The following is a 230,686-nucleotide window of genomic DNA, read 5'->3' as shown; positions in this document are numbered from 1 at the left end:
GCGCAGGCGACCGACCTCGCCGCGAAAGGCCCCGGCTACCTGCGGATGTTCAGCGGGCTGGGGGAGCCGGTCGCGCGGCAGCTGGAGGGGGTCGAACTGCCGGCCCCGGACGTCGTCTACGACTCGTCGCACGACCTCGACCTCGGCGGCCGCGTCGTGCACCTGCGCGCCACCGGTCGCGCGCACAGCAAGGGCGACCAGGTCGTCACGGTCCCGGACGCGGGAGTCCTGTTCACCGGCGACCTCGCCGAGACCGGCCAGTTCGCGATCTTCCCGTGGTTCCCGCCGCACGACACCGACGTGTCCGGGATCCGCTGGATCGAGGTCATGCGGAAGCTTTCGCAGCAGCGTCCGGACATCGTCGTGCCCGGCCACGGGGACATCAGCGGTCCGGAACTGCTCGACGACCTACGGGTCTACCTCGAACTGCTGCGCGACGAGACCTGGCGCCGCCGCGATTCCGGGATGGACGAGGCGACCGTGGTCGCGGAAGTGCGGGAGGAGCTGATCAAGCGGCATCCGGAATGGGAAGGCCGCGAGTGGATCGACACCGCGGTGGCGTGCCTGTGCGCGGAGCACGTCAGTCACGCTTGAGCAGCGGCCCGAGGGTCGTCACGATGGCCTGCCGGGTCGCCTCGGCGCGCTGTTCGGGGGTCAGTTCGTCGGCGCGGTCCAGCATCGCCTGCGACGCTCCGCGCACCGCACCGGCGAACGCTCCGGTCAACGTGCGAGCGGTGAGGTCGTCGAGCTCGTCGGGGAAGGCTTCGGCGAGGATTCCGGCGATCCGCCGCTCGGCGTTGAACTGGATTTGCAGCGCCCGGCCCTGCACGGCGGGCACGGTTTGGAGCAGCCGCATCCGCAACGGGGTCAGCTTGCCGATGATGTCGTCGCTGACCTCGCCGCCGTCGGCGAGGACGCGGACCAGCAGGTCGATCGGCCGGTCGTCCGGGGCGCGGTTCGAGAGGGCCTCGAGCAACGCCTGCACCCGGCTCTCGGCGTCGGGGAACAGCAGTTCTTCCTTGCTGGCGAAGTAGCTGAAGAAAGTGCGCGCGCCGATCTCGGCGGCGGCGGCGATGTCGGCGATCGTCGTCTCGTCGTAGCCGTTGCGTTCGAAAAGATCCGTGGCCGCGTCGATCAGGGCCTGGCGGGTGCGGGCGCGCTTGCGTTCGCGGAGCGACATGGCGCGAGCATACGGCACCGAATGCAAATCAGCACTCATTGCAAATTTGCACTGAGTGCGGTTATCTTGGGGTGCATGACTCGTGACGTGCTCGTGTGCGGTGCCGGGATCGCCGGTTCGACGCTCGCCTTTTGGTTGGCGCGCAACGGTTTCCGGCCGACGGTGGTGGAACGGGCGGCTGGTCAGCGCAGCAGCGGCAACCCGGTGGACGTCCGCGCGGGCGCGATGGAGGTGGCCGACGCGATGGGTGTCGTGCCGCGGTTGCGAGAGGTCGCGACGCACGCGAAGCGGCTGCGAGTGCTCAACGCGCGCGGGCGTTCGGTGACCACGGTGCGGATGGCGGTGCGCAAGGAGATCGAGGTCCCGCGAGCCGACCTCGCCTCCGCGCTGTACGAATCGGCGCGCGACGACGCGGAGATTCTCTTCGGAGACACCATCACCGCGTTGCAGCAGGACGACGGCGGGGTCGACGTCACCTTCGAACACGCTGCTCCGCGCCGGTTTGACCTGGTGATCGGCGCGGATGGCGTGCACTCGGCGGTGCGGCGGCTGGTGTTCGGCGCTGAGGAGAAGTTCGTCCGGCACGCGGGGCTGTACGTCGGGACGGTGTCGCTCGGCGAGCCGTCGGACTACCCGGAGGACGTGGTCCTGCTGAACAGCCCGGGCAGGCTCGTGGCGATCCATCCGGTGCGGGGGAATTCCGGGGTCGCGTTCATCTTCCGCGCGCCGGATCCCGGACAGGGCAAGGAAATCGTGTCCTCGGCTTATCGCGGGCTCGGCTGGCGAGTCCCGGAGCTGGTGGCCCGCTTCGAAGCCGCCGACGACGTGTTCTTCGACGCGGTCGCCGTCGTCGACCCGCCGACGTGGCACCGCGGCCGGGTCGCGCTGGTCGGCGATGCCGCCTCGTGCGTCTCGCTGCTCGGCGACGGGTCCAGCCTCGCGATCGTCGGGGCGCACACCCTCGCCGCGGCGCTCGCTGACGGCACCCCCGCCGAGGCGTTCGCGCGCTACGAGGCGACCCATCGAGCGCGCGTGAAGCCCAAGCAGCGCGGGGTCGGGACGGCGGCATCGGTGCTGGTCCCGCGCACGAAACGGGCGCTGGCGGCCCGCAACCTCGCCGCCCGGCTGCTGCCCGGCTGAGACTGGCCAAAAGAATTCCTTGACACGAATATTCGACGTAGTGAATACTTCAGTGCATGGACGGGATCGCCTCAGCACTCGCAGACACCACCAGGTGGCAGCTGGTCGCACTGCTCGCGGAGCGGCCACGGTCGGTCGGCGAGCTGGCTGAGCTGACCGGGCTGCGGCAGCCGCAGACGACCAAGCACCTGCAGACCCTCGCCCGCGCCGGCCTGGTCACCATGGCCCCGCTCGGGCAACGGCGGGTCTACGCGGCCGAAGCGGTTCCGCTGCGGGAGTTCGCGGACCAGCTCCAGAAGCTGGCCGTGACGATCGAGGCGCATGCGGGGGAGCGCGACGTGCTCGACCGCTACCGCGCCGCGATCGAGGCCGACACCGCGGCCGCGAACCGGGATCGCTGGGCCGACGGCCGCGCGTTCTCCTTCGAACGCGTGCTGCCGGTGCCGCCGGAAACGGTCTGGCGGTACTGGACGGACGCCGGGCTGCTGGCGTCGTGGTGGGTCCCGCCGTCCCTGACTGTCACCGAGTGTGTCCTCGAACCGGAGCCGGGCGGGCGCGTCGTTCTCGCCTACCGCGACGCCGAAGGCACTTACCGCTCGGAAGGGCAGGTCCGGACCGCTCGCGAAACCGAGCGGCTCGAGTTCGACCTGTCGGTGCTGGACGCGGCCGGAGCCGTCGCGTTCAGCGGCCACTACGACCTCGCCCTCGCCCCCGCGGCGAACGGCGGCACCCGGCTGCGGCTGGGTCTGGAGATCAGCGCAACGACGGTCGAGGCCGTGTCCGCTATCGCCGGAATCGAAACCGGCTGGGGACAGGTCCTCGACCACCTCACCGAAGTCATCACCCGAAAGGACATCCAGTCATGACCGAGCGTCGCGTCACCGCCAACCTCGCCCTGACCCTCGACGGCCGCTACCACGGTCCGGAAGGCCCCGGCGACATGAGCGCGATCATCCCGTACGTCACCACCGAAACCGCCCGCAACCAGATGTCCCGCATCTGGGAGAACGCGACGACCGCGCTGCTCGGCCGCCGCAACGCGGAAGGCTTCCTCGGCTTCTGGCCGACCGTCGCCGCCGACGAGAACGCCGACCCGCGCGACCGCGGTTACGCGAAATGGTTGGTGGACACGGAAAAGGTGGTCCTGTCGAGCACGCTCACCGAGTCGCCGTGGGAGCGCACGCGCGTCGTGAACGCGCCCGCCGCCGAGGTCGTCGCCTCGCTCAAGGCCGACGGCGAGGGCGACATCCTGGTCAACAGCAGCGTCAGCGTGATCAAGGCGCTGCTGGCCGAGGACCTGGTCGACCGGCTGTACCTGACCATCTGCCCGCAGATCGCCGGCGGCGGCCCGCGCCTGTTCGACGACGGCCTGCCGGGTACCAAGTGGACAGTCGCGCACCAGGAGACCGGCGACCTCGGCGAAGTGGCCCTGGTTTACGACCGCGTGCGCTGAGCGGCTTGACCTTCACGCATACGGCAATGTTTAGCGTCGATTTCATGAGTGAAGGACAGTTTGCCGGCAAGGCCGTGATCGTCACCGGCGGCGGAACGGGCATCGGACAGGTCACCGCACGCGAGTTCGCCCGGCGAGGCGCGGACGTCCTCGTCGTGGGCCGCACCGCGGAACGGCTCGCCGAAACCGCGGAGGGCTTCCCGCGGATCCGCCCGTTCGCCGCCGACATCACCTCGCCGGGTGCGGCGGAGGAGATTGTCGCTGCGGCACTTGCCGAATTCGGCCGGCTCGACGTGCTGGTGAACAACGCCGGCATCGTCGAACCGGCCGCGCTGGGCGAAATCAAGCCCGGAGCGTTCGACGGAATAGTGGCGACGAACCTGCTCGCGCCGGTTTACCTCGTGCAAGCCGCGATGCCGCACCTGAGCGCGGTGGTCAACGTGACGACCGCGATCGGCCAACGCGGCTGGCCGATGGCAGGCCGGGAGTTCTACGCGGCGACGAAAGCCGCACTGGAGTCGCTGACCCGAAGCTGGGCAGTGCAACTCGCCCCGCGAGGCATCCGCGTCACCGCGGTCGCCCCCGGCCCGGTCGCCACGGAGATCTACGCCCGCGAGGGCCTGACCGCCGAAGAAGCCCAAGCACAGCACGAAACCCTGCGCGAAATGGTGCCACTGCGCCGCCTCGCCCGGCCGGAAGAAGTCGCGCATTGGATCGTCGAGCTCGCGAGCCCCGGCGCCGACTACATCACCGGCGCGGTAATCCCCGTCGACGGCGGCGCAGTGATCGCTTAGCGGCGTACGCTCGGGTCGTGCGGATCGGAGAGCTGGCGAAAGCCACCGGCGTGACGACCAGGGCGCTGAGGTTCTACGAGGAGCAGGGCCTGCTGACCGCGGCCCGCTCCCACAACGGTTACCGGCACTACGACGAGTCCGCGATCGAGCGGGTGGCGAACATCCGCTACCTGCTCGATTCCGGCCTGACGATGGAAGACATCCGGCCGTTGGGCTCATGCCTGCAGGGAGACTTGCCCTCTCGGAGGTTGTCCTCGAGCGCGGTAGCGCTGGTGGATAGGCGGTTGGCTGTTTTGGATGAACGGATCGCGGCGCTGAGCCGGGCACGGGAGAGACTGTCGTCGCGAGCAACTGCTGCGCGGGGCGAGGTTGGTTGCGAGTGATGCGCGAGTAATGGCAGGGGAGCGCAACGCTCGCGGCTGTTCCGGCGACTAGCGGACGTACCTACGAAAAGGGAGCGCCCGTTGATCCTGGTTCCCGACTGCACAGTGGTTGCCGTACCGCTGCTGGCCGATGGCTCCGGCAAGATCGACAGCCACGGATGAGGCGCTGGCCTTGGCTGCTGATCGCGGCCTCTGTCGTCCTCATCGTGGCGTCACTGCGACCGCTGCTCGGTTCGGCCGATTGGGCCGGGCTCGGGCAGTGGGTGGGCGGAGCGGGAGCACTTGCCGCTGTCGTCGCGGCCCTCTGGCTGGCCGGTGCCGAGTCCCGGCACGAGCGAGCACGCGAAGCGGAGCGTTCGCGGATCCAGGCGTATTACGTCAAGGCGGAGTGGGCAGCGGGTCGGCTGGAGGGCGAGTTGCCGCCGATCTTGGTGCGGCATTCCGGCACCGAGCCGATGGTGAACGTCCGGATCGTGGCAGTACACAGCAGTGGGCCACCGTCGCGGCCGCCGTTGAAGGCGGACGCGAACACGGACTGCCCGGTACTGCTTCCTGGCGAGCCGTGGCACGTCGAGTGGCGGCTCGCCAGAAAGGATCTCGGCGACACAGCGATCGCGCACTACTGCTCGTCGGCGAGCCGGATAGAGATCGCCTACGAGGATCTGGCGGGCGGCCGATGGAAGCGGATCGGGTCGGCTCCTCCGGAGCCGGACCCACGCGCGAAGTGATGTGCTGGCCAGCGCTTGAGGGTGGGGCCGGAGAGACTCGAACTCTCACTGGCACGGACCTAAACCGTGTGCCTCTGCCAATTGGGCTACGGCCCCCAGGAACCAGGTGTGATCGTAGCGCGCGCCACGTTCGGGTTCGCTCGGCGTGGCCAGTCGTCGTCTCGCGGGGGTTGTCCTCTACCGTGGACCGCCTACAGTCCGACTGCGGCGAGGAGGGCACGTGGCTCGCGACCCCGAGACCATCGAGCGTGAGATCGAGCAGGCGAGGACCGCTTTGGCGGCGACCCTCGACCAGCTGGGCACGAAAGCCAATCCGCAGAAACTCGCCGAGCAGGCGAAGGACGGCGTGCGCGCGAAGCTCGACAACCCGAAGGTCAAGTACCCGCTGATCGGGGCTGGCGTGCTGGTGGCCGTGCTGCTGGTGCGGAAGCTGTTCCGCTGACGGGTTCGCGTCGCTGACAGGCACGCCTCCGGTTACGCCGGGTGCTGCTTCGGTCGCGCGCGGACGGGTCGCCGAATACTGGCTGTTTCCGCCCTGGATGGCGGATGGACAGCGGTGATCGCTACGCCCGGTGAACTTCGTGAGAAGTGCCACTGAACCAGGGGTCACCTGTTTGGTGGTCCCTCACCTGGGTCGGTCGGGGGCATCACGTTCGCCGAATCGGGCTACCCCGCTGGGGTGACGCGGTGGTTTTTTCGCCGGTGTGCTGGGCGTGGCCAATTGTTTGCGGGTGTGAACGGGTGATCCCGCTCGGCGGCAAGGTACCGGCGCTCAAGGGGCCCTGAGGCGAGGGCGAAACAGGGGTGCGTGCAGGCAAAACCAGGCCGCGCAAACGTGGCCTGAACGCGCTGGCAGACCCGGCCGCGACGCGGGAGCTGAACGCGCAGGCGGACCAGTCTGCGAAAGAGTTGAACGAGCAGGCAGATCAGCCTGTGAAAGAGCTGCGCGAGCGGGCGAACCGGCCCGCGAGAACCTAGCTGTACGCGCAGGCAAGCCGGTCCTGTGGGACGCCCAGGCGAACCGACCTGCGGAAACCCGAGCTGAACAACCAGGCAAACCGGTTGCGAAGACCCGAGTGGAACGTAGGCAAACCAGCCCGCGAGAACGCGAGCTGAACGAAGAACTACTGCGGGATCAGGCGCGTGCGACCGGAGGCGTGGCCGACGCGCCCGCTGTCACACCGGGGCGGCTCGCTTCGTCCGGCTTGCGGTCTTCGACCTCTTTCGGGAGTTGCTTGCTCGGCGGCAGCGCTGGCTTGGCGGCCTTGTCCTTCTCCGCGGACGCCGACGCCGACGCGGCCGCGGGAGCAGCGGGAGCCTCGGGCTCGGAAGCCGCAGTAGCGTCCTTCGCCGCCTTGGCGCCGCCCGACGGCGGGATTTCCAGCGGTTCGATGTCCGGCAGCGTCAGGCGGGCGGCCATGTACGCGCTGGTGAACTCCAGTGCGTTGCCGTTCAGCAGGTGCACGACCGTGGGTCGCTCGTTCGGGGCGAGCTTCTCCACGAGCTGGTCGGCCCGGTCGCGGGCGGCGATGATGCCCGGCGCCTTGCCGGTCAGCTCCTTGCCGCGGCCGCTGACGGTGATCGTCCAGTCGTCGTTGTCGTGCTTGTACGTCGCCGTGATCGTTTCCACCACTGCCTCACCCCTCTCGTCATCAGCATGCGTCACAGGTCGAGACCCGGCCACCGCAAACTCATGACGCGATTCCTGCTTGCCGGCCGCTGGCGCGACACTCAGTGTGTCTTTCTACCGTGTCATCGATACCGTAAGAAAACTCTGTGTCACAAGTAACGGGACGAGATGTGCGCTGAGTGACGACCGAATGGCCTAATGCACGGTCATCTTCACGTGCACGCTAGATCGCACGCTGTGACAACCCGGCCCACAACAAATCCATGGCGTACTCGGTGGCCTTCTCGGGAGTCACCTCCGGGAAGCGCTCACACCAGATGGCGAGCCGCTCGCAGGCTCCGACGACGAACTCGGCCGAGGCTTCGGCGCGCAGGGTGTCCTCGCTGTCGAAATAACCGCTCATCAACGCGGTGATCAGGTCGGTCTGCTGCCGGCGGGTTTCCTCGATCTCGTCCGCGGCGGGGGTGCCGATAAGAGCCATCTCGTGTCGCAGCAGCGACCAGGCCTGGCGGCGCTCGCGGATGAAGACGAAGAACGCCAGCAAGCCGCGCCGCAGCGCCTCCTGTGCCGAGTCCGCGCCGACGATCGACTGCTCGGTGGCCTCTTGCAATGCCGACCGAGACTGCCGGATGCACGCCAGCAGCAGGCCCTCTTTCGAGTTGAAGTACTCGTACAGCATCGGCTTGGACACACCGACCAGCTCGGCGATCTCGTCCATCGACGCCATCGCGTAGCCGCGCTCGCCGAAGACCTGCTCGGCGACCTCGATCATCTGCCGTTCCCGCTCGGCTCGGGGCATGCGCTTGCGCTTGGCGGTGGTCATGGAGCACACTCTACCGCCAGTAACCTACTCCGAGTAAGCTGGACTTCGGGTAACAGTTAACGGGAGGACGCATGGGCAACCGCACCGAGACCGGCGTGATCGTGGTCGGCACCGGGTTCTCCGGGCTCGGCATGGCGATTCAGCTGCGCAAGGACGGCCGCGACGACTTCGTGGTGCTAGAGAAGGCCCAGGACGTCGGCGGAACCTGGCGCGACAACAGCTACCCCGGTTGCGCGTGCGACATCCCGTCGCACATGTACTCCTTCTCCTTCGAGCAGAACCCCGGCTGGTCGCGCGCCTACTCGCCGCAGCCGGAGATCTACGAGTACATGCGCGGCGTGGCGGACAAGTACGACCTGCGCCGCTTCATCCGCTTCGGGCAGGAGATGACCGGCGCGCGCTGGGACGCCGAGGAGAACCGCTGGCACGTCAGCACCCGCGGCGGAGACGAGTTCGTGGCTCCGGCGCTGGTCGCGGGCGTCGGCGCGCTGCACCGGCCGATGATCCCGGACCTGCCGGGCATCGAGCGGTTCCAGGGGCGCGCGTTCCACTCTGCCGAGTGGGAGCACGACTTCGACTTCACTGGCAAGCGGGTCGCCGTGGTCGGCACCGGGGCCAGTGCGGTCCAGTTCGTGCCGAAGATCGCGCCGGAGGTCGCCGAGCTGACGCTGTTCCAGCGCACGCCGCCGTGGGTGATGCCGAAGGCCGACCGCGACATGCCGGGCTGGCTGCGCGGGCTGTTCCGCGCGGTGCCGCCGGTGCAGCGGCTGTACCGGAATTTCCTTTACTGGACCCTGGAAGCGCGCGCGATCGGCTTCAACGGCCAGCCGTGGATCATGAAGGTCGGGCAGCGGCTCGCGAAGAGCAACATCGACCGCGCGGTGTCGGATCCGGAGCTGCGCGCCAAACTGACCCCGGACTACACCATGGGCTGCAAGCGCGTGCTCATCTCGAACGACTACTACCCGGCGCTGGCCCGCGACAACGTCGACGTGGTCACCGACGGCGTCGCCGAAGTGCGCGAGCACAGCATCGTCGACCAGGCGGGCGTCGAGCACGAGGTGGACGCGATCGTCTACGGCACCGGATTCCACGTGACCGACGCGTTCGACAGCCTGGAGATCGTCGGCCGCGACGGGCGCAATCTCGCGAAGGAGTGGGCGAGCGAAGGGATGCGGACGCATCTCGGGATCACCGTCAACGGCTTCCCGAACCTGTTCTTCCTCCTCGGGCCGAACACCGGACTCGGCCACAACTCGGTCGTCTTCATGATCGAGGCGCAGATTTCCTATATCGCGCAAGCGTTGCGGCTCGCCGGCGACCGGGCGCTGGACCCGCGCGAGGACGTGCAGGAGCGGTTCAACGCGCAGGTGCAGAACAAGCTCGAAAAGGGCATCTGGACCCAGGGCGGCTGCAAGAGCTGGTATCTCGACGCGAAGGGCGTGAACCGGACGCTGTGGCCGGGCTTCACCTGGCGGTACTGGCTCGACACCCGGACCGTCCGGCGGGACGACTACGAACTGCTCGGCTGAGGGTGGCACGAAGGGGACTTTCGCGGCGGGGGATGGAGCCGCGAAGGTCCCCCTCGTGGTCTCTGCGGCAGTCCACAGTGGACTACGGGTACGAGGGGAAGCTTTCGCGGCAGGGGAGGAGTCGCGAAAGCTCCCCTCGTAGTTTCAGGGCAGCGTTCAGCGCGGAGCGGCGCTCCACAGTGGACGCTGGCCGTGCGCGGGCAGCGTTGTCGTCGAGCGGAGAAGGAAAAGGAAAAGGAAGAGTACGAGGGGGACGTTCGCGGCAGGGGAGGAGTCGCGAAGGTCCCCCTCGTGGCCTGTGGTCAGGCGGGAGCGAGCTTGCGCAGGTGCGAAACCAGCTCGGCCGTCGGAAGACCGCACAGTTCGGCCATCCGCTCCAGCGCGGCGAAGTCGAACGACACCTCGTCGGCCGAGGCGCTCGCCGGCGCGGGCGGGCCGGACGCCGCGGGAGCGGAAGGGCTTGGCGCGGCAGGAGATCCGGGTCCGGGAACGGAAGCGCCGGCGGCGGCTCCCGCGCGGGCGGGCATCGCGACTCCGCTCTGCCGCAACCGTCCTTCGGCCCAGCGCCGCAACGGAGCCAGCTCCGGACCCGCCTCGGCGACGACCCGGCGCAGGTCCACGCGGACCCGGCCCGGTTCCTCGGTGAAGACCCGGCTGTGCACCTTCGCCAGCAAATCCTGCGGAAGCTCGTCCATCGCCACGCACAGTTCGACCAGGCGCACCACGGAACACTGCCGGGTGCCCAGTTCATACGTCGCCAGTGTCTGCAGCGAGATTTCGCTCTGCAGATGCGCGTTCAGCTCTTTGCGCGTCCATCCCCGGCCACGCCTGAGCTTGCGCAGCTCGTCTCCCAGCACTCGCTGGTAGTGCTCAGCGTCGATCACGGCCCCTGCCCCTCAACCAACTTCGCGGACGCGGGCTTGCGTCCCGATGGTGAAAGTGCCGAAGCGGCCGCTCATTACGCGGGTTTCGGGAGAAATTTCTACTTGCCCCGAATGGAGCAACGCGTCAGTTGACGCAGGGCACGCCGTCGGCGGTGATCGGCTGGTCGTCGCTCCCCGGACCGGTGGGCGTCGACGGCGGCGCGGCCTGCTGCTGCGCCGGAGGCGCTTGCGCCGCACCGGTTCCGCTCGAAGCACCGTCGGCGGGCTGGTAGTCCGAACCGAGGTACACCTTCACGTGGCCCTTGGGCACGCTCTTGTCTTCCTGCACCGTCGCCTTGGTGCCGAGCGCGTCCGCGACCGCCTGCCCGGCCGCCTCGCCGCCGCTGGGGACCCAGATCACAGTCGTCTTGCGCGAGGACGCGTTGTCCGTGTCGCCCGCGGTGAAGCCCTTGTCCACCAGCTGCTTGGACACGCTTGCCGCGAGACCGGTGCGGTCCGAGGCGTTGCGCACGTCGACCGTCGTGTCCTTGTGCGACGGGTCCGGCTTCTGCTGTTGCTGCGCCGGCGCGCCGTCGGCTCCGGCCTGCGGACCGGTGAGGCCCTGCACGAACGCCTTCACCTTCTCCGGGTCGACCTTCACCGCGACGCCGTCGTTCGGCGTGCGGTACTCGACGTTGTCGACCGGGATGGTGCGGAACTCCAGCTGCCCGCCGGTGAGGCCCTTCATCTGCTGGGCGAAGTTGAAGATGTCCCAGTTCTGGTTCAGCACCACGGACTTCTTGATGGCGTCGACCAGAGCGTTGAGCTTGCCCGGATCGGTCAGCGTTCCCGCGGAGAGGATCTTGCGCGCCATGCCGGCCATGAACACCTGCTGGCGCACCACGCGGTCGAGGTCGCCGCGCGGCAGCCCGTGCCGCTGCCGGACGAACTCCAGCGCCTCCACCCCGGAGATGGTGTGCTGGCCCTTGGTGAACTTCGCGCCGGAGAAGTCGTCGTCGACGTTGTCCTTCAGGCAGACGTCCACGCCGCCGATCGCCTTCGTGATGTCGCTGAAGCCGAGCAGGTTGATCGCCGCGTAGTTGTCGATCGTGGACCCGGTCAGCTCCTGGATCGTCGAGATCAGCAGCCGCGCCCCGGCCTGGTTGGCCTTGACGTCGAGTTCCTTCGGATCGGTGACGCCCTGGGCCTGCAGGTCCTTGCGCGCCTGCAGCATCGCCCTCGCGTACGCCGAGTTGATCTTGTGCTTGCCGTAGCCGGGGATGTCGACGTACGAGTCGCGCGGCAGCGAGAGCGCGACGGCCTTGCTGCCGTCGTTCGGGATGTGGACCAGGATCAGCGTGTCGGTGTTCAGCTCGCCGTCCGATTCGCCCGCGCGCAGCTGGGCGAGCAGTTCCGGGGAGAGCGGGTTGCCTTGCGCGTCGGTGCGGCTGTCGAGGCCGACCAGGAGGATGTCGCGGGCGCCGTCGGCGGGCTTGTCGCCGCCCGCGCCGTCGCCGATCACGTCGGAGTAGTTCAGCCCGTTGACCAGCCCCTGCAGCGACGCCCACGCGTATCCGGTGAGCCCCATGACCAGCAGCGACACCACGGTCAGAGCGATTTTCGCCCCGCGCAGGCCGCCGCGGCGGGCGCCCCGGTACGGACGGCGCGGGGGCGGTCCGGGACGCCGGGGCGGTCCGCCGGCCTGCGGTTCGCGTCGCGAGCGGGGCGGTGGCCCGGGCCGCCGCGCCGGTCCCCGGCCGGGCTGGTCCTGCCACGAGCGGGCGGGGCGGCGATCGCCTTGCCCGTTCCGAGGCGGGTAGTCCACGGGGCCGGCTCCTTCTCGTCGTTCTGGTCGTCCGCTTCTGGAGACGCATGGTGCCGGGCGGGGGTTGCGACGGATTCGCACCTCCCCCGTGCGGTGTGGTGCGCACCACCTATGGTCCGGTATCCGAAGCAGTTTCGCCCGGTCGGCGGTACGCGTGTCGCGCGTCAGGGTGTCGCGGGAGCCGCCCGTCTCGTCGGCACCATGCACGAACCCGCTCCGACCAGCGCCAACGCCGCGGTGAGAAGGTGCAGGACGACGACCGCCGAGCCGTGCGTTTCGCCCCCGGCGGCGGCCACGAGCGACGGCACACAGGTCAGCGCTGCGGCGAACCAGGTCGCGGCCGAGGTCGCCGCTCCGCCGGTCCGGACGGCGTGCAGCAGCAGGACGCCCAGGAGAAGGTGCACGAGGCTCTGGACCGGGTCCAGCCGCAAGCCGAGCACGTCGGCGTCCGCGGCTTCAGCGCCGAAGCGGGCCAGCGCGAGACCGAACACGCCGAGCGTCGCGTAGCCGATGCCCAGTGCGGCGGCGGCGCGGGTGAGCAGCACCTGACGACGGCCGGTCGGCGTGTACGGAAGCGGCGCGGCGGGCGCTTCGGTGCCGGGTTTGCCCGGATGGCGTTCGAACCACCAGAAGACCAGGGCCGCGGGCACGAGCAGCAGCGCCACGGCGGCGAGCATGCGCGGCTGCAGGAGCCAGGTCAGGCCGTTCGCGATCGGTCCGGGCAGATAGACGACGGCGACGAGCAGCAACATCGCGGCGAGGAACGCCAGGTACAGGCTCATCGGGGCGCGCAGCATCAGCCCGGCGGTGCGGGTGACGCGGTCGTGGGCGGCCCAGCGACGCAGCGGTGTCGCGAGGAGCCCGACGAGGCCGAGCTGTGACACACCCAGCAGCAGGACGGTCCACGGCCGCGCGGACAACGCGGCAGGCGCGCCCGGGTTGCCGAGCAGTACCGGCGAAGCGTCGAAGGCGAACACTGCGACCGCGAGGGCCGCGACGCCGCTTACAGCCGCGACGGCGAGCACTGGGCGGCGAAGCCGGACGCCATCCGCGTACGCGAACGCCACCTGCTGCGCGAGGAGCGCTAAGGCGAGCGTGGCGGCGTAGCGCGGCCAGGACACGTCCGTCCAGCTCGCGGCGAGTTCTCCGGCTACGACGACGGCGGTCAGCGCCGCGACCGACCACAGCCGCGTACGGCGGTAGAGCGCGAGCAGCATCGGCGCGCCGACGACGGTCAGCAGGTAGACGCCCAGCAGCCACAGCGGGTGCAGCGCGATCCGCATGACGGTGGCGTTGGTCCCGGCCGGGATGCCGAGCAGTTCCAGCGCCAGCGGCACGATCAGGGCGACCACGGCGAAGATCAACGCCGGGCGCAACAACGGGCTGGACCGTTCGGCGAGGTAATGCCGGTAGCCGCGGTCGCGTTCGGCCCGCCAGCCCGCCGCGTTGGCGAGGCCGCCCGCGAAGAAGAGCAACGGCGTGAGCTGCGCGAGCCAGGTCAGCGGCCACCAGGTGGCCTGCGGTGCGCCCGCCCAGTCGGCCAGTGCGGTCGCCGACTCGCCGACCAGCAGCGCCGCCGCCCCGGCGATGCCGAGCACCGCCCACGGCCGGGGGACGCCGCGAGGCAGGCGCGGCCGCGGGGTCGTGCGGCGGGCGGTGTGCCAGCCGCGCAGGCGCATCGCGAGCAGGCAGCCGATCACCAGGACGCCGGCGACCATCGGGCCGATCGGGTCGCCGACCGGCGGGCCCCAGCGCTGATGCCACGAGTTGACCACCAGCCCGCCGGTGAACACCGACGCGACCAGCTGGCAGGTGCGCTCGGAGTTCACCGGGTTCAGCTCGCAGGTGCGGTGCATGTCCTGCTCGAGCCGGTCGTCGAGCGCGGCGCGGGCGGACTGGCCGAGCGGATGGCCCTTGTCGTTGGCGTAGCGGAGCAGGTCGTAGCCGAGGTCGTGCGCCTTGCAGGGGACGGAGAAGTCCCACTTCGTGTTGTCGTCGCCCCACGGGGCCGAGCAGCCGCCGTCGAGGTGCGCCGCGCGGACGGTGCCGTCGCGGGCAGGCAGCGGGCCGGGCTTCACGCCGGTGACCGCGGTGAAGTCCTTGGGCAGGAGCGCGAGCGCGGTGGCCTGCCCGTCCGGATGGGCGAGCGCCTCGACCGCGTTCTGCGCCGCGAGCACGCCGCCGGTCGGCGGACCCTGGTCGGGCGGGGACGCGGGCCGCGAGGCGATCAGGCCGAACCCGAACACCACGAGCAGGACGAGCAGCAGCCAGCCGGACGTCGACCAAGGTCGGCGAACGCGAACGGCGGCCGGGGCACGGTCGTCGGTGGCTGGCATGCGCACCAGGGTGCCAGCCCGACGCGCGCTACGGGAGGCGGCTGTCCCCCTCACCCGGGTGGGGGGTAACCCCCGGGGTTGGGCTGAGGGGGCTTGTCTCGCTGGAGGGGGGCGGGTTCGTCGGCGGTGCGCCCTGGGGGTGAGGGGTCCCGTCGCGATGGAGGGGCAGCCTCGTCGGTGGTGAGCCCTGGAGTGGGGCGAGGAGCTGTCCGGCTGGAGCGGGCAAGTCTCGTCGGCTGTGACGCGTGGGGCGCGGGAGGAGTTGTCCCGTTGGAAGGGACCAGCCTCCTCGGCAGTGAGCCCCGGGGTGGGGCGGCGGCCCGTCCCGTTGGAGGGGCCAACCTCGGCCGCGGGCCCCTGGGCGGGTGAGGGCGTTGATTGCGCTGAGCGGTTCGGGAGCTACGTGGGGTGCTCGATTCCTGTCTTCGCCGCCGCTCTCGGCGCAGGTGCGGTGCGCGGCTGGCCATGCTCGACGCGCCCCAATGCCACATTGGGGTTGTTTCATCGTGGTTGTGGCTGGTGGGGGCGGTGGTTGCGGGTTGGTTGGGTTGTGGGGCAAGGGGGAAGTGCTGTCGGGGCCCGGCGTGGCGGCGTGGGCATGGGTGAAGCCCTCGGCAGGATCGAGATGTGAGTCAACCATCCGCCGAGGGCTTCGACCCTCTTTCCTACCAGGTCGTTCTTCCTCTTTCGCGGCAGACCCTGCAGCTGGTCGCCGAGTTGATCCGCGGGCGCCGGCGGCGGTTGCGGTCCCGCTGGCGCAAAGCCGGCCCGGCCGGGCAGGCTTTGGTGGTGCTGGCGGTGTTGCGCCACGATCCGCGGCTGGCGCACATCGCCGGCGGTCACGGCGTCTCGGCCTCCACGGTGCGCCGGTGGGTGCTGGAAACCGTCGGCCTGCTCGCCGCCCGCGCCGCCCGGCTGGACCGGGTCCTGGACCGGCTGGCCGCCCGCGGCGCGGCGGTGGCGCTGGTGGACGGGACGCTGATCCGGACCCGCCGCCGGGCCGGGCGCGCCAACCGGGCCCATTACAGCGGCAAGCACAAACAGCACGGGCTGGTCGTGCTCGGGCTGACCGACGAGGCGGGCCGGCTGCTGTGGATCTCCGCGGTCCTGCCGGGCCGCACCGCCGACATCACCGCCGCCCGCCGGCTGCGGATCCGCGAACGGCTCCACGCCCGCGGCCTGTCCCCGGCCGGGGACAAGGGCTTCCACGGCTGGCACAAAGACGTCCGCACCGCCCGCGACTGCCCGCACTGCGGCGGGCCCTGCGAGCAGATCGTGCTCACCCCGTTCAAAGCCGAAACCAACCGGCCGCTGACGAAAGGCCAGAAACAGGCGAACGCGGCGTTCGCCGCGATGCGCTGCGCGGTCGAGGGCGGCTTCGCCGCCCTCAAAAACTGGCGCATCCTCGACAAACTCCGCATGGCACCACGCCACCACACTGCTGCGCGCCCTGCTCGTCCTCACCCAGCACGAACAACACGCCCGCGACACCGCCCAGCCCACCCCGGCCTGACAACTACCACACCCCGCCAACCCGCCATGACCAGCACAAACCAGGATGAAAAAACCCCATTGGGTGCGTCAGATGCACCCAATGTGGCGTTCGGTGCGTCCAGCGCACCCAATGTGGCATTGGGGGTTCTCCGCGGTGGGTGCGGGGCCGGTGGGTGCGGTGCGCTGTGGGCGTACGTGAGGGCCACCTTCAGGGAATCTGATTCCGTGAGGGTTCCCCTCACGTACCTCCGCTGGAGCGGGGAGTCCGCAGCCCGGGCGGGAGCATCGCCGCGGTGCGGCTCGGGAGGGTTCGATCCACGATGGACGGAACGCGGCCCGACCGAGCCAGGGCCGAGTCCGAGGGAGCGGCGGCGGATTTTCGGGTCTCGGCCGTCCGGGTTCGGCAATCCCGGCCGTTCCGATCCGGCCGAAAAACCGGCTGCCCCGGTTAGCGGTCCGGCCGACAATTAACCCCTCGGCTCAATCCGGCGGAGGAACGGGGCGCGGCTCGTCGCGGACAGTTGCTGAATCGGTTTCGCGATTAATCGCAAAGAGTGCCGGTGATCGGAATTGTGGATCACTCGGACGGCAGATCCGCATCCGCGAAGCGCACCTGGTTCCGGCCGCCTTCCTTCGCGGTGTAGACGGCCGCGTCGGCGGCTTGCAGCAACTGTTCCAGTGTCGTTCCGTTCACCCCGAGCAATGCGACGCCGATCGACCCGGTGCGGCCGGTGATCAATGCCGAACCGCCGCGTTTGTCGGTCGTCACGATGCGCTGATCGGCGATTGCGGTACGGATCCGTTCCGCGGTCACCTTCGCCGCCGTGGTGTCCGCGTCGGGCAGCAGGATGAGGAACTCCTCGCCGCCGAAGCGGCCGATGATGTCCTTGGGGCGGGTTATCTCGTCGAGAGTTTGCGCGACCGTGCGGAGCACGTCGTCGCCCGCCGGGTGGCCGTACGTGTCGTTGATCCACTTGAAGTGATCGAGGTCGATCATCAGCAGCGCCAGGGTTTCCCCGCCGCGCGCGGCCCTTGTCAGCGCGCGTTCCGCGGATTCCGACCACCCGCGCACGTTGAAGATCCCGGTTTTCGGATCGGTGCGCGCTTCGGATTGCAGTTGGTTGATTTCCGCCAGCCGGTTGCCCAGCACCGTGATGAGCACGAGGATCACGATCGCGGGCGGGATGTTCACGAGCAGGATCGTCGCGATGGTGCCGAGGCTGATCGTCGACAGCTCCAGCAGGTTGTCGTCCTTGGTGCCCAAGACGTTGCGCAGCGTGGGCGCGGACGTGCCGCCGAGCGCGAGCAGCCCGCCGATCACGATCGCCTGCAAAGCCGCGTAGCTGAAGCCGACGAGCATCAGGATCCCGAAGACCTGCAACGAGTTCGCGGGCGAAAGCCGGGCCAGTTCGGCGGACGCGAAGGTCTGGTACAGGTGGTGTGCCAGCAATGCCGACACCGCATGCGTGAACGAGGTGAACACGAACTTGTGCGGCGGCCGCCGGGAGTTGAACCACCGCTGGATCCGCAGCAGCGCGATCAGCAGCAGGGTCAGCGGGATCGGCAGCAGCAGCGCGGCCGGGAACACCCAGATGCCGGTCAGGTCGATGTGGACGGCGGTGACCCGGTTGCGCCGCCGTTCCTCCTGCCGCCGGGTGAGCTGGATGTGCACCGTCGCGCAGCCGGCGAGGATCGCGAACCGGCCCCAGTCCACGAGATCCGGGCTCGGCGACGCGATCACGCCGAAGGTCAGCAGCGCCACCGCGATCGCGTCCCAGGCGAGCAGGAACGCCACCATCCGGCGCGGTTTCGTCCAGAGATCCCATGAGGAAACGGGGTTCGCGGCGATCAGCGCGCGCAGCCGTCCCGCGAAGCCCGTCGCGGCGGGCGGTTCCTCCCCGGGGCCGCGGCGGTCACCGCGCGCCGGTTCGGTTCCGGGCATCGGGCCGTGCCTCCTCCGGTGTCGGATGCGGTTCCCGGAAGCTTCCCGGTTCTGCGTCGTTATCAGTTGCCGGTATCATCTCACTCACCGACTTCGAACGCTGTATTCGGCCGTAGTCTCCGAACCCGGAGACGCCTTCCGCGACAACTGCTGCATCCATGAAGTAAATTGCGGAGGAGCGTCCCCGCTGTCCCCCCGAGTGAGGTGTTTTCCCGTGCGCGACCGCGAAGCGTGAATCGAGCTGTTGTCATTTTCCGATGAATTGTCAGCGAGCGGAGGTGGACAGCTGTGCGTGACCGTGAAGCGTGAGTTCCGTGACCGATCCACGACGGATTCGTGACAATGCGAACGGAGGTGTGTTCCGTGCGTGACCGTGAAGCGTGAACCGACTTCCCGTCCGGCGTATCCGGACCCATTCGGCCGGTGCCTCGACCCCGGCCAGAGTTCCATCCCGCAACCCACGATCAGGCCCCGGCCGCGACCGCGTGCCGCACCCGGGTCCACGAGAACGCGGTGGGGATCGCCAGAGCCACGCCGGCCAGCCCGGCCAGCGCGATGGCGGTGACCGCAGACCCGGTCGCCTGGGCGACTACCCCGCCGAGAGCCACCCCGACGCCCTGCGCCACGCGCAGCCCCGTGCGGTAAAGCCCGCCGGCGCCGCCGCGCAGTTCGTTCGGCACCCAGGTGGAGAACGTCGCGGTCACGGTGATGATGTAGGCGCCCATCGCACCGGCGAGCGCGAGCAGCACCAGCGCGACCACCAGGTTCGGCTGCAGCAGGAACAGCGCGAGCAAGGCAAGCGACGTCGTCGCCAGCACGCCGAGCAGGCGCTGCCGGACCTCGGCGGACGCGAATTTCGACAGCAGATAGGCCCCGGCGACGAAGCCGAGCGGGTCGGCGGCGAGCAGCCAGCCGACCGCCGCGGACGGCGCGTTCAGCTGCTGGGCCAGCGGCGCGGCCAGTCCTTCGGGCACCACGGCCAGCCCCACGAGCCACGACAACGCGATCAGCACGCGCAGTTTGCGCTGCCCGAACACCCAGCGCGTCGCGGAGAACCAGGTGCTGTGGTCGCCTCCGGCGGCGGGCCGGTCGTGCACCCATACCCGCACGATCACCGCGGCGATCGCGAAACTCACCGCGTCGATCGCCAGCGCCCACGACGTGCCCACTGCCGTCACCAGCACGCCGCCGCCGGCGAGGCCGAGCAGCTGCACCGTGTTGGTGGTGATCCCGCGCAGGTCCTGGCTGCGCAGGTACAGATGGTCGTCGGTGAAGACTTCCCGGGTGATCGCGTTCTGCGCCGCGTTCGCCGGTGACGCGGCCAGCTGCACCGCGACGAGCAGCAAACACAGCGCGACCAGCGGCATCCCGGGCAGGCTCATCAGCCCGACCAGCACCGCCTGCGCGGCGGCGCTCACGCTCAGCACGGCGCGGCGCGGATAGCGGTCGGCGAGGAAGGACAGCCCGAGCCCGCCGGCGAGCGCGGGCAGGAAGGTCAGCGCGTAGACGACGGCAGCCCAGAGCGCGGAACCGGTGCGGTGGTAGACGAGGATGGACAACGCCACCTTCGCCAGCTGGTCGCCCGCGCTCGAGATGGCCTCCGCCGCCCAGAGCACGCGGTATTCGACATTCCGCAGCGGCGCCGTAAGCCGAGAGGTCGCTTCGGTCGTCACGAGATGACCACTGCCCCCTCCCCGATCGAGTGAATGCGGGTGTACCGCATTGTGCCTTCGCCTGGTTCGCTCCTGGCCAGGAGTGTCGCCGCTCCGGCCAGGGCATGCACCCTCAGTATGCCGCCGATCACACCAGGGTGAACAGTCGGGAAGAATCCGGTGGCCGGAACGCGGAGCCGTTCGGACTGACCTGCCGCGGGGTATCCGTGGCACTGATCAGCTTTCCTCGTTCGGCGCAGCGCGACCACCGTTCGTCGCCATCGTCCGGTGCGATTGGGCCGAACGGTCCAACACTGGGAGAGACCCGGCGGAGCGGCCGTCCTCGCGCCGGGCGCACCAGCGGGGAGTGAGCGTGGACAGACTGTTGAAGGACAAGGCCGTGGTCGTGACCGGGGCCGGACGCGGGCTCGGGGAGGCGTTCGCCGTGCACGTCGCCAGGGCGGGCGGCGCGGTGGTGGTCAACGACGTGGACGCCGACCTGGCCGAGCGCACCGCCGAGACCATCCGCGGCCACGGCGGACGCGCGGTCGCGAACGGGCACAGCGTGGCCGACCCGGCACAGGCGCAGGCGATCGTCGACCAGTGCGTCGCCGAGTTCGGCCGGATCGACGGCCTGGTGAACAACGCGGGGCTCAACTACGAGGCGCTGCCCTGGGAGGACGACGCGGAGCAGGCCCGCCAGCTGGTCGAGGTGAACGTGCTCGGCGTGATGTACACCGGGCTGGCCGCGATCCGGGCGATGGTCGGCGCGGGCGGCGGCGGGTCGATCGTGAACATCTCCTCCGGCGCGTCGCTCGGGCAGCGCAAGCTCGGGGTGTACTCGGCGAGCAAGGGCGCGGTCGCGTCGCTGACCTATTCGTGGGCGCTCGACCTCGACGATTCCGGGATCCGGGTGAACGCGGTGTGCCCGGTGGCGCACACCCGGATGGTCTGGAAATCCGAACGCGCGCTGCGGGCCTGCCCGCCGGAGCGCACGCCGGCGAAGATCGCGCCGCTCGTGCTGTTCCTGCTCGGCGACGGGTCGCACGGCATCACCGGGCAGATGATCCGGTGCAACGGGCCGCAGCTGCACGTGATGGGGCAGCCGTACCTGAAGCAGCCGATCCTGGAGCGGCCGGACTGGGACACCGAGACCGTGCAGCAGGCGTTCGACGAGGTGTTCTCCGCCCACCTGGAGAACTACGGACTGGAGAAGCGCGTGCCGCCGCGGCTGCGCAAGTGGACGGAGAACTCGATCCGGGCGTCGTGATCAGCGGGCTTTCGCGGCGGCTTCGCGGCAGCCGGACAGGTCGATCGCGCGCAGCGTCGCGCCGACCGAGGCGAGGGCGGCGGAGTTCATCGACAGGCTAGTCACCCCGAGCCCGGCCAGCACCGGGGCCAGGCCCGGGTCGGCGGCGGCCTCCCCGCACACGCCGACCGGTTTCCCGGCGGTCGCCCCGGCCTCGGCGACCATGCCGACGAGGCGCAGCAACGCGGTCTGGCTGGGGTCGTTGAGCGCGGCGACCGCGCCGAGCTGCCGGTCGGCGGCGAAGACGTACTGCGCCAGATCGTTGGTGCCCAGCGAAACGAAGTCGACCTCGGCGAGGATTTCCTTGGCGCACAAGGCCGCCGCCGGGATCTCGATCATCACGCCGACCCGGGCGATCCCCGCGGCCCGTGCGCGTTCGGCGAACCAGCGTGCCTCGGCGGCGGTCGCGATCATCGGCGCCATCACGGAAAGCGCGGTCCCGGTGTCGGCGGCGGCGCCCGCGATCGCCGTCAGCTGCCGGTCCAGCAGCTCCGGCCGGTCGAACGCGACGCGCACGCCGCGCACGCCCAGCGCCGGGTTCGGTTCGTCGCCCATGTCCAAGAACGCCAACGGTTTGTCGGAACCGGCGTCGAGCGTCCGGACGATCACCGGCTTCCCGGCGAACGGCGCCAGCACCGCGGCATAGGCCTCGCGCTGCGCCTCCGCGGAGGGCTCGTCCGTCGCCGCGAGGTAGCAGAATTCCGTGCGGAACAAGCCGATTCCCTCCGCGCCCGCCTCGGCCGCGGCGCGGGCGTCCGCCGCCGAGCCGACGTTCGCGAGCAGCTTCACCGGATGCCCGTCGGCGAGTGCGCCGACACCGTCCCATTCCGCGCGCGGCTTCCGGCTCGCGGCGCGCACGGTGGCGTCGGACGGCGAAACCGTTCCGGCGGAGCCGTCCACCGCGAGGCCCGGACTGTCCGCGGCGAGCACTCCGGAGCACGCGACTACGGCCGGAATTCCCAATGCCCGCGCGAGAATCGCGGTGTGACTGGTCGGCCCGCCCTCTTCGGTGACCAGCGCGAGGACCAGTTCCGGGTCGAGACCGGCGGTGTCGGCCGGGGCGAGGTCGCGGGCCACGAGCACGCTCGGCGCCGACAGTTCGGGCACGCCCGGCGGCGTCACCCCGAGCAGGTCCGCGACGATCCGGTCCCGCACGTCGGCGACGTCGCGGGCGCGCTCGGCCAGATATCCGCCCGCGGCTTCGAGCGCCGTCATGAACTTCGCGGCCGCCTCCCAAACCGCGCGCGGAGCGGGCAGCGACTGCTCCCGGACGAGCTGTTCGGCGGACGCGAGCAGCGCCGGATCCGCCGCCATCGCCGCGGTCGTCTCCACGACTGACCGGGCAGCACCGGACACGGAACGGGCACGATCGGACAACCGGGCAGCGACCCGGGCGGCGGCGGGCGCGATCCGGTCCGCCTCCCGCGCCAGGTCGGCGGGCACCGGCCGGTCCTCGGGTTTTACCAGGTCAGTGGCCACGACAACGCGCGGGCCCTGTGCTTGGCCGGGGCTGACTCCGACTCCGGACAACGACATGGCGAGACCTCCGGGAGCAAAGGATCTTGTAACTGGGGATTGACAGTACGGTAACAACGGGCACAATCAAATGACAACGGGCAAACAGCGGAGAGGAACGGGCATGTACGCCGCCGAACGGCATCAGCTCCTCGCACAGCGGGCACGCCGAGACGGACGGGTCGACGTGGGCGACCTCGCCGCCGAACTGGGCGTCGCGCCCGAGACCATCCGCCGCGACCTCGGCGTCCTCGAACGCCAGGGCGTCGTCCGCCGGGTCTACGGCGGCGCGGTCGCGGTGGACCGGCTCGACTTCGAGCCCGAGGTCGCCCAGCGCGACCAGACCAACGCCGCGGAGAAGGACGCGATCGCCCGCGCCGCGCTCGACCAGGTTCCCGACCGCGGTTCGGTGCTGCTCGACGCGGGCACCACGACCAGCCGCCTGGCGACGCTGCTCCCGGCCGACCGCGACCTGACAGTCATCACGAACTCCCTTTCGATCGCGTCGATCCTGGCCACTCGCCCGGGAATCACGCTGCACATCCTCGGCGGCCGGATCCGCGGGACGACGCTCGCGACGGTCGGTTCCGCATCGCTGCACGCGCTCGACGGACTGCTCGCCGACGTCGCTTTCCTCGGCGCGAACGGGTTTTCCGCCGAACACGGCTGCACGACGCCGGACGTCGAGGAGGCGGCGGTGAAATCCGCCCTCGTCGCCGCTGCCCGTCGCCGCGTCCTGCTCGCCGACCACAGCAAGTACGGCGCGGACCAGCTCAGCCGGTTCGCCCGCTTGTCGGAGATCGACGTGCTGGTGACCGACGGCGGGATCGACGCGGGCGCGGTCGCGGAGCTGGAAGAGGCCGGTCCTGAGGTGGTGCTCGCATGAGTGCCGCTGTCACGCCCGACCGGAGTCTGGACCGCGACTGCGGGCTGCCGGGAATTGTCCTGCTGGCCGCCGAGGCGGTGGTCGCATGATCGTCACCGTCACGCCCAACCCGAGTCTGGACCGCACCGCTCAGCTCGGCGAGCTTCGGCGCGGCGAGGTGCTGCGTGCCTCCCGGGTCCGGCTTGATCCCGGTGGCAAGGGCGTCAACGTTTCCCGCGCGCTCGCCGCCGCCGGGTCGCCGACCGTCGCGTTGCTTCCGGCTGGAGGCCCGGTCGGCGAGCGGTTGGCCGACCTGCTCGCTCCGGAGGGAGTGCCCGTCGTCGCGGTGCCGATCTCCGGTACCACCCGCAGCAACATCACCCTGGTCGAGGCGGACGGCACGACCACCAAGATCAATGAGCCCGGCCCGGAGCTTTCCCCGGCGGAGCTGGCCGTTCTGCGGCAGCGCACCGTCGAACTCGCCGCGCGCGCCGAATGGGTCGTGTGCTGCGGGAGCGTGCCGGCCGGAGTGCCCGACGATTTCTACGCCCAGCTCGGCGAACTCGCCCGCGACGCCGGGGCGAAGGTCGCCGTCGACTCCTCCGGGGCGCCGATGGCCGCCGCGCTCGCCGCCCGCCCCGACCTGATCAAGCCGAACCTCGACGAGCTGGCCGAGCTGGCCGGGCGGTCGCTGCCCCAGCTCGGCGACGTGGTGCAGGTGTGCCGCGGTCTGGTCGCCGAGGGCGTCGGCGCGGTGCTGGTCAGCCTCGGCGCGCGCGGCGCCGTGCTGGTCGAGGGCACCGAGACCTGGCACGCGCTCGGCCCGCTGGTCGCCGTGCGCAGCACCGTCGGCGCCGGAGACGCCGCACTCGCCGGATTCCTCCACGCGGGAGGAACCGGCCCCCAAGCCCTGCGCGCCGCGGTCGCCTACGGCACCGCCGCGGTCGCGCAGGAGGGCAGCCGCATGCCCGCCCCGCAGGACGTGCACCCGGACCAGGTGCGCCTGCTCGCCGCCGATCCCACCCTCACCCTCAGCGGAGCCGCAGCATGACCACCTCAGACCTGATCACCGCCGACCTGGTCGACCTCGAGCTCGCCGCCGCGGACAAGAACGCCGCGGTCCGCGCGCTCGCCGGACGGCTCGTGTCCGCCGGGCGGGTGACCGACCTCGAGCTGTTCCTCAAGGACGTCGCCGCTCGCGAGGAGCAGATGGCCACCGGGCTGGAGGGCGGCATCGGCATCCCGCACTGCCGCTCGGCCGCCGTCACCGCGCCGACGCTCGCCTTTGGCCGCAGCGCCGACGGCATCGATTTCGGTGCCCCGGACGGCCCGGCGAAGCTGATTTTCCTCATCGCCGCGCCGGACGGCGCGGATTCCGCGCACCTGAAGGTGCTCGCCGCGCTGGCCCGCCGGCTCGTCCGCGCGGAGTTCAAGCAGACCCTGCTGGACGCCGCCGATCCCGCGGCGGTCGCGGCCTACATCGGCGAGGAGGTGTCCTGACATGAAGTTCGTCGCCATCACCGCGTGCCCCACCGGCATCGCGCACACGTACATGGCCGCCGAATCGCTGGAGCAGACCGCGAAGGCCAACGGCGACACGATCGTGGTCGAGACGCAGGGCTCCGCCGGTTCCGAACCGTTGTCCGCGGCGGACATCGCGGACGCCGACGCCGTCATCTTCGCCGCCGACCTCGCCGTGGCAGGCCGGGAACGGTTCGCGGGCAAGCCGATCGTCGAAGCCCCGGTGAAGGCCGCGATCAACGACGCGGCCGGGCTGTTCGAACGGGCGAAGGCCGCTGCCGCGGAGCCGCCCGCCGACCAGCCCGCCGCTCAGCCCGCCGCCGCGGAACCGGAACTGACGACCAAGGTCGGCGAGCACGACCGGCTCGGCTCCCGGATCCGGCAGTGGCTGATGACCGGCGTCAGCTACCTCATCCCGTTCGTCGCCGCGGGCGGCCTGCTGATCGCGGTGAGCTTCGCGCTCGGCGGGTACCAGATCGCCGACGCGCCCAAGGTCACCGAGCATTTCGACGCCGGTTCGCTCGCCGGCTGGGCCGCGCTGATGTACCAGATCGGCAGCGTGGCGTTCCAGTTCCTGGTGCCGGTGCTCGCCGGGTTCATCGCGTTCGCGATGGCCGACCGGCCCGCCATCGCACCCGGTTTCGTCGGCGGGGCGGTCTCGGTCGCCATCGGGGCCGGATTCCTCGGCGGCCTGGTGGCCGGGCTGTTCGCCGGCGGCGTGGTGCTGGGGCTCAAGAAGATCCGGGTGCCGAAGGCGATGCGCGGCATCATGCCGGTGGTCGTCTACCCGCTGCTCGGGACCGTCGTGGTCGGCGTGCTGATGTACGTCGTGGTCGGCAAGCCGATCGCGATCGCCACCACCGGTCTCACCCACTGGCTGAACAGCCTGAGCGGCACCAGCGCGGTGCTGCTGGGCGCGCTGCTCGGGCTGATGATGGCGTTCGACATGGGCGGTCCGGTCAACAAGGCCGCGTACGCGTTCGCCGTCGGCGGCCTGACCACCGGCAGTGCCGGTTCGCTGCAGATCATGGCCGCGGTGATGGCGGCCGGGATGGTGCCGCCGCTCGCCCTCGCGCTCGCCTCGACCGTGCGGAAGAAGCTGTTCACCGCCGCGGAGCGCGAGAACGGCCGGGCCGCGTGGCTGCTCGGCGCCTCGTTCATCACCGAGGGCGCGATCCCGTTCGCCGCGGCGGATCCGTTCCGGGTGATCCCGTCGATCATGGCCGGTTCGGCTGTCACCGGAGCGCTGTCGATGGCTTTCGGCGCGACGCTGCGCGCGCCGCACGGCGGGATCTTCGTGGTGCCGCTGATCGGCAACCCGCTGCTGTTCCTGGTCGCGCTCGTGGCCGGGACGCTGGTCGCCGCCACGTCGGTGGTCCTGCTCAAGCAGTTGCGGTTCCGTTCCGCCGAGCCGGCCGCCGCTGTTTCCGCTCATCCGGTCAATGCCTGAGGAGGCTGTCGTGTACCAACGCCGCATCGTCGTCGCCAGCAGGGTCGGACTGCACGCCCGTCCGGCCGGGCTGGTCGCGCAAACCGCTGCCGCGCAGCCCGCGAAGGTTCGGATCGCCAAGGTTTCCGGTGGCGCGGTCGGCGACCCGGTGGACGCGGGGAGCGTGCTCAGTCTGATGACTCTCGGGGCCGCGCACGGCGACGAGGTCGAGCTCAGTGCGGACGGCGCACAGGCTCGGGAGTCGGTGGACGTGCTGGTCGAGTTGATCGCCAAGGATCTCGACGCCTGATCCGCCGGGAAACGGTGCGGCCGGGACTGTCCCCGGCCGCACCGTTTTCACGCGTAGAGCGAAGCGATGTCCGGCTGGTAGCGCTCGTTGATCACCCGGCGCTTGAGCTTGAGCGTCGGGGTCAGCTCGCCCGTCTCGGGCGTCCACGCGGTGGTGATGACGTGGTAGCGCTTGATCTGCTCGGCCCGCGCCAGCCTGCTGTTCGCTGACTCGACGGCCCGCGCGATCTCCGCCTGGACCGTCTCGTGCTGGGCCAGTGTTTCGATGTCCGCCGCTTCGACGCCGTTGGCCGCGGCCCAGCCGGGCGCGATCTCGTCGTCGAGCACGATCAGCGCGGTCACGTACGGCCGCGCGTCGCCGATCGCGACCGCCTGGCCGATCAGCGGGTGTTCCTTGAGCAGGCCCTCGATCCGGGTCGGCGCGATGTTCTTGCCGCTCGAGGTGATGATCAGTTCCTTCTTGCGGTCGGTGATCGTGACGTAGCCGTCGTCGTCGATCGTGCCGATGTCGCCGGTGGCGAACCAGCCGTCGGCGTCGGTGGCCGGTTCGATCGTGCCGTCCGGCTGCAGGTAGCCGAGGAAGACGATCGGACCGCGGACCAGCAGTTCGCCGTCCTCGCCGGTCTTCACCTCGACGCCGTCGATCGGACGGCCGACGGTGCCCGCGCGGAACGCGTCGGCGCTGTTCGCGGTCGCCGCGCCGGTGGTCTCGGACAGGCCCCAGACCTCGCGGATCTCGACGCCGAGCCCGGCGAGGAAGTACAGCACTTCCAGCGGCAACGCGGCCGCGCCGCTGGACGCGATGTGCAATTGGTCGAGCCCGAGCAGCCCGCGCACCGGGGCGAGCACGGTCTCGTCGGTCTTCGCGATGCGCTCGGCGAGATCGGCGGGCAGTTCCTCGCCCGCGCTGCGGAGTTTGTAGCCCTCTTGCAGGAGTTCGTTGGCCGAGATGAGCGCCTCGCGCCGGTCCTCGGGCACGCCGGCGAGCATGTTCTTCAGGCCCGCCACCATCTTTTCCCACACCCGCGGCACGCCGAAGAAGCTCTGCGGACGCACCTGGCCGAGCGCCGCGACGACGCCGGACGGATCGCCGATCGTGTGCACGTGGCCCGCCGCGACGATCGGCAGGTAGATCGACAGCTCGCGTTCGGCGATGTGCGCCAGCGGCAGGTACGCGATGTTCGTGGCGTGCATCGGGGCCTTGTGCAGCGTGTGCACGGCGATGCCCTCGTGGATCGCGTTGCGGTGGGAGAGCACGACGCCCTTGGGGTCGCCGGTGGTGCCGGAGGTGTAGATCATCGCGAGCGGGTCGTCCGGGCGGATGCCCTGCCACGCCCGGTCGAACGCCTCGGGGTCGGCGGCGAGCGCGGCGCGGCCGGTTTCGCGCACCGCGGAGTACGCGACGAACCGGTCGTCGCCGTCCGGGATCGCGGATTCGTCCATGACCACCACGCGGCGCAGCGCGGGCAGGTCGTCGAGCACCGGCAGCCAGCGCGACAGCTCGTCGGCGCCGGCGAGGACGACGATCGGGGCGGCGCTGTGCCGCGCGACGTAGCGGATCTGCTCCGGGCTGAGCGTCGCGTACGCCGTGCACGGGATGGCCGCCAGATGGACCGCCGCGAGGTCGGCGACGAGGTGGTCCGGCGAACTCGGGGCCATGATCAGCATCCGGTCGCCCGCGGCGAGGCCGAGCCCGGCGAGCCCGCGCGACACCTCGGCGATCGCGGTCCGGAACTCGCTCCAGGTGAGCGTCGGACGGCCCTCGAGATCGAGCGACGTGAGCGCGGGCCGGTCCCCGTACTCGACGGCGTTGCGCCGCAACAGCAGCGGGATGGTCTGGCCCTCGGCTTGTTCGGCGATCGACTGGGTCAACGCTGACCTCCTCCGGTGGTGCCTGGTCAGGTCACTCTAGGTCGTCGAAGCGGCGGCCGATAGAGAATCCCGGCCAGCCTCGGCGCTCGAGGGACCGGCCCGGCTCCTGTTAGAAAGGGGGCGAACCGGAACCCCGAGGAGCGTCGATGACCGAATCCGCCGTGCGCAGCGAGAGCCTTGCCGACGAGGCCGCCGCACTCGACGCCGCCGACCCGCTCGCCGCGAAGCGCGCGGAGTTCGACCTTGACCCGGAAGTCGCGTACTTCGACGGGAATTCCCTTGGCGCGCCGCCGAAACACGTCGCGGAGCGGGTGAGCCAGGTGGTGCGGCAGCAGTGGGGACGGCGGCTGATCCGGTCGTGGACCGAGGGCTGGTGGGAAGCCCCGCAGCGCGTCGGGGAGCGGATCGCGCCGCTGGTCGGGGCCGCGGCCGGGCAGGTCGTGGTGGCGGATTCGACGAGTGTGGACCTGTTCAAGGTGCTCGTCGCGGCGGTGCGGGCGAACCCCGGTCGCGACGAGGTCCTGGTCGACGCGGCGACGTTCCCGACCGACGGCTACGTGGCCGACCAGGCGGCCCGGCTCACCGGGCACGCCGTGCGGCGCGTGCCGGTGGCGGAGCTGCCCGGCGCGGTGAGCGAGCGGACCGCCGCGGTGCTCGTGAACCACGTCGATTACGTCAGCGGACGGCTGCACGACATGCCGTCGGTTACCGAGGCGGTGCACGCGGCGGGCGCGCTCGCGGTCTGGGATCTCTGCCACAGCGTCGGCGCGATTCCGGTGCGGCTGGACGCGTGCGACGTCGACTTCGCGGTGGGTTGTACGTACAAATTCCTCAACGGCGGGCCGGGCTCGCCCGCGTTCGTCTATGTGGCACAGCGGCATCAGGCGGAATTCGATCAGCCGCTCGCCGGATGGGCCGGGCACGCGGATCCGTTCGGCATGGAATCCGGGTACCGCGGCAGCGCGGGGATCGCGCGCGCCCGGGCAGGCACGCCGGACATCCTGTCGATGCTCGCGCTCGACGCCGCGCTGGACGTCTGGGACGGCGTCGACCTTTCCGTGCTGCGCGCGAAAGGCTTGGCGCTGGGCGACTTCTTTTTCCGGTGTGCGGACGAACTGCTTCCCGGAGCCGACATTCCGACGCCGCGCGAACACACGCGCGGGCACCAGGTTTCGGTGCGGGACGCGGGCGGGCAGCAGACGATGAACGCGCTGCACGAACGCGGGGTGCTCGGGGATTTCCGGCCGCCGGACGTGCTGCGGTTCGGGCTGGCCCCGCTGTACACGACTTACGCCGAGGTGCTGCGGGCGGTGACCGTGCTGCGCGAGGTGCGCTGAAAAGAATTCGCGCAATATCCTCGCGGATTCGCGGGGATCCGGCCGGATTCGCAGGTTCCGGGTGAACAATCGGTGTCGTGCTCGCCCCTTCGGGTGATCGACGGGCGCGCCGCGCGCTGCCCTGCGGGTATGCTCGGTGCCTGTTTTTTCGCGGGCCGAAGCTGATCGGGCAGCGGTGTCCGCCGCGCGGATCCGGGGCGAAAGGGGCCGAAATGATCGAGAACCGCGGCCGGGAAGTGCCGCTCTCGTACCTCGTGACCCTGCTCGTCGGCGTGGTCATCGGCTTCGTGCTCGCGCGTTTCGGCGGGCTGGTCGCGCGCTATCCGGTCGAATCGACGCTGGTGGCGGTGCTGGTCGCGTCCGTGGCGGTGCTGGCGTGGGCGTGCCGGGAGATGCTGCACGATCTGCTGCGGCGCGACCGGCGCGAGGCGGCGGAGGAAACCGAAACCGCGCCGGTGCCGCGGCTTTCCGCGCATCGGCCGCCGAATGGCGTGCGGCGCTGAATTCCGGAAATCGATCTCGGTTTTCCGTTCGATTCCGCCGCCGATGCGGAAATGCGCATGAGTTTCCGGTGAGTTTTCCCGGACTCGTCGTCGTGACGGACCTCACGCGCGGGCTCCCTGCCAACGGCGGCGGAGCCGGTGCGACCAAGGTCACGTCCGGTGGTGATCAGTTTTCCAAGCACCACAGTGGGTTACTAGCAGGTAACAAGAGGATGACGGCAACGCGGGTCCGGACTTGACTCACCCGTGAAGGTTGCTTACCGTCGTCGCGGGCAACGCAGACCACGGTGAACTGTGATCCGGCTGGTCGGACCGGTGCAACGAAAACACCGAGGACCCGAATACCACAGCAGTGCCGGAAGGAAAACGGATCACGGTGAAGCAGAATTCCGGGCGAAAGGGCCGCGGCTCCTCGATTCGCTCTCGCGTGCTCGCGATCGCGTTGATTCCTAGCGTGGCGTTGCTCGTCGTCGGTATCGCGCTCGCCGGATACCTGATTTTCGACGCGACGCAGGCGCGAAGTTACGCGCAGAAGATTCGCGGTTCGGAAGGCCCCGGCATTCCGTTCCTGCTCGCCGCGGAACAGGAGCGGCAGCTGTCGATGAGCGTGCTCGCCGGACAGGACGCCGCGCGCGCCGCGCTGCTGGCGACCCGGCCGAAGACGGACGCGTCCGCCGCGCAGATCACCTCGGTGCTGCAGGGCAACTTCGCGAGCGACTCGAACGTGCCCGCGAGCGTCAAGCAGAACATCGCCACGTTCGCCGCGCTGGAGGCGAAACTGCCGCAGCTGCGCCAGCGGGTCGACTCCGGCCAGGTGCCGCGACTCGAGGTTTTTTCCTTCTACAACCAGATCATCGACCAGTTCACCCAGGGCGTCGCCGGTCTCGCGCAGGCCGCGCGCGGCGCGGACAACGCCTACGCCCGGCTGTCCGCGATCCCGATTTTCAACGCCGCCGAGGAAATGCAGCGCAGCGACGCACTTGCCTCGGCCGGGCTCGCCGCGGGCGGGCTGTCCGGCGACGAGCAGCGCGCGTACCTGGGCCAGATCGGCGCGTACCACGCGCAGCTCGAACAGTCGGTGCCGCAGATGGTGCCCGAGGTGCGGGCGAACTACGACAAGCTCGTCTCCAGTCCCGCGTGGACGACCGTGACGCAGGTCGAGAACGCCTTGCTGTCCGGCGCGAAACAGCTTCCGGTGCCGCTGGAGCAGTGGCGCGCCGACGCCAAGCAGGTCGCCACCACGCTGATGACGATGTTCGCCGCGCAGAGCGCGCACGCGACCAACGCGGCGATCACCGACGCGGACGACACGCTGCGGAACTCGATCATCGCGGGCGCGGCGGCGGTGCTGTTCGCGCTCGCTGTGGTGCTGGTCGCGCTCCGGCTGTCGAACCGCTTCATCTCCCGGCTCGCCCGGCTGCGCGAGGACACCCTCGACGCGGCCGAGGTGCGGCTGCCGGAACTCGTCGGCCGGATCCGGGCGGGCGAACCCGTCGACCTCGACGAGGGCGGGCACCTGCTCGACCACGGCACGGACGAGATCGGCGAGGTGGCCGAGGCGTTCAACCTCGCGCAGCAGTCCGCGCTCGCCGCCGCGGTCGAAGAGGCCAAGACCCGGCAGGGCACGAAGGCGGTGTTCCTCAACATCGCGCACCGCAGCCAGGTGATCGTGCACCGGCAGCTGAAGGTGCTCGACGCCGCCGAGCGCAAGCAGGAGGACCCGGACCAGCTCGACACGCTGTTCCGCCTCGACCACCTCTCCACCCGCGCGCGGCGCAACGCGGAGAACCTGATCATCCTCGGCGGCGGCCAGCCCGGACGGCAGTGGCGCAATCCGGTGTCGCTGGTCGAACTCGTCCGCGGCGCGGCGGCGGAAACCGAGCACTTCGCGCGGGTGAAGACGGCGAAGCTGCCCGAGGTCGCGGTGCGCGGCCCGGTCGTCGGCGACCTCGTGCACCTGCTCGCCGAGCTGATCGACAACGCGACGTCGTTCTCGCCGCCGGAATCGCGCGTCGAACTGCGCGGCAACGTGGTCGGCAAGGGCGTCGTGATCGAGGTCGAGGACCAGGGGCTGGGCATCGAGCCGGAGCAGGCCGACGAGTTCAACGCGATGCTCGCCGACCCGCCGGACTTCGGGATCATGGCGCTGTCCGACGAACCGCGGCTGGGCCTGTTCGTGGTCGCGCGGCTGGCGTCGCGGCACGGGATTTCGGTGCACCTGCGCGAATCCGCGTACGGCGGGACCCGCGCGATCGTGTTGGTGCGCAAGGATTTGCTCGCTCCGCTCAGCGAGACCGAGCCCTCGGACGACGCCGCGGAACAGGAATCGGACGGGACGCCGGAGATGTCCCGGCTCGCGGTGGAGCCGTCGCGGCCCGCGCCGGAACCGCAGCGGGCTGAGCCGCAGCGTCCGGAACTGCCGCAACGGAAGCGTCCGGAACCGCAGCGGGCGGACCTGCCGCAGCCGTCGCGGATCGCACCGGAACCGCGGGTCGCGCCGGAGCAGCAGCGCCCGGAATCGCCGACCCGCCGCGCGATGCGTCCGGTGGCCGAGGCTCCGCCGGCCCGGCCGCCGCACAACCGCGAGCAGCGCCCGCCCGCGGATGCCGGCCGAGCGCCGCGTCCCGCGGTTGAAAACGGCCGGGCCGCGCCGCCGCGTCCGCCCGGACGGCCCCCGCTGCCGCAGCGGCGCCGGCAGCAGAACCTCGTCCCGCAACTGCGCGGCGACCGGCCGGCGCCGGAATCCGACGAGGTCCGCGAGGATTCGCCGGAGCAGGCCCGCTCCCGGCTCAGCGCGTTCCAGCAGGGCACCCGGCGGGCCCGCGAGGCCGATCCCGGGCACGACAACAGGTACGGAGATCGCGACTGATGGCGAGCAACGGCGTCAACGAGCTCGACTGGCTGCTCGACGACCTCGTGCAGCGGGTCGCCGGCGCGGACCGCGCGGTGGTGCTGTCCGCGGACGGGTTGCTGATCGGCCGGTCCGGCAATCTGTCCGAGGCGGACGCGGAGCACCTGTCCGCGGTCGCGTCGGCGTTCCAGAGCCTCGCCCGCGGCACCGGACGGCACTTCGGCGGCGGCAACGTGCGGCAGACGATGGTCGAGATGGACCACGCGTTCCTGTTCGTGACCGCGGCCGGGCGGGGCGCGTGCCTCGCGCTGCTGGCCGGGGTCGACGCGGACATGGGGCTCGTCGCCTACGAGATGAACCTGATGGTCAAGCGGGTCGGTGCGGTGCTCACCGCGGCGCCGCGGGCCGGAGCGGTCCAGCGGACCTCGCCATGACGGCCAAGGGCCGCGAATCCTGGTACGAGGACGAGGCCGGTCCGCTGGTGCGGTCGTACGCCGTCACCGGCGGGCGGACCCGGTCCGACACGCGCGGGCTCGACCTCATCACGCTCGTCGTCGCGTTGCGCGCCGCGAGCGAGACGCCCGGGCTCGAACCGGAGTACTCGCGCATTCTTTCCCTGTGCCAGCGCCCGGTTTCGGTCGCCGAGGTGGCCGCGCGGGTCGATCTCCCGCTGCCGGTGGTGAAGGTGCTGCTGAGCGATTTGATAGAACGCAACCTCGTGCTGTTCCGCACCGCGACGCCGGTGACCGACGCCCCCAGCCCCCACGTACTCCAGGCGGTTCTCGATGGCATCCGGAAACTCTGAGCCCCGCCGGTCGCTCACCGCGCAAGCGGTGAAGGTGCTCGTCGCGGGCGGGTTCGGGGTCGGCAAGACGACCATGGTCGGCTCGGTCAGCGAGGTGCCGCCGCTGCGCACCGAAGAGGTGATCACCGCCGCGTCCGAGGGCGTGGACGACCTGTCCGGCGTCGAGGGCAAAACCACCACGACGGTCGCGCTCGACTTCGGCCGGATCACCATCAACCCCGAGCTGATCCTGTACCTCTTCGGCACGCCGGGGCAGGACCGGTTCTGGTTCATGTGGGACGAACTGGCCGAGGGCGCGCTCGGCGCGGTGGTGCTGGCGGACACGCGACGGCTCGAATCTTGTTTCCCCGCAGTGGATTTCTTCGAGCAGCGCGGGTTGCCGTTCGTGGTCGGGGTGAACTGCTTCGACGACGCTTACCGGTACGGCACCGAGGAAGTCCGCGGGGCGCTGGATCTGGATCCGCAGGTGCCGTTGCTGCTGTGCGACGCGCGGGAGCGGGATTCCACCAAGCAGGTGCTGACGGTGCTGATGGAGCACGCGCTCGGGCGGGCGATGCTCGTGAGCGGCAACCCCGGGTAGGTCCCCGGGATTGCCGCTCTCGGCACGGTTTTTCAGCGGCGGCGCAGCTGGTCCAGGGAGGCCGCGCCCGGGCCGACCACCGCGATGACGAGGAAGATCCAGGCGAAGAGCGCGGCGGGCTCGCCCATGTTGTGCAGGGGGAGCAGGCCTTCCGGGGCGTGCACGGTGAAGTAGGCGTAGGCCATGACGCCGGAGAGCACGGTCGCGGAGACGCGGGTGAAGAGCCCGGCGAAGACGAAGAGCGCGCCGACGACCTCGATCAGGCTGGCCCAGTAACCGGGCCACTGGCCGAAGGGGACCGCGCCGCCCGCGTTGTCGATGCCGCCGAAGAGCCCGAAGCCCATCAGGCCGTGGCAGAGGAAGAGGAACGACACTACGGCGCGGAAGAGGGCCAGTACGGTCGGGCGGACTCGGTCTGCCAGGGACTTCGCGGCCTCGGTCGTGGTGGCGGCTGCGGTCTTGGGGGCGGTGGTGGTGGTCATCTTGGGTCCCTCCCGGGTGGCTGTTGGCTGCCTTCTGCCTATGCGTCGAACGTGGCCGGCCGGGATCGACACATCGCCGGGAAGTTTTTTCGAGGCGGTGTTTGGGCTGGTCAGGGGGGCTGGCAGGGTGGGGGGATGGTGGTCAAGCGGAGTGCTGGGGTGTTGGTTTATCGGCGGGGCGCGGACGGGGTCGAGGTGTTGCTCGCGCATATGGGCGGGCCGTTCTGGGCCAAGAAGGATCTGGCGGCTTGGTCGTTGCCCAAGGGGGAGATCGAGGAGGGGGAGGAGCCTGAGGCCGCGGCTCGGCGGGAGTTCGCTGAGGAGCTGGGGGTGGCTGTTCCGGACGGGGAATGGGTTTCGCTGGGGGAGGTTCGGCAGTCCGGGAAGGTCGTGACTGCTTGGGCGGTGGAGGGGGAGCTTGATCCTGGTGTCGTGGTGCCGGGGGTTTTTGAGATGGAGTGGCCGCCTCGGTCTGGGGTGATGCGGGAGTTTCCCGAGGTGGATCGGGTGGAGTGGTTTTCGTTGGAGGTGGCTCGGGAGAAGTTGGTCAAGGGGCAGCGGGGGTTTTTGGATCGGCTTGCTGTGCTGGAGTGATCGGCTCGTCGCCTGGCGGCGACATTGCTCTCTGGCGTGCGTGGGGCACCCCGAAGCTTGATTGTGCAGATGAGCTTCGTATCGGGGTGCGGGGGAGGGGCTGGGTGCCTCGCTCGTTGGGTGCAGCGGTGCGGTTTGGTGCCTTGATCGGTGGGTGCAGCGGTGCGGGTTGGGTGGGGGTGGGGCTTGCGCCCCAATGTGGCATTGGGTGCATCTGACGCACCCAATGTGGCGTTCGGTGCGTGCGACGCACCCAATGCCACATTGGGGTCTTTCACTGCTCGGGGGCTGGTCGTGAGGGGGACCCTCAGGGAATCAGCGTCTGTGAGGGTGGCCCTCACGAACCGAACTGTTGCAGCAATGTGCTGAGCGGCGTGGTGGTGAAGGACGGGAGGACTTGGTCTGCTTTGGCGAAGTCCAGCGTTGCGGTGATGGGGTTTGGTACTGCGATGGTGGTGATTCCGGCTGCTTTCGCTGCGCTCACGCCGTGCGGGGAGTCTTCGAAGGCCAGGGCTTCTTCCGCGGTTACGCCTAGGGTTCGCAGGGCCGCGAGGTAGGTGTCTGGGTCTGGCTTTGGTTTGTGGCGGTCGCCGGTTTCTACTGCGGTGAAGCGGGCGGCCAGGCCTAGGCGTTCCAGTTGGCCGTGTACCCAGGTGCTGGAGGAGCTTGAGGCGACGCCTAAAGCCAAGCCGCGGCGGGCAGCTTCGTCTAGGTAGTCGAGTACGCCTTCTCGTGGGCCGTCTTCGGCTAGGAGTTCGTGTACTCGGGCGCGCATGGACGGGCGCAGCGATTCCGGGTCCACGTTTTCTACTTGTTCGGCTAGCAGCTTGAACATCGTCGCGGCGGTGTTCTGGGTGCCGATGACTGTGTGCCAGACGTCCAGGGGCAGTTCGACTCCGTGTCCGGCGAACATTTCCTGCCAGGACCGCAGTACCGCTGCTTCGGTGTCGGCTAGGGTGCCGTCGAAGTCGAAGATCAATGCTCGCGTGGCCACGTCTCGCAGCTTGCCTCACGAGGGCTGGTGGCGGGTCAGTTCGTGGCGAAAAACTCCGCCAGTACCGGTGCCAGCGCGGCGGTTTTCACCAGGTGGGTCTGGCCGGGCAGGGTGCGGTAGGTGGCGTGGGGCAGCTGGGCCGCCGCTGCTGCGACGCCGTTGCGCATCCACTCGGGGCTCTTGCCGCCGTCGAGGATCAGGGTGGGGGCGGTGATTCCGGACCAGCGTTCGGCGGGGAGCGGGCGGCCGGACTGGTTGTCGTCCATGATCTGGGCGTCGTAGGCGAGGGTGTGGGCCACGCGCTTCATCCGCGGCCAGGCGGGCATCAGGCGCATCATCGTGACCATCAGGGCGGGCAGTCCGACGCCTTCGACCATGAACGTCTTGATCGCGTCGCCCGGTTTTCCGGCGGCGACGGCTGCTTCGAGCTTCGCCTGGTAGTCGGCCGGGACGCGCTTGCGGGTGCTGTCGACGACGAACGGCGGTTCGTACACCGCGACCTTCTTGACCGGTACGCCGCGATGGGCGGCTTCCAGTACGAGAGCGGCGCCGGACGAGATGCCGTACAGGCTGATCTCTCCGCCTGCTTCCTTGGCCAGCGCGGAGATGTCTTCGATCTCGCGCTCGACGTCGTACGGGGCGGTGTCGCCGCTTTCGCCTCTGCCTCGGCGGTCGAAGGTGTAGACGGTGAAGCGGTCCGCGAGGGCTTTGGCGAGATCGTCGTTGGGCGTCGAGGTGCGGTAGCAGAGCGCGCCGTCGACGAGGACGAGTGCCGGGCCGGAGCCGGTGCGGGAGTAGGCGATCTGGGTGCCGTCGGCGGACGTGACGGTGGGCATGGGGTTCCTCCTCGGGGTGGTGCCGTTGAGGAGAACTCTCGCATCCGACGGTTTGAGTTGTCAAGACAAAAAAATTGGTCGGTGCGATCTGTTGGGGTGCGACGGGGCTGGTGGGTTTAGGCACTGCGGAGGGTCAGCAGGGCGATTTCGTTCGGGGCGAAGACCCGGAACGGCGGGCCCCAGAAGCCGGAGCCGCGGCTGTTGTACAGCTGGGTCGGGCCGTGCCGGGTGAGGCCGGACAGGGTCGGCTGGTCGAGGCGGACGAGGAGGTGGAACGGCCAGATCTGGCCGCCGTGGGTGTGGCCGGAGATCTGCAGGTCGACGTTCTCCTCTCGGGCCTGGGCGACCTGTTTCGGCTGGTGGGCGAGCAGGACGACGGGGACGTCGGGATCGGCGCCGTCGAGGGCGGCGGCCAGGTCGGGGCCGTGGCCGGGCAGGCCGGAGGCGGCTCCGGTGGGGTCGTCGATGCCGGCGAAAAGCAGGCGGGCGCCGTCGCGTTCGATGAGGGTCGAGCGGTTGTGCAGGGTGTCCCAGCCGAGGCTCGCCATGTGGTCCAGCCAGGCCTGTGCCTCGCCGAAGTACTCGTGGTTGCCGGTGATGTAGAACCGGCCGAGCGGGGCCTGCACGCCGCCGAGCGGGTCGACCTGCTTGCGCCGTTTGGCGACCGATCCGTCGGCGAGGTCCCCGGCGTGGCAGACGACGTCGGGCTGCAGCCGGTTCAGTTCCGCGACCAGGCGTTCGGACCAGCGGGTGCGGTCGAGCGGGCCGTAGTGAGTGTCGGTGATGACCGCGACGCGCAGCCCGTCGAGCCCGGGACCGAGCTTCGGCAGCACGACGTCGACCGCCTTCACCGGCGGCACCCGCATGGCGATCCGGTTCCCGCTGACGAGCAGCACCGCCGCGACGGCCAGCGTGACCGCGGCTACGATCCGTGGCCGCGCGGGATCGTCCACTCCGGACACCAGCAGGACCAGCCGCAGCAGGTGGGTGAGGACGCTCCAGGTGAACAACACCCACACCGCGCCGAGCGTGACGTCCCCGACCCGCGCGGCGGCGTCGCTCTGCTTCGGACCGTGCCCGAGCACCATGAGCACCGGAAAACTCACCGCGGCGACGGCGAAAACGACCGTGCCCACGACGGTGCCGGCGACCGGCCACTCCGGCAACAACACGAGCACCGACCACGGCTCGCCGAACAACAAGAGCACCGCGGCGACCACGAAGGCAACCCGACGAACTCCGACCACGGTTTTCTTCCCTTCGCCCGCGTGCTACCCAGCGTAGCCGCATTCGGAGGGTGGGGGCCGGGGTGTGAAGGGGAGTGGGCGGCGGGGCTGGACGGAGGGGTGGCGGGAGCGGGCGGCGCGTCTGGTGGACGGTGGGTTTCGGGCGTGGGCGGGGATGTGGTGGCGGGGTGGGCGCAGGGTCGCGCGTTTGGCCACGCTGCAAGCGGCCGGGATTGTCCTGCTGCGGTGGAGGGGGCTTGTGCCCGGCCGGGGCGGGCATTCGGGTGTGCGCGGGATGTGGTGGCGGGGCGGGCGCACGGTCGCGTGTCTGGCCACGCCGCGAGTGGGCGGGGTCGTGCTGCTGCGGCGCAGGGGGCGTGTGTCTGGCCGGGGTGGGGTTTCGGTCGTGCGTGGGGGTGTATAGGCGGGGCGGGCGCAGGGTCGCGCGTCTGGCCGCGCTGTGAGCGGCCGGGATCGTGCCGCTGCGGGTGGAAGCGAGCGAGCCGCGCAGCTGGTGGCGCGGGATTTCAAGCGTGGGCGGTGGTGCCGCGCGTCCGGCCAAGGCGGGGTTTCGCGAGCGGCTGGAACAGTCCTGCTGCGGGTTCGGCGAGCCGGGCACAGCCCGCATTCACCCCGCGTGGCTCAGGACTCTCCCCGTCCCGCGCGCCAGTTCGCCACCGTTTCCTCCACGTCCAGCGGGCGGGCTCGCAGCACCGGGCCGTCCTGGGGCAGCGCGTGTGCCTTGCGGATGCGGGCGTTCAGGTCTTCGACGATCTGCCGCACCTTGGCTTCGGAGTGGACTTTCGCCAGTTTCCCCGGAAGGTCTTGGATTTCGCGCGGCAACGCGAGCGATGGCGGCAGGAACGCGGCTACGTCGAGGTCGCCTTCGCGGGCGCGGCGGATCGCCCAGTCGGTGGCGGCGTCGCGGCCGCTCGGGGGCGGCAGTGGTTTTCCTGTTCCGGGAAGGTCTTCGAAGTCGCCGCGGGCTTCGGCGGCGGCGATTTGCCGGTCGACCCACGAACCGTACGACACGCCCGGTGGTTTGCGTTCCGTCACTGGAACCACCTCCCTCGCTCCCCAGCGTAGCGGCCATGGCGCCGTCGCGGAGGGGACGAAGGTCCTGAAACGGCAGGTAAGATCCCACGCTGACGGTACGAGGCCGGGAGGGGACACGATGATCGTCGAGCACGAGGGCGACGGTCCCGAGGCCGCGCGCGAGGAGGTCGCGCGCACGCTCGCGCTGCTGTGGCGCGATTGTGCGGGTGCTCCGGAACCCTCGGCTCGCGGCAGGCGGCCGACGCTCACCATCGAACGGATCATCGTGGCGGCCATCGCGGTCGCTGACGCGGAGGGGCTCGTCGCGACGTCCATGCATCGCGTCGCGAAAGAGCTCGGGGCGGGCACGATGACGCTCTATACCTACGTTCCCGGCAAAACCGAGCTGATCGATCTCATGGTCGACACTGTTCTCCTGGAACGGAATCTCCCCGGACCCGGCGAGCCGCGGCCGGAGGATTGGCGTGCGCAGGTGCGTGTTTACGCCGACCGCACGCGCGACATTTACCGTCGGCATCCGTGGCTGCGCGAGCGTTCGCGCGTGCGGCCCGCCCTTGGTCCGGGGCAGCTGGCCGGTCAGGAATACCTGCTGTCCATTATGGAGAGTCTGGGACTGCCTGCCCGGGAAATCGTCGCGGCGGCCAATTCGGTCGCGGGCTATGTGGACGCGAACGCGGCGGCCGAGGCGGAGAGTGTCCACTTGGAACGGACCACCGGACAGTCCAATGAGGCGTGGTGGGGACAGCGTTCTTCGTTCTGGCACACGTATTTCGACGTCGAGTCTCATCCGGCGATGAACCGGACGTGGCTTGCCGGTGGGTTCGAGAAGCCGTCCGCGGAGCAGGCGTCGGACGCGTCGGAGTTCGGATTGGACCGGCTTCTGGACGGGATCGCAGCGCGGATCGGCGGGTAAGCTCAACTGCGGGCGTCGAAGCGGATCCCGGTCGCCTCCTCGGAAAGTGTCCACAATCGACGGCCCCGCGCTGGATCCCGGGACGCGCCCATCGCTGTGCCCAGCCGGGGGCGGCCCGCTCCGCCGAAAGCTGGACCGTAGTAAGCGCCGCCGGTCGCGGTGGGGTCGACGGCGGCTCGGACCGCTGGCCAGGCGCCGTGGTCCTTTCCGTGCGTATAGGGCGCGAGCAGGCGCATCACCGGCACTGGCTGGGTGATTCCCGGACGCGCGGGGCTGGTCCGCTCCAGGCTGAACCCGGGGTGCGCGAGGATCGCCCGCACCGGTGAAGAGGCCGCACGCAGGCGTCGGTCGAGTTCCGTCGCGAATGACTGCACGGCGTGCTTCGACAACGCATACGCGCGGAAGTCCGAATACTTGCGCGAACTCTGGAGATCATCGATGTCGTACGGATACATCCGGGTGATCAGGCTGCCCGCCAGCACCACGCGCGCGGACGACGCGGTCAGCACCGGCATCGCCAGCGCGGTGAGGGCGAAGTGGCCGAAATGGTTGGTGCCCACCGCCAGTTCCAAGCCCTGTTTCGTGGTCCGGCGCACCGGTCCGGGGGCAGTGATGCCGGCGTTCTCGATCAACGCGTCCAAGCGGTCCAGCCGGCCGAGCGCTTCGACGGCGGACGGGACGGAGTCGAGATCCGCGAGGTCCAGCGGGATTGTGCTCAGCGAAGCCGAACCGACCCGGGTGCGCACCATCTCGACGGCCGCGCGCAGCCGCGACGGGTCTCGGCCCAGGAGGGCGACGTGGGCTCCGGCGGCGGCCAGCTGCTCGGTGATGAAGTAGCCGATCCCGGCGTTGCCGCCGGTCACCGCATAGCACCGGCCGGCCAGGTCAGGCAGGTGCCGAGGATTCCACGCCACGATCGCTCCCCCGTAGTCCGGTTTGGTCCGGACTATACGAACGCCGCGGTCAGTGCGTCGGCGCGGCCTCCGTGGTGGTGCTGGAGGTCGTGGTGCTGGACGTCGCCGGGTTCGCCGGGGCCGAACTGGACGTTGTCGTGCTCGTCGTCGGCGTGGTGCTGGTGGGGCTCGTCGACGAGGTAGGCGTAGAAGACGTGGTGGGCGCTGAGCTGGTCGGCTTCGCCGGGGAGGAGCTGCTGCTCGGCGCGGTGCTGCTGCCGGGAAGCTGCGTCGGGGTGCCGGGCTGCTGGCTCGGCGGGGCCGGGGTGACCGGCGGCGGCGCGGGCGGGGCGACGTCGCCCGCCGGGCTGCCCGCGGCGGCTTCGACCGCTCCGGGGCCGGGCGGGGCTCCGATCGGGACCTGGCTGTCCGGCAGCTTCGAGACGCCGTTGCGGTAGCCGTACGCGTACGCCATCACGGTGTCCACATAGGACTGCGAGTTGTTGTACCGGCGCACCGCGAGGCGCTGGGCGGCGTCGCTGGAGAGGTCCAGACCTCCCGAGCACAGGTAGCGCGCGGTGGCGAGCGTTTCGTCGTAGATGTTGTTCGGGTCGGAAACGCCGTCGCCGTTGCCGTCGGAGGCGTAGGACGCCCAGGTCGACGGGATGAACTGGGTCGCGCCGACCGCGCGGTCCCATACCGGGTCCCCGTCGAAGCGGCCGTGGTCGGTGTCGCGGATCGCGGCGAATCCGCCGGAACCGTCGAGTACCGGGCCGAGAATCCGCTCGAGGGTGTTGCCGCGCGCGTCGACGTAGCCGCCGCGGGCGTGGTTCGACTCGACCCGTCCGATGGCCGCGATCAGCGCCCAGTCGACGTGGCAGCCGGGCTGTTCGCGGGCCATGATGTCGGCCGCGGTGCGGTAGGCGCGCAGCATGCTGTCCGGGATGCCCAGCGGGCCGGCGGTGGTCGCCGAGCCGGGGCCGTTCGGGTAGCCCGGCACGCCGAGCGCCTGCGGGACCGGCGGCTGCGGGAGGCTGCCGTCGACGCCGATCGGCGGGAGCGTGATGCCCGGCGGCAGTCCGGGAACGCTGGGCGCGGCCTGGGCGGCCGACGGCGGCTCAGCGGCGCGCAACGCCACCGGGATGCCGGACGACGTCACCGTCGGCAGCACCACGAGCGCGCCTCCGGCGAGGGCGGCGAAAGCCCGGCTGCGGGCGTTCCGTCCCTGCGGGCGGCGTCTGGCCATGCTCGTCTCCCCGTTCGTTCTGCCGTCTGCGGCCAAGCTAGCGGATCTGTCCGCGATCCGGTGAGGGCTCGGCGGAATTCTGTCCGTTCCGGCCAACTTTCGTTCGTCTGGCATAAAACCTTTGGCGGGTTCCGGTCATCGGGGCTTAACCGGAACTTCGCCGATTAGGCCGAATGGAGCAATCCCTTCGTAGGGTCCACTGTGGACCCTGAGGCGAATTAGGCCGCCGGGCCGAATCGTTTGCGGTATTCGGACGGCGACAGGCCGGTGTGCCTGCGCAGCTGCAGCCGGAGATTCGCGCCGGTGCCGAGCCCGGTGCGGGCGGCGATGCGGTCCAGACCATGTTCGCCGCGTTCGATGAGCCTGCGGGCCAGCGTCACGCGTTCGGCGGTGAGCCAGGCGAGCGGCGTCGTGCCGAGTTCCGCGCGGAACCGGCGGTGCAGGGTGGCGGCGCTGGTCGACGCGCGGGCGGCGAGGTCGGTGACCGCGAGCGGCTGGTCGAGCCGCTGACGGGCCCATTCCAGCACCGGCGCGAGCGAGGCGTCGGGAATCTCCGGCATCGGGCGTTCCACGAACTGCTGCTGGCCGCCTTCGCGATGTCCGGTGAAAACGAGGCGGCGGCTGACCGCGTTGGCGATTTCCGCGCCGTGATCGCGTTGGATCACGTGCAGCGACAAGTCGAGCGCGGCCGCGCTTCCGGCGGCGGTAAAAACTGTGCCGTCCTCGACGAAGAGGACGTCCGGCTCCAGCCGGACCCGCGGGTAGCGCGCGGTGAACTCATCGGCCCATTGCCAGTGCGTGGTGGCCCGGCGATCGTCGAGCACGCCTGCCTCGGCCAGGGTGAACGCGCCGGTGCAGAAGCTCATCAACCGTGCGCCGCGGGAGTCCGCACGCTGGATCGCGGCGAGGATTTCCGGGTTCGCGGGGGTGGCCGGATCCGGCCGGTTCGGGACGATCACCGTGTCCGCGCTGTCCACCGCGTCGAGGTCGGCGACGTCGGCGAGGGTGAAGAAGCCGAGGTGCATCCGGGCTTGGCCACCGGGAGCCGCGAGAGCGAAGTCGTACCAGGGCCGGCGCAGTTCCGGCCGGCGCAGGCCGAACAGTTCCGTCGCGACGCCCATCTCGAACGGATTCGAGCCGTCGCCGACGATCATCACGACACGGTGCGAGGATCCTTTCGGCATATGCGATTCATAGCACTCCCGGCGACGCGAGACCAGGCCCAAGATCGGACTATGACTACTCAGCCCCTCGATCTGCGGGCCGTGCTCGCCGGATTCGACGCCCCGTGGAGCCCCCGGATCGTCGCCAACGTCAACGACTACGACATCCGTCTCGCCCGGTTCGCCGGCGAACACGTGTGGCACAAGCACGACAACACCGACGAGTTCTTCCTCGTTCTCGACGGCAGCATCGAGATCGGCCTGCGCGAAGCGGACGGCGAACGCACCGTGACGTTGACCCGCGAACAGGCGTTCGTGGTCCCGCGCGGCACCTTCCACAAGCCGTCGTCGAAGGAAGGCGCGGTGGTGCTGCTCGTGGAGCCGTCCGGGACGCTCTCGGTCGGCGACGAGCACGAAGAAGTGCCCGACATTGTCGACGTGACCGTCGGGCATCGCGTCTGACCTGCTGGGTTGCACTGTGGGACGGCGTATCCTCGCCGTCATGAAACGCACTTCCTTCGCGCAGTGGCCGTGCTCGATCGCCCGGACCATGGACCTGCTCGGGGACTGGTGGACTCCGCTGGTGCTGCGCGATGCCTTCTACGGCGTCCGCCGCTTCGACGAGTTCCAGCAGGCGCTCGGCATCGCGCGCAACACCCTCGCCGACCGGCTGCGCAGGCTGGTCGACGAGGGTTTGCTCGAAAAGCGCGCCTACCAGGCCGAACCGGTGCGCTACGACTACGTGCTCACCGAGAAGGGCCGCGATTTCTGGAGCGTGCTGGCCGCGATGACGGCCTGGGGCGACCGGTGGCTGGCCACCGAGGCGGGCCCGCCGATCGTGCTGCACCACGACGCCTGCGGGCACGACACGACCGCGACCGTCGTCTGCGCGGACTGCGGCGAGCCGTTGTCCGCCGAGGACACCCGGATGCGGCGCGGGCCCGGCTTCCCGGAGCGTCTGTCGCAGCGGCCGGACGTCCAGGCGAGGTTCGCGCCGCAGGAATAACGGTCCGTGGCCGTTGACATGGTCAGTTTAGTTACGCAACTATGCAGGTCGAGACGCCAACGGAGGAGGACTCGCCATGGAGTGGACCGGCGCGCGGTACGCGGACGCCCCGACGGTGCAGGTGGACGCGTGGATCGACGGCTCGCCCGAGCAGGTGTGGCGGTTCGCCTCGGACGTCGCGCTGATGCCGGAGCTGAGCGGCGAACTGCAGTCGGTCCGGTGGTGCGACGAGGGTTCCGCGCCGGCGCTCGGACGGTCCTTCGTCGGGCGCAACCACCACCAGGCGCGCGGCGACTGGGAAACCACGTCCTACATCGTCGAATGCGAGGAGCCGCGCGTCTTCGCCTGGGCGGTCAGCGATCCGGCGAATCCGACCGCGGTCTGGCGGTTCACCCTCGCCCCGGAGAACGGCGGCACGCGGCTCACGCAGTGGGCGCAGATGGGGCCGGGGCCGTCCGGGGTGACCGAGGTGATCGCGCGGATGCCGGAGAAGGAGCAGAAGATCGTGCACGTCCGGCTGAGCGAGTTCGAGGCCTCGATGACCGCCACGCTCGGCGCGATCAAGGACCGCGTGGAAGCCGCCGGATGATGCGCACGGCCACCACCGTCGAGGCGTCGTCCGGCTGGCCGGAGACCCGGGATTTCGTGCTGGAGGCGGAAAAACTGGGTCTCGGCGAATGCTGGGTGGCCGAGGCGTGGGGTTCGGACGGGCCGTCGGTGCTCGGCTACCTCGCCGCGCGCACGGACCGGATCCGGCTCGGTTCCGGGATCATGCAGCTCGGCGTGCGCACGCCGGTCGCGCTCGCGCAGGCCGCCCTCACCCTGGCCGAGATGTCCGGCGGACGGTTCGCGCTGGGGCTCGGGCCGTCCGGTCCGCAGGTGATCGAGGGGCTGCACGGGGTGCCGTTCGCGCGGCCGCTGACGCGGATGCGCGAGACGGTGCAGATCATCCGCAGTGCCTTCGCCGGGGAGAAAATCTCGTTCGCGGGCAAGGCTTTCCAGATCCCGCTGCCGGGGGAGTCCCGCCCGATGCGGCTGTCGACGACGCCGAACGAGGACATCCCGATCTACCTGGCCACGCTGTCGCCGCGAATGCTGGAGCTCACCGGCGAACTCGCCGACGGCTGGCTCGGCACGAGCTTCGTCCCCGAGGGCGCCGACGCGTACTTCCGCCACCTCGACGCCGGGCTCGCGAAAGCCGGTCGGAGCCGCGGCGATCTCGTGGTGTGCCAAGGCGCGGAGGTCGCCTTCGCGTCCGATGAGGACGAACTGCGCCCGATGGTCGCCGGGCGCAAGAAGGAGCTGGCGTTTTCGCTGGGCGGCATGGGTTCGGCGAGCACGAACTTCTACCACGACGCCTACAGCAGGCAGGGCTGGGCGGACGTCGCCGCGGAGGTGCGGGAACGCTGGCAGTCCGGTGATCGCGACGGCGCGGCCGGGTTGGTGACCGACGAGATGGTGCTCGCGACGACCCTGATCGGCACCGAGGACATGGTCCGCGCGCGGCTGAAGGTGTGGCGCGCCGCCGGTGTCGACACGGTCCGGCTGTATCCGGCCGGCGACACGCTGGAAAAACGGCTGGCGACGCTGGGCAGGGCACTTGAGTTGGTAACGGAAGTGCCCTGACAGACCAAGTATTGGGCCAACCGGCTGCGTCAGCGGGTCCGGTTGCGCCATAGTGTCGGCGATCCCGAACCTCAAGGAGTCGCTCGATGCGCAAGATCGTGTCCACGTTGTTCGTCTCGCTCGACGGCGTGGTCGAGGCGCCGGACCAGTGGTCGCTCTCGTACTGGAACGACGAGCTCGAACACGCGGTGGGCGACGGCATGGCGGACGCCGACGCGATGTTGCTGGGCCGCGTGACCTACGAGGGCTTCGCCGAGGCGTGGCCCGGCCGCACGGACGACCCGGGCGCGGAGTTCATGAACAGCGTGCCGAAGTACGTCGCGTCCACCACGCTGACCGCGGCGGACTGGCACAACACGACCCTCCTGCGCGGCGACCTCGGCGAGGCGATCGCGGACCTGAAGTCCAGCGCGGGCGGCGACATCATGACCAGCGGCAGCACGACGCTCGTGCGGTGGCTCCTGTCGCACGGGCTGGTGGACGAGCTGACCCTGCTGCAGTACCCGGTGGTGGTCGGCAAGGGACGCCGGTTGTTCCCCGCGGAGGGGCCGCAGCTGGACTTCGAGCTGGCGGACTCGACGGCGTTCCGCAACGGGGTGCTGCGGCTGGTTTACCGGCCGTCCGACGACTGAAACTGTCCTAAAAGGACTTACGTTCTTCCCGAAAACCGGCCCGCCGCGCAGGATTCGGGTCATTCCGCCAGACGGGCGCCGCGACGCCAGATGGCGCGGATGTTGAGCGTGTCGCTGATGTCGCGGGTCGGGTCGCCGTCGACGAGCAGAAGGTCGGCGCGGAGTCCCTCGGCGACGCGGCCCCGGTCGCTAAGGCGGAAGCGGCGGGCGGTGGTCGCGGTGGCTGCGCGCAAGGCTCGTTCGGGCGTGAGGCCGGCTTCCACGAGGTACTGCAGTTCGTGGTGCAGGCTCGCTCCGTGCGCGAGGCCTCCGAAGAACGTCTCGGGCATGGAGACATCGGTGCCGGCCAGCACGTCGACGCCCGCCGCGTCCAAGGCCCGCACGGTGTCGTACACGTCTTCGAGCTTGCCTTGCGGGTAGCGGTTGTAGCTGGAGCGCAGGGTTTCTTCCCACTTGCGGTCGAGGCGGGAGGCGACCCGCGGGTCGTCGGCGAGCGCGCTGCCGGTGATCCCCATCAGCGAGGCGTTGAGGCTGATGCAGGGGATGACGAACATGCCCGCGTCCTTGACGAGGCTGATGATCTCGGCGGTGTGCGGCTGGTCCATGAACACGTGGGCGAGCCCGTCGATGCCCGCTTCGACGGCCATTATGGTCGCGTCGACGGTCAGCGCGTGGGCCACGGTGAGAGCGCCGTACTTCTTGGCTTCCGCGACCCCGGCGTTCACGGTGGCCTGGTCGAGACACGGCAGTCCGGGATGCCCCTCCACACTGCCGTCGTCGATCATGAACTTGATGAAGTCGGAGCCCCGGGCGAGGAGCTGGGGGACGAAGGCGGCCGCTTCCTCGGGCGTGGTGGAGAACGGCATCAGCGGCATTACCGGCGGGAGGTCCCACTTCGGACGGAACCCTTCGGGCATCAGCTCGCTGGGGTGACCGCCGGGCGGGGTGATGCCGAAACCGGCGGACCGTACGTCGGCCACGGTGTCGTCGTCGGTGATGTGCACCCGGTTTTCCCGGGTGTTCATCCCCTGCATCTCCAGTTCGGTCGTCACGCCGAACCGCAGTGCCAGCGCCAGCGAGCCGGGTGCGGAGTGCACGTGCGCGTCGACGAGCCCCGGCAGCAGGGTGGCCCCGGTGCCGTCGACGGTTTCGCTGCCCGCGGGGATCTCGCCGCCGACCTGGACGATCCTCGTGCCGTCGAGGACCACGGTCTGCACGCCGAGGGACTTCTCCCCGTCGAAGACCCGGGCGTTGGCGATCGCGGTGAGTGTCATGGGAGGTCGTCTCGATTCATTGCTCAGAGTATTTACATACCTAATGCTATGTACTTGTCGCTGGGTATGCAACTGTGCTGGTGCGGGCCTAGGATCAAGCGCATGAGCAGCTCTCCCGAGCGGACCCCGGACGATCCGGTGCTGGACCAGATCGGCCCGGCGCTGTCCCGGCTGCGCCGGCGAACCCCGGCGTCGAACAAGGACTTGTCCCGCAATCTCGTGCTCAACGTGATCGCCGATGCGTCCGACGAGACGACAGTCGGCGGGCTCGCGGTCGAGATGGGCGTCGCGCAACCGGTGGCGAGCCGGACTGTTGCCGCGTGCATCGCCGATGGGTTGCTGCGCCGGGCGGCCTCGCAGGCCGATGGGCGCCGGACCGTGCTTGAGCTGACCGAGCAGGGCGAGGCGGAACGCAACCGGTTCGCTGCCGAACAGCGGAAAGCGTTCGAGGAGATCACTGCCGCTTGGTCGGCGGAGGAGCGGGTTCAGTTCGCGCGACTGCTGGCCCGGTATGGTGCCGACGCCGCCGCTTGGTCGAGGAAGCAGGCCGCGAGGCACGACTGAGGGGGTTGGATGGCGAAAATTCGGTGCGTGTGCGGGAACATCGTCCGCGACGACGACCCGCAGGACAGCATGTACTTCCTGACCAATGCCGAATTCGACGTCGACGCTCCTGGCATCGAGTTGTTCGGCAAAGCCACGCTGGTCGTGCGCTGTCCGGAATGCGAGCGCCTGTGGTTCTGGGGAGAAAACGGCGTATATCGCGAATACACGAAGGCCTGGGAGCGAGAGTCCTGAGCCGCCGCGGTGCTCCTTCGGGTCCGGCCCGAAGGAGCACCCCGGCTCAGTTCACCTGCCGTCCCTGCCCTTCCCAAAACGGCTGGCGCAGTTTGAACTTCTGGATCTTCCCGGTAGCCGTCCGCGGCAGTTCGGCGAGGAATTCCACTCGCTTCGGGCATTTGTATCCGGCCAGGTGCTGGCGGCAGTGCGTGATCAGCTCGTCCGCTGGCACCTCGGTTCCGTCGGTCACCACCAGCGCGGTCACCAGTTCGCCCCATTTTTCGTCCGGGATGCCGATCACCGCGACCTCCCGGACGGCCGGGTGCGAGTTCAGCGCGTCTTCCACCTCGATGGACGACACGTTCTCGCCGCCGGTGATGATGACGTCCTTCTTGCGGTCGGCGATGGTGAGGTAGCCGTCGGCGAAGGTGCCGCCGTCGCCGGTGTGGAACCAGTTGCCTTCTTGCACCCGCGCGGTTTCGTCCGGGTTTTCCCAGTAGCCGTCGAGGTTGTGGTTGCTTTGGGTGAGGACCTCGCCGTCGGCGTCGATCGCGACGCGGACGCCCAGCGCCGGAGCGCCTGCGCGGCCAAGGAGTTTCGCCTGCTCGTGCGGGTCGAGGTCGGCCCATTCGCTGCGGAAGCGGTTGACGGTGACCAGCGGCGACGTCTCGGTCAGGCCGTAGATCTGGATAAATTCCCAGCCGAGTTCCGCGCGCACGCGTTCGATGGTGCGGGTCGGCGGCGGCGCGCCGGCCACCACGATGCGGACTCGGTCGCGGTCGGGGATTTCGCCGTCCCAGGTGGCGGCGCCGTCCAGGGCCGCGGTGACGACGGCGGGCGCGGCGCACATGATCGTCACGCCGTGGTCCTGCACGCGGCGCAGGATTTCGGCGCCGTCCACTTTGCGCAGCACGATGTGCCGTCCGCCGAGACCGGTGACCGCGTACGGCATGCCCCAGCCGTTCGCGTGGAACATCGGCAGCGTGTGCAGCAGGACGTCGTTGTCGCTGAGCGTGGTGTGCAGGCCGAAAGTCGTTGCGTTGAGCCACAAATTGCGGTGCGTGAGCTGGACGCCCTTCGGCCGCGCGGTGGTGCCCGAGGTGTAGTTGATCGTCGCGGTCGCGGATTCGTCGGCCGACCACGGCCGCGGTTCGCCGTCGCCGCCCCAGATCTTGTCGTCGTCCTCGCCGAGGACGAACACGTGTTTCGCGGTTACGCTGTCCAGCAACGGTTTCAGCTCGGGGTCGATCATCAGGACCTCGGCGCCGGAATGCTCGACGATGTAGCGCACCTCGGCGGCCGCGAGGCGGAAGTTCACCGGCACCAGGACGCGGCCCCAGCCGGAGACGCCGAAGAACGACGTCAGCAGTCGCGCGGAGTTGTGCGAGACGATCGCGACCCGGCCGCCGGTCGGAACGCCGAGCGCGTCGAGGTTCGCCGCCTGCGCGCGGGCGCGGCGGGCGAGTTCGCGGTAGGTCACCTCGCCCCAGGACTGCGCGGGCTGGGCAGGTTCGTCCACCACCGCGATCCGGTCCGGGTACACCGTTTCGGCGCGGTCGAGGAAATCGCGGACACTCAGGTCATAAAACACGTGCCGATCCCTTCGCGTCAGCGGGCCGCACTGCCCGCGCGGGTGATTTTCGCTCGCCGGACCGGATCCAGCCACCCCACATGGAGGGTGCCTCCCAGCGGAGCTAGCGAAGCAGCCCAGCGGCGCGAGCCCGGTTCACCGCCTGTACCCGATTGGACACAGCCAGCTTCCGCATCGCGTGCTTCAGGTACGACTTGACCGTGTTGGGCAGCAGGCCGAGCCGGTCGGAGATCTCGTCGTTCGTGCAGCCCTCGCTCACCAGCCGCAGCACGTCGACCTCGCGCGGGGTCAGCGCGACGCCTGGCAGGTCTAGTTCCGGACGCAGCCGCTCGCACACCGCCAGCAGCCGTTGCCGAGCGCTCTCGTCCTGGATCGACCCGGCGATCGCGGTGAGTTCGGCGTGCAGGTCGCCGCGTTCGGCAGCGGGGACGGCCGTCGGCGCGGCCAGCCGGCGCTGCACTTCCTCTTCGACCTCGATGTCGCGTCCCAGCCGCGTCGCCACCGCGGTCGCCGCGTGCAACAGCCGATCGCCGAACGTGATCGAATCCCGGGACGCCGCGTACAGCACCGCGCGCGTGGACTCGCCGACACGCACCGGCAGCGCCACCATCGCGCGCAGCCGTTCGGGTTCCACCGCGTGGTCGTATTTGTGCGTGATGCCCTGTGCGCTGAGGTAGTCGACCACCGTCGACGGCCGGGCCAGTGCTACCGCTTTGCCGCCGAGCCCGGCCCCGGTGTCCACCTGGACGTGCTGCAACGACCGGGTGGTGGTGCCGCGCAGCTGGTCGATGACATGCGAACGGGAAGCCGCCGACACCGGTCCGCCCATCGCGACCGGCAGTTCGGTGGCGATCTGCAGTGCTTTGAGCGCGCCGGCGACCAGGGGGCTGGCCGTCAGCGCGAGCCGGCCCGGAGGCGTCATGGGCACCGTCCCGCTTCACTCGACCTTGCTGGGTGGACGTCCACGTTACGCGTTGCGTCGCGTTCGGACTACTCGTGTGGTTCGGTGGCACACGTGGCAACCACGGATTTCGATACCGTCGCCGACCGGCTCTACGCAGGTGAACCGGCCGACTTCGTCGCGGAGCGCACCGCGGCCGCCCGCGCGGCGAAGGAAGCGGGCGACGTCGAGCTGGCGCGCCGGATCCGCGCGCTGCGCAAGCCGACCGCGGCCGCGGCGTACGTCAACCGCCTGGCGCGCGACGGTTCCGCTCCGCTGACCGAGCTGGCGTCGCTCGGCGACAAGCTGCGCGACGCGCACGAGCAGCTCGACGGCTCCCGGCTGCGCGAACTGGCGCACCAGCGCGCGGAGCTGGTGCAGCGGATCGTGCGGGACGCGACCGGCTTGAGCGATTCCGTCGAACGCGAGGTGGAGGAAACGCTGGAGGCGATCGTCGCGGACGCCGACGTCGCCCGGCTGGCACTGGCCGGACGGCTGACGTCGAAGGCCCGCCAGGACGCCGACCGCTGGCTGTCGCTGCCGACGAATCCCGCGCCTGCCAAGAAGACCCGACAGTCCGAAAAGGACCGGAAAGCCGAGGAGGAAGCTCGCGTCCGCGCCCTGGAACGGCGGCAAGCGGTCCGCGCGCGGGCGGAGGCCGAGCGGAACCTGCAGCGCGCGGAGCGGACAGCCGAGCAGGCCGACGAGCGGGTGACCGAATTGCGGGAACGGCTCGCCGAGGCGGAGCAACGCGCTGCCCGGGCGGCCGACGACCTGGCCAAGGCGCAAAAGACTTTCGAGGAAGCCGACGATGCTGTCCAGCGGTCTTGACGGCGAGCTCGCGTTGTCGCCGCTGCGCCCGGACGACGCCGAGGCGCACTTCGCGGGCGAGGACCCGGAGCTGATCCGCTGGCTCAACGGCGGGCCGGGGACGCTCGCCGGGACCCGGGAGTATTTCCAGCACTGCCAGGAGGAATGGGCTTCCGGCGGGCCGTTGCGGGCGTTCGGCATCCGAGTGAACGACGTGCTCGCGGGGACGGTCGACCTGCGCTTCTCCGGCGAACATCTCGCGCCGGGCGAGGTGAACGTGGCATACGGCTTGTATCCGGCGTGGCGGGGCCGCGGGTTCGCGACGAGAGCGGTGGTGCTGGCGGTCCGGTACGCGGCCGGCGAGGGCGCTGAGCGAGCGGTGATCAAGGTGGAGCCGGAGAATGCCAGCTCGAGCGCGGTGGCCCGGCGGGTCGGGTTCGAGCTGAGTGGTCGGGTGGTCGAGGACGGCACGGTGCTGGACCGGTACGTCCGTGACCTTGGTTAGCGGCTGATTTCCGTTCCGGCGCACCAGACTGTGCGGATGGCGCGGGTCGCGGACAGGTCGGCTACGGGATCGCCGTCGATGAGGACTAGGTCGGCGCGCAGTCCGGCTCGGATCTCGCCGCGGTCGGTCAGTCCGAATGCCTGTGCCGGAGCGATGGTCGCGGCCCGCAGGATTTCCACCGTGCTCAACCCGGCTTCGGCCAGCAGTTCGAATTCGTGGTGCAGGCTCGACCCGTGCGCGACCGCGACAGGGGCACCGGAACCTCCGTTGGCGTCGGTTCCGGCGAGGATTTCGACCCCGGCCGCGCGCAACGCGGCCACATTCGCGAGGTGATCGCCCTCGGTGCCGGCGAAGAACGCGAGTGCGCCTTCCATCATGGTGAGCGTCGGGATCGCCGTCTGCCCGGCGGCCTTCATCGCGGTGACGTCCTCGGCGGCGATCCGGCCGACCACCGGCACATGCGTCACGAATCGCGCGCCGGTCGCCACCGCCAAGTGGTACGCGCCAGGGGTCGCCGCGTGCACGACAGCGGCCAAACCTCGCTTCCGTGCCGTGTCGACCAGTGCCTGCAACGCCTCCGCGGGCGGGCCGCCGTCACCGGGAGCCTCGGCGACACCTTTCACGTAGTCGACACCCTCCGCGACCCGCGCTTCGACAAACTGCACGGCGGCTTCCGCGGTGGTGACGATCGCGGATCCGGGCATTTCCGGGATCGTCGCGTGCAGGCCGTCCGGGCCGATCAGCGGCAGCCCGGCGCTGCGGAAATCCGCCGGGCCCGCGGTGCGCAGCGCGGCCACACGCTCGGCTGGCCAGCACGCCATGTCCAGCCCGGTGGTGACGCCCCACGCGGCGAGATCGGCCAGTTGCTCCGGCCGCTCCAGGTGGACGTGCGCGTCGATGAACCCGGGCAGCAGCGCCGCTCCGGCAACGTCGATTTCCCGTGCCCCCGCGGGATCCGTGCCCAGCACCGGCCCGTCGATCACGACGGTGCGCGGTTCGGTGAGCCCCAGCCCGTCGAAGACGCGCGCGTTGCGCAGAGCGGTTTTCGCCACGATCCCTCCCCGGGTCAGTGGACGCGATACCGCAAGAGTACTGAGTTGTCGTCCACCAGAGCAGAGAGAAGTTCGAGCTGCTTCGGGTCGATGGCCGCGCCCATCGCGACGCGCGGGGCGTCCCCGGCGATCAGCATCGGCGCGACGGTCAGGCGCAATTCGTCCACGACGCCCGCGGCCAGCAGCGACGCGAACAGGTGCGGTCCGCCCTCGCAGTCGATGCGGCGGAGGCCTCGCCGGGCCAGTTCGTCCACCGCGGCCCGCAGGTCGACGTCGCCGTGCCGGGGGCGCGGGCGCTGGTCGTCCGGGTCCGCGTGCAGAGCCGGGTCGCCGGTGGCCTCGTGCAGGGTTGGGTCGCCTGTCCCAGCGACCAGGACATCCGCCCCAGCCGACGCCCACGCGGCGCGCAGTTCCGGATCGGTCGCCGCGCTCGTGACGACGATCGTCGGCACCAGCGCCTTGGTGATCACCGGGGCGTCCGGCGGCAGCGAACGGCCGGTGCTGACCACGGCGATCGGCGCGATCGGGGCCAGCCCGTGCCTGCGCCGCCGCTCCGCGGTCTTCTCGTCCGGGCGCAGGCCCTCGAACCCCTCGGCCAGTGCGGTGCCCGCGCCGACCAGCACGACGTCGGCGAGGTCGTTGCCCAGCCGGTAGACGATCCGGTCCGCGGGCGTCGACAGCCCGCCCGAGCGTCCGTCGATGGTGATCCCGCCGTCGGCACTCGACACGAAGTTCACCGCGAGCCATTTCGGCACGTCCGGATAGACGTACAACTGCTCGACGTCGGCCTCGGTGCGGTCTTGGTTGCCGGGAAAGATCTCGCGCATCAGACCGACCGTACAACGTTCGCCGGCGGCCGGGTGCCGACGATGCTCGCCACCATCTCCGCGACCTGCCGCGTCTCGCGGACCTGGTGCGCGCGGAACATCGCCGCGCCGTGCAGCGCGGACACCGCGGTGGCGGCGAGCGTGCCGATGACGCGTTCGCCGACCGGGAGGTCCAGCGTTTCGCCGATGACGTCCTTGTTCGACAGCGCCATCAGCACCGGCCAGCCGGTGGCGACCAGCGCGTCGACGTGCCGCAGCAGCTCGAGCGACTGGTAGGAGTTCTTCCCGAAGTCGATGCAGGGGTCGATCATGATGCCTTCGCGCGGCACGCCCGCGGCGAGCGCGCGCTCGGCCAGCTCGGTGGTGCCTTCGACCACCGCGGCGACCACGTCGTCGTACACCGGCCGGAGCGCTTCGGTGCGCGGCACGAGACCGTTGGTGTGCGAGCAGATGTAGCCCGCGCCGTGTTCGGCGGCGACGTCGAGGATCTCCGGTTCGATCGCGGCCCAGTTGTCGTTGACCAGATCCGCGCCCGCGCGGCAGACGGCGTCGGCGACCTCGGCGCGGTAGGTGTCCACGCTGATGACCAGTTCGGGGAAGTGCTCGCGGGACCACTCGACGGTCGGCACGACGCGGCGGATCTCCTCGGCCGCGGTGACCTCGGGGCCCTTTCCGGCGGGCACGCCGCCGATGTCGATCAGGTCGGCGCCCTCGGCGTGCGCGCGGCGGATGGCCGCCTGCGCGGGGGCTTCTTCGAAGGTCGCACCGTTGTCGTAGAACGAGTCGGGGGTGCGATTGACGATGGCCATCACCAGGGCGCGGTCACTGGTGAGGCGACGGCCTCGGAACACGAGGTCGGGCGTATGCATGCGGTCTCCCGGGCCGGAACGAAAGATCTCGCGTGATCATAGGCGAGTTCGCGGCGGGAGTACGTCCGGCAGGTGGCGGGCGGAGCGGTCCGGAGGCCACCTGCGTCCGGGCGTTCGGTCGATCGGCTTGGCGGGTGCGATCAGGAGGCGAGCGCCTCGTTGACGGTCAGGAACTCGCCCGCGGTGCGCGTGGCGGAGAATTCGATCACGCGGTAATGCGCGAGCCGTTGCAGCACGAGCGGGTCGGTGGCGAGCACGGCGTCCAGCTTGCCGCGCAGGCACGGGCGGGAGATGATGACCTGGTCGGCGTCCTCGTTTCCTTTTCCGGAAACGAGGAACAATCCATGCGCGAACTGGCTTCGCAGCCACTCGGCGTGTTCGGCCAGTGCGTAGTCGACTTCGTTTCGAGGGGCTGTGTAGGACAGCAATGCGATGTACATGACCTCAGAGTAGGACGCTCGGTCGGATGGTGCATCCTCCTCCCGAGTGCCGTCCTGGTTCATCGAATGGTCAAGTATTCCCAATAAATCTTTACGGATAAGCGTACTGCTTGGATTTCCGTTACGGGGTACGGAAAATCCCGCGGCCCGGCGTTTCCGCAGGACATTTCGGACGGATGGTCAAGACCACCCCCAGTTCTGCGTGAAGCAGCCCGCCAGATAAAGATCCACGCGGTCGGCGAAGCGGCTCGGATCGCGTCCGGTGAGTTCGCCGATCCGGGTGATCCGGTATCGCAGGGCGTTCACGTGCAAGTGCAGAGTGGCCGACGTCTGTGTCCAAGATCCCGAATGTTCCAGGAACGCCTTGAGCGTCGTTATCAATTCGGAACCGTGTGCCGCGTCGTACGCGAGTACCGGTCCCAGTACTTTTTCGCCGAATGTCCGCCGCAGGTCCTCCGGCACGGCGGCGAGCAGCAGCAGATGCGACGCAACTTCGTCGCCGGACAGCACCGTCGCGCGGCCCGGCGTCAGCGCGGCCAGCGTGCGCGCGTGCCGGGCTTCCTGCACCCCGGCGCGGAGCCCGGCGGCGTCCGCGGCCCGGCTGAGGCCGAGCGTCAGCCGCGCGGACCCGAGGGCGGGTTCGATCGTGTGCACCGCTTCCCGCAACGTTTCGGTGTCGCGCGAGGAGCAGAGGCCGAAGGTCTCCCCGTCGACGGTCCCCACCAGCACCGGCTGTCCGGTGGTCGAAAGCAGCTCCTCGACCAGCACCTGCGCGAGGCCCGGCCCGCCGCCGCGGACCTCGGCGGACAGCGTCGTCACCGGTTCCTGCGGCGCGAACCCGGCGGCGGACAGCCGGGAGGTCAGCTCGCCCGGCGCGGCGTCGTCGGAGAGCACCAGCCGGAGCAGCGGTTCGGCCGCGCGGTTCTCGATCCGCCTGGCCTCGTCCACCCGGGACCGTTCGAGCCCGACCAGCGCCGCCAGTTCCAGAGCCAGCTCCCGGCGCGCGGACGGCCACTGCGCCGGATCGCCGTCCACCACGAGGAACCAGCTCGCGATCCGGTGGCCCGAGCGTCCGGCCGCGCCGAGCAGCGTGACCGGACCGTCCTGGCACGGCAGCCGTTCGGCGCGCAGGAAGCGGCGGGCCAGCGCGGTGCGGCGCGCGGCGGGCAGTTCGGGGCCGCCCGCCAGCTGCTGCCCGGTCGCGCTGAGCACGAGACAGCCGGTGCCCAGCTCCTCCGCACCGGCCTTGACCAGCGCGGACAGCCCGTGGCCGGAGGTCACCGCGGCCACCAGCCGCCGGTGCGAATCGCGAGCAGGCGCCGAGCGCTCCGCCGCGAGGCCCAGGATCACCCGCTCGGCCACGGTCGCGAACGAAACCGACACCGGCACCTCGAACAACGGCAGGCCGACGCGCTCGCAGGCGGCCACGAGATAGTCCGGCACCGGGCCGCCGACCTCCGCGGTGCCCGCCCCGAGCGCGGTCACCCCCGCGGCGGCGAGTTTGCCGACGAACACGTCCGCGTCCGCGGGACCGGGCAGCCAGCGCATGCCGCACAGCACGATCTCGCCGCCGTCGAGGTACCGCGTCGGATCCTGCAGGGTCGCCTGGAAGACGCGGCCGAACTCGCGGTCGCGCGCCTTCTCGCCCGCCAGCAGCCGCAACCCCAGCTCCGGGGTGTCGAGCAGTGCACCCAGCCGCATGCGCGCCTCCTTCCGCCCATCAGTACCGCACACCAGAGGGGTTTGGCGGAAGCTACGAAAAACCGGCCGTTCGCCGTCGCCGCTTTCGGTGGATCTGCCGTGGCCCGGGCCACGCCGCGGCAGGTGTACTCACTCGGCGAGCGAACGAGAAGGGATGACCAATGGCGATCGTTCTTGGCGACAACCGCTACGGGAAGGCTGAAAACCGGCTGGTCCGCGTCGACCGCGAAGGCGACGAGCACCGGATCACCGACCTCACCGTGAGCGTGTCGCTGTCGGGCGACATGAGCGACACCCACCTGACCGGGGCCAACGACAAGGTGCTGGCCACCGACACGCAGAAGAACACCGTCTTCGCCTTCGCCCGCGACGGCATCGGCGAGATCGAGGACTTCGCGCTGCGGCTGGCCCGGCATTTCGTGTCCACGCAGGAGAGCATCCACGCCGCCCGGGTCGGGATCGTGGCTCATCCGTGGGAGCGGCTGCAGGTCGGCGGACGGCCGGCGCATCACTCGTTCGCGCGGTCCGGGGCGGGCACCCGCACCGCGCGCGTCACCTACGACGGCGAGCGGGCCTGGGTGCTCGGCGGGGTCGAGGACCTGACCGTGCTCAACTCCACCGGATCCGAATTCTGGGGCTTCCCGCGCGACGAATACACCACGCTGGTCGAGGTCAAGGACCGGATCCTGGCCACCGCGGTGTCCGCGACCTGGCGGTACTCGGTCGAGGAGACCGACTGGACGCACGCGCACGAGACCGCGCTCGCCACCCTGCTCGACGCGTTCGGCGGCACGCACAGCCAGTCCCTGCAGCAGACGCTGTACGCGATGGGGCAGGCGGTGCTGGAGGCCGTCCCGGAGATCGCGGAGATCCGGTTCTCGCTGCCGAACAAGCACCACTTCCTCGTCGACCTCGAGCCGTTCGGCCTCGACAACCCCGGCGAGGTGTTCTACGCCGCCGACCGGCCCTACGGCCTGATCGAGGGCACCGTCCTGCGCGACGACGCCCCGCCCGCCGGTCCGGCCTGGTCCTGAGCAAACCCGAAACCCGAGCTGTTGGGAGCAGTACTGTCATGACCGTGTCCATCGATGCCGACGTCGAACGCGCCTGGCTCGCCGAATGCGTGCGGATCGCCGAGAAGAACGTCGCCGACGGCGGCGGCCCGTTCGGCGCGCTCGTGGTGAAGGACGGCGAAATCGTCGCGACCGGCGTCAACCGCGTCACCCCGTCGCTCGACCCGACCGCGCACGCCGAGGTAGTCGCGATCCGCGCGGCCTGCCAGGCGCTCGGCACGTTCAGCCTCGCCGGCTGCGTGCTCGTCTCCTCGTGCGAGCCGTGCCCGATGTGCCTCGCCTCGTCGCTGTGGGCGCGCGTGGACCGCGTGCTGTACACCGCCGACCGCGACGACGCCGCCCGCGCCGGGTTCGACGACCGGGCTTTCTACGAGCTGTTCGAGAACCCGCGCGAAACGTGGCAGACCCCGGTTTCGCGAGTGTCCACACCGGAGGCTTTCGCCCCGTTCTCCGCCTGGCTCAACCGGTCCGACCGGATCGAGTACTGAGCCTCGGCGAGTGCTGATGCCGGTCAGAATCGGCTTCAGCGTTCCCCGCCCCACCCCACCGGGCCACCCTCCCGGTGCTGACCGGAGCACCAGAAAAACGCAAACGTCCCGCCGTCCCGCCCCGTGCGTATGCCAGGGGTGCGGTGCGGCACACCCACCGGCAAGGGGAGGACGCATGACCCAGGTACGCCTCGACGAAGCGGTGACCTCGGCTCCCGGACCTCAGCGCAAGTCCATTGTGGAGCGACTATTCGAACTACGCGCTCGCGACACCACAGTAGGCCGGGAAGTACGCGGCGGCGTGACCACGTTCGTCGCGATGGCCTACATCGTTTTGCTCAACCCGCTCATCCTCGGCGCCTCCGCCGACATCACCGGCGCGAAACTCAGCGCCGCGCAAGTGACGACGGCGACCGCGTTGGCCGCCGCCGTGATGACTGTCCTCATGGGACTCGTCGGCAACGCGCCGCTCGCGCTCGCCGCCGGTCTTGGCATCAACGGCATCGTCGCGTTCCAGATGGCGCCGGCGATGACGTGGGCGCAGGCGTTCGGGCTGGTAGTGCTCGAAGGCGTGTGCATTGTGCTGATGGCGGTCAGCGGGGTCCGGGAGCGCATCATGAACGCGATTCCCGGGCCGCTGAAAACCGCGATCACCGTCGGCATCGGCTTGTACATCGCGCTGGTCGGCCTGGTGAGCGCCGGGTTCGTCACGCGGACCCCGGACGCGGCGCATTCGACCGTCCCGGTGCGGCTCGGGCTCGACGGGCATCTCGACGGCTGGCCGATCGCGGTGTTCTGCTTCGGCCTGCTGCTGATGACCGTGCTGATGTCGCGGAAGGTGCCCGGCGCGGTGCTGATCAGCATCGCCGCCGCCACCGTGCTCGCGGTGGTGCTGCACGACGGATTCGGGGTCGGCGAATGGGGTTTGACGACTCCGACGCTGCCGCATTCCGTCGTCGCCGCTCCCGATTTCGGGCTGCTAGGGCACGTCGATTTGTTCGGCGGATTCGCCAAGGCGGGTGCGCTGACCGCGACGATCTTCCTGTTCACGCTGGTGCTGTCCGGGTTCTTCGACGCGATGGGCACGATTACCAGCGTGTCGGCCGAGGCCGGGCTCTCGAAGAACGGCCGGGTGCCGCGGATGGGCCGGATCCTGTTCGTGGACGGGGCCGGGGCGATCGCGGGCGGGATGTCCGGCTCGTCGCCGAACACCGTGTTCCTGGAGTCCGCGGCCGGCGTCGGGGAGGGCGCGCGGACCGGGCTGGCGAGTGTCGTGACCGGACTCCTGTTCGGGGCGACGCTGCTGTTCACGCCGATCGCGGGCATCGTGCCGGCGCAGGCCGCCGCGCCCGCGCTCGTGGTGATCGGCGGGATGATGGTGGCGCAGTGCCGCAACATCCCGTGGCACGACCCGGATTACACGATCCCGGTGTTCCTCACCGTCGCGCTCATTCCGTTCACCTACTCCATCACCAACGGCGTCGGCGCGGGCCTCATCGCGTTCGTGCTGATCAAGACCTTCCGCGGGAAGTGGCGTGAAGCAGGGTGGATCCTCACCGTGCTCGCGCTCGTGTTCACCGTCTATTTCGGAATCGACGTGGTGAAGGCGATCCTCTAAAAAGAAAGCCCAGCTACCGCCCCACCACCACCCTCAACGGAGCGGCTGCGCCGCGCTGAAAGGACTCAACATGCCTCTGATGTTCCTCAACGGCGGCGCGATGCGCGGCGAACCTCTGCACCACCTGCTCGACGGCGCTCCGCTGGTGGCCGAAACGACCACGGCCGCGAAGTACCGGTTCTATTCGGTAGGCGGGCAATGCCCGGCGCTGGTCCCGGTAGCGCACGGCGGCGCGGCGATCTCCGGCGAGGTGTACGACCTCACGCTGGACCAGCTGCGCGACCGGGTGCTCCCGTCCGAACCGCCGGAACTGGAGCTGGGCGTGATCGAACTGGCCGACGGCAGTTCGGCGTTCGCGATGCTGCTGCGGCGGCCGCAGACCTCGCACGTGCAGCTGCGGGACATCACGGAAATCGGCGACTGGCGAGCGTTCAAGGCCGCGGCGTGACGGTCCTGGTCGCGCCGGACAAGTTCAAGGGCTCGCTCACCGCGGCGGAGGTCGCGGAGGTGGTGGCCGCGGCGTTCGCCGAGGTCGCGCCGGGCGAGCCGGTGCGGCAGCTGCCGGTGGCGGACGGCGGCGACGGGACAGTCGCCGCCGCTGTCGCCGCGGGGTTCCAGCGGGTCCCGGTGCGGGTTTCCGGGCCGACCGGCCGCCGGATCACCGCGTACTACGCGCTGCGCGGGTCGGTCGCCGTGGTCGAGCTGGCGGAGGCGTCCGGCCTCCACCGGCTGCCCGGCGGCCGGCCGGAACCGCTGACCGCGTCGAGCTACGGCACGGGCGAGCTGATCGCGGCCGCCCGTGCCGCCGGGGCGACGCAGATCGTGCTCGGGGTCGGCGGCAGTGCCTGCACCGACGGCGGAGCCGGATTGCTGACCGCGTTGGGCGCGCGAGTGCTCGACGCTTCCGGCACGCAGCTTCCGCCGGGCGGTGCCGCGTTGACCGAGTTGTCCACAGTGGATCTTTCCGGACTGCCCGAAGTGGACATTGTCCTGGCGTCCGATGTGGATAACCCGCTGCTGGGTGTGGATGGCGCCGCCGCGGTGTACGGGCCGCAGAAGGGCGCTGGTCCGTCCGAGATCGCGTTGCTGGAACGCGGGCTCGCTCGGTGGGCCGAAGTTGTGGGCTCCGCGCACGCCACCACCCCGGGCGCTGGCGCGGCAGGCGGCGTCGGGTTCGGTGTGCTCACCGGACTCGGCGCTCGCATTCGGCCGGGGATCGAGTTGCTGTTGGAGCTATTGGGTTTCCCGGCCGCGGCTCGCGACGCGCGGCTCGTCATCACCGGCGAGGGCTCGCTGGATACCCAGTCGCTGCACGGAAAAGCGCCAGTGGGCGTTCTCCGTGCAGCGGGCGGTACGCCGGTCGTAGCGTTGGCCGGGCGGTGTCTGCTGTCCGCGCCGGAATGGCGGGAAGCGGGCTTCGCCGGGGTGTACGCGCTGACCGACGTGGAGCCGGACGAGTACCGGTGCGTCGCCGAGGCCCGGTCGTTGCTGCGGGACCGGGCGGCGCAGCTGGCTCGGGATTTCAGCCGAGCAATACCTGCCTGACGTGGTCGGACAGGGGGAGTCCGGCCGCGTCGGCGGGGGTCAGCCAGCGGTGGTCGTCGTGTTCGGCCGGGTTGAGCTGAAGGTCGCCGAGGAATTCCGGATGCGCGTCGTAGTAGGCGGCGTGCACAGTGAACGGTTTGCCGGTGCGGTCCGGCCAGGATTGGCGGGCCCGTTCGCGCGCGAGCCGCACCCGCAGTCCGGTTTCCTCGGCGACTTCCCGTACCGCGGTGGTCTCCGGAGCTTCGCCGGGTTCGACGGTGCCGCCCGGGAATTCCCAATGCCCGCCGAGGAAAGTGCCTGGGGCGCGGCGGATCAGGAGCACGGTTTCGCCGCGGGGGAGCAGGACGTAGGCGAGATGTTTGTCGTTCACGGCGCACCTCCGTTGGATACGAGGACCTGACCGTTCACCCAGCCGCCCTCCGGGCCGCAGAGGAACGCGACGAGACTCGCGCAGTCGCGTGGGGTGCCGATCCGGCCCAGGGGATTGTGTTGTGCGAACGCTTCGCGGTGGGCTTCGGGGATCCAGCCGGTGTCGGTCGGGCCGGGGTTCACCGCGTTCGCTGTGATGCCGAGGTGGCCGAGTTCCCCGGCCGCGGCGAGGGTGATCCGGTCGAGTGCGCCTTTGCTTGCCCCGTACGGCAGGTTGTGCACCACATGGTCGCTGGTCAGCGTGACGATCCGGCCCGCGCCGTGCGGTCCGCGGTAGCGTTGGGCGAACTCCCGGATCAGCAGCCAGCTCGCGCGGGCGTTCACCGCGAAGTGCCGGTCGAAACTGTCCACTGTGGTGTCGAGCAGGCTGGAATCCACGGACTCGCAGTGGGCTAGCACCAGAGCTTGCACGTCTTCATCGATCTGGTCGAACAGCCTCGCCGGGGTTTCCGGGTCGGCTAGGTCGGCTTCGATGCCCTGGACGGTTTCGTCGGCGCCCCACGGCATTCGGCGGTCGTAGTCGGACCAGTAGGTGGTGACGACGTGCCAGCCGTCTTCCTGCAGCCGGGTCGCGATCGCGGCGCCTATTCCGGCTTTCCTGCCGACTCCGGTGACCAGGGCGGTTTTCTTATTCTTCAATGGCGCCGTCTTTCGCGCGGAGGTGCTGGCGGAAGGTGTAGGACGGGTCGGTTTCCCGGCGGGACAGGAATTCGCTGAACCGGACCTGTTCGCGGAGGGGGACGCCGTCGCGGATCTTCGCGGCTTGCCGGTGTTCGGTTTCGCGGATGGATTCGGCCAGCCGGAAGACCTCTTCGGCTTGGGCGGCTGGAACGAAGACAACGCCGTCGTCGTCGCCGAAGACCAGGTCGTCGGTGGTCACGGTCCATTCGCCGACGGTGGCGGATTCGAGGGCGTTGGCGGCGCGGTCGTTGAGGTGCAGGGGTCCGGTGGAGAGGGAGCCGAGGCTGAATACCGGGAGGCCGATTTCGCGAAGTTCGGCGGTGTCGCGGTGCAGTCCCCAGATGATGATCCCGCTGAGTCCGGCCGCCGCGACTTCGGCCGTGATGAGATCGCCGACACAGCTCTCGTCCAGCCGGCCCCGGTTGTCGGCCACCAGGACGTCGCCGGGGCTGGCGGCGGTGATCGCTTCCAGGAAGACGTCGACGCTGCCCGCGTGCCTGGCTGGCAGGACTCGCCCGGAGAGCTTCTGGCCTGGGATGACGGACCTGGTTCCGGCTGGGGCGCACCGCACGGTCAGGCGGGCTCGCAGGCAGCCGTCGGCCAGGTGGGCGGTGGTCAGAGTGGCGAAACGTTCGGTGAGTTCGGTGTGGTTCATGCTCCCGCCCTTCGTGCGAATTGCTGTTACGCTAGCGGGAATCTGCGCTGCGGGGTGCCGGGTTTTCTGCGCTGGCTTGGCGGAGCGGGGAGCCGGGCAGATCAGCTGAGCGCCGGAGTCTCGGTCGCCAGTTCCTCCTGGTCGGCCGCCCACGACGCCAAGAGGGCCAGGCCGTCCGCGGCGGCCGTGCCGGCGGGAGCGGTGTAGATGTTGAGGAGCAGGCCGGGGTCGGTGGGCAGGTCCATCGATTCGACGTCGAGGTCGAGCCGGCCCACGACGGGATGGTGCAGGCGTTTGCGTCCGGACCGGTGGAGCCGGACGTCCTGGGAGGCCCACCGCTGCCGGAACAGTTCGCTGCGTGTCGATAGTTCTCCGACCAGGGCGATCAGCTCGTCGTCGTGCGGGTTGCGGCCCGCTTCCATGCGCAGTTTCGCGGCCACGTCGCGGGCGACGCGGTCGTAGTCGACGAAGAACGTTCTCGCCGCGTCGGGATCCAGGTACACGAACCGCGCGGTGTTCGCCGGTCGTCGCGGGTCGGCCAGCACCGGCGCATACAGCGCGCGGGCAAGGCGATTCGTGGCGAGGACGTCGTACCGGCCGTTGCAGATCCACGCCGGGGCGTCGGTGACGGCGGCGAGCACTTGCTGAAGCGCCGGACGCACCGTCACGGCTGGGCGCCGATGGCGGGCACCGCCGGGTGTCTTGGACTGCCGCGCGAGGTGGAACAGGTGGTCGCGCTCGGCCTCGTCGAGTTGCAGGGCCGAGGACACCGCGTCGAGCACGCCGTCGGAGGCCCCGGCGAGGCTGCCGCGCTCCATGCGCACGTAGTAGTCGACCGAGACCCCGGCCAGCAGCGCGACCTCTTCGCGGCGCAGGCCTTTGACCCGGCGGTTGCCGCCGTAAGCGGGCAGCCCGGCTCGCTCAGGTGTGATGCGCGCACGGCGCGAGCTCAGAAACTCCTTGATCTCGCTGCGCAGATCGATCATGGCCACCCTTTCACGGTAAGCCCTGCCCGCGGCCGAAGGGAGGCCCTGCCAGTACCCCGTTAGGTGCCCGAGGCGGTCGTGGCGGTGCCGCCGTCGACCGGGACGATGGCACCGGTCAGGTAGGACCCGGCTCGGCTGGCGAGGAACACGGCCACGCCTGCCATGTCGTCGTCGCGGCCGAGCCGGCGCAGCGGTGCTTTCGCCGCGATCGTGTCGCCGATGGCGTCGATGGCGGCCGCCATCATCTGTGACGGGAACACGCCGGGGGCGACCGCGTTCACCGTGATGTGTTGTGGGCCAAGTTCCCTGGCGAGGACCCTGGTGAGTTGGTGGAGTGCGGCTTTGCTGCTGGCGTAGGAGTAGTTGGGCGCCTCGGCGACGTGGATGGCGGCGATGCTGCCGATGTTGATGATCCGGGCGGGATCGTCGGCGGCGCCTGCCTTGCGCAGTGCCGGGAGCAGGGCCTGGACCAGCCAGAACGGCGATTTGAGGTTGAGGTCGAGGACGGCGTCCCAGGCTTCGGTCGGGAACGTCTCCAGCGGCTCGCGTCGCATCGCTCCCGCGTTGTTGACGAGGATGTCCAAGCGGTCCGAGCTGGCGGTGACCAGGTCGGCGAGGCGCTGGCACTCGTCGTGCTTGGACAGGTCGGCGGGAATTGCTTGGACGTCCCCGAATTCGGACAGTAGGCGCTCTGCCTCGGCGCACGCGTCTGCTGTGCGTGAGCTGACAATGACGCGGGCGCCTGCTTGCAGGAGGCCGCGCGCGATCATCATCCCGATGCCTCTGGTGCCGCCAGTGACAAGTGCGCATTTCCCGCTCAGGTCGAACAGGTCTGAGTGAGTGTCCGCCATAGGTCTTCGTTCCTTTGCTGTGGAAGCAGGTACGGACACAGGCTGACGGGATTTCTGGACGTCCGGGAGACCCTGGCGAGACCGGCACTGCGAGACCTCCCCTTGCCTGGCACCGGACATTCCGAATGATCCGGACATGGCTTGAGAGTGTTCATTTCCGGCGAATCGGGCAGTCAATACCACACGCTTTGGCGGCTATGTCCGGCTTCTTCCGTTCTTTGGTTGAAGTCCTGGTGAATTCCCGGGTAGGCGACGTTCTCGGCCAGGGTTTCTTCACTTTCCGCACGCATAATTCCGTCCCGGTAGCCCGAACGTGTGAGTGGAGGAAAGAGTGCCGGGGTCTGTGCGTGCCCGCTGGATCGGCGGTGGGGTCGCGATCGCGGTCGTCGCGGCGGGGATCGCGTTCGCGGTCTGGCCCGACGGGGCTTCGGCGCAGGATCCGGAGATCCAGATTTCCCGGTCGGCCTGCGGGCAGGGCTGGGCGGATCCGCGAGCAGGGGTGCAGACCTTTCGCCTGCACAACACCGGAACCGTGACCGCCGAGGTCGATTTGATCGACCCGGCGACCGGGGTGGTCTACGGCGAGGTCGAGGGACTGGGCAGCGGGACGACCCGGCCGATGCAGGTCACGCTCGGCAATGGAGGTTACGCATTCCGTTGTCTCCCCGAGGATTCGTCGGCGATTGTCGGACCGACCGTCACGGTGAGCGGCGGTGCCGAACGTGGTCCAGGCGTCGCGCCGGTGACGCAGAACGATCTGCTGGGGCCGTTGAAGTCCTATCAAGCCCATGTGACGCAAGGACTCGGCCAGTTGGCCGCCGACGTCGGCAAGGTAAAGGACGCCATTCGCGCCAATGATCGCGGCGCGAGTCAGAGCGCTTGGCTTGTCGCGCATCTCGACTACGAACGGCTTGGCGCGGCCTATAACGCCTTCGGCGACTCCGACAAGGCCATCAACGGCACCGCCGCCGGCCTGCCCGACGGAGTCAAGAGCCCGGACTTCACCGGGTTCCATCGGCTCGAATCCGGCTTGTGGCACAACGAAGACCTCGCCGCCCTCGCGCCGGTGGCCGAGCAGCTGGACAGCGACGTGCAGAAACTCCGCAAGTCCTTTGCGGACAGTCAGGTCGATCCGAACGACCTCGGTCTGCGCGCGCACGAGATCGTGGAGAACACCCTGCAATTCGAACTGACCGCCCGCACCGATTACGGCAGCGGCACCAACCTCGCCACCGCTCGCGCGAACCTCGACGGGACCCAGGCGGTCCTCGATGTGTTGCGTCCGGTTCTCGCGCCGCGTTATCCGGGACTGTCCAAGGTGGACAGCTGGATGAAGCGCACCAAGGCCACGCTCGAGAGTGCCAAGAAGCCGGACGGCTCGTGGACGCCGGTCAGCCAGCTGTCCGCGCTGCAGCGGCAGAAGCTCAATGCCGACGTCAGCGAGTTGACCGAGTTGCTGGCGCCGATCGCTGCGATCGCGGAGCCGAGGAGGGTCTCGTGACGACGGAGTCCTCTCGCCGGTCCTTCCTAGCCACCGCTCGCGCGAACCTCGACGGGACGCAGGCGGCCGCGCTCGAGAGTGCCAAGAAGCCGGACAACTCGTGGACGTCGGTCAGTCAGTTGTCCGCGCTGCAGCGGCAGAAGCTCAATGCCGACGTCAGCGAGTTGACCGAGTTGCTGGCGCCGATCGCTGCGATCGCGGAGCCGAGGAGGGTCTCGTGACGACGGAGTCCTCTCGCCGGTCCTTCCTGCGTCGCACGGTCGTCGGCGCGGGGATTACCGCGGCTGCCGGAATGGGGGTGGCGGCCAGCGCGAGCGAAGAACCCAAAACCGTTCCCTTCCACGGTCCCAGGCAGGCGGCGATTCTGCGCCAACCGCCGGCGCAGAGCGTGATCGCCTCCTTCGACGTGGTCGCCGAGAATCGTGCCGAGTTGACGCAGTTGTTCCAGGAAATCACCGACCGCGCGCGGTTTCTCGCGAACGGCGGTGCTCCGGCCGCGCTCGGGATTACCGCTCCGCCGGCTGACTCCGGGGTGCTCGGCCCGGTCGTGCCGCAGAGCGATCTTGGCGTGATCGTGGGTGTCGGATCGTCCCTTTTCGACGGACGGTACGGGTTGGCCGAACGCAAGCCCAAGAAGCTCAAGCCGATGACCATGTTCCCCAACGACGCGCTCGATGCGCCGCAATGCCATGGCGACCTGTCGCTCACGCTGTCCGCGAGCGACACCGACACCGTGCTGCACGCGTTGCGCGACCTGACCCGTGCGACGCGCGGCGGCATGCAACTGCGCTGGAAGATCAACGGCTTCAGTTCACCGTCCAGGCCGTCCGGCACGCCGCGCAATCTGATGGGGTTCAAGGACGGCACCGCGAATCCGGGCGAGTCCGAAATGGACCGGCTGGTGTGGGTGTCCGGGGCGGGCGAGCCCGCGTGGACGGCCGGCGGCAGTTACCAGGTGATCCGGCTGATCCGGATGCTGGTCGAGTTCTGGGACCGGGTCTCGATCACCGAGCAGGAGAACATGTTCGGCCGCCGCCGGGACACCGGAGCGCCGCTGGACGGAGCGTCCGAACAGGACGAACCCCGGTACGCCGACGATCCGATCGGCACCGTCATCCCGCTCACCAGCCACATCCGCAAGGCGAATCCGCGCACCCCGCAGACCGACGGACAGCGGATCCTGCGCCGCGCGGTCAACTACGACCGCGGGGTCGACGCCAACGGCAACCTCGACATGGGCCTCGTCTTCACCTGCTACCAGCAGGACCTCGAGCGCCAGTTCGAGGCGGTGCAGAAACGGCTGATCGACGAACCGCTCGTCGACTACATCTCCCCGTTCGGCGGCGGCTACTTCTTCGCGCTGCCCGGCGTCACCGGTCCCGGCGACCACTTCGGCCGGGCGCTCCTCGCCTGAGGCGCGCCCCGATCCCCACCCCGCGAAACCAGGAGGAATCCTCAGTGGACACAGCATTCGGCAGGCGGCACCGTCGCCTGCTCGGTGCGGGCGCGCTCGTCTCGGCGGCCGTGCTCGCGATCGTCACCGGGTCCGCGGCGTCGTCCGCGCAGGCCCAGCCGCTGCACTCGCTGCCGGCGTCGTGGCTGCCCACGCTCACCCCGATCAAGCACGTCGTGGTGATCTTCGGCGAGAACATCTCGTTCGACCACTACTTCGGCACCTACCCGAAGGCCACCAACGAGAACGGCACCCCGTTCCAGGCCGCGAAGAACACGCCGAAGGTCAACGGCCTCGACGAGAAGCTGCTGACGCGGAACCCGAACGCCTACAACCCGAAGCGGCTCGGGCCGGACCAGGCGCTCACCTGCGACCAGAACCACAGCTACGGCGCCGAGCAGGCCGCGTTCAACGGCGGCAAGATGGACAAGTTCGTCGAGAAGACCGAGACCGACAAGTGCACCGGCCAGCCGGTCCTGTTCGGCGAGCCGGGCCTGGTCATGGACTACTACGACGGCAACACCGTCACCGGCATGTGGAACTACGCGCAGCACTACTCGATGAGCGACAACTCGTTCAACACCGTCTTCGGCCCGTCCACCCCGGGCGCGATCAACCTGATCTCCGGGCAGACGCACGGGATCCAGGCCGTCGACCCGGTCACGCACGAGCCGAAGAGCGACCCGTACGTCGTCGCGTCGCCGGACCAGGACGGCGTCGGCACCGTGATCAACGACCCGGACCCGGCGTGGGACGACTGTTCGGACAAGAACCACACCGCGAAGGACAACCTCGGCGCGATGCAGGGCCGCAACGTCGGCGACCTGCTGAACGACCGGCACGTCACGTGGGGCTGGTTCCAGGGCGGCTTCAAGCCGACCGGCACCCAGAACGGCTACGCGGTCTGCGGGCAGAAGCACGCGAACGTCGGCAATCAGTCCTCCGTGGACTACAGCCCGCACCACCAGCCGTTCCAGTACTACAAGTCCACTTCGAACCCGCACCACCTGCCGCCGTCCTCGGTGCAGGCGATCGGGCAGACCGACCAGGCCAACCACCAGTACGACACGAGCGATTTCGACGCCGCGCTCAAGGCCGATTCGATGCCCGCGGTGAGCTTCCTGAAGGCGCCGGAGTACCAGGACGGGCACGCGGGCTATTCCGACCCGCTCGACGAACAGCATTTCGTCGTGGACGAGATCAACAAGATCCAGCAGTCGCCGGAGTGGCGTTCGACCGCGATCGTGCTCGCCTACGACGACTCCGACGGCTGGTACGACCACGAGAACCCGAAGATCGTCAACGGTTCGCAGGACGCGTCGCAGGACCAGGCCGTGTGCACCGGAAAGCCGGCCGGGCTCGGCGGGCACGCCGACCGCTGCGGCTACGGCCCGCGGCTGCCGCTGCTGGTCGTCTCGCCCTACAGCAAGGTGAACTACGTCGACCACACCCGGACCGACCAGACCTCGGTGCTGAAGTTCATCGAGGACAACTGGTTCTCCGGCCGGGTCGGGAACGGCTCGTTCGACACTCGCGCGGGCGGACTCTGGAACATGTTCAACTTCTGGTGGCCGCAGGCGGGCAAGCTTCCGCTCGACCCGCGCACGGGTGCGCCCGCCGGGCGGAACTAGCTCGCGTTTTCTCCTCGCACCGCCGAAGGCCATCGGGTTTCGACCCGGTGGCCTTCGGTCGTTTCGGGCCCGCTCTTCCGTCCGCTCAGCGGGAAACCGCGTGCGAATACCGCGATACTGGAAATTTTCCAGTGCGCCGGAACTGTGCGCGGCGTCGCGGATTGGGCACCGATGGTGTTCGGGAACCGGCCGGGAAAGCACGGGCGGCGGAACCGGAATGGAGTCGCGCTGCGCGTACCGTCACTCGACACGATAGGGTAATCGCAGGCACATCCTGTAGAAGGTGAAGGAACGCGAATCATGGCGCAAAAAGTCCATGTCGAGATGGTGGACGACATCGACGGCAGCATCGCCGAACAGACCGTCCCGTTCAGTCTTGACGGCGTGAGCTACGAGATCGACCTGTCCGAAGACAACGCTGCCGCACTTCGGGAAGAGCTGGCCCGCTACGTCGCCGCCTCGCGCCGGGTCGGCGGCCGCAAGGTCCGGATGGCCGCCGGGCAGTCCCCGCGGCCGGCTTCGACCGCCGCGGACCGCGAGCGCAACAAGGCGATGCGCGAGTGGGCCGAGAACAACGGTTTCACCGTGTCCGACCGGGGCCGGCTCCCGGCGGAGATCGTGAAGGCGTACGAGGAGCGCGACACCGAGGCTCCGGCCAAGCCGGCTCGCAAGCGCGCGACGCGCAAGAAGGCCAGCGCCTGAGCGTTCTTTTCGGCAGCTGTGCCGCGGGGGCCGCGGCAGTTGATCAGCGGTGCGGGCGCCGCCGGGAATCCCGGCGGCGCCCTTCTGGCTGCCAGGGGGAAATAGCGCGTTCCCCCGGCCTCGACGCGATACCGAGGGCCGTGAAGGGCTCCTTGAAGGAATCAGATTCCCGCAAGGAGCCCTTCACGGACCACTTCGGGAACGGAGCCGGTGCCGGGAAAGAGCCGTGTCGACCGCTTCGGGGAATCGATTTCCCGGCGTTAAGACTTGCCGAGTCCGAGCAGCGTGTCCAGATCGATCTTGCCGCCCGCGGCGTCGCGGATCGCGCGCATCGCTTCGGCCGACGGGAGCTGTTCCCCGTGCTGGTCGGCGTGCGCGCGCAGCAGATTCCCGATGTGCCGTTCCGGGACTGTCCACGTGGGCCAGCGGCGGCGGGCGATCGTGGCGAGTTCGGCGAAGTCCGGCGTGCCCGCGCTCGCGGTCGCGTCGAGCAGCCAGTGCAGATACGTGCGCAGCACCGCGACCGGGAAACTGCCCGGATGGCTGAGCCCGCCGTGTCCGGGCACGAACGTGCGGACGTCCGGGAACATTTTGTCGAGCCAGTCCAATGCGGTCAGCCAGCCCGGGATCGAACCGTGCACGGCGAACGGCGTCGACCCGACCGACAGCAGATCGCCGGTGAAGAGCGTGCCGGTGCGCGGTTCGAACAGCACGAGGTCGCCGTCGGTGTGCGCGGTCCCAGGAAATGGGACGACCTCCACGACCACGCCGCCGAGGTCCACCTCGACCGGTTCGATCACCGCGTGCACCGCCTCGGGCCGCGGTGCCTCGAGCTTGCCCCAGTTCGCGCAGGCGAAGATCTCCTCGTCGCACTGCGGTCCGGACCGGATGATCGGCACCGCGGTGGGCGCGGCGAGGATCCGGCCGCCGTTGCGCAGCGCGACCCCGGCCCCGTTGTGGTGGGTGCCGTGCGCGTGGGTCAGCACGAGCGTGAGCGGCATTTCGACGGTCGAGTACTTGCGGACGTCGCTGACCAGGTCGAGCGTGTCGCGTTCGGTGCCGCAGGTGTCGACGAGCAGAACGCCTTCCCGGCCCCGGATCCAGCCGCAATTGGACACCATCCAGTCGCTCGGGCTGCGCACGTAAGCGACGACGCTCGGGTCGGAATACCGGAGCGGGACGATATTGCGCCTGATGACGGGCATGGGATCCCCTCGTTGGCCACCGGACGGGAAATGATCACCGGAATGGTATAGACCAAGTCACCTGCTGTCAGCGGGGTGGAGACCACGCTCACGCGCGGGGTCTCTCGCCTGTCCCGTTCCGTCCAGCTTCGCGCGCATCGTTGCCCCCGGCTCCGTCGGTGCCCGACAGCGTATACCCCGAGGCCACGGTTTTCTCGATGGTCCACAGAGGACTGGTTTAGGGGTTGCTCACGTCCGGTAGCCGGTGAATACCGGCAGTGAGGCCGGCCGCGCCCAGCGCCACGGATTTCGGCCCGTGCCGGGAGAGCCGGATCGTCACCGGTTCCCCGGAGAGCAGCGGCTGTTCCGCCAGCGCTTCCCGCAGCGGTTTCTCCAGGAGCGCCCAGGACCGGACCACCGAGCCGCCGAGCACGCAGGTCGCGAGGCCGAGCAGCCCGGCCGCGTGCGCGATCGCCTGGCCGAGGAACCGGCCCGCGTCGGTGAACACCGCTTGAGCGGCTCGATCCCCGGCGATCGCTTCCCCGGCGATCGCTTCCGCGGTGCGGGTCCGGCCGGTCGCTTCGGCATAACGGCGGGCCAAGGCGCGTCCGGACGCGTACGCCTCGAGATGTCCGATCTGCCCGCAGGTGCAGAGTTCCTCCCCGTAGCGGCCGACGTGCCCGATCTCGCCGGCTCCGGTCGCGCCGCCGTACAGCAGCCGCCCGTCGACGAACAGTGCGCCGCCGACCCCGGTCCCGACCGCGACGCCGAGCACGTTCCGCTCGCCCGGCAGCAATTCGCCGAGCAGGAATCCGTCCACGTCGTTGACGGTGCGCACCGGCACCCCGCCGAGCCGGGCGGACAGCTCGGCGTTGACCGGCGTGCCCGCCCATCCGGTGAACGAATCCCCGGTGACCAGCACTGTTCCGGTCACCGGGTCGACGACGCCCGCCGCTCCGACGCCGACCCCGGCGAGCGCCGCGTGGTCCGGCACCAGCGAGCTGACCAGCTCCGCCGCGCGGTCGAGGATCGCCGCGCCGCCCCGGTGCGACTGCGACGGGGCGGACGCCGAACCCAGTTCCCTTCCTTCCTCGTCGCACACCACCACCAGGGTTTTCGTCCCGCCGATGTCGACTCCGGCCCGCAATCCGGTCACGCCGCGGGGTCCGCGCCGGCCAGCGCCTCGCGCCGGCTCCGCTGCAACTGCGGATCCGGGACCGGCGAGGACAGCAGCAACGCCTGCGTGTACGGATGTTCGGGCGTGCGCAGCACGGTTTCCGCCGGGCCTTCCTCCACCAGTTCGCCCGCGCGCAGCACCGCAACCCGGTCGCACAGGCTGTCCACCACCGCGAGGTCGTGGCTCACGAACAGGCAGCCGAAGCCGAACTCGCGATGCAGCCGCCGGAACACCTCCAGCACCGCTGCCTGCACGGATACGTCCAGCGCGCTCGTCGGTTCGTCGGCGATCAGCAGCTTCGGGCCCAGCACGAGGGCGCGGGCGAGGCTCACGCGCTGCCGTTGCCCGCCGGACAGCTCGTGCCCGTACCTGCTCAGCAAGCTTTCCGGCAGCTCCACCGCGTCGAGGAGCTCGCGCACCCGCCGCTGCCGCTCGGCGCGACCGGCCGAGGTGTGGACCACCAGCGGTTCGGCGACGGTCTGCGCGACCGTCATCCGCGGGTCGAGCGACGACGCCGGGTCCTGGAACACCGCGCCGATCTGCCGCCGGACCGCCCGCGCCGAGCGGCCGGTGCCTTTCGGCAGCGGTCCGCCGAGCACTTCGACGGTGCCGGATTTCGGCGTGACCAGGCCCAGTGCACAGTTCCCGAGTGTCGTTTTCCCGGAACCGGATTCGCCGACCAGTCCGACAATCTCACCGGCTGAGACGGACAGGGAAACTTCGTTCACCACCTGGCGTCCGCCGTACTCGACCACCACATTCGACAGCGCGAGCACCGGCTTCCGGGTTTCCCCGGCCGCCGGTTCGTGCGCGAACGAACCCAGTTGCGGAACCGCGGCCAGCAGTTCCCGGGTGTAATCCGCCTTCGGCGACGAGAACAGTTCCGTCGCCGGGGCTTCTTCGACGAGCTTGCCGTTCCGCAGGACCGCGACGCGATCCGCGACGTCGGCGACGACGCCCATGTTGTGCGTGATCAGCAGCGTCGCGGTGCCCTCGTGCTCGCGGATGTCGCGCAGCAGGTCGAGAATCTGCTGCTGCACCGTGACGTCGAGCGCCGTGGTCGGCTCGTCCGCGATGATCAATTGAGGTCCGGCGGCGAGCGCGATCGCGATCATCACGCGCTGCCGCAGACCGCCGGACAATTCGTGCGGGTACTGCTTCAGCCGCGCGGCCGGTTCCGGGACGCCGACGCGGTCGAGCAGTTCGGCGCACCGGTCGTAGTAGCGGCGGTGGCGCAGTTTCTCCGGATCGTGGTTGCGGATCGCCTCGGCCAGCTGGAAACCGATGGTCCGCAACGGGTTCAGCGCGGTCATCGGTTCCTGGAACACCATCCCGGCGGCCGGGCCGCGCAGTTTCCGCAGGTCCTCGCCGCGCAGGTCGAGGACGTTCTGCCCGGCCAGCTCGATCGACCCGGTGACCCGCGCCGAACCCGGCAGCAGCCCGAGCACCGCGAGCGCGGCCGTGCTCTTGCCGGAACCGGACTCGCCGACCACCGCTACGATCTCGCCGGGCGCGACCGAAAGGCTCAGCCCGTCGACCGCCGCCGCACCGCCGGAATACGACACCCGCAGGTCACGGATGTCCAGCACTGCTTCGCTCATCGTCGCCCCTTCACCGCGAACGCGTCGCGCAGCCCGTCGCCGAGGAAGTTGATCGCGCACACCACCACGACGATCGCGATGCCCGGCGGCAGGATCAGCCACCACGCGCCGTCGAAGGTGTAGGTAATTCCTTTGGAGAGCATGGCTCCCCAGTCGGTGTCCGGCGCCGGAACGCCGAGGCCGAGGAAGCTGACGTACGCCACGAGCAGGATCGCGTCGGCGATCTGGAACGTCGCGTTCACCACCACGGTGCCGATCGCGTTCGGGATGATGTGCCGAAACACCACGCGCGTGCGGCTCGCGCCGAGCACGGTGATCGCCCGGATGTAATCGCGTTCGCGCAGGCTCACCGTTTCCGCGCGCATCAGCCGCGCGGGCACCAGCCACGACACCGCGCCGATCAGCAGTGCCAGCACACCGACGCTCGGCGTCACCAGCGTCGCGGCCACCAGCAGCAGGAACAGCGCCGGGATCGCGACGCCGGTGTCGACGATCCGCATCAGCACGGTGTCCAGCCAGCCGCCGGTGTACCCGGCGACCGCGCCCCACACCGCGCCGATCGCGGTCGCGATGAGCCCGGCGAGCACGCCGATGATCAGCGACGTCCGTCCGGCGACCATGAGCCTGCCGAGCACGTCGTACCCGAGGTCGTCGGTGCCGAGCAGATGTCCGCCGCCCGGTCCGAGGCGCGCCGAAGCGAGGTCGGTGTGCGACTGGTCGGTGCCGTAGAACACCGGTCCGAGGAAACAGAACGCCACGACGAGCAGCAGCAGGACCGCGCCCACGACCGCGGATTTGCGGGCAAACAGCCGCGAAAGGACAGTCACGACCGCGCTCCCTTCACCCGCACCCGCGGGTCGATCGCCAGCTGGACCAGGTCCGCGAGCAGGGAGCCGAGCACGGTCGCCACGGCGATCACGAGCACGACGCCCAGCAGCACCGGGAAATCGGCGGTGCGGGTCGCGGTCCAGAACAGCAGGCCGATGCCGGGGTAGTTGAACATCGATTCGACGACCAGCGAACCGCCGAACACCACCGGCACGTAGTAACCGAGCATCGAGACCACCGAGGTCAGCGAGTTCGGCCAGACGTGCCGCCAGATGATCGTGCGCTCCGGCGTTCCCTTGGCCCGTGCGGTGCGCACGAAGTCCTCGGACAGGCTGTCCAGAGTGGACGCTCGCATGTACCGGCTGAACGCGGCGAGCGCGGCTCCGGTCCCGGCGAGCACCGGCAGCACCAGCGCACCTGGCTCGGACAGCAGTTCGCCGATCGTCTCGCCCTGTGCGGCCTGCGCCGGGAACCACGGCAGGACCTGCGCGAACAGGATGATCAGCACCAGCGACAGGAAGAACACCGGCGTCGCGTAGAGCACGAAGGTGATCGCTGTGGTGAGGACGTCCGCGGTGCGGCCGCGGCGGACCGCTTGCCACACGCCGAGCGGCAGCGCGACGAGGATCGCGAGCGCGGTGGACAACACGGTGAGCAGCAGGGTTTTCGGCATCCGCTCGGCGAGCAGGGTGCTCACCGGCGAGTTCTGCGTGTACGACTCGCCGAGGTCGCCCTGCAGGAGCCGCAGCAGGTAATCCCAGTACTGCACCGGAAGCGGCTGGTCGAAGCCCTGCGCGTGGTTGAACGCGGCGATCTGGGCCTCGGTGGCCTTCACGCCGAGGACGCCGCGGGCCGGGCCGCCGGGCAGCAAATGCAGCAGCACGAACGTCACCACGGTGACCAGCAGCACGACCACCACGGCCAGCACGAGCCGGCGGAGGATGTAGCGCGTCATGTCCTCACCTCGTCCAGAACCAGCGCTGCGGGAGCAGCCCGGCCATCGGGTCCTGGGTCACGCCGTGCAGCGCGGTGTCGATCGCCGACACCTGGTACGGCGGATTCGGCAGCCACAGCACCGGAAGCTGCTCGGCCAGATAAGCGCTGTACTCGAGCATCGCCCGGTTGTCCGACGCCAGGTTGGTGGCCGCGATCAGCTTGTCCGCCTTCGGATCGGTGTAGCCGCCGAAGTTCGTGCCCGCGCCGGTCGCGAACAGCTCCTCGCCGCTCGGGTTCGCCGGGAAGTACCAGCTGCCTTGCGTGCCGAAGTAGGACAGCTGCCAGCTGCACGACGGGTCCTCCGGTTTGCACGTGGTTCCGTTGGCCAGCACGGTGTTCAGCGGCTGCGCGTTGATCTTCATCTCGATGCCGACCTTCGACAGCTGCGAGCGCAGTTCCTGCATGGTGCCGTCGGTTTCGTCGGAACCGGACTCGGTCAGCATGGTCAGCGACAGCCGGGTGCCTTCGGCGATGCCCTCGCCGCATTTCGCCGGGTCCGCGCAGAGGAGGACTCCGTCGGAACCGGGTTTCCAGCCGTGGTCGGCGAGCAGCTGCCTCGATTTGTTCAGGTCGAACGGGTACGGATTGGCCTTTTGCTTGGGCGACAGGTACTTCGTGTCGTTGTCCTGCGGCACCGGGCCGTAGCCGACGCGCGCGGCGCCACGCCAGATCACCGAGGTGATGGCGTCTTGGTCCACCGCGTGCTGGATCGCCTGCCGCACGTACAGCTGGGAGAACACCTTGCCCAGCTTCGGATTGTTGAAGTTGTACGGCGAATACGTGATGGACCAGCCGTTCCACGGTTCGACCCGGTAGCCCTGCTCCTCCAGCTTCGACCGCTGGCCGAGGTTCGACGTCGGCAGGTAGCCGTAGTCGAGGCCGCCGGCGCGGAGCACGTTGTACTCCGCCGACGGACTGGTGAAGGTCAGGAACCGGACAGTGTCGAGCTTCGCCGGATCCGGTCCGGTGTACTTCGGGTTCTTCCGCAGCGTCACCTCGCCGGACGTGCTGAACCCGGCCAGCGTGAACTGTCCGTTCACGACCTTCCACAGTGGATTCGTCGCGTACGTGCCGAGCTGTTTCGCTTGGCTGACCAGGAAATCGAAGACCTGTTTCGCGCCGTCCGGGGTGCGGTCGTGGTCGCCGACCGGACCCGCGGCGCTCGTGCGGTCCCACGCGTGCGGCATCGGGACGATCAGGCTGAGCTGATTGGCGGTGAACCAGTCCGGGTTGTACGCCTTGTCCAGGGTGAACGTGAAGGTGCGGTCGTCCACGGCGTGGAAGCCGACGATGCTGTCCGGGATCGAGCCCTTCGAGTACTTGCCCCACTTGTCCTTGCCCGCGCGGGCGAGGTTGAGCCAGAACTCGACGTCACGGCTGGTCAGCGGCTCGCCGGTGGACCAGGTCAGCGGCTTGAGCGTGATGGTCACGGTCTTGCCGTCGGGGGAGTAGCTCGGCACGTTCGCGGCGCTCGCGGCGTCGTCGAGGGTGACCGAGCCGGAACTGCCGTCGTAGCTGTACAGCGGCACGTACATGGTCGACCGGATCATGCCGTTGTACGACCCGCCGTAGCCGGGGAGCGAAAGCGGCATGATCCAGTTCGGCGTCGCCGACGGGGGCAGCGCGAACCGCACGGTCCCGCCGGTTTTCGGGGTGCCGGAACCGCCGCCGTGCGGTTCCCGGCTCGCCGCGCAGCCGGACAGCGCCAGCGCGGCGGCGAGCGTGACCCCGAGCGCGGCGCGCCACGGGCGTCGAGCCATTCGCATCACTTCCAACAACTCTGATGAAAGACCAGTGCCAGGTGCTATGCCGCGTCCTGGCTGTCGGGTAATCTCGCACGCGAGACGGGAATTGCCAAGAGTCCTTTCGCACAGTTTAGTTACATCAATCGTGATGAAAGAGGTGACGCGGTGGATCCGGCCGGACCGCTGCGGGTGTTGTGGCTGGTCGCGCACGGCCACGCGAGGTCGCGCATGGACCTGGCGCGTGCGCTGGGCTTGCCGCAGTCGACGGTGTCGGTGCGCACGCAGGCGCTGATGTCCGCCGGGGTGCTGAGCGAATCCGGCGAGGGCCGGTCCGCGGGCGGGCGGCGGCCGAAGCTGCTGTCGGTCAACACGGAGTTCGGCCACGTCTGGGGCGCCGACGTCGGCTCCCGGCACGTGCGGATCGGCGCGCTCGACATCGCGGGCAACCTCCTGGAAGTGCACGAGCGTCCGCTGGACATCAGCCAGGAGCCGCGCGAACTGGTCGCCGGGCTCGCCGCCGCGGTGCGCGATGTGATGGCGGGCGCGGATTGCCCGGGCCGCGCGCTCGGTCTCGGCGTCGCGTTCCCGGGTCCGGTGGATGTCGACGCGGGTACCATCACGCTGCCGTCGCGGATGCCCGGCTGGCGCGGGTTCGCGGTCCGGGACGCGCTGGCGGAGCACTTCGACCTGCCGGTGTTCGTGGACAACGACGCGAACCTGCTGGCGCTGGGCGAATCCGTGGCCGGTGCGCCTGGCCGGACGTTGCTGGTGGTGAAGGCCGGTACCGGCATCGGGTCCGGAATAGTGCTGGGCGGCGAGCTTTACCGCGGCCGGGCCGGAGTCGCGGGCGACATCAGCCACGTGCGCGTGCCCGCCGCCGAGGACCGGCCGTGCACCTGCGGGAACCGCGGCTGCCTGGAAGTGGTGGCCAGCGGCGCCGCGCTCGTCGCGCAGTTGCGGGCGCAGGGTTTGAAGCTGGAGACCACCGCGCAGGTGATGGCCACCGCGGAAGACGGACATCCCGAAGCGACCACGGCCGTGCGGCGCGCCGGGCTGCGGCTCGGCGAGGTGCTGGCCACGGTGGTCAACTTCAGCAACCCGGACGAGGTGCTGCTCGGCGGCGCGCTGTCCGGTTCGGAAGCGTTCGTCGCGGCCGTGCGCGGTGCGTTGTACGAACGGTGCCTTCCCTTGGCTACCAGGGAACTGCGGATCGACCGGGTGCGGTTCGGTGCGGACGCGGGACTCTGCGGCGCGGGCGCGCTCGCGCTGGACGCGGTGTTCGAGCAAGCGATCAAACGGAGTGGACGATGAAGAAGCTGCGGGTCGGGATCACCGGAATCGCCATCGAATCGAGCACCTTCTCGCCGCATCGGTCCACAGTGGACGATTTCCGGGTGCTGCGCGGGGACGATCTGCTTGGCCGCTACGACTTTCTCGACGCGGACTGGGCGGCCGAGGTGGAATGGATCCCGCTGGTGGACGCGCGGTCGCTCCCAGGCGGCGCGGTCACCGAAGAGGCGTACGCCGAGCTGTCCGGGGAAATCCTGGACCGGCTGCGTTCGGCGGGTGAGCTGGACGGGCTGTTCTTCGACATCCACGGCGCGATGAGTGTCGTCGGACGGTCCGATGTGGAGGCTTCGCTCGCACAGGAGATCCGTTCGATCCTCGGTCCGGACGTGCTGGTGTCGGCGTCGATGGACTTGCACGGCAACGTTTCGCGCGAACTTGTCACCGCGCTGGACCTGATCACCTGCTACCGGATGGCTCCGCACGAGGACGCGTGGGAGACCCGCGAACGGGCCGCGCGGAACCTGGTGTCGCGGTTGCGGTCCGGTGGTCGGCCGAAGAAGGCTTGGGTGCAGGTTCCGGTTCTGTTGCCGGGGGAGAAGACCAGCACCCGGCTCGAACCGGCGAAGAGCGTTTACGCGGCAGTGGATTCCGTCGAAGCGCTGGACGGAGTTCTGGACGCGGCGATTTGGGTCGGCTACGCGTGGGCGGACGAACCGCGCTGCCAGGCCGCGGTGGTAGTGATGGGCGACGACGTTCCGCTGATCTCGAAGGAAGCCGAGCGACTGGCTCAGTCCTATTGGGACGCTCGCCACGACTTCGCTTTCGTCGCCCCGACAGGCACCCTGCAGGAATGCCTCACGCAGGCGGTCGCTTCGACCTCGAGGCCGTTCTTCATCAGCGATTCCGGGGACAACCCGACCGCCGGCGGTGCCGGGGACACGTCGTGGAGCCTCGACGTCCTGCTGAACACACCGGCCATTGTGGACTCTCCGCTGACCACTTTGTACGCGGCCATTCTGGACCCGGAAGCCGTCGCTACGGCGGTCGAAGCCGGCGACGGCGCGACGATTTCGGTTGAACTGGGCGGAAAAGTCGACTCCGGACCGCACGGCCCGGTCTCGCTCACCGCACAGGTGGCCGCGATCGACGCCGACGACCCGGTCGCCGGAACCGCGGTGGCGCTGGCTGTCGGCGGCCTGCGGGTGATCGTGACCGCCCGCCGCAAGCCGTACCACCTCGAATCCGACTTCCACGCGCTCGGCCTGCGCCCGCGCGAGGCGGACGTGGTGATCGTGAAGATCGGCTACCTCGAACCGGAGCTGTACGACATGGCCGCGGACTGGCTGCTGGCCCTCACCCCCGGCGGCGTCGACCAGGACCTGCTCCGACTCGGCCACTCCGGCATCGTCCGCCCGATGTTCCCCTTTGACGCCGACATGGCGGCCCCCTCGCTCACTCCAGAGGTCTTCTAAACACTCTCAGTAGTCAGCGTCGAGGCGGTCAGTAACTCGCCTCGGTGCTGACCTGTGTTTCCATCTGCTGGCTTGACAGGCAGGCATTTGCCTGCCTTACTGTAAGTGTGCAACCTGACCTGGACAAAGTGTTCAAGGCGCTGGCGGATCCGACCCGCCGGTACCTGCTCGACCAGCTGCGCGAGGACAACGGGCAGACGCTGGGCGAGCTGTGCCGCCGGCTGGAGATGACGCGGCAGTCCGCGACCCAGCACCTCGCCGTGCTGGAGGCGGCGAACCTGGTGAGCAGCGTGCGCCGCGGCCGGGAAAAGCTGCACTACCTCAATCCGGTGCCGCTGCACGAGATGCAGGAGCGGTGGGTGGACCGGTTCGAGCAGCCGCGGCTGCGGATGCTCAGTGCCGTCAAACGTCGAGCAGAGGAAGCCATGAAGCCGAGTTTTGTGTATGTGACCTACATTCAGAGCACGCCGGAGCAGGTGTGGCACGCGCTCACCGACCCCGACCTGACCGGGCAGTACTGGGGCCACCGCAACGAATCCGATTTCAAGCAGGGTTCGCGCTGGGCGCACGTGCGGACCGACGGGTCCGGGATCGCCGACGTCGAGGGCGAGGTGATCGAGTCGGTCCCGCCGAAGCGCCTGGTCACCACCTGGTACGACCCGAACGGCCCGAAGGACCAGGAGCCGTCCCGCGCGACGTTCGACATCGAACAGCACGAGGGCATCGTCCGGCTGACCGTGACGCACGAGGACCTGCCCGACGAGAAGGCGCACCAGGACGTGTCCGGCGGATGGGCGGCTGTGCTGTCGAACCTGAAGTCGCTGCTGGAGACCGGGCACGTGCTGCCACAGGCGCCATGGGAGATGCCGTGACCGGCGCGCGGGAATAGACCCGCCGGCAGGTTTGTTGGGGCCTTGTGAGCGCCGGTTTTTTCGACGGCAGTCGCTCACGAGGCCCCTCTTCGCGTGCAGTGCCAGTTGTGCGGCCGGAACCGATGCGCTACTCTCGGCGCATACCCCAGGAAGTCGGCCCCGCCGCCCCGGGGTTCCGCCCTCTCCGTCAGCGTGAGTCAACGCGACGCGAATCGGCGTCTTTTCCGAAGCCCGTCGCCTGACCCGCTTCGTCTCATCCGGCGGTCCGCTTTCCGCGTCGACTGTCACTGCTCAAGGAGCCACAAACCATGACACAGCAAGGAATTCTCGATATCCACGGCAAGACCGCCACCCTGGGCTACGCCCCCGGCGGCCCGTCCGTGCCCCTGTCCCTGATCCGCACGCACAGCCTGCGCCGCGGCGACGAACTCGTCCTCGACGACGGCGAACTCGTCTCGGTCAACGGCCGTCCGCCCGGAGAACGCCGTCCCGATTTCGACCAGCTCACCCCCGTTCACCCGGATCAGCGACTGGTCCTCGAAACCAGCAGGCACCAGCTCACCACGCGCGTCCTGGACCTGGTCGCCCCGCTGGGCAAAGGCCAGCGCGCGTTGATCGTCGCCCCGCCGCGCACCGGCAAAACCACTGTGCTGCAAGCGATCGCGCAAGCGGTCGCGGTCAACCACCCCGAGGCGCACCTCATGGTGCTGCTCGCCGACGAACGCCCCGAAGAAGTCACGGACATGACCCGCTCGGTGCACGGCGAGGTCGTAGCGTCCACTTTCGACCGCAAGCCCGCCGAACACACCGCTGTCGCCGAACTGGCTCTGGAACGCGCGAAACGCCTGGTCGAAACCGGCCGCGACGTCGTGCTGCTGCTGGATTCCCTGACCCGCCTGGGCCGCGCGTACAACCTGGCAGCCCGCACCTCAGGCCGAATCCTGTCCGGCGGCGTCGACGCCAGCGCACTGCACCCGATGAAGAAAATCCTAGGCGCGGCAAGGAATATCGAGGGCGGCGGCTCGCTCACGATCATCGCCACCGCACTGGTCGGCACGGGTTCTTTGGCGGACACGGTGTTCTTCGAGGAACTGAAAAGCACCGGCAACTCGGAACTCCGCCTGGACCGCATGCTCGCCGACCATCGCGTTTTCCCCGCGGTAGATTTCTTCGGCTCCGGCACCCGCCGTGACGAGCTGATCGTCCCGCCGCAGGAACTGGCCGTGATGAACGAGGTCCGCCGCGCACTGTCCACACAGGACCCTAAGCGGGCTGCGGAACAGTTCTTGGAACAGGTCCGCACGACGAAGTCCAACGCGGAATTCATCGCCCGAGTGAACGCTTCCCTGGCTGTTCCCGCTACTGCGGCCGCCTGAGTTGGAGACCGAACGCCTCCGGCTCACTTCGATTGGTCCGGCTCTTGCCGACGAGCTGTACCGGCTTCACTTGGACCCTGGCATCGCCCGCTGGTACGGCCAATGGACCCGCGCACGGAAGTAGTCGCCTTCGCCGAGGTGCGCAACGCCCGTTCCCGTGCGGTGGTGGAACGGCTCGGCTACCACTGGTCCTACAGCAGCCACCCCGCCTAGAAAACGGCGAACCCTGGCGAACCATCCTCAGCAGCGAGCAGATGGCCGCCCCTCCCGCACGACCATCTGCTCGAGCCGACCGAAGCACTGCGCCCGACCAACCTGTCCGTCCTCACCAGAGCCGGGGTCAGGGAATCGTCACCAGCCACCGATCCGACCGCCGGCGCAGGTAGCCCCACCAGTACGCGGCCGAAACCACCAGCACCCCGGCCGTGATCGCCAGGTCCAGCAGGCTCTGCGACACCAGCACATAGCCGAGCGCCAGCACCGCGACCACGGGCACCACCGGCCACCCCGGCATTCGCCATACCTGCGGACGCCGGTGCGCCGGTCGCCGCGCCCACAGCACGCTCACCGAAATCGCCAGGTACAGCGCGACCACAGCCACCCCGGTCACGCCGCTCAGCGTTTCCACCGGCACGAAACACAGCACCGCTTCCGAGACGCCGACCACGAGCGTCGCCACCCAAGGTGCGCCGAACCGCGGGCTCACCACGCTCAACGCGCGATTCACCGGCTCCGGCCAAGCGCGATCCCGGCCCGACGCGTACAGCACGCGCGAGTTCTGGATCACCATCACGATCACCGCGTTCACGATGGCCGCCGCGATGCACAAGCTGATGATCGTGCCGAACGTCGAACTGCTCCAGCTCACCACGAGCGCGGTCAGGTCGAGGTTCTGCAGCGTCGCGAGATCCGGCACGCCCAGCGTGATCGCGATGACCGGCACCAGGATCACCACCGCGCTGACGCCGAGCGTCCAGAACACGGTCCGGGACACCGTCTTGTGCGGCTCCCGCATCTCCTCCGCCAGATACACCGCGGTCGAGAAGCCCTGCACCACGAACAACGCCACCGCCAGCCCGGCGATCACCGAGACCAGCGCGATCGGATGCACGCCGTCCATGCTGGGCCGCACGAGCACCGCGGCCGGCCGGTCGGTGTGCGCGAAGCCGAGCACGGACACCACGACGATCGCGACGATCTCGATCACCAGGAAGATCCCGGTCAGCCAGGCGTTCGACCGCAGGTTCACCAGGCCCATCCCGGTGGACGCCAGCATCACCAGCGCACCCGCCACCGACGGATCGACGTGCACGATCACCGACAGGTAGTCGGCCACCCCGATCGCGATGATCGGCGGTACCACCAGGATCACGATGAACGACAGCATGAAGGTGATCCACCCGGCGAACCGGCTGACCACTGTGGACACCATGGCGTACTCGCCGCCCGAACTGGGCACCAGCGTGCCGAGTTCGGAATAGCAGAACGCGATGCCCACGCACAGCAGCACGGCGAGCCCGATGGCCAGCGCGGTGCCGGTGCCGAGCGAGCCGAACAACGGCGGGACGAGAACGAACAAGGACGACGCGGGAGTCACGCAACTCAGCGTCAGCAAGGTACCGCCGCCGACGCCGATCGATCTGGTGAGCGAGCGGGGCGCGGGCGAACCGGCGGCAGTGTCGGTCTGGACGGGGACCGGATGAGGCGGCATGGGGATCCCTCCGTCGGCGGCGCTGGAATTCGACGGATGGAACAGGACGGGTTTGCCGTTGTCAACGTCGGAAAGACGACGAAATCCGTTGTCGGGCACCCCGGGCGACGGGTCATTTGGACACTCAGGGCGACGATGTGCCACGCCCCTGGTTGCCCGCGGAAGGGTCGACCCGAGATGATCCCGGGATGCAGAGCCAGGACCCGAACCGGCCGGTGCCGCCGGTGGTCGACGACATTTCGAAGCAGATCATCGCCCAGTTGCAGGAGGACGGACGGCGGCCGTACGCCACGATCGGCAAGGCGGTCGGGCTGTCCGAGGCGGCGGTCCGCCAGCGGGTGCAGCGGCTGTCCGATTCGGGCGTCATCCAGATCGTCGCGGTGTCGGATCCCTTGCAGGTCGGGCTTTTCCGCCAGGCGATGGTCGCGATCACCGTCGACGGCCCGCTCGATCCGGTCGCCGACGCACTGGCCGAAATGGACGAGATCGACTACGTCGTGCTGTGCGCCGGCCGCTTCGACGTGCTGTGCGAGGTGCTCTGCGCCGACGACGAGGCGCTGCTCGACGTGATCTCCAACCGCATCCGGACGCTGCCCGGCGTGCGCACCGCGGAGACGCTCGTGTACCTCAAGCTGCGGAAACAGTCGTACCAGTGGGGCACGCACCGCCGGTGACGACGAAATCCGAAGGTCTGTCCCGATGAGACTGCTGAAATTAGTCGTTGTGGGTGGCGCTGGCGACTGATCCGCTTGCCAAGCGGTGTCGGCTTGTGCGATAACCGAGAAGTCCGGCCGGTGCGCCACGGTGCGTGCCGGCAGCTTCGAGGCCCGTTTCGAGGAGCCATGACCACGACCGCCGAACCCGCCGGGATCGCCACCGTCCAGGGCGCCGCCGCACACGACAACCTCTGGCTGCACTTCACGCGGCACAGCCAGGCCGAGCACTTCCCGGTGATCGTGCGCGGCGAAGGCGCCTACATCTGGGACGACACCGGCAAGCGTTACCTCGACGGCCTCGCCGGACTGTTCGCGGTGCAGGTCGGCCACGGTCGCGAGGAACTGGCCGAAGCCGCCGCACGGCAAACGAAACAGCTCGCGTACTTCCCGCTGTGGGGCCACGCGCATCCGCCCGCGCTCGAACTGGCCGAACGCCTTGCCGCCGCCTCGCCGGGCGACCTCAACCGCGTGTTCTTCACCGTCAGCGGCGGCGAATCCGTGGAAACGGCGTGGAAACTCGCCAAGCAGTACTTCAAGCTGACCGGAAAACCCACCAAGCACAAGGTGATCAGCCGCGCGCTCGCGTATCACGGCACGTCGCAGGGCGCGCTGTCCATCACCGGAATCCCTGGTGCGAAGGCCGATTTCGAGCCGCTCGTGCCGAGTACGCTGCGGGTGCCGAACACGAACTTCTACCGCGCGCCCGAGCACGCCGACGATTACGAGGCTTACGGCCGCTGGGCCGCTGACCAAATCGAGCAGGCGATCGAATTCGAGGGCGCGGACACCGTCGCCGCGGTATTCCTCGAACCCGTGCAAAACACCGGCGGCTGCTTTGTCCCGCCGCCCGGCTATTTCGAGCGGGTCCGCGAGATTTGCGACAAACACGACGTGCTGCTGGTGTCCGACGAGGTGATCTGCGCGTTCGGCCGGGTCGGCTACGACTTCGCGGCCAAGCGATACGGCTACCAGCCGGACATCATCACCACCGCCAAGGGCCTGACCTCCGGGTACGCCCCGCTCGGCGCGGTGCTCGCGAGCGACCGCCTGATGGAGCCGTTCGCCGGCGGCGAGGCGACCTTCATGCACGGCTCGACCTACGGCGGGCACCCGGTTTCGTGCGCGGTCGCGCTGGCGAACCTCGACCTCATCGAGCGCGAGAACCTTTACGGCCACGTGCTGGACAAGGAAACCGCCTTCCGGGCGACCCTCGACCGGCTGACCGATCTGCCGATCGTCGGCGACGTGCGCGGCACCGGTTTCTTCTACGGCATCGAACTCGTCAAGGACAAAGCGACCAAGGAGACGTTCACCGCCGAGGAATCGGAACGCATTCTGCGCGGCTATCTCTCGAACGCGCTGTTCGAGGGCGGTCTCTACTGCCGCGCCGACGACCGCGCCGAGCCGGTGGTCCAGCTGTCGCCGCCGCTGATCTGCGACCAGCCGCAGTTCGACGAGATGGAGCAGATCCTGCGCGAGGCGCTCACCGGAGCGTGGAAATTGCTCTGACGCCCGCTGCCGCCCGGGTTGTCCCGCTACGCTGATCTTCGTTGCCTACCAACGGGAGGAAGCGCGTGGCGCAGTGGAATGACCTGGTCGCCTACATCAGGCAGACCTACCGGGTGATCCGGGACGACCCGGGCGAAATCCGGATCCGGGTCCTGTTCGGCGACGACGCGGAGACGACGGGGCGCGCGCAGGTCGTGGTGATCGCCAGGGAGATTTTCGACCAGCGCGAGGACTGGGTGCAGATCGCGACCCCGTTCGCCCGCGTGGACGAGGTCGATCTGCACACCGTGCTCACGGAGGTAGGCCAGACGCTGGTGGTCGGCGGGCTCGTGGTGATGGGCGAGCACCTCGTGCTGCGGCATTCGCTGCCGCTGCTGAACCTCGACCTCAACGAGTTCACCGATCCGCTCGAACTCGTCGCCGGTTCGGCCGAGCTGCTGGAACAGCAGTTCACCGGGCGTGACGACTACTGAGCGGCGGCAGCCGCGAAAAAGCGGGGCCCTGATCCGATCGGGGCCCCGCTTTTCGTTGGCTCAGTACGGTTGCGTGGCCGGCGGCCGCACACCGTCCATCCTGGACTGAACGCTCGGCTCGACCGCCGGGCAGTGCTTGCCGCGACCCGGGCTCGTGCCGTCGATCAGGAAGGCGTCCGCGGCGTCGATGACGCACTGGCTCTTCTTGAAGTACGCGCCGTGGCCCCAGCCCTCGTAGGTGAGCAGCGGCGCACCGGACTGCTGCGACGCGCGCACCGCCCAGCTGTACGGCGTGGCCGGGTCGTAACGGCTGTTCAGCATCAGCAGCGGCACGCCTGCCCGGACCGACAGCGGATGCTGCGGGTTGCGCACCGGGCTCGGCCAGCCGGCGCAGCCCGTCGCCGCGCTCCAGCCCAGCGGCGAGAAGTGCAGGTCAGGCGACACCCTGGCGAGCGCGCGCCGGTAGCTGTCGAGCTGCGGGTAGCTGGTGACCGGCAGCCGCCAGTCGGAGCAGAAGATGCTGTTGAACGGGTTCGGAATGGGAATGTCGTCCTTGCCGAACGACGCCTCGGCCGGTTTCCCGTCGCGCAGGTCGACGAGGCTCTTCGCGAGCTTGTCCCAGGTGGGGCCGTAGAAGTTCTGCGAGATCAGCCCGACGAACGCCATCGGGTCGAGCCGGTCGTCCGGGGTGCCGAGTTCGCCGCGTTCGGCGCGGGCGTACAGGTCCGCCACCACCGCGCTGACGTCCTGGCCGTGCAGCGCGCACGACGTCGTCCGGTCGCACCAGTCGGTGAACTGCTCGAACAACTCTTGCGTGGCCTCGGTTTCCGTCCTCAGGAATTCCCAGGTGCTGCGGATCGAGTGGTCCATGTTGCTGTCGAGCACGAGCGCGCGCACCCGGTCCGGATACGCCTCGGCGTACTGCTGGCCCATCAGCGTGCCGTACGAAACGCCGTAGTAGGTGAGCTTTTCGTCGCCGAGCGCGGCACGGATCGCGTCCATGTCGCGCACGACGCTGCGGGTGTCCGAACGGCTGGCGAGCGGCCCGGTGATCCGGTCGCAGCTGCGCCCGAGCGCGCGGTTGTACGCGAGCAGCTGCTGGAATTCGCCGGAATCCTTCGGCAGCACCGGGTTTATCGCGGTGAGCTCGTCGAGCCCGCACTGGATCGCGGTGCTTTCCCCGACCCCGCGCGGATCGAACCCGACCGTGTCGAACTGCGCGGTGATCTTCGGCGACAGCGTCCAGCCGCTCTGCACCTCACCCGCACCGGCGCCGCCCGGCCCGCCGGGATCCATGAGCACCGAACCGATCCGGTGCGCGGGATCGGTGGCCTTGCGCCGCGCGAGCGCGAGCTGGATCGTGCCGTCGCCGGGACGGTCCCAGTCGAGCGGCACGGTGAGCTTGCCGCATTCGGCCCCTTGCCCGGTAGGGCACGGTTTCCAGTCGATGGCCGCGGGAGCGGCGGTCGCCGGTGCCGCGGTGAACAACGCCGTCGCCGCGGTGACCGCGGTGGTGGCGGCGGCCAGTTTCCTGCCCAGACCCAATGCCCTGCCCCTTCGGCGTGAACTGGAGACGTCGGAGCCCTCGATCTTGCCAGAAGGTGACAGGAGCCACTAGTGCGGGTTACCGTCCTTTGTGGACAGTTCGGGTGCTGGCCAGGTGCACGGCGAAGTCGAGCGGGATCAGCCCGTCGGGCCGCGCCAGCGCCGGGGCCTGGGAGAGAAAGGCGGTTTTCAGCGCCTGGCAAGCGGGTTCGCCGAGCGGGAAGAGGTTGTAGACGGTCGAGACGAACTCCCAGACCTGATCCAGCGGACCGCTGAAGTCGATCTTCTCGGTGCGCCACTGAACGGGAGCGAACCCGGCCGGGACGAGGATGTCGTCCAGTCCGGCCTGAGTGCGGGTGCGCTTGTCGCCGAGCGGAGGCAATCGCTGCTCGGCCGGGACGTCGGCGAGGATTTCCCGCAGCAGCTTGCCGAACAGGGCGCGGGCCCCGCCTTCGGCCGCCCCGCCGCTGAGGACGAGCGAGAGCTGTCCGCCCGGCCGGAGCACGCGGGCCAGTTCCGCGGCCACCTCGTCGATGTCAGTCATCAGCATGAACGCCATGTGCGACACGCAGGAATCGAAAGAGTGGTCCGCGAACGGAAGTTGCTGTGCCAGGCCTTCCGCGACCGTTGCCGAACGCTGCCGGGCGAGGGCCAGGTCCACCCTCGACAGGTCGACTCCGATCGCCTGATGTCCCGCCGCGGCAAGGAGTTCGAGCAGGAATCCGTCGCCGCAGGCCAGATCGAGTACGCGTCCCGGAGAAGCGATCTCGTCCCGGAGAAGCTCGTAACTCGACCGTCCGTCGGCGCTTCGGCCGTCGCCGAACGCGCGCGACGTAACCGCCGGATGGCTTGCGTGGAAGGCACGAAAGAAGGTTTCTTGAGCGGACCTGGTCACTCTCCCAACTTACGCACCGGCGCGAAATCCCGCCCTCTGTTTGTAGAATCAGCGGATGGCGGACGTGGTGCCCGATCGGCGCGAGGCTGAGGTCTGGTGTTCCTACCAGCGCGTGCAGCGGGCGCTCGGCAGCGCGCTCGACCGGCAGCTGGAGCGCGACGCCGGGATCTCCGGAGCCGACTATGCCCTCCTCGTCCCGCTCGCGAACGAACCGGACGGCGTGCTGCGGATGCGCGAACTCGGCGCGACCGTCGAATGGGACCGCAGCCGGCTGTCGCATCACGTGAGCCGGATGTGCAAGCGCGGGCTGGTCACGCGGGAGAACTGCACCGAGGACGCGCGCGGGGCGAACGTCCGGCTCACCGAGGCCGGTCGCGCGGCGGTCGCGGCGGCCAGGGAACAGCACGGCGAACTCGTGCGCCGGTATTTCTTCGACCAGGTCAGCGGGCCCGAACTGGAGCTGCTCGGCCGCGTTTTCTCCCGGATGCTCACCCGGCTGGCGCAGGACTGACGGAGATCGTCAGCGCTCCGTGCGGGCGCGGTAAGCGGTGCGCCGCAGTCTTGCCGCATCGCCTACCGATCCAGGGGAGCAGAGATGACCAGCAAGACAGTTCTCGTGTCCGGCGCCAGCGTCGCGGGTCCGTCCGCCGCCTACTGGCTGCACCGTTACGGCTATTCGGTGACCGTCGTCGAGGCCGCGCCGCAGCTGCGGCCGGGCGGACAGGCCGTCGACTTCCGCGGCGAGCAGATGAAGCTCGTCGAAGCGATGGGCCTGCTCGACGACTTGCGGGAGCACGAGACCGCGCTGCGCGAGCAGGTGCAGCTCGACCCGTCCGGACAGCCCGCCTTCACCCTGCCGAGCGGGTTCACCAACGGCGAGCTGGAGGTCCTGCGCGGCGACCTCGCCCGCGTCCTCTACGACCACACCAAGGACTACACCGAATACGTCTTCGGCGACCGCGTCACCTCGCTGACCGAGACTTCCGACGGCGTCGACGTCACCTTCCGCCACGGCGCCCCGCGCCGGTTCGACCTGGTCGTCGGCGCGGACGGGATCCACTCGGGCGTGCGGACGGCCGCGTTCGGCCCGGAGGCGAAATTCCGCACCGACCTCGGCTACCACGTCGCCGGGTTCACCGCGCCCAACCACCTCCGCCTCGACCACGCGGGCCTGCTCTACAACGAACCCGGCCTCGGCGCGATCGTCACCAGCCACCGCGATCCGGAGACCGTCACTGTCGGCCTCACTTTCCGCGGCGACCCGGACGGGTACGGCCGTCCCGACCTGGCCCGGCAGAAGGACATCGTCACCGAGGTCTTCGCCGACGCCGGATGGGAACTGCCGCAGCTGCTCACCGCGGTCGCCGACGCACCTGACCTGTACTTCGACACCGTCGGCCAGATCAAGCTCGACAGCTGGTCGCGCGGCCGGGTCGTGCTGCTCGGCGACGCCGCCTGGTGCGCCGGGCCGGGCGGATCCGGCACCGGTCTCGCGATGATGGGCGCGCAGGTGCTGGCCGGCGAGCTGGCCGCGGCGGGCGGCGACCACGTGACCGCGTTCGCCCGCTACGAGCAGCGGCTGCGCAAGCCCGCCCGCGTCGGGCAGCGCAACGGAGCCGGTTCGGGCGACTTCCTGGTCCCGGCCACCGAGGAGAAGCTGCGCAAGCGCAACCGGATGTACCGCAAGCTGACCGGCCCGATCGGCCGCCGCCTCTTCGAGTACATGGGCAACCGCGCGGCGAACGCGGTCAAATACCGCGAATACCCCCAGCCCCGCGCGCACGCCTTGCCTTGACGCTGGCGACAAGGTTTAGCGTCGCAGACATGCGCATCGGCGAACTGGCTCAGCGGACCGGGACCACCACGCGGGCCCTGCGCTTCTACGAGGCACAGGGCCTGCTCCCGGCGGCGCGCGCGGCGAACGGCTATCGCGAGTACGACGAGGACCACCTGCGGCTCGTCAAGGAAATCCAGACCCTGCGCACGGTCGGATTCAGCCTCGACGACACCCGCCCGTTCGTCGACTGCCTCCGCACCGGCCACGACGCGGGCGACGCGTGCCCGGCGTCGGTCGAGGTGTACCGGCGGAAGCTGGACGAGGTCGAGGCCTGCATGCGCGACCTCGCCGCGGTCCGGGCCGCCCTGCTCGACAAGCTCGCCGCCGCCACCGCGCATCCGGCCGACCCGTGCACCGCCGAACCCGAGGAGCCCCGATGACCACCGACGCCACCTTCGCCGCCGACGTCCTGGACCACGACCAGCCCGTCCTGGTCGATTTCACCGCCGACTGGTGCCCGCCGTGCCGGATGATCGCGCCGGTGCTCGCCGAGATCTCCGCGGAACGGCCCGGTCTCACCGTGCGCGAGCTCAACACCGACGAAAACCCCGAAACGATGCGCGCGTACCGGGTGATGGCGTTGCCGACGCTGATGCTGTTCCGCGACGGAACCCCGGTCGCGTCGTTCGTCGGCGCCCGGCCGAAGGCGAAACTGCTCGCCGAACTGGACAAGCTGCTGGGCTGAACCGGTGGCCTTCCCGGTTTGCCCGGTGGACGGGTGACGGAGCAGGTACAAAGAGTGCACGACTTTCGGGGAGGCCGTGCCATGACCGCTTTCGTGCGCTCTTACCTGTTCCTTCGCCGCGCCATCGGGGTGCTCAGGATCCTGCTGCCGATCGTCGTGATCGTCGGGAAGGAACTGCTCGAGGGCGGCGGCCTGCTCGGTTCGCTGAGCGGCTATTACTACAGCGATCTCCGGAACGTCTTCGTCGGCACGTTGTGCGCGATCGGCGTCTTTCTGATCGCCTATCGCGGTTACGGCCGCGTCGACGACATCGCGGCCAACGTCGCCGCGATCGCCGGCATCGGCGTCGCGCTGTTCCCGACCCAGCCGGTCTCGCCGACTCCCACCGAGCACGCGATCGGCATCGCGCACCTGGTGTTCGCGGCGATCTTCTTCCTCACCCTCGCGTTCTTCTGTCTCTTCCTGTTCACCAAGGACGACGGCGCGCCGACCAAGCGCAAACGTTCGCGCAATGCGATCTACCGGACGTGCGGCATCGTGATGCTCGCGTGCCTGGTGCTGATCGTGGTCAACGGCCTGTTCTTCAGCGCCGCCACCGCGGCCCTGCACCCGACCCTCTGGCTGGAGTCGCTAGCGGTGTTCGCGTTCGGGTTCGCGTGGCTGACGAAGGGCCAGACGCTGCTGGGCGACCAGCCGCAGCCGCGGCCAGCGGCTCAGGCCAGCTTGCCGTAAGCCTCCGACACCTGGGTGAGCCAGGCGACCTCGGCGGCGAACGTCTTCGCGTCGTGGGCGTCGAACGCGCCGTTGTCCTGGCTCTCCGCCGGGGCCAGTCCGGAGGTCTTCGCCTCCAGCGCCTGGCGGATCTTGCGGGCCTCGGCCATCGCCTGGTCGCTGTCCGGGGTGTCGGCGCGGTCCATGTACGGGCGCAGCGCGCGCCAGCCGTCGCGGATCTCGATCACCCGGCGATGCAGCCGGTAGTGCAGGTCCGACCAGCGCCGGTCGGTGTCTCCCTCGGCCGGCGGTTCCAGCGCGATTCCCGGCGACGATTCGTACAGCGAATGCCACAGCGGGTAGAGCGCGCGATAAGAACGGTAATTGCGCTGCCACCGGGCGACCGACGACACGTGCTCGCCCCACGACGGCATGGTCAGCCCGAACGACACGATCACGATGCCCAGCGCGCTGAACACCGACGGGGCGATCGCCCACGCGCCGAGATGCCAGCCGAGCGCCGGGCTCACGATGTTCACCGCGCGCGTGGCGCAGTAGCAGAACAGCACGACCGCGCCGACCGCGAGCGTCCGCAGCGTCCGGCGCAGCCACACCCGCGACGTGCTCCGCGCGTACGGCAGGCACTGCAGGTAGATCGTCACGCACGGCACGGCCTGCGAAATGATGAACAACAGCAGGTAGGTGAGGATCACCGGGTCGCTGCTGCCCACCGCGAAAGCGGTGCCGGGGGTGCCCGGTTTGTTGCCGATGAAGAACAGCACGGTCAGCACGACGAACAGCACCGCGCCGGAAACGATCCACGCCCGGATCCGCGTGCGGATTTCCGCCAGGGGATTCGCCCACAGCATCAGCAGGAGCTGCGCGCTGATGCAGTACGCGACCGCGGCCAGGTGCAAGATCAAGATCGCCAGATTGGGGATCCCGAACAGCGAGCCGATGCTGAGCGAGAGGGCGCCGAGGGTGAAGGTGACGCACTGCAGGATCAGCGTCGTCATCAGCACGATGTAGGCCGGGTCGCGCCACGAACGGCGCATCGAGAAAAGCTTGTACAGCAAAGCCGCGTACGAGGAGACCGCCGACAGCGAGAATAAGATGATCTTCAGAGTGTTCACTCGCGCCCCCGGAACGGCCTCAGCGCCCGGTGGGCGGAACGGTGTGCGCGGCACTCTTGGCGGAATTGTTCACGATCGGCGACCATACACCACCGCAAGTGCCGGAACTAGGGCCGGAAAACTGGTTCTGGCCTGGGCGAATTCCGGATGGATCCCGGGTGCCGGCCGCCTGCTCGAGCGCTGCCGCGGGTGATCTTCCGGTGAACGGCGGGCGACCGGGTCGTGAGCGGCCGCAACGGGATGCGCCCGTCGCTAGGGTGTCGCCATGAGTCTCCAGGTGGTGATCGGGTACGGACCGGCGGGGGCGGCCACCGCCGCGCTGCTGGCTGAACAAGGGGAACGGGTCCGGGTGATCGGCCGGTCGCCCCGGGAGCCCGAACCGGGGCTGGAGCACGTCTCTCTCGACGCCGCTGACCAGGCCGCGCTCACCGAAGCGACCAAGGGTGCGACGGCGATCTACAGCTGTGCGAGCCCGCCGTATCACCGGTGGGCGGCCGATTGGCCGCCGCTGCAGGCCTCGATCTGCGCCGCGGCCGAGGCGAACGACGCGCTGCTGGTGTCGCTGGGGAATTTGTACGGTTACGGTCCGGTCGATGGTCCGCTCACCGAGAATCTGCCGCTCGCGGCCACCGGAACCAAGGGCCGGATCCGGGCATTGCTGTCCGAACAACTGCACGCATTGCACGACGAGGGCCGCATCCGCGCGGTCGAGGTGCGGGCTTCCGATTTCTTCGGCCCCGGAGTGACCGACGGCGGCCATCTCGCCGCTCGCGTGGTGCCGAACGTGCTGCGCGGGCAGAAGGTGCAGGTACTCGGCGATCCGGACGCCTCGCACAGTTGGACGTACATTTCCGATGTCGCGCGCACGCTGGTCGCGGCCGCGCGGAAAGAAAACGCGTGGGGCAAGGCGTGGCACGTGCCGACTGGTCCGCCGCGGTCCGCCCGGGTGATGGTCGCGCTGTTGTGCGAGGCGGCGGGAGTGCCTCCGGTGCCTGTGCAACGGCTTTCCCCGATGTTACTGAACGCGGCCGCGCTCGTTTCGCCGATGCTGCGCGAGCTGCGGGAGGTCCGTTACCAGTTCGACCGCCCGTTTGTCCTCGATTCCGGTGCGGCACAGGAATTTTTCGAGATTACGCCGACGCCCGAGAAAGATCAATTCCCGGCCACCGTGCGCTGGTGGCGTGATCGCTTGGCTACCGTGAGTTGAGGTGCCTGTGCATTCCTCCGCACCTTGCCCAATGCCCTTGAAAAACTGGGTAAGAACGGGCAATCTCGGTGTCGACTGGGTGGGAATCGGCACGAGGAAGTCATGCCATGGGGTCCGTAAGATCTGGGTGGGAAGAATCCGAAAATAGCCAGGACATCGCCGTTGTCGGAATGGGATGCCGTTTTCCGGGGGCGCGCAACGTCAACGAGTACTGGGATCTGCTGAGCGAGCCCAAACCGCAGTTTCGGCGGGTGCCGGATTCGCGGTGGCGGCGGGAAGCGTTCTACAACGACGATTTCCGGGACAGCGGCGCGGTCTACTCCGACCGCATGGCGCTGCTGGAGGACGTCGGCGACTTCGACGCCGGGCACTACAAGATCCCGCCGCGGCGGGCCAAATCGCTCGATCCGCAGCACCGGCTGCTGGTCGACCTGACCCGCGAGGCGCTGCAGGACGCGGGATGGGAAGCCGAGGGCTTCGACCGCGAAGACACGTCGGTGATCATGTCGCTCAGCGACAGCGGCTACCGCGACATGAGCACGCTGCACCTGCGGATGAAACAGCTGATCGGCGGCGAGTTCGGCCGGGCGGGCGATCCGGCGATGGCCGAGGCGGCGTCCGCGGTCAGCGGCCTGCACGCCACCGCGATGGCCGGGCTGCTGCTCAACATGGGGCCGAGTTCGATCAGCAACGTCTTCGACCTGCACGGAGAGAGCTACGCGCTCGATTCGGCCTGCTCCGGCGGGCTGACCGCGGTGGCGAACGCGGTGTTCGCCCTGCGCGCGGGCCGCTGCCGGATCGCCGTCGCCGGCGGCGCGCAGCTGGTACTGGCCCCGGACCTGTTCGTGGGCCTGTGCCGGATCGGCGCGATCTCGCGCGCAGGCGAATGCCGTCCGTTCGACCGCCGGGCGGACGGATTCGTGCTCGGCGAGGGGGCCGGCGTCCTGGTGCTGCGCCCGCTCGCGGACGCACGGGCGGCAGGCGACCGGGTGTACGCGGTGATCCGCGGCGTCGGGCTGTCCAACGACGGCACGGTCAAGGGCGGCATGATGCCGCAGGAGTCCGGTCAGCTGCGGGCGCTGCGGCGGGCGTACCAGGACGCGGGGGTCGACCCGGCGTCGGTCGGGTACCTGGAAGCGCACGGCACCGCGACCGCGGTCGGCGACGACGTGGAGATCAGCGCGCTGAGCGAGCTGCGCCGCGGCGCGGAGAACCCGGCGTATCTCGGAGCGGCGAAGTCGGTCGTCGGTCATTCCCTTGGCACCGCGGGAATCGCCGGTTTGATCAAGTCCATTTTGTCCGTCCACAAGGGACAGATCCTGCCGCAGCCGGATTTCGAACCGGCCGATCATCTGCCGTTGCGGGACGCCGGGCTGCAGGTGGCGGGCCAGGCCACGCCGTGGGACAGCGACGGACCGCGCCGGGCCGGGGTGAGCGCGTTCGGCTTCGGCGGCTCGAACGTGCACGTGGTCGTCGAGGAAGCGGCGCAGGAACCGCCGCCCGCCGAGACGCCGCGGCTGCTGCTGCTCACCGCACGGGACCGGGCCGGGCTCGCCAGGCACGCCCGCGAGGTGGCCGAGGCGCTCGGCAGCGAGAACCCGCCGCTGGCCGCCGTCGCGGGCACGCTCGCCCGCCGGACGCTCTTCCCGGAGCGGCTCGCGGTGGCCGCGGACGACGTCGCGGACGCGGTGTCCAAGCTCGTCGCCGCGTCGGTCGCGCTCGAATCCGGCCAAAGCGGCGAGCTCGTGCCAGGCGTGTTCGCTGGTGTGGTGTCACCGGGGGCGGAGCCGGTCGAGGACGGGCTGCCGGCCGAGCTGGCTCCCCGCGCCGTCACCGGGGCGGGGCTGCGTCCGGTGGCGGGCGGCCTGCCGCGCTGCACGCTGCCGCCGAGCCCGCTCAGCCCGCGCCGGCACTGGGTGGTCGACGACGCGAAGCTCGCCAAGGCGCAGACGCTGGAGCCGCTCGGGGCTGCCGCGACGCCGGTCGAGGAGACGGAGGAGACGACGTCCGCGCGGGATGTGCTGGCGATCGTGCTCGAGGAAGTCGCGCGGACGACGGCGTTTCCGGTCAGCGAGTTGTATGCCGGGCAGTTGCTGGTCGACGATCTCGGCTTCGATTCGTTGATGCTCACCGAGTTGGAAGCGCGGCTGCGGAAGCGGTTCCCGGGGGCTCCGGTGGAGGTCGAGCAGTCGGGGTCGCTGACGGTGGGGGCGGTCGCCGGGATGCTAGCTCCGGCAACGGATTTGGTGCCTGCCGCTCCGGTTCCGGCTGCTCCGGCTCCGTCGTGGGATCCGGCCAGTGCGGCGATCGAGGAGTTCCCGGAAGCCGCGGCTATCGAGGCGCGGTTGACTGAGTTCGACGATCTCGGGGTGCCTAATCCGTACTTCCGCAAGCATCAGGGGCGGATGGACGCTACGACGTCCGTGTCCGGGCGGGAGTACCTGTCCTTCTCCAGCTACAACTACCTTGGGCTGGCCGGGCACCCTGCGGTGACCGCGGCGGTGCACGACGCGGTCGAGCGGTACGGGACTTCCGTGTCCGGCAGCCGATTGCTTGCCGGGGACCGGGATTTGTCGCGGGACCTGGAGACGGAACTTGCTGCGTTCCTCGGGGTCGAGGACAGTCTCGTGCTGGTGAGCGGGCACGCGACGAATGTCGGGGCGATCGGTCATCTGGTCGGGCCCGGGGATTTGATCGTGCACGATTCGCTGGCGCACGACAGCATTCTGCAAGGGTGTGCGCTGTCCGGGGCTACGCGGCAACCGTTTCCGCACAACGACACAGCACGGCTGGAGGACGTGCTGCGTCGGACGCGGTCACGGTTCCGGCGGGTGCTGATTGTGGTTGAAGGCGTTTACAGCATGGACGGGGATCTTGCGGATCTGCCTGCGTTGATTGAGCTCAAGCGGCGCTATGGGGCGTTGCTGATGGTTGACGAGGCGCACAGTATCGGGACGATGGGTCCGCGCGGGGCTGGGGTTGGGGACCACTTCGCGGTGGATCGGTCCGGGGTTGATCTCTGGATGGGGACGCTTTCGAAGTCGCTTGCCGGGTGCGGGGGGTATCTGGCTGGGTCGGCACGGACTGTGCGGTGGTTGCGGTATTCGTTGCCGGGGTTTGTTTACAGCGTGGGGATTACTCCGGCTAATGCGGCGGCTTCGCTTGCGGCGCTTCGTGTGTTGAAGGAAGAGCCGGAGAGATTGGTGCGGTTGCGAGAGAATTCCCGGTTGTTCTTGGAACTGGCTGCTGCGGCGGGGGTGCCGACTGGGGTTGCTGGGGGGACGCCGATCGTGCCTTGCGTGGTGGGGAGTTCCCAGGTCGCGTTGAGGCTGGCTACGGCGTTGTTTGAGCGGGGGGTGGTGGTGGATCCGATTTTGTATCCGGCGGTGGATGAGGAGTTGGCTCGGTTGAGGTTCTTCATCACCAGTGAGCATCGGGAGGATCAGCTGCGGTATGCGGTGGGGGTTTTGGGGGCTGAGTTGGGTGGGTTGAGGTAGGCGGCTCGTCGCCTGGCGGCGACATTGCGCCCGTCTTGGTTGCGTGGGGCACCCCGAAGTTTGATTGTGCTGACGGGCGGTGGGTGCTTGTCAAGGCGGGAAAGATGCCTTGACAAGCACCCACCGCCCGCAGGGAGGCTTCGTATCGGGGTGCGGGGGAGGGGCTGGGTGCCTCGATAGCGGGTGCATCGGCTGCGGTTGGGTGCCTTGATGGTTGGGTGCATCGGCTACGGCTGGGTGCTTCGACAGCTGGGTGCATCGGCTGGGGGGTGTGGCTGGGTGCTTCGATCGTTGGGTGCACTGGCTGCGGGTGGTTCGTGGTGGGGGCTAGCGCCCCAATGTGGCATTGGGTGCGTCAGATGCACCCAATGTGGCGTTCGGTGCGTCCCCCGCACCCAATGCCACATTGGGGCGGCATCCCGGCCGACGGCTGCGAGCCCCGGCGGGGTGGTCCGTGAAGGGCTCCTCGAGGGAATCTAAGTCCGTGAAGGGGCCCCTCACGTACTTCGGCTGGTCGTGAGGGGAACCCTGAGGGAATCAGAGTCCGTGAAGGTGGCCCTCACGTACCGGCGCGCTAGAGGAGCGAGCGTTCGATGCGGTCCATCGGTTTCTCCCCTGCTTTGGGGGTTTCGGCGATGGGTTTCGACGGCGTGCCCATGCGTTCCGACAGCAGGAAGGCGATGATCTCCGCTTCCTGTTCCTGTGCGTCGTCGTAGGTGGCGCGCATCAGCATGTCCCGGACGATGTCCGGGTCCAGGTTGGGGAACAGCGAGCGGGCGCTCTCGTCGTCAAGGAGACCCGAGCCGCGATGACAGCAGATGATGTGACCCAGCTCGTGCAAGATGATGTGCTCCTGGTGCGCCCCGGTGGTGTTGGCGTCGAAGAAGATCAGGTCCTCGCCCCGTGCGGCTACCCACATGCCGCACGGGTGCGACGCTGGCATCGGCAGCGGCACGAGGGTGATCGGCCGTTCGCGGATTTCGCCCAGGCGGGCGCAGAGGGTGGCCAGGTCGTACTTCGGCGGGAGGTCGAGTTCGGCGATTCGCTGGGCGCCTTCGTCGCGCATCCGTCGCAGCTGCTCGCGCCGCTGCGGGGCTTCGGACGGGGTGCCGGTCACCGCGCCGCTTCGTCCGTGACCGGGGGCAGCCCCTGCATTTTGCGGTATTGGTCCATGATCGTGGTGATCGCCTGGAGGTTTTCCTCGCGCATGCCCGCCGCGCGCATGGCGACCGCGCGGACGCCTGCCTGGCGCATCGCCTCCACCGCGGCCAGCTCCGACAGCACCGATCCGGCCACTTCATCGTCGAAGAAGTACGCGACGGAGACCCCGAAGAATTTCGCCAGTGCGGCCAGCAGCTCCTGAGAAGGATTGGTCCGTTTGCCCGTGCGTAGCTGAGACAGGTACACCGCGCCGACCTTCAGCTCCGGCGTGGCCCGCTTCAGTTCGGCCGCCACCTCGGCGTTCGTCCAGTGCCTCCCCTGCGGGCGCACCGTGCGGAACAGGTCGTCGAGTCTGGAGGCCAGGGTGGGCCGGGCATCCGCCGGCTGAGTGTCATCGGACATGCTGCTACGCCCCTCCAGTTGCAGCTGATTGCTCTCAGCTAAGGCGACTATCTCAGATTAGCTCACAGTTGACAATCGCCGGAGGGCTCCACAAGACTGTGCCTCAACGAGATAGCTGGTGGCTAACTCGCCACACAAACCGGGCAAGAGCGGCAGGCGTAGTACCGGCCCGGGGCGACGCTGGGGGTGTCGCCCCGCTCGGTCCGCCGAGGCCGGGTCCGGAGGCAGCAGACGTGTCAGCGAACTGCCTCCGGGCCCGGCGCACTACGCCGCTGGCCGGACCGCGGAGCGCGCCAGCGCCGGGGGATGTGCGGAACTTCGGGAGCCGGTAGATGGCAGCGGCCGGCGCCGGACTGACGGATCACGCCTGTCCAGCAGCCGACCGCGCTGACGCCGGAGGTGTTCCGGTGCGGAACCGCCGGCAAGCACCGTGGCTGGCAGAGCTGTCAGCGAACCGCTTCCGGACCGGCGAACTGCGCCCATTCGTCAGCCCACCGCGCCGCGCGCCGGTGGTCGAGCACTCGCCGCGCGATCCAGAACGCGCCGCCCAGCACGCCGACCGCGCACAGCCAGCAGAAGGCCGCGACGAGCACGCCGTTGGTGACCGCGTCCGCGTGCGTCAGCGGGGCGGTGGTCTGCTTGCCGCTGTCGTCCAGCCAGATGTCGGTGGTCGAGCCCTCGGTCGCGGAGGCGGCGGGCACCGTGATGACGCCGGTCCGCTGCACGCCGTGCGGGGGCTTCCAGACCGCGTTCACGCGCGCGGTGTTCGCGATCGGCGCGCTGTCGCCGACGGAGGCGGCCGGCTGCGCGGCCGTCGTCAGCACCGTGGCGGTGACCTGGTGCCGCGACTGCAGCTGCGCGTCCGACGCGGCGGTCTCCGCGGCGATGTCCTCGCTGCCGATCATCATCGCGAAGGGAATCGCGATGAGCGCCAGCAGCGTGACGATCCCGGCGAGTACGCCTTCGATCCGGTCCGACCGTCGCACGAGCGGGTTGCGCACGGCGCCGAGCCGTCGGAGCAATCGTTTACCAGGGTGTGGTGGTCTGCCTGCCCGAGTCCTGTTCCGCATGCCTCTCATGGTCCTCTTTCGCGCGCGCGAGCGCTGTGTCCCGCACAACGTTTTTCATGTTTTTCCTGGGGATCCGGTGTGTTTTCGCTTACCTCCGGGCCCGGGGACTACCCGTGTGGGTGACGACGAGCGGAGGTTGCGCCTTGCGGGGGCAGGGTTTCGCGTGGCGCGACGAGTGGTCCAGGCCAATGTCTGGCGGGTCCGGTACGCGTTGCCCGGGTTGATCTTTCGCCGGGTTCGGCGGCGGATGGGTTGCGGTATCGATGGTTCGGCGCCGCGGTCGCTCGGTGGATCGTCTGATTCGCACGGTTCGCGTTGGCGGGCAAGCGATCTTGCGGCCTCGGCGGCCGGTGCGACTGTGTGCCGGGAGTTCGCCTGCGGGCAACCGGAGGTTTCCGCCGGGGACAGCCCGGGCAGACAGGTCCGCCCGGGCCGCTCGGGAAAACGCTCATTGCCGTCCGGTCCGGAATCGGGGTATCGCCAAGCACAAACCGGGGGAACGCTCCCGATATCCGGGAACCATTCAGTCGACCAGTCGAATCGTCGCCGTCGGACTGTGCGAACGACGCCGGGTGATCCCGTGTTCGGCGACGATTCCGAGTTGGATGCTGCGATCGGCGGGCGCCCAGTAGCCCGTGCGCACGAAATAGCCGTCCATTGTGCAGAGCCGGTTCGCGCTCTTGCGGGAACTGATCGCTTCCCAGCCCCATTGCCGTCCGGTCTCCTCGACGCCGTTGCGCCGCACGTGCAGCCGCGGGTTCCCGATCTCCCGGCAGTACGCGCTGCCGTCCGCGATGTACAGCACGCCGTCGACCTTGTAGAACCGCTTGCCGTCCAACAGGCTCACCTGGCCGGACAGGGTGAAGTGCACCCTGCCGCCATGGGCCCCGTCCATCGTCCAGTCGAGACAGAATTCCTTCGTCGGAACCTCGAGCGACTGGGTCATGGCCGTGTCTCCTTTGCTCGCCTTCCGGAGCGTCCAGGAAAATATAAGGAAGAAACGCGTTCCCGACAGGTATCGGGAACCGTTTTCACCCGAAGAGGCCCGGCGGACACGCATCGTGGTCAAGCCCCGATTAATCGGTGGAATTACCGCCGATGGGGTATCGCGGATACGATCAGTGAATTCTCCTTGCCCGAAACCGGTGGCGGCGCACCGGCGCCGGGACCGGCGGGCCGTGCGGGTCGTGTCGGCAGCGTGACATCTTCCATGACGCTTGTCATAGACCCGGCCGTGTGCCACCCTCGGGTTATGACGACTGTCATGACTGCCGTGCGACCGGCCACCGCCGGTTCCGTGGCCGACCTCGTCCGCGCCTGCTCGCCGGAATCGCTGAGCCGCCGGTTCACCCTCGGCGGCCCGATCGAGCCGGACGCGGTCCTGTCCAGGTACCAGCGATTCCTTCTGGTCGACACGGCCCTCGTCGCCGAGGTTTCGGGCGTGCCCGCAGGGCTGCTGAACGCGGTCCCGGAGGACGACCGCCGCGTCGAACTGGGGCTGCTCGTCGCCGACCGGTGGCAGCGGCGGGGCATCGGCCGCAGCCTCGTCCGGCTGGCCGCGGAGCAGTGGCTCGGCTGGAAGCTGCACGCCACCGTGCAGGAGGGCAACGTCGCTGCGGAAGGATTACTGCGGGCGTGCGGGTTCCGCTTCGTCCCGGGGTACCGCGGCGAGAACGAGTACGAGCTGACGGTCACGGAGGAGACGCTCGATGACGGAACGGCCGGCGCGCGACCGGATGGTCTTCAGCGCTGCGCAGTTGCTGCGTACGCAGGGCTTGAGCGGCACTGGCATGCGCGAGGTGGTAGCGCATGCCGAAGCGCCGCGGGGGTCGCTTCAGCACTACTTCCCGGGCGGTAAGGAACAGCTGTTCGGCGAAGCCATCGATTGGGCAGGCCGCTACGCCGCACGACGCGTGACGCGCGCGATGGACTCTCTGTCGGACCCGACGCCGTCCGCGCTTTTCGCCGCAGTTGTCGAGAACTGGCGCGCGGAGTTCCTTGAGATCGGCTACGACTACGGCTGTCCGTTAGTGGCCACAGTCACCGACACGGCGGCGTCGAGCGAGCCGTTGCGTGAGCGTGCGAACGACGCCTTCGCGCAGTGGCGGAAGCCCATCGTGTCCGCGCTGCAGCAGATGGGCGTACCGGCGGCGCGCGCTGCTTCGCTGGCAGTGTTGATGATCAGCGCGCTTGAAGGAGCCTTAGTGCTGGCCCGGGTCGAGCACTCGGTGACGGCGCTTGACACGGTTGTCGAGGAGCTAGGTCCAGTTCTCGACGCCGCAGTGGACAAGCGCCGCCGCCGCTAACGCCTGCCGAGCTTCGCGCGCAACGTGGCGACAGTGTCCGGGTCGTGCAGCAGTTCGGCGAAGTGCTTGGACTCCGACTCCATGCGCTCTTCGACGCTCTCGTCGGTGCGGTCGTGCAACAGCGCGCGCGTCGCTGTCACCGCGCGTACAGACCGTTCCGCGAGGGTCGCGACGCGTTCTGAGACGCGCTTGCTGAGCGCTGTCTCGTCAGGGAGCACTTCGTTGACCAACCCGAGTTGCGCCGCTTCGACCGCAGGCAGGCGTTCTCCGAACAGCAGCAGCTCCGTCGCACGCTGCGGGCCGACTCGACGCGGCAGCGCGTAACTACTGCCGAACTCCGGCACCAGCCCCAGCGGTACGAAGGGGAACTGCAGGTAGCTGCGTTCGGTGGCGTAGACGAGGTCGCAATGCAGCAGCAGGGTCGCGCCGATGCCGACAGCGGGACCGTCGACCGAGGCGACGACTACTGCCTGCGTCGCGAGCAACGCCTCTTGGAAGACCCGCGCAGGCGTCTTCGTGCTGTCACCGGCTTCGTGCGCGAGGAAGTCGCCGAGGTCGTTGCCCGCGGTGAACGCACCGCCGGCTCCGCTCAGTACGACGATCGGCGTGCGGACAGCGTCGAAGGCGTCCGCGAGGGCGACGTACATCGCCTTCGTGAGCGCGTTCCGCTTCTCCGGACGGTTGATGGTGATGGTGGTGACCTGTCCGTCGACAGTCGTCTCGATGCTCATTCACAGCTCCGCAACAGCAGCGAGCAGCAGATCAACTTCCGCTGCAGTCGTGTACGGCGCGATGCCAGCGCGTACGGCACCAGTGTCGCCAAGACCGAGATGCCGAGCGCACTCGATGGCGTAGAACGTCGAAGCAGGCGCGTTGATCCCGCGCGCGCCGAGACGCTCGTACACCGCCTGCGGCGTCAACCCGGTGACCGAGAACAACACTGTCGGCGTACGGCGGCGCGTCGGCGAGCCGTATCGCACGACACGTGGCAGTGCGGCGAGCCCGTCCTCCAGACGCTGCAACAGTGCGTCTTCGTGCTCTTCAAGCGCCGTAAGCGACGTACGCAAACGTTCGCGACGACTGCCTTCACTCGGCACGAGCCCGGCGAGGAAGTCGATAGCGGCGGTAGTGCCCGCGAGGAGCTCGTACGGCAACGTACCCAGCTCGAAACGCTCCGGAACCGCGTTGCTCGACGGCAGCAGCTTGTCCGGCTGCAATGTCTCCAGAAGATCCGGTGCAGCGGCGAGAAGGCCGAGGTGCGGTCCGAGGAACTTGTACGGCGAGCAGGCGTAGAAGTCCGCACCCAGCGCGGCGATGTCGACCACTGCGTGCGGCGTCAGATGCACGCCGTCCACGTAGCTCAGCGCGCCTGCTTCGCGGACCGCGCCGGTAATCGCCGGGATGTCGGGACGCGTGCCCAGCAGGTTGGAGGCAGCGGTGACCGCGACCAGGCGCGTCCGGTCAGTGAGCAGCTCCGTGACCGATGACGTCGGCAACTCGCCCGTCTCGGGATCGAAGTCCGCCCAGCGAACAGTCGCACCGCGCGCTTCGGCCGCCTGGACCCACGGCCGGACGTTGGCGTCGTGGTCGAGCCGGGTGACCACGACCTCGTCGCCTGGCCCCCAGTTCTTCGCGAGCGTGCGGGAGAAGTCGTAGGTCACCTGCGTCATGCTGCGCCCGAACACGACGCCCTCCGGTTGCGTGCCGAGCAGGTCAGCGACGGCTTGCCGGGCTTCGCGCACGACGCCGTCCGCGCGGCGTTCCGCCGCCGTGACGGTGCCGCGGTTCGCGATGGCGGCGCAGAGGGTCGAGGAGACTGCTTCGCCGACCACGTCCGGGACCTGGGAGCCACCGGGTCCGTCGAAGTGGGCAGCGCCGTTCTCGAGCGCGGGGAAGTGCTTGCGGATCGCGTTCACGTCGTAGGCCACGGCTGCCAGCTTGCCTGATCCCCGGGCGAGTGTCGTGCTCCGCGCGGGTGCGATCATGCCGCTGTCCCGTTGCCCTTGGAGAGGGGTTCGCCGGTGCTTGCCGAACAGGTCGAAAAACTGCTCGCCCAGCCGTTGCCGTGGCCGATCGTGCAGGCAGGCGACCCCGTGCTGCGCGCCGCCGCCCGCCCGTACGAGGGCGAACTGAGCGACGAGCTGCTGTCCGGGCTGATCGAGGGCATGAAGGAGACCATGCACGCGGCACCCGGCGTCGGCCTCGCGGCTCCGCAGATCGGCCTGTCGGTCCGGATCGCGGTGGTCGAGGACGGTGCCCGCGAACGCCCCGGCGTCGCCCAATCCACGCTCGCCACCCGCGGGATCGTCCCGCTGCCGTTCCGCGTGCTGGTGAACCCCGAGTACACCCGAGTGGGCGACGAAACCGCCGCGTTCTTCGAAGGCTGCCTGAGCGTGCGCGGATGGCAGGCCGTCGTCGCGCGCCCCCTGCGGATCCGGCTCCGCGGCACCGACGAAACCGGTGCGGCCCTGGACGAGGAATTGTCCGGCTGGCCAGCACGAATCGTCCAACACGAGACCGACCATCTGCACGGCATCCTGTACCTGGACCGAGCCGAACTGCGCTCGCTGTCCACCCACGAAGCCGTCGCCCGCCGCTGGACCCAGCCGACCCCCGCCGACGCCGCCCGCGAACTGGGCTTCGACCTCCCCTGATTTCTCGCCGGCCCGTTTTTGTCGGTGCCCGCTGATACGTTCCTCCGCAGTTGCCCCGCCCGGGGCTCGCCACTGGGGAGGACCCTGATGAACTCGTTGCAAGACAAGGCAAATCTCTTCCGCGAACTGCACGCGGCTGAGGTACTCGTGCTGCCGAACGCCTGGGACGCAGGCAGCGCAGTCGCTATCGAACGCGCCGGTGCTCCCGCGATCGCCACCACCAGCGGTGGCGTCTCCTGGGCCCTAGCCAGAGGCGACGGCCAGCACCTGTCGCGGGCGGAAATGCTGACCGTGATCGCCCAAATCGCCGCAGCCGTAAAAGTCCCAGTAACCGCCGACATTGAGGGCGGCTACGGCCTAGCCCCGTCAGCGGTCGCCGAAACCGTGCGAGGCGTGGTGGAGGCGGGCGCGGTCGGCGTGAACCTGGAAGACTCCCGGGCCGGAACCGCCACTCTCTTCACCCCCGATGAACAGGCAGAACGCTTCACCGCAGCCCGCGCCGCCGCCGCGACGGCCGGTCTGTCGGAACTGTGGATCAACGCCAGGACGGACGTGTACCTCTTCGGAATCGGCGAACCCACCGGCCGCTTCGACGACGTCCTGACCCGAGCCCGCGTCTACGCCGACGCCGGAGCGGACAGCATCTTCGTCCCCGGCTTGACGGACGTCGAAGTCCTGGCAGAACTGGCAAAGTCCTCGCCGATCCCGGTAAGCGCCATGGCGGGCCCGGGTGCACCCCCAGTGTCCGACCTGGCAACCGCTGGGGTGCGCCGGGTGAGCGTAGGAACGTCCATCGCCCAGGCGGCCTACTCCCTGGCCCACCACGCCGCGGCAGAGGTGCTGAAGCAGGGGACTTACGGGGAGGTGACGGGTGCATTGGACTTCGGGACGGTGAACGGCTGGTTCAACTGACCCTCGGCGGAGGGCGGGAGCCGCTGGAGTGGGGCGCCGCGGGCAGGCGATCTGAACGGGCGGGCGAGGCGAACTGGAGAGACCGGCGAGGCGAACTGGGGCAGACGGGGGAGGTGAGCTGGGGCAGACGGGCGAGGCGGGACGCTGGCTTGCCCTCAATCCGAGCCGCAACTCACCCCACCCAAACCGCGACCCGGCCGCCCGGCTCGACTGCAACTCATCCCGCAACCAACCACTCCAGCCGCGCCCCGACTCACCCCGCGACTCACCAAGCAACCAACCACCCAAGCCGCAGCCAACTCGCCCCGACTCATCCCGCAACCAACCGCCTACCCCGCTCCAGTTCCAGCAACCTCCGCTTGCACTCCACCCCAGCCGCGTAGCCGGTCAGCGATCCGTTGCTGCCCAGCACCCGGTGGCACGGCACCACGATGCCGATGGGGTTCCGGCCGTTCGCCAGGCCGACCGCGCGGGACGCCGTCGGGCGGCCGATCGACTCGGCCAGTTCTCGGTAGGTCGTCGTCTCGCCGTACGGGATCCGCAGGAGCGCCCGCCACACCGTCTCTTGGAAAGGAGTGCCGCTGAAAGCTAACGGAAGGTCGAACTCGACCCGATCCCCGGCGAAGTACTCGTTCAGCTGACGGGTCGCCGCGGCGAACGGGCGGTCGTCCCGGTCGCCGAAGGCGGCTCGGGGCGGGCGGTACTGCTCGTCGCCGATGTACAACCCGGCCAGGCCCCCGTCGCGGGCCATGAGGGTCAGCGGGCCCTCGGGGCTGTCGATGACGGTGTGCACCATGGTCATGCCGATTCCTCTGCGGGAATCCGGTTGATCGGGTGGTCGCCGGTCGCCCACAGGTGCTGGACCGCGTACGCGCGCCAGGGCTGCCACCGGGAGGCGTGCGCGATCAAGGCGGCTGGACTGGTTGGCAGGCCTAGGTTTTCGGCCGCGATCTTGACGCCCAGGTCGGTCGCGACGAAGGCGTCCGGGTCGCCGAGGGCGCGCATGGCGATGCTCTCGACGGTCCACGGGCCGAAGCCGGGCAGGGCGGCCAGTTGTGCGCGGGCGTGGACCCAATCGCCGCCTGCGGTCAGGTCGACGTCGCCGGAAACCAGGGCCGACACGAGACCCAGCAGGGTTGCGCGGCGGGACTTCGGCATGGCCAGCGTTTCCGGGTCCAGTTCCGCCAGCGATTCGGGCGACGGGAACAGGTGCGTCAGGCCGCCTTCCCGGTCCTCGATCGGGGTGCCGTGCGCCAGGACCAGGCGCGCTGCGTGGGTGCGGGCGGCCGCGGTCGAGACCTGCTGGCCGAGGACTGCTCGCACGGCGAACTCGGCCGAGTCGGTCGTGCGCGGGACGCGCCTGCCGGGTGCGGCGGCGACCAGGGGAGCGAGGGTCGGGTCCGTGGCGAGCTGTTCGTCGACGGCTACCGGGTCGGCGTCCAGGTCCAGCAGCCAGCGGCAACGGCTGATCGCGGCGGCCAGGTCGCGCAGGTCGGTCAGGCTCAGGCGGCACGCGACGTGGTCCGGCTCCGGGCGGAGCGCCACCACGCCGTGGCCGTGCGGCAGTCGCAGGGTGCGGCGGTAAGCGCCGTCGCGCCATTCCTCGACGCCTGGGACCGCGGTGGCGATCAGGTGCCCGAACAGGTTGTCCGGACACAGCGGCCGACGGAACGGGAGCCGTACCGACAGCACTCCCTGCGACTTGGTCCGCTTGCCGCCGCGGACGCGGGAGCGCAGTTCGCTCGGCGTCAGGGCGAAGACTGCCCGCACGGTTTCGTTGAACGTCCGGATGCTCGAAAACCCGGCCGCGTGCGCGATGTCGCTCATCGGCATCGTCGTGGTTTCGATCAGCAACCGGGCGGTCTCGGCGCGCTGTGCCCGGGCGAGGGCGAGCGGGCCCGCGCCCAGTTCGGCCTGCACCTGGCGTTCCACCTGCCGGACGCTGTACCCGAGTCGCGCGGCCAGCCCCTGCACGCCTTCGCGGTCGACGATCCCGTCGCCGATCAGGCGCATCGCGCGCGCCACCATGTCGGCGCGTTCGTTCCACAGCGGCGAACCGGGCGACGCGTCGGGTCGGCAGCGTTTGCAGGCGCGGAATCCGGCGGCCTGCGCTGCGGCGGCGCTCGGGTAGAAGCGCATGTTCTCGACCTTGGGCGGCACCACCGGGCAACTCGGCCGACAGTAAATCCCCGTGGTCAGCACCGCGGTGAAGAACCATCCGTCGAACCGGTCGTCTTTCGACTGCACCGCGCGGATACAGCGTTCGGTGTCCTCGTACACGCCGACCAGTCTGCCCCGCCTCGCGCGCGAAACCTCGCGAAAAAACGACATCACCCTGGCGGGGCAACCGGCTCCCGGCCCACCGCCCGCGTGTCGACGACCGACAATCCGCACACCAGCCCGGTCAGTCCTCGGTGTCCGCGAGTGAAGACCATGAACACCAGATGCGCCAGCAGCCACAGCGACGTCCACCCGGAATCCAAGCCGACCAGGATGAAATAGCCGCCCGAACCGATCAGGAACCGGACGATCGACTGCAGCATCGAGGGCGGCCGCCCGTCCGCGCGCACCACCGTCAGCAGAACCGCGCGCTGACCAGGCGTCGCGCCGTTGCCCGCCAGCGGCACGAGCAGCAGCAGGACCGCGGTCGGCACCCAGCGGCCGAGGACGTCGTCGATCAGCGTGTTGTTCTGCAGCGTGCCCTTCGTGACGTACTGGACCGCGAGCGCGATCATGCTCAGCACGACGCCCACCAGCGTGACCGAAATCAGGTCGAGCACCATGCCGAGCAGTCGTCGCCGGGCGAGGACCGGGCGCGGTTCGTCGGCCGGACGCAGCCGTCCAGGGCACCGCAGCACGGGCGCGAGAAGGGCGCCGACTCCCGCGCCGACAGTGTTGGACAGCAGGTCGCCGGTGTCGAACAGCCGGTACGGGCACTCCATCAGGAACCACACGCCGGTCAGCTGGGTCGTCTCGATGGCAAGGGACACGAAAAACCCAGTGACGATGGCGAAACCGATGCTCCGCCCGAACAATCGGCGCACGAACACGCCCCACGGCACGAAAAACGCGACGTTGAACAACACCTGGCGCAGCGCGGGATTGTCCAGTAGCCCGGTGTTGAACTGCCGCATGTCTTCCAGGAACTGGAGTGGATTCCACACCGGGTGCCGCAGCGCTTCGTGCGTCGCGTAGTACGCCGCGTCGACGTCCGGCAGCGGCAGCAACGTGTAGGTGACCAGTGCGAAGCAGTACACGAGGAACGCCGGCGCGGCGATCGCGCGCAGCAGGCCGAGTTCGCCGCGTTTGCGATAGCTGATCGCGACGTACGGAACCACCAGAACGAACGCCAGCCCGAATCCGGCGAACACGGCGATCAGCGTGGGACCGCTCCACTGAGTCATCGTTCCTCCACCCCGCGTGAGCGCACAGGCTAGCGGGCGGCAGTAACCTGGGCACGCGGGAAGGAGGAGCAGTGGACGACGACATCGAAGACAACGCCGACACCGGCGTGCTGGATCCTGAAGACACCCTGGAGGACGGCGACCCCTACGACGAGGGTTATTCGCCGCCGGAACGTCCACTCGCGACTCGCGACTGGGGCACCACCGCCGCGGAAGAAGCCGCCGGGGAAAGCTGGGCGGGGAGGTTGGCCCGCGAACTCCCGGACATCCGCGCGACCGACGGCGACGGTCTCGGCGACACTGACGACACCGACGGCGAACTCGTGGACGACGAGGTCGGCGACTTCCGCGCGGGCCGCTTGGTGGCCGCCAACGCGGGCTTCGGCCCGGACACCGACGACGAGCTGTACGCCTCGGACATCGGCATCGACGGAGGCGCGGCCTCGGCGGAGGAAGCCGCGGTGCACGTCGTCAACCCGCGGGATTTGTGACCGGCCGGCAGCACCGGGGCTAGTCCGCCGGATCCCCGATCCAGACCGACGCCGGAAGCACATACGGCCGCAGCAGCTTGACCAGTTCCGGGTCCCCGCCGCCGTGCAGGGTTTCCTCGGTGAGCCGCCGGGCGACTCCGGCCAGGAAATCGGCCAGCTGGACCCGCGGTTCGGACCTCGAGTCGACGAATCGCCACCGCGGCACCGGATCGAGCAGCTGGGCGAGCCGGGCCGGAGTGAGGGACGGCTGCTCGTCGTGGATGACCAGTTCCGGACGCCAGAACGCGATCGTGTCGGCGAGCGCGGGCATCAACGGGTCGATCGGCGAGACGAGACCAGGGTCGGCGAGGAGTTCGTCGCGCAGTGCGGTCACCTGCGGGCGAGCCGCGACAAGTTCGCCGAGGACGTCCGTCTGGGCGAAGAACTCGGCGGGGGTGGTCGCGGGGAGGCGGCGGTTCGAGGTGCGCAGCAGGCCGGTGAACGAGCGCAGGAATTCGGTCCAGCGCCGGGTGCCGTGAATGCGCGGGCCGTCTCGGTGCAAGGCGCGGGCGCGGTCGTCCGGACGGTGGCGCAGGCATTCCGGGTAGGGGGTCTGGTCGACGAGCAGGTCGACGATTTTGCCCGCGAGGAACAGGGTTTTGTCGACGAGCAGGACGCTGGCGGCGTCGGCGAGGGGTTCGGTGAGCAGCCACTCCAGGGCAGCGCGGTTCTTGGCGCGCAGGAGATGGTTGGCTTTGTATTCGAGCGCGGGCGAACCGATGAATTCCCGCAGCCGCGCAACACATTCCGCAGCAGCCGCGGGCTCCAGCCGGACGGCGGCGTGCGCGAATACCGCGGTGTTCGCGCCGACCAGGTTCACGCCCTCGGAGCCGGACTCGTCGCACGCGATCGTCGGCGGCCGCACATGCCCGATCCTGCCAGGTCCGCGGGGCGGGGGCGACCCCATTTCTCCAGGGAACCCCTGAGGTGGATTCCCGGATGTGCGGGCGGCCCCGGACGTTTCACCATGAAGGGGACGGAGGGAGCCGGTCATGGTGCTCGTCGAGGAGGACGTACACGCACTGGACGACGTCCGGCGCGGGCTGGTGGTGGTCCACAACGGATTAGCCGGGGAGTGCTACCTGTGGTCGGTCGGCGGGAGGGTCCCGCTGTGGGAGACGCAGGCGATGGACCGCTTGCGCCGCCGGGGCCTGGTGAGAATCGCCCGCCGCCGAGGTGCGCCGGCGAGCCCGGTCGTGCTGACGGATCTCGGTGTTGCTGCCGCTTGAGTCCTTTGTGGACTGACTGGCTCGCGGGGGCAGGCCGGTGGGGCTGGGCGGTTGAACGGCGGACGTGGAGAACGTGCCGGTTTGAGCGGCGGACGTGGAGAACGTGCCGGTTTGAGCGGCGGCTGGGGAGAAGGTGCCGGGCTGTGGATGAACGCCGTCGTGCTCTGCCGAGATCCGGCCTGATGCGATGGCCGCCGGTGCGGCGAGTCCGGCAGCGGGGGTTCAAGATCGCGGCATTGTGAGAGTTGCCCGGATGCGATGGTTGCTGGCCGAGCGCCAGTGAGAGTTGCCTGTTCAGGGATCGCGGTGGTGGCGAGAGGCGCCTGAACGCGGCGGGGCCGGGCTGCGATGGTGGCGCAGCCACGGATGCCGTGGAGCGAATGGCAGCGAGAGTTGCCGTGGTCGAGCAACCCCAACTGCCCTGGAACGAACCGCAGCACAGCCCACCTGGACGTTGCATCCCCATCCCCGTCGGAGCCGGAGCAGCCGCGAGGGCCGGGAACGAAACAGGCCCAGGGTGCCCCGGAGCCGCCGGGAGGGCGGTGTGCGCAGCGCTCCCGGCGGCTCCAGGGCGGTCGGGCGGCCGGGGCGGTGATCCCAGTGCACGACACCGGCGTGCGCCGACCTGGTGAGCAAGCCTTCCGGCTGGATCAGTTGCGAACTTAGCCCAGGTCCGGGGCCCGCAGGCGGCGCGTTCCCCGATCGTGTCGGCGGAACCACGCTGGTGGGCGGGTATCGATCGGGGAGTCGCCGCGAGGGCGGACGCGGTGCCGGAAGGGGCGGGGGACTGCACCGGTCGGGGAGCGGATGTCCAGTGCGGAAGCGTCCCCAGGAAAACGGGCTCGCGCCGATCGGGGAGCCGCCGCGAGCGCGGACGCCGTGCTGGGAAGGGTGGGCGCAGGCCGGGAACTGCCGCGATCGGGGAGCCCCCGCCCACTGCGGAAGCGGCATCAGGAAAACCGGGGCCCGCGCCGATCGGCTGGGCGACACCAGAGCCGTTCGGCGCGTCAGGAACCAGGAGGCACCGGCACCGGGCAACAAGCAACACACCTCGGCTGCGCGACAATCGGGCCCGACCGGGGGGATGATCGGGGGCATGGCCGGGTTCAGGGCCCGTCACCGGCGGGCGGTTGCGGACGAGGCGCTGGTCCGTGCGCTTTTCGAGGAGCACGGGCGGGCGATGCTCGCCTACGCCACCCGGCTGCTCGGCGACCGCGCGGCGGCGGAGGACGTGGTGCAGGAGGCGCTCGTCCGCGCGTGGCGGAGTCCGGACAGCCTGGTCAATGGGCGCGGGTCGGTGCGCGGGTGGTTGCTCACCGTCGTGCGGAACCTGGTGATCGACCGGTTCCGGGCGAAGGAGGCGCGGCCGCAGGAGGTGGCCGAGTCGCCGTCGGGCGGGCCGGTCGAGCGGGATCATGCCGATCAGGTCGTCGACTCGATGGTGGTGCTCGCCGCGCTCGACGGGCTTTCTCCGGAGCATCGCGAGGTCCTCGAGCAGATGTATCTGCAGGGGCGCAGCGTCGCGGAGGCGGCGGAGCGGCTCGGGATTCCGCCGGGCACGGTCAAGTCCCGCTCGTATTACGGGTTGCGGGCGTTGCGGGAAGAGTTCCGGCGAGCGGAAGGGGTGGCCGGATGAACACAGCCGACGAGCACGTCGACCTGGCGGGGTACCTGACCGGTCAGCTCGCCTCGGGCGAGCAGCGCGACGTCGAGGCGCATCTGGACGGCTGCGAGCGCTGCCGGGCGGAGGCCGCGTCTCTGCGGGAGGTGCAGAGTTTCCTCGGCGAATTGCCGCCGGAGGCATTGCTGGACGGGCCGCCGGTGGGGGCGGACTTGGTGTTGCAGCGGACCGTCGGCCAGGTCCGGGCGGAGTCGAGCGCGCGGGCTGGGCGGGGGCGGTCGATGGCGATCGCCGCCGCGGTCGTGGTGGCTGCGGTCGCGTTGGGCGTCGGGGTGATGGTGGGGCGGAGTTCGTCCGGGCCCGCGGTGGCGGTGCCGACTACGCCGCCGCCGACCAGCGCGGTTCCTGGCACGCGGGTCGTTTCCGGTGCGGATGCCAGCGGCAAGACCCGGCTGACCGCGAACATCGTGCCGCAAACCGGCTGGGTGCGCGTGGACGGTTCGGTGACGGGCATTCCGGCTGGACAGAAATGCCTGCTCGTCGTGCTGAGCAAGAACGGCGAGCGGCAGGTCGCGGGCGGCTGGATGGTCTCGGAGCGGGCGGCGCGGGACGGCGCGTACCTCTACGGAACGGCGGTGATCGATCCGGCGCAGGTGGCGGCGGTGGTCATCGAGAACACCGCCGGGCACCGGTTCGTCGAGGCGGACGTCAGCTGAACCGCCGGTCGAGCCATTCGCGGGCGGACTGCCACGGCTCGTCGGCCGGGTCGATCAGGCGGAAGTGGTCGACGCCGGGAAGTTCGACGTAATCCACGTCGTCGCCGGCCGCCTTCGCCGCGGCCACGTAGTCGCGGCTGTGCGCAACGGGGACCCGGACGTCGGCGTCGCCTTGCACGACCAGTTGCGGGCAGCCGAGCGGGAGCTGCTGGATCGGCGACGCCGCGGGGTCGTCGCCGGTCAGGAACAGTCCGGCGGCGCCTTCGCCCAGTTCCTCGGTCCGGGCGCGCGGGACGTCGGTGATCGGGGCCAGCGCGACGACCCCGGAAAGTCCGCCGGCCAGCAGCGCCAGGTGTCCGCCCGCGGAGTGCCCGATCGCGACCGTCGGCAGCTCGGCCGGTCGTTCGACGGCGGCGATCGCGGCGCGCACGTCGTCGAGGGTTCGCGGCCAGCCGCCGGTGTCGCCGTCGATGCGGCGGTACTCGACGTTCGCCACGTACCAGCCCGCGGCGACCAGGTCGGCGGCCATCGGGTCGAGTTGGTGCAGGTCGTGCCGGGCGCGCCACCATCCGCCGTGGAGCAGGATCGCGGTGCCTCGCCCGCCCGGGGTGCCGTGGAGTTCGACGAACTGGCTGGGCTCGCTGCCGTAGCGGAGGGTCTTCATGCTGGCCATTAGATCACCACCGCGCCAGCCGTTCGTGCACTCGTGCCAGCCCTTCGTGCGCCGCGCGATACGCCTCGTATAGGCCGGTCAGGTCCGTGTCGGGCGTGAAGGTGCGCTCGACGGCGACGGTCGCGGCCGCGGCGGTTTCGACGTCTGGGTACCGGCCCGCGCCGACTGCGCCGAGCAGGGCGGCACCGAGCGCTGCGCTGTCGTGCACGCGGAGGCGTTCGACGGGGCGGGACAGCGCGTCGGCGTGGAGCTGGGTCCAGAGGTCGCTGCGTGCGCCGCCGCCGGAGAACGTGACCGACGGAAGGGTTTCGCCGCAGGCTTCTTCGACAGTTTCCAGCACGTGCCGTGCGGAGAACGCGACTCCGGTGAGGACGGCTCGCGACAGGTCCGCGGTGGTGGTGGACGAGGTCAGCCCGAGAAAACTGCCGCGCAGATCCGGATCCCACAGCGGGGCGCGTTCGCCTTGCAGGTGCGGCAGGAAAACCACCCCGGGCCTGCCGTCCGCGGCGGAAGCGAACACGTCCGGCACGGACAGTCCGGACGCTCGGCTCCACCAGCGCACCGCGTCGCCCGCTGCTTGCGTTGGTCCGGCATGCACGACGAGGTCGCCGCGCGGCGGGAAGGTGACCAGGCCGCGGACCGATTCGTGCCGGTGCGAGGCGGCCGCGACGACCAGCGACGTCCCGCAGGTGACCATGGCGCGGCCGGGTTCTGTTGTGCGGGTACCGAAAACGGCGCCGAACGCGTCCATGGTCCCGACGACAACCGGGGCGTCGCCCAGTACGGCAGCGTGGCCGAGGGGTTCCTCGGGAGCGAGCAGTTCCGGCAGCCGGTCGCCGAGTCCGTCCACGAGCGCGACCGCTTCGGGCAGATAACCCGACGCGCCCGCGATGCGCACGCCGGACAGCAGGTCGGTCGCGACGCGTCCGGTGAGCCGCGCGCCGATGAAGTCCTTGGGGCTCAGCATCCATCGCGCACGGGACCACAGCTCCGGCAGCTCGCGCGCGAACCACGCGGCGCGGGCTCCGGCGAACGACGCATCGAGCACGATCGGTCCGCCCCAGATGCGTTTTTTGTCGTCGTCGGTGAAGCGTGCGTCGAGTTCCGCGGCGACCTCCGCGCAGCGCTGGTCCTGCCAGATCACCGCCGGGGTGAGCGGCCGCAGGTCTCGGTCGACGAGTAGGTGGGTGTTGACCTGGCTGACGATCCCGGCCGCGTGCACCGCACCGGCGGGGAGTCCGGAAAGGACCGTGTCGAGCGCGGTTTCCGTTGCGTGCCACCAGTCTTCCGGGTCCTGTTCGGCCCAGCCGGGACGCGGCCGCGCGATCGGGTAGGGCACCGAATGCGCCGCGAGTTCCCGGCCGTCCGGCGCGAACGCCGCGACTTTCACCGCGGTCGTGCCGACGTCGATGCCGAGCAGAGCTTCTTCGTCCATGCCACAGGGGTACCAGGAATTCGCTACCGTCGGTGCATGACCTCTGCCGCGGAGAATTACCTGCGCGAGTACCACGATCGCAAACCGGACGCGATGTCCGTGCTGATCGAGTCCGGCCGGGTGACCGGGGACGGCCGGACGAGCTACGAGGTGCTGGCCGACCGGGTCGCGCCCGCGCGCCGGGTGCTCGATCTCGGCTGCGGCGACGGTGCGCTGCTGGCCGTTTTGGCCCGCCGTGGCGCGGAAAAGCTCGCTGGCGTCGACCTGTCCTCGGGGCAGCTGGACCTTGCCCGGCAACGGCCCGAGCTGGCCGACGCGAGGCTGCATCACGGTCGCGCGCAGGAGCTGCCGTTCGAGGATGACAGCTACGACGCGGCTGTGTCGCACATGGCCTTCATGCTCATGGACGACCCCGAGGCGGTCGCCGCCGAGCTCGCGCGGGTGCTGGTTTCGCGCGGGACCTTCGCGTTGGTCGTCGGCGGTCCTGAATCGACGGGCGCGACGCCGGTGTTTCTCGAATTGGCCCGGCCGTTGTTCCGCGAGGTGCCGGAGGAACGGCGGGCCACCTACACCGCCGAGCGGCGCACGTCGAACCGCGAGGGGATCGACGAGGTGCTCGCTCCGACCGGGTTCGCGCCGGTTTCCTGGGAGCCGTACGAGATCGACCTGACCGCCACACCGGACGAGGTGTGGACGTTGTGCTGCGAATCGTATTACTCGACCGACACCCTCGACGACGCCCAACTGGCCCGGCTCCGCTCGGCCTTCTTCGCCGAGACCGAGCACCTGCGCACTGCGGACGGCCTCCTTCCGGCGGGGCTGTGCGTCAACCTGGCGAAAACGGAACTGCTGAAGTGACCGTTCGCGCTACCGTCTCGGACATGATGACGCCTGCCGAAGAGTTCCTCCGCGATTTTCACGACCGGAACCCGGCAGCCGCGTCCGAACTGGCCGAGCGGGGCCGGGTCGACGGACGCTCGGTGTACGAGGCGTTCGCCGACCACGTCGGCAAGCCGGACAGCGTGCTCGACCTCGGCTGCGGGGACGGCGCGCTGCTGGCGGTGCTCGCCGGTCGCGGTACCGGAAAGCTCGCCGGCATCGACCTTTCCGCCAAGCAGTTGGAGGTCGCGCGCGCCCGGGCTGGGCTCGCCGACGCGGACCTGCGACCCGGCCGCGCGCAGGAACTGCCGTTCGAGGACGACAGCTACGACGCGGTCGTGTCGCACATGGCGCTGATGCTCATGTCCGATGTCGAGAAGGTGATCGCCGAGACCGCCCGCGTGCTGCGGCCCGGCGGCGCCTTCGTGATCGGCGTGGGCGGCGGCGGGACCGACGCCCTCGAGGTGTTCCTGAAGGTCGCCCGGCCGCTCTTCGCGGTGGTGGCCGAGGACCGGCAGGTGCCGACCTCCGGCGACCCGCGCAGCCGCACCCGCGAAGGCCTCGACGCGCTGCTCGGCCCGGCCGGATTCGCGCCGGTCGAATGGCACCAGCTGCGGGTGGACCTCTCCGGCACGCCGGATTCGGTCTGGCAGACCTGCCACGACACCTACTACCAGGTCGAAGCCCTGGACGAGACGCAGCTGCTGGGGCTGCGGACCGCGTTCAAGGTGGCGTCCCGGCCGCTGGTGACCCCCGACGGCACGCTCCCGGCCGGGGCGCTCGTCAACGTAGCGACGACACGGCTGACCTGACCGGTGCGCCGAACCACTGCGTGAGCGCGGTTCGCAGCGCTTCGACGTCCGGCTCGGCGTCGGTGGAGGACCAGGCGACGTAACCGTCCGGACGGATGAGCAGCGCGGTGGGTGCATCGCCGGTTGCCGTGGTGGACACGGTGGTGACGCGGTCTTCCCATGGGGCAGCGACGTCGGCGAGCACCGCGCCGGGCGTCAGGTCCAGCAGTACCGGGCGCGCGGCTTGGTACGCGGCGGTCAGCGGGCCTGGGTCGGCGAGCGGCAAGTCGGGAGCCCACCGGCCGCTGTCCGGGTCGGTGCCGTAGTGGATGTCCGCGCCGGACATCAGGTCGGCGATGTGCTGCCGCGTATCCGGAGAGTCGAGCAGTTCGACGAAGAATTCGCGCAGCGCGGTGACTTCCGGGCCGGGCGCGACGAGCGCGCTCTGCGCCTGGGTGTGCATCACGACGCGCTCGCTCACCGGACGGCGCTCGGCCTCGTAACTGTCGAGCAGCCCCGGCGGAGCCCAGCCCCGCACCTCCGCGGCGAGCTTCCACGCGAGGTTCGCCGCGTCTTGCAGACCGAGGTTGAGCCCCGGGCCGCCGAGCGCGGAATGCACGTGGGCCGCGTCGCCGACCAGCAGCACCCGGCCCCGCCGGTAGGTCTCGGCGATCCGGGTGTTGCCGCCGGACAGCCTGCGCAGCAGGAACGGGCCGGGACCGGACGGCGGTTCGAGCGGCAGATCGACCCCAAGCACCCGCTGCACGCTCGCGCGCAGTTCTTCCATGGTCAGCGGATCGTCCTCGGCGAAATCGGCGGCGCCGCTGTGTTCGGTGACTGACAGCGCCGGGTTCGCCGGATCGAACGGCGCGAACACGAACAACCCGGTTTCTGTCCGGTGGTGCTGGAACGGCGGGATGACGCCGGTCTCCAGCTTCAGCCCGCCGGTCACCGGATCGACGAAGGACTGCGGGATCCGCACATTCGCGCTGCGGGACACGGTTTCGTCCCAGCTGACCCCGGGGAAGTCGATCCCGGCGAGCTTGCGCACCGTGCTGCGTCCGCCGTCCGCGCCGACCAGGTACTCAGCGGCGAGTTCGTAGGGCCCGTCCGGTCCCTGCACCTGCACGGTCACCGAGTTCTCGTCCTGGGTGAAGCCGGTGATTTCGTGGCCGCGGCGGAGATCGGCGCCGAGCGCGCGGACGTGCTCGATCAGCATCTGCTCCAGTTCGTGCTGCGGCTTCGGCAGGATGTACATCGGATTTCTGGGCAGATCGGCGAATTCGACCGGGAACGCGCCGAAGACGAACCGCGGGACCGGCGTGGGTTCGGGGACCTCGGCGAGCTTCTCGAACAGCCCGCGCCGGTGCAGCAGCGGCACCACCTGGCCGACGAGACCGTTGGCACGGCGCACCCCGTCAGGTTCGGCGAGCCGTTCCAGGACGACGGGGCGGACCCCGGCGAGGCAGAGTTCGGCGGCGAGCATCAGGCCGTTCGGCCCGGCGCCCGCGATGACGATGTCGGACATGGGGATCTCCTTGCGGGATCAGGGAAGCACCTCGGCGAGCGTGTCGAACGCCCGGTGCACGATGGCGGTCAGGTCCGCGGACGGGGCGGTGCGCAGCCACTCCTGGATGACTGCCCGCAGCACGCCGCCCGCGGTGGTGGCGATGAGCTGGACGCGGAGATCGTGGACGTCCGCGCCGAGGCGTTCCGCGATCGCCTCGGCCAGTGCTTCTTCGGCCGCGACATTGGCTTTGAGGAATTCGCCCGCCAGCGCGGGTTCGGCGATCATGACCTGGACGCCGGCCGTCCATTGCGGATCGTTGCCGCCGCCGGGGGAGGTGCCGCGGTCGGCGTCGAGCTGCATGAGCGACGCCTCCCGCAGCGCGGTCCACAGCGGTTCCGACGCCGGGCGCGCGCGGAGGTGATCAGCGATCCCGCGAGCCCGGTCCTGGTGCCGGGCGACGATCGCTTCGGCCTTGCTGGAGAAGTAGTTGTTGACGGTGCGCGGCGAAACTCCCGCTTCGCGGGCGATGTCCTCGATTGTCACGTTCGACAGACCGCGCTCGACTGTGAGCCGGACTGCCGCCCAGGAGATGTCGACCCGGGTCTCTTGGCGGCGGCGGTCTCGCAGGTTCGGTCGCTCGGTCATGAGACCACCATAGCGCGCTCCTTGCGCGACGCGCAAAGTTTGCGTGTTACGCAAGTTTGCGGGCGCGAAGAAGCCCGGGGCACGGATGCCCCGGGCTTCGCCGACGCGTCAGTCCTTCGTGCTCTTGAACGCGTCCTTGACCTTCTCGGCGGCCTGCTTGAGGTTGCCCTTGCCCTGCTCCGCCTTGCCTTCGGCCTGCCACTGCTCGTTGTCCGTGGCGTTGCCTACGGCTTCCTTGGCGCGGCCCTTGAGCTCTTCGGCCTTGTTCTCGGCTTTGTCGTTCACGATGGGTCCTCCCTTTCGTGCCTCGCGCTTCGGCTACCCGCTCTGCCGGGCGCCAAACTCGCGAATCGGTGCCCGGCGCGAACCGCCTCGAAACCTCGCCACCGACGTCGTCGAAGCGGCGGATTTCCCTTTGCGGTGAACGCGTTCTGTCAAGTTGCGAAAGGAGATCCCGGTCGCCGCGCTGGTGAAATCGACCGAGGTCAGGCTCGGCGTCGAGTGACCTAGGGCAGCACGCGGCACAGCGCCGCCAGCGCGCCCGACCACGCGCTGGCCGACGGGGTGCTGTAGCCGATCACCAGCGCGTCGCGGTCCGCGGGCGCGTCGGGATGGCGGAACGCGCCGAGCCCGTGCATGGCCAGCCCCTGCCACGCGGACCCTTGCACCACCGCGTCTTCCTCCCCGGACGGGACGTCCACCAGCACCTGCAAACCGGCGGACAGCCCGGTCACCCGCGTGTTCGGCGCGTGTTCGGCCAGTGCCGCGACGAGCTGGTCGCGCCGGCGGCGGTAGTGCAGCCGCATCGCGCGGATGTGCCGGTCGTAGCTACCCGAAGTGATGAATTCGGCCATGGCGAGCTGGTCGAGCACGCCGGAGAACGGGTCGCGGTCGCCCTTGACCTCGGCGGCGGCCCTGGCGATCCGCGGCGGCAGCACCATCCAGCCCAGCCGGAGGCCAGGGGCGAGTGCTTTGCTTGTGGTGCCAAGGTAAATCACGTGCTCCGGGTCGAGTCCCTGTATCGCGCCGACCGGGCTGCGGTCGTAGCGGAACTCGCCGTCGTAGTCGTCCTCCAGTACCAGGCCGCCGGTCCGGCGCGCCCAGTCCACCACCGCGGCGCGGCGGTCCGGATGCAGCGCGACGCCGGTGGGGAACTGGTGCGACGGCGTCAGCAACACCGCGCCGACGTCGGGCAAGTCATCGAGGCGTTCGACCTTCGCGCCGTCGGCGTCCACCGGCAGCTGCGGAGTGTCGAGGCCGACCTTCGCGAGATGTGCGCGATGTACTTGCAGGCCGTATGACTCGACGGCGACTGCTCGCGTTTCACGTTGCTTCAGTACTTCGGCGAGCACGATGAGACTGTGCGACGTACCGGTGCAGAGCATGATCTGGTCCGGGTGTGCGCGTACGCCGCGCGTACGGGCGAGGTACGCGGCTACGGCTTCACGTAGCTCTGGACGGCCGTACGGACCGCCGTAGCCGAACGCGTCGTCTGGCGCGTCGGTCAGGGCGCGGCGCGCGGCTTTAAGCCAGTCTGCGCGGGGGAACGCGGACAGATCGGGCTGGCCGGGGCGTAGGTCGTGCACGATTCGGTGTCGCGAAGCAGGCTTCGGCACGGCCGGTGCGGCCGCGATCTCAGCGCGCGGGGCAACCCGGGTTGCGGCCCCTTGCCGCGCGGTGAGCCAGCCTTCGGCGACGAGTTCCGCATACGCTTGCGCCACGGTGTTCCGGGCGATTCCGAGATCCGCGCCGAGCGTGCGGCTGGACGGCAGTTTCGCGCCCGGGGTGAGCCGTCCGGTGCGGATGGCGTCCCGCAGGGCCTCCATCAGACCGTCGCGCAGGCGAGGCCCGCGCAGGTCGAGGTGGAGGTCTTCACTCAGCGAACTGGCCCACTCCGCGCGCACGGAAATGGACCATAACAGAGTGCCAATCGCTCGTAGGGTCGAAGTTATGACAACGACAGAACGACTTCCGGTGCAACCGCCCCGCCTCAAGATGGCGGAACTGGCGCCCGAGGCCTACAAGACGATGATCCGCCTCGACGCCGCGACCCGGCACGGCCTCGACCCGGCGCTGCGGCAGCTGGTGCTGATCCGGGCGTCGCAGATCAACCACTGCGCCTTCTGCATCGACATGCACTCGAAGGACGCGCTGGCCGCGGGCGAAACGAGCGAGCGCGTCATCCAGCTCTCCGCGTGGGAGGAGTCGAAGCACTTCTACACGGCGAAGGAGGTCGCCGCGCTGGAGCTGACCGAAGCGGTCACCGTGCTCACCGACGGCTTCGTGCCCGACGACGTCTTCGCCCGCGCCGCCGAGCATTTCGAGGACGCCGAACTGGCCCAGCTGATCGCGACGATCACCGTGATCAACGCGTGGAACCGGTTCGCGGTCACGACGCGGATGGTGCCCGGCGAATACGTTCCGGGGAAGCATTGACCTGGTGGTCTGGACCCCTATGTGAGCAGGATCGCGGGACGGCATACCGCCGGTTTGCCCGGCGAAGGGAAAACGGGCGCCCGGGGTTTCGGGTGCCCTTTTCCGGGATTGGTGACTTAACCGATCCAGTGTGATTACTGAGCGTGTTTGGCTGGACTGGTGCATCCAGGGATGGCCAAGTAAGCAGCTGCTTAACTACAAGGTGGGCAATGGTTTGGTGTCTTCTTGACCGCTTGTGACGGCGACTACTGACGGTGAGATTTACCCGCGAGGGTGAGGTTGATTCCGGATGCCGTAGTTAGCGTGGTCGGCGCGATCCAGGGACGGTTTCCCGGATCGCGTCCGCTCTCGCTGAAATGGGGTTCCGTGATGACCCGGGGTGACGCACCGGTGGTCTGGCTGATTGCCGGCACCCGGCCGGAGGCGATCAAAATGGCGCCGGTCGTGCAGGAGTTGCGCCGGTCCGGACGGCTGGACCCGGTGCTCGTCGCGACCGGGCAGCATCCGGAGCTGGTCGACCAGGTGCTCGCCGCGTTCTCGCTGACCCCGGACCTGCGGCTCACCCTGAACCGGGTCGACGGCGGTCAGCCCGAGCTGTTCTCGCAGCTGGTCACCGGCCTCGACGCACTCGCCGCGCAGCGTCCGCCCGCGGCGGTGCTCGTGCAGGGCGACACGACGTCCACTGTGGCCGGTGCGATGGTCGCGTTCTGGCGCAAGATTCCCGTGGTGCACCTGGAAGCCGGGCTGCGATCGTTCGATCTGCAGTCGCCGTTCCCGGAGGAGCTGAACCGGCGGCTGGTCACACAGACCGCGAGCCTGCACCTGGCCCCGACTCCGGCGGCCGCGCAAAACCTGCGTGCCGAGAGCATCGACGACAGTGTCCTCTTGGTTACTGGAAACACTGTGGTGGACGCGATTTCGCGGGTGACGGACCGGGGAGTGTCCTTTGCCGACAGTGCGGTCGGCGACGTGGTCGAGTCGGCGACGCGGGGCGAGTGCCGGTTGGTTCTGGTGACCGCGCACCGCCGGGAGTCCTGGGGCGAGCCGTTGACGCGCATTCTGTCCGCTGTGGACACGCTGCTGGCGCGGCATCCGGACGTTCGCGTGCTGCTGCCGATGCATCCGAACCCGGCTGTGCAAGAGGCGGTGCGCGAAGCGCTGGCTGGCCATCCGCGCGTGGTGCTGACCCCGGCGTTGCCGTATGAGCAGACCGCGGCGGCGATCGCGGCGAGTTCGCTTGTGCTGTCGGATTCCGGTGGCATTCAAGAAGAAGCGCCGACGTTCAAGGTTCCGGTGCTGGTGCTGCGGGACACGACGGAACGGATGGAAGCCGTCAACGCTGGGTGCGCGAAGCTCGTCGGAACGGACGCCGACCTCATTGTGGACACCGCGTCGAAGCTGCTGACCGATCCGGCGCAGCGGGCGGCGATGAGCACGCGCGCCAACCCGTTCGGCGACGGCCGGGCCGCGGAACGCACCGAACAGGCGGTGGCCTGGCTGCTAGGGCTCACCGATGAAGTGCCGGAGCCGTTCGTCCCGGAGCGGGCTGAGGTCGTGCAGTGAACCAACGGTTCCCGGCGTGGTTGCGGCTCGGGATGATTGTCATCGCGGTGGTCAGCCTGGTGGGCGGGATCGTCGTGGTGGTCTCGGACGACGGCTCCGGTTCGGAAGCGGCGTCGCCGATCGAACCGGTGCAGCGGCAGCCGAAGATCGGTCTGGCCGGCCCGGGCGGGCGGGACGACCGGCGCACGTTGGTGCTCTTCGACGACGGGCGGCGGTTGCGGCCGAGTCCGCCTGCGACCCAGGTCGCCGAGGAGGCGCAGGCCAACGCGATCCAGACGGCGAACCTCGTTTCCCGTTCTACTGCTTGGCGAATGCTGCCCGCCGCGGACTACCGGAGCGGCCAGCTGAACGAGTACCAGGCGGTCGTCTACGTCGGCACGGTCTACGACGCGCAGCTCCCGTCCGCATTGCTGGACGACCTGAGCCGGACTCGGCTGCCGGTGGTGTGGATGGGCAGCAACATCTGGCAGCTGTTCGACCACACGCCGGCGCTCGCCGGAAAGTGGGGTTGGACGTGGGCTCCGTTCCGGGAGGACAAAGTCACGACGGTGTCCTATCGGGACACTGACCTGCGGCGAGATCCCAATGCTGGCGTCGACGTCGTGGGCGTGCGGGTGACGTCGCCGGAGGCGAAGGTGCTGGCGCAAGCGAAGTCTGCCGAGGGAGTGTCGTCGCCGTGGGCAGTCCACAGTGGATCGTTCACCTATCTCGCCGAAGTGCCGTATTCGTACGTCGGTGCAGGTGATCGTTATCTGGCGGCTGCGGACATTCTCCTTGGCGCGCTCGCGCCGGAGGCTCCGGCACGTCGACGTGCTCTCGTGCGGATCGAGGACATCGGCCCGCGTACGCCGCCTGCTGAAGTCCGGGCGATCACCGACTATCTCAGCGGGCACGGCGTGCCGTTCTCGCTGGCGGTGTATCCGTATTACGCGGACCCGCATGGTGCGGCGAACGGCGGTAAGCCGACGTTCGCGCGACTGGTGGACAGTCCGGAACTTGTTGCGGCACTGCGCGATGCGGTCGCGCGGGGCGGAACGTTGGTGATGCACGGCTACAGTCACCAGTACAACGAGGCTGACAATCCGTATTCGGGAACCAGCGCTGCGGACTACGAGTTCTATCGCGCGACCGTCGACCACCAGGACAACGTGCGGCTCAGCGGACCGGTGCCGGAGGATTCGCCGGAGTGGTTCCGCGGTCGCGTCGCGACTGGTCTCGCCGAGTTCGACCGGGTCGGGCTGCCTCGGCCGGATGCGTTCGAGTTCCCGCATTACGGCGGGTCCGCTGTGGACTATCAGGAGGCGGGCCGGGTCTTCCCGATGCGGTACGACCGGGGAAGCTACTACGCCGGTCAGTGCGACGGCGGCCACTGTGGACGGACAGACGTGTCTTATCGCGAGGTATACGGCCAGTTCTTCCCGTATCCGGTCCGCGACGTCTACGGGACTGTCGTGGTGCCGGAGAATGTCGGGAACGTGGCTCCGGCCAAGTTCAACCAGCACGCCGCCCGCACCGCCGACGACATCCTGTCCGACGCGAAAACCCATCGCGTGGTGACCGACAGCGTCGTCAGTTTCTACTATCACTCGTTTCTCGGCATCGGCGACCTCCGGAAGGTGGTCGAAGGCATCGAGGGGCTCGGCTATCGCTTCGTGTCCCCGGCCGCCGTCGCTGCTTGAGTTTGTTCTGGAAGGAAAGAAATGTCTGTCACCCGGGTCGCTCCTGCCGTCGTGTCCGCCGCCGCGATCGGTGTCGCGCCGTTCCACGGGGTGCTGTGGTTTGTCCTGTCGGTCGCCGGATTCGTCGCGATGGCGTTCACGGTCCGTTCGGTCCGGCTGCGTGCCAGCGGTTCCCGGGGCCGGCACGCGGCATGACGCAGCCGTGGTGGTTCGTGCTGCTGCTGTGCTGGTGGCCGGTCCACAACCTGGTACTGGCGGCCTTCGCCTGGCGCGCGCCGCGGCCCGCGACTGAACGCGCGTCGCGTCCGTTGCTGTTCTGGATCGTTATTCCGGCGTTGAACGAAGAACGCGTTATCGCCAACACGGTGCGACACGCATTACGGCTGGGAACGCCCGAAACTCCGGTGCGAGTGCTGGTGATCGATGACGGATCTGATGACGCTACGCCAGAGATCGTCGCGGGCATCGCTGATGATCGGTTGCATGTGCTGCGGCGTGACTTGCCTCAGGCACGACGCGGAAAGGGCGAAGCGCTCAACGCGGGTTATCGCTACATCGACGCCATTGCCGAGCAGGAGGGCACGGTTTCCCAGACTGTCGTGGGCATCATCGACGGTGACGGGCGCGGCAGCACGGGGCTGCTCACTGAGGTGGCGGCGATGCTGCGCAGCCGCGGCGTCGGCGCGGTGCAGTGCCGAGTGCGAATCCACAATAGACACCGGTTGCTGGCCTTGTTGCAGGACTTGGAGTTCGGCGCGATCGCGGATGCGTCGCAGTCGTTGCGGGACGTGCTCGGCAGTGTCGGGATGGGCGGCAACGGGCAGTTCACGCGACTGTCCGTGTTGAGGAAGTTCGGGCCGTCTCCGTGGAGTGATTGTCTGGTCGAGGATCTTGAATTGGGCCTGCGGCTGCACCTGGCCGGAGTGCGGATCCGGTACACGCAACGGGCTTGGGTGACCCAGCAGGGGTTGGAAGACGCGCGCCGCCTGCTGCGGCAGCGGACCCGGTGGGCGCAAGGGAATCTGCAGTGTTCACGGCATTTGCGCAGTCTTGCGACCTCTCGATTCATTGCCGGGACCGGATTGTTCGACTTCCTGGTCTATCTGGTCGTGCCGTGGCTGACTGTTCCGCTGTCGTTGATCGCCGCGGCATTGCTGGTGATCGTGCCTGCGGCGTTGCTGACCGGAAACACGTTCGGCGGGTTGGTCGCGGAGACCGGAAACCTGGCGCAGGCGGTGGTGTGGTGGCTGGCTGCCCTGCTGCTGCCCGGGATCATGTGGGCGATCGTCTACTTTGTCCGGTTGCGCGACGAACCCCTGCATCGGGCGTTGCTGGCCGGGTTGTGCTATCCGGCGTTCCTGTTGCTCGGCGTGCTGGCGACGTGGCGGGCGGTGTTCCGGATCGTCTTGAAGCGGAACGTATGGGCGAAAACGGAAAGGCTGGCAGAGTTGCCAGCCTGACCGTCCTCAGAGAGTGCGCAGCAGCCGCACGGGGTTTTCGATGCAGTCGGCGACGAAGCGGAGGAATCCGCCTGCGGTGCCGCCGTCGCAGACGCGGTGGTCGAACGCCAGCGTCAGTTCGGTGATCTTGCGCGCGGTGACTTGACCGTCCACAATCCACGGCCGGTCGATGATGCGGCCGACGCCGAGGATCGCCACCTCCGGGTAGTTGATGATGGCGGCCGAACCGTCCACTCCGAACACGCCGTAGTTGTTCACGGTGAACGTGCCGCCGGTGAGGTCGGCCGGGGCGAGGCGTCCGGCGCGCGCCTGTTCGGTGCGGTCGGCGAGTGCGGCGGAGAGGTCTTCCAGGGTGTGCTGGTGCGCGTTCTGGACGACCGGGACGACCAGACCGCGGTCGGTCTGCGCGGCGAATCCGAGGTGCACGGCGGACGGGATGACGATCTCGTCGCCTTCCAGATGCGCGTTCAGTTCGGGGAACCGGCGCAGTCCCGCGACGGCGAACCGGCCGATGAGCGCGAGCAGGCTGATCTTCGGGGCGTGCGGATCGCTGTTGAGCGCGGTGCGCAACCGCAGCAGTTCGGTCGCGTCGACATCCACCCAGACGGTCGCCTCGGGGATCTCGCGGCGGGAGCGGGTGAGTTTGTCGGCGACGGTTTTGCGCAGGCCGCGTAGGGGGATTCGCTGCTCGTCCGAGGTGGGGACTGCTGGGGTTTCGGTGGCGGCGATCGCGCGTTCGACGTCGGCGCGGCTCACGATGCCGTCGGTGCCGGTTCCGGTGAGCGCGTGAAGGTCTACTCCGGACTCGCGGGCGAGGCGACGGACTAGCGGCGACACGACACGAATGCGGTCCGAAGTGGACTTCGGTGCTGGAGCCGGTGCGGTCGCGGGGGCCTTGGTGCCGCGCGGCCGCCGCGTGCGCCGAGTGCGGGTTTGGCTGGTGCCGTATCCGATCAGGACGTTCCCGCTGCCCTCCGGCGTCACGACGCCGGGTTCGGTGAAGTCCGCGGCACTGTCCACTGTGATCAACGGGCTGCCGACGGTCAGTACTTCGCCAGCTGCTCCGTGCAGCGTCGCGACTCTGCCCGCGAACGGCACCGGCACCTCGACGCTCGCCTTCGCGGTCTCGACCTCTACGACGGTCTGGTCCACGGTGACGGTGTCGCCGACCGCGACGTGCCACGCGACGATCTCCGCCTCGGTCAGGCCTTCGCCGAGGTCCGGCAGTTTGAAGACGGCCATCACTTCTCCCCGTCGAGCGGTGCCGCGTCGTCCCACTGGAGGCGTTCGATCGCGTCCAGGATCCGGTCGACGCCCGGCAGGTGGTGCTGTTCCAGATTCGGTGCGGGATAAGGAATGTCGAATCCGGCGACGCGCAGGACCGGCGCTTCCAGGTAATGGAAACAGTGCTCGGAAAGCTGCGCGGCGACTTCGGCGCCGTAACCGCAGAATCGGCTCGCCTCGTGCACCACGATCGCGCGACCGGTGCGCCGCACGGACGCGGCGACGGTCTCCAGATCGAATGGCGCGAGGCTGCGAAGATCGATTACCTCGGCGTCGTAGCCTTCTTCGGCGGCCGCTTCGGCAGCTTCGAGCGTGGTGCCGAGTGCGCCGCCGTAGGAAATGAGGGTGACGTCGCTGCCTGCGCGGCGAATCACCGCTTTGTCGAGACCGGGCGAACGGCGTTGCGGGTCAACGGTTCCCTTTTCCCAATACCGGCGCTTGGGTTCCAGGAAAATGACCGGGTCCGGGCTGTCGATCGCTTCGCGGAGCAGGGTGTAGGCGTCGTCCGGCGTGGCCGGGGTGACGACGCGCAGGCCGGCCGTGTGCGTGTAGTAGACCTCGGACGAGTCGCAGTGGTGCTCGACGCCGCCGATGCCGCCGCCGTAGGGCACGCGGATCACCACGGGCAGTTCGACCTGGCCCTTGGTGCGGTTGCGGAGTTTGGCGAGGTGGCTGGTGATCTGCTCGAACGCGGGGTAGGCGAACGCGTCGAACTGCATCTCGATCACCGGGCGCAGGCCGTTCATCGCCATCCCGATCGCGGTGCCGACGATGCCCGATTCGGCGAGCGGCGAGTCGAAGACGCGAGCGTCGCCGAAGCGCGCGGCGAGTCCGTCGGTGACGCGGAAGACGCCGCCGAGAGTGCCGACGTCCTCGCCGAAGACGAGCACGCGTTCGTCCTCGGCCAGTGCGTCGGCGAGCGCGCGGTTGAGTGCCCCGGCGAGGGACAGCGTCGTGTCGAGAGTCGCGGTCATGCCTGGTCCTCGGTGTTCTCGTGCGCCAGTTCGGCGGCCTGCTGGCGCAACGCGGCGGTCGGCTCGGCGTAGACGTGCCGGAAGAGGTCCGCCGGGTCGAGCTCGGTGTCGACGTTCATCCGCTCGCGCAGCGCCGCTGCTTCCTCTTCGGCGCGCGCGTCGATCTCCTGCTGCACCTTGTCGTCGAGGAGGCCACGGTCGGTGAGGTACTGCTTGAGGCGGCTGATCGGGTCGCGCGTGAGCCACTGCTCCACTTCGGCCTTCTCGCGGTAACGCGTCGCGTCGTCGGCGTTGGTGTGCGACTCCATGCGATAGGTGACAGCTTCGATGAGCGTCGGTCCTTCGCCAGCCGCGGCGCGTGCGACAGCCTGCTCGACGACAGCGTGTACGGCGGCAGCGTCGTTGCCGTCAACGAGCACGGAGGGCATGCCGTAGCCGACGCCCTTGTACGCGAGCGAAGGTGCGGCGGTCTGCTTCTCGAGCGGGACGCTGATGGCGTAGCCGTTGTTCTGTACGAGGAAGACCACCGGCGCCTTCCAGACAGCGGCGAAGTTCAGCGCTTCGTGCGTGTCGCCTTCACTGGTGGCACCGTCGCCGACGAGAACGAGCGAGACCGTGTCCTCGCCCTTCACACGCGCCGCGTGCGCGAAGCCGACCGCGTGCAGCGTGTTGGTGGCGAGAGGCGTGCACTGCGGGGCGACGTTGGCGCGGTACGGGTCGTAGCCGCAGTGCCAGTCGCCGCGCAGCAGCGTGAGCACCTCGACCGGGTCGACGCCGCGCGCGACGACGGCCATCGAGTCGCGGTAGGTGGGGAAAAGCCAGTCCTGCGGACGAAGCGCGAGGATCGAGCCGATCTCGGCGGCCTCCTGTCCGCGTGCCGACGGGTACACCGCGAGCCGGCCCTGTTTGGTGAGCGCGGTGGCCTGGGTGTCGAAGCGGCGTCCGGAAACCATGCCGCGGTAGAGGCGGAGGAGGACGTCGTCCGCGGGCATCGCGAGCGCCGGGTCGGGCGCGGGCGTGCCGTCGGCGGTCACGAGGCCGAGCGGCTCGTCGCTGGGCAGGAAACAGGACGCGGCAGTGCGTTCCGTAGTGGTCACCGACAGCTCCCATCGACAAAGACGAGTAGGCCCTGATACTCGCTGTCAGGCGATCAGGGATCCAGACTTGACGGAGAACTGTGGAATGATGGCCTGGCTGACGGGTAGTGATTGGACGATTGGCTTGCGAGGTGGCGCGGATGTCCCAGCCGGGTGGACAAATGGCAGCGGCGCTGGACGAGGTCGACCTGAAACTCATCGCCGAACTGAAGAAAGACGGCCGTGCCTCGATGCGCGCCCTCGCCGAACGCGCGCATATTTCGCGGGCAGGTTGCTACACGCGGGTTGAGCGGCTGCACCGCGAGGGCGTGATCACGGGGTACGCGGCGGTCACCGATCCGCGCCGGATGGGGCAGGGCCTGGCGGCGTACGTGTACTTGAAGGTCACGCAGAACTCGTGGCGCACGGTGAGCGCGGAGCTCAAGCACATCCCGGAAATCGAACACGGCGGCCTGGTGTCCGGGGACAACGACCTGATCCTGTTCGTGCGGACTCGCGACGCGGACAGCCTGCGGGACTTGGTGTTCGAACGGTTGCAGAACATGCCGGACGTGCTCTCGACGCACACCGTGCTGGTCTTCGACGAGCTGTGAGCCTCCGTCAGGCCGGTTTCACCAGGTAGACGGCGAGTTGGTAGACCCCGGTGGCTTCGAACGGCATCGGCGTGCGGCGGTACCCAGCGCGTTCGTAGAGGGCGATGTTGCGCTCGCTGGACGCGCCGGTGAAGAGGACGAACTGCTTCGTCTCCGGCGGGGCGTGCCGCTCGGCGTGCTCGAGGAGGAGCCGCCCGAGGCCGCGCCCGGCGAGATCGGGCGCGACCATCAAACGGCCGATCTCCCAGCCGCCGTCCTCGACGGTGCGGGCGCGGACCGCCCCGACGAGCCGGTGTCCCTGCCGGACGATCCAGCTGCGCCAGGTCTTGATCGCCTCGCGGACCTCGGCGAGGTCCTCCCTCAGCGCGGGATGCTCCAGGGTGTTGTTGAGCAGGGCTTCCTGCACCCAGCAACACCGCTGGAGCACCATCAGCTCGGCGGCGTCGTCGGGGGTCGCGGGGAGCAGGGTCGCGCCGGGGAGGGTTTCGAGGTCCACCTGTTCTGTTCTAGCACCGGTTCAGGGGAGTCGGGGTTCACGAGCCAAGAACGAACTCCGTGCCGAACGGATCCTTGATGGTCACCATGCGTCCGTAGGGGCTGTCCTGTGCCTCGACGACCTCGCCGCCGTGCTTGACCGCCCGTGCGCCTGCCGCGTCGGCGTCGGTGGCGAGGAGCAGGGTGCCCCATGCCGGTGCCGTGGCGGACGGGTCGCCGAAGACGCCGCCGATTTCGTGGCCGTCCGGGCGGCGGAGGAAGGTGAAATCGACGCCGGGCAGGTCGTCGTTGCCGTCGAGGGTGAAGGCGAAGACTTCGCAGTAGAAGTCGCGTGCTGGTTTGGGGGCTGGCGTGACGAGGTCGTTGCGCAGCAGAGCGCTGGGTTCGTTGACGAGCCGGGCACCGGGGAGTTCGCGGCCTTGCCAGAGCCCGAACCGCGCGCCGGTCGGATCTTCCGCGACGGCGATGCGGGCATGCTCTTCGTCGTCGTGGGGTTGGTCGAGGAGCTTGCCTCCCGCAGTGGTGACGGTTTTGGCGGTGCTGTCGCAGTCGTCGGTCGCGAAGTAGACGGTCCAGGCTGGTCGCGGGTCGGTTCCTTGGCGCAGGCCAGCGACGGGGAGGTCACGCAGCAGGAAGTGGCCGCCGTCGAAGGTCCAGCCGAGGACAGCGCCGTAGAAGCGTTGCGCGCGGTCCAGGTCTGGTACGGAGAGGTCGATCCACGTCGGGGTGCCGAGCGGCTGGTTGCGGTCAACGGTGCTCATCGGGGTCCCTTCGTCGGTGATGGCGGCGACGCTAGGGCCGATCGCGGACAGCTGCGGTCCTCGGCCGCTCACCATGTGGGAGGCAGTGGCCGGGCCCGGCCCGGGGCACGCATTCTGGACGGGCACCCGGATCTGGAATGGCAGGCGAGAATGAGCACGTCCCCGCTCGAAAACCCCGCTTGGGCCGCGTTGAGCGGCCCGCACGCTTCGTTCGCGGAGCAGAAGGGGCAAGTGCTGCGGTATCCGGTGGATGTCTCTCCGTTCCTCGCCGTGCCGGACCATCCGGACGAACACGTGTGGCACGACATCGCCGACCTCGTCGGACCGGGCGCGTCGACGGTCGTGGTCGGGAAGGTCGGGACGCCGCCGCCCGCGGGCTGGACGGTGGAGTCCGAGATCGCCGGTGTGCAGATGGACGGTTCGGCCGCCCCCGCTGCCGCCGACCCGGAAGCGGTGCGGCTGACCGAGGCGGACGTGCCGGAAATGCTCGACCTGGTGTCGCGCACGAAGCCCGGCCCGTTCCTGCCCCGGACGATCGCCCTGGGCGCCTACCTGGGCATCCGCCGTGACGGTGCACTGGTGGCGATGGCGGGCGAGCGGCTGCACGTGCCGGGATGGACCGAGATCAGCGCGGTGTGCACCGACCCGGCGTTCCAAGGGCAGGGCTTGGCGGCCCGGCTGGTACTCGCGGTGGCCGCGGGGATCCGGGAGCGCGGCGAGTTGCCGTTCCTCCACGCGGCCGGGACGAATACCGGCGCGATCCGGTTGTACGAGAAGCTGGGGTTCCGGCTTGCTCGCGGGATTCAGTTCGGCGTTTACCGGGCTCCCTCGCTGTAGTCGGCGGTTCCGGCGGGCGGTGCAGTTGGTCGCGGTGGCCGACCTGCACCAGGTTGGCGTGCGTGACGCCAGCCATCGCTGACGGCTCTTCGGCGAAGGCTCCTTTCGGCCTAGGCGCGGACCTGACTGTCCATTGTGGATCTAGGGGGAGTTAGGGGTCGTTGCGCGCGGTGGGCGCGGTTACCGTGGGTCGGCGAAGAAGGATCCGTGGCCGGGTCGTCCCGGCGCAGACGTCGGAAAGGCGGTGGGACGACATGACGGGTAGCGCGAATTCCGACGAGGACAGCTGGTTTCGCCGCTTCCACACGTCGCCCGAGGCGAAGGCAAGGCTGGTGTGCTTGCCGCACGCCGGAGGTTCGGCTCCGTTCTACTTCCCGGTTTCGCGGGCGCTCACGCCGGACATCGAGGTGCTGGCGGTGCAGTACCCGGGCCGCCAGGACCGGCGGCACGAACCGTTCCTGACCACCGTCGACGCGCTGGCCGACCGGATCGCCGAGCTGCTGCGCGGCCGCGACGACCTGCCGCTCGCGCTGTTCGGGCACAGCATGGGCGCGATGATCGCCTTCGAAGTGACCCGGCGGCTGGAGGCCGCGGGCACCGAGGTGCACACGCTATTCGTTTCCGGACGCCGGGCCCCGACGCGGCTTCGCAACGAGAACGTGCACACCCGCACTGACGACGGCGTGATAAACGAACTGCGCCGGCTGAGCGGCACCGAAATGGACCTGCTCGGCGACGACGACGTCGTGCGGATGATCCTTCCCGTGGTGCGCAACGACTATCGCGCCGTGGAGACCTACCAGTACCAGCCGGGTACGCCGCTGGCCGCCCCGGTGGTCGCGTTCACCGGCACCGCCGACCCGGTCGCCTCGGTGGACGAGGTCCGGTCGTGGAGCGAGCACACTTCGGCGGGCTTCGAGCTGGTCCCGCTCGCCGGCGGGCACTTCTTCCTGACCCGGCACCAGGACGTGATTCTCCAGCACTTGACCGATCGGCTTGTCGACAAGGGGCGTGCACATGTCTGAGGCACTGGCGGTCGGATTCGACAGCAAGCTCGAGGAACTGCGGGAGATCAAGGAGGCCGCGCGCCGCGGTCCGGACGACGCCGCGACCGCTCGGCAGCACGACCGCGGCAAGCTGACCGCGCACGAACGCATCGAACTGCTTCTCGACCCAGGTTCGTTCACCGAGATCGAGTCCTTGCGCCGGCACCGCGCGACGGCTTTCGGCCTCGAACACCGCAAACCGTACTCGGACGGAGTGGTGTGCGGCTGGGGAACGGTGTACGGACGCACGGTTTTCGTGTACGCCCACGACTTCCGCATTTTCGGCGGCGCGCTCGGCGAGGCGCACGCGCAGAAGATCCACAAGGTGATGGACCTCGCCGCGACGGCCGGTGCTCCGCTGGTGTCGCTGAACGATGGGGCCGGTGCGCGGATTCAGGAGGGCGTGACGGCGCTCGCCGGGTACGGCGGGATTTTCCAGCGCAACACCCGGTCTTCGGGAGTCATCCCGCAGATCTCGGTGATGCTCGGCCCGTGCGCGGGCGGTGCCGCTTATTCGCCCGCGTTGACGGATTTCGTTTTCATGGTGCGCGAAACCTCGCAGATGTTCATCACCGGCCCGGACGTGGTGCACGCGGTGACCGGCGAGGAGATCACCCAGAACGGTCTCGGCGGCGCGGACGTGCACGCCTCGACGTCGGGGGTCGCCGCGTTCGTTTACGACGACGAACCCAGCTGTCTCGAGGACGTGCGGTACCTGATTTCGTTGCTGCCGTCCAACAACAACGAGGTGCCACCGGTGGAGCCGACGGCCGATCCGGTGGATCGCCGCACGGACAAGCTGCTTGAGGTGGTGCCGACGGACGCGGCCCGCGCGTACGACATGTGTGCGGTGATCGAGGAAATCGTCGACGACGGCGAGTTTCTCCAGGTGCACGCCGGTTGGGCGACGAACGTAGTGTGCGCCTTGGCGCGCCTCGACGGGCACGTGGTCGGGATCGTGGCGAACCAGCCGGCGACGCTCGCCGGGGTGCTCGACATCGAGGCGAGCGAGAAGGCCGCGCGGTTCGTGCAAACCTGCGACGCGTTCAACATTCCGCTGGTGACGCTGGTCGACGTGCCGGGTTTCCTGCCCGGGGTGGACCAGGAACACGGCGGCATCATCCGGCACGGCGCGAAGCTGCTGTACTCCTACTGCAACGCGACGGTGCCGCGAGTGCAGGTGATCCTGCGGAAGGCCTACGGCGGCGCGTACATCGTGATGGACTCGCGGTCGATCGGCGCGGACGTTTCGCTCGCGTGGCCGACTAACGAGATCGCGGTGATGGGTGCGGAGGGCGCGGCGAACGTGATCTTCCGGCGCGAGATCAACGCTGCCGACGACCCGGAGGCGGTGCGGCGGCAGAAGATCAAGGAGTACAAGACCGAGCTGATGCATCCGTACTACGCGGCTGAACGCGGACTGGTCGACGACGTGATCGAGCCCGGCCGGACGCGGGAGATGCTGATCCGGTCGCTGTCGATGTTGCGGGCCAAGCACGCCGACGTTCCGGCGCGCAAGCACGGGAACCCGCCGATGTGATGGCGGCCCGGGTCGCGCGGTTAGGGACGGGGGATGTGATGGGGGCGGCGGAGTTGGAGGTTCTTGCCTCGGTTGGCGAGTCGGACGGTGCGCGGAGTGGGGCCGGCGGGGTGCCGGGTGGTGCTGGGTCGGCTGCTGGGACGCGCGGTGAATGGTGCGAGGGGACGGCAGGAGACGCAGGTGTGGCCAGGACGAGGCTTCCTGCGGTGTCGCGGGGAGCTGCTGCCTCGGGGGTTGCTTCTGCGCGTGATGAGCGGCGTGATTCGCTGGCGGCAGCTGCGGATGTGGCTGCCGGGGAGCGTGGTGGACGGCGTGATGCGGTGGCAGCTGCCGCGGGTGTGGCTGGCGGGGAAGCTGCTGGAGAGCACGGTGAACGGCGTGATGCGGTGGCAGCGCCTGTGGGCGTGGCTGACGGGGAAGCTGTTGGGCTGCGTGGTGGACGGCGTGCTGCGGTGGCAGCTGCCGCGGGCGTGGGTGACCGGGAAGCTGATGGAGAGCACGGTGAACAGCGCGCCGCGGCGGTAGTGCCCGCAGTACGTGTGGTGCGTGGGAATCCGGATGACGTGGAAGTGGCTGCGTTGATGGTGGCGTTGGCCGCTGTCGGTCAGGCTGCGGGGGCTGGGTGCGCGGAAATTGCTGTGCCGTCACCTCGGCGACCGTTGGCAAGGTTTGTTCCGGCGACGAGCTGGCGGGCGCGGTAGCTCGGCTCGTCCAGGGCATGAGGGAGCGGGGCCCGTATCGGCGTAGGGCGATGCGGGCTTTTCGCAGTGCCGCGGTTCCGGCTTGGGTGGCCGCGCGGAATGCGGGTCTTCGAAACAGTCGACTCGGGCGAAGAGCCAGTCTCGAAGGCATGAGTGATCGGCGGCGGGTGGCAGAAGTGCGCGTGGCGGCAGCGCCCGCACCGGCAGTGCGAGTGCCAGAAGCCTTGCGCCACAACAGAATGACTACCTCGTCCACAACGGACGACAGGGGAACGGGTCCAAGATCCATATCCCCAAGTTACCGCCGCCAGTCGAACATCTGCACGGTATCGATCCGGTGAATCAGGCGTGCACTGCGGTGCTGTCCAGGTAGGTCAGGACGGCGCGGATGCGGCGGTTCTGGTCCCGGCTGGCTTCCAGGCCGAGCTTCGCGAAGATGTTGCTGATGTGGTTTTCCACTGCTCCCTGAGTCACCACCAAGGCCTTGGCGATGGCCGTGTTCGACAGGCCTTGTGCCATCTGGGCCAGCACCTCGGTTTCGCGCGCCGTCAACGCCTCCAACGGATCCCGGCTGCGGGAAAGCATTTGGGCGACCACGTCCGGGTCGATGGCTGAGCCGCCGTCGGCGACGCGGCGGACTGCTTCCAGGAAGTCCGCTACGTCGGCGACTCGTTCCTTCAGCAGGTAGCCGACGCCGGAGGTGCCTTCCGCGATCAGGTCTACCGCATAGCTTCCTTCGACGTACTGCGAGACCACCAGCACCGGCAGGCCGGGGATTTCCTTGCGGGCGGCCAAAGCCGCGCGCAGGCCCTCGTCGGTGAAGGTCGGGGGCATGCGGACGTCGGCGATCACCAGGTCGGGGCGGTGGTCTCGGATGGCCACCAGCAGATCGTCGCCGTTGTCGACCGCGGCGGCGGTTTCGATGCCTACGTCCGCGAGCAGGCTTTGCACCCCGGCGCGCAACAGTACCGAGTCTTCCGCGATCACGACGCGCATTTTTCTTGCCTCCACAACAGGATTCACCAGCGGACGGGCAGATCGGCCCGCACGACGGTGGGGCCGCCGGCGGGGCTGACGACGGTGAGCACGCCGTCGATCGTGGCGGCGCGGTCGGCCAATCCGGCCAAGCCGCCGCCGGGGCGCATCGACGCGCCGCCGTGGCCGTTGTCGGTGATCTCGACGACCACGGTGTCGTCGTCGCGGGTCACTCGCACGGACGCGCGGTCGGCGCCGGAATGTTTGGTCACGTTGGTGAGCGTTTCGCTCACGATGAAATAAGTGGTCGTCTCGACAGGTGCGGGCGGACGGGGTTGTACGGTAACCTCGACCTCAATAGGGATAGGCATTCTTGCGGTAAGAGAAGACAACGCTGCGTCCAGGCCGCGATCCTGGAGCACCGGCGGGTAGATGCCGCGCGCGAGGTCACGCAACTCCGAGACAGCGAGTTTGGCGTCGGCGTGCGCGGCTCCGATGAGTTCGCGGACCGCGGTCGGGTCGTCGAGATCGAGTTTGAGCTGGGCGCGGCCCAGGCTCATCGCGACGGACACCAGCCGCTGCTGCGCGCCGTCGTGCAGGTCTCGTTCGATCCGGCGTCGTTCGGCCTCCACCGCGTCGACTCCGCGCGCTCGCGAGTTCTGCAGCTGCTGCGTGCGCGCTTCCAGTTGCGCGGTGCGGTTCGGGCCGAGGAACGACGTCGCCAGTTCGCCGTGCACGGCCCCGATGCGCGGTGCCACGAAAATACCGAAAGGAGGTACTGCGATGGATACGACGCCCGCCACGAATTCCACGATGCCCAACGGAAAAGCGATGAGCACGAACGCGAACTCGTGCCAGGTGGCGGCGTCGAGCAACCGCGCCTGCCATACGGCGAGCATGCCCGGTCCGGCTGGCTGCCGGCGGACCGGTTCGGCGACGGTGACGCCGAGCATCTGGCGTGCCCAGCGTCGTTCGAAGGCGCAATACGAACGCATCAGCGAGGTCGCGACCAGCAGGACAGGGATGCCGATCCAGAGCATCGTCGTCGCGACGCCGACCAGCATGGTCACCAGGATCAGCACGAACGCGACGAGCCGGACCGGGAGGCTCAGCACGAGAAACCCGATCGCCCGCATGGTCGGCGGCCGCGTCACGGGCATAGCGCCATCCGTTCCAGTTCCGGTACGAGGTCGTCGAGAGTGGGTGTCGCGAGCATCTCGTCGCGCACCTCGTGCGCACATTCGCGAAAGGACGGTTCTTCCAGCAATCGGCACACTCCCGCCCGGACCCTCGAAGGGGTTGCGTTCTCGAGGTCCACCAGCAAACCGTTGCCGCGCTTCGCCTGCGCAACCGCTGAGCAGCGTTCGCTCCACGTGGTGCCTGGGATGACCAGCTGCGGGACGCCGTTGACTGCCGCGTTGCTGATCGTCGCGCCGTCGCCTTGGTGCACAACAGCGGAGCACGTGGCGAGGAGTTCGTTCATCGGCGCGGAATCGACCGCACGGACGTTGTCCGGGATCGCGTGCACGGACGCGAGCTGGCTTGCGTCCGCCCTGGCGATTACCTCGATGTCGAGGTCGGCGAGGCCGTCCAGCAGGTCTCCGATGGAGGGCTCCTCGATACCGGGGGTCTGGCAGTCCGAGCTGCCGAGAGTGAGCAGCACCCGCGGCCGTGTCGGTTGCTCCAGCATCCACGAGGGGAAGGGCATCGGCTTGTCCTGCGGCACGAACTGGGCCGGGAGGTAGTCGACGTCCACGCCGTCGTACCGCAGATACGACGGATGGCAGTCGATGGTCCGCACGCCGTAGCGCAGGGTTTCGTCGTAGTCCGCGCCGAATCGGCCGACCGCGGCGGACATCCACGTCACGAACGGGTCCGGCGACGTGCCGGAAGTGTTTTCGGGGCGGCTGGCTCCGCGATCGCGGTACTGCGCGCCGAGGCGGGCGGTCTGGTCGGCGGCGTCGATCATCCGCAGGTGCGGCACCCCGAGCGCGTGCGCGACGATCGGCGCGGCGTAGACCACCGGGTCCCACACCACGAGGTCCGGCTGCCAGTGGCGCGCGAAGAGCACGAGTTCGTCGAGCAGCGAGTCCGGCGTGGTCCAGCGGAACACGTCGACCCAATGCTCGTACACGTTGCGCACGTACTCGTCGGTGTAGCACTCGGGACGGCTTTCGGAGATCCGGAAGTCGCCCTGCCTCGCGGTGTTGCCGTCCACCTGGAGCCTGCGGTGCCGGGCGAGGTCGAGCTCGTCGCCGAACCACATGGCGTTCAGCCCGGTCTCGGCGAACGACGCGACCTCGCGCGGGTTGCGCTGCCCGACGAAGCGCACCTCGTGCCCGGCCGCGGCCAGCGCCCAGCCGACCGGAGCCATGCTGTACACGCGTGCCCTCGTCGGGAGGACCATCAGCATCACGCGCATCGCGGCGGCTCCCGGGATTCGTAGGTGCGGCGGGACAACGGAAACGGTAGGGCCGGGTCACCGCCCCGCCCACCCGGTAGGGGACCCCTGAATCCGGCGCGGGGAACGCGGATTTGGCTCGGCTTTAGATGCCCCTTAGGGGCTGGTGGCGCGCGGGCTCCGGCGGATAGACAGGTAACCGGATCCGGCCGCGCTGCGCCGGAGAAGGACGAGGGAGGCGAACGAGGTGATGAGCATGGCCGTGGCGCCCACCGCGAAAGGCTGGGTCCCGTTCGGCGAGCACCGCACCTGGTACCGGGTCACCGGGCAACCGGGAGGGGCGGCTCCCGCCGTGGTCGTGGTGCACGGCGGACCGGGCAGCACCCACGACTACCTGCTGAGCCTGACCGAGCTCGCCGAGCACGGATTCCCGGTCGTGCACTACGACCAGCTCGGCAGCGGCGGATCGAGCAGGCTGCCGGACGCCGACCCCGGGTTCTGGAATCCGGAGCTGTTCGGCGACGAGCTGGACAACCTGGTGCACCGGCTCGGCATCGAGGACAACTACGTCCTCTATGGACAGTCCTGGGGCGGGCTGGTCGTCGCGCGGCACGCCGCGGAACGCCCGGACGGCCTGCGCGGGCTGGTGATCGCCAACTCGCCCGCGTCGTACGAGCTGTGGCGCAGCGAAATGGACCGGCTGCGCGCGCTGCTCCCGCCCGGCGTCGACGAGGGCCTGCGGGCGCACGAAGCGGCCGGCACGACGGACACGCAGGAGTACTTCGACCTCATGCGCGTCTTCTACGACCGGCACGTCTGCCGCGTGCTGCCGTGGCCCGCCGACTATCTCGCGTCGTTCATGGAGATGGCCGACAACAACACCGTCTACTCGGTGATGAACGGCCCGAGCGAGTTCACCGTCACCGGCACGCTCGCGGACTACTCGGTGATCGACCGCCTCGACGACATCGAGGCGCCGACCCTGCTCATCTCCGGCGCGCACGACGAGGCCACCCCGGCCACCGTGCAGCCGTACTACGACCGGATCCACGACGTGCGCTGGGAGATCCTCCCGGAATCAAGCCACGTCCCCCATCTCGAGGAACCGCAGCGGTTCCGCGAAATCCTGCTGGGATTCCTGCAGGAAGTCCATTCCCCCGCCGAAAGAGAGGTCGCCAGTCATGGATGACGCCAGCCAGGCCGGATCGGCGGTCGTGTTCCCCGGGATGAGCCCGTGCCGGTTCGTCGACTTCGGCAAGTTCCTGCTCATCAACCCGTTCGCGCGCAGGCTCATCAAGGACGCCGACGACCGGCTGGGCTATTCGCTGGTCGACCGCTTCCGCGAGGCCGAGGGCGACTACTCCGAGTACGCCCAGGTCGGGTTCATGCTCACCTGCGTCGCGCTCGCCGAATGGGCCGAACAGGAGTACGGGATGAGCCCGGACTACTGCACCGGCCCGAGTTTCGGGGAGAAGCCGGCCAGCGTGTACGCCGGTTCGCTGACTTTCCCGGACGCGGTGTGGATGACCGCGAAGCTCGCGCAGTGCCTCGACGAGTTCTTCGCGACCGAGCACACCGACGTCGTCACGCACTCGTTCGTCCGCACGCCGGAAGAGAAACTGCGCGACGCGCTGACCGAACTGGACGGGCGCGGCGAATGGTCGGACATCTCCTGCTACATCGACCACGACTTCTACATGGTCTCGGTGCGGGAGCGGAACCTCGACTGGCTCAAGCAGACCGTGCGGGGCATGGGCGGGCTGTCGCTGTACACGATGCGTCCTCCGCTGCATTCGCGCGCGTTCGGCGCGTTGCGGCGCAAGGCCGAGGACGAGGTGCTCGGCGGCCTCGACTTCCATGATCCCCTCCTTCCGATCATCGCCGACCAGGACGGTTCGGTGCTGCGGACCGGCGAGCAGGTCCGCACGATGCTGCTGGACAGCATCGTCGAGCCGCTGCGCTGGCCGGACGTCGTCTCGTCGCTCGAACAGCTCGGCGTGCGCAAGCTGTGGGTGGCCGGGCCGGACACGCTGTTCGGCCGTGTCCGCGCCACCACCAGCCGGTTCGAGGTGACCACGGTGAACCCGCGGCTCGCGCTGCAGCCGCGGCGGCGCGGCGCGGGTCCCTCGCGGGTCAGCTAGCCGGCTGCAGCTTCGACAGCGTCGTCCAGAGGCGTCCGGGGTTCTCGAACGTCTCCAGGTTCAGCGCGTCGTCGGAGAACCGGACGTTGTACTTCTCCTCCAGCACCGCCAGCAGTTCCACCGTGGCGAGCGAGTCGAGGCCGTATTCCTTGAGCGGGGTCTCGGCGGTCAGCGCCTCGTCGGCGGGCAGGAACGGAAGGTACGGGCGGAGGGCTTCGTCGAAAGAGCTGTCCCACATGGCTACTCCGGTGGCTGGGTCGGGCACTTCACCGGGCAGGGAAACCGACCGCCCGGTTCGGTTTTGAACCTTACCTCGCGCCGCCGCTTCCGGGCGACGCACCGGCACCCCTATTACCGATCCGGCCGAAAGCCGCCCGACCCCCGACCCGGCACGGAACCGTTGCCGCGAAGCCACGAGGCCGTGACTGTGGTCGGGTCAGCAGCGATCGGCACAGCAACGCGGAGGACCACGATGGACACGACGACCACCTCGGGACTGCATGCGCGGTTTCTGCGCGGGCTGGCCCGTTCCGAGTCCCGGCCGGCGGTCAGCGTCGGCGGGCAGACGCTGACCTACGGCGAACTGCACGAGCGCGCGTTGCTGTGGGGCGGCGCGCTGGCGGAGTCCGGCGCCCGCACGGTAGGGGTGCTGGCCGGCAAGGGCGTCACCGCCTACGCCGGGATTCTGGCCGGGTTGTACGCGGGGGCGACGGTCGTCCCGCTGCGGCCGGACTTCCCGGCGGCCCGGACCGCGCAGATGGTCGAGGCGGCGGAGGTGGACGCGCTCATCGCCGACGAACGCGGCCTGACCGTGGCTCCGCCGGTGAAGACGCTGCTGGCTCCGGAGGCCGGTCTGAAGGGATTGCTTCAGCCGAAAACCGCGCTCAGCGAGCCCGTGGCCGTGCGGCCGGAGGACTCCGCGTACATCCTGTTCACCTCGGGCTCCACGGGTCGGCCGAAGGGCGTCCGGATCGGCCACGGCTCCACCGAGCACTACTTCGGCCTGCTCGACGCGCGGTACGACTTCGCCCCGGACGACGTCTTCTCCCAGACGTTCGACCTGAATTTCGACTGCGCCATGTTCGATCTCTTCTGCGCGTGGGGCGCGGGCGCGGAAGCGGTGGTCCTGCCGGGAGCTGCGTACCGGAATGTGCCGGCGTTTGTGGAGGAGCGCGGCCTCACCGTGTGGTTCTCCACGCCGAGCGCGATCGATCTGGTGCGTCGCACCGGACGGCTCACCCCAGATGCGATGCCCGGTCTGAGGTGGAGCTTCTTCGCCGGGGAAGCATTGACCGTCCGCGACACCGCGGACTGGCGGGCGGCGGCGGGCAACTCCGTGACCGAGAACCTCTACGGGCCTACGGAGCTCACCATCACCGTTGCCGGGTACCGGTGGGACGACGAGGAAACTCCGCGGATCGCGGTGAACGGCGTGGTGCCGATCGGCGCGGTGCACGAGGGGCACGAGTACGTGCTCATCGACGAGAACGAGGCGGGAGAGGGCGAGCTCGCCATCGCCGGACCGCAGTTGACGCCGGGCTACCTCGATCCGGCCGATGAGCAGGGCCGGTTCCTCGACCGAGACGGACAGCGGTTCTACCGCACTGGCGACCGGGTGCGGCGGCTCGGCGGGGACGACCTGGCGTACCTGGGGCGGCTTGACTCGCAGGTGCAGGTGCTCGGCTGGCGCGTGGAGCTCACCGAGGTGGAGCACGCGCTGGAGACGTGCGGGGTGCAGGCGGTGGCGCTCGGCGTCCAAGGGGACAGCGGGACGGAGCTGTTCGTCTTCTACACCGGTCCGCGGCGGCCGGTGATCGAGCTGGTGCGGGCGCTGCGGGCGGTGCTGCCCGAGGGCGTGATCCCGCGGCGGTACGAGCACGTCGAGGAGTTCCCGTTGAATTCCAACCGGAAGATCGACCGGAAGACGCTCGCCGCGCGGGCCGCGGAGCTGCTGAGTCCGGTCCCCGCCTAGTCGTTCGTGAAGGGGCTCCTTGAGGGAATTCGGATTCCCTCAAGGAGCCCTTCGTGTTGTCCGGGTCGGACCGGCAGAGTGCCAGCTAGGGGCCGTTAGGGGTGTGGATCACCGGCTGCGCGCGGATAACTTTCTCCGACGTCGGGGAGCGATCCCGCGCAGGCACGGTGATTCTACGAATCCTTTCGGGAGTGGCAGTCGTGAACGAATCCGGTTCTCTCGTCCATGCCCTGCTCGACGCGGCGGCGGCCAGTGCGCCGGACGCCGCCGCGGTGCGCGACCGGGCGGGGGTGTGGACGTATGCCGAGCTGGCCGCTTGGAGTCACGCGGTGGAGGCGGTCCTCGCGCGGCGCGGGGTCGGGCGCGGCGATCGCGTCGTGGTGCAGTTGCCGACGGACCGGGCGCTGGTCGCGCTCTTCCACGGGACTTCCCGCCGGGGCGCGGTGTTCGTGCCGATCAACCCGGCGATGAAGCAGTTCCACTTCGATTCCGTCGTCGAGAACGCCGAGCCGGTGCTGATTCTCCAGCCGGACGAGTTCGCTCCACTGTGGACGGAAGTCGAAGAAGCTCACCGCGAGCAGACCCGTGTCGAGCCGACTGAGGTCGACCTGGACGACGTAGCGGTGCTCGTGTACACCTCCGGCAGCACGGCCGCGCCCAAGGGCGTCATCGGGCCGCACCGGCAGGTGACCTTCGCGGCGGGCGCGATCCAGGCGGTGCTCGGCTACCGCCAGGACGACGTCGTCTTCTGCCGGTTTCCGATGTCCTGGGACTACGGCCTGTACAAAGTTCTCCTCTCGACGCTCGGCCGCAGCGAGATTGTGCTCGCCGACGCCGAATCCGATCTTCGCCTGCTGCAACGGATGCGCGAGGTCGGCGCGACGGTCGTCCCGATCGTGCCTTCGCTCGCCACGATGATCGCCACCCTCGCCGAGCGGGAGCAGGGCGAATCGGCTCCGGTGCGGCTGTTCACCAACACCGGTGCGGCGCTGCCGGATTCGACGATCGCGAAGCTCCGCGCTGCTTTCCCCGGCGTCCGCGTGGTCCGCCAGTTCGGGCAGACCGAGTGCAAGCGGATCACCGTCATGCCGCCCGAGGAGGACACCGAGCGTCCGGGTTCGTCGGGCCTTCCGCTGCCCGGCACGACCGTGCACATCCTCTCTGCCGACGGAACTCCGTTGCCCGCCGGGGAAATCGGCGAGATCGTGGCCGCCGGGCCGCACGTGATGCCCGGCTACTGGCGCGCCCCGGAGCTGTCCGCGCGAGCGTTCCGCCGCGACGAGGCCACCGGCGAGCTCCGCCTGCACACCGGCGACTACGGCCGGCTCGACGAGGACGGCTATCTCTACTTCGAGGGCCGCCGCGACGACATGTTCAAGCGCAAGGGAATCCGGATGTCCACGTTGGAGATCGAAGCGGCCGCGATGGACATCCCCGGCGTGCGCGCGGCGGGCGCGATCCCGCCGAGCGAGACCCGTGACCTGGCGATCTGCGTGGAGAGCGACCTGCCGCCGACCACGGTGCTCAAGGAACTGGCGCAGCGGCTCGAGCCGCAGAAGGTGCCCGCGCTGTGCCACGTCGTGGACGAGTTCCCGCTCACCGCGCACGGCAAGAACGCGACGAAGGAACTCGCCCTGCTGGTGGAAGGTGCCCGCAAATGAGCAAGTACGACGAGCTGGCCGCACGGTTCGGCACGCCGGCTTACGTGTACGACCTTGACGTGACCGCGCAGTCGCGCGATCAGCTGTTCGGCCTGCTGCCGGAGGGCTTCGCGGTCTACTACGCGCTGAAAGCCAACCCGCATCCGGAGATCGCCCGCGAACTCCGCGAGGGCGGCTGCCGCGCGGAGATCAGCTCGACCGGCGAGCTGGCCAACGCGCTGACCGCCGGGTTCGCGCCGGAGGACATCCTCTACACCGGCCCGGGCAAGACCGACGGCGAACTGGATGCGGCGATCACCGCGGGCGTCCGGCTGTTCTCCGTGGAATCGCTGACTGACCTGCAGCACGTCGGTGCGGCGGCGGAGCGCCAGGACACCGTCGCGCGGTGCCTGCTGCGGATCAACACCACGCAGGGCAGTGCGTCGACCGGGATCCGGATGATGGGCCGCCCGTCGCAGTTCGGCGTCGACGCCGAGACCTTGCCCGAGCTGATGCCGCTGTTCAAGGCGGTCGCCGGGGCGAAGATCGTCGGCGCGCACTTCTTCACCATGAGCAACGCCCAGGACGAGGACGCGCTGCTCGGCGAGTACGAGTTCGTGCTGCAATCGGCCGCGCAGCTGCGTCAGGAGACGGGGCTGCCGCTGGAACTGCTCGACATCGGCGGCGGGTTCTCGTCGCCGTACGCGGTTCCCGGCGAGCGCACCGACTATCCGAAGCTGCGCAACGGTTTGGAGCAGCTTCTCGACCTCTACCTGCCCGAATGGCGCGGCGGCGAGGTCGAGCTGGCCTGCGAATCCGGCCGTTACCTGTCCGGCACGTGCGGGACGCTCCTGGCCGGGGTCGTGAACGTGAAGGAGAGCCGGGGCCACCGGTTCGTCATTCTCGACGCCGGGATCAACGTGGTCGGCGGGCTTTCCGGGATCGGTCGCCTGCTGCCCGCCGCGGTCGGTGTCGACCAGGTCGGAGACAACCCGGGGCAGCTCGTCGGTCCACTGTGTACTCCCGGGGACTCGCTTTCGAAGGACGCGAAGCTGCCCGAGCTGTCCGCTGGAGATCTGCTGACCGTGCCGAATGTCGGTGCGTACGGCGTCACCGCGAGCCTGATCAGCTTCCTCGGCCGCCCCGCGCCCACCGAAGTCGTGGTCCGCGGCGACGAGGTCATCTCGGTGTCGCGATTGGATTACCAGCGAGCTTATGAGGTGTCGCCATGAGCGAGGAAGTCCACGCGTACAGCGGCAGCGTCATCGAAGAACCCGCCGGGCGCACGGTGATCGTGAGCAGCATGGCGTCGGACTCGCACACCTGGAATCTGGTCTACCTCGAACTTCTCGTGGCGGAACTCGGCTTCGAGGTCGTGAACCTCGGTGCGTGCGTGCCGGACGAGCTGCTCGAGTCCGAATGCGTCAGCCGCCGTCCGGCGATGCTGGTGCTGAGCAGCGTCAACGGGCACGGTTACCAGGACGGGCTGCGGGTCGTGCAGCGGCTTCGCGCACAGCCGGAGCTGCGCCGGCTTCCGATCGTCATCGGCGGCAAGCTCGGCACCGGCGGTCCGCTTTCGGACGAGCAGACCGCGGAACTGCTGTTCGCCGGGTTCGACGGAGTCTTCGACGAGCAGAACGCCGCCGCCTTCCGGCATTTCGCGGCCACGCTTCCCGGCGGCGTCAGCCAGTTGGAGGAGGCGTGAGCTTCGAGCGGTTCGTCGCGCAGCGGCACGCGGCCGGGGAACTGGTCGTGCAGCCGCGCATGGGTTTCGACAGCCCGGCTGCGATGCGCGCCGGTCTGGTCGCGACGAAACAGGCGAACGCCGCGACCGTCGGCACGCTCACGCTCGACAGCTACACCCGCGTCCGCGACACCGATTCCGCGGCACACGCGTTGCGCAACGGAATCCCGCTCAATGGCTACCCGATCGTCAACCATCCGCCCGAGGTGACCCGGGCGATGCTCGACGGCCTCGAGGGCCCGGACTTCCCGGTGCAGGTCCGGCACGGTTCGGCGCGGCCGGTGGACATCTTCCGCGCGATGATCGCCGCCGGCCTGCACGCCACCGAGGGCGGACCGATTTCCTACTGCCTGCCGTACAGCCGTACGCCGCTCGACGAGTCCGTGCGGAATTGGGCGTATTGCTGCGATCTGCTGGTCGACGCCGAACATCCGGGCGGCCGTCCGCATCTGGAGACGTTCGGCGGCTGCATGCTCGGACAGCTGTGTCCGCCGAGCGAGCTGGTGGCGATCAGCGTCCTGGAGGCGTTGTTCTTCTACCGCAAGGGCCTGCGCAGCATCTCGGTGAGCTACGCGCAGCAGACGAATCTGCACCAGGACCGCGAAGCCGTCGCCGCGCTGCGCCGGTTGTGCGCCGAGCTGTTGCCGGAAGCGACCTGGCACGTGGTGATCTACGCGTACATGGGCCTCTTCCCGCGCACGCCCGACGGCGCGATGCTGTTGCTGGGCAAGGCCGCTGAGCTGGCGATGAGCACCGATTCGGAGCGGTTGATCGTGAAGACCGCCGCCGAAGCGCACCGCATCCCGACCGTCGCGGAGAACGTCACCGCGCTCGAACACGCGGCTGCGTCGGCGAGGGGGATCAAAGCCATTGTGGACGAGGACAACCAGGTCTACCGCGAGGCCTACGCCCTGGTCGACGCGGTGCTGAACAGTCATGCCGATCTCGACCGCGCGCTCGTGGTCGCCTTCAAACGCGGTCTGCTCGACGTGCCGTACTGCCTGCATCCGGACAACGCGGGACAGGCGCGCAGCACGCTCGACGCGGACGGCAGGCTCGGCTGGTCCGAGCTCGGTTCGCTGCCGTTGCGCGGGATCGCCGAACGCGCGCCGAGCGGCCGGATCACCTCGTCGACACTGATGTCGGCGCTTTCCTACGTCCAGCACACCCATGACACCCAGGCATTGGAGCAGCCGATGACCGCGATCGGAGGGGAACCGCGATGAGCACTCGCCGGACTGTCCGGGCGTATCCGTTCGACATGCACGAGACGTCCGTTTCCGAGACCTACCACCAGTTGCAGCGCGACGAGCCGATGAGCCGGGTCCAGATGCCGTTCGGCGAACAGGCTTGGCTGGCGACGAAGTACGCCGACGTCAAGCTGGTGACCGCCGACCCGCGGTTCAGCCGCGAACTGGCACAGGGTCTCGACCAGCCGCGGATGCGTCGCCAGCAGATGGGCGACGGCATCATGGGGATGGACCCGCCGGACCACACCCGCCTGCGCCGTCTGGTGATGAAGGCGTTCACCGCGCGCCGGCTGGAGGCGATGCGCGAGAGCGTCCGCACCCTGGTGCACCAGCTGATCGACGAGATGATCGAGAAGGGCGCGCCCGGCGACCTCGTCGAGGACCTCGCACGGCCGCTGCCGGTCACGGTGATCTGCAAGCTGCTCGGCGTGCCGAAGGAAGACCACTCGATCTTCAGCGAGTGGACTCAGGCGCTGGTCGGCGACGCGACGGAGAAGGGCGACGTGCTCGACGTCTACGGCGACAAGCTGGACAACTACGTGGCCCAGTTGGTCGCGCAGCGTCGTGAGGAGCCGACCGACGACCTGCTCGGCGCGCTCGTCTATGCCCGGGACGCCGGTGACAAGCTCACCGAGAACGAGCTGATCGCGATCGCGGGCGCGGGGTTGCTTACCGGTGGCGTGGAGACGGTTTCCACGGCGCTGCCGAGCTTCATCTTCACCCTGCTGACCCAACCGGAATTGCTCGCGCAACTGCGGGCGCAGCCGGAGATCATGCCGACCGCGGTGGAAGAACTGCTGCGGTGGGTGCCGATCAACACCGCCGCGATGTTCGCGCGTTACGCCACCGAGGACATCCGGATCGGCGACGTCGTGGTGCGGACGGGCGACCCGGTGCTGCCCGCGCTGCACGCGGCGAACCGCGACCCGGAGGTCTTCGCGAACCCGGACGTCATCGACCTGACCCGCAGCCCGAACCCGCACGTCGCGTTCGGGCACGGCCCGCACCACTGCATCGGCGCGCAGCTGGCGCGGCTCGAACTGCAGGAGGGGCTGAAAGCGATTCTGGAGCGGTTCCCGGAATTGCGGCTCGCGGACGGGCGCGAGGGCGTGAAATGGGAGTACGGGGTGATCGTGCGCGGCCCGTCGCTGCTGCGCGTCGCCTGGTGATTTCCCGCCCCTAACAACGTTTTCTGGGGATCCGGCGCGGCCCGAGTCCGGCCTACGATCCGATCGACGACCCATGAATGCTGCCTGGCTACCGCGGTGGAGTGCGCAATGCGTGAGAGTGACAAGAATCGGGAATCCGGCTTCGCGGAGCGGCTGACGCTTCTGCCGCCGGCGGACCGCGCGGGGTTCCTCGCCGACGTGGTCCACGACGCGACGCGGGCGGCGCTGCAGGCCGCGCTGCCTGAGGTTCCGGCCGTCCTCGACCCGGAGAAAGCGTTCTCCGACCACGGTTTCGACTCGCTCGCGGCGGTGGAGCTGCACGCGCAGCTGACCGACGCGACCGGGCTCGAACTGCCGGTGACGCTGGCCTTCGACTATCCGACCCCGGCCGCGGTCGCCCGGTTCCTGCACGCCGAGGTGTTCGGCGCGGAGGAGTCCGTCGCGGCGCTGGCCGGCGGTGCGGCGGACGACGAACCGGTCGCCATCGTCGGCATCGGCTGCCGCTACCCGGGCGGCGCGGTGTCGCCGGAAGCGTTGTGGCAGCTGGTCGCCGACGAGGTGCACACGATCTCCGGCTTCCCGACCGACCGCGGCTGGGACCTCGACAGCCTGTATGACCCGGACCCCGACAAGCCGGGCAGCAGCTACGTCACCTCCGGCGGATTCCTGCCCGGCGCCGGGGACTTCGACGCCGGGTTCTTCGGCATCGCGCCGCGCGAAGCGTCCGCGATGGACCCGCAGCAGCGGCTCGTGCTGGAGACCGCGTGGGAAGCGTTGGAGCGGGCCAAGATCGACCCGTCCGCGCTGCGCGGCACCCCGGCGGGCGTGTACATCGGCGCGGAGGCGCAGGAGTACGGACCGCGGCTGCACGAAGCTCCCGACGGTCTCGACGGCTACATGCTCACCGGCAACGCGCCCAGCGTCGTCTCCGGTCGGGTCGCTTACGCGCTCGGTCTGGAAGGGCCGACGTTGACCGTCGACACTGCTTGCTCCGGTTCGCTGGTCGCGCTGCACTTGGCGGTGCAGGCGTTGCGGCGCGGGGAAACTCAGCTCGCGCTGGCCGGTGGTGTCGCGGTGATGGGCGCGCCGGGCACGTTCACGGCCTTCAGCCGTCAGCGTGGTCTCGCGGAAGACGGCCGGTGCAAGGCTTTCGCGGCCGCCGCGGACGGCACTGGGTTCGCCGAAGGTGTCGGTGTCCTGGTGCTGGAACGGCTTTCCGACGCAGTCGCGAATGGACACACGGTGCTCGCCGTGGTCCGCGGGTCGGCGATCAACTCCGATGGCGCGTCGAACGGCCTTACCGCGCCGAACGGTCCGTCGCAGCAGCGAGTGATCAAGCGGGCGCTGGCTGACGCTGGTCTGGAAGCGTCCGATGTGGACGCTGTTGAGGCACACGGAACCGGTACCCGGCTCGGCGACCCGATCGAGGCGCAGGCGCTGCTGTCCGCCTACGGTCAGGACCGCGAGACGCCGCTGCTGCTCGGGTCGATCAAGTCGAACATCGGCCACACGCAGGCCGCGGCCGGTGTCGCTGGCGTGATCAAGATGGTCGAGGCGATGCGGCACGGCGTGCTGCCGAAGACGCTGCACGTGGACGAGCCGACGCCGCACGTCGACTGGACCGCGGGTTCCGTCGAGCTGCTGACCGAGCAGCGGGAATGGCCCGCGAGCGAACGTCCGCGCCGCGCTGGCGTTTCGTCGTTCGGCGTCAGCGGGACCAACGCGCACGTCATCATCGAGCAGGCTCCGGCCGTCGAGACCGTGGAAACCACCAGCGATGAGCTGCCGGTCGTGCCGCTCGTTGTCTCGGCACGCAGCGAGGAAGCGCTGAAGGCGCAGGCTGCGGCGCTGGTGTCCACTGTGGAAGCCAGCAATCTGACTGACCTCGGCTTCTCGCTCGCCACCACTCGCGCCGCGCACGACCAGCGCGCCGTGGTCGTTGCGGAGAACGTCGCCGACGCCGTGCGCGGGCTGCAGGCGCTGGCGGCGGGGGAGCAGGACCCGAACGTCGTCCTCGGCGAACGCACTCCGGGCAAGCTCGCGATGCTGTTCACCGGTCAGGGTTCGCAGCGCCTCGCGATGGGGCGTGAGCTGTACCTGGCGTACCCGAAGTTCGCCGAGGTCTTCGACGAGGCCGTCGACCACCTCGACGTGCAGATGGAAACCCCGCTGCGCGACGTCCTCTTCGGCGACAACGCCGAGGAGCTGAACGAGACGCAGTACACGCAATGCGCGCTGTTCGCGGTCGAGGTCGCGCTGGCGCGGCTGCTCGAATCGTGGGGCGTGCGGCCGGACATTCTGCTCGGCCACTCGATCGGCGAACTGGCCGCCGCGCACATCGCGGGCGTGTGGTCGCTCGCCGACGCGTGCCTGGTCGTGGCCGCTCGCGGACGGCTCATGCAGGCCTTGCCGGAAGGTGGCACGATGGTCGCCATCGCGGCGACCGAGGACGAGGTCCAGCCGCTGCTGGGCGACCAGGTCAGCCTGGCCGCGGTGAACGGTCCGACGTCGGTCGTCGTCTCCGGCGAGCGCGAAGCCGTGGAAGCCGTCGTGTCGGTGTTCCGCATGCAGGGCCGCAAGATCAGCGAGCTGCGCGTGTCGCACGCGTTCCACTCGCCGCTGATGGAGCCGATGCTGGCCGAGTTCCGCGAGATCCTCGAGGTGGTCGAGTACGCGGCCCCGGCGATCCCGGTCGTCTCGAACGTGACCGGCCGGATCGCGACCGCCGAGGAACTCTGCTCGCCGGGGTACTGGCTGTGGCACGTCCGCCGCGCGGTGCGCTTCGCCGACGGCGTTCAGGCCCTGGTCGACGCAGGCGTGACGACCGCGATCGAGGTCGGTCCGGACGCCGTGCTGTCCGCGATGGCCGCGGGCACCAGCGACGCCATCGCGTTCACTCCCGCGCAGCGCCGCGACCGGCCCGAAGCCACCACCCTCGCGACCGCGCTCGGCCGCCTGCACACCCGGGGCGTGGCGATCGACTGGACCGCGTACTTCGGCGAGGCGCAGATTGTCGACTTGCCGACGTATGCCTTCCAGCACAAGCACTACTGGCTCACCGCGCCGACCGGCCACGGCGACGCGGCCGACCTCGGCCAGCTGGCTTCCGGGCACCCGCTGCTCGCCGCCGAGATCGGCTTGGCCGGCGACGACGGCCTGGTCCTCACCGGTCGCGTCGCACTCCGGACGCACCCGTGGCTGGCCGACCACGCGATCGCCGGTACCCCGGTCCTGCCGGGTACCGCGTTCGTCGAGATGGCATTGCACGCCGCCGCGCAGGTCGGCTACGGCGTGGTTGACGAGCTGACGCTGCAGGCCCCGCTCGCGCTGCCGGAGACCGGTGGCGTCGCGCTGCAGACGCTGGTCGGCCCGGACGTCGACGGCCGCCGCACGATCGAGTTCCACTCCCGTCCCGACCACGACGCCGACGCGGCCTGGACCCGGCACGCCGTCGGTGTTCTCGCTGCCGGCCCGGTGGTCGAGCCCGCGCCGCGCAGCGAATGGCCGCCCGCCGGTGCCGAAGTGGTCGCGACGAACGAGCTGTACACCGAGCTGGCCGAGCAGGGTTACGGCTATGGCCCGCTGTTCCAGGGCCTGCGCACCGCGTGGAAGCGCGACGACGTCGTGTTCGCCGAGGTCGCGCTGCCCGCGACTGGGCGCGACGCGGCGTTCGGCGTCCACCCGGCGCTGCTCGACGCGGTTCTGCACGCCACCGACTTCGCCCCGGGCGAGGCGCGCGAGCCGGACGAGATCCGGCTGCCGTTCGCGTGGACCGGCGTGCGGCTGCACGCTTCGGGCGCGACCGAGGTCCGGGTGCGGATCACGTCCCCGGCCACCGGCGGCGTCTCGATCGACGTGACGGACGTGGCCGGTACGCCGGTGCTGTCCGTCGAGTCGTTCCGCTCGCGGCCGGTCCGCGAGGCCGACCTCGGCACCCAGGCGCGCGACCTCCTGTACACCGTCGAATGGACCCCGGTCACCGGTGCGGCCGAGCTGCCGTCGCTGGCTTCGCTGGGTTCGATCAGCGGTTTCGACGTTCCGGTGGTCGACTCGCTGGTGTCGCTGGTCGAGGTTCCCGACGTCGTGCTGCTGCCGGTTTCGGTGCCGGGCAACAACATCGCCGCCGCTGCCAAGCAGACCGCGCACCGCGTCCGGACTGTGCTGCAGCAGTGGCTGGAAGGCGACCGCTACGCCGGTGCGCGCTTGGTCGTGCTGACGCGCGGCTCGCTGGCCGACTCCGCCGTCCGCGGGCTGGTGCGTTCGGCGCAGGCTGAGCACCCCGGTCGCGTGGTCCTGGTCGAGGGCACGGCCACGGCGGCGACCCTGGCCACCGCGCTCGGCTCTGGCGAGCCGGAACTGCGCATCGACAGCGACACGGTCTCGGCCGGTCGGATGGTCCGGCTCGTGGCTGAGGCCGGCGAGCCGACCTGGCGTTCGGACGGCACCGTGCTGATTACCGGCGGTACCGGCGGTCTCGGTGCGCAGGTCGCGAAACACCTCGTCACGAAGCACGGCGTCCGCAGCCTGCTGCTGCTCAGCCGTCGCGGGATTGACGCGCCGGGCGCGGCTGAGCTGGTCGAAGAGCTGGCCGAGCTGGGTGCGACCGCGAAGGTGGTCGCCTCGGACGTCAGCAAGAAGCGTTCGCTGTCGGCGGCGATCAAGAAGGCCGAGCACCCGCTGTCGGCCGTCGTGCACACCGCTGGCGTGCTCGACAACGCGATGATCGGCTCGCTGACCGCCGAGCAGCTCGACGCGGTGCTGGCCCCGAAGCTCGACGCGGCGTGGGCGCTGCACGAGCTGACCGCGGAGCTGGACCTGTCGGCCTTCGTCCTGTTCTCCTCCTCGGCGGGGCTCGCCGACGGTGCCGGACAAGCGAACTACGCCGCTGGCAACACCTTCCTCGACGCGCTGGCCGAGCACCGGCACGCCGCCGGTCTGCCCGCGACGTCGCTGGCCTGGGGGCTGTGGGCCCCCGACGCCGGTCAGGCGATCGGCATGGGCTCGACACTGTCCGAAGTGGACCGCAACCGCATCGCGCGGCTGGGGCTGGCTCCGCTGACCGTGTCGGAAAGCCTTGCTGCGCTTGACGCTGCGCTCGGCACCGGTGTTCCGACGGTGGTCCCGACCCGCGTTGACCGCGCTGCCCTGCGGTCGCGTGGCGAGGACGTTCCGGCCGTGCTGCGCGGGCTCGTGCCCGCCGGCCGCCGCCGGATCGCGGTCGCCAGCGGGGAAGTGACACCCGAGCAGCAGTTCGCCGAGCGGTTCGCGCACCTCGCCGAGGCCGACCGCGACCGCGCGCTGCTCGACCTGGTCCGCACGCACGTCGCGGCCGTTCTCGGCCACGACAGCGCGGACGCGATCAGCCCGGCCCGCCCGTTCGGCGAGATCGGCTTCGACTCGCTGGCCGCGGTGGAACTGCGCAACATCCTCGACTCGGTCACCGGCATGCGGCTGCCCGCGACGCTGGTGTTCGACTACCCGACGCCGCGCGCGCTCGCCGAGTACCTGGCGTCGCGGCTCGCCGGGCTGGCTCCGACTCGCACGATCGCTCCGGTGACCACGGTGGACCCGGAGGAACCGATCGCCATCGTCGGCATCGCCTGCCGCTACCCGGGCGGCGTCGAGACGCCGGAAGACCTGTGGCGGCTCGTGTCCGAGGGCGAGGAGGCGCTGTCCGGCTTCCCGGTCGACCGCGGCTGGAACGTCGACTCGCTGTACGACCCGGAGCCTGGCAAGCCCGGCCACTCCTACGTCAAGCACGGCGCCTTCCTGCACGACGCGGCCGAGTTCGACGCGGACTTCTTCGAGATCAGCCCGCGCGAGGCGGCTGCGATGGACCCGCAGCAGCGGCTGCTGCTCGAGGTGTCCTGGGAAGCCTTCGAACGCGCCGGAATCGACCCGGTCGGCCTGCGCGGCAGCGCGACCGGTGTGTTCGCCGGCGTGATGTACCACGACTGGGGCACCCGCCTCGGCACGGTTTCCGACGATATCGCGGGCTACCTCGGCAACGGCAGCCTCGCCAGCGTCGTGTCCGGTCGCGTGTCGTACGCGCTGGGGCTGGAAGGCCCGACGGTCACCGTCGACACCGCGTGCTCGTCGTCGCTGGTCGCGCTGCACTGGGCGGTGCAGGCGCTGCGTCGCGGCGAGTGCACGCTGGCGCTGGCCGGCGGTGTCACCGTGATGTCCACTCCGGACACTTTCATCGACTTCAGCCGTCAGCGCGGGCTTTCCGCCGACGGCCGGTGCAAGGCGTTCGCCGAAGCGGCGGACGGCACCGGCTGGGGCGAAGGCGCGGGCATGCTGCTCGTCGAGCGGCTGTCTGACGCACGTCGCAACGGGCACCCGGTGCTCGCGGTTCTGCGCGGCTCCGCGGTGAACCACGACGGCGCGTCGAACGGCCTTACCGCGCCGAACGGTCCTTCGCAGCAGCGGGTGATCGCCAAGGCGCTGGCTGACGCTGGGCTGCAGCCGTCCGAAGTGGACGCTGTCGAGGGCCACGGCACCGGCACCACACTGGGCGACCCGATCGAGGCCCAGGCACTGCTGGCCACCTACGGGCAGGACCGTTCCGAGGACCAGCCGCTGTGGCTGGGGTCGATCAAGTCCAACATCGGCCACACGCAGGCCGCGGCAGGTGTCGCGGGCATCATCAAGATGGTCATGGCGATGCAGCACGGCCAGTTGCCGCAGACGCTGCACGTCGACCGTCCGTCCACTGTGGTCGATTGGGAGACCGGCGCGGTCCGGCTGCTGACCGAGTCGCGCGAGTGGGACGTTGACCGGCCGCGCCGCGCCGCGGTGTCCTCGTTCGGCATCAGCGGTACGAACGCACACGTCATCCTGGAGCAGGCACCGGCGATTCCCGTCGAGCGGCCTTCGGAGACGCAGACGATCGTTCCGGTCGCGCTGTCCGGCCGGTCCGCCGCCGCGGTGCGCGGGCAGGCGGCGCGGCTGCGTTCTTGGCTGGCTGAAGGCGTTTCCGTCGCGGAGATCGCGCGTTCGCTGGCGGCGACGCGTGCCTCGCTCGAACACCGCGCGGTGGTGGTCGCCGAGACCGCGGGAGAACTCGCCGACGGGCTCGACGCGCTGGCCGGCGGAGACGCGCCGACCGGTCAGGTCGTGGACGGAAAGCTCGCCTTCCTGTTCTCCGGACAGGGCGCGCAGCGAGTCGGCATGGGACGCGAGCTTTACGACGCGTATCCGGCCTTCGCGACCGCCTTCGACGCGGTGTGCGCGGCGATCGATCCGCTGGTCGACGTGCCGCTGCGGGACGTCGTGTTCGGCACCACCGAGCTCGCTGACCGCGGCCTGCTGGACCAGACGCAGTACACCCAGACCGGGCTGTTCGCGGTCGAGGTCGCGCTGTTCCGGCTCGCCGAATCGTGGGGCTTCCGGCCCGACGCGCTCGCCGGGCACTCGATCGGCGAGCTGGCCGCGGCCCACGTCTCGGGCGTGCTTTCCCTTGCGGACGCGGCAAAACTGGTCGCCGCGCGCGGCCGGTTGATGGGTGCGCTAAACGACCGTCGCGGTGCGATGGTCTCGCTCGCCGCGACCGAAGAGGCGGTCCGGGAACTGCTGCGCGGCCACGAGGACGAGGTCAGCATCGCAGCGGTGAATGGTCCGGCCGCCGTGGTCGTCTCGGGCGACGCGGACGTGGTCGCCGAGATCGAGCGAGCCGCTGGCGATGTCCAAACGCGACGGTTGCGCGTGAGTCACGCATTCCACTCGCCGTTGATGACGCCGATGCTCGACGAGTTCCGCGAGATCACCGCCGGGCTGGCCTACGAGGCACCGAAGATCCCGATTGTCTCGACGGTCACCGGGAAACTCGCCACCGACGACGAGCTGCGTTCGCCGGAGTACTGGGTCAACCATGTCCGCGAGACGGTCCGATTCGGTGCTGCGGTGACGACTCTGGCGGAGAGCGGCGTCCAGACGTTCCTGGAGATCGGGCCGGACAGCGTGCTGTCCGCGCTCGGCCAGCAGAGCGTCGACGCGGAGTTTGTCCCGTTTGGACGGCGCGACCAGGACGAGGTGCGCACCGCGCTCACCGCGGCCGGTCGCCTGCATATCCGCGGCGCGGTGAAGCTCGGCCCGCTGCTGGGCGACGGCCCGGTCCGGCTCGACCTGCCGACGTATGCCTTCCAGCACAAGCGTTACTGGCTCGACGCGACACCGTCCGGCGATGTCACTTCGGTCGGTCAGCAGCCGCTGGCGCACCCGATGCTGGGTGCCGTCGTGGCACTGTCCGGTTCGGACACCACTGTCCTCACTGGACGGTTGTCCGCCTCGTCGGTGCCATGGGTTGCCGACCACGTGGTGAAGGGCGCGATCCTGGTGCCCGGCACCGGATTCGTCGAGCTCGCGGTCGCCGCCGGCGACCAGGTGGGCCACCCGACGGTGGAGGAGCTGACGCTGCAAGCGCCGCTCATCCTGTCTCCGGACGGCGCGGTCGCGCTGCAGGTCGTGGTCGGCCCCGCGAACGGCGACCGCCGCCCGGTCACCGTGTTCTCCCGCCCGGTCGAATCGGACGGCGACTGGACCCAGCACGCGCTGGGCACGCTGTCCGCGACTGCCCGGCCGGAACCCGCTGGCCTCACCGAATGGCCGCCGGCGGGCGCGACTCCGATCCCGGTCGAGGGCGCGTACGAGCGGCTCAACGAGCGCGGTTACGGCTACGGCCCGGCGTTCCAGGGGCTCACCGCCGCGTGGCGACGGGGCAACGAGGTGTTCGCCGAGGTCACGCTGCCGGAACCGGCCGCGTCCACGGCGGGTTCCTACGGCCTGCACCCGGCGCTGCTCGACACCGCGATGCACGCCGACCTGCTCGGCGACCCGAGCGGTTCGACGCTGCTTCCGTTCGTCTGGAACGGCGTCACGCTGCACGCGGTCGGCGCTTCGGTGCTGCGGGTGCGGATCGTGCGGCTGGACGGCGACGAACTGTCCTCGATCGAGGTCGCGGACGGCGAAGGCAACCCGGTCGCTTCGGTGGAATCGCTCGTCTCGCGGCCGGTGCGGACTGAACTGGCCGCGCAGGCGGAGACCATGGACGGTTCGCTGCTCAAGATCGGCTGGCAGTCCGTGCCGGTCCCGGCCGCGGAGCCGGGCGACGTCGTCGCGATCGGCCGTGGCCGAGTCGGCGTGGCTGCTACTTACAGCGGGTTCGCGGACCTGCTCGGAGCGGTGGACCGCGGCGAGCCGGTGCCCGGTCTCGTGACGCTCTCGGTGCCTGCCGCGGAGGGTGCGGTGCCGGAAGCGGCCCGGGCCAACGCGACCTGGCTGCTCGCCGAGATTCAGGCGTGGCTGGCCGAAGCGCGGCTGACCGACACGAAGCTCGCCGTCATCACGCAGTCGGCGGTCTCGGCGGGTGAGTCCACTGTGGACGTCACCCAGGGGCTGCTGTGGGGCCTCACCCGGGCGGCGCAAGCCGAGCACCCCGGACGCGTGTTCCTGATCGACGCGGACGCGGAGACGAAGGTCGAGACGATCGCCGCGGTGGTCGCCTCGGGTGAGCCGGAGTCGGCGATTCGCGCTGGCTCGGTGCTCGCTCCGCGCTACACCCGCACCGAATCGACCGGCACCACGGCGTGGGACGGCACCGTCCTGATCACCGGTGGCACCGGCGGTCTCGGCAGCCTGCTGGCGCGCTACCTGGTGGCCGAGCACGGGGTGCAGAGCCTGGTGCTCACCAGCCGTCGCGGGCTTGACGCACCGGGTGCCGCGCAGCTGGCCGAAGAGCTGACCGACCTGGGTGCGACCGTCCAGGTGGCGGCCTGCGACGTTGCTGACCGCGAGGCGGTCGAGCAGCTGATCAACGGCCTGCCGGACCTCGGCGCGGTGGTGCACGCCGCCGGTACCGCCGACAGCGGCGTCTTCGACTCGCTCACCGCGGAGCAGCTTGCCGCGGTGCTGCGGCCGAAGGTCGACGCGGCCTGGCACCTGCACGAGCTGACCGCCGACCGGCAACTGTCCGCGTTCGTCATGTTCTCCTCGGCAGGCGGCCAGGTGCTGCCGGCCGGGCAGGCGAACTACGCGGCGGCCAACGCGTTCCTCGACGGGCTCGCCGAACACCGGCGCGCGGCCGGGCTTCCGGCCACCGCGCTGGCCTGGGGCTTGTGGGCGGAGAACACCGGACTCGGCGGCGACCTCGCCGAAGCCGACCTCGCCCGGATGGCCCGCCTCGGCCTGCCCGCGGTGACCGCCGAGCAGGGGCTCGCCCTGTTCGACGCCGCCGTGGCCACCGAAGACGCGGTCATCGCGCCGCTTCGCGTGGACGTCCCGGCACTGCGGGCGCGCACCGACGAACTGCCCGCGCTGCTGCGTGGTTTCGTGCCGCCGAAGGCGCGTCGCGTGGCGAAGGCGGCCAAGGCGGCGGACAACCCGCTCGCCGACGAACTGGCCGCGCTGGTCGAAAGCGAACGGGACCGGGTGCTGCTCGACCTCGTCCGCACGCAGGTGGCCACCGTGCTCGGCTACGCGGACAAGTCCGAAGTGGACGGAACACGGGCGTTCAAGGAGCTGGGCTTCGACTCGCTCGCCGCGGTCGAACTCCGCAACTTGCTCGGCACCGCGACCGGCCTCACGCTGCCCGCGACGCTGATCTTCGACCACCCGACCGCCAAGGCCGTCGCGGACTTCGTCAAGGGCAAGCTCCTCGGCGCGGTCGCGAAGACCCCGGCGCCGACGGCCCGGACGAACGCGTCGATGCAGGAACCGATCGCGATCGTCGGCATGGCCTGCCGCTACCCCGGCGGCGTCCGGTCGCCGGAGGACCTGTGGCAGCTGCTGGTCGACGAGGTCGACGCGGTCTCCGGCTTCCCGACCAACCGCGGCTGGGACATCGAAGGCATCTACGACCCGGAACGCGGCAAACGCGGCAAGACCTATGCCAACCAGGGCGGCTTCCTGCACGACGCGGCGGAGTTCGACCCGGCGTTCTTCGGCATCGGACCGCGCGAGGCGATGGCGATGGACCCGCAGCAGCGGCTCCTGCTGGAAACCGCGTGGGAGGCCATCGAGCGCGCCGGGATCGACCCGACCGTGCTGCGCGGCAGCCTGACCGGCGTCTTCACCGGCGCGATGTACGACGACTACGGCAGCCGCGCCCCGGGCGCTCCGGCCGACGTCGCCGCCTACATCCCGAACGGCAGCTCCGGTGCGGTCGTCTCGGGCCGCATCTCCTACCTGCTCGGCCTCGAGGGCCCGAGCATGACTGTCGACACCGCGTGCTCGTCCTCGCTGGTCACGCTGCACCTCGCGGTGCAGGCGCTGCGGGCGGGGGAGTGCGGACTGGCGCTCGCCGGCGGTGTCACGGTGCTGTCGCAGTCGGATCTGTTTGTCGACTCCAGTCGCCAGGGCGTGCTCTCGCCCAACGGACGGTCGAAGTCGTTCTCCGCGGCTTCCGACGGTGTCGGCTGGGCTGAGGGCGCGGGTCTGCTCCTGCTGGAGCGGCTGTCCGACGCACAGCGCAACGGCCACGAGGTGCTCGCGGTGGTCCGCTCCAGCGCGGTCAACCAGGACGGTGCGTCCAACGGCCTGACCGCTCCGAACGGCCCGTCGCAGGAACGCGTGATCCACGCGGCCCTCGCCGCCGGTGGCCTGCAGCCGTCCGATGTGGACGCTGTCGAGGCGCACGGTTCGGGCACGAAGCTGGGCGACCCGATCGAGGCGCAGGCGCTCCTGGCCACCTACGGCCAGGACCGCGACCGGCCGCTGTACCTGGGTTCGGTGAAGTCGAACATCGGACACGCGCAAGCGTCCGGTGGTGCGGCTGGCGTGATGAAGGTCGTGCAGGCGTTGCGGCACAACATGTTGCCGAAGACGATGCACGTCGACGCGCCGTCGCCGGTCGTCGACTGGACCACGGGCAACATCGAGCTGCTCACCGAACCGCGGCCGTGGGTGCGCAACGGTCACCCGCGTCGCGCCGGCGTCTCGTCGTTCGGTATCAGCGGCACCAACGCGCACATCATCATCGAGGAGGCGCCGCCCGCTCCGGCCGCCGAAACCCGGCGCACCGCACCGGAACTTCCGGCGATCCCGTTGCCGCTGGCCGGTTCAGTCGCGTCGGCGCTCGCCGACCAGGCCGCCCGGCTGGCCGCGCACCTGCGGGCCAACCCGGACGTCAGCCTGACCGACATCGGCTACTCGCTGGCCACCGGTCGCGCCGCGCTCGACCACCGCGCGGTGGTCCTGGCGGCCGACCGTGAAGCGGCCCTGAAGGCGCTCGACGGACTGGCCGACGGCCGCACCCCGGCGGGCACCGTGGCCGGAACGGTCAGCGCGGCCGACCTGACGGCGTTCCTGTTCACCGGACAGGGTGCGCAACAGCCGGGCATGGGACGCGGGCTGTACGAGGCGTTCCCGGCCTTCGCCGGAGCGTTCGACGAGATCTGCGGACTCTTCGACGCCGAGCTGGAAACCCCGCTCAAGCAGGTGATCTGGGAAGACTCGCCGCTGCTCAACCAGACCGCGTACACGCAATGCGCGCTGTTCGCGATCGAGGTCGCGCTGTACCGGCTGGTCGAGTCCTGGGGTGTGACGCCGGATTACGTCGCCGGGCACTCGATCGGCGAACTCGCCGCGGCACACGTCTCCGGAGTGTTCTCGCTGGCCGATGCTTGCTCGCTGGTCGCTGCTCGCGGCCGGCTCATGCAGGCGCTGCCGGCCGGCGGCACGATGGCGGCGATCGCGGCCACCGAGGACGAGGTGCGCGCTTCGCTGCCTGACGGGGTCGACATCGCGGCGGTGAACGGGCCGCGGTCGGTGGTCATCTCGGGTCCGGAAGCGGACGTGCTTGCCGCCATGGCGACCTTCTCCGACGCTGGTCGCCGGACGAAGCAGCTGGTCGTGTCGCACGCGTTCCACTCGTCGCTGATGGAGCCGATGCTGGCCGAGTTCTCGGTGGTGGCGGAGAAGCTCACTTACTCCGCGCCGTCGATCCCGGTGGTGTCGAACGTGACCGGCAAGATCGCGACCGCCGCCGAGTTGTGCTCGCCGCAGTACTGGGTGGGCCATGTGCGGGAGGCCGTTCGGTTCGCCGACGGGGTCAGCACGTTGCTCGCCTCGGGCGTGACCCGGTTCGTGGAGCTGGGTCCGGACGCGGTGCTCACCGGAATGGCCCGCGAATGCGACACCGCGGTCGCCGACCGGCCGGACCGGGTCGTCCAGGTGCCCGCGATGCGCCGCGGGCGGGCCGAGGTGCCGACCGTGTTCACCGCGCTGGCCACGCTGTTCTCCCGGGGCGCGAAGATCGACTGGAAGGCGCTGTTCGCCGGCCAGGGTGCGTCCACTGTGGACTTGCCGACCTACGCGTTCCAGAACAAGTCGTACTGGCTCGACGCGACTAAGCCGACCGGCGACGTCACCACTTTGGGCGCCCAGTCCGCCGGACACCCCCTGCTGGGTGCGCTGGTGGAACTGCCCGACGGCGGCGCGGTGCTGACCGGACGGCTGTCGGTCGCGACGCAGCCGTGGCTCGCCGACCACGTGGTGATGGGGCGGACGATGCTGCCCGGCACCGCGTACGTCGAGCTGGCGATGCACGCCGGCGACCAGGTCGGTTGCGACCTGCTGGAGGAGCTGACGCAGCAGGCACCGTTGCTGCTGCCTGAGGACGGGGTCGACCTGCGCGTGGTCATCAGCGCGCCGGACGGCAGCGGTCGCCGGGAGCTGTCGGTGCACTCGCGGACCGAGGCGGGCTGGGTTCAGCACGCGGCGGGCACGCTGGCCAATGGCGTGGCTGCGGAATTCTCGCTGAGCGAGTGGCCGCCGTCCGGTGCCGAATCGGTTGACCTGACCGGGTTGTACGACGACCTGGCCGACCTCGGCTTCGGTTACGGGCCGACGTTCCGCAACCTGCGGGCGATCTGGCTGCGCGAAGGCGAGGTGTATGCCGAGGTCGCGCTGGCGGAAGGCACCGTGGCGAACGACTTCGGCCTCCACCCGGGCCTGCTCGACTCGGCGCTCGGCGCGACGGACTTCCTGATCCCGGGCGGTCCGAAGGCGTTGACCGAGACGACGATCCCGTTCGCGTGGAACTCGGTGTCGCTGCAGGCCAGCGGCGCGACCGCGCTGCGGGTACGGGTACGGAAGACCGAGAGCGGTTCGTCGCTCGACCTGGCTGACGCCGCTGGTGCTCCGGTCGCGCAGATCGTTTCGCTGGTCACGCGGCCGGTGTCGGAAGGCCAGCTCGGCACGAAGGTGCCGGACTCGCTGTACCGGATCGAATGGCAGCCCGCTTCGGGCGTGCGGCTGGTGCCCTCGCTGGACGGCTGGGCTGTGCTCGGCACCGACGATCTCGGCCTGGGCGTGCCGCTGAAGGCCGAGCCGGTCGACGCGGAGGTGCTGGTGCTGCCGGTCGGCTCCGGTACCGGTTCTGTTCCGGCGCAGGTGCACCAGATCGTGCAGGACACGTTGCGGCACTTGCAGAACTGGCTGTCGATCGGGGACGGCAAGCTGGTCGTGGTCACTCGCGACGAGCTGGTGCAGGCTCCGGTCTGGGGCTTGGTGCGGGCCGCGCAGGCGGAAAACCCGGGCCGGATCCAGATCGTGGACCTCGACGCTTCGCCTGCGTCGGCCCGGGCGCTGCCCGCGGTCGTGGCCTCCGGCGAACCCGAAGCCCGGTTGCGGAACGGCGAGGTGCGTGTGCCGCGGCTGACCCGGGTCACTGAGGTTGGCGAGCCAGTCGAATGGGACCCGAACGGCACGGTGCTGATCACCGGCGGCGCGGGCCTGCTCGGCGGACTGCTGGCCCGGCACCTGGTCGCACGCGGTGCCCGTGACCTGGTCCTGACCAGCCGCCGCGGTCTCGACGCGGCGGGTGCGCGGGAACTGGTCGACGAACTGGCCGGCGAGGGCGCGAAGGTGACGGTCGCCGCGTGCGACGTCACTGACCGGGACGCACTGGCGAAGCTGCTCGACACGCTGCCGCGGCTGACCGCCGTGGTGCACGCGGCCGGGCAGATGGACAGCGCGGTGCTGAGTGCCTTGACGCCGGAACAGGTCGAGAACGTGTTGCGGCCCAAGGTCGACGCGGCCTGGAACCTGCACGAGCTGACGGCAACTCGGGACCTGGCGGCGTTCGTCCTGTACTCCTCAGCGGGCGGTCTGCTGCTCGCTGCCGGACAGGCGAACTACGCGGCGGGCAACGTGTTCCTGGACGCGCTGGCCGAGCACCGGTCTTCCCTCGGCCTCCCGGCGACGTCGCTCGCGTGGGGCCCGTGGGAAGGCACCGACGGCGAAGTGGACCTGGCACACATCGCCCGGTCCGGGGTCGCGGAACTGTCGGCGGCTGAGGGGCTGGAACTGTTCGATGCCGCCTTGGCTGCTTCGTCGGCGGCATTGGTGCCGGTGAAGCTCGACCTCAAGGACGCGGACCGCGCGTCGGCCCTGCTGAAGGGCCTCGCCACTGCCGCCCCGCGGCGGGCAGCGGTTGCGTCGTCGGTGTCGGCACAGCCGGAGGCCGGGTTCGCTGACAAGCTCGCCACGCTCCCAACGGACGAGCGAGACTCGGCGGCGCTGGAGTTGGTGCGCGAACACACGGCGGCGGTTCTCGGGTATGACGACGCTTCAGCGGTCGGGGTTGAGAAGGGCTTCACCGACTTGGGCATCGATTCGCTAGCCGCGCTGGAGCTCCGCAACCGGCTCGGTGCCGCGACTGGTCTGCGGCTGCCTGCGACGTTGATCTTCGACTACCCGAGTCCGTTGCCGCTGGCTCGGCATCTGTTGGAGGAGCTGGCACCTGCTGCTGCGGAGGAGGTCGTCGAAGAACTGAACGGTACTGATGAGGCGGCGGCTGCGGTTGCTTCGATGGATCTGGCCGATCTGGTCCGGTCTGCGATGGGTGGTGCTGAGGAGTCGGGTGAGTCTCAGTGATCGGTAGGTGTGCTTCTTTGGTTGGACCGGTTGTCGCCTTGCGGTGGCTGGTTGGGGCGGATAGCTAACGGTTCTGTGTGGGCAGTTAGTGCTGGGTGTCTGGCAGCCCGTGTCGATCGCGATGATCGGCGCGGGCTGCTGGCGTTCCTGGCGGGGTGCGACTCGCCTGGTCTGGCCCGACCTGGCTCGCCCTGCCTGGCCCACTCGAACGAAGGCGGTTTCCTTTGCGCGGCGCTCGATTCCGAGCCGGAGTTCTTCGGCATCAGCGAGCGTGCGCCGGATCCAGCCATTCTCCGACGGGCAACACGTGTGGACGTCGTCCGGCGTACGTGCGGAACTCGTTCTACGGGTCGGAAACCTCGACGTAGCCCGCGACTTGTCCGTCTGCTCCGCTCGTAATGCATTGGGACCGCATACTGGGCGTCGAGGATTTCCGCAGCGGCCTGCCTTGGGTCCATCGCGGCGGGCAGCGGGCTCGGCGGCTGGAGGTGCAGCGCGTCGACCACCGCGTCGTTGGCGGGCAGGAACGCCGCGTCGAATGGGCTGAACCGGCGTGCGATGAGCCACCAGAAACCGTGGAACATCGTGTCGCCGCCGTGGAAAACGCGTTGTCCGTCGGCTTCGACTGCCCGGTTCAGCTGCGGGTCGCCCAATCCGTCGATCGTGGGGAGCGCGGTGACGGGGAACGGCTGCGTGCGGTCTGCACCAACTCGGCGGCCTATCTGGAAGAACCGCTGCTTCCCGGTGGCTGCCTGATGACTGCGGCGCTCACCGAGTACGGCGGCCGTCCCGGCCGCGGGCCCGCGATGCGGTGGCCGAGGTGTGGTCGCGCTGGCGGGAACAGCTGCGCGCCGACTTGATCGCGGCGGTGGCGAGCGGTGGGCTGCCGGGCGGGTTCGATGTCGATGAGGCGCTGCTCGAGATGGTCGGCGCCGGGCTGGCGTTGAACGCTGCCATGCAGCTCCAGCACGACCGGGCGGCTGCGGGCCGGGCGCGCCGTGTGATTGAACGGGCTCTCGACCAGTCCTGACTGGCTGGCCGTTCGCTTCGGGGATGTGACCGCGTTCCAGCTGTCGGGCTAGTCCGGGGTTTCCCGGTGCCGGGGCGTGCTGGGGTGCTTCGGTCGAGTGCGTCGCGTGGTGCGTTGTGCAAAGCGGCCGAGGGTTTGGTTCGGTCGGAGGGCTGGGGTGCGGATGTCGGCCCAGGCAGGGGAGTGCTGGTGCGGGATCGGTCCGCGGGTGTCACGGGCCGGTTCAGGCCTCGCCGGTTACGACTCGGTGGCCATGCCCAGGGAGCACAGGGAGCCGGCCAGGGCGATCAGGTCGTAGCGGGTGTCGTCTTCGTTCGTGTGCCACAGGGCGGAGAGGGTGCTTGCTGCCCGGTCGACGTCGCCGTTGTGCTGTTTCAGGGCGATCCACATCGCGGCGGCTACCGGCTCGCACTCGATGTGGCGGTGGGAGGTGCGGCAGGTGAGCTCCAGGTGGCCGTTGGAGAGCATGCGCTGGGTGACGCCGGGGGCGGTGGTGATTGCCATCATGATGGCCTCCTGGTTGAGAGGGGGTGTTTCCTTGATGTACCTAGTTTCTCGGAAGGGGGCCGCCGGGACCATGGGGTGTGCTCCTGAAGCTTCCCTGGGGTTTACCCACCCTTATCCCCGGTAGATCACTGGTTGTCAGCGGATCAGGGTTGTGGTGTGCGGGCGCGTCAGGGGCACCCGGGCCTTGGTGGGCGGGTGGGAATGGTGGCTTCATAGCCTCGCGCGCGGGCTCATGCCGTTGCTCGCAAGGGGGTGGGCGGCGGGTTGTGGGCGGTATTGCGGAGCGGTTTCTGCTCCGGATCGAGGAGGGTCGGCGGGATCCAGTGGACGGTGCCGTCGTGGAGGGCGATTTTCCAGCCGCTGTGGTGGAGGAGGCGGTGGTGGCGTTCGCAGCACGAGGCCAGGTTGTCCAGGTCGGTGGGGCCGCCGTGGGCCCAGTGGACGATGTGGTGCGGGGTGGTCCACTTTGGACCGCGGTCGCAGCCGGGGAAGGTGCAGCCGCGGTCGCGGATTGCCAGGGCTCGGCGCTGGGCGTTCGTGGCGGTGCGGGCGGAGCGGCCCAGGTCCAGGACCTGGCCTTCGGTGCCCAGGACCGCGGGGTAGACCTTGGCGTCGCACAGGATTCGGCGCAGGTCGGCGGCGGACAGGACGGATTCGTCTCCTGTCACGACCGTTTTCGCCGTGCCCTGCAGGGTTTCCAAGTCGACCGTCACCGTTGCGACCGCTCGTTCGCCGGCCTTGGCAGGCAGGTCGGGGGTGCGCGCGGCCAGGTCGACGATCGCGGCGAGGGCGTCGCCGTGGCGTTCGGCCGGGGTGCGGGGGTCGGGGGTGTCGGGTGCGGTCGCGGGGTCCGGTGCGGCCAGGGGGACCAGCAGTTGTTCGATCAGGGTGCCGGTTTCGTGGTCTACGTTGCCGCTGAAGCGGAAACGGCCGCTCTGGGTCCACTGCCAGCGGAATTCCCGCCAGGGGCGGGCGGCTTCTTCGGGCCGCGAGTCCGAGTCGGGAACCGAGTCCGGGTCCAGGCCGTGGTCCACGTCAGGGGAGGCGGGATCGCTGTCCCAGTAGATCTTCAGCCGGGTCGCGGCGCGGCGGACGATGCTGGGGTTGGCCTGGGTCGCGAGGGTCACCAGGGTGTCTTCGGCGACGGTGTAGTCCTCGGGGGTCAGCCACCTCGGGGCGGCGGCGAGGAATTCGGCGATGACCGCGGCGTGCTGGGCGGTGATTTCACCCGCGGACAGGGCTTTCCAGGTCAGCGGGAGCGTGCCGGTGGCTTGGGCGAGCCGGGAACGCGCCTCGCGCGGGGTTACGTGCAGGATCGTCGCCAGGTACGACGACGTCGAGGTGTAGCCCTCGGGCAGGGCACCGCGCGAGTGCAGTTCCCGGATGGTCTCCAGTTGCGCGGCGTAGGCGACGTTCTGCTGTCGTTGGGTGGTCAGGAGTCTGGTGGTCAGGTCCCGGTCTGACAATTGCCAGGCGGGGAGCGTCGAAGTCGTGCTCACCCCACAATTCAATCGAACGCGCGTTCGACTACGCTATCGCTCGAAGTGGTCAACCCGTACTGTCGACACAGCGCGTACAAGATCACTTTCCGGAGCCAAAGCCCGGTCCCTGCAGCGGAAATCTGCCACTCGCCTCCAGGTGAAGGCCAGTAGGAGCCAGGGCAAAGGCGACGCTTGGTAATCGTGATCACCTGATTGAGTGACTTTAGATCGCGGTTGGCTGGGCTTAGGGGGCGGCTGCGACCGTGGTACCCGCAGGAAGATGACCGTTGGGTCGAGGAGCTTGCGATGGGCGTGAACTGGGGGCAGAACCGCCGCACCGAGCCGAATGAAGCAGTGTCCCTTCTCGAGGGCTTGCTGATCGAATGCGATGCGGGGGCAGGAGACACAGTATTGGTCGGCGGAGGACCGGCCAGCGGGAAAACGCAAGTGCAGAACCAAGTGGTGGCGCGGGCCCGTGAGCTGGGCGTTCTCACGCTCACCGCGGCGGGAGCGGCTGATGAGCGCGACGTCGACGGAGGTGTGCTCGACCAACTGCTGGCCAGCCCGGCATTGCCGCGAGAAACACTGGCCGCCGCGGACGGCGAGGACCGGATCGCCGCGTTGTGCAGTGCCTTGCACCGGTTGGCGCGAGAGCGGTCTCTCCTGATCGCGGTCGACGATTTGCAGCACGTGGACGAGACGTCGGCGCGGTTGTTGCTGCGGTTGCAGCGGCGGGCGCGGTCGGCGGGGATGTTGCTGGTGCTGACGCAGCCGGACGGCTGGTATTCCGGCGAGGGCATGACCTTCGCCGCGCAGCCGCACCGGTACGTGCATCTCACGCCGTTCACCGTGGAGGCGATCGCACAGCTGGTCCCGGACCACGGCGAAGCTGAGCGGATCCACGGACTGAGCGCGGGAAATCCGTTGCTGGTCAGCGCTTTGGTCGACGCACGCCGTAGCTCGGTTGACGACGGACCGGCGTATTCCGATGCGGTGCAACGGCTTCTGCATCGCTACGGTTCGCCGCTGCGGGAGGTGGCGACAGCGATCGCGGTGCTGGACACGGACGTCACGACGGACGCGGTCGCGACAGTCGCTGGCGTGGACCCGGTCGAGGCGGAGACGTCCGCGGGGTTGCTCGTGGAGACCGGGCTGGTCGACGGCGTGCGGTTCCGGCAGCAGCCGGCCGCGGCGGCGGTGGTCGGCGGGTTGCGCGGGTCCGAGAAGGTGCAGCTGCATATCCGGGCCGCTGAGGTGAAGCACGCTCGCGGGTTGCCCGCACCAGAGGTCGCGCGGCATCTCGTGGCGACGGGCGAAGCTCAGGCGGAGTGGGCGTTGCCGGTGCTGGTCGCGGCGGCGGAGCAGGTGATGCTCGGCGACGATGTCGACTTCGCTACCCGTTGCCTGCAACTGGCGGCATCGACGACCACCGCGTCGTGGGAGCAGCAGATGATCTCCCAGATGCTGGCCAAGATCACCTGGCGGGTCAACCCGGCGGCGGCCGCTCCGCATCTCGCGGCGTTGTGCGAAGGCGCTTCGCTCGACCAGTCCGACCGGATCGCGGTGGTGCGCCAGTCGTTGTGGTTCGGCGACCGGGAAACCTTCGAATCCGCGCTGGTCCGGCTGGGCGACGACCTCGAGCCGCTGCACCCGCGCACGGCTGCCGAGCTGACCCTCGCCGCGCATTGGCATTACGGCACGGCTCCGGAGTTGTCGGTCGACGCCTCGGATCCCTGGATGCGCACGGCGAAAACGCTCGCATCGGTCTGGCAGGTCGGTGGCAGCGAAGAGACTTCGGTGTGCGCGGAACGGATTCTCCAGAACTGCCGGCTCTCTGACACGTCGCTGGAAGCGCTCTCCACCGCGATTCTCGCCCTGGCGTACGACGGCAAGGCGGACCGAGCGGAAGGCTGGTGCACCTCGCTCGCCGAGGAGGCGGAGTACCGCGGCGCGGTGACGTGGAAGGCGATGCTTGACGCGATCGGCGCGAGTCTTCTGCTGCGTCGCGGCGAGCCGGCCAGCGCGGCGGAGGCGGCGAGCCGAGCGCTTGCGCTGCTTGACGAACCGAACTGGGGCGTCGCGATCACGTATCCGCTCGCCACGATGCTGACCGCGCACACCGCGGCAGGCGCGTTCAAGGCCGCGGCTGGGGTTTTGCGCCACGCGCTGCCGGAATCGGTGTTCACGACGCTCGGCGGGGTGCGGTTCCTCCGGGCGCGCGGGCAGTTCCATCTGGCCACGAACCGGGGGCTCTCCGCGGTGAGCGATTTCCAGCAATGCCAGCGGATTCTCCGCGAAAACGACCTGGACCTGCCCGCCGTCGCACCGTGGCGGACCGACCTCGCCGAGGCGAACCTCCGGCTGCGCAACCCGACCCTGGCGGTCGAGCTGGCGAAACAGCAACTGGCGGACACGACGGACTCGTTCTCGCAGGCGGTGGCGCTGCGGGTGCTGGCGTTCGCCGGGGATGCCGGCGCGCGGTCCGGTTTGCTGAACCGGGCGGCGGAGGCGTTCAAGGAATCCGGCGACCGGCTCGAACTGGCCCGCACCGTCCGCGCGATCAACCAGCTCGGCCAGCGCGCGGAACGCTCGGCAGGCCTGGTGAAGCCGGTGCAGGTGCCTCGACAGCCGTTGCGCCCGCTTGCGCCTCGTCCGGTGGCGTCGAGACCGGAGCCGCCGCGTGCGGATCCGGAGGGACCGGCGGCGACCGCGTTGAGCGATGCGGAATTGCGGGTCGCGGAACTCGCGGCACACGGGCGGACTAACCGCCAGATCGCGGAAACGCTGTACATCACGGTGTCCACAGTGGAACAGCACCTGACCAGGGTGTATCGGAAACTCGGCGTAGCCGGGCGGCGGGGGCTGGCGGGCGAACTGGCCGGTGCCGGACAGTGACCGAAAAGCTGACGGAAAGCGTGTCGGAGAGCCTGACCGAATGCGGGGCGAGAGTGCTGACCGACGTCGAGCTGCGGGTCGCGGAACTGGCCGCACAGGGCACTCCGGTCGGGGTGATCGCGGAGGTACTGGGAGTGTCCGCGAACACCGCCGCCGGCCACCTTGCCGCCGTCTACGTCAAGCTCCGGAACGCGTGAAGGGCCTCTCGCGCGAGATCCGCGAGAGGCCCTTCACCGGGGGTGGGAACGGGTCAGGATCGGCGGTCGGCGACCACCGCGGCGATGATGTCGTCCAGCGAGCGCGTCGGCACGAAGCCGATCTGGTTGTACGCGCGGGTGCAGTCGGGGATGCGGCGCTGCATGTCCTCGTACCCGTCGCCGTACGCCTCCTCGTACGGCACCTTCGTGATGGTGCTGCTCGAACCGGTCGCGCCGATCACGCGCTCGGCCAGCTGGGAGATGGTGGTCTGCTCGTTGCTGCCGAGGTTGAACACCTTGCCGTACGCGGAATCGTCGGCGAGCAGGTCCGCCAGCGCGGGCACGACGTCGTGCACGTGGCAGAAGCAGCGGGTCTGCTGCCCGTCGCCGAAGACGGTGATCGGCTCGCCCGCCAGGGCCTGGGTGACGAAGCGGGGGATCACCATGCCGTAGCGGCCGGTCTGGCGCGGGCCGACGGTGTTGAACGGCCGCACGATCACCGTGCGCAGGCCGTGCTCGACGGCGTACAGGTGGGCGAACGTCTCGTCCAGCGCCTTCGCCTCGGCGTAGGACCAGCGGTTCTTCAGCGGCGACCCGATGATCCGGTCGTCGTCCTCGCGCAGGCCGTCCGCGGTGTTCTTGCCGTAGATCTCGCTCGTCGACGCGACCAGGATCGGCACGTCGTGCCGCAGTGCCGCGTCGAGCATGTTCTCGGTGCCGTGCAGGTTGGTGCGGAGGCTGTCCATCGTCTTGTCGAGGATGGTGAACACGCCGACCGCGGCGGCGAGGTGGAAGATCGCGTCGATGCCCGCCATGCACGATTCGACCGCGTTCGGGTCGGTGATCGAGCCGCGCACGAACTGGAAGCCGGGGTGCCCGGCGACGCCGGCGAGGTTGTCCAGGGTGCCGGTGCTGAGGTTGTCGAGCGCGACGACCTCGTCGCCGCGGGCAAGGAGGTGTTCGGTGAGGTGGGAGCCGATGAACCCGGCGCCTCCGGTGATGAGGTAACGCACGTTAGTGTCCCTTTCTCAGTTCGTGAAGAGCGCGGGGTCGAGGCGGTAGGTGGCGTCGATGACGGTCGGGCAGTCGGCGAGCCATTCGTAGTCGTGGCCCGGTTGGATGGTGTGGATGAGCGCGACGTCCCAGTCCTCGCCGTCGGGCCCGGGGACGGTGTCGAGCGAACCGCCGGTCACGCGGACGTTCGGGACCAGCGGGTCGTAGTAGCCGACCTTCGCGCCCTTCGCGGCGAGCAGGTCGATGATGTCGAGCGCGGACGACGAACGCACGTCCTGCACGCCGGGCTTGTAGGTCACGCCGACCACCAGCACGCGCGTACCCGCCATGCCCTTGCCTTCGCGCGACAGTGTGTTCAGTACGCGGTCGACAACCTGCTTCGGCCGCTCCGCGATGGCGTGCATCGCCTGGGTCACCAACGGCGCGTTGCTCTGCGTCGCGCGCAGCTGCCACAGCAGGTAGTGCGGGTCGCAGGGGATGCAGTGGCCGCCGACGCCGGGTCCGGGGTGGAACGCCATGAAGCCGTACGGCTTGCTCGCCGCCGCGTCGATGACCTCGATTGGGTCGATCGCGAAGCCGTCGCTGATCTCGGCGAACTCGTTGGCCAGCGCGATGTTCACCGCGCGGAAGGTGTTTTCGTACAGCTTGGTCATCTCGGCCGCTTCCGGCGAGCTGACGCAGTGCACGCTCGGGGTGAGCACGTTGATCACGCGTTGCGCCATCGCCGTGCACACCGGGGTCACGCCGCCGAGCACGCGCGGCGTTTCGGCCTGGGTGTGCGTGACGTTGCCCGGGTCGATGCGCTCGGGGCTGGACGCCACGAACAGGTCGCGTCCGATGGTGAATCCCTTGGCCACCAGCGGTTTCACCAGCAGCCGGTTCGAGGTGCCGACGTAGCTGGTCGAGGTGAGGATGAACGTCTGGCCGCGGCGCGCGTTCGCGACCAGTGCCGCGCACGCCGCCTCCAGCGGGCCGAGGTCGGGCATCAGGTACTCGTCGAGCCCGGTCGGCACGCAGACCAGCACCGCGTCCGCGTCGGCCATCCGCGCGGAGTCCGTGGTGAGCTGGAAGTCCTCCTGGTGCACGGCTTTCTCGAGCCTGCGGTGGTCGGCTTCGATGAGGTCGACCTCGCCCGAGCGGATCGAGTCGAGCCGGTTCTGCGACAGGTCGATGCCGATCACGCCGACGCCGCCGGCGTGCAGGCCGAGCGCGGTCGGCAGGCCGACGTAGCCCATCCCGATCACGGCGACCGACGTCAGTTCGTTCCGTTCGGCGATGGTCTCGAATTCAGCGACAGTACTGGTCATTCCTGGTCACCCGTTTCTGGATGGGCAGTGGGAAAGCGAGCGGAAAAAGCGGAGGGAAATCCGGTCATCGGACGGAACGGACGATTTCGAAAGCTTCGGCGAGTCCAGCGCTGACCTGTGAGCCGCGGTATTCGGCCAAGGCGCGGACGCCGCGTTCGCTGCGCGGGTTCGGCCACGGCTCGAGTTCCTTGCCGTAGGCGCGCAGGGCTTCGATTTTGCGCTCGAGGTGGCTTTCGTCGAGAAGCTGCCAGCAGTTCGGCCGGAAGGTGACCGGCAGCCCGGAGGCTTCTCCGACGTCGGTGGCGGAGCGGATTTCGAAGGTGCGGACTTCGCGCACCGGGCCCTTGCCCGGCCGGCCGGCGACTCGCGCGGCGCGGCTGACGAGGGCGTGGTCGGTGCTCAGGTCGCACATGCTGGTCGCGAAGATGGTGTCCGGCTCGAATTCGCGGACCTCGCGTTCGACGACCTGGTTGAGCGCGAGGTGGCTGACGGTGTCGAGCCGGTTGTCGCCGAATTCGTGGACTCGCACGCGTTCGATGCCCAGTGTTTTGGCGGCGAGTTCGATCGCGTCGGTGCGGTTGGTGACTTCGGCGCCGACGGCCGAACGCGAACCGTCGTCGTTGGTGAGAATGCAAAGCGAAATGGAGACGCCTTCGTCGGCGAGCCGGGCGATGGTCCCGCCCGCGCCGAGCGTTTCGTCGTCGCCGTGGGCTCCCACCACCAGCAGCCTGCGTGTCAACGTGTGCATACGATTCCCCAGTCCTTGTCCGGGCGGTGAAACCCCCAGCGGAAACGAGCCGTGCGAAATGGCTTGGAACGCAAGAAAAATTTGACATCCGGAGGTGCTTGCGACAACCCCTAAAGACCGTCTAAAGCGGACCTTGGCCGCGCGGGAGGACAGGCGCGGCAAGCGCGTTAGGGGTGGGCCGTCGTCGCGACGTCGGAAGCTGGTCGCTTTACCAGCGCACGGGAAGGTCGGCGCGCACGACGGTGGGCCCGCCCGCCGGGCTGACCACGGTGAGCACGCCGTCGATGGTGCCTGCCCGGTCGGCGAGGCCGGCCAATCCGCCGCCCGGACGCACGGACGCGCCGCCGTGCCCGTTGTCGATGATCTCGACGACCACTGTGTCGTCGTCGCGGGTAACGCGCACCGACGCGCGGTCCGCGCCCGCGTGTTTGGCGATATTGGCGAGGGTTTCGCTGACGATGAAGTACGTCGTGGTCTCCACGGGCGCGGGCGGCCGGGGTTCCACCGTCACCTCGACGTCCACGTGGATCGGCATCCGCGCGGTCAGGGCGGACAACGCGGCGTCCAGGCCACGGTCCTGCAGCACCGGGGAGTAGATCCCCCGGGCGAGGTCGCGCAGCTCGGACACGGCGAGTTTCGCGTCCGTATGGGCCGCGCCAACCAGTTCGCGCACGGCGGCGGGATCGTCGAGCTTCAACTGCGCCCGGCCCAGACTCATCGCCACCGCGACCAGCCGCTGCTGCGCCCCGTCGTGCAGGTCGCGTTCGATGCGCTTGCGCTCGGCCTCCACGGCGTCGACGCCGCGGGCTCGCGAGTCCTTCAACTGCCGGGAGCGGGCCTCCAGCTGCGCCGTCCGGTCCGGCCCGAGCATCGACAGCGCCAACGCGCCGTGCATCGCTCCGATCCGCGGGGCCACGAAAATGCCGAACGGCGGCACGGCGACGGACACGATCCCGGCCACGAATTCCACGATGCCCAGCGGGAACGCGAGCAAGGCGTAGAGCAGTTCGCGCCACGTGGCCGGGTCCACGAGCCGGGTCTGCCACGTCAGCAGCAGCCCGGTGCCGTGCGGATGCCGGCGGGGCGGCGGGACGTCGACGCCGAGCATGACGCGCACCCAGCTGCGTTCGGCGCGGGCCAGGCCGCGGGCCGTCGAGGTCGCGGTGATCAGGATCGGGATGCCGATCCACAGCATGGTGGTGGCGATGCCGAGCAGGGTCGTGGCGAGCACGAGCACGAACGCGACGACGCGGAGGGGGAAGCTCGCGATGAGGAAGCCGATGGTGCGGACGACGCGGGGCCGCGGCGTCACCGGCATCGAGCGATCCGCTCCAGTTCCGGCACGAGGTCGTTGAGCGTCGGCGTGGCCAGCATCTCGTCCCGGACCTCGAGCGAGCACTCGCGGAAGGACGGTTCCTCCAGCAACCGCTGGAGTCCATTTCGGACGGAGCCCGGCGTGACCTCCTGCAGATCGATCATCAGGCCGTTGCCGCGCTTCACCTGTGCGAGCGCGGAAATCCGCTCGCTCCACGTGGTGCCGGGGATCACCAGCTGCGGGACGCCGTTGACCACCGCGTTGCCGATCGTCGCGCCGCCGCCCTGGTGCACGATGGCCGAGCAGCTCGCGAGGAGCTCGTACATCGGCACGAAGTCCACCGCACGCACGTTGTCCGGAACCTTGTCGACCGACGCGAGCTGCTCCGCGTTGAGCGTCGCGATCACTTCGACGTCGAGGTCGGCAAGGCCGTCGAGCAGTGCGGAGACCGAGGTTTCCTCTTCGCCGAGCGTCTGCCGGTTGGAGATGCCGAGGGTCAGCATGACGCGCGGGCGCGACGGGGGTTCGACGACCCAGCGCGGCAGCGCCATCGGCTTGTTCAACGGCACGAACCGCGCCGGGAGGTAGTCGACGTCGACGCCGTCGTACCGGAGATAGGACGGATGGCAGTCGATGGTTTTGACGCCGTAGCGCAGGTTCTCGTCGTAGTCCGCGCCGTAGCGGCCCACCGCGTCCGACATCCATTCCACGAACGGGTCCGGGCTGGTGTCCTCGGGCTTGCTCGCGCGCAGGTCCCGGTACTGCGCGCCGATCCGTGCCGTCTGGTCGGCCGCGTACATCATCCGCAGGTGCGGGACGCCGACCGCCTGCGCGACGATCGGCGCGGTGTAGACCAGCGGGTCCCACACGACGAGGTCCGGCTGCCAGTGCCGGGCGAACCGGACGAGGTCGTTGAGCAGCGGTTCCGGCGAGTTCCAGCGGAAAACGTCGACCCAGCCGTCGTAAACGGTGCGCACGTACTCCTCGGTGTAGCGCTCCGGGCGGCTTTCGGAAAGCTGGTGCTTGCTGTGCGCGGTGTCGTCGCCGCCGGCGCTGAGCCGCCGGTGCTCCGCGATGTCGAGGTCCTCGCCGAACCACATCGCGTCGAGGCCGGTTTCGGCGAACGGCAGGACCTCGCGGGGATTGCGCTGGCCGACGAACCGCACCTCGTGCCCGGCGGCCGCCAGCGCCCACCCGACCGGGGCCATGCTGTAGACGTGCGTCCTAGTCGGGAAGACCATCAACATGACTCGCACAACGCACTCTCCGATGCCGGGGTCCGGGAAACACTGCTGGGGAAACGGTAATCGCGGCGGGCCGCTCGGCAGACCCGGCACTGCGGCCTTAGGGGCCGTTAGGGGTGGGGATTCGCGGGCAGGCGCGAATAGCTTCGGCGAGGTCGTGGTGCGCGCGGGCGACCCGGCCCGCGACGGCAGGTGCCGAGACCGACGAACGAGGGGACTTCCCAGTGACCGGCCACGAGCAGAACACCGCACCGTCCACCGAGCAGATCGTCGCCGCGCTGCGGCAGTCCATGGTGGACAACGAACGGCTCAAGGCGGACAACCAGAAGCTCGCCGCGGCGATGAACGAGCCGATCGCGATCATCGGGATGGGCTGCCGGTACCCCGGCGGGGTCGCCACGCCCGCGCAGCTCTGGGACCTGGTCGCGGGCGGTGTCGACGCGGTCGGCGAGTTCCCCGAGGACCGCGGCTGGGACACCGAGTCGATCTTCGACCCCGCGGGAAGTCCCGGCACGACGTATTCGAAGGAGGGCGGTTTCCTTTACGACGCCGCCGACTTCGAGCCGGAGTTCTTCGGTATCTCCCCGCGCGAGGCTCGCACCCTCGACCCGCAGCAGCGGGTGGTGCTGGAGACCGCGTGGGAAGCGGTGGAACGCGCCGGGATTGTGCCGTCGACGTTGCGGGGCAGCAAAACCGGCGTCTTCGCCGGCGTGATGTACCACGACTACGGTGCGGGCAGCAGCGACGGCAGCCTGATCTCCGGCCGCATCTCCTACACCCTCGGGCTCGAAGGTCCGTCGGTGTCGGTCGACACCGCGTGCTCGTCGTCGCTGGTCGCCTTGCACTGGGCGGCCCAGGCGCTGCGCCGCGGCGAGTGCTCGCTGGCGCTGGCCGGCGGCGTCACCGTGATGGTGACCCCGGACATGTTCGTCTACTTCAGCGAGCAGCAGGGCCTCTCTCCGGACGGCCGGTGCAAGGCTTTCGGCAGTGGCGCGGACGGCGTCGGCTGCTCCGAAGGTGCCGGAATGCTTCTGCTGGAACGGCTTTCCGACGCGCGCCGCAACGGTCACCACGTCCTCGCGGTGCTGCGCGGCAGCGCGGTCAACTCCGACGGCGCGTCCAGCGGCATCACGGTCCCGAACGGGCCAGCGCAGCAGCGGGTGATCCACGCGGCATTGGCGGACGCCGGGCTGAAATTGTCCGATGTGGACGCTGTCGAAGCACACGGCACCGGCACGAAGCTCGGCGACCCGATCGAGGCGCAGGCGCTGATCGCCACCTACGGCAAGGCGGCCACCGCTGATCGGCCGCTGCACGTCGGGTCGTTCAAGTCGAACGTCGGCCACACGCAGGCCGCGGCGGGCGTCGGCGGCGTGATCAAGATGGTGGAGGCGTTGCGACGCGGCGTGCTCCCGCGCACGCTGCACGCCGACGAGCCGTCGCCGCACGTCGAATGGACCGACACCGTCTCGCTTCTCCGTGAGCCGACGCCGTGGCCGGAGACCGGGCGGCCGCGTCGCGCGGGCGTTTCGTCGTTCGGCATCAGCGGGACCAACGCGCACGTCATCGTAGAGCAGGGCGACCCGGTGACGCGTTCTTCGGACGATGGGCCGGTGACCTGGCTGCTGTCCGCCAACGACGCGGACGCCCTGCGGGCCCAGGCGGGCAACCTCGCGGCCGGCGTTGCCGATGCGTCCACTGTGGACATCGGATTCTCGCTGGCGACCACCCGGACCCAGTACGAGCACCGCGCGGGGATCGTCACGGCCGACCGGGCCGCCGCGATCCGCGCGCTGACCGAGTACGCGGCGGGCCGCACGCCGGCGGGTGTCGTCGAAGGTGTGGCGAGCACCGGGCGCACGGCGTTCCTGTTCACCGGCCAAGGTGCCCAGCGCGCGGGGATGGGCCTGGAGCTGGCCGCGGCCTACCCGGCGTTCGCCGAGGCCTTTGACGCGGTGGCCGCCGAACTGGACAAGCACCTCGACGTGCCGGTGCGGACCGTGCTGGGTTCCGACGAGACCGGGTACACGCAGCCGGCGTTGTTCGCCGTCGAGGTCGCGGTGTTCCGTCTGCTCGAATCGTGGGGCGTCACTCCGGATTACCTGCTGGGGCATTCGATTGGCGAGCTGGCCGCGGCGCACGTCGCCGGAGTGCTCTCGCTCGAAGACGCGTGCACGCTCGTGACGGCGCGGGCCCGGCTGATGCAGGCCCTTCCCACCGGCGGGGCAATGGTCGCCGTCGCGGCGGCTGAGGCCGATGTCGTGCCGCTGCTGACCGAGGGCGTGTCGATCGCCGCTGTCAACGGACCGGCATCGGTTGTGCTGTCCGGCGACGAGGACGCGGTCCTCGCGGTGGCATCGAACTTCGAGAAGACTTCGCGGCTGAAGGTGTCGCACGCGTTCCACTCGGCGCTGATGGAGCCGATGCTGGCCGACTTCGCTCTCGTCGCCCGGAAACTGACCTATTCCGAGCCCGCGATCCCGATCGTCTCGACGGTTTCGCCGAACGCCGATCTGACTTCGCCGGAGTACTGGGTGAACCAGGTGCGCGACGCGGTCCGGTTCGCCGACGGCGTCCGCACGCTGCTCGACGCTGGCGTCACGACGTTCGTGGAGGTCGGCCCGTCGGCCGTGCTCACCGCGATGGGCCAGCTGTGCCTTGGCGCGGACGACCGGGCGACGTTCGTCCCGGTGCTGCGCAAGGACCGGCCCGAAAGCGAGTCGGCTGCCGCCGCCGTGGCGACGCTGTTCACCACTGGGTCCACTGTGGACTTTTCGGCGTTCTACGCTGGCGGGGCACCGGTCGAGCTGCCGACGTATGCCTTCCAGCGCAAGCGTTACTGGCTGGAGAATCCGACCGGGGCCCGCGTCCGCGGGGTCGCCGAGGTCGGGCAGGTCGACGCCGGGCACCCGCTGCTCGGCGCGGTCGTGGCGACCGCCGACACCGGCGGCGTCGTGCTCACCGGAGAGCTTTCGCTGCGCGCGCAGCCGTGGCTCGGCGACCACGTCGTCCAGGGGGTTCCGCTGTTCCCCGGCACGGCTTTTGTCGAACTGGCCGTGCGGGCGGGCGACGAGGTGAACTGCGCGCGGCTCGACGAGCTGACGCTCGCGGTCCCGCTGATCCTGCCTGAACACGGATCCGTCCCGGTTCAGGTGACGGTGGGCGCGGAGGAGGAGTCGGGCAGTCGCGCGGTGGGCATTTACTCGCGGGCCGCGGACACTGGGGAGTGGACGCACCACGCCAGCGGGCGGGTGTCGCCGACGGCGGACACGCCCGTTGCCGCCGCGGAGTGGCCCCCGGCCGGTGCGGTCGAGATCGACGTGACCAGCCGCTACGACGAACTCGCCGCCCAGGGTTTCGACTACGGGCCGGTCTTCGCCGGGCTGCGCCGGGTCTGGCGCGACGGGAACACTCTCGCCGCCGAAGTCGCGTTGCCGGAGCACACCGACGGTTCGGCTTTCGCGCTGCATCCCGCTCTGCTGGACGCCGCGCTCCACACCATTGGCCTGGCCGGGCTGACCGAGGACAAGCCAGCGCTGCCGTTCGCGTGGAGCGGGGTTTCGCTGCACGCCGCCGGGGCGTCGAACTTGCGCGTGCTGCTCTCCGCGGACGTCGAGAACACCATTTCGCTCACCGCCACCGATCCCGCTGGCGCGCCGATCGTGACCGTGGGGGCGCTGGCGCTGCGGCCGATCGCCGACGACGCGTTCGCCCGTCCGGCAGCAGGCGACTCGCTGTTCCGGGTGGAATGGCAGCCTTACTCCGGCGATGCCGCTTCCGGCGTTTCGCACGCCGTGCTCGGCGCGGATCCCTTCGGCCTCGGCGGAGAGTCCTATGTGGACCTTGCCGCGCTGATCGACGCGGTGGGGACGGGAAAGGCCGCCCCGGATGTGGTGTCCGTGTCGTTCGAGGCACCCGAGCAGGCGTCGCCCGAACTGGCCCGCGAGGCTGCCCACCGACTGCTGGACCTGGTCCGGACGTGGGTCAGTGAACCGGCGCTGGCCGCTTCCCGGCTCGTTGTGGTCGCCTCCCATGCCATCGCGACGCGTCCCGACGAAGACGTCGCCGACCTGGTGCACGCCGCGCTGTGGGGCGTCGTCCGGTCGGCCGAGCTGGAGTATCCGGACCGGTTCGCCGCGGTCGACCTCGACGGCAGCGAGCCGCCGCTGGCCACCGTGCTCGGCGCGATCCAAGCCGGTGAGCCCGGTGTCGCCGTCCGGGACGGGGCAGTGCTGGTGCACCGGCTGGCGAAGTTCGCCCCCGAGACTTCGGCGCCGTCGCTGAACCCGGACGGAACCGTTCTCGTCACTGGCGGCACCGGGGCGCTGGGCGCGTTGATCGCGCGGCACCTGGTGACCGAACACGACGTGCGTCACCTGCTGCTGACCAGCCGTCGCGGTGAGGCGGCACCGGGCGCGGCGGAGCTCAAGGCGGAACTGGAGGAGCTGGGCGCTTCGGTTTCGCTGGCGGCCTGCGATCTCGCGGACCGGACCGCGGCGGCCGCGCTGGTGGCCGGCGTGCCTGCCGAGCACCCGCTGACCGCGGTCGTGCACACGGCAGGCGTCCTGGACGACGGCGTGCTGCTCGCGCTGACCCCGGAGCGGATGGACGCGGTGCTGCGGCCGAAGCTGGACGCGGCATGGCACCTGCACGAGCTGACCGCGGAGCTCGACCTGGCCGCGTTCGTGCTGTTCTCCTCCGTCGCGGGCACGTTCGGTTCGGCTGGGCAGGCGAACTACTCGGCCGGGAACGTGTTCCTCGACGCGCTGGCCCACCGCCGGGCGGCGCTCGGGTTGCCCGCGGTGTCGCTGTCGTGGGGCCTGTGGTCCGGCGGCATGGCGGGCGCGCTCGGCGACACCGACCTGGTCCGGATGGCACGGTCCGGCGTGGCCGGGCTGTCGTTCGACGACGGGCTCGAGCTGTTCGACGCGACGTTCGGCACCTCGCAGCCGGCGCTGGTGCCGGTCCGGCTCGACCTGGCCGGGCTGCGGTCCGCCGCGGACCGTGTGCCGCCGATGCTGCGCGGCCTGGTGCGCGCGGGCACACGGCGGCGTGCCGCGGCCGCCGACGACTCGTGGGCCCGGATCGAGGCCCTGCCCGCCGGGGAACGGGAGCGGGCGCTGCTCGACCTCGTGTGCGGCACGGCCGCGGTGGTGCTCGGGCACGACCGCGCGGACGCGATCGACCCGCGCAAGGGATTCATCGAACTCGGCTTCGACTCCCTGACCGCGATCGAGCTGCGGAACCGGCTGGACGAGCTGTCCGGTCAGCTCCTGCCCGCGACGCTGATCTTCGACTACCCGTCCCCTGGCGCGGTCGCGGGGCTCCTCGGAACAGGCCTGGCGGACCAGCCGTCCATTGTGGACTCCAGGCTGGCCGCTCTCGAATCCGCGTTGCGGGACAACGCCTTGGCCGAGGACGACCGGGAGAAGCTGGTCAGCCGCTTGACCGCGTTGCTGGCGGCGTACTCGGCTCCCGAGAAGTCCGCGGACATCGAGAACGCCAGCGCTGAGGACCTCTTCGCGCTCCTGGACGAGGAACTGGACACCAAACCGGTGTGACCCCGCGAGTCCCCGCTGACGCCAAGCCAATGGCGCAGCGGGGACTCGTGCCATGCGGCGGGCAGAGAAGCGCTTCACGACCGCGAGCAGCCGGGGGTGCTCACACCTCGGTGAGAAGTCCGAGGGAGCAGAGGGAACCGGCCAGCGCGATCATGTCGTAGCGGAGGTCCTCGACGTCCGTCTCCCACAGTTCGGCGAGGACGGCACTGGCGCTGTCGATGTCGCCGTTGTGCTGTTTGAGAGCGATCCACATGGCCGCGGCGACCGGTTCGCAGTCCACCTGGCGGCTGCTGCTGACCAGCTCGAGATGCCCGTCGGGGAGCATCCGCTGGGCGACGCCGTGAGCGGGTCTGATGGCCATCATGGCTGCCTCCGAGGGGCGGTGGTCCGGTCTGTTTTCTTGCTGTACCAAGTTTCGCGGACCCGGGCCCTTCCGGCCATGGGGGCGGCACCTGAAAGCGGCCTGGGGTTTACTCCCCCGTCAGCCGCCCGAGATCAGGGGTTGCGGACGCGAGTGCCTCCCCGCGCCATTCGCGCAAGCGCGCGGCTACAGTCGTGAGCACCCCTTCGAGCTGGGCGTTCAGGTAGAAATGCCCGCCCGGCAACACTTTCACCGCGAAGCTGCCGCGGGTGTGGCCACGCCACGCTTCGGCCTCGGCGAGGTCGACCACGGGGTCGTCCGCGCCCAGCAGCACCTGGACCGGGCAGTCCAGCGCGAGCCCGGGCTCGTGGCGGTAGGTCTCGACGGCGGTGTAGTCCCCGCGGACGGCGGGCAGCACCAGGCGCAGCAGTTCGTCGTCGCCGAAAACGGCGCTGCCGGTGCCGCTCATCTCCTTGAGGGCGGCGATCAAACCGTCGTCGCCGAGCTCGTGGACGTCCTCGGGCCGCGGCACCGACGGAGCTGGGCACGCGGACGCGAACAGGCCGAGCGGCCGGGCACCCCGCGCCTCGAGCCGGCACGCGACCTCGTACCCGAGCGTCGCGCCCATGCTGTGGCCGAACAGGGCCACCGGCCGGTCGATCCACGGGCCGAGGTCGTCGGCGATGACGTCGGCCATCGCCGCGAGGTCGTCGAAACACTGCTCGTCCCGGCGGTCCTGCCTGCCCGGGTACTGCACGGCGATGACGTCGGCGTCCAGTCCGCCTTCAGCGGCCGCGCGCGAGAACGGGAAGTAAGCGGTGGCCGACCCGCCCGCGTGCGGCAGGCACACCAGTCGCACCGCGGCGTCGTCGGACGCGTGGAATCGCCGGAGCCATCGGCTCGATTTCTCGTTCAGGGCAGTCACAGTTCAGGAAGTCTCCGGCCCCTTCGCGCGCCCGGCAACCCCTAGCCCGGCGTCGCCGTGCCCGTCCGCCGTGCGGCGATCCAGTCTCGCTCCAGGGGGCCGGGCGGCCGGTTAGGGGTGGGTATGCCCTGTTCACCGCTCGTAACGTACGGCGTCAGGTGGGTGCATTGGGCGATCACGGAAAACCCCGCCGAAGCCGTTCCCGGGGACCTCCCGGCAGCCGTGCCCGGGCGAACCGGCCCGCACCGCGCCGACGACCACGCGACTCAGGAGAAGGTCTGAATGAACAAGTCCGACGACAAGCTGGTTCACGCCCTCCGTGCGTCCCTGAAGGAGACCGAGCGTCTTCGCGCGCAGAACAAGAAGCTCAGCGGGGCCGGCCACGAGCCGATCGCGATCGTCGGCATGGCCTGCCGGTTTCCCGGCGGCGTGCGCACGCCGGAGGACCTGTGGCGGCTGCTGGCCGACGGCTCCGATGTCGTCGGCGAATTCCCCACCGACCGAGGCTGGGACACCGACCGCCTCTACGACCCGACCGGCGAGCGGCCCGGAGCCAGCCGCACCCGGCACGGCGGATTCCTTTACGACGCGCCTGAGTTCGATGCCGGGTTCTTCGGGTTCGGCGAGCGGGAAGCGCTCACGATGGACCCGCAGCAGCGCCTGCTGCTGGAGACCACCTGGGAGTCGTTCGAGCGGGCCGGGATCCAGCCCGCGTCGGTGAAGGGCAGCCCGGTCGGGGTGTTCACCGGGGTGATGTACCACAACTACCCGGGCCACTACGGTTCCTCCGCGGTGGTGTCCGGACGGCTCGCCTACGCGTTCGGTCTCGAAGGGCCCACGGTGACCGTGGACACCGCGTGCTCGTCCTCGCTGGTGACTCTCCACATGGCGGTACAGGCCCTGCGCCAGGGCGAATGCTCGCTCGCGCTGTCCGGTGGGGTCACGGTGATGGCCTCCCCGCAGACGTTCGCCGAGTTCAGCGTCGACGACACGCTGTCGGTCGACGGCCGGTGCCGGTCGTTCTCTGAGTCCGCGGACGGCATCGGGTGGTCCGAGGGCGCCGGAATGCTGTTGCTGGAACGGCTTTCGGACGCACGCCGCAACGGCCACCCGGTGCTCGCGGTCGTCCGCGGCAGCGCGGTCAACCAGAACGGCGCCTCGAACGGAATGATGTCGCCGCGCGGCCCGGCCCAGCAGCGGGTGATCCGCCAGGCGCTGGCCAACGCCCAGGTGTCCGGCGACCAGGTCGACCTCGTGGAGGCGCACGGCACGGCGACCCCGCTCGGCGATTCGGTGGAGGCACAGGCACTGCTGGCCACCTACGGCAAGGAACGACCGGACGGTCGGCCGCTGCGGCTCGGCTCGATCAAGTCGAACCTCGGGCACACGCAGGCGGCGGCCGGGGTCGCTTCGCTGCTCAAGGTCGTGCTCGCGCTGCGGAACGACCGGCTGCCCAAGACGCTGCACGTGGACGAGCCGAACCATCGGGTGGACTGGGCCTCCGGCGGCGTCGAACTGCTCACCGAACCGGCGGACTGGCCGCGCGCCGACCGGCCCCGCCTCGCCGCGGTGTCCGGCTTCGGCATGAGCGGCACCAACGCGCACATCATCCTGGAGGAGGCTCCCGAAGACACCGCGGTCGAGCAGCCGGAAACCCTTCCGGGCGGCGCGATCCCGTGGGTGCTGTCCGGCCGGAACCCGGAGTCGCTGCAGGCGCAGGCCGCTCGGCTGCTGGAGCACGTTCGCGGCAATCCGGGTCTCGACCCGCTCGACATCGGCTACTCGCTCGCCACCGGCCGGTCGGCGTTCCCGCACCGGGCCGTGGTCACCGGGACTGGCCGCGAGGAACTGCTTCGCGGCCTGACCGCTGTCGCCGAGGGGGAGACCTCCGACGAGGTCGTGCACGGGGTAGCTCGCGGCGAGACGTCGACGGCGTTCCTGTTCTCCGGTACCGCCTCCGACGGTCTCGGCCAAGAGCTGAGCGCCGCGTTCCCCGCGTTCGCCACGGCGTACGAAGAAGCCCGCGCGACGCTCTCCGAGAACGGCACTGCGTTCGCTGTCGAGGTGGCGTTGTTCCGGCTGCTGGAGTCGTGGGGGATCACTCCGGACTTCGTTACCGGGCACGGAATTGGCGAGCTGACCGCCGCACACGTTTCCGGCGTGCTGTCGCTGGCGGACGCGGCCGCGCTGGTGGCAGCCGCCGACGCCGGACCCGACGCGGTCCGGAAGGCCGCCGAGCCGTTGACCTACGCGGAGCCGGAGATCCCGGTGCTGCCGGGCGGCGGCACGGAGCTGGCGACCGAGGAAGAGTTGCGCTCACCGGAGTACTGGGTCCGGCGGCTCGGCGCGAAGGCCCGCTTCGCGGACGGGATCCGCCATCTGGAGGCCCAGGGCGTCAATCGGTTCGTCGAGTTCGGACCCGCGGGCGCGCGGGAAAGCCTCACCGGGAACGCCCTCGTCGTGTCCACACCGACCGGCGACCGGCCCGCGGAAGCCGTGACCGCGATGATCGGAGAGCTGCACGCGCACGGGGTTTCCCCGGACTGGCAGGCCTGCTTCGCCGGCCGTGGCGCACGCCTCGCCGAACTGCCCACGTACGCCTTCCAACGGCAGCGGTACTGGATGCAGTCGGCCAAGATCTACGGCGACCCGGTCTCTCTCGGCCTGGAGCCGGTGGACCACCCGCTGCTGGGCGCGGCCACCGTGCTCGCGGACTCCGAGGGCGTCGTGCTGTCCGGGCGCGTCTCCGTCAATACTCACCCCTGGCTGGCCGACCACGCAGTGGGCGGCTCGATCCTTTTCCCCGGCACCGGTTTCGTGGAACTCGCCATCCGGGCGGGGGACCGGGTGGACTGCTCCCGGCTGCGGGAGCTGACCCTGCAGGAGCCGCTGGCGCTGCCCGCGGAAGGCGGCGTCCGGATCCAGGTCAACGTCACCGCCCCGGACGCGTCCGGCGCGCGCTCGTTCGTGATCAGCTCGCGCACCGACGACCTGACCGGCGAAGGAACCTGGACCCGGCACGCCAGCGGGGTGCTGGCCGCCGCGAACGGTGCGGCGTCCTTCGCACCGGCTTCCTGGCCGCCCGCCGAAGCCGAGCAACTGGAACTCGCGGACCTGTACGAGGAAATGGCGGACCGCGGTCTCGACTACGGACCGGTGTTCCGCGGCTTGCGGGCCGCGTGGCGCGGTGCGGACGAGATCTTCGCCGAGGTGAGCCTGCCCGAACGGGCCAAGCGCGACGCGGCAGGCTTCGGACTGCACCCCGCCGTGCTCGACGCGGCCCTGCACGCGCTCGGCCTTGCCAGCGACGCAGAAGGCATCTCGTTCCCGTACACCTGGTCCGGCGTCGAGCTGTTCGCCTCCGGTGCCGCCGCGGTGCGGGTGCGGTTGCGGCGCACGGAGCCGGACACCGTGACACTGGAACTCGCCGACGTGGCAGGGAATCCGGTCGCCTCGGTCGAAGCACTGACGCTGCGGCAGATCTCCGAGGAACAGCTCGCCGCTGTCCGCGCCGCCGCACCCCGCCGGGAGTCCAGCCGCGCGCCGGAACCGGTCGCACGGCGCGCCGCCAGCGCCCCGGAAACCGCCACTCAAGCCAGCGCTGAAGCCGACCCGGATTCCTTGCGGGGCAAGCTGCTCGCGCTTCCCGCCACCGAACGACTCAAGGCCGTGCGCGGGGTCGTCCTCGCCAACATCGCCGCGGTGCTCGACCAGGACTCCGCGGACCTCATCGACGTCGACCGCGCGTTCAACGACCTCGGCTTCACCTCGCTGCTGGCCGTCGAACTGCGCAACCAGCTCGGCGCGGCCACCGGGCTGTCCCTGCCGCCCACCCTCGTGTTCGACTTCCCGACCGCGGCGGAGCTGGCCGAGCACCTGTACCAGTCGCTGCTCGGCGAGCTGGACGGCAAGCCGGAGACGGTCACGCTGACCGCCCTTGCCGGGGACGAGCCGATCGCGATCATCGGGATGGCCTGCCGGTACCCCGGCGAGGTCGCCAGCCCGGAAGAGCTGTGGCAGCTCGCGTCGTCGGGCGGGGACGGGATCTCCGCCTTCCCCGCCAACCGGTCCTGGGACATGGACTACTGGCTCGGCCTGGTCGAGGCGAGCGGACGGGTGCCCCAAGGCGGGTTCGTGCACGACATCACCGACTTCGACGCGGCCTTCTTCGGGATCGGCCCCAACGAGGCCCCGATGATCGAGCCGCAGCAGCGGATGCTGATGGAGACCTGCTGGGAGGCGCTGGAGCGGGCCGGGATCGACCCGGTTTCGCTCAAGGGCAGCGACACCGGCGTCTTCGCCGGGGTCATGAAGTCCGACTACGACCCCGGGCCCGCCGGCGACATGGAGACCAACGGCCTGTTCCGCAGCACCGGCGTGCTCGGCAGCGTGGTCTCCGGCCGCGTGTCCTACGCGCTCGGCCTGGAGGGGCCGTCGGTCTCGATCGACACGGCCTGCTCGTCGTCCCTGGTGGCGCTGCACTCCGCGAGCCAGGCGCTCAACCAGGGCGACTGCTCGCTCGCGCTGATCGGCGGCGTTTCGGCGCTCACCTCGCCGAGCCCGTTCGCCCACTTCGATTCCGGCGGCACCGCGGCCGACGGCCGGTCCAAGTCGTTCTCCGCGGACGCGGACGGCATCGGCTGGTCCGAAGGCGTCGGCGTCCTCGTGGTCGCGCGGCTTTCGGACGCCGTGCGCGACGGCCGCGAGATCCTCGCGGTGATCCGGTCGAGTGCGGTGGGCCAGGACGGCGCGTCCAACGGGCTGACCGCGCCCAGCGGATCCTCGCAGGAACGCGTGATCCGCAAGGCACTCGCGCTCGGCGGACTGAAACCGTCCGATGTGGACATTGTCGAGGCATCCGCGACCGGGTCCACCCTCGGCGACCCGATCGAGGCGCGCGCACTGCTGTCGGTCTACGGCCAGGACCGGTCCGGCGACAGCCCGCTGTGGCTGGGCTCGGTCAAGTCGAACATCGGCCACAGCCAAGCCGCTTCCGGAGTCGCCGGCGTCATCAAAATGGTGATGGCGCTGCGGAACGAGCAGCTGCCGATGACCCGGTACGCGGACAACCCGACCACGCAGGTCGACTGGTCGGCGGGCCAGGTCCGGCTGCTGGCGGAAACCATCCCGTGGCCGGACGCCGGCCGTCCGCGCCGCGCCGGGGTCTCCTCGTTCGGATACAGCGGCACCAACGCGCACGTGATCATCGAGCAGGCGCCCGCGCAGGAGAAGGACGAGCCCGCGGCACCCGAGTCGCACGGGCCGTTGCCGCTGCTGCTTTCCGCGCGCAGCAAGGAAGCTCTGCCGTTGCAGGCGGAGCGACTGCTGTCCCGGCTGACCGCTGACGAACCCGGACTGCCGGACCTCGCGTACTCGCTGGCCACCTTCCGTGCCCCGGCCCCGCACCGCGCCGTCGTGGTCGGTGCGGACCGGCAGGAACTGCTCGCGGGGCTCGCCGCGCTGGCGAACGACGAACCCGCCGCCACGGTGCTGCGCGGCAGCGTCCGGGCGGGCGCGAAGACGGCGTTCCTGTTCGCGGGCCACGCCGTCGTCCGGCCCGGCAGCGGCAAGGACCTCTGCGCGGCCTTCCCCGCGTTCGCCCGGGAATTCACCGACGTGAGCGAGAAGTTCGGGGCGTACCTGGACCGGCCGCTGCTCGACGTCCTGTTCGCCGAGGAGGGCTCGGTGGACGCGCAACAGCTCGCGCGGACGTCGTTCACGCAGGCGGCGCTGTTCACCGTGCAGGTCGCCCTGTTCCGGCTGCTCGAATTCTGGGGGCAGCGGCCCGACTACGTGCTGGGCCGATCCGGCGGCGAGGTGGCCGCCGCGCACGTCGCGGGCGTGCTTTCGCTGCCCGACGCGGTCAAACTGGTCGCCAGCCGCGCGCAACTGCTTGAGGAAATGCCCGGCGGCGCGATGGTCGAGGTCGAAGCGAGCGAGGAGGAAATGCGTCCGCTGCTGACCGCCCGGCCGCAGGCCGCGCACTCGCCGCGGATGGACGAGGTCCTGGCGGAGCTGGCCGAGATCGCTGGCGAGCTGTCGTACGGCACCCCGCGCGTCCCGGTGGTCTCCACAGTCACCGGAGCGCTGGCCGGGGACGAACTGTCCGAGCCCGCGCACTGGGTCGCCACTTTGCGGGAGCCGGTCCGTTTCCTCGACGCGGTCCGCAGCCTCGAAGCGGCCGGAGTGAACCAATTCGTGGACCTCGGTCCCGGCGGCGCGCTCGCGCATGATGTGCAGCCGTGCCTGACCGGACCCGGCGAGGACGTAGCCGAACTGCCTGTGCTGCCTGGCGATCTCGCCGAGACTGCCGCGGTGCTGCGCGCGGCCGGACAGTTGCATGTGGACGGTCTCGCCCTCGACGGCACGCGCCTGTTCGCGGGCCAGCAGGTGCGGCGGGTGCCGGTGCCGCCGTACGCGTTCCACCGCAAGCGGTACTGGCCGGATGTCGACATGGAGGCGATCAGGTCGAGCGGCGACCTGGGAGTCACTGGGCTCGAGTCGACCGGGCACCCGCTCGTCGGCGCGGCGATGTGGCTGGCGGACTCGGACGGCATCGTGCTCAGCGGCCGGCTCTCCGCCGGGACCCACCCGTGGCTGGCCGAACACACCGTGGGCGGCGAGATCATGGTGCCGGGCGCGGCTTTCGTCGAGATCGCCGTCCGCGCCGGTGACGAGGCGGGCTGCTCGCGGGTCGAGGACCTGGTCGTGCACACGCCGCTCGTGCTGCCCGAGCGCGGGAAGATGCAGGTGCAGGCCGTGGTCGGCGCTCGGGACGAGGACGGCGTGCGGTCGCTGACGGTGTATTCGCGTCCGGACGACCCGATCGCCGGATGGACCCGGCACGCGACCGGATCGCTGACCGGCGGGAAGGCCCGGCCGGAAGGGCTCGAGGAGTGGCCGCCCGCCGCCGCCGAGCCGGTATCGGTGCGATACGAGGCACCGGCAGGCGGAGGACTCAGCCACGGCCCCGCGTTCCAGGGTCTGCGCGCGGGCTGGCGTCGGGCCGACGAGGTGTTCGCTGAGGTGAGCCTCGGCCAGGAGACGAGCCAGCAGGCCGGTCGGTTCGGTCTGCACCCGGCTGCGCTGGACGCCGCGATCCAGGCGTTCGGTCTGCTGCCCGGCGGCGAACCGGGACTCGCGGTCGCGTGGGCGGGCGTCGAACTGCACGCCACCTCGGCGGCGAAGCTGCGCGTGCGGATGACCCCGGTCGGCGAGGACGCGGTCGCGGTGACGCTGGCCGACCAGGCGGGCAAGCCGGTCGCCTCGATCGAAGCCGTGACGGTGCGTCCCGTCGCCGAGGTGCGGGAAACCGTTGCCGCGCCGGTGGAAACCGTCAAGGCCGGGCCGGTCCGGGTGCGCCGCGCGGCGAGCACCGGCGTCGCGGCCGACCCGGACGCGCTCCGCAAGCGGCTGGCCGGGCAAACCCAGGCACAGCGCGAGAAAATCCTCCTGGAGGTCGTGCTCGAGCACACCGCGGCCGTGCTCGGTTACACCGACTCCGCCGAGGTCGACCCGAACCGGCACTTCCTCGAATCGGGCTTCGACTCGGTGACCGCGGTGGGCCTGCGCAACGGCCTCAACGAGGCCACCGGGCTGAGCGTGTCCCCGACGGTCATCTTCGACCACCAGAACCCGATGGCGCTGACCGTCCACCTGCTGTCCGAATTGGACGGTGCGGACGGCGCTTCGCCGGAGGACCCGGCTTCCGACGGACTCAAGCAGATGTTCACCGAAGCGGTCCGTTCGGGACAGACGGAGAACGGGATCGGCTTGCTGAGCGCGGCGGCCCGGCTGCGGAAGTCGTTCCGGTCGTCGGCCGACATCGACCAGCTCCCGGCACCGGTCCGAATGGCCGAAGGACCGAAGCAGCCGCACCTGCTGTGCCTGTCCACCCCGGCGGCAATGGGCGGCGCGTACCAGTACGCGAGGTTCGCCTCGCACTTCCGCGGCGTGCGCACGCTGTCGGCGTTGCCGATGCCGGGATTCCTCGCGGGCGAGCTGCTGCCCGAGTCCGCCGAGGCCATCGTGGACGTGCTCACCGAGAGCGTCCGCAAGGCCGTGGGCGATGAGCCGTTCGCGTTGCTGGGCTACTCGTCCGCGGGGATCTTCGCGCACGCCATCGCGGGCAGGCTGGAGGAATCGGGCACCGGCCCGGCCGCGGTCGTCCTGCTGGACACGTACGCGGCCGGCGGCGAGGACATGCAGCGCAGCGACCAGGCGGAACGGGACGAGGCCACCCTCGGCCTGGTCTCGGGGCTGCTCGCGAATGAGGACCGGTACGGGCCGTACGACCGGACCAAGCTGACCGCGCTCGCCAAGTACCTGGAGGTGCTTCCCGAGGTGACCCTGCCCAAGATCGCGGCGCCGAGCCTGCTGGTGCGCCCGGAGGACCGGTTCGACGCGGGCGAGGCCGTAACCGGGGATTCGGAGGCGTGGCGGACGGCCTGGAGCCTGTCGGACGACACCGCGGTAGTCCCGGGCGACCACTTCAGCCTGGTCGAGAGCAGTTCGGCGACGACCGCACAGGCCGTCGAGGAGTGGCTCGGCTCGCGGTAGCCGCGTAACTCAGGCGGCGGAGGTGCCCCGTTCGGCGGGGTGCCTCCGCCGTTTCCGCGCGCGAAAACGGCGCTGCACGCCGAGCGTCACCGGTGCCCGACCCGATCGTGCCCAGCTGCCGCCTTCCGCTCCGCAGCGCCCTTCGAGTAAACTGTGCAAGCCCTACACTAATCAAGCTGAGAGGCTACGGGAATGGTCGTGGCGGCATCCAAGCCCGCGCCGGAACGCGTTCTGGCCGAAGGTCCGCTGTCGTGAACGCGACCCGCCGGTTCGCGGGCCGGGTCACCGAGCTGGACCGGAAACTGGCGGCCACCGAGATCGAGCACGCCCGCTCGCAAGGCGAGTACGACGTCGCCGAGGCGGCCCGGCGGCTGGCTCGCGTCCAAACCGCGACCACGCAAGCCGCGCTGCGGGTCGCGGTCGCCGGACAGACCGGGGACGTCATCCCGCCCGCGCTCGAGGCGGCGCCGCGGGTCGCGATCGCGCTGTGGCTGCTCGTCAGCGTCGTCCACATCGTGATCTGGCTGCTGGACGGCGTCCTCAACGGGGACTGGGACCCGTCGTGGCTGCTCTGGGTGTTGTTCGGCGGCGGCGTGCTGGCGGGCGGCGTATGGGCCGCGCGCGAATGGGACCGCCGCCTGCGCGCGGTGTCCGGGGCGGGCGGATAAGGCCGGCTGTCGACGGCGAAGCACGACCGGGGTGTCCCTGATCGGCGGCGCAATAGGGGTACTGGGGCATCTCCGGCGCGGTTAATCTCGGATCAACCATTCGCGCCGGGCGTGCCCCGGTTTCCTTTTCCTGGAGTGGATTCCATGCGTGTGCTCATGGCCGCCCCGTCTTCGCCCGCCCGGCTGCACAATCTCGCGCCACTCGCGTGGGCATTGCGGACGGCGGGCCATGACGTGAAAATCGCCGGACGCCCTTCGTTCACCGAGGAGATCCTCCGCACCAGTTGCGTGGCGGTCGAGCTGGAAAACGGTGCCGAAGAGGCGCTCGCCGAGTCCGCGGCCTTGGCCGAGTTCGCCGAGTTGTGGCGCCCCCAGGTCGTGGTCTCCGACGCCCTCGCCCCGGCGGGAACGGCCGCCGCGCGAGCGGTCGGAGCCGTCGCCGTCCGCGTCCTCGGCGCGCTGGACGAGCAGGACGCGGACGACACCGCAGACGTCACTTTGGACACTGTGCCGCCGTCGCTGCGGACTGGTGACAGTGCCGTCCGCGCGGTGCGGCACGTGCCCTACTTCGGTCCCGTGGTGGTGCCGAATTGGTTGCGGCGCAAGGCGCGACGCAGTCGCGTGCTGCTTTCCCTCACCGACGAAGCGCTGTTCGGCCCATTGTTCGACGCGGTCGCGGGAGCGGACTTCGAACTCGTGTGCTCGGCCCGCGTACCGGAGGGGGTCACGCTGCCGGCCAACGCTCGGCTTGTCGACTCCGTGCCGCCGGCCGCGCTGCTGCCGACGTGCGCCGCGGTCATCCACGACGGCGACGCGGCCCTCGCGCTCGCGGCGGCAGCGCACGGCCTGCCCCAGCTTTCCCTTGCCGAATCAGCGATCACCGCGCGCATCGCGGCGGCCGGTGCCGGGAAGACCGGCTCCAGCGAAGCGGCCCGCACGCTGACGGCCGACGAGGAGCTCGGCCGTGCCGCGAAGGCGTTGCGGGAAGAAATCGCGGCACTGCCCGCCCCGCGCACCGTGGTGGACGAACTGATTCGCTGACCGCACCGCAGAAGTCCGTGAGGGCCGCCTTGAGGGAATGAATTTCCCGCAGGGCGGCCCTCCCGCATGTCCGCCGGTCGCCGACCCCGGACTCCGTCGGTTAGGGGTGGGACGGGGCACCACATCTGGATAGCGTTTTTCCCGGAATCACCTGGAAATCGCGGCAACTTCCCGAGGCGGTCGATTACGTGAGTGCCAATTTCTGCTTCGCCCGCGCCGGACTGGGGGCAATGACGTGAGCACGGAAAACGAGGGCAAGCTGCTCGGTTACCTCAAGCGCGCCACCGCGGAACTGCGCGAGGCGAAGCAGGTGCTGCGGGACGCGCGGGAGGCCGAGACCGAGCCGATCGCGATCGTCGGCATGGACTGCCGCTACCCTGGCGGCGTCGCTTCCCCGGAAGACCTGTGGGAGCTGGTGGCGACCGGCACCGACGCCATCGGCCCGTTCCCGGCCGACCGCGGCTGGGCTCTGGATGCGCTCTACGACCCTTCGGGCGAGCGGCCCGGCACCACGAACACCCGCGAGGCAGGCTTCCTCTACGACGCCGCCGAGTTCGACCCCGAGTTCTTCGGCATCTCGCCGCGCGAGGCCCGGGCGATGGACGCGCAGCAGCGGCTGCTGCTGCAGACGTCCTGGACCGCGCTGGAGCGGGCCGGCATCGTGCCGGAGACGTTGCGCGGCAGCAACACCGGTGTGTTCGCCGGGGTGATGTACCACGACTACCTCGGCCACGAAGCCGCTGGCAGCGTCGTCTCCGGACGGGTCGCGTACGCGCTCGGGCTGGAAGGCCCGGCGGTGACGGTGGACACCGCGTGCTCGTCCTCGCTCGTCGCGCTGCACTGGGCCGCCCAGGCGCTGCGCCGCGGGGACTGCGCGCTGGCTCTCGTCGGCGGGGTCACGGTGATGGCCACGCCCGGGACGTTCGTGGACTTCGCCGAGCAGCGCGGCCTGTCGGACGACGGCCGCTGCAAGGCGTTCGCCGCGAGCGCCGACGGAACCGGCTGGGGCGAGGGTGTCGGCGTGCTCGTTGTCGAGCGACTGTCCGACGCCCGCAGGCTCGGTCACGACGTGCTCGCCGTGGTGCGCGGCAGCGCGGTCAACTCGGACGGCGCCTCCAGCGGGCTCACCGTCCCCAATGGACCGGCGCAGCAGCGGGTCATCCAGCAGGCGCTCGAATCGGCCGGACTGTCCACTTCGGACGTCGACCTCGTCGAAGGGCACGGCACCGGGACGAAGCTGGGCGACCCGATCGAGGCGCAGGCCCTGCTGGCAACCTACGGTCAGCGCTCCGAAGCGGCCGGAGAGCCGCTCTGGCTCGGCTCGCTCAAATCGAACATCGGGCACGCGCAGGCCGCGGCCGGTGTCGGCGGTGTGATCAAGGTCGTGCAGGCTATCCGCCACGGCGTGCTGCCGAAGACCCTGCACGTGGACGCGCCCTCGCCGCACGTCGACTGGTCGGCGGGCAAGGTCGAGCTGCTCACCGAGTCCCGTGCGTGGCCCGAAGTGTCCCGGCCGCGGCGTGGCGCGGTGTCGTCGTTCGGCATCAGCGGCACGAACGCCCACGTGATCGTGGAGCAGGCGGAGGCGGCCTCGGAGGAGCCGACGACCCCGCCCGCGCTGCCGGTCGTCGCGTGGCCAGTGTCGGCCGACTCGGCGGACACCCTGGCGGCACAGGCACCGCGGCTCGCCGATACCGCCGGTTCGCTCGCCGACATCGGTTTCTCCCTCGCCACAACACGTTCGGCGCTGGACCACCGGGCCGTCGTCGTCGGTGCCGACCACGCGGAGCTGCTTGCCGGGCTGAACGCGCTCGCCGAGGGTGCCGACGCGCCCGGCGTAGTGCGCGATCGGCGGGGCAACGGCCGCATGGCGTTCCTGTTCACCGGTCAGGGCGCCCAGCGCGCCGGGATGGGCCTGGCGCTCGCCGAGCAGTACCCGGCCTTCGCCGAAGCGCTCGACGCCGTGGCCGCCGAACTGGACCAGCATCTGGACAGTCCACTGAGGACGGTTCTCGAAGACGAGGAAGCACTGCAGCAGACCGGCTTCACGCAACCGGCGCTGTTCGCCGTCGAGGTCGCGCTGTTCCGGCTGCTGGAAACCTGGGGCGTGCGGCCGGACTTCCTCCTCGGGCACTCGATCGGCGAGCTGGCCGCGGCGCACGTCGCCGGAATCCTCTCGCTGCGCGACGCCTGCACGCTGGTCGCCGCGCGCGCGAAGCTCATGCAGGCCCTGCCCGCGGGCGGCGCGATGGTCGCGATCCAGGCCACCGAAGCCGAGGTGACGCCGTTGCTCACGGACGAGGTGAGCATCGCCGCGATCAACGGCCCGGACGCGCTCGTGGTTTCCGGTACCGAAGAAGGAACCGCCGCGGTCGCCGCGCAGTTCGAGGGTCGCAAGACCTCGAAGCTGCGCGTCTCGCACGCTTTCCACTCGCCGCTGATGGAGCCGATGCTCGCCGAGTTCGCCGCCGTCGCGAAGAAGCTTTCCTATGCCGCGCCTGCGATCCCGATCGTCTCGACGGTCTCAGCCGATGCCGACCTCACGACTCCGGAGTACTGGGTGCACCAGGTCCGCGCGGCCGTCCGGTTCCACGACGGCGTGCGCACGCTGGCTGGCGAAGGCGTCCGGACGTTCGTTGAGATCGGGCCGGGCGCGGTGCTCACCGCCGCCGCGCGGACCGCGCTAGACGACGACGCACTCGCCTTCGTCCCGGCGCAGCGCAAGGACCGCGCCGAAGCCCACACCGTCGTCACCGCGCTCGCGACCCTGCACGCCCGGGGGATTCCCGTGGACTGGGCCGCGTTCTACCCCGGTGCTCGCCGGGTCGCGCTGCCCACCTACTCGTTCCGCCGCACCCGCTACTGGGCACCCGCCACCATCGCCGCCGGGGACGTCGCGGACCACGGCCAGGAGCCCGCCGGACACCCCGTGCTGAGCGCCGTCGTGCGAGTCCCGGACTCCGACACGCTCGTGCTGACCGGCCGGCTGTCGACCACCACCGCGCCGTGGCTCGCCGACCACGTCGTCCTCGGCACGATCCTGTTGCCCGGCACGGCTTTCCTCGAACTGGCGCAGCGCGCCGCCGACGAAGCGGGCTGCTCCCGGATCGAGGAGCTGACGCTGCACGCCCCGCTGACCCTCGCCGAGGGCGCGGGCGCGGCGATCCAGGTTTCGGTGGACGCCGAGGACGAAGGCCGGCGCCGGATCGCCGTCCACTCGCGACCCGACGGCCAGGACGCCTGGATCCGGCACGCCGAGGGGTTCGCTGGAACCGAGGCGGAGCCGCCCTCGTTCGACTTGGCCGAGTGGCCGCCGGCCGGTGCCGTCGAGGTCGAGCTGGCCGACCCGTACGCGCGGCTCGCGGAGCTGGGCTACGACTACGGCACCGCTTTCCAAGGCCTGCGGGCGATGTGGCGCGACGGCGACGACGTGTACGCGGACGTCGTCCTGCCCGACGCTGCCGACGCCGTCGGCTACGGTCTGCACCCGGCGCTGCTCGACGCCGCGATGCACGCCCAGCTGCTCGGCCCGGCGCCCGAGGACGGCGAAGCGAAGCCGATGCTGCCGTTCGCGTTCAGCGGCACCACCCTGCACCGCGCGGGAGCGGCGGCGTTGCGGGTGCACGTCTCGCCGACCAGTCCGGACACCATCACGCTGCGGATCGCCGACGACGCGGGCTCGCCGGTGTTGTCCGTCGAATCCCTTGCCGCGCGGCCGATCTCGCTGGACAAGCTGGCGTCGACCCGGGATTCGCTGTTCCGGGTGGAGTGGGAACCCGCCGGGAACAACGGGAACGCCGCGGGCGCGAAGGTGCTGGAGGTGTCCACTCCGGACGGTCCGTCGCCCGAAGCTGCCCGCACGGTCACGCGACAGGTGCTCACCGCCGTCCGGGAACTGCTCGCCGAGGACGGCGAGACCCGCTTGGCCGTGGTCACGCGCGGCGCGGTGTCGGTCGACGGCGAGGACGTCGACCCGGTCCTCGCGCCGGTCTGGGGCCTGGTGCGGGCGGCCGAAGCCGAAAACCCGGGCCGCTTCGCGCTCGTCGACCTCGACGGGAACGGCACCGTCGAAGCCGCCTTGGCCACCGGGGAACCGGAAACCGCCGTCCGCGGCGGCAAGGTTCTCGTGCCGCGCCTGACCCCCGCGACTCCGCCAGCCGGGGAGCTGAACTGGAACCCGGACGGGACCGTCCTCATCACCGGCGGCACCGGCGGGCTCGGCGCGGTCGTCGCGAAGCACCTGGTGACGCGGCACGGCGTGCGCCGCCTGCTGCTCACCAGCCGCCGGGGTGCCGACGCGCCCGGCGCGGCCGAGTTGCGCGAAGAACTCCAGCAGCTGGGCGGCGAGGTGACGATCGCGAGCTGCGACGTCACCGACGCGGCGTCCGTGCGGTCGCTGCTCGACGCGATCCCGGCCGAAGCACCGCTGACCGCCGTCCTGCACGCCGCGGGCGTCCCCGCCGCCGGCCGGGTCGAGGCCCTCGCCGACGACGAACTCGACCGCGTCTTCGCCCCCAAGGTCGACGGCGCGTGGAACCTGCACGAGCTGACCGGTGACCTGGCCGCGTTCATCCTGTTCTCCTCGGCCGCGAGCACGGTCCTCGCCGCAGGTCAGGCCGGGTACGCCGCCGCCAACGCCTACCTGGACGAGCTGGCTCGCCACCGCCAGGCCCAAGGGCTCGCAGCGACGGCACTGGCCTGGGGCGCCTGGGCCGAGGACGGCGGCATGGCAGGCGAACTCGACGAGGCCGACTTCCGCAGGCTGCGCCGCCTCGGCACACCGCCGATGGCCACCGAGGAAGCCCTCGCCTTGCTTGACGCGTGCCTCACCGCCGAGGACGCCGTGCTCGCGCCGGTGAAGCTCGACCTCGCGGCGCTGCGTGCTCGCAGCGACGCTCTTCCGCCGGTGCTGCGCGGGCTCGTGCGGCCCGCGCCGAGCCGCCGCCCGGCCGCCCGCTCCGGAGCCGCGGTCGCCGCCCGGCTGGGCACGCTGCCCGAGACCGAGCGCGAGGCCTACCTCCTGAACGTGGTGGCCGAGCAGGTCGCGGCGGTGCTGGGCTTCGCTTCGGCCGCGTCCGTCGAGCCCGAGCGGGCCTTCCAGGAAATGGGGTTCGACTCGCTCACCTCGGTCGAGCTGCGCAACCAGCTCGGCGCGCTGACCGGCCTGAAGCTGACCGCGACCATCGTGTTCGACCATCCGACGCCCGCCGCGCTCGCCCGGCGCCTGCACGAGCTGCTCGGCCCGGCCCGTGGCGCCGCGGAGCCGCTGCTGACCGAGATCGACCGCCTGGAAACCCTCCTCGGCGGCGCGGCCGGAACGCTGAACGGCTCGACCGCGAAGGTCGCCGCGCGCCTGGACGCCCTGGTGCGCAAGTGGACCGACGCGCACGCGGGAGCCGAAACCGAAGCCGGTCTGGACGAGGCCACCGACGACGAGCTGTTTGCCGTGCTGGACGACGAATTGGGCATCTCATGAACGGGCAGACCATGAGCAACGAGGACAAGCTCCGCGACTACCTGAAGCGTGCGACGGCCGATCTCAAGCAGGCCCGCCGCCGGCTGCACGAGCTGGAGGCGCGCGACACCGAGCCGATCGCGATCATCGGCATGAGCTGCCGCTACCCCGGGGGCATCGCGACGCCGGACGACCTGTGGGACGTCGTCGACGAGGGCCGCGACGTGATCGGCGAGTTCCCGGCCGACCGCGGCTGGGACATCGAGGGCGTCTACGACCCGACGCCCGAGCGGCCCGGCAAGACCTACACGCGCCACGGCGGTTTCCTTTACGACGCGGCGAATTTCGACGCGGAGTTCTTCGGCATCAGCCCGCGCGACGCCCGTCGTGCCGACCCGCAGCAGCGGATCCTGCTCGAAGCGTCCTGGGAGGCCATCGAGCGCGCCGGGCTCGACCCGCACGCACTGAAGGGCAGCCCCACCGGCGTCTTCGCTGGCGTGATGTACCACGACTACAGCGGCGGCAGCCCCGAAGGCAGCCTCGTGTCCGGTCAGGTTTCCTACACGCTCGGTCTGGAAGGACCGTCGGTGTCGGTGGACACCGCGTGCTCGTCTTCGCTGGTGGCACTGCATATGGCCGCCCAGGGACTGCGTCGCGGAGACTGCTCGCTCGCGCTGGTCAGCGGCGTCGCCGTGATGGGCACGCCCGAGATGTTCGTGGACTTCTCCAGCCGCCGCGGTCTGGCCGCGGACGGCCGCAGCAAGTCGTTCTCCGACGACGCGAACGGCACGTCGTGGGCCGAGGGCGTCGGCGTGCTCGTGCTGGAACGCGTTTCGGAGGCGCGCCGCAATGGGCACCAGATCCTCGCTCTGCTACGCGGTTCCGCCGTGAACCAGGACGGCGCGAGCAACGGCTTCTCCGCTCCGAACGGCCCCTCGCAGGTCCGGGTGATCGAGGCGGCGCTCGCCGACGCCGGGCTTTCAGTGTCCGATGTGGACGCTGTCGAGGCACACGGCACCGGAACCGCGTTGGGCGACCCGATCGAAGCGCAGTCGCTGATGGAAACCTACGGGCAGCGCACGACGGGGGAGCCGCTGCTGCTCGGCTCGATCAAGTCGAACATGGGCCACCCGCAGGCCGCCGCCGGCGTCGCCGGGGTGATCAAGATGGTGCAGGCGCTGCGGCACGCCAAGCTGCCGAAGACGCTGCACGTCGGCACCCCTTCGACGCACGTCGACTGGACCGCGGGCGCGGTGGAGCTGCTGACGGAGCCGCGTGAGTGGCCCGAGGTGAACCGGCCGCGCCGCGGGGCCGTGTCCTCGTTCGGCGTCAGCGGCACCAACGCGCACGTGATCCTGGAGCAGGCACCGAGCCAGGAGCGGGAAGAACCGCCCGCGCCGGTGGTCCACCCGCTCGTGCTCTCGGCGAAGACCCCGGCCGCGCTCGCCGCGGCAGCGGGCCGGATCGCGTCCCATGTGGACAGCCACGCCGACGAACTCGCCGACATCGCGCACACCCTCGCCACCGGACGAGCTCGGCTCGACCACCGCGCGGTAGTTGTCGCGCAGGATTCCAAGCAGGCCGCGGAAGCGCTGCGGGCGTTGGCTTCCGGCGGATCGCGCCCAGACGTCGTCACCGGTACCGCCGACGCACGCGGCAAGACCGTGTTCGTGTTCCCCGGCCAAGGCTCGCAGTGGACCGGAATGGCGACCGCGTTGCTGGAGCAGTCGCCGGTGTTCGGCGAGCGGATGGCCGAGTGCGATGCGGAGCTGCGGAAGTTCGCGGACTGGTCGGTGCTCGCGGTGCTGCGCGGCGAACCCGGCACCCCGCCCGCCGACCGCGTGGACGTGGTGCAGCCGATGCTGTGGGCGGTGATGGTCTCGCTGGCCGCGCTGTGGCGGGCGCACGGCGTGGAGCCGGACATGGTGATCGGCCACTCGCAGGGCGAAATCGCCGCCGCGAGCGTCTCGGGCGCACTGTCCCTTGAGGACGGAGCCCGCGTGGTCGCGTTGCGCAGCAAGGCGATCGGTGACGTCCTCGGCGGCCGGGGCGGCGGGATGCTCGCCGTCGGCCTGCCCGCTTCCGGCCTCGGCTCCCGGCTCGACGCCTGGGACGGCCGGATCTCGGTGGCTGCGGACAACGGCGCCACGTCGGCCGTGCTGTCCGGCGACGGCGCTGCCCTTGACGAACTGCGCGACCAGCTGGTCGAGGAGGGATTCCGCGCCAAGCGGGTGCCGGTGGACTACGCGTCGCACTCCGCGCACGTCGAGCACCTCGCCGACCGGCTGCTGGCCGACCTCGCCCCGATCACCCCCGGCGCGGGGACGGTCGCGATGACCTCCACGGTGACCGAGGAGCCGGTGACCGAGTCCACTATGGACGCCCGGTACTGGTTCACCAACCTCCGCACGACGGTCCGGTTCGCGCCGGTGGTCGCGAAGCTCGCCGAGGCGGGTTACACGCGGTTCATCGAGATCAGCCCGCATCCGGTGCTGGCCATGAGCATCCAGGAGACCCTGGACGAAGGCGGCCACAACGGTTCCGTCACCGGGACCCTGCGCCGCGACGAAGGCGGTCTGACCCGGTTCGCGACCTCGCTCGCCGAGCACTCGGTCCGCGGCGGCGCGGCGGATTGGGCCTCGCTGGTTCCCGGCGCACAGCTCGTGGAACTGCCGACTTATCCGTTCCAGCACAAGCGCTTCTGGCACGAAGAAGAGGCCGCGGCGGTTCCGGTGACCGGAGCGCAGGTCGCCGACCAGGACTTCTGGCAGGACATCGCCGCAGGCGACGTCGACGCGCTCGCCACCCGGCTCGGCGTCGAAACCGCTCCGCTGGCCGAAGTCGTCCCGGCGCTGGCCGCCTGGCACGGCCGCCGCACCGACCTGTCCACAATAGAATCCTGGCGCTACCGAGTCTCCTGGGCACCGGTGAGCGTCGCGGGCGAGCTGGCCGGAACCTGGTTGGTCGTCGTCCCCGCCGACGTTCCCGAAGCGACCGAGCTGGCTGATGCACTCGCCGCGCAGGGCGACGTCGTCCGGGTGATCGCGACGGCGGACCGCGCCGAACTGGCCGGGCAGCTCACCGAGGCGACCGCGGTGCGGCCGTTCGACGGCGTGCTGTCGTTGCTCGCGCTCGACACCCGCGAACACGCGGAGCACCCCGCGCTCACCACTCCGGTCGCCGCCACCGTCGCGCTGCTGCAAGCCTTGCGCGACACCGGGGTTGACGCCCCGGCGTGGGTGGTCACTCGTGGGGCGGTCGCGGTAGACGCCTTCTCCGACGCCGACCCGGCCGCCGCGGCGGTGTGGGGACTCGGCACGGTCGTCGCGCTCGACCAGCCCGCCGCTTGGGGCGGCCTGGTCGACGTCGAGGGCCCGGCGGACGCCGCGCGGCTGGCCGCGGTGGTGTCCGGGACCGACAACGAGGACCAGGTCGCGATCCGGCCGTCCGGGGTGTTCGCCCGGCGCATGGTCCGCGCGCCGCTGCCCGCGACCGACGCGGAGTGGAAGCCGCGGGGAACGGTGCTGGTCACCGGCGGGACGGGCGCGGTCGGCGCGCACGTCGCCCGCTGGCTGGCCGGACGGGGCGCCGAGCACCTCGTGCTCACCAGCCGCCGCGGTCTCGACGCTGAAGGCGCGCGGGAGCTGGTCGAAGAGCTGGCTGGCACCCGCGTCACGGTCGCGGCCTGCGACGTCACCGACAAGCAGGCGCTCGCGGCGCTGCTGGCCGAGCACCCGCCGACGGCCGTGGTGCACGCCGCGGGTGTCCTGACCGACGAGCCGGCCCTCGCCGACGTCACGCCCGCGGAGTTCGCCGCCGCCACCCGCGCCAAGATCACCGGCGCGGCCCTGCTCGACGAACTGCTGGGCGACACCGAGCTGGACGCGTTCGTGCTGATGTCCTCCGGCGCCGCCGTGTGGGGCACCTCCGGTCAGCCCGCTTACGCCGCGGGCAACGCCTACCTCGACGCGCTCGCCCGCCGTCGCCGTGCCGCGGGACGCACCGCGACCGCGGTCGCGTGGGGGTCATGGGGCGGCGGAGGCATGGTCGACGCCGAAGCGAGCGACCTGCTGCGCCGCATCGGCCTGGCCGAGATGGCCCCGGAACTCGCGGCCGAGGCACTGGGCCAGGCGCTGGACCGCGACGAGACCCACCTGGTGGTCGCCGACATCGACTGGGCCACGTTCGCCCCGGTGTACCAGCTCGCCCGGCCTCGGCCGCTGCTGCGCGCGCTGGCCGAGGTCGCCGAGGAGGAGACCGGCCCGGTCGAGGACACCGGCGACCTGAAGGGGAAGCTCGCCTCGCTGACGCCCGCCGAACAGCAGCGGACGCTGCTGGAGCTGGTCCGCGGCCAGGTCGCCGTGGTCGCCGGATACGACAACGGCTCGGCGGTCGAACCGGCCCGCGCGTTCAAGGAACTCGGGTTCGACTCGGTCACCGCGGTCGACCTGCGCAACCGGCTCGGGGCCGCCACCGGGCTCAAACTCCCGGCCACCGTCGCGTTCGACCACGTCAACCCGCAGGCGCTCGCCGAACATCTGTGGACCCAGCTGGGCGGCGGCGAGGCGGCGGTCCCGCTGGAGGCGGAACTGGACCGGCTCGAGGCGGTCGCGTCCGCTTTGGACGCCGCGGAGATCGACCGGTCCCGGATCGTCGTCCGCCTGCAGGCGATGGTGACCGCCCTGCACCAGACCCTGGCCGGCACCAAGGCCGCCGACGTCCTGCAAACCGCGACCACGGACGAGCTGTTCGCCCTCATCGACAACGAGCTCGGCGCCTGAGCGCACCCACCCAGCGACAAGAGGATTCTGGCGATGACTGACGAAAGCAAGCTGGTCGACTACCTGAAGCGGGTGACCGCCAACCTGCAGGAGACGCGTGAGCGGCTTCGCGCGGTCGAGGCGGCGGAGGCCGAGCCGATCGCGATCGTGGCGATGGGCTGCCGGTACCCGGGCGACGTGCGCTCGGCCGACGACCTCTGGGAGCTGGTGGCCGGCGGCCGGGACGCGATCGGCGCGTTCCCGTCCGACCGCGGCTGGAACCTGGACACACTGTTCGACGCCGACCCCGACAGCCCGGGCACGAGCTACGTATCCGAGGGCGGCTTCGTCCACGACGTCGGCGAGTTCGACGCGCCGTTCTTCGGCGTCTCCCCGCGCGAGGCGCTGGCCATGGACCCGCAGCAGCGGATCGTGCTGGAGCTGGCGTGGGAGACGTTCGAGCGGGCCGGCATCGCGCCGCACTCGCTCGCCAAACAGCAGGTAGGGGTCTTCGTCGGCAGCGGCGACCAGGACTACTACGACGAGCTGCCGCCGTCCGTGCTCGCGGGCGAGGTCGCGGACTACCTGAGCACCGGCAACGCCGCGTCGGTCATTTCCGGCCGGGTCGCCTACGCGCTCGGGCTGGAAGGACCGGCGCTCACGGTCGACACGGCGTGCTCGTCGTCGCTGGTCGCCCTGCACCTCGCCGTGCAGGCGCTGCGGCAGCGCGACTGCGCGCTGGCGCTGGCCGGCGGCGTGATGGTGATGTCGCGGCCGGGTCCGTTCCTGGCGTTCAGCCGTCAGCGCGGGCTCGCCGCGGACGGCCGGTGCAAGGCATTCTCCGACAGTGCAGACGGCACCGGTTGGGCCGAGGGCGCGGGAACCCTGCTGCTGGAACGGCTTTCCGACGCGCGCCGCAACGGTCACCCCGTCCTCGCGGTTGTGCGCGGTTCCGCGGTGAACTCCGACGGCGCGTCGAATGGGCTCACCGCACCGAACGGTCCTTCGCAGCAGCGGGTGATCCGGCAGGCGCTGGCGAACGCGCAGCTCTCGGCGTCCGATGTGGACGCCGTCGAGGGCCACGGCACCGGCACCACGCTCGGCGATCCCATTGAGGCGCAAGCCTTGCTGGCCACTTACGGCCAGGACCGGGACCGTCCGCTGTGGCTCGGTTCGATCAAGTCGAACATCGGCCACGCGCAGGGCGCGGCTGGCGTCGGCGGTGTGATCAAGATGGTGCAGGCAATGCGCAACGGCCTGCTGCCTCGCACACTCCATGTCACCGAACCGTCCACCGAGGTCGATTGGACCTCCGGCGCGGTCGAGCTGCTGACGGAGGAGCGTCCGTGGGCGGCTGGGGAACGCCCGCGGCGCGCGGGTGTGTCGTCGTTCGGCGTCAGCGGCACCAATGCACACGTGATCGTCGAAGAAGCTCCCGCCGTTGAAGCGGAAGAAGTGACGCCGAGCTGGCCGGAAGGCGTCCCGGTCCCGTGGCCGCTCGCCGGGCACGGTGCCGCGGCGCTTAAGGCGCAGGCGGCCCAGCTACTGTCCGTTGTGGACGGTGCGACCCCACTCGACCTTGGTTTCTCCCTGGCTACGTCCCGGTCGCCGCTCAGCCACCGTGCCGTCGTGCTCGACGGGAAGGCCGGAGTCGCCGCCCTTGCTGACGGCTCGACGTCGCCCGCGCTGGTCACAGGCACCGCCGTCGAGGGGCTCACCGCGTTCCTCTTCTCCGGACAGGGCGCTCAGCGCGCACGCATGGGAGCCGAGCTGGCCGCCGCGTTCCCGGTGTTCGCCGAGGCACTGGACGAGGTCTTCGCCGCGATCGACCCGCACCTCGACCGTCCACTGAAGACGGTCGTCTTCGAGAACCCGCGGCTGATCAACCAGACCGGCTACACCCAGCCCGCGCTTTTCGCGATCGAGGTGGCGCTCTTCCGGCTGCTGTCGTCGTGGGGCATCAAGCCCGACTTCCTGCTCGGCCACTCGGTCGGCGAGCTGGCCGCCGCGCATGTCGCGGGGGTGCTGTCGCTGGCCGACGCCTGCGCTCTCGTCGCGGCCCGGGCGAAGCTCATGCAGGCCTTGCCGACCGGTGGCGCGATGGTCGCCCTGCAGGCGACCGAGGACGAGGTCGCCCCGCAGCTGACCGCCGACGTCAGCATCGCCGCGATCAACGGCCCGGACTCGGTGGTGCTTTCCGGCACCGAAGACGCGGTCGCCGCGGTGGTGGCGAAGTTCGAGGGCCGCAAGTCCTCGAAGCTCAAGGTGTCGCACGCGTTCCACTCGCCGCTGATGGAGCCGATGCTGGCGGAGTTCGCCGCCGTCGCCCGCACGCTCACCTACTCGCGGCCCGAAATCCCGGTGATCTCCAACGTTTCCGGCGCGCTCGCCGGGGCCGAGATCGCCACGCCGGAGTACTGGGTCTCGCACGTCCGCGCCGCGGTCCGGTTCCACGACGGGCTGACCGCGCTGAGCGCACAGGGCGTTTCCCGCTTCGTCGAGGTCGGGCCGGACGGCGTGCTTTCCGCGCTCGCCCGGCAGAGCTTCGACGCGGTGGTCGTGCCGGTCCTGCGCAAGGACCGGCCGGAGCCGCAGGCAGCGCTCACGGCGCTCGCCGAACTGTTCGTCAGCGGGCTCGTCCCGGACTGGGCCGCGGTCTTCGCCGGCCGCGGCGCCCAGCGCGTCGACCTCCCGCCGTATGCCTTCCAGCGCAAGCGCTACTGGATCGACGCCCGCGCCAACCGCGACGAGGTGACCGCTGCCGGACTCGCCTCGGCCGGGCACCCGCTGCTCGGTGCCGCCGTCTCCCTCGCCGACACCGACGGCGTGGTGCTCACCGGGCGGCTTTCGGCGGAGACGCACGCGTGGCTGGCCGAGCACCGGCTCGGCGAGGTCATCACCGTGCCCGGCACGGCGTTCCTGGAGCTGGTGGTCCGCGCTGGCGACCAGGTCGGCAGCGGCCGGATCGAAGAACTCACGCTCAGCAGCCCGCTGGTGGTGCCGGAGCGCGGCGGTGTGCAGGTCCAGGTGACCGTCGGCGCGGCGGGGGAGCACGGCGTCCGCTCCGTGACGGTCCACTCGCGCGCGGAAGGCGCCGACGGCGAACCGTGGACGCTGCACGCGAGCGGCACGGTCACGCCACCGTCGTACCGCGGCGGGGTGGAGCTGGCCGAGTGGCCGCCCGCCGGTGCCGAGCCGGTCGGGATCGACGGCGTGTACGACGACTTCGCCGACACCGGCCTGACCTACGGACCGCTTTTCCGTTCCCTGCAGGCAGTGTGGCAACGCGACGGCGAGATCTTTGCTGAAGTCGCGCTGCCGGAAGACAGCGACGCTGACCGCTTCGGCTTGCACCCGGCCGCGCTCGACGCCTGCACCCACGCCCTGCGCGTCGCGGGCGGAGGGGACGGCGGCGTCGGCCTGGTTCCGTTCTGCTGGACCGGCGTCGAACTGCACGCCACTGGTGCGTCCGCGCTGCGCGTGCGGTTCAAGCCGACCACCGAGGACGGCTACGAGATCGCCCTCGCCGACCCGACTGGCGGGCCGGTCGCGACGGTCGCCGAGACGGTGTTCCGCGCCTTCACCGCGCCGGTCGCCGAGCAGACCGCTCCGCTGTACCGGATCGAATGGCAGCGGTCGGCCGAAACCGAATCCACTGTGGACACTGCCGACGTGCAGGTCCTGGAGTGCGTCGGCGAATCCGGCACCGCCGCCGAGACGCACGAACTCACGCACCGCGTCCTGGCCGCCCTCCAGACGTGGCTGTCCGAGGAACACTCCGAGCAAGCCAGGCTCGTGGTGGTCACCCGCGGCGCGGTCCCGGCCGCCGGAGACGTCACCGACCTCGCCGCCTCGGCGGTCTGGGGCCTGGTCCGCTCCGCGCAGGAGGAGAACCCGGACGCCTTCGTCCTGCTCGACCTCGACGCCGAAACCACGCCGGAAGCGGTGTTGCCGCAGGTGCTGGCCTCGGGCGAAACGCAGGCGGCGGTCCGGCTCGGCACGGTCCTCGTGCCGCGGCTGGTCCGCACGACGCCGGAGCTGGACCGGCCGTACTTCTGCCCGCACGGCACGGTGCTGGTCACCGGCGCGTCCGGTGCGCTCGGCGGAAAGCTCGCCCGGCACCTGGTCGCCGAGCACGGGGTGCGCAGGCTGCTGCTGCTCAGCCGCCGGATCACGCCCGCGCTCGACCAGCTGGCCGCTGAACTGCGGGAGAGCGAGGTCGACGTCCGGTTGGAGCGCTGCGACGTCGCCGACCGCGAGGCGCTGGCCGGCGTGCTGGCGTCGCTGCCGGAGGAGAACCCGCTCACCGCGGTCGTGCACGCCGCTGGCGTTCTCGACGACGGTGTGGTCACCGCGCTCACCCCGGAGCGGGTCGACGCGGTGCTCGCCCCGAAGGTCGACGGCGCGCTGAACCTGCACGATCTCACCCGCGAGACCGCGCTGTCCGCGTTCGTGCTGTTCTCGTCGGTCTCCGGCGTGCTCGGCGCGCCCGGCCAGGGCAGCTACGCCGCGGCCAACGCGTACCTGGACGCCCTCGCGTCGCACCGCGTCGCGCACGGCCTGCCGGGTCTGTCGCTCGACTGGGGCCTGTGGGGCGAGGTCGGCGGCATGGGCGGCACGCTCACCGAAGAGGAGGTGCAGCGGCTCGCGGCCAGCGGCATCGTGCCACTGTCCACTGCGGACGGGCTGGCGCTGTTCGACCGCGCGCTCGCGGTCCGCAAACCGACCGCCGTCCCGGCCAAGCTCGACCTTCCGGTGCTGCGCAAACTCGACCGGCTCCCGCGCACGCTGGAACAGCTCGTCGGCCGCACCGCGCGCCGGGTCGCCGCCACGGCCGGGTCCTCAGTGGACTCCTTCGCCGGACGGCTGCTGAGCTTGCCGGAAGAAGATCGGCGCGACGCCGTGCTGGAACTGGTGCGCGGACACGCCGCGACCGTGCTCGGCTACAGCGGGGCGCACGAAATCGAGTCGTCGGCGCAGTTCTCGTCGCTCGGCTTCGACTCGCTGACCGCGATCGAACTGCGCAACGGCCTCACCGCGGCCACCGGGCAGCGGCTGCCCGCGACCCTGATCTTCGACTACCCGACGCCGACCTCGCTGGCCGCGCACCTGCTGGCCGAGCTGGCCGGCACGACGGTCGAGGTCAGCACAGTGTCCACTAAGGACAACTCGGACGAGCCGATCGCGATCGTCGGCATGGCCTGCCGCTTGCCCGGCGGGGTCACCTCGCCGGAACAGCTGTGGGAACTGGTCGCCGAGGGCCGCGAAGCGATCGGCGACTTCCCGGCCGACCGCGGCTGGGACGTCGACGGTCTGCTCGACCCGACCGGCCGCCGCCCCGGCACGACGTATGTCGCACGCGGCGGGTTCGTCTACGACGCGGGCGATTTCGACCCGACGTTCTTCGGCGTCTCGCCGAAGGAAGCGCCGATGATCGACCCGCAGCAGCGGCTGCTGCTCGAAGCCTCGTGGGAGGCACTGGAGCGGTCCGGGATCGACCCGGTTTCGCTCAAGGGCAGCCCGACCGGGGTGTACGCGGGCGTCCAGTACCACGACTACGCGGGTGCGAGCAGCGCTGGATCGATCGTCACTGGCCGGGTGTCCTACTCCCTCGGCCTCGAGGGCCCGGCCGTCTCGGTGGACACGGCGTGCTCGTCGTCGCTGGTCGCGATGCACATGGCGGCGCAGGCGCTGCGCGGCGGGGACTGCTCGCTCGCGCTGGCCGGCGGCGTCACGGTGATGGCGACCCCGGAGACGTTCGTCGAGTTCAGCCGCCAGAAGGGACTGGCCCCCGACGGCCGGTGCAAGGTGTTCTCCGACGACGCCGACGGCACGACCTGGTCCGAAGGCGTCGGCGTCCTGGTCCTGGAGCGTCTCTCCGACGCCCGCGCCAACGGGCACCCGGTGCTCGCGGTCCTCAAGGGCAGCGCGGTGAACCAGGACGGCACCTCGAACGGCCTGACCGCGCCGAACGGTCCCGCGCAGCAGCGGGTGATCCGCGCGGCGCTGGCCGACGCCGGACTGGAACCGTCCGATGTGGACGCCGTCGAAGCGCACGGCACGGGCACGAAGCTGGGCGACCCGATCGAAGTCCAGGCGCTGCTGGCCACTTACGGCACGCAGACCTCGGCGGACCGTCCCTTGTGGATCGGATCGGTGAAGTCGAACATCGGGCACACTCAGGCCGCCGCGGGCGCCGCTGGCGTGATCAAGATGATCGAAGCGATGCGGCACGGCGAACTCCCCGCGACGCTGAACGTGGGCAAACCGTCGAGCGAGATCGACTGGTCCTCGGGCGCGGTGCGAGTGCTGGCCGAGCCGGTGAAGTGGCTGCCCAACGGCCACACCCGCCGGGCGGGCGTCTCCTCCTTCGGCGTGAGCGGCACCAACGCGCACGTGATCCTGGAGGAAGGCGACCGGCGCGAGGTCACCGCCTCGACTGGTCCGGAGTACGACGGCCCGGTCGCGTGGCCGGTCTCCGGTCGCGGTGCCGCGGCGTTGCGGGCACAGGCCGAGCAACTGATGTCCTATGTGGACGAAGAGCCGGAGGGCAGCCTCGCCGACATCGGCGTCTCGCTGGCCACCACGCGCGGCGCGTTCGACCGCCGGGCGGTGCTGATCGGCAGCCGGTCGCCGCAGTTCGTGCGCGGTCTCGCGGCGCTGGTCGACGAGGAAGAGGCGCGCGGGGTCGTCAGCGGGACCGCCACCGCGGGCGGGCGCACCGCGTTCCTGTTCGCAGGGCAGGGTTCGCAGCGCGCGAAGATGGGGGCACGGCTCGCCGAGCAGTACCCGGCGTTCGCCGCCGCGTACGACGAAGCCTGTGCCGCGGTCGACCGGCACCTGGACCGCCCCATCCGGCCGATCATCGACAGCGGGGAGGGCCTCGACGAGACCCGCTACACCCAGCCCGCGCTGTTCGCTCTGGAAGTCGCGCTGTTCCGCCTGGTCCGTGCGTGGGGCGTCAAACCGGACGTGCTCGCCGGGCATTCGATCGGCGAGATCGCGGCGGCCCACTGCGCTGGCGTGCTTTCCCTTGAGGACGCGGCGAAGCTGGTAGTCGCTCGCGGTGCGCTGATGCAGGCACTGCCGACCGGTGGCGCGATGGTGGCGATCGACGGGACTCCCGAAGCGGTTCGCGAAGCTGCTGGGGACACTGTGGACATTGCCGCGGTGAACGGTCCGACCGCGGTGGTGATCTCCGGCGCTGAAGAAGCGGTTGCCGAGGTGGCGGCGAAGTTCGAGCGCACCAAGAAACTCCGTGTCTCGCACGCGTTCCACTCGCGACTGATGGACCCGATGCTCGGCGAGTTCCGCACTGTCGCGGAAGGACTGTCCTATGCGGACCCGCGGATCCCGGTCATCTCGACGGTCACCGGCGGCCCGGCGGACCTGACCTCGCCGGAGTACTGGGTGAACCAGGTCCGCGCAGGGGTGCAGTTCCGCGACGCGGTCACTCGGGCCGCCGCGGACGGCGTGACCCGGTTCCTGGAGCTGGGCCCGGACACCACGCTCGCCGCGATGGCCGCGGGTTGCTTCGACGAGCAGCCCGAGGCGCTGGCTTCGCTGCTGCACAAGGAGAACGACGAGGCGGTGGCCGCGCTGACCGGTGTCGCGCAGCTGCACGTCAGCGGCGTCGACGTCGACTGGTCCGCGATCTACGAGCCGACCGGTGCCCGTCCGGTGCCGGTGCCGACGTATCCGTTCCAGCGCCAGCGCTTCTGGCTGGAGAGCACCTCCGGCGCGGTCGGCGAGGAGGACCACCCGCTGCTCGGGACGGCACTGGAACTCGCCGACGCCGAGGGGCTGCTGTTCAGCGGACGGCTTTCGGTCGGCACGCACCCGTGGCTGGCCGACCACGTCGTCGGCGGCTCGATCCTGTTCCCCGGCACCGGTTTCGTCGAGATGGCGATCCGGGCGGGCGACGAGGCGGGCTGCCCGCGCTTGGAGGAACTGACCCTGGAATATCCGCTGGTCGTCCCCGAACGCTCCGGCGTCCGCGTGCAGTTCGCCCTCGGCGCGCCCGACGGCAGCGGCAGCCGGACGTTCAGCGTGCACTCCCGGCCGGAAGGCGACAGCGCCGCCTGGACGCGGCACGCGATCGGCAAGCTCGCCAAGGCGGGCAAGGCCGGGAAGTTCGAGCTGGCCGAGTGGCCGCCCGCCGGCGCGGAGGAGGTCCGCCTGGAGGGCACCTACGAAGAGCTGGCCGCCGACGGGCTCGCCTACGGTCCGGCGTTCCGCGGGCTCGTCGCGGCCTGGAAGCGCGACGGCGAAGCGTTCGCCGAGATCCAGCTCCCGGCCTCGGTGTCCGATGTGGACCGTTACGGCATCCACCCCGCCGTGCTCGACGCCGCGCTGCACACCATCGGTGTCTCCGGCGCGGCCGGGGACGAACCGGCGCTGCCGTTCGCCTGGGAAGGTGTCCGGTTGCACGCAGTCGGGGCGACGACCCTGCGGGTCCACGTCCGCCCGGTCGGCTCCGGTGCGGTTTCGCTCGACGTCGCCGACGGTGCCGGGGCACCGGTCGCGTCGGTGGAATCCCTGCTGCTGCGCCCGATGTCGGCCGTACCGCAGGCGGCACCGACCGGCGGTGGCGACTCGCTGTTCCGCGTTGCTTGGGAGCAGGCCGACCTCGACGCCGTCGCCGAGGTCACCGACTGGACTGTGCTCGGCCCGGACGCCTTCGGCCTTACCGAAGCGCTGGGCGCCAAGGCAGCCGGGACGGTCGCCGAGGCGAGCGGACTGGTCGTGCTTCCGGCAGGCGGCACCGACGATATCCACGCCGAACTGCACCGCGTGCTCGGCCTGCTGCAGGACTGGCTCGCCGGGTCCACCGGTTCGCTGATCGTGGCGACCCGGGGTGCGGTGGCCGCCGAAGAGGGGGAGAACCCCGACCCGGCCGGCGCCGCGGTCGCGGGCCTGGTGCGCTCGGCACAGGCCGAACACCCCGGCCGGATCACGCTGGCAGACCTCGGCGCGGGCACCCCGGCCGGCCGGACGCTGGCCGCGGTGTCGGCCTCCGACGAGCCGCAGGTGGCGCTGCGGGCGGGCGCGGTGCTGGTGCCGCGCCTGGTCCGGGCGGCCGACGCGGCAGCGGCCCCGGTATGGGACGCCGAGGGCACGGTGCTCGTCACCGGAGCCACCGGCGCGCTCGGCACGGCCGTGGCGCGGCACCTGGCTACCGAACACGGCGTGCGGAACCTGCTGCTGGTCAGCCGTCGCGGTGCGGACGCGCCGGGCGCGGCCGAACTGCGGGACGAACTGTCCGGTCTCGGCGCCGAGGCCACGTTCGCCGCCTGCGACGTGGCCGACCGGGAGGCGCTGGCGGCATTGCTGGCCGGAATCCCGGCCGACGCGCCGCTGCGGGCAGTGGTGCACGCGGCCGGCGTCCTGGACGACGGGGTGCTGACTTCCCTTACCCCGGAACGACTCGACAAGGTGCTGCGCCCGAAGGTCGACGCGGCAGAGGCGTTGCACGAGCTGACCCGCGAGCTGGACCTCACCGCGTTCGTGCTGTTCTCGTCGGCCGCCGGGGTCCTCGGCGCACCGGGGCAGGGCAGCTACGCCGCGGCCAACGCGTTCCTGGACGCACTGGCCGCCCGGCGCCGCACCGAGGGCCTCACCGGCACCTCGCTGGCATGGGGCCTGTGGAGCGACGGCATGGGCGCGGCGCTGGAAGACGCGGACGCGCACCGCATCGGCGAGACCGGCATCACCGCACTGTCCACTGAGGACGGTCTGCGGCTGCTGGACGCGACGGTCGGCGCGGCGGAGGCGCAACTGGTGCCGATCGCACTGGACACGCGCGTGCTGGCGTCGTCCGGCGGCGACGACCTCCCGGCCGTGCTGCGCGGTCTGGCAGGCACGCCCGGCCGCCGCGCGGCGCAGGACACGGCGGAGGACACCGAATCGCTGGCCAAGAAACTGGCTGGCCTGGCGGCGAACAAGCGCGTCCCGCTGGTGCTGAACCTGGTGCGCACGCACGCCGCCGCGCTGCTGGGCCACGCCGGTCCGGAGGCGGTGGAAGCGGACCGCTCGTTCAACGAGGTCGGCTTCGATTCGTTGTCCGCCACCGGGTTCCGCAACAAGCTCAGCCTCGTCACCGGGCTGAAGCTGCCGGTCAGCCTGATCTTCGACTACCCGACGCCGCGGATCCTTTCCGAGTTCCTCGTCGGCGAACTGGCTCCTGCCGAAGAAGCACCCGTCGAAGAAACCGTTACGGAACAAGGAGTCCGGGAGGCCCTGGCGGGAATCCCGCTGGAGAAGCTCCGTGCGGCCGGGCTGCTGGACGGGCTGCTGGAGCTGGCCGGCGTGCGCCTTGCCGAAGACCGCGCCGAGGAGCCGGAAGCCGTGGAGGAGGCGTCGATCGACGACCTCGACACGGACGCGCTGATCAGCATGGCGATCGGCGCCGGCGACGACTGAGCGCACCGGGCGCGAGGGGCGGGAACCCCTAACCCGGCAGGCCCCGGCCACTGTTGTCCGGCCCTGCCGGGTGTGGCCCACTGACAAGACCCGAACGAGGAGAGGTAACCCCATGGTCACCGGCTACGCAATCGAAGCACGGGGGCTGCGCAAGTCCTACGGCGACGTGAAAGTGCTGGAAAGCGTCGACCTGAGCGTGCGGCGCGGCACGATGTTCGCGCTGCTCGGCCCCAACGGCGCCGGGAAGACCACGACGGTGCGGATCCTCAGCACCCTCCTGGACGCCGACGGCGGCACCGTGACCGTCAACGGGCACGACCTCGCCGGGTCCAAGCGGACGGTGCGCGAGCAGATCGGCCTGACCGGACAGGACACCGCGGTCGACGAACTGCTCACCGGCCGCGAGAACCTGGAGATGATGGCCCGGCTGTTCCACCTGCCCGCCGCGCGGGCGAAGGAACGGGCCACCGAACTGCTCGCGCAGTTCGACCTCGTGGAGGCCGCGGGCCGCCAGGTCAAGACCTACTCCGGCGGCATGCGGCGCAGGCTCGACCTGGCGATCAGCCTGATCACCTCGCCGCCGGTGCTGTTCCTCGACGAGCCGACCACCGGCCTCGACCCGCGCAGCCGCTCGGCGATGTGGGACGCGATCCGCGAGTTGCTCAACGGAGGCACCACGATCCTGCTCACCACGCAGTACCTCGAGGAGGCCGACCAGCTCGCCGACCGGATCGCGGTGATCGACAAGGGCCGCGTCGTCGCTGAGGGCACCGCCGCCGAGCTCAAGCGCAAGGTGGGCACTGAGCGGTTGAAGCTCACCTTTGCCACCGCCGCCGACGCGGCGCGCGCGCACGAGGTCGCCGGCGGGGTGCTGACCGGCGAGACGGTCAGCGTCGCGATCGACCAGCCTGCCCAGGTCCGGCAGGTGCTCAATCGGATCGACGACGCGGGCCTCGAGACCACCGGGCTGGAGCTCTCCGAGCCGACCCTCGACGACGTTTTCCACACCCTCACCGGAACCGCGGGAGCGAACTGATGACCCAGACCCTGTCCAGGGAGATCGAGGGGACGCAGATCCCCGGCTCCCCGAGCCGCTCGTCGTTCGCGCTCGCCCTGTCCGATTGCCGGGTGCTGGTCGCGCGCAACGTCAAGCACATCGTCCGCAACCCGGAGATGCTGATCCAGGCGTTCTCGCTGCCGATCGTGCTGCTGCTGCTGTTCCGCTTCATGTTCGGCGGCGCGATCAACCTGCCCGGCATGGCCTACGTCGACTATCTGGTGCCCGGACTGGTGGTCGTCAGCATCGGCTTCAACTCGACGACCACCGTGGTCGGCGTGGCCGCGGACCTGACGCAGGGCCTGGTCGAACGGTTCCGCTCGATGCCGATGGCGGGCTCGGCCGTCCTCGTCGGCCACGTCGTCTCCGGCGTGCTGCGCAGCATGCTTTCGCTCGTGGTGATGGTCGTGGTCGGACTGGCCATCGGATTCCGCCCGGCGGGCGGCGTGCTCGGCTGGCTCGCCGCGACCGGACTGCTGGTGCTGTTCGCCGCCGGCGTGTTCTGGCTCGCCACGCTGGTGGGGTCGATCGCCAAAACCGTCGAGGGAGCGGGCGGCCTCGGCATGATCTTCGTGTTCGTCCCGTACGCCACCAGCGCGCTCGTCCCCACCGGGTCGATGCCGTCGGTGCTGCGGGCCGTCGTCGACAACCAGCCGGTGACCGTGGTGATCGACGCCGTCCGCGGCCTGATGAACGGCACCGCGGTGGCTTCGACGGTGTGGCTGGCGTTCGCCTGGTCGGTCGTCCTCACCGTGATCGGCGCGTACCTCGCGATCCGGAAGTTCCACCAGCGCGCCCGCGGCTGACCCCCTCGCCGCGGTGGCGAAGGCGGCCCGTGCCCCCGAGCACGGGCCGCCTTTTTCTTGAACCCGAGACGCGGGCTGCGTCGAGTTCGCCGTCGGAGATGTGCAGCGAGTAGCCGTCCGGCCTGGCGCCCCGGCGGCGTACTAAACCGACTCCCCGGTTTTCCAGGTAAAACAGACTGGTCGGTTTGTTTGCTGATCACCATACGCCGCACGAAAATGGGCGGCCCCGCACCACCGGGCCGCCCATTTTCCGAAGCCTCAGACCCCGGACGTCTCCTGCTCCGCGCCGCGCGGATCGAACCGGTGCAGCCGCCGCGGCGGGACCACCGAGCTCAGGATCAACGTCCACATGTACGCCGTGCGCTCGAGCAGGTCGTTGCGGCCGGTCAGCACCTGGGAACTCAGCTGAATCCCGGTGAACGACGCCTGCACGTACACCGCGAGGTCGTACGCGTTGATCTCCTTGCGCACATCGCCCGCTGCCTTCGCCGCGAGCAGGCAGCCGTGGATCGTGTCGATCCACCGCTTGTACGCCGCACCCGCCGGCGCGATGAACGAACCCTGCTCGATGACCAGCCGGACGCTCGCCCGGACCCGCACGTCGGACTGCAGGCTGGCCGCCATCCCCTGGGTCAGGTCGATGACCGTCTGCAGCCCCGGGCGTTCGATCGCCGCGAGCGGCTCCCATACCGTGAACTGCTCCTCGATCAGCGCGTCGGCCAGGTCTTCCTTCGACTTGAAGTGGAAGTACAGCGCACCCTTCGTGACGCCCGCTTCGGCCAGGATCTCCGACAGGCTCGCGCCGAGGAAGCCGACGGCGTCGAACCGCGAGGCGGCCGCCTCGAGGATCGCGTTCCGTGTCTGCTCCGCACGCTCTTGGCGAGCCACAGCGGCCCCTCTCGCTCTGGCGGCTCGGTCCACAGCAGACCCCCGCCCAGAAGGACAGTCTACGTCCCGGCGGCCCGGAAAGCCACTAAAAACCGCTCGGTTGGTATGGTTTTAGCGGGGGAGCAGGGGGCGCCGGTCAGGGGAGCAGGGCTGCGATTCCGTCCAGGACTCGTTCCAGCGCGAAGTCTTCGGGCGCGGCGGCGGGCCAGCCGCGGGATTCGGCCAGTTCGGCCAGGTGCGGATAGCCGCCTTCGGACAGTCGCGGTTGCAGGAAAGCTCGTACTTCGGCGGAGTATTCGGCGGATTCGGGGGAATCCGGGTCGGCCGCCGTCCGGCGGCGGTCCGCGGTGGCCCGGACGACCGCCGAAACCAGCTCCGCGCACCCCAGTGCGTCCACAGTGGACAAACCGGCTCCGGTGAAAATGTCCAGGAGCTGTTCGGTCCAGCGGAGGCGGTGCGGGGTCAGGCTCTCGCGGACGTCCAGCAGCCAGGGGCGGGCGGCGTACCGTTTGGCGGCGGCGTCCGCCCAGGCCCGGACCGCGGAGCGCCACTCCAGGCCCGCGGCGGGTTCCGGGGGCGGGCCGAATCCGGTCTCGGCCAGCAGGATCAGCAGTTCGTCTTTCGAGCTCACGTAGCGGTAAAGCGCGTTGGTCGTCAGCCCGAGCGCGGACGCGATGTTCGGCAGCGACGCCGCGGCCAGGCCCTCGGTGTCGGCCAGTTCGACGGCGGCCGCCACCACCGCCTCGACGGTGTGCGACGGCTTCGGCCCGCGACGCGGGCGCGGGCCGCCTTGCCATGCCGGGGACAGACCTGGGGGCAGGGCGCGGGGGTCGGGCTCGATCGGCATCTTTCGCTCCGGGACGTCTTTCAGTAAACTGTGCAAGTCTTACACCGATCTGGCCTGGGGGCGAGCCAACGTGAGCGAGACCAATCGATCCGGGGCCGGGAGCGCCGCCGAGGCTGAACGGCGCACCCCTGTTTCGCGACGGCCAGCGCGCTGACCTGGTCCGGCATCGGCGGGAATCCGGACCCGCCGCAACTGCTTCGCGCCCCGTCCGGCGGCGCCGTCTGAGCTGCTCCGAGGCCCTGTTGCCGGGCCCTGGGGTTTCCCGATCAACCGGGGTCCGCTAAACTGTGCAAGCCTTACACAATTAATCCCGACTCCGCCGAAGCCGTATTGGGGGGCCTCTCATGTCGGAGAGCACCGAGAAGACCCGTTCGGGGAGCGGATCCGCTCGCCTGATCGTCACGATCGCCTGGGCGGCCGTCCTCGGCGTCCAGTTCGTCATCTGGCTGCTGATGTGCCTCATCAGCATGTCCTTCAAATGGCCGTTCTGGCTGTGGACGCTGGGCGGCGGCGTGATCGTGCTCGGGGTCTGGTGGTCGCTCGACCGCCGCGGTTCCGGGAACGGATCGGAGTGAACGACGTGTCCACCACCACCACTTCCGTGGCAACGCCGGTCCAGTTGGACGCGGTGCACAAGACCTACGGCCGCGGCGAAAGCGCGGTCGAAGCGCTCGCCGGCGTGTCCGTCGCCTTCCCGGCAGGCACTTTCACCGCGGTGATGGGCCCGTCCGGTTCCGGCAAGAGCACGCTGCTGCACTGCGCGGCCGGGCTGGACACGCCGACCTCGGGCACGGTCACCCTCGTCGGGACCGACCTCAAGGGCAAGAACGAAACGAAGCTCACCGAACTGCGCCGCGAGCACGTCGCGTTCATCTTCCAGTCGTTCAACCTGATGCCCGCGCTGAACGTGGAGCAGAACGTCACGCTGCCCACGCTGCTGGCCGGCCGAACGCCGGACAAGGCGTGGGTGGACCAGGTGATCGCGCGCGTCGGGCTGTCCCAGCGCGTGAAGCACCGGCCCGGCGAACTGTCCGGCGGGCAGCAGCAGCGCGTCGCGATCGCCCGCGCGCTCGCAGCCCGCCCCGCCGTGGTGTTCGCCGACGAGCCCACCGGCGCGCTCGACACCACCACCGCGCTCGAGGTGCTCGGCCTGATGCGCGAATTGGTCAGCGCGGGCCAGACGATCGTGATGGTCACGCACGACCCGGTCGCCGCGTCCCACGCGGACAACGTGCTGTTCCTGGTCGACGGCCGGATCGTCACGCAGATGGCGAGCCCGAGCGTCGACGCGGTGGCGAGCACCCTGGCGCACCTCGGCGAGCAAGCGAGGAGGCAGCGGTGAGTTCGCGGCGAGTCGTGCTCGCGCTCGCACTGTCGAGCCTCCGGTACCGCGCGGCGGCGTCGCTCGCGTCGTTCATCGCCATCTTCGTCGGCTGCGGTCTGCTGATCGCGTGCGCCGGGCTGTTCGAGACGGCGATCGTGCTGAAAGCGGCCCCGGAACGGCTGTCCGCCGCGCCGCTGGTCGTCGGCGGGTCCGCCGGGTTCAAGCTGCCGGACGAGGAATCGCAGGTCGTCCCGTACGCCGAGCGTGCGGTGCTGCCGGAGGACCAGGTCGCCAAGATCTCCGCGGTGCAGGGCGTCGGACAGGCGGTGCCGGACGTTTCGTTCGCGACCGTGCTGCTGCACGACGGTGCGCCCGAGCCGGGTGCGTCTGTCCTTTCCGGACACGGCTGGGATTCCGCTTCGCTGGGCGGATACAAGCTGACCGAGGGCGCGGCTCCGAACACGCCGGGCCAGGTCGTGCTCGACGCGGCCACCGCGTCCGCGGCCGGCCTGCACGCGGGTTCGGCCGTCGACCTGGCGGTGAACGGACAGCGGCAGTCGTTCCAGATTTCCGGCGTCGCACAGCCTTCGCAGGCCGTGCGCGCGCCCGCGTTCTTCTTCTCCGTCGCGGACACCCAGCGGTTCAACCCGCATCCCGGCACCGTCGGGCTCGTGGGCGTGTTCCCGGCCGACGGGATCGACGCGACCGAACTGGCGGGCAAGATCTCCGAACAGGTTCCGGCGCTGACGGTGCTGACCGGCGACGACCGCGGTTCGGCCGAATTCGTCGGCGTGAGCGGAAGCCAGCTGCCGCTGATCCTGCTCGCGGCGATCTTCGGCGGCATGGTGCTGGTCGTGATGGCGCTCGTCGTATCCGCGACGATCAGCCTCACCGTCCGGCAGCGGCAGCAGGAACTCGCGCTGCTGCGGGCGACCGGGGCGACGCCGAAACAGGTGCACCGCATGGTCGTCATGGAGACGATGGCGGTCGGCGCGCTCGCCGCGGTGTGCGGGGCGTTCCTGGGCAGCCTGCTCGGGAACTGGATCTTCAGCACCAGCGGCTCGCTCGGCATCGTGCCGGACGAACTCGCCTTCACCCAGGACATCATCGCGTTCGCGGCGGGCATCGTCGTCACGCTCGCGATCACCTTCGGGGCCGCGTGGTTCGCCGCGCTGGCCGCCGCCCGGGCCCGGCCGATCCAGGCACTGGCCGAGGCGGCGATCCCCGGGGCCAAGGTGAACGCGGTGCGCCGCATGGGCGCGCTGATCTGCGGTGCGGCCACCGTGCTGCTGGCTTCGACCACGATCTTCATGCCCGCCGACAGCGCGGCGGCGATCGGCGGTCCGGCGCTGCTCACCGGTGCGATCGGCGTCGCGCTGCTCGGTCCGGAGATCATCGCCTGGGTGGTGGACCGGTTCGGTCCGTTCGTGCGCCGGGTCGCCGGCCGCGACGCCACGCTCGCGGTCATCAACACCCGGGCGCGGGCCGTCGCGTTCGCCGCGGTGCTCACGCCGATCACGCTCGCCAGCGCGGTCGCGCTCGGCAACGTGTATTCCGAGACCACCGCGCAGAAAGCGCAGGTCAACGCGTACGCCGGGCAATTGCAGGCGGACGCCGTGCTCACCTCGACCGCGGGCGGGTTCTCGCCGGACCAGCTCGCGCAGATCCGCAGCACGCCAGGGGTTTCGACCTCGTCGCCGCTCGTCACGAGCTCCGGCTGGATCGAAGATCCGTACGACGGCAACGGAAGCGACCCGTTGCGGCTGCTGGGCGTCGCCCCGCAGGACCAGGGCGGCACGGTGCTCTCCACCGAGGTCACCGAAGGTTCGCTGACGGCATTGCGCGGGGATTCCGTGGCGCTGCCCGCATCGGTCGCCGACAGTCTCGAGATCAAGGTCGGTGCCAAGATCAAAATGCGGCTCGGCGACGGGGCACAGGTCCCGGTGACCGTGGTCGCGCTGCTGGACAGCCCGTCCAGCTACGCGAGCATGGTGTTGCCCGCGGATCTGCTGGCCGCGCACACCACCAGCGGCCTGGCGTCGCAGGTGCTCGTGCGGGGCGGCGACGCCAGCGCGATCGTGTCGGCGCTGTCCGACCGGACGAAGGACTGGCCCGGGGTCACGGTCGGCGACGACAGCACGCTCGCCGCGAGTTTCCAGGCGAGTGCCGACGTCGAGGCGCTGATCAACTACCTGCTGGCGGTGCTCGCCATCGCGTACGCCGCGATCGCCGCGGTGAACACGCTCTCGGTGGCGGTGCTGGCCCGACGGCGGGAGTTCGGCGCGCAACGGCTCGCCGGAGCCGACCGCGGGCAGGTGAAGCGGATGCTGTTCGTGGAAGGCGGGATCGTGGCGGTGACCGGGCTCGTGCTCGGCATCGTGATCTCGCTCTTCACCGTGGTGCCGATGGCGCTGACCACCGGCGAGATCATCCCGTCCGGACCGGTCTGGGTGTTCCTCGCCGTGGTGCTCGCGATCTTCCTGATCGTGTGGCCGGCGACCGCGCTCTCGGCGAGGCTGGCGATGCGCCGCAACGCCGTCGAAGCGGTGAAAATGCCCGGCCAGTAACGATTTCTAGGGGTACGCCGGGCCGGGCCAGGGTGGATAGTCTCGAAAGGACTGTCCACCCCGGCCCGGCTTTTGTCGTTTCTGGAGCTATCCCATGCGTGTACTCCTGGCCGCGCCGTCCTCGACCGCCCGGCTGCACACCCTGGTGCCGCTGGCCTGGGCGCTGCGGACCGCCGGACACGACGTGAAAATCGCCGGACGCCCCGCGTTCGTCGAGAACATCCTCCGCACCGGCTGCGTCGCGGCCGAACTCGAAGACGGCGACGCGGAACTGACCGAATCCGCCGCGCTGGTCAGGTTCGCGCGACTGTGGCGACCCGCTGTAGTCGTGTCGAACGCACCCGCCGGAATCACCGCCGCCCGCGAGGTCGACGCCAAGGCAGTTCGCGTGCTCGGGCCGTCGGACTTCGACGGCACCGCGGACCACACACTCGACGTCGTCCCTCCTTCATTGCGAGACAAGGACTCTCCGGGAACTTCAATACGGCACATTCCGTATTTCGGTCCGGCCGAGATCCCCAACTGGCTTCGTCGCAAGGCATGCCGCACTCGCATTCTCCTGTCGCTGACCGATCCTTCCTGGTATGAGCCAGTCTTCAGCGCACTGTCCGATGTGGACGCCGAGTTCGTCTGCAAGGCGGAACTGCCAGCCGGGCTCACCCTGCCGCCGAGCGTGAAACTAGTCGACTCCGCGCCTCCTTCTGCCGTGCTGCCGACCTGCGCGGCGGTGGTGCACGACGGCGACGAGACCTTGGCCCTTGCCGCAGTGGCGTACGGGCTGCCGCAGCTGTCGTTGACCGAGTCCGCCTTCGGTACCCGCGTCACCGCTGCGGGCGCGGGGCTTACTGGTTCGGTGGAAGAGCTCTCCCGACTCACCGACGACACACTTCGCGCGGGTGCGGATGCGTTGCGTGCGGAGGTAGCCGCGTTACCGGCCCCTCGCGCGGTCGTCGCCCCCCTGCTCCCGCTAGGTCCGCTTTAGATCGCTCCGGCACTCTCTGTGGAGTAGAGAGGACCACTGCGTGAAGTGAGGTGGCGGCAATGCCGACCCGGGTGATGGAAAAGCCGGTCGATCCAGTGGCAGCGTGGCTGGCCCCGCTGGCGGACGACCCGGCGGGCGCGGTCGCGTTCCTCTCCGAGGTGACCGACCGCGTGTCGCGGCGCCACGGCTCGGGCAGAGTCCTGGTCCCCGGCGGCGGCCCGGTAGCGGACGCACTGGCCGGCGAAGGCTACGAGGTCCACCTGGAACCCGGCTCGCGCTTCGACACCGGCTACCTGGGCGCGGACGTGCTGTCCCGCCTGCCCGACCAGCGAGACCAGCTGCGCGCGATCGGCCGCTACAGCCGCCTCCTGCGCCCAGGCGGCGCCCTGGTGGTCCAGGGCCGCCACCCGGACCCGGCCTGCTGGACCGCGGACGCTCGCGTACGCGCGGTCGACGACGTCCGGCAAATCGTGCACCTGACTGACGCGTCGCTGCCCTTGCGCTACGTGTGGCCCGCCGAACTGGACCTGATGGCCGAACTGGCGGGCCTGGCCTTGGACAGCCGCTGGGGCGGCTGGTACGGCGAACCAGTCACGGGCGGCGGTTTCGTAGTGTCGGTTTACCGCAGCTGAGGCTCTCGCCCTAGCCCCACAGCACAAAGAACGGCCCGGTCTCCCGCTTGTGGCGGAAGACCGGGCCGAATCCGGCGCGGTCAGGATCAGACCGCGTCCGACATCTCGCCGACAAGAATGCTGTGGTGCAGCTTCCGCAACGAGCTCCCGGGCTCGATCCCCAGCTGCTGCACCAAATTCTGCCGAGCCGAAGCGAACGTCTCCAACGCCTCGGCCCGCCGGTTGGACCGGGCCAGCGCGGTCATCAAATACTCGGTGAACGTCTCCCGCAGCGTGTGCTCCTTGGCCAGCGCGGACAGCTGCCCGACGACCTCGCGATGCCGCCCGATCAACAGCTCGGTCTCCATCAGCAGCTCAAGGCAGCCGAGCCGGCTCTCCTCGAGCAGCGTCGCGTAAGCCTGCACGTCCGGCGAGTCGGCGAATCCGCCGAACGCCGCACCGCGCCAAAGGCTGGTGGCCTCCCGCAGCACCTTCGCCGCCTGCCCGTAGCCGCGGTCCCAATGCAACGTCCGCCCCTGCTCGTAAAGCCGGGTGAACCGGTCGGCATCGAGCTCGCCGATGCCGACGTGCAGCGAATACCCCCGCGGACTGGTGACCACCGGGCTCTCTTCCGCATCCTTGCTCGTGCCGCGCAGCAGTTTCCGCAGCTGCGACACGTACACGTACAGTGCCGCGCTCGCCCGCGCCGGCGGATGTTCGCCCCAGATCTCGCTGATCAGGTGCTCGGCGGTCACGACCTGGTTGTTCTTGGCCAGCAGCACGGACAGCAGGGTCTCGATCTTGCGGGCCCGCGGGGCGCAGACGCCGGGCCGGCCGCTCACTCTGATCTGTCCGAGAATTTCGTAGTTGAGCATGACTGCCCTCCGATGTCTCTCGCGCCGGACCCGTCCGGCGGCGCCCCCAGCGCCGCTGCCTGCCGGTCCGAGCCGGGTCCGTGACAGGACCATAGCAAACCGGGAGGTCGGTTTTCAAGGTAAAACCGGGTGGTTGGTCTGTTCCGGTCGCGACCTGCCGGATACGGCCAGGCAATCGGCCCTGCCGACTAGTAAACCGGGCGGTCGGTATGTCATGATGAGCAGGCCGGGAACCCACGCCGTGTCGTTCCCGGCGCGAGACGATGGGGAAGACGGTGACTAAACAGGCCCGTGCGGAGCTGACCAGGCTCCTGCTGCTGGACGCCGCGGCGACACTGTTTTACCGCGACGGCTACGCGGCCACGAGCATGGTGGACATCGCCCGCGAGGCCGGCGTGACCAAGGGCGGCCTGTACTTCCACTTCTCGTCGAAGGACGAGGTCTGCGACGAGGTGCAGTCGGCGGCCGTCGCGGTGCTGCACGGGCACGTCGCGCGAGCGCGCGGGAGCCGTCCGCATCTGCGCAGGCTGGCCGGCCTGAGCCGCGCGTTGATGGGCTGGCTCGCCGAGGACGCCAAGGTGGGCGCGAGCTTCCGGCTGGCCCGCGAAATGGGCTCGAACGACCCGAGGTTCGTCGCCTTCGTCCGCGCGTGGATGGGCCAGGTGCGCGCGCACATCGCCGCGGCGCACGGGGCAGGGGAGCTGAGTCCGCGCGTCCGCCCGGATCTCGCGGCGCTGCTGGTCGTGGTGACCTGCGTCGGCCTCGAAACGGCGGCGGCGAGCGGCACGATCCCGGCGGGCACGGATCTGGCGAGCACGCTTTCCGAGCTCTGGCGGGTGATCGAGGTGGCGCAGCCCGCGGATTCGTCCGCCGCCGAGGCAACGGGCACCTGAGCGGCCGCGACGTCTACGGGTCGAGAATTCCCTGCACTGCGCCAGCCAAGCGAACCGCGCGGATCCGCCGAAACCCGTTGCGCGGCAGCACCTTCACTGAGAAGACCGACCGCCCGGTTTCCCCAGTCTTACACCGCGTCGGCGGGAGGAGTCCCGGCCGGATCGAACTTGTGCAGCCGCCGCGGCGGGACCACCGCGTTCAGGATCGTCTGCCACATGAACGTGATCCGCTCGTGCAGGTCGGTCCGCCCGGTCAGCACCTGCGAACTGAGCTGGGTCCCGGTGAACGACGCGACGACATACTGCGCGAGATCGTGCGCGTTGACCTCTTTCCGCACGTCGCCCGCGGCTTTCGCGGCGAGCAGCAGGCCGTGCACGGTGTCGTTCCACTGCTTGTAGGCGTTCGCGGCCGGGGCGACGAACGACCCCTGTTCGATGACCAGCCGGATGCCCGCGCGCACGCGCACGTCGGTGCGCAGGCTGTGGCCCATGTTCTGGGTGAGGTCGATGGCGGTCTGCAGCCCCGGGTTTTCGACGTCGGCCAGCGGGTCCCACACGATGAACTGCTCGCGGATCAACGCGTCCGCCAGTTCTTCCTTGGACTTGAAGTGGAAATACAGCGCGCCCTTCGTCACCCCCGCCTCGGCGAGGATGTCCGACAGGCTCGCACCGAGAAAGCCGACCGCGTCGAACCTGGACGCGGCCGCGTCGAGGATGGCCTTGCGGGTCTGCTCCGCGCGTTCCTGGCGAGCCACTGCGCACACTCCTTTCGGGAAGCCGCGGGCCCGGAACGGCCGCGCAGGCACGCCAGTCTACCTCCGTCCCGGCCATCGGATCCAGAAGAAAAAAACCGGTAGGTAGGTATGGTTTTGTCCGGCCGTATCCGCTAAACATGGTGTGGGGGTACTGGGGAAGTTCTTTTTTCTGGGAGGACCGACATGGTCGGTATGTTGTTAGAGGAGTCTGTCCGAGGAACCTTCATCACCGATGGCGAAAGTTCGCCGGGCGGACGCCCGGTCGACTTCCAGCAGACGATCCCGCGCAATCTCGTGCACCGCGCGGCCGTCTCGGAAGTTTTCGTCACTGATCTGAACATCGTGGGCGAGGGGCAGTTCGAGGTCGGCGCGCAGTGGCCGCGCCGGCACGGCTTCTTCGGCCCGCGCACCGCGGGGTCGCACGACCCCATGCTGTACGCGGAAACCACCCGCCAGGCGTCGCTGCTGATCGCGCACCGCGCCTACGGCGTTTCGCTCGGCAACGCGTTCATCTCCGACTGGAAGACCAGCTCTATCGCCCCCGAAGGGCTGGTCACCGAAGGTCGGCCGATCGACGTGGTGCTGCGGGCGAGCGCGCACGACCCGGTGTTCCGGGGCAAGAATCTCATCGGGATGCGGACCGAGTTCGGCTGCTTCCGCGACGACGAACTGGTCGGCACCGCTTCGGAAACCTGGCGCTGCGTGTCCCCGGCGGTCTACCGCCGGCTGCGCGGCGACCATTTCGCGGCGACGCCGTTCCAGGCCCGTGCGCTGCCCACGGTGGCCCCGGCGCTCGTCGGCCGGGACCGGGGGGAGGACGTGCTGGTCGCGGAAACCGCGGTGCCGGGCACCTGGTCGCTGCAGTTCGACCCGGACCATCCGGTGCTGTTCGACCACTCGGTGGACCATGTCCCGGGCATGGTGCTGATCGAGGGCGCGCGGCAGGCGGCGCTGCTGACGCTCGGCGATCCGTACGCGCTTCCGCTGCGTTCGGATTTCGAGTTCTCCGCCTACGTCGAGTTCGATTCCGAATGCCTGCTGGTGGCCGAGGAACTCGAACCGGACGCGGACGGCTGCCGCGTGGTGCGGGTGGTGCTGGAGCAGAAGGGCCGCGCGGCCGCCACCGGCATCCTGGCGATGCGCAGGTCATGGCTGCCGGCCTGGGGGCGGACAGTACGACCGGGGACATCCTCGTCACCGGAGCGACCGGGTTCATCGGTTCGGCGGTGCTGCGGGCGTTGCTCGCCCGCGGCGCCGCGGTGCGGGTGCTGGCGCGCGGTGCGGTGCCGGAGTGGATCACGCGATCCGGCGCGCGGATCCACCGAGGCGATCTCACCGACGCCGCCGGGCTGGCCGGGGCGTGCACGGGCGTCGCGACGCTCGTGCACGCCGCGTCCCGGATCGGCGGCACCGAAGAGGAATGCGCCGAGGTCAACGACCGCGGCACGGCCCGGCTGCTCGCGGAGGCGCACCGCGCGGGCACGCGCCGCGTCGTGTACCTCAGCACCTGCGCGGTCTACCGCGACGGCGAGCACCGAGGCGCGCCCGAGGACACGCTCGACCTCGGGCCCGCCTCGGCGACCAGTCGCACCAGGCTGGCCGGAGAACAGCAGGTCCGCGCCGCGGGCGGGATCGTTCTGCGGCCGCACCTGGTGTACGGCGACGGAGACCGGCACGTGGTCCCCGCGCTGGTGAAGTGGCTGCGGGCGGTGCCGGCGTGGGCCGCGGGCGGCATGGCTCGGACGTCAGTGGTGTCGTCGTGGGATCTCGCTGCCGTGCTCAGCGCGTTCGCGCTGGATCCGGCACTGGGCAGCCCCGG

At 70.1% G+C, this 230,686-nt stretch carries 184 protein-coding genes, 1 tRNA gene and 3 pseudogenes (2 of these 188 cut by a window edge); 108 read left to right on the top strand and 80 right to left on the bottom strand.

Features of this window, described 5'->3' with window-relative positions; all coding sequences use genetic code 11:
• On the top strand, positions 1 to 594 hold the 3' portion of the coding sequence (locus tag DMP23_RS09105) for an MBL fold metallo-hydrolase (RefSeq protein WP_337820763.1). It extends 306 nt beyond the left edge of the window; only the last 594 of its 900 coding nucleotides appear in the window; its start codon lies beyond the left edge, outside the window; it ends in the stop codon at positions 592 to 594.
• Here DMP23_RS09105 and DMP23_RS09100 read toward each other — a convergent pair.
• Positions 581 to 1,180, bottom strand: coding sequence for a TetR/AcrR family transcriptional regulator (locus tag DMP23_RS09100; protein ID WP_337820762.1), 600 nt, complete (start codon positions 1,178 to 1,180; stop codon positions 581 to 583). The genes DMP23_RS09105 and DMP23_RS09100 overlap by 14 nt on opposite strands.
• A 75-nt stretch (positions 1,181 to 1,255) precedes the next feature.
• On the opposite strand from DMP23_RS09100, the gene DMP23_RS09095 reads away from it, so the two are divergent.
• From DMP23_RS09095 to DMP23_RS09070, 6 genes are all read left to right on the top strand, one after another.
• Positions 1,256 to 2,320, top strand: a complete 1,065-nt coding sequence (locus tag DMP23_RS09095) for an FAD-dependent oxidoreductase (protein WP_337820761.1) — start codon at positions 1,256 to 1,258, stop codon at positions 2,318 to 2,320.
• Positions 2,321 to 2,376: 56 nt separating this feature from the next.
• Positions 2,377 to 3,186: a metalloregulator ArsR/SmtB family transcription factor gene (locus tag DMP23_RS09090; protein ID WP_337820760.1), complete on the top strand. Its 810-nt coding sequence runs from the start codon at positions 2,377 to 2,379 to the stop codon at positions 3,184 to 3,186.
• On the top strand, positions 3,183 to 3,773 hold the full coding sequence (locus DMP23_RS09085; protein WP_337820759.1) for a dihydrofolate reductase family protein: 591 nt from the start codon (positions 3,183 to 3,185) through the stop codon (positions 3,771 to 3,773). Before DMP23_RS09090 ends, DMP23_RS09085 begins: the two co-directional genes overlap by 4 nt.
• Positions 3,774 to 3,817: 44 nt before the next feature.
• On the top strand, positions 3,818 to 4,567 hold the full coding sequence (locus DMP23_RS09080; protein ID WP_337820758.1) for an SDR family NAD(P)-dependent oxidoreductase: 750 nt from the start codon (positions 3,818 to 3,820) through the stop codon (positions 4,565 to 4,567).
• Positions 4,568 to 4,584: 17 nt separating this feature from the next.
• Positions 4,585 to 4,950 carry a MerR family transcriptional regulator gene (locus DMP23_RS09075; RefSeq protein WP_337820757.1) on the top strand — a complete coding sequence of 122 codons (366 nt, stop codon included), beginning with the start codon at positions 4,585 to 4,587 and terminating at the stop codon, positions 4,948 to 4,950.
• Positions 4,951 to 5,108: 158 nt separating this feature from the next.
• Positions 5,109 to 5,678, top strand: a complete 570-nt coding sequence (locus DMP23_RS09070) for a hypothetical protein (protein ID WP_337820756.1) — start codon at positions 5,109 to 5,111, stop codon at positions 5,676 to 5,678.
• 22 nt (positions 5,679 to 5,700) lie between these two features.
• Here DMP23_RS09070 and DMP23_RS09065 read toward each other — a convergent pair.
• Positions 5,701 to 5,774: transfer RNA gene (locus tag DMP23_RS09065), tRNA-Leu, on the bottom strand.
• Between the two features lie 124 nt (positions 5,775 to 5,898).
• Between DMP23_RS09065 and DMP23_RS09060 the strand changes: the two genes are divergently transcribed.
• Positions 5,899 to 6,120, top strand: coding sequence for a DUF3618 domain-containing protein (locus DMP23_RS09060; protein WP_037358573.1), 222 nt, complete (start codon positions 5,899 to 5,901; stop codon positions 6,118 to 6,120).
• 693 nt (positions 6,121 to 6,813) lie between these two features.
• On the opposite strand, the gene DMP23_RS09055 is transcribed toward DMP23_RS09060, so the two are convergent.
• Both DMP23_RS09055 and DMP23_RS09050 read right to left on the bottom strand, forming a co-directional pair.
• The gene (locus DMP23_RS09055) at positions 6,814 to 7,311 is read right to left on the bottom strand and encodes a hypothetical protein (RefSeq protein ID WP_238604515.1); all 498 of its coding nucleotides are present in this window, start codon (positions 7,309 to 7,311) and stop codon (positions 6,814 to 6,816) included.
• A gap of 220 nt (positions 7,312 to 7,531) precedes the next feature.
• Complete coding sequence (locus DMP23_RS09050) at positions 7,532 to 8,131, bottom strand: TetR/AcrR family transcriptional regulator (RefSeq protein ID WP_037815230.1); 600 nt, start codon at positions 8,129 to 8,131, stop codon at positions 7,532 to 7,534.
• Positions 8,132 to 8,202: 71 nt separating this feature from the next.
• Between DMP23_RS09050 and DMP23_RS09045 the strand changes: the two genes are divergently transcribed.
• Complete coding sequence (locus tag DMP23_RS09045; RefSeq protein WP_337820755.1) at positions 8,203 to 9,663, top strand: flavin-containing monooxygenase; 1,461 nt, start codon at positions 8,203 to 8,205, stop codon at positions 9,661 to 9,663.
• A gap of 302 nt (positions 9,664 to 9,965) precedes the next feature.
• On the opposite strand, the gene DMP23_RS09040 is transcribed toward DMP23_RS09045, so the two are convergent.
• From DMP23_RS09040 to DMP23_RS09030, 3 genes are all read right to left on the bottom strand, one after another.
• Positions 9,966 to 10,547, bottom strand: a complete 582-nt coding sequence (locus tag DMP23_RS09040; protein ID WP_134734339.1) for a helix-turn-helix domain-containing protein — start codon at positions 10,545 to 10,547, stop codon at positions 9,966 to 9,968.
• A 124-nt stretch (positions 10,548 to 10,671) separates the two neighbouring features.
• Positions 10,672 to 12,351: an LCP family protein gene (locus tag DMP23_RS09035; protein WP_443111253.1), complete on the bottom strand. Its 1,680-nt coding sequence runs from the start codon at positions 12,349 to 12,351 to the stop codon at positions 10,672 to 10,674.
• 164 nt (positions 12,352 to 12,515) lie between these two features.
• On the bottom strand, positions 12,516 to 14,687 hold the full coding sequence (locus DMP23_RS09030; protein ID WP_337820754.1) for a phospholipase A2: 2,172 nt from the start codon (positions 14,685 to 14,687) through the stop codon (positions 12,516 to 12,518).
• Between the two features lie 627 nt (positions 14,688 to 15,314).
• Here DMP23_RS09030 and DMP23_RS09025 point away from each other — a divergent pair.
• Complete coding sequence (locus tag DMP23_RS09025; RefSeq protein WP_337820753.1) at positions 15,315 to 16,652, top strand: transposase family protein; 1,338 nt, start codon at positions 15,315 to 15,317, stop codon at positions 16,650 to 16,652.
• A 106-nt stretch (positions 16,653 to 16,758) separates the two neighbouring features.
• Here the strand turns inward: DMP23_RS09025 and DMP23_RS09020 are convergent, their stop codons facing one another.
• Both DMP23_RS09020 and DMP23_RS09015 read right to left on the bottom strand, forming a co-directional pair.
• A complete protein-coding gene (locus DMP23_RS09020; RefSeq protein ID WP_337820752.1) occupies positions 16,759 to 18,123 on the bottom strand; it encodes a GGDEF domain-containing protein in 1,365 nt (454 codons plus the stop codon).
• Positions 18,124 to 18,587: 464 nt separating this feature from the next.
• Complete coding sequence (locus tag DMP23_RS09015; protein ID WP_134734342.1) at positions 18,588 to 19,796, bottom strand: MFS transporter; 1,209 nt, start codon at positions 19,794 to 19,796, stop codon at positions 18,588 to 18,590.
• A gap of 352 nt (positions 19,797 to 20,148) precedes the next feature.
• Here DMP23_RS09015 and DMP23_RS09010 point away from each other — a divergent pair, with 352 nt between their 5' ends.
• Positions 20,149 to 21,045 (top strand): SDR family NAD(P)-dependent oxidoreductase, encoded by an 897-nt coding sequence (locus DMP23_RS09010; protein ID WP_134734343.1) that lies wholly within the window; start codon positions 20,149 to 20,151, stop codon positions 21,043 to 21,045.
• Here DMP23_RS09010 and ptsP read toward each other — a convergent pair whose 3' ends face one another.
• Entirely contained in the window at positions 21,046 to 22,620 is a 1,575-nt protein-coding gene (ptsP, locus tag DMP23_RS09005) for a phosphoenolpyruvate--protein phosphotransferase (protein WP_337820751.1), read from the bottom strand.
• A 103-nt stretch (positions 22,621 to 22,723) separates the two neighbouring features.
• On the opposite strand from ptsP, the gene DMP23_RS09000 reads away from it, so the two are divergent.
• The 5 genes from DMP23_RS09000 (at position 22,724) to DMP23_RS08980 (ending at position 26,724) form a co-directional block, all read left to right on the top strand.
• Positions 22,724 to 23,485: a DeoR/GlpR family DNA-binding transcription regulator gene (locus DMP23_RS09000; protein ID WP_037815217.1), complete on the top strand. Its 762-nt coding sequence runs from the start codon at positions 22,724 to 22,726 to the stop codon at positions 23,483 to 23,485.
• 85 nt (positions 23,486 to 23,570) lie between these two features.
• Complete coding sequence (gene pfkB / locus DMP23_RS08995; RefSeq protein WP_337820750.1) at positions 23,571 to 24,515, top strand: 1-phosphofructokinase; 945 nt, start codon at positions 23,571 to 23,573, stop codon at positions 24,513 to 24,515.
• Positions 24,512 to 24,964, top strand: coding sequence for a PTS sugar transporter subunit IIA (locus DMP23_RS08990; RefSeq protein WP_275292959.1), 453 nt, complete (start codon positions 24,512 to 24,514; stop codon positions 24,962 to 24,964). The genes pfkB and DMP23_RS08990 overlap by 4 nt, the downstream gene beginning before the upstream one ends.
• Position 24,965: 1 nt before the next feature.
• On the top strand, positions 24,966 to 26,435 hold the full coding sequence (locus DMP23_RS08985) for a PTS fructose transporter subunit IIC (RefSeq protein WP_337820749.1): 1,470 nt from the start codon (positions 24,966 to 24,968) through the stop codon (positions 26,433 to 26,435).
• A 10-nt stretch (positions 26,436 to 26,445) separates the two neighbouring features.
• On the top strand, positions 26,446 to 26,724 hold the full coding sequence (locus tag DMP23_RS08980) for an HPr family phosphocarrier protein (RefSeq protein WP_107051082.1): 279 nt from the start codon (positions 26,446 to 26,448) through the stop codon (positions 26,722 to 26,724).
• Positions 26,725 to 26,771: 47 nt separating this feature from the next.
• Here the strand turns inward: DMP23_RS08980 and DMP23_RS08975 are convergent, their stop codons facing one another.
• Positions 26,772 to 28,595, bottom strand: coding sequence for an AMP-dependent synthetase/ligase (locus DMP23_RS08975; protein WP_337820748.1), 1,824 nt, complete (start codon positions 28,593 to 28,595; stop codon positions 26,772 to 26,774).
• 146 nt (positions 28,596 to 28,741) lie between these two features.
• Here DMP23_RS08975 and kynU point away from each other — a divergent pair, with 146 nt between their 5' ends.
• From kynU to DMP23_RS08945, 6 genes are all read left to right on the top strand, one after another.
• The gene (gene kynU, locus DMP23_RS08970) at positions 28,742 to 29,932 is read left to right on the top strand and encodes a kynureninase (RefSeq protein WP_337820747.1); all 1,191 of its coding nucleotides are present in this window, start codon (positions 28,742 to 28,744) and stop codon (positions 29,930 to 29,932) included.
• A gap of 212 nt (positions 29,933 to 30,144) precedes the next feature.
• Positions 30,145 to 30,435 carry a hypothetical protein gene (locus DMP23_RS08965; protein WP_037815209.1) on the top strand — a complete coding sequence of 97 codons (291 nt, stop codon included), beginning with the start codon at positions 30,145 to 30,147 and terminating at the stop codon, positions 30,433 to 30,435.
• A 376-nt stretch (positions 30,436 to 30,811) separates the two neighbouring features.
• Positions 30,812 to 33,304 carry a sensor histidine kinase gene (locus tag DMP23_RS08960; protein ID WP_337820746.1) on the top strand — a complete coding sequence of 831 codons (2,493 nt, stop codon included), beginning with the start codon at positions 30,812 to 30,814 and terminating at the stop codon, positions 33,302 to 33,304.
• A complete protein-coding gene (locus DMP23_RS08955; protein ID WP_337820745.1) occupies positions 33,304 to 33,720 on the top strand; it encodes a roadblock/LC7 domain-containing protein in 417 nt (138 codons plus the stop codon). The genes DMP23_RS08960 and DMP23_RS08955 overlap by 1 nt, the downstream gene beginning before the upstream one ends.
• Positions 33,717 to 34,091: a DUF742 domain-containing protein gene (locus tag DMP23_RS08950; RefSeq protein WP_067580332.1), complete on the top strand. Its 375-nt coding sequence runs from the start codon at positions 33,717 to 33,719 to the stop codon at positions 34,089 to 34,091. Before DMP23_RS08955 ends, DMP23_RS08950 begins: the two co-directional genes overlap by 4 nt.
• On the top strand, positions 34,072 to 34,671 hold the full coding sequence (locus DMP23_RS08945; RefSeq protein WP_037815207.1) for a GTP-binding protein: 600 nt from the start codon (positions 34,072 to 34,074) through the stop codon (positions 34,669 to 34,671). Before DMP23_RS08950 ends, DMP23_RS08945 begins: the two co-directional genes overlap by 20 nt.
• 32 nt (positions 34,672 to 34,703) lie before the next feature.
• Here DMP23_RS08945 and DMP23_RS08940 read toward each other — a convergent pair whose 3' ends face one another.
• Entirely contained in the window at positions 34,704 to 35,153 is a 450-nt protein-coding gene (locus DMP23_RS08940) for a DoxX family protein (protein ID WP_337820744.1), read from the bottom strand.
• 135 nt (positions 35,154 to 35,288) lie between these two features.
• Between DMP23_RS08940 and DMP23_RS08935 the strand changes: the two genes are divergently transcribed.
• Entirely contained in the window at positions 35,289 to 35,747 is a 459-nt protein-coding gene (locus DMP23_RS08935) for an NUDIX domain-containing protein (protein ID WP_134734600.1), read from the top strand.
• Between the two features lie 337 nt (positions 35,748 to 36,084).
• On the opposite strand, the gene DMP23_RS08930 is transcribed toward DMP23_RS08935, so the two are convergent.
• The 4 genes from DMP23_RS08930 to DMP23_RS08915 form a co-directional block, all read right to left on the bottom strand.
• A complete protein-coding gene (locus tag DMP23_RS08930; protein WP_337820743.1) occupies positions 36,085 to 36,741 on the bottom strand; it encodes an HAD family hydrolase in 657 nt (218 codons plus the stop codon).
• Between the two features lie 35 nt (positions 36,742 to 36,776).
• The gene (locus DMP23_RS08925; RefSeq protein WP_037815201.1) at positions 36,777 to 37,577 is read right to left on the bottom strand and encodes an alpha/beta fold hydrolase; all 801 of its coding nucleotides are present in this window, start codon (positions 37,575 to 37,577) and stop codon (positions 36,777 to 36,779) included.
• A gap of 116 nt (positions 37,578 to 37,693) precedes the next feature.
• Positions 37,694 to 38,824, bottom strand: a complete 1,131-nt coding sequence (locus tag DMP23_RS08920) for a metallophosphoesterase (RefSeq protein ID WP_337820742.1) — start codon at positions 38,822 to 38,824, stop codon at positions 37,694 to 37,696.
• A gap of 621 nt (positions 38,825 to 39,445) precedes the next feature.
• Positions 39,446 to 39,859 (bottom strand): J-domain-containing protein, encoded by a 414-nt coding sequence (locus DMP23_RS08915; protein ID WP_275291266.1) that lies wholly within the window; start codon positions 39,857 to 39,859, stop codon positions 39,446 to 39,448.
• 118 nt (positions 39,860 to 39,977) lie between these two features.
• Between DMP23_RS08915 and DMP23_RS08910 the strand changes: the two genes are divergently transcribed.
• Positions 39,978 to 40,772, top strand: a complete 795-nt coding sequence (locus DMP23_RS08910; RefSeq protein WP_037815194.1) for a TetR/AcrR family transcriptional regulator — start codon at positions 39,978 to 39,980, stop codon at positions 40,770 to 40,772.
• 2 nt (positions 40,773 to 40,774) lie between these two features.
• Here the strand turns inward: DMP23_RS08910 and DMP23_RS08905 are convergent, their stop codons facing one another.
• The 3 genes from DMP23_RS08905 to DMP23_RS08895 form a co-directional block, all read right to left on the bottom strand.
• Entirely contained in the window at positions 40,775 to 41,686 is a 912-nt protein-coding gene (locus DMP23_RS08905) for an SDR family NAD(P)-dependent oxidoreductase (RefSeq protein ID WP_337820741.1), read from the bottom strand.
• A gap of 49 nt (positions 41,687 to 41,735) precedes the next feature.
• On the bottom strand, positions 41,736 to 42,911 hold the full coding sequence (locus DMP23_RS08900) for a lytic transglycosylase domain-containing protein (RefSeq protein WP_337820740.1): 1,176 nt from the start codon (positions 42,909 to 42,911) through the stop codon (positions 41,736 to 41,738).
• 218 nt (positions 42,912 to 43,129) lie between these two features.
• On the bottom strand, positions 43,130 to 44,095 hold the full coding sequence (locus tag DMP23_RS08895) for a helix-turn-helix domain-containing protein (protein ID WP_337820739.1): 966 nt from the start codon (positions 44,093 to 44,095) through the stop codon (positions 43,130 to 43,132).
• A gap of 51 nt (positions 44,096 to 44,146) precedes the next feature.
• Here DMP23_RS08895 and DMP23_RS08890 point away from each other — a divergent pair, with 51 nt between their 5' ends.
• The 5 genes from DMP23_RS08890 (at position 44,147) to DMP23_RS08870 (ending at position 47,338) form a co-directional block, all read left to right on the top strand.
• Positions 44,147 to 44,536 (top strand): cupin domain-containing protein, encoded by a 390-nt coding sequence (locus DMP23_RS08890; protein ID WP_337820738.1) that lies wholly within the window; start codon positions 44,147 to 44,149, stop codon positions 44,534 to 44,536.
• A 40-nt stretch (positions 44,537 to 44,576) separates the two neighbouring features.
• Positions 44,577 to 45,080, top strand: coding sequence for a winged helix-turn-helix transcriptional regulator (locus DMP23_RS08885; RefSeq protein WP_037815182.1), 504 nt, complete (start codon positions 44,577 to 44,579; stop codon positions 45,078 to 45,080).
• 76 nt (positions 45,081 to 45,156) lie between these two features.
• Positions 45,157 to 45,669, top strand: coding sequence for an SRPBCC family protein (locus tag DMP23_RS08880; protein WP_037815180.1), 513 nt, complete (start codon positions 45,157 to 45,159; stop codon positions 45,667 to 45,669).
• Positions 45,669 to 46,706: an LLM class flavin-dependent oxidoreductase gene (locus tag DMP23_RS08875; protein ID WP_134729918.1), complete on the top strand. Its 1,038-nt coding sequence runs from the start codon at positions 45,669 to 45,671 to the stop codon at positions 46,704 to 46,706. The genes DMP23_RS08880 and DMP23_RS08875 overlap by 1 nt, the downstream gene beginning before the upstream one ends.
• A gap of 86 nt (positions 46,707 to 46,792) precedes the next feature.
• Positions 46,793 to 47,338 (top strand): dihydrofolate reductase family protein, encoded by a 546-nt coding sequence (locus DMP23_RS08870; RefSeq protein ID WP_037815178.1) that lies wholly within the window; start codon positions 46,793 to 46,795, stop codon positions 47,336 to 47,338.
• Positions 47,339 to 47,397: 59 nt separating this feature from the next.
• Here the strand turns inward: DMP23_RS08870 and DMP23_RS08865 are convergent, their stop codons facing one another.
• Complete coding sequence (locus DMP23_RS08865) at positions 47,398 to 48,612, bottom strand: amidohydrolase family protein (RefSeq protein WP_337820737.1); 1,215 nt, start codon at positions 48,610 to 48,612, stop codon at positions 47,398 to 47,400.
• A gap of 102 nt (positions 48,613 to 48,714) precedes the next feature.
• Here DMP23_RS08865 and DMP23_RS08860 point away from each other — a divergent pair, with 102 nt between their 5' ends.
• Together DMP23_RS08860 and DMP23_RS08855 are read left to right on the top strand one after the other, a co-directional pair.
• Positions 48,715 to 49,176 carry a MarR family winged helix-turn-helix transcriptional regulator gene (locus DMP23_RS08860; protein ID WP_337820736.1) on the top strand — a complete coding sequence of 154 codons (462 nt, stop codon included), beginning with the start codon at positions 48,715 to 48,717 and terminating at the stop codon, positions 49,174 to 49,176.
• 9 nt (positions 49,177 to 49,185) lie between these two features.
• Positions 49,186 to 49,410: a hypothetical protein gene (locus tag DMP23_RS08855; RefSeq protein ID WP_037815175.1), complete on the top strand. Its 225-nt coding sequence runs from the start codon at positions 49,186 to 49,188 to the stop codon at positions 49,408 to 49,410.
• A gap of 46 nt (positions 49,411 to 49,456) precedes the next feature.
• Here the strand turns inward: DMP23_RS08855 and DMP23_RS08850 are convergent, their stop codons facing one another.
• Complete coding sequence (locus DMP23_RS08850; RefSeq protein ID WP_337820735.1) at positions 49,457 to 50,983, bottom strand: AMP-binding protein; 1,527 nt, start codon at positions 50,981 to 50,983, stop codon at positions 49,457 to 49,459.
• A 103-nt stretch (positions 50,984 to 51,086) separates the two neighbouring features.
• Positions 51,087 to 51,905 carry a response regulator transcription factor gene (locus DMP23_RS08845; protein ID WP_037815172.1) on the bottom strand — a complete coding sequence of 273 codons (819 nt, stop codon included), beginning with the start codon at positions 51,903 to 51,905 and terminating at the stop codon, positions 51,087 to 51,089.
• Between the two features lie 93 nt (positions 51,906 to 51,998).
• Between DMP23_RS08845 and DMP23_RS08840 the strand changes: the two genes are divergently transcribed.
• Both DMP23_RS08840 and DMP23_RS08835 read left to right on the top strand, forming a co-directional pair.
• Positions 51,999 to 52,754 carry a hypothetical protein gene (locus DMP23_RS08840; RefSeq protein WP_037815170.1) on the top strand — a complete coding sequence of 252 codons (756 nt, stop codon included), beginning with the start codon at positions 51,999 to 52,001 and terminating at the stop codon, positions 52,752 to 52,754.
• Positions 52,735 to 53,238 (top strand): GNAT family N-acetyltransferase, encoded by a 504-nt coding sequence (locus DMP23_RS08835; protein WP_337820734.1) that lies wholly within the window; start codon positions 52,735 to 52,737, stop codon positions 53,236 to 53,238. Before DMP23_RS08840 ends, DMP23_RS08835 begins: the two co-directional genes overlap by 20 nt.
• On the opposite strand, the gene DMP23_RS08830 is transcribed toward DMP23_RS08835, so the two are convergent.
• From DMP23_RS08830 to DMP23_RS08810, 5 genes are all read right to left on the bottom strand, one after another.
• Complete coding sequence (locus DMP23_RS08830) at positions 53,235 to 54,290, bottom strand: amidohydrolase family protein (protein ID WP_337820733.1); 1,056 nt, start codon at positions 54,288 to 54,290, stop codon at positions 53,235 to 53,237. The genes DMP23_RS08835 and DMP23_RS08830 overlap by 4 nt on opposite strands.
• A gap of 14 nt (positions 54,291 to 54,304) precedes the next feature.
• Positions 54,305 to 55,117, bottom strand: coding sequence for a pyrimidine reductase family protein (locus DMP23_RS08825; protein WP_238604536.1), 813 nt, complete (start codon positions 55,115 to 55,117; stop codon positions 54,305 to 54,307).
• On the bottom strand, positions 55,117 to 55,986 hold the full coding sequence (folP, locus tag DMP23_RS08820) for a dihydropteroate synthase (protein WP_337820732.1): 870 nt from the start codon (positions 55,984 to 55,986) through the stop codon (positions 55,117 to 55,119). The genes DMP23_RS08825 and folP overlap by 1 nt, the downstream gene beginning before the upstream one ends.
• Before the next feature lie 140 nt (positions 55,987 to 56,126).
• The gene (locus tag DMP23_RS08815) at positions 56,127 to 56,426 is read right to left on the bottom strand and encodes a YciI family protein (RefSeq protein WP_037815164.1); all 300 of its coding nucleotides are present in this window, start codon (positions 56,424 to 56,426) and stop codon (positions 56,127 to 56,129) included.
• A gap of 180 nt (positions 56,427 to 56,606) precedes the next feature.
• Complete coding sequence (locus tag DMP23_RS08810; RefSeq protein ID WP_337820731.1) at positions 56,607 to 58,127, bottom strand: PucR family transcriptional regulator; 1,521 nt, start codon at positions 58,125 to 58,127, stop codon at positions 56,607 to 56,609.
• Positions 58,128 to 58,288: 161 nt separating this feature from the next.
• Here DMP23_RS08810 and pucL point away from each other — a divergent pair, with 161 nt between their 5' ends.
• The 5 genes from pucL (at position 58,289) to DMP23_RS08785 (ending at position 62,851) form a co-directional block, all read left to right on the top strand.
• Positions 58,289 to 59,161 (top strand): factor-independent urate hydroxylase, encoded by an 873-nt coding sequence (gene pucL, locus DMP23_RS08805; protein WP_337820730.1) that lies wholly within the window; start codon positions 58,289 to 58,291, stop codon positions 59,159 to 59,161.
• 38 nt (positions 59,162 to 59,199) lie between these two features.
• Positions 59,200 to 59,688 (top strand): nucleoside deaminase, encoded by a 489-nt coding sequence (locus DMP23_RS08800; protein ID WP_037815160.1) that lies wholly within the window; start codon positions 59,200 to 59,202, stop codon positions 59,686 to 59,688.
• Positions 59,689 to 59,863: 175 nt separating this feature from the next.
• Entirely contained in the window at positions 59,864 to 61,306 is a 1,443-nt protein-coding gene (locus tag DMP23_RS08795; protein ID WP_043835055.1) for an NCS2 family permease, read from the top strand.
• A 70-nt stretch (positions 61,307 to 61,376) separates the two neighbouring features.
• On the top strand, positions 61,377 to 61,754 hold the full coding sequence (locus DMP23_RS08790; RefSeq protein WP_009082380.1) for an allophanate hydrolase-related protein: 378 nt from the start codon (positions 61,377 to 61,379) through the stop codon (positions 61,752 to 61,754).
• Positions 61,751 to 62,851 carry a glycerate kinase gene (locus DMP23_RS08785; RefSeq protein WP_337820729.1) on the top strand — a complete coding sequence of 367 codons (1,101 nt, stop codon included), beginning with the start codon at positions 61,751 to 61,753 and terminating at the stop codon, positions 62,849 to 62,851. The genes DMP23_RS08790 and DMP23_RS08785 overlap by 4 nt, the downstream gene beginning before the upstream one ends.
• Here the strand turns inward: DMP23_RS08785 and DMP23_RS08780 are convergent.
• From DMP23_RS08780 to DMP23_RS08760, 5 genes are all read right to left on the bottom strand, one after another.
• Positions 62,829 to 63,221: an NUDIX hydrolase gene (locus tag DMP23_RS08780; RefSeq protein ID WP_043835052.1), complete on the bottom strand. Its 393-nt coding sequence runs from the start codon at positions 63,219 to 63,221 to the stop codon at positions 62,829 to 62,831. The two genes, DMP23_RS08785 and DMP23_RS08780, sit on opposite strands and share 23 nt — an antisense overlap.
• Positions 63,218 to 63,919: an SDR family oxidoreductase gene (locus DMP23_RS08775; RefSeq protein WP_337820728.1), complete on the bottom strand. Its 702-nt coding sequence runs from the start codon at positions 63,917 to 63,919 to the stop codon at positions 63,218 to 63,220. Before DMP23_RS08775 ends, DMP23_RS08780 begins: the two co-directional genes overlap by 4 nt.
• Positions 63,909 to 64,616, bottom strand: a complete 708-nt coding sequence (locus DMP23_RS08770) for an RraA family protein (RefSeq protein ID WP_337820727.1) — start codon at positions 64,614 to 64,616, stop codon at positions 63,909 to 63,911. The genes DMP23_RS08775 and DMP23_RS08770 overlap by 11 nt, the downstream gene beginning before the upstream one ends.
• Positions 64,617 to 64,717: 101 nt before the next feature.
• On the bottom strand, positions 64,718 to 65,608 hold the full coding sequence (locus tag DMP23_RS08765; RefSeq protein WP_337820726.1) for a helix-turn-helix transcriptional regulator: 891 nt from the start codon (positions 65,606 to 65,608) through the stop codon (positions 64,718 to 64,720).
• Between the two features lie 53 nt (positions 65,609 to 65,661).
• Positions 65,662 to 66,453: an SDR family oxidoreductase gene (locus tag DMP23_RS08760; protein ID WP_337820725.1), complete on the bottom strand. Its 792-nt coding sequence runs from the start codon at positions 66,451 to 66,453 to the stop codon at positions 65,662 to 65,664.
• Positions 66,454 to 66,784: 331 nt separating this feature from the next.
• Here DMP23_RS08760 and DMP23_RS08755 point away from each other — a divergent pair, with 331 nt between their 5' ends.
• The 5 genes from DMP23_RS08755 (at position 66,785) to DMP23_RS08735 (ending at position 71,740) form a co-directional block, all read left to right on the top strand.
• On the top strand, positions 66,785 to 67,954 hold the full coding sequence (locus DMP23_RS08755) for an EfeM/EfeO family lipoprotein (protein WP_337820724.1): 1,170 nt from the start codon (positions 66,785 to 66,787) through the stop codon (positions 67,952 to 67,954).
• A complete protein-coding gene (locus DMP23_RS08750; RefSeq protein WP_337820723.1) occupies positions 67,951 to 68,175 on the top strand; it encodes a hypothetical protein in 225 nt (74 codons plus the stop codon). Before DMP23_RS08755 ends, DMP23_RS08750 begins: the two co-directional genes overlap by 4 nt.
• The gene (locus tag DMP23_RS08745) at positions 68,172 to 69,368 is read left to right on the top strand and encodes a Dyp-type peroxidase (RefSeq protein WP_037815147.1); all 1,197 of its coding nucleotides are present in this window, start codon (positions 68,172 to 68,174) and stop codon (positions 69,366 to 69,368) included. The genes DMP23_RS08750 and DMP23_RS08745 overlap by 4 nt, the downstream gene beginning before the upstream one ends.
• A gap of 44 nt (positions 69,369 to 69,412) precedes the next feature.
• Entirely contained in the window at positions 69,413 to 71,038 is a 1,626-nt protein-coding gene (locus tag DMP23_RS08740; protein WP_337820722.1) for a phospholipase C, read from the top strand.
• Positions 71,039 to 71,338: 300 nt separating this feature from the next.
• On the top strand, positions 71,339 to 71,740 hold the full coding sequence (locus DMP23_RS08735; RefSeq protein ID WP_037815144.1) for a histone-like nucleoid-structuring protein Lsr2: 402 nt from the start codon (positions 71,339 to 71,341) through the stop codon (positions 71,738 to 71,740).
• Between the two features lie 260 nt (positions 71,741 to 72,000).
• On the opposite strand, the gene DMP23_RS08730 is transcribed toward DMP23_RS08735, so the two are convergent.
• The 6 genes from DMP23_RS08730 to DMP23_RS08705 all read right to left on the bottom strand — a co-directional run bounded on the left by DMP23_RS08730 (position 72,001) and on the right by DMP23_RS08705 (position 79,286).
• Entirely contained in the window at positions 72,001 to 72,945 is a 945-nt protein-coding gene (locus DMP23_RS08730; RefSeq protein ID WP_037815142.1) for an MBL fold metallo-hydrolase, read from the bottom strand.
• Between the two features lie 217 nt (positions 72,946 to 73,162).
• Positions 73,163 to 74,080 (bottom strand): ROK family protein, encoded by a 918-nt coding sequence (locus DMP23_RS08725; protein WP_337820721.1) that lies wholly within the window; start codon positions 74,078 to 74,080, stop codon positions 73,163 to 73,165.
• Positions 74,077 to 75,702, bottom strand: coding sequence for an ABC transporter ATP-binding protein (locus DMP23_RS08720; RefSeq protein ID WP_337820720.1), 1,626 nt, complete (start codon positions 75,700 to 75,702; stop codon positions 74,077 to 74,079). Before DMP23_RS08720 ends, DMP23_RS08725 begins: the two co-directional genes overlap by 4 nt.
• Complete coding sequence (locus DMP23_RS08715) at positions 75,699 to 76,529, bottom strand: ABC transporter permease (RefSeq protein WP_037815136.1); 831 nt, start codon at positions 76,527 to 76,529, stop codon at positions 75,699 to 75,701. The genes DMP23_RS08720 and DMP23_RS08715 overlap by 4 nt, the downstream gene beginning before the upstream one ends.
• Complete coding sequence (locus DMP23_RS08710) at positions 76,526 to 77,485, bottom strand: ABC transporter permease (protein WP_337820719.1); 960 nt, start codon at positions 77,483 to 77,485, stop codon at positions 76,526 to 76,528. Before DMP23_RS08710 ends, DMP23_RS08715 begins: the two co-directional genes overlap by 4 nt.
• 4 nt (positions 77,486 to 77,489) lie before the next feature.
• Positions 77,490 to 79,286, bottom strand: a complete 1,797-nt coding sequence (locus DMP23_RS08705; RefSeq protein ID WP_337820718.1) for a peptide ABC transporter substrate-binding protein — start codon at positions 79,284 to 79,286, stop codon at positions 77,490 to 77,492.
• A 150-nt stretch (positions 79,287 to 79,436) separates the two neighbouring features.
• On the opposite strand from DMP23_RS08705, the gene DMP23_RS08700 reads away from it, so the two are divergent.
• The 4 genes from DMP23_RS08700 to rho all read left to right on the top strand — a co-directional run bounded on the left by DMP23_RS08700 (position 79,437) and on the right by rho (position 84,281).
• On the top strand, positions 79,437 to 80,582 hold the full coding sequence (locus DMP23_RS08700) for an ROK family transcriptional regulator (RefSeq protein ID WP_337820717.1): 1,146 nt from the start codon (positions 79,437 to 79,439) through the stop codon (positions 80,580 to 80,582).
• Positions 80,579 to 82,033: a M81 family metallopeptidase gene (locus tag DMP23_RS08695; protein WP_337820716.1), complete on the top strand. Its 1,455-nt coding sequence runs from the start codon at positions 80,579 to 80,581 to the stop codon at positions 82,031 to 82,033. Before DMP23_RS08700 ends, DMP23_RS08695 begins: the two co-directional genes overlap by 4 nt.
• 107 nt (positions 82,034 to 82,140) lie before the next feature.
• Positions 82,141 to 82,905, top strand: coding sequence for an ArsR/SmtB family transcription factor (locus DMP23_RS08690; RefSeq protein WP_240690843.1), 765 nt, complete (start codon positions 82,141 to 82,143; stop codon positions 82,903 to 82,905).
• 308 nt (positions 82,906 to 83,213) lie between these two features.
• On the top strand, positions 83,214 to 84,281 hold the full coding sequence (gene rho, locus DMP23_RS08685) for a transcription termination factor Rho (protein WP_134667432.1): 1,068 nt from the start codon (positions 83,214 to 83,216) through the stop codon (positions 84,279 to 84,281).
• 340 nt (positions 84,282 to 84,621) lie between these two features.
• On the opposite strand, the gene DMP23_RS08680 is transcribed toward rho, so the two are convergent.
• On the bottom strand, positions 84,622 to 85,992 hold the full coding sequence (locus DMP23_RS08680; RefSeq protein ID WP_238604552.1) for an APC family permease: 1,371 nt from the start codon (positions 85,990 to 85,992) through the stop codon (positions 84,622 to 84,624).
• Between the two features lie 188 nt (positions 85,993 to 86,180).
• On the opposite strand from DMP23_RS08680, the gene DMP23_RS08675 reads away from it, so the two are divergent.
• From DMP23_RS08675 to DMP23_RS08665, 3 genes are all read left to right on the top strand, one after another.
• Positions 86,181 to 86,666 carry an Lrp/AsnC family transcriptional regulator gene (locus DMP23_RS08675; RefSeq protein ID WP_009082329.1) on the top strand — a complete coding sequence of 162 codons (486 nt, stop codon included), beginning with the start codon at positions 86,181 to 86,183 and terminating at the stop codon, positions 86,664 to 86,666.
• 168 nt (positions 86,667 to 86,834) lie between these two features.
• Positions 86,835 to 88,217 (top strand): aspartate aminotransferase family protein, encoded by a 1,383-nt coding sequence (locus DMP23_RS08670; RefSeq protein WP_134729840.1) that lies wholly within the window; start codon positions 86,835 to 86,837, stop codon positions 88,215 to 88,217.
• 65 nt (positions 88,218 to 88,282) lie between these two features.
• Positions 88,283 to 88,690 (top strand): hypothetical protein, encoded by a 408-nt coding sequence (locus DMP23_RS08665; RefSeq protein ID WP_037815122.1) that lies wholly within the window; start codon positions 88,283 to 88,285, stop codon positions 88,688 to 88,690.
• A 60-nt stretch (positions 88,691 to 88,750) separates the two neighbouring features.
• On the opposite strand, the gene DMP23_RS08660 is transcribed toward DMP23_RS08665, so the two are convergent.
• Positions 88,751 to 90,235 (bottom strand): alpha/beta hydrolase, encoded by a 1,485-nt coding sequence (locus DMP23_RS08660; RefSeq protein WP_337820715.1) that lies wholly within the window; start codon positions 90,233 to 90,235, stop codon positions 88,751 to 88,753.
• A gap of 79 nt (positions 90,236 to 90,314) precedes the next feature.
• Positions 90,315 to 91,130, bottom strand: a complete 816-nt coding sequence (locus DMP23_RS08655) for a class I SAM-dependent methyltransferase (protein WP_337820714.1) — start codon at positions 91,128 to 91,130, stop codon at positions 90,315 to 90,317.
• A gap of 55 nt (positions 91,131 to 91,185) precedes the next feature.
• Here DMP23_RS08655 and DMP23_RS08650 point away from each other — a divergent pair, with 55 nt between their 5' ends.
• The 5 genes from DMP23_RS08650 to DMP23_RS08630 all read left to right on the top strand — a co-directional run bounded on the left by DMP23_RS08650 (position 91,186) and on the right by DMP23_RS08630 (position 94,384).
• Positions 91,186 to 91,641 carry a MarR family winged helix-turn-helix transcriptional regulator gene (locus DMP23_RS08650; protein WP_037815113.1) on the top strand — a complete coding sequence of 152 codons (456 nt, stop codon included), beginning with the start codon at positions 91,186 to 91,188 and terminating at the stop codon, positions 91,639 to 91,641.
• Positions 91,642 to 91,725: 84 nt separating this feature from the next.
• On the top strand, positions 91,726 to 92,925 hold the full coding sequence (locus DMP23_RS08645) for an FAD-dependent monooxygenase (RefSeq protein ID WP_337820713.1): 1,200 nt from the start codon (positions 91,726 to 91,728) through the stop codon (positions 92,923 to 92,925).
• 29 nt (positions 92,926 to 92,954) lie between these two features.
• Positions 92,955 to 93,347, top strand: a complete 393-nt coding sequence (locus tag DMP23_RS08640) for a MerR family transcriptional regulator (protein WP_337820712.1) — start codon at positions 92,955 to 92,957, stop codon at positions 93,345 to 93,347.
• Positions 93,344 to 93,652, top strand: coding sequence for a thioredoxin (gene trxA, locus DMP23_RS08635; protein WP_337820711.1), 309 nt, complete (start codon positions 93,344 to 93,346; stop codon positions 93,650 to 93,652). Before DMP23_RS08640 ends, trxA begins: the two co-directional genes overlap by 4 nt.
• A gap of 81 nt (positions 93,653 to 93,733) precedes the next feature.
• Positions 93,734 to 94,384 (top strand): DUF998 domain-containing protein, encoded by a 651-nt coding sequence (locus DMP23_RS08630; RefSeq protein ID WP_337820710.1) that lies wholly within the window; start codon positions 93,734 to 93,736, stop codon positions 94,382 to 94,384.
• Here the strand turns inward: DMP23_RS08630 and DMP23_RS08625 are convergent.
• Entirely contained in the window at positions 94,366 to 95,496 is a 1,131-nt protein-coding gene (locus DMP23_RS08625; RefSeq protein WP_134667423.1) for an MAB_1171c family putative transporter, read from the bottom strand. The two genes, DMP23_RS08630 and DMP23_RS08625, sit on opposite strands and share 19 nt — an antisense overlap.
• Positions 95,497 to 95,761: 265 nt before the next feature.
• Here DMP23_RS08625 and DMP23_RS08620 point away from each other — a divergent pair, with 265 nt between their 5' ends.
• Both DMP23_RS08620 and DMP23_RS08615 read left to right on the top strand, forming a co-directional pair.
• Positions 95,762 to 96,703, top strand: a complete 942-nt coding sequence (locus DMP23_RS08620; RefSeq protein WP_037815098.1) for an NAD-dependent epimerase/dehydratase family protein — start codon at positions 95,762 to 95,764, stop codon at positions 96,701 to 96,703.
• A gap of 107 nt (positions 96,704 to 96,810) precedes the next feature.
• Positions 96,811 to 100,200 carry an aminotransferase class I/II-fold pyridoxal phosphate-dependent enzyme gene (locus DMP23_RS08615; protein ID WP_337820709.1) on the top strand — a complete coding sequence of 1,130 codons (3,390 nt, stop codon included), beginning with the start codon at positions 96,811 to 96,813 and terminating at the stop codon, positions 100,198 to 100,200.
• 574 nt (positions 100,201 to 100,774) lie between these two features.
• On the opposite strand, the gene DMP23_RS08610 is transcribed toward DMP23_RS08615, so the two are convergent.
• The 4 genes from DMP23_RS08610 to DMP23_RS08595 form a co-directional block, all read right to left on the bottom strand.
• Positions 100,775 to 101,317, bottom strand: a complete 543-nt coding sequence (locus tag DMP23_RS08610) for a toxin (protein WP_037810612.1) — start codon at positions 101,315 to 101,317, stop codon at positions 100,775 to 100,777.
• Complete coding sequence (locus tag DMP23_RS08605) at positions 101,314 to 101,763, bottom strand: helix-turn-helix domain-containing protein (protein ID WP_037810611.1); 450 nt, start codon at positions 101,761 to 101,763, stop codon at positions 101,314 to 101,316. The genes DMP23_RS08610 and DMP23_RS08605 overlap by 4 nt, the downstream gene beginning before the upstream one ends.
• A gap of 446 nt (positions 101,764 to 102,209) precedes the next feature.
• Positions 102,210 to 102,764 (bottom strand): Rv1733c family protein, encoded by a 555-nt coding sequence (locus DMP23_RS08600; RefSeq protein WP_235146610.1) that lies wholly within the window; start codon positions 102,762 to 102,764, stop codon positions 102,210 to 102,212.
• A gap of 592 nt (positions 102,765 to 103,356) precedes the next feature.
• Positions 103,357 to 103,779: a hypothetical protein gene (locus tag DMP23_RS08595; protein WP_037810609.1), complete on the bottom strand. Its 423-nt coding sequence runs from the start codon at positions 103,777 to 103,779 to the stop codon at positions 103,357 to 103,359.
• Positions 103,780 to 104,097: 318 nt separating this feature from the next.
• Here DMP23_RS08595 and DMP23_RS08590 point away from each other — a divergent pair, with 318 nt between their 5' ends.
• Both DMP23_RS08590 and DMP23_RS08585 read left to right on the top strand, forming a co-directional pair.
• Complete coding sequence (locus DMP23_RS08590) at positions 104,098 to 104,691, top strand: GNAT family N-acetyltransferase (protein WP_337820708.1); 594 nt, start codon at positions 104,098 to 104,100, stop codon at positions 104,689 to 104,691.
• Entirely contained in the window at positions 104,624 to 105,139 is a 516-nt protein-coding gene (locus DMP23_RS08585) for a TetR/AcrR family transcriptional regulator (RefSeq protein ID WP_336157624.1), read from the top strand. The genes DMP23_RS08590 and DMP23_RS08585 overlap by 68 nt, the downstream gene beginning before the upstream one ends.
• Here the strand turns inward: DMP23_RS08585 and DMP23_RS08580 are convergent.
• Together DMP23_RS08580 and DMP23_RS08575 are read right to left on the bottom strand one after the other, a co-directional pair.
• Positions 105,136 to 105,870, bottom strand: coding sequence for an enoyl-CoA hydratase-related protein (locus DMP23_RS08580; protein ID WP_337820707.1), 735 nt, complete (start codon positions 105,868 to 105,870; stop codon positions 105,136 to 105,138). The genes DMP23_RS08585 and DMP23_RS08580 overlap by 4 nt on opposite strands.
• Positions 105,871 to 107,067 (bottom strand): cysteine desulfurase-like protein, encoded by a 1,197-nt coding sequence (locus DMP23_RS08575; RefSeq protein WP_337820706.1) that lies wholly within the window; start codon positions 107,065 to 107,067, stop codon positions 105,871 to 105,873. It lies immediately after the preceding gene.
• Positions 107,068 to 107,160: 93 nt separating this feature from the next.
• On the opposite strand from DMP23_RS08575, the gene DMP23_RS08570 reads away from it, so the two are divergent.
• Together DMP23_RS08570 and DMP23_RS08565 are read left to right on the top strand one after the other, a co-directional pair.
• Positions 107,161 to 107,793, top strand: coding sequence for a peptide deformylase (locus DMP23_RS08570; protein ID WP_337820705.1), 633 nt, complete (start codon positions 107,161 to 107,163; stop codon positions 107,791 to 107,793).
• Positions 107,794 to 107,880: 87 nt separating this feature from the next.
• Positions 107,881 to 108,705, top strand: a complete 825-nt coding sequence (locus DMP23_RS08565) for an isocitrate lyase/PEP mutase family protein (protein WP_337820704.1) — start codon at positions 107,881 to 107,883, stop codon at positions 108,703 to 108,705.
• A gap of 310 nt (positions 108,706 to 109,015) precedes the next feature.
• Here the strand turns inward: DMP23_RS08565 and DMP23_RS08560 are convergent, their stop codons facing one another.
• Genes DMP23_RS08560 through DMP23_RS08550 form a run of 3 tightly spaced genes read right to left on the bottom strand, consistent with a single transcriptional unit; the run spans position 109,016 to position 112,109 of the window.
• Positions 109,016 to 109,507 carry a methylated-DNA--[protein]-cysteine S-methyltransferase gene (locus tag DMP23_RS08560; RefSeq protein WP_337820703.1) on the bottom strand — a complete coding sequence of 164 codons (492 nt, stop codon included), beginning with the start codon at positions 109,505 to 109,507 and terminating at the stop codon, positions 109,016 to 109,018.
• Positions 109,504 to 110,985 (bottom strand): AlkA N-terminal domain-containing protein, encoded by a 1,482-nt coding sequence (locus tag DMP23_RS08555; protein WP_337820702.1) that lies wholly within the window; start codon positions 110,983 to 110,985, stop codon positions 109,504 to 109,506. Before DMP23_RS08555 ends, DMP23_RS08560 begins: the two co-directional genes overlap by 4 nt.
• A 50-nt stretch (positions 110,986 to 111,035) precedes the next feature.
• Positions 111,036 to 112,109: a VanZ family protein gene (locus DMP23_RS08550; RefSeq protein ID WP_337820701.1), complete on the bottom strand. Its 1,074-nt coding sequence runs from the start codon at positions 112,107 to 112,109 to the stop codon at positions 111,036 to 111,038.
• A 71-nt stretch (positions 112,110 to 112,180) separates the two neighbouring features.
• Between DMP23_RS08550 and DMP23_RS08545 the strand changes: the two genes are divergently transcribed.
• Positions 112,181 to 112,600: a DUF5709 domain-containing protein gene (locus tag DMP23_RS08545; protein WP_337820700.1), complete on the top strand. Its 420-nt coding sequence runs from the start codon at positions 112,181 to 112,183 to the stop codon at positions 112,598 to 112,600.
• A 19-nt stretch (positions 112,601 to 112,619) separates the two neighbouring features.
• Here the strand turns inward: DMP23_RS08545 and DMP23_RS08540 are convergent, their stop codons facing one another.
• Entirely contained in the window at positions 112,620 to 113,504 is an 885-nt protein-coding gene (locus DMP23_RS08540; RefSeq protein WP_337820699.1) for a hypothetical protein, read from the bottom strand.
• Positions 113,505 to 113,631: 127 nt separating this feature from the next.
• Here DMP23_RS08540 and DMP23_RS08535 point away from each other — a divergent pair, with 127 nt between their 5' ends.
• The 3 genes from DMP23_RS08535 (at position 113,632) to DMP23_RS08525 (ending at position 116,205) form a co-directional block, all read left to right on the top strand.
• Entirely contained in the window at positions 113,632 to 113,868 is a 237-nt protein-coding gene (locus DMP23_RS08535; RefSeq protein WP_043836823.1) for a hypothetical protein, read from the top strand.
• A gap of 1,096 nt (positions 113,869 to 114,964) precedes the next feature.
• Positions 114,965 to 115,504 carry a sigma-70 family RNA polymerase sigma factor gene (locus tag DMP23_RS08530; protein WP_037810598.1) on the top strand — a complete coding sequence of 180 codons (540 nt, stop codon included), beginning with the start codon at positions 114,965 to 114,967 and terminating at the stop codon, positions 115,502 to 115,504.
• Positions 115,501 to 116,205: an anti-sigma factor family protein gene (locus tag DMP23_RS08525; RefSeq protein ID WP_134729810.1), complete on the top strand. Its 705-nt coding sequence runs from the start codon at positions 115,501 to 115,503 to the stop codon at positions 116,203 to 116,205. Before DMP23_RS08530 ends, DMP23_RS08525 begins: the two co-directional genes overlap by 4 nt.
• Here DMP23_RS08525 and DMP23_RS08520 read toward each other — a convergent pair.
• Positions 116,198 to 116,869, bottom strand: a complete 672-nt coding sequence (locus DMP23_RS08520) for an alpha/beta hydrolase family protein (protein ID WP_337820698.1) — start codon at positions 116,867 to 116,869, stop codon at positions 116,198 to 116,200. The genes DMP23_RS08525 and DMP23_RS08520 overlap by 8 nt on opposite strands.
• A 13-nt stretch (positions 116,870 to 116,882) precedes the next feature.
• A complete protein-coding gene (locus DMP23_RS08515) occupies positions 116,883 to 118,313 on the bottom strand; it encodes a xylulokinase (RefSeq protein ID WP_337820697.1) in 1,431 nt (476 codons plus the stop codon).
• Between the two features lie 36 nt (positions 118,314 to 118,349).
• Here DMP23_RS08515 and DMP23_RS08510 point away from each other — a divergent pair, with 36 nt between their 5' ends.
• A complete protein-coding gene (locus DMP23_RS08510; RefSeq protein WP_337820696.1) occupies positions 118,350 to 119,171 on the top strand; it encodes a class I SAM-dependent methyltransferase in 822 nt (273 codons plus the stop codon).
• A 23-nt stretch (positions 119,172 to 119,194) separates the two neighbouring features.
• A complete protein-coding gene (locus DMP23_RS08505; protein ID WP_134729803.1) occupies positions 119,195 to 120,004 on the top strand; it encodes a class I SAM-dependent methyltransferase in 810 nt (269 codons plus the stop codon).
• On the opposite strand, the gene DMP23_RS08500 is transcribed toward DMP23_RS08505, so the two are convergent.
• From DMP23_RS08500 to pdxR, 4 genes are all read right to left on the bottom strand, one after another.
• Entirely contained in the window at positions 119,976 to 121,511 is a 1,536-nt protein-coding gene (locus tag DMP23_RS08500; RefSeq protein WP_337820695.1) for an FAD-dependent monooxygenase, read from the bottom strand. The two genes, DMP23_RS08505 and DMP23_RS08500, sit on opposite strands and share 29 nt — an antisense overlap.
• An 18-nt stretch (positions 121,512 to 121,529) precedes the next feature.
• Entirely contained in the window at positions 121,530 to 122,138 is a 609-nt protein-coding gene (locus tag DMP23_RS08495) for an acyl-CoA-like ligand-binding transcription factor (RefSeq protein ID WP_037810592.1), read from the bottom strand.
• A gap of 108 nt (positions 122,139 to 122,246) precedes the next feature.
• On the bottom strand, positions 122,247 to 122,423 hold the full coding sequence (locus DMP23_RS08490) for a CsbD family protein (protein ID WP_009082264.1): 177 nt from the start codon (positions 122,421 to 122,423) through the stop codon (positions 122,247 to 122,249).
• A 221-nt stretch (positions 122,424 to 122,644) separates the two neighbouring features.
• Positions 122,645 to 124,042 (bottom strand): MocR-like pyridoxine biosynthesis transcription factor PdxR, encoded by a 1,398-nt coding sequence (pdxR, locus tag DMP23_RS08485; RefSeq protein ID WP_337820694.1) that lies wholly within the window; start codon positions 124,040 to 124,042, stop codon positions 122,645 to 122,647.
• A gap of 46 nt (positions 124,043 to 124,088) precedes the next feature.
• Here pdxR and DMP23_RS08480 point away from each other — a divergent pair, with 46 nt between their 5' ends.
• The 5 genes from DMP23_RS08480 to DMP23_RS08460 all read left to right on the top strand — a co-directional run bounded on the left by DMP23_RS08480 (position 124,089) and on the right by DMP23_RS08460 (position 129,276).
• Positions 124,089 to 124,574, top strand: coding sequence for a carboxymuconolactone decarboxylase family protein (locus tag DMP23_RS08480; protein ID WP_037810590.1), 486 nt, complete (start codon positions 124,089 to 124,091; stop codon positions 124,572 to 124,574).
• 369 nt (positions 124,575 to 124,943) lie between these two features.
• On the top strand, positions 124,944 to 126,137 hold the full coding sequence (gene wecB / locus DMP23_RS08475) for a non-hydrolyzing UDP-N-acetylglucosamine 2-epimerase (protein WP_337820693.1): 1,194 nt from the start codon (positions 124,944 to 124,946) through the stop codon (positions 126,135 to 126,137).
• Positions 126,134 to 127,816 carry a DUF2334 domain-containing protein gene (locus DMP23_RS08470; RefSeq protein ID WP_337820692.1) on the top strand — a complete coding sequence of 561 codons (1,683 nt, stop codon included), beginning with the start codon at positions 126,134 to 126,136 and terminating at the stop codon, positions 127,814 to 127,816. The genes wecB and DMP23_RS08470 overlap by 4 nt, the downstream gene beginning before the upstream one ends.
• A gap of 21 nt (positions 127,817 to 127,837) precedes the next feature.
• On the top strand, positions 127,838 to 128,011 hold the full coding sequence (locus DMP23_RS08465) for a hypothetical protein (RefSeq protein WP_167754176.1): 174 nt from the start codon (positions 127,838 to 127,840) through the stop codon (positions 128,009 to 128,011).
• Positions 128,008 to 129,276 (top strand): glycosyltransferase family 2 protein, encoded by a 1,269-nt coding sequence (locus DMP23_RS08460; protein ID WP_337820691.1) that lies wholly within the window; start codon positions 128,008 to 128,010, stop codon positions 129,274 to 129,276. Before DMP23_RS08465 ends, DMP23_RS08460 begins: the two co-directional genes overlap by 4 nt.
• A gap of 6 nt (positions 129,277 to 129,282) precedes the next feature.
• On the opposite strand, the gene DMP23_RS08455 is transcribed toward DMP23_RS08460, so the two are convergent.
• From DMP23_RS08455 to pdhA, 3 genes are read right to left on the bottom strand one after another with little or no spacing between them, the layout of a single operon-like run.
• Entirely contained in the window at positions 129,283 to 130,518 is a 1,236-nt protein-coding gene (locus tag DMP23_RS08455; RefSeq protein WP_337820690.1) for a dihydrolipoamide acetyltransferase family protein, read from the bottom strand.
• Positions 130,518 to 131,534 carry an alpha-ketoacid dehydrogenase subunit beta gene (locus DMP23_RS08450; protein ID WP_337820689.1) on the bottom strand — a complete coding sequence of 339 codons (1,017 nt, stop codon included), beginning with the start codon at positions 131,532 to 131,534 and terminating at the stop codon, positions 130,518 to 130,520. Before DMP23_RS08450 ends, DMP23_RS08455 begins: the two co-directional genes overlap by 1 nt.
• Entirely contained in the window at positions 131,531 to 132,631 is a 1,101-nt protein-coding gene (pdhA, locus tag DMP23_RS08445; RefSeq protein ID WP_134667403.1) for a pyruvate dehydrogenase (acetyl-transferring) E1 component subunit alpha, read from the bottom strand. Before pdhA ends, DMP23_RS08450 begins: the two co-directional genes overlap by 4 nt.
• Positions 132,632 to 132,792: 161 nt before the next feature.
• Between pdhA and DMP23_RS08440 the strand changes: the two genes are divergently transcribed.
• The gene (locus DMP23_RS08440; protein ID WP_037715277.1) at positions 132,793 to 133,224 is read left to right on the top strand and encodes an Lrp/AsnC family transcriptional regulator; all 432 of its coding nucleotides are present in this window, start codon (positions 132,793 to 132,795) and stop codon (positions 133,222 to 133,224) included.
• A 7-nt stretch (positions 133,225 to 133,231) separates the two neighbouring features.
• Here the strand turns inward: DMP23_RS08440 and DMP23_RS08435 are convergent, their stop codons facing one another.
• Positions 133,232 to 133,720, bottom strand: coding sequence for a GNAT family N-acetyltransferase (locus tag DMP23_RS08435; RefSeq protein ID WP_106961461.1), 489 nt, complete (start codon positions 133,718 to 133,720; stop codon positions 133,232 to 133,234).
• A 37-nt stretch (positions 133,721 to 133,757) separates the two neighbouring features.
• Positions 133,758 to 134,480: a VOC family protein gene (locus tag DMP23_RS08430; RefSeq protein ID WP_337820688.1), complete on the bottom strand. Its 723-nt coding sequence runs from the start codon at positions 134,478 to 134,480 to the stop codon at positions 133,758 to 133,760.
• A 150-nt stretch (positions 134,481 to 134,630) separates the two neighbouring features.
• Between DMP23_RS08430 and DMP23_RS08425 the strand changes: the two genes are divergently transcribed.
• The 5 genes from DMP23_RS08425 (at position 134,631) to DMP23_RS08405 (ending at position 138,604) form a co-directional block, all read left to right on the top strand.
• On the top strand, positions 134,631 to 135,317 hold the full coding sequence (locus DMP23_RS08425; protein WP_337820687.1) for a GNAT family N-acetyltransferase: 687 nt from the start codon (positions 134,631 to 134,633) through the stop codon (positions 135,315 to 135,317).
• Between the two features lie 254 nt (positions 135,318 to 135,571).
• Positions 135,572 to 136,342, top strand: coding sequence for a thioesterase II family protein (locus DMP23_RS08420; protein WP_337820686.1), 771 nt, complete (start codon positions 135,572 to 135,574; stop codon positions 136,340 to 136,342).
• Entirely contained in the window at positions 136,335 to 137,903 is a 1,569-nt protein-coding gene (locus DMP23_RS08415; protein ID WP_037810580.1) for an acyl-CoA carboxylase subunit beta, read from the top strand. Before DMP23_RS08420 ends, DMP23_RS08415 begins: the two co-directional genes overlap by 8 nt.
• A 249-nt stretch (positions 137,904 to 138,152) precedes the next feature.
• Complete coding sequence (locus tag DMP23_RS08410) at positions 138,153 to 138,428, top strand: hypothetical protein (protein ID WP_337824512.1); 276 nt, start codon at positions 138,153 to 138,155, stop codon at positions 138,426 to 138,428.
• Entirely contained in the window at positions 138,356 to 138,604 is a 249-nt protein-coding gene (locus tag DMP23_RS08405) for an acyl-CoA carboxylase epsilon subunit (protein ID WP_337820685.1), read from the top strand. The genes DMP23_RS08410 and DMP23_RS08405 overlap by 73 nt, the downstream gene beginning before the upstream one ends.
• 342 nt (positions 138,605 to 138,946) lie before the next feature.
• On the opposite strand, the gene DMP23_RS08400 is transcribed toward DMP23_RS08405, so the two are convergent.
• From DMP23_RS08400 to DMP23_RS08390, 3 genes are read right to left on the bottom strand one after another with little or no spacing between them, the layout of a single operon-like run.
• Positions 138,947 to 139,600 carry a response regulator transcription factor gene (locus DMP23_RS08400; protein WP_037810579.1) on the bottom strand — a complete coding sequence of 218 codons (654 nt, stop codon included), beginning with the start codon at positions 139,598 to 139,600 and terminating at the stop codon, positions 138,947 to 138,949.
• A gap of 23 nt (positions 139,601 to 139,623) precedes the next feature.
• Positions 139,624 to 140,739 carry a sensor histidine kinase gene (locus tag DMP23_RS08395; protein WP_337820684.1) on the bottom strand — a complete coding sequence of 372 codons (1,116 nt, stop codon included), beginning with the start codon at positions 140,737 to 140,739 and terminating at the stop codon, positions 139,624 to 139,626.
• Positions 140,730 to 142,001 (bottom strand): nucleotide disphospho-sugar-binding domain-containing protein, encoded by a 1,272-nt coding sequence (locus DMP23_RS08390; RefSeq protein ID WP_337820683.1) that lies wholly within the window; start codon positions 141,999 to 142,001, stop codon positions 140,730 to 140,732. Before DMP23_RS08390 ends, DMP23_RS08395 begins: the two co-directional genes overlap by 10 nt.
• A 235-nt stretch (positions 142,002 to 142,236) precedes the next feature.
• Between DMP23_RS08390 and DMP23_RS08385 the strand changes: the two genes are divergently transcribed.
• Together DMP23_RS08385 and DMP23_RS08380 are read left to right on the top strand one after the other, a co-directional pair.
• Entirely contained in the window at positions 142,237 to 143,169 is a 933-nt protein-coding gene (locus DMP23_RS08385; protein WP_043836789.1) for a proline iminopeptidase-family hydrolase, read from the top strand.
• Positions 143,162 to 144,121, top strand: coding sequence for an ACP S-malonyltransferase (locus DMP23_RS08380; RefSeq protein WP_037810575.1), 960 nt, complete (start codon positions 143,162 to 143,164; stop codon positions 144,119 to 144,121). The genes DMP23_RS08385 and DMP23_RS08380 overlap by 8 nt, the downstream gene beginning before the upstream one ends.
• Here the strand turns inward: DMP23_RS08380 and DMP23_RS08375 are convergent.
• Positions 144,114 to 144,359, bottom strand: a complete 246-nt coding sequence (locus DMP23_RS08375; protein WP_037810574.1) for a phosphopantetheine-binding protein — start codon at positions 144,357 to 144,359, stop codon at positions 144,114 to 144,116. The two genes, DMP23_RS08380 and DMP23_RS08375, sit on opposite strands and share 8 nt — an antisense overlap.
• Positions 144,360 to 144,593: 234 nt before the next feature.
• On the opposite strand from DMP23_RS08375, the gene DMP23_RS08370 reads away from it, so the two are divergent.
• From DMP23_RS08370 to DMP23_RS08335, 9 genes are all read left to right on the top strand, one after another.
• Positions 144,594 to 146,093, top strand: coding sequence for an AMP-binding protein (locus DMP23_RS08370; RefSeq protein ID WP_337820682.1), 1,500 nt, complete (start codon positions 144,594 to 144,596; stop codon positions 146,091 to 146,093).
• Between the two features lie 191 nt (positions 146,094 to 146,284).
• The gene (locus tag DMP23_RS08365) at positions 146,285 to 147,754 is read left to right on the top strand and encodes an AMP-binding protein (RefSeq protein WP_337820681.1); all 1,470 of its coding nucleotides are present in this window, start codon (positions 146,285 to 146,287) and stop codon (positions 147,752 to 147,754) included.
• Positions 147,751 to 148,965: a type III PLP-dependent enzyme gene (locus tag DMP23_RS08360; protein ID WP_337820680.1), complete on the top strand. Its 1,215-nt coding sequence runs from the start codon at positions 147,751 to 147,753 to the stop codon at positions 148,963 to 148,965. The genes DMP23_RS08365 and DMP23_RS08360 overlap by 4 nt, the downstream gene beginning before the upstream one ends.
• On the top strand, positions 148,962 to 149,438 hold the full coding sequence (locus DMP23_RS08355; protein WP_043836784.1) for a cobalamin B12-binding domain-containing protein: 477 nt from the start codon (positions 148,962 to 148,964) through the stop codon (positions 149,436 to 149,438). Before DMP23_RS08360 ends, DMP23_RS08355 begins: the two co-directional genes overlap by 4 nt.
• Entirely contained in the window at positions 149,435 to 150,703 is a 1,269-nt protein-coding gene (locus DMP23_RS08350; RefSeq protein ID WP_134667394.1) for a methylaspartate mutase, read from the top strand. The genes DMP23_RS08355 and DMP23_RS08350 overlap by 4 nt, the downstream gene beginning before the upstream one ends.
• Positions 150,700 to 151,896, top strand: coding sequence for a cytochrome P450 (locus tag DMP23_RS08345; protein WP_337820679.1), 1,197 nt, complete (start codon positions 150,700 to 150,702; stop codon positions 151,894 to 151,896). The genes DMP23_RS08350 and DMP23_RS08345 overlap by 4 nt, the downstream gene beginning before the upstream one ends.
• Positions 151,897 to 152,004: 108 nt before the next feature.
• The gene (locus DMP23_RS08340; RefSeq protein ID WP_337820678.1) at positions 152,005 to 167,772 is read left to right on the top strand and encodes a type I polyketide synthase; all 15,768 of its coding nucleotides are present in this window, start codon (positions 152,005 to 152,007) and stop codon (positions 167,770 to 167,772) included.
• Between the two features lie 398 nt (positions 167,773 to 168,170).
• On the top strand, positions 168,171 to 168,632 hold the full coding sequence (locus DMP23_RS48000; protein ID WP_443111252.1) for a TetR family transcriptional regulator C-terminal domain-containing protein: 462 nt from the start codon (positions 168,171 to 168,173) through the stop codon (positions 168,630 to 168,632).
• Positions 168,584 to 168,802, top strand: coding sequence for a TetR family transcriptional regulator C-terminal domain-containing protein (locus tag DMP23_RS08335; protein WP_337820677.1), 219 nt, complete (start codon positions 168,584 to 168,586; stop codon positions 168,800 to 168,802). Before DMP23_RS48000 ends, DMP23_RS08335 begins: the two co-directional genes overlap by 49 nt.
• A 237-nt stretch (positions 168,803 to 169,039) precedes the next feature.
• Here DMP23_RS08335 and DMP23_RS08330 read toward each other — a convergent pair whose 3' ends face one another.
• Positions 169,040 to 169,309: a hypothetical protein gene (locus DMP23_RS08330; protein WP_200864450.1), complete on the bottom strand. Its 270-nt coding sequence runs from the start codon at positions 169,307 to 169,309 to the stop codon at positions 169,040 to 169,042.
• Between the two features lie 230 nt (positions 169,310 to 169,539).
• Positions 169,540 to 170,808, bottom strand: coding sequence for an HNH endonuclease signature motif containing protein (locus tag DMP23_RS08325; RefSeq protein WP_337820676.1), 1,269 nt, complete (start codon positions 170,806 to 170,808; stop codon positions 169,540 to 169,542).
• A gap of 288 nt (positions 170,809 to 171,096) precedes the next feature.
• On the opposite strand from DMP23_RS08325, the gene DMP23_RS08320 reads away from it, so the two are divergent.
• Both DMP23_RS08320 and DMP23_RS08315 read left to right on the top strand, forming a co-directional pair.
• Entirely contained in the window at positions 171,097 to 173,685 is a 2,589-nt protein-coding gene (locus DMP23_RS08320; protein ID WP_337820675.1) for a LuxR C-terminal-related transcriptional regulator, read from the top strand.
• The gene (locus DMP23_RS08315; protein WP_337820674.1) at positions 173,682 to 173,882 is read left to right on the top strand and encodes a LuxR C-terminal-related transcriptional regulator; all 201 of its coding nucleotides are present in this window, start codon (positions 173,682 to 173,684) and stop codon (positions 173,880 to 173,882) included. Before DMP23_RS08320 ends, DMP23_RS08315 begins: the two co-directional genes overlap by 4 nt.
• A gap of 53 nt (positions 173,883 to 173,935) precedes the next feature.
• On the opposite strand, the gene DMP23_RS08310 is transcribed toward DMP23_RS08315, so the two are convergent.
• The 5 genes from DMP23_RS08310 to DMP23_RS08290 all read right to left on the bottom strand — a co-directional run bounded on the left by DMP23_RS08310 (position 173,936) and on the right by DMP23_RS08290 (position 179,513).
• On the bottom strand, positions 173,936 to 174,895 hold the full coding sequence (locus tag DMP23_RS08310; RefSeq protein WP_037810563.1) for an NAD-dependent epimerase/dehydratase family protein: 960 nt from the start codon (positions 174,893 to 174,895) through the stop codon (positions 173,936 to 173,938).
• A 15-nt stretch (positions 174,896 to 174,910) separates the two neighbouring features.
• The gene (locus tag DMP23_RS08305) at positions 174,911 to 176,203 is read right to left on the bottom strand and encodes a nucleotide sugar dehydrogenase (protein WP_337820673.1); all 1,293 of its coding nucleotides are present in this window, start codon (positions 176,201 to 176,203) and stop codon (positions 174,911 to 174,913) included.
• A 64-nt stretch (positions 176,204 to 176,267) separates the two neighbouring features.
• The gene (locus DMP23_RS08300) at positions 176,268 to 176,951 is read right to left on the bottom strand and encodes a PIG-L deacetylase family protein (protein ID WP_337820672.1); all 684 of its coding nucleotides are present in this window, start codon (positions 176,949 to 176,951) and stop codon (positions 176,268 to 176,270) included.
• Between the two features lie 208 nt (positions 176,952 to 177,159).
• On the bottom strand, positions 177,160 to 178,269 hold the full coding sequence (locus tag DMP23_RS08295) for a sensor histidine kinase (RefSeq protein ID WP_337820671.1): 1,110 nt from the start codon (positions 178,267 to 178,269) through the stop codon (positions 177,160 to 177,162).
• Complete coding sequence (locus tag DMP23_RS08290) at positions 178,260 to 179,513, bottom strand: nucleotide disphospho-sugar-binding domain-containing protein (protein WP_337824374.1); 1,254 nt, start codon at positions 179,511 to 179,513, stop codon at positions 178,260 to 178,262. Before DMP23_RS08290 ends, DMP23_RS08295 begins: the two co-directional genes overlap by 10 nt.
• A 221-nt stretch (positions 179,514 to 179,734) precedes the next feature.
• On the opposite strand from DMP23_RS08290, the gene DMP23_RS08285 reads away from it, so the two are divergent.
• A complete protein-coding gene (locus DMP23_RS08285) occupies positions 179,735 to 185,071 on the top strand; it encodes a type I polyketide synthase (protein ID WP_337820670.1) in 5,337 nt (1,778 codons plus the stop codon).
• 100 nt (positions 185,072 to 185,171) lie between these two features.
• Here the strand turns inward: DMP23_RS08285 and DMP23_RS08280 are convergent, their stop codons facing one another.
• Positions 185,172 to 185,432, bottom strand: coding sequence for a hypothetical protein (locus DMP23_RS08280; protein WP_063697782.1), 261 nt, complete (start codon positions 185,430 to 185,432; stop codon positions 185,172 to 185,174).
• A gap of 109 nt (positions 185,433 to 185,541) precedes the next feature.
• Positions 185,542 to 186,357: a thioesterase II family protein gene (locus tag DMP23_RS08275; RefSeq protein ID WP_337820669.1), complete on the bottom strand. Its 816-nt coding sequence runs from the start codon at positions 186,355 to 186,357 to the stop codon at positions 185,542 to 185,544.
• 297 nt (positions 186,358 to 186,654) lie between these two features.
• Between DMP23_RS08275 and DMP23_RS08270 the strand changes: the two are divergent.
• The 8 genes and pseudogenes from DMP23_RS08270 to DMP23_RS08235 all read left to right on the top strand — a co-directional run.
• Positions 186,655 to 194,916 (top strand): annotated as a pseudogene (locus tag DMP23_RS08270) (beta-ketoacyl synthase N-terminal-like domain-containing protein); the annotation flags it as partial.
• Between the two features lie 251 nt (positions 194,917 to 195,167).
• Positions 195,168 to 195,584, top strand: a complete 417-nt coding sequence (locus DMP23_RS08265) for a DUF1707 domain-containing protein (RefSeq protein ID WP_043836763.1) — start codon at positions 195,168 to 195,170, stop codon at positions 195,582 to 195,584.
• Between the two features lie 144 nt (positions 195,585 to 195,728).
• Positions 195,729 to 196,625, top strand: a complete 897-nt coding sequence (locus DMP23_RS08260; RefSeq protein ID WP_337820667.1) for a nucleotide disphospho-sugar-binding domain-containing protein — start codon at positions 195,729 to 195,731, stop codon at positions 196,623 to 196,625.
• A 247-nt stretch (positions 196,626 to 196,872) separates the two neighbouring features.
• Positions 196,873 to 202,101 (top strand): annotated as a pseudogene (locus DMP23_RS08255) (SDR family NAD(P)-dependent oxidoreductase); the annotation flags it as partial.
• Entirely contained in the window at positions 202,086 to 206,861 is a 4,776-nt protein-coding gene (locus DMP23_RS08250; RefSeq protein ID WP_443111337.1) for a type I polyketide synthase, read from the top strand. The pseudogene DMP23_RS08255 and the gene DMP23_RS08250, both read left to right, overlap by 16 nt.
• A 72-nt stretch (positions 206,862 to 206,933) precedes the next feature.
• Positions 206,934 to 217,262: an SDR family NAD(P)-dependent oxidoreductase gene (locus DMP23_RS08245; protein ID WP_443111336.1), complete on the top strand. Its 10,329-nt coding sequence runs from the start codon at positions 206,934 to 206,936 to the stop codon at positions 217,260 to 217,262.
• A 112-nt stretch (positions 217,263 to 217,374) separates the two neighbouring features.
• Positions 217,375 to 218,298, top strand: coding sequence for an ATP-binding cassette domain-containing protein (locus tag DMP23_RS08240; protein WP_337820663.1), 924 nt, complete (start codon positions 217,375 to 217,377; stop codon positions 218,296 to 218,298).
• Complete coding sequence (locus DMP23_RS08235; RefSeq protein WP_337820662.1) at positions 218,298 to 219,125, top strand: ABC transporter permease; 828 nt, start codon at positions 218,298 to 218,300, stop codon at positions 219,123 to 219,125. Before DMP23_RS08240 ends, DMP23_RS08235 begins: the two co-directional genes overlap by 1 nt.
• Before the next feature lie 258 nt (positions 219,126 to 219,383).
• On the opposite strand, the gene DMP23_RS08230 is transcribed toward DMP23_RS08235, so the two are convergent.
• Together DMP23_RS08230 and DMP23_RS08225 are read right to left on the bottom strand one after the other, a co-directional pair.
• A complete protein-coding gene (locus DMP23_RS08230; protein ID WP_337820661.1) occupies positions 219,384 to 220,013 on the bottom strand; it encodes a ScbR family autoregulator-binding transcription factor in 630 nt (209 codons plus the stop codon).
• A 136-nt stretch (positions 220,014 to 220,149) separates the two neighbouring features.
• Positions 220,150 to 220,860 (bottom strand): TetR family transcriptional regulator, encoded by a 711-nt coding sequence (locus DMP23_RS08225; protein ID WP_037810550.1) that lies wholly within the window; start codon positions 220,858 to 220,860, stop codon positions 220,150 to 220,152.
• Between the two features lie 344 nt (positions 220,861 to 221,204).
• Between DMP23_RS08225 and DMP23_RS08220 the strand changes: the two genes are divergently transcribed.
• The 5 genes from DMP23_RS08220 to DMP23_RS08200 all read left to right on the top strand — a co-directional run bounded on the left by DMP23_RS08220 (position 221,205) and on the right by DMP23_RS08200 (position 226,365).
• Positions 221,205 to 221,435 (top strand): hypothetical protein, encoded by a 231-nt coding sequence (locus tag DMP23_RS08220; RefSeq protein ID WP_037810549.1) that lies wholly within the window; start codon positions 221,205 to 221,207, stop codon positions 221,433 to 221,435.
• Entirely contained in the window at positions 221,432 to 222,202 is a 771-nt protein-coding gene (locus DMP23_RS08215; protein ID WP_134729745.1) for an ABC transporter ATP-binding protein, read from the top strand. The genes DMP23_RS08220 and DMP23_RS08215 overlap by 4 nt, the downstream gene beginning before the upstream one ends.
• Positions 222,199 to 224,751: an ABC transporter permease gene (locus DMP23_RS08210; protein ID WP_337820660.1), complete on the top strand. Its 2,553-nt coding sequence runs from the start codon at positions 222,199 to 222,201 to the stop codon at positions 224,749 to 224,751. Before DMP23_RS08215 ends, DMP23_RS08210 begins: the two co-directional genes overlap by 4 nt.
• Positions 224,752 to 224,845: 94 nt before the next feature.
• On the top strand, positions 224,846 to 225,733 hold the full coding sequence (locus DMP23_RS08205; protein WP_337820659.1) for a nucleotide disphospho-sugar-binding domain-containing protein: 888 nt from the start codon (positions 224,846 to 224,848) through the stop codon (positions 225,731 to 225,733).
• Positions 225,734 to 225,792: 59 nt separating this feature from the next.
• Complete coding sequence (locus DMP23_RS08200; RefSeq protein ID WP_205673189.1) at positions 225,793 to 226,365, top strand: hypothetical protein; 573 nt, start codon at positions 225,793 to 225,795, stop codon at positions 226,363 to 226,365.
• A gap of 86 nt (positions 226,366 to 226,451) precedes the next feature.
• Here DMP23_RS08200 and DMP23_RS08195 read toward each other — a convergent pair whose 3' ends face one another.
• On the bottom strand, positions 226,452 to 227,219 hold the full coding sequence (locus DMP23_RS08195) for an AfsR/SARP family transcriptional regulator (RefSeq protein WP_037810546.1): 768 nt from the start codon (positions 227,217 to 227,219) through the stop codon (positions 226,452 to 226,454).
• 275 nt (positions 227,220 to 227,494) lie between these two features.
• Between DMP23_RS08195 and DMP23_RS08190 the strand changes: the two genes are divergently transcribed.
• Complete coding sequence (locus DMP23_RS08190; protein ID WP_275291344.1) at positions 227,495 to 228,112, top strand: ScbR family autoregulator-binding transcription factor; 618 nt, start codon at positions 227,495 to 227,497, stop codon at positions 228,110 to 228,112.
• 128 nt (positions 228,113 to 228,240) lie between these two features.
• Here the strand turns inward: DMP23_RS08190 and DMP23_RS08185 are convergent, their stop codons facing one another.
• The gene (locus tag DMP23_RS08185; protein WP_037810545.1) at positions 228,241 to 228,867 is read right to left on the bottom strand and encodes a ScbR family autoregulator-binding transcription factor; all 627 of its coding nucleotides are present in this window, start codon (positions 228,865 to 228,867) and stop codon (positions 228,241 to 228,243) included.
• Positions 228,868 to 229,050: 183 nt separating this feature from the next.
• On the opposite strand from DMP23_RS08185, the pseudogene DMP23_RS08180 reads away from it, so the two are divergent.
• Together DMP23_RS08180 and DMP23_RS08175 are read left to right on the top strand one after the other, a co-directional pair.
• Positions 229,051 to 229,941: pseudogene (locus DMP23_RS08180) on the top strand (ScbA/BarX family gamma-butyrolactone biosynthesis protein); the annotation flags it as partial.
• Between the two features lie 74 nt (positions 229,942 to 230,015).
• Positions 230,016 to 230,686 carry the 5' portion of an NAD-dependent epimerase/dehydratase family protein gene (locus tag DMP23_RS08175; RefSeq protein WP_337820658.1) on the top strand. The gene runs 295 nt beyond the window's last position, so only the first 671 of its 966 coding nucleotides appear in the window; its start codon is at positions 230,016 to 230,018; its stop codon lies beyond the right edge, outside the window.

Origin of the sequence: Amycolatopsis sp. A1MSW2902 (assembly GCF_017312175.1) — a bacterium.
Lineage (GTDB): Bacteria > Actinomycetota > Actinomycetes > Mycobacteriales > Pseudonocardiaceae > Amycolatopsis > Amycolatopsis nivea.
This window is presented reverse-complemented; position numbering and strand designations above follow the sequence as displayed.

Excerpts from the sequence above, each read along its gene's own strand:
- DMP23_RS08940 (WP_337820744.1), bottom strand. The coding sequence starts at position 35,153 with ATGACCACCACCACCGCCCCCAAGACCGCAGCCGCCACCACGACCGAG.
- folP (WP_337820732.1), bottom strand. The coding sequence starts at position 55,986 with ATGCATACGCCCGACCTCGTGTTCCGAGGCCGTCGCCTCACCAGTGAC.
- DMP23_RS08580 (WP_337820707.1), bottom strand. The coding sequence starts at position 105,870 with ATGAGCATCGAGACGACTGTCGACGGACAGGTCACCACCATCACCATC.
- DMP23_RS08760 (WP_337820725.1), bottom strand. The coding sequence starts at position 66,453 with ATGGCGGACACTCACTCAGACCTGTTCGACCTGAGCGGGAAATGCGCA.
- DMP23_RS08220 (WP_037810549.1), top strand. The coding sequence starts at position 221,205 with ATGTCGGAGAGCACCGAGAAGACCCGTTCGGGGAGCGGATCCGCTCGC.
- DMP23_RS08875 (WP_134729918.1), top strand. The coding sequence starts at position 45,669 with ATGCGCACGGCCACCACCGTCGAGGCGTCGTCCGGCTGGCCGGAGACC.
- DMP23_RS08990 (WP_275292959.1), top strand. The coding sequence starts at position 24,512 with ATGACCACCTCAGACCTGATCACCGCCGACCTGGTCGACCTCGAGCTC.
- DMP23_RS08925 (WP_037815201.1), bottom strand. The coding sequence starts at position 37,577 with ATGCCCACCGTCACGTCCGCCGACGGCACCCAGATCGCCTACTCCCGC.
- DMP23_RS08835 (WP_337820734.1), top strand. The coding sequence starts at position 52,735 with ATGCTGTCCAGCGGTCTTGACGGCGAGCTCGCGTTGTCGCCGCTGCGC.
- DMP23_RS08950 (WP_067580332.1), top strand. The coding sequence starts at position 33,717 with ATGACGGCCAAGGGCCGCGAATCCTGGTACGAGGACGAGGCCGGTCCG.
- DMP23_RS08630 (WP_337820710.1), top strand. The coding sequence starts at position 93,734 with ATGACCGCTTTCGTGCGCTCTTACCTGTTCCTTCGCCGCGCCATCGGG.
- DMP23_RS08845 (WP_037815172.1), bottom strand. The coding sequence starts at position 51,905 with ATGACGCCTCCGGGCCGGCTCGCGCTGACGGCCAGCCCCCTGGTCGCC.
- DMP23_RS08650 (WP_037815113.1), top strand. The coding sequence starts at position 91,186 with ATGGCGGACGTGGTGCCCGATCGGCGCGAGGCTGAGGTCTGGTGTTCC.
- DMP23_RS08525 (WP_134729810.1), top strand. The coding sequence starts at position 115,501 with ATGAACACAGCCGACGAGCACGTCGACCTGGCGGGGTACCTGACCGGT.
- DMP23_RS09030 (WP_337820754.1), bottom strand. The coding sequence starts at position 14,687 with ATGCCAGCCACCGACGACCGTGCCCCGGCCGCCGTTCGCGTTCGCCGA.
- DMP23_RS08450 (WP_337820689.1), bottom strand. The coding sequence starts at position 131,534 with ATGACCGCGACTCTCGACACGACGCTGTCCCTCGCCGGGGCACTCAAC.
- DMP23_RS08705 (WP_337820718.1), bottom strand. The coding sequence starts at position 79,286 with ATGGCTCGACGCCCGTGGCGCGCCGCGCTCGGGGTCACGCTCGCCGCC.
- DMP23_RS08200 (WP_205673189.1), top strand. The coding sequence starts at position 225,793 with ATGCCGACCCGGGTGATGGAAAAGCCGGTCGATCCAGTGGCAGCGTGG.
- DMP23_RS08440 (WP_037715277.1), top strand. The coding sequence starts at position 132,793 with ATGGCAGCGGCGCTGGACGAGGTCGACCTGAAACTCATCGCCGAACTG.
- DMP23_RS08810 (WP_337820731.1), bottom strand. The coding sequence starts at position 58,127 with ATGCGGCTGGGTGCACTGCTCGACACCCCGGAGCTGGGGTTGCGGCTG.
- DMP23_RS08460 (WP_337820691.1), top strand. The coding sequence starts at position 128,008 with ATGACGCAGCCGTGGTGGTTCGTGCTGCTGCTGTGCTGGTGGCCGGTC.
- DMP23_RS08465 (WP_167754176.1), top strand. The coding sequence starts at position 127,838 with ATGTCTGTCACCCGGGTCGCTCCTGCCGTCGTGTCCGCCGCCGCGATC.
- DMP23_RS08605 (WP_037810611.1), bottom strand. The coding sequence starts at position 101,763 with ATGTCCGATGACACTCAGCCGGCGGATGCCCGGCCCACCCTGGCCTCC.
- DMP23_RS08565 (WP_337820704.1), top strand. The coding sequence starts at position 107,881 with ATGAACTCGTTGCAAGACAAGGCAAATCTCTTCCGCGAACTGCACGCG.
- DMP23_RS08880 (WP_037815180.1), top strand. The coding sequence starts at position 45,157 with ATGGAGTGGACCGGCGCGCGGTACGCGGACGCCCCGACGGTGCAGGTG.
- DMP23_RS08945 (WP_037815207.1), top strand. The coding sequence starts at position 34,072 with ATGGCATCCGGAAACTCTGAGCCCCGCCGGTCGCTCACCGCGCAAGCG.
- DMP23_RS08860 (WP_337820736.1), top strand. The coding sequence starts at position 48,715 with ATGAGCAGCTCTCCCGAGCGGACCCCGGACGATCCGGTGCTGGACCAG.
- DMP23_RS08855 (WP_037815175.1), top strand. The coding sequence starts at position 49,186 with ATGGCGAAAATTCGGTGCGTGTGCGGGAACATCGTCCGCGACGACGAC.
- DMP23_RS09045 (WP_337820755.1), top strand. The coding sequence starts at position 8,203 with ATGGGCAACCGCACCGAGACCGGCGTGATCGTGGTCGGCACCGGGTTC.
- DMP23_RS08670 (WP_134729840.1), top strand. The coding sequence starts at position 86,835 with ATGACCACGACCGCCGAACCCGCCGGGATCGCCACCGTCCAGGGCGCC.
- DMP23_RS08550 (WP_337820701.1), bottom strand. The coding sequence starts at position 112,109 with ATGACTCAGTGGAGCGGTCCCACGCTGATCGCCGTGTTCGCCGGATTC.
- DMP23_RS08430 (WP_337820688.1), bottom strand. The coding sequence starts at position 134,480 with ATGAGCACCGTTGACCGCAACCAGCCGCTCGGCACCCCGACGTGGATC.
- DMP23_RS08640 (WP_337820712.1), top strand. The coding sequence starts at position 92,955 with ATGCGCATCGGCGAACTGGCTCAGCGGACCGGGACCACCACGCGGGCC.
- DMP23_RS08895 (WP_337820739.1), bottom strand. The coding sequence starts at position 44,095 with ATGCCGAAAGGATCCTCGCACCGTGTCGTGATGATCGTCGGCGACGGC.
- DMP23_RS08355 (WP_043836784.1), top strand. The coding sequence starts at position 148,962 with ATGAGCGAGGAAGTCCACGCGTACAGCGGCAGCGTCATCGAAGAACCC.
- DMP23_RS08585 (WP_336157624.1), top strand. The coding sequence starts at position 104,624 with ATGCGCGAGGTGGTAGCGCATGCCGAAGCGCCGCGGGGGTCGCTTCAG.
- pfkB (WP_337820750.1), top strand. The coding sequence starts at position 23,571 with ATGATCGTCACCGTCACGCCCAACCCGAGTCTGGACCGCACCGCTCAG.
- DMP23_RS08280 (WP_063697782.1), bottom strand. The coding sequence starts at position 185,432 with ATGGCCATCAGACCCGCTCACGGCGTCGCCCAGCGGATGCTCCCCGAC.
- DMP23_RS08400 (WP_037810579.1), bottom strand. The coding sequence starts at position 139,600 with ATGCGCGTCGTGATCGCGGAAGACTCGGTACTGTTGCGCGCCGGGGTG.
- DMP23_RS08825 (WP_238604536.1), bottom strand. The coding sequence starts at position 55,117 with ATGCGCGAGATCTTTCCCGGCAACCAAGACCGCACCGAGGCCGACGTC.
- DMP23_RS08330 (WP_200864450.1), bottom strand. The coding sequence starts at position 169,309 with ATGATGGCAATCACCACCGCCCCCGGCGTCACCCAGCGCATGCTCTCC.
- DMP23_RS08955 (WP_337820745.1), top strand. The coding sequence starts at position 33,304 with ATGGCGAGCAACGGCGTCAACGAGCTCGACTGGCTGCTCGACGACCTC.
- DMP23_RS09085 (WP_337820759.1), top strand. The coding sequence starts at position 3,183 with ATGACCGAGCGTCGCGTCACCGCCAACCTCGCCCTGACCCTCGACGGC.
- DMP23_RS08295 (WP_337820671.1), bottom strand. The coding sequence starts at position 178,269 with ATGCCGGTGACGCCGCGGCCCCGCGTCGTCCGCACCATCGGCTTCCTC.
- DMP23_RS08770 (WP_337820727.1), bottom strand. The coding sequence starts at position 64,616 with ATGAACCACACCGAACTCACCGAACGTTTCGCCACTCTGACCACCGCC.
- DMP23_RS08385 (WP_043836789.1), top strand. The coding sequence starts at position 142,237 with ATGGCCGTGGCGCCCACCGCGAAAGGCTGGGTCCCGTTCGGCGAGCAC.
- DMP23_RS08195 (WP_037810546.1), bottom strand. The coding sequence starts at position 227,219 with ATGCTCAACTACGAAATTCTCGGACAGATCAGAGTGAGCGGCCGGCCC.
- DMP23_RS08730 (WP_037815142.1), bottom strand. The coding sequence starts at position 72,945 with ATGCCCGTCATCAGGCGCAATATCGTCCCGCTCCGGTATTCCGACCCG.
- DMP23_RS08530 (WP_037810598.1), top strand. The coding sequence starts at position 114,965 with ATGGCCGGGTTCAGGGCCCGTCACCGGCGGGCGGTTGCGGACGAGGCG.
- rho (WP_134667432.1), top strand. The coding sequence starts at position 83,214 with ATGACACAGCAAGGAATTCTCGATATCCACGGCAAGACCGCCACCCTG.
- DMP23_RS08595 (WP_037810609.1), bottom strand. The coding sequence starts at position 103,779 with ATGACCCAGTCGCTCGAGGTTCCGACGAAGGAATTCTGTCTCGACTGG.
- DMP23_RS08735 (WP_037815144.1), top strand. The coding sequence starts at position 71,339 with ATGGCGCAAAAAGTCCATGTCGAGATGGTGGACGACATCGACGGCAGC.
- DMP23_RS08560 (WP_337820703.1), bottom strand. The coding sequence starts at position 109,507 with ATGACCATGGTGCACACCGTCATCGACAGCCCCGAGGGCCCGCTGACC.
- DMP23_RS08520 (WP_337820698.1), bottom strand. The coding sequence starts at position 116,869 with ATGAAGACCCTCCGCTACGGCAGCGAGCCCAGCCAGTTCGTCGAACTC.
- DMP23_RS08235 (WP_337820662.1), top strand. The coding sequence starts at position 218,298 with ATGACCCAGACCCTGTCCAGGGAGATCGAGGGGACGCAGATCCCCGGC.
- DMP23_RS09070 (WP_337820756.1), top strand. The coding sequence starts at position 5,109 with ATGAGGCGCTGGCCTTGGCTGCTGATCGCGGCCTCTGTCGTCCTCATC.
- DMP23_RS08795 (WP_043835055.1), top strand. The coding sequence starts at position 59,864 with ATGACCCAGGTACGCCTCGACGAAGCGGTGACCTCGGCTCCCGGACCT.
- DMP23_RS09100 (WP_337820762.1), bottom strand. The coding sequence starts at position 1,180 with ATGTCGCTCCGCGAACGCAAGCGCGCCCGCACCCGCCAGGCCCTGATC.
- DMP23_RS08720 (WP_337820720.1), bottom strand. The coding sequence starts at position 75,702 with ATGAGCGAAGCAGTGCTGGACATCCGTGACCTGCGGGTGTCGTATTCC.
- DMP23_RS08420 (WP_337820686.1), top strand. The coding sequence starts at position 135,572 with ATGACGGGTAGCGCGAATTCCGACGAGGACAGCTGGTTTCGCCGCTTC.
- DMP23_RS09090 (WP_337820760.1), top strand. The coding sequence starts at position 2,377 with ATGGACGGGATCGCCTCAGCACTCGCAGACACCACCAGGTGGCAGCTG.
- DMP23_RS08695 (WP_337820716.1), top strand. The coding sequence starts at position 80,579 with ATGAAGAAGCTGCGGGTCGGGATCACCGGAATCGCCATCGAATCGAGC.
- DMP23_RS08390 (WP_337820683.1), bottom strand. The coding sequence starts at position 142,001 with ATGCGCGTGATGCTGATGGTCCTCCCGACGAGGGCACGCGTGTACAGC.
- DMP23_RS08965 (WP_037815209.1), top strand. The coding sequence starts at position 30,145 with ATGATCGAGAACCGCGGCCGGGAAGTGCCGCTCTCGTACCTCGTGACC.
- DMP23_RS08985 (WP_337820749.1), top strand. The coding sequence starts at position 24,966 with ATGAAGTTCGTCGCCATCACCGCGTGCCCCACCGGCATCGCGCACACG.
- ptsP (WP_337820751.1), bottom strand. The coding sequence starts at position 22,620 with ATGTCGTTGTCCGGAGTCGGAGTCAGCCCCGGCCAAGCACAGGGCCCG.
- DMP23_RS08480 (WP_037810590.1), top strand. The coding sequence starts at position 124,089 with ATGACAACGACAGAACGACTTCCGGTGCAACCGCCCCGCCTCAAGATG.
- kynU (WP_337820747.1), top strand. The coding sequence starts at position 28,742 with ATGACCGAATCCGCCGTGCGCAGCGAGAGCCTTGCCGACGAGGCCGCC.
- DMP23_RS08710 (WP_337820719.1), bottom strand. The coding sequence starts at position 77,485 with ATGACGCGCTACATCCTCCGCCGGCTCGTGCTGGCCGTGGTGGTCGTG.
- DMP23_RS08590 (WP_337820708.1), top strand. The coding sequence starts at position 104,098 with ATGACTGCCGTGCGACCGGCCACCGCCGGTTCCGTGGCCGACCTCGTC.
- DMP23_RS09020 (WP_337820752.1), bottom strand. The coding sequence starts at position 18,123 with ATGCCCGGAACCGAACCGGCGCGCGGTGACCGCCGCGGCCCCGGGGAG.
- DMP23_RS08455 (WP_337820690.1), bottom strand. The coding sequence starts at position 130,518 with ATGGCCGTCTTCAAACTGCCGGACCTCGGCGAAGGCCTGACCGAGGCG.
- DMP23_RS08375 (WP_037810574.1), bottom strand. The coding sequence starts at position 144,359 with ATGTGGGACAGCTCTTTCGACGAAGCCCTCCGCCCGTACCTTCCGTTC.
- DMP23_RS08260 (WP_337820667.1), top strand. The coding sequence starts at position 195,729 with ATGCGTGTGCTCATGGCCGCCCCGTCTTCGCCCGCCCGGCTGCACAAT.
- trxA (WP_337820711.1), top strand. The coding sequence starts at position 93,344 with ATGACCACCGACGCCACCTTCGCCGCCGACGTCCTGGACCACGACCAG.
- DMP23_RS08290 (WP_337824374.1), bottom strand. The coding sequence starts at position 179,513 with ATGTTGATGGTCTTCCCGACTAGGACGCACGTCTACAGCATGGCCCCG.
- DMP23_RS08345 (WP_337820679.1), top strand. The coding sequence starts at position 150,700 with ATGAGCACTCGCCGGACTGTCCGGGCGTATCCGTTCGACATGCACGAG.
- DMP23_RS09095 (WP_337820761.1), top strand. The coding sequence starts at position 1,256 with ATGACTCGTGACGTGCTCGTGTGCGGTGCCGGGATCGCCGGTTCGACG.
- DMP23_RS08615 (WP_337820709.1), top strand. The coding sequence starts at position 96,811 with ATGGGGTCCGTAAGATCTGGGTGGGAAGAATCCGAAAATAGCCAGGAC.
- DMP23_RS08535 (WP_043836823.1), top strand. The coding sequence starts at position 113,632 with ATGGTGCTCGTCGAGGAGGACGTACACGCACTGGACGACGTCCGGCGC.
- DMP23_RS08425 (WP_337820687.1), top strand. The coding sequence starts at position 134,631 with ATGAGCACGTCCCCGCTCGAAAACCCCGCTTGGGCCGCGTTGAGCGGC.
- DMP23_RS08505 (WP_134729803.1), top strand. The coding sequence starts at position 119,195 with ATGATGACGCCTGCCGAAGAGTTCCTCCGCGATTTTCACGACCGGAAC.
- pucL (WP_337820730.1), top strand. The coding sequence starts at position 58,289 with ATGGCGATCGTTCTTGGCGACAACCGCTACGGGAAGGCTGAAAACCGG.
- DMP23_RS08370 (WP_337820682.1), top strand. The coding sequence starts at position 144,594 with ATGGACACGACGACCACCTCGGGACTGCATGCGCGGTTTCTGCGCGGG.
- DMP23_RS48000 (WP_443111252.1), top strand. The coding sequence starts at position 168,171 with ATGCATTGGGACCGCATACTGGGCGTCGAGGATTTCCGCAGCGGCCTG.
- DMP23_RS08885 (WP_037815182.1), top strand. The coding sequence starts at position 44,577 with ATGAAACGCACTTCCTTCGCGCAGTGGCCGTGCTCGATCGCCCGGACC.
- DMP23_RS08935 (WP_134734600.1), top strand. The coding sequence starts at position 35,289 with ATGGTGGTCAAGCGGAGTGCTGGGGTGTTGGTTTATCGGCGGGGCGCG.
- DMP23_RS08620 (WP_037815098.1), top strand. The coding sequence starts at position 95,762 with ATGAGTCTCCAGGTGGTGATCGGGTACGGACCGGCGGGGGCGGCCACC.
- DMP23_RS08890 (WP_337820738.1), top strand. The coding sequence starts at position 44,147 with ATGACTACTCAGCCCCTCGATCTGCGGGCCGTGCTCGCCGGATTCGAC.
- DMP23_RS08675 (WP_009082329.1), top strand. The coding sequence starts at position 86,181 with ATGCAGAGCCAGGACCCGAACCGGCCGGTGCCGCCGGTGGTCGACGAC.
- DMP23_RS08300 (WP_337820672.1), bottom strand. The coding sequence starts at position 176,951 with ATGCACACGTTGACACGCAGGCTGCTGGTGGTGGGAGCCCACGGCGAC.
- DMP23_RS08515 (WP_337820697.1), bottom strand. The coding sequence starts at position 118,313 with ATGGACGAAGAAGCTCTGCTCGGCATCGACGTCGGCACGACCGCGGTG.
- DMP23_RS08500 (WP_337820695.1), bottom strand. The coding sequence starts at position 121,511 with ATGTCCGACATCGTCATCGCGGGCGCCGGGCCGAACGGCCTGATGCTC.
- DMP23_RS08380 (WP_037810575.1), top strand. The coding sequence starts at position 143,162 with ATGGATGACGCCAGCCAGGCCGGATCGGCGGTCGTGTTCCCCGGGATG.
- DMP23_RS09080 (WP_337820758.1), top strand. The coding sequence starts at position 3,818 with ATGAGTGAAGGACAGTTTGCCGGCAAGGCCGTGATCGTCACCGGCGGC.
- DMP23_RS08205 (WP_337820659.1), top strand. The coding sequence starts at position 224,846 with ATGCGTGTACTCCTGGCCGCGCCGTCCTCGACCGCCCGGCTGCACACC.
- DMP23_RS08305 (WP_337820673.1), bottom strand. The coding sequence starts at position 176,203 with ATGACCAGTACTGTCGCTGAATTCGAGACCATCGCCGAACGGAACGAA.
- DMP23_RS08225 (WP_037810550.1), bottom strand. The coding sequence starts at position 220,860 with ATGCCGATCGAGCCCGACCCCCGCGCCCTGCCCCCAGGTCTGTCCCCG.
- DMP23_RS08800 (WP_037815160.1), top strand. The coding sequence starts at position 59,200 with ATGACCGTGTCCATCGATGCCGACGTCGAACGCGCCTGGCTCGCCGAA.
- DMP23_RS08510 (WP_337820696.1), top strand. The coding sequence starts at position 118,350 with ATGACCTCTGCCGCGGAGAATTACCTGCGCGAGTACCACGATCGCAAA.
- DMP23_RS08815 (WP_037815164.1), bottom strand. The coding sequence starts at position 56,426 with ATGTACATCGCATTGCTGTCCTACACAGCCCCTCGAAACGAAGTCGAC.
- DMP23_RS08240 (WP_337820663.1), top strand. The coding sequence starts at position 217,375 with ATGGTCACCGGCTACGCAATCGAAGCACGGGGGCTGCGCAAGTCCTAC.
- DMP23_RS08495 (WP_037810592.1), bottom strand. The coding sequence starts at position 122,138 with ATGACCGAGCGACCGAACCTGCGAGACCGCCGCCGCCAAGAGACCCGG.
- DMP23_RS08395 (WP_337820684.1), bottom strand. The coding sequence starts at position 140,739 with ATGCCCGTGACGCGGCCGCCGACCATGCGGGCGATCGGGTTTCTCGTG.
- DMP23_RS09000 (WP_037815217.1), top strand. The coding sequence starts at position 22,724 with ATGTACGCCGCCGAACGGCATCAGCTCCTCGCACAGCGGGCACGCCGA.
- DMP23_RS08320 (WP_337820675.1), top strand. The coding sequence starts at position 171,097 with ATGGGCGTGAACTGGGGGCAGAACCGCCGCACCGAGCCGAATGAAGCA.
- wecB (WP_337820693.1), top strand. The coding sequence starts at position 124,944 with ATGACCCGGGGTGACGCACCGGTGGTCTGGCTGATTGCCGGCACCCGG.
- DMP23_RS08900 (WP_337820740.1), bottom strand. The coding sequence starts at position 42,911 with ATGGCCAGACGCCGCCCGCAGGGACGGAACGCCCGCAGCCGGGCTTTC.
- DMP23_RS08680 (WP_238604552.1), bottom strand. The coding sequence starts at position 85,992 with ATGCCGCCTCATCCGGTCCCCGTCCAGACCGACACTGCCGCCGGTTCG.
- DMP23_RS08870 (WP_037815178.1), top strand. The coding sequence starts at position 46,793 with ATGCGCAAGATCGTGTCCACGTTGTTCGTCTCGCTCGACGGCGTGGTC.
- DMP23_RS08340 (WP_337820678.1), top strand. The coding sequence starts at position 152,005 with ATGCGTGAGAGTGACAAGAATCGGGAATCCGGCTTCGCGGAGCGGCTG.
- DMP23_RS08410 (WP_337824512.1), top strand. The coding sequence starts at position 138,153 with ATGAGCGGCGTGATTCGCTGGCGGCAGCTGCGGATGTGGCTGCCGGGG.
- DMP23_RS08415 (WP_037810580.1), top strand. The coding sequence starts at position 136,335 with ATGTCTGAGGCACTGGCGGTCGGATTCGACAGCAAGCTCGAGGAACTG.
- DMP23_RS09050 (WP_037815230.1), bottom strand. The coding sequence starts at position 8,131 with ATGACCACCGCCAAGCGCAAGCGCATGCCCCGAGCCGAGCGGGAACGG.
- DMP23_RS08910 (WP_037815194.1), top strand. The coding sequence starts at position 39,978 with ATGATCGTCGAGCACGAGGGCGACGGTCCCGAGGCCGCGCGCGAGGAG.
- DMP23_RS08790 (WP_009082380.1), top strand. The coding sequence starts at position 61,377 with ATGCCTCTGATGTTCCTCAACGGCGGCGCGATGCGCGGCGAACCTCTG.
- DMP23_RS08865 (WP_337820737.1), bottom strand. The coding sequence starts at position 48,612 with ATGACACTCACCGCGATCGCCAACGCCCGGGTCTTCGACGGGGAGAAG.
- DMP23_RS08360 (WP_337820680.1), top strand. The coding sequence starts at position 147,751 with ATGAGCAAGTACGACGAGCTGGCCGCACGGTTCGGCACGCCGGCTTAC.
- DMP23_RS08645 (WP_337820713.1), top strand. The coding sequence starts at position 91,726 with ATGACCAGCAAGACAGTTCTCGTGTCCGGCGCCAGCGTCGCGGGTCCG.